Below are 227,481 nucleotides of genomic sequence, written 5' to 3'. Positions count from 1 at the left end.
GGGTGTGTCCTGGCCGTTAAGATCAGCCCACCGTGTCCGGGGGGGAGCCAAAGGGGTGTTCGACGCATGAGCCAGCCAGCCACACCGCTGACCGAGCAGGAGCAGAACCAGCTCGTCAAGCAGATCGGCCGGGCCATGCTCCCCGCCCTGCCGCCCGGCTGGCAGCGGATCCGCGCCGAGTACCGGGCCGCGGGGCGGCACATCGAGGTGGACCTGGCGTTCGCGGGCCCGGACGGGCAGTGGCGGCCGGTGCGGCCGCCGATGGACGTGGTGCAGCTGTTCGGCCAGTTGCGGGCCGGGATGTACGAGCCGGTGCGCGGCACGTGGCTCAGCGCGGTGTACGAGATCGAGGCGCCGGCCGCGTTCTCGGTGGACTTCAACGCCGACGACGAGCCGCGCTGGCGCAACGCGCCGCCGGTGATCGGCTTCCAGGACGAGCTGCGCACGTTCCCCCGCCAGGACGACCGCATCCCGCCGTGGCTGCGCCTGCGGGTGGGCCTGCCGCCGCTGCCCGAACCCGAACCCGAGGCCCGGCCGGACGGCGAGCTGCGCACGGCGCACGTCTACGACGGCCGCGACGAGGCGGGTCGCCCGGTGGTGAACCGGCAGATGATCGACCCGCAGCTGGCCGACGCGCTGCTGACGTACCTGGAGGGCGCGCCGGTCGTGCTGGCCGCGCGCCACCTCGACGTGGACGAGTTCGTGCCCGGTGACCAGGACGTGCCGCTGAACTTCCGCACCGACGGCGCCTGGATCTGGGCCGGCGCGGTGCCGCACTACCTGCGCAAGCACGGCCTGCCGCCGGAGCCGGAGCTGGTCGCGCACATCGTGGCCCGCGGCTTCCGGCTCGGCGAGGTGGACGAGGCGACCCGGGACCGCGCGGTCGCGCTGATCACCGGCAGCGCCTGACCGGCCCTCACCCGCCCTCACCTCGCCTCACACTCGAATGAGGCCGAGGTCACCGTGCTCGACCTCGTTCGTTTACGTAGAGTCAGTGATTGTGCGCACTCTGTCGACAGCCTCCGACGATCGGGTTACGTATGCGCACAGAAGCGCACGCACGGGATACCCTGTGCGCATGAGTCCCGCGCTGGAGGCGGTCTTGGCCAAGGCAGGCTTGCAGGTCACCCCCGACGAGTTCCTGTCGCTCGTGGCCGACGCGGCGAAGAAGCTGGCCCCACCCCATCCGGACCCGGCGAGCTACTTCCCGCCCGACCAGCGCGACGCGCTGGAGGACGTCGGCCTCGACCTGAGCCCGCACCGCGTCACCGACGACCAGGGACGCGCGCGGACCGTGGTGGCGCACGCCGTGCTCCGGGACTCCGCGTTGACCGTCGCCGAGGCCGCGCGGCAGCTCGGCGTCGACACCAGCCGCATCCGGCACCGGCTCGGCGTCGGCCGCCTGGTCGGCTGGAAGGACCGGGGGAGCTGGCGGCTGCCCGCCTGGCAGTTCGCGGGCGCCGGGGTCCTGCCGGGCCTGGAGGCCGTGCTCGCGGCCGTGCCGCCGGACCAGCCCGCGCTCGTGGTCGCCGGGTTCATGACGACCGAGCAGGAGGACCTGGTGGTGGACGGCGCGCCCACGACACCGCGCGAGTGGCTGCTGGCCGGCGGCGAACCCCGTCGCGTGGCCGCGCTGGCCGAGCAGGTGGGCACGCCCGCCTGACCCCGGCCGGCCCATCCCGCCGGACCGGGCCCACCCGACCCCGGCCGCCGATCCCTGTCGCCGAGAACCTTGGACACGCATGTCACGGCTACCCCAGCCGCCTTCTCCCGCTGTGCTCCAGGCGAACCTGCGCCGCACCGAGGACGTCGTGGCGGTGCACCGCGCCACCCGGCTGGTGCGCGTCTTCGCCGCGAAGGGGCTGCACCCGCAGCGGTGGAACAGCTTCCGCTACACCGGTCCGCTGCCGCACGCGCGGTTCGACACCCAGCAGCCCGGCCCGGACGGCTCGCCGACGCACGCCCACGACCAAGGGGTGCTCTACTTCGGCCTGACCGTGCGGACGTCGGTGGCCGAGGTGTTCCAGGCGACGTCGGTGGTGGACCGGCGCACGCGCAGCCCGTTCCTGGTGATCCTGCGGCCCCGCCGGACGCTGCGGCTGCTCGACCTCACCGGCCTGTGGCCGACCCGCGCGGGCGCGTCGCAGGAGATCAGCTCCGGGCCCAAGGCGCTCACCCAGCAGTGGGCGCGGGCGATCCGCGCGGCCTACCCCGAGCTGGACGGCCTGTGGTACCGCTCGTCGATGGACTCCGGCGCCCCGGCGGTGTGCCTGTGGGACCCGCCGGGCGGCACGGGCCTGCCCGCCTCGCCGGACGTGCTGCTGCCGCTGGAGCACCCCGGCCTCGACCTGCCGCTGGCGCGCGTGTGCGAGGAGCTGAACTACACCCTGCTCGGCTGACGCCGCCGGCGCGGCGCGGGGAGGAACCGGCCGTAGCGGACCTCGGGCAGTTCCTGGCCGCCCAGCTCGTAGCGGTGCACCAGCCCGTCGTGCCGCCAGCCGTGCGACTCGTAGAACCCGCGGCTGCGGGCGTTGTCCTGGAAGACCCACAGGACCGCGTACCGGAACCCCTGGTCCATCAGGTGGCGCAGCCCGGCCTCGTGCACCTCGTGGCCCGCGCCCCGACCGTGGTAGCGGGGGTCGGCGTAGATCGCCACCAGCTCGCCGGTGTGCAGGTCGGGGTGCGCGTCCTTGGCCTCGCGGACCGCGTCGACCGCGCAGTACGCGCCGATCCGGCCCGTGCTCTCGTCGACCGCGACGAACACCCGACTGGGTTCGGGCAGCCGCAGCACGCGCGCCCACGCCGGGAGCCTGCTCTCGGGCAGCATCCGGTCCAGCACCGGGTCGTCCACTATCCCCCGGTACGAGTGCTGCCACGCGTCCACGTTGATCCGGGCGATCTCGGGCGCGTCGTCGGGCCGTCCGGCCCGCACGGTCCACTGCATCCTTCAGAGCGTGCCGCAACCACCACGTGGTCCGCTAGCCATTGGGCCAACCCCGCCGGGGCGCGCCCGCGCACAGGTAGCCCGCGTACACCTGGTTCTTCACCCGGAAACGGGTCGGGCGGAACCGGGACGGGTCCAGGTCGTGGAACCGGGTGCGCACGACGTCGTCGTGCAGCTGCTGCGAGATCACCAGCACCAGGTCCTCGTCGGCCGCGCCGGCCAGCGCGTCGCGGACCACCTTGGCGTCGAGCAGCCGGCAGGTCACGATCGGCGCGTCGCCGACCAGGCCGAACGCGCCGGCGGTGAGCGGGCCGCAGTGCATGGCCACGCGCATCCGCAGCGGCGTGCCCGCGCGGCGCAGGTCGGCCAACGCCTCGACCAGCTGCTCGGTGAGGTGGGCGACCACCCACGCGGCGTCGGCGTCGGTGGGCAGCACGGCCAGTTCGCCGTCGCCGCGCACCTGCCGGTACCACAGGTCGCGGTCCAGCCCGGCCTTGCGGGCGGCCACGTCCAGCACGTCGCTCAGCCGCGACTGGACCAGCGACTGGTCCAGCGCGTCGAGCTTGCTGTAGCCCTCGACGTCCACGGCCACCACGAGGCGGTACACCAGGCCGCGGAGGGGCGTCACCATTTCCAGCGTCACACGAGGAGCATCGCGCCCGTCCGCCCCCGGAAGTAGGGCGATCACCGGGTTTCCCGTTTCACAGCTCGGCGATCTGCCGCAGCACGTCCCGATCCACGATCGTGGTGGCCCGGTACCCCATGGTGATGACACCGCGGTCGCGCAGCGTGCGGAACTCCCGGCGTGCGGTGTCCTCCTCCACGCCGACGAGCGACCCGATCTCGCCCTGGGTCAGGTTGAGCTTCAACGCGATGCCGTCGGGGCCCTGCTGACCGTAGGCGTCGGTGAGGTAGGCCAGCACCCGGGCCAGCCGCACCGACGCCGGGTAGCCGTTGAAGTCCATGCGCCGCTGCTCGCCCCACTCCAGCGTGCGCAGGATCATCTTGTCGAGGTCGAAGTGGGCGGCCGGGTACCGGGTGAGGAAGTCGGTGAACTGCGCGGAGGTGATCACCCGCGCGCGGGTGTCGACGCACGCGGTCACGGTCGCCGAGCGCGGCTTGCCGCTCAGGAACGCCATCTCGCCGACCAGGTCGCCGCCCACCTTGACGTTGAGCAGCGCGACCCGCCCGTTCTCCAGCGTCACCGTGGCCTTCACCAGGCCTTGGACGAGCAGGATCAGGTGGTCGGACGCGTCGGACTCGCGCACCAGCGGTTCACCGCGCCGGAACACCTTCTGCACGCCCAGGCGCAGCAGCGCCTCGCGGCCGGTGGCGGACACCGTCGCGAGGTACGTGCCGGTGGGCCAGGTCGATGGGATCACCATCACGTCGGACCTCCTCCGCAAGGGACCAGTGTGCCGCTCGCGGAGGAGGGAGACCCGTGATTCCGACCGGTTCAGGCCAAGTGGCGCGCCCACCAGTCCAGCACGGCCTCGAACCGCTGCGCCCGGTGGCGCGGCTTGCCCGAGCGGGTCAGCTCGTGGCCCTCGCCGGGGAACACCAGCATCTCGGCCTCGACGCCGTTGCGGCGCAGCGCCACGAACAGCCGCTGCGCCTGCTCCAGCGGGCAGCGCCAGTCGTGCTCGGAGTGCACCACCATGAACGGCATGGTGATCTTCTCGGCGTAGGTCAGCGGGCTCATCGCGCGCTGCGCCTCCAGGCCGGGCCCGCAGTAGGCGTCGGTGAAGAACCAGCCGATGTCCGACGACCCGGCGAACGAGTCCCACGCGTTGACGGCGCGCTCGCTCCACGCGGCGCGGAACCGCTCGCCGTGGTGCGCGGCCAGCCAGGAGGTCATGAAGCCGCCGTAGGAGCCGCCCATCACGCCGACGCGGTCGGCGTCGAGCCCGGGCCGCTCCAGCGCGACGTCCAGCACGGCGAGGATGTCGTCCACGTCGACCGTGCCGAAGCCGCCGATCACGGCCTGGCCGTGCGCCTGGCCGTACCCGGCGGACCCGCGCGGGTTGGGCAGCACGACCGCGTACCCGGCCGCGGCGTACACCTGCGCCTCGTCGAAGAAGCCCCAGCCGTGGTACATGAACGGGCCGCCGTGCACGGCGAGCAGCACCGGGTGCGGCCCCTCGCCCTCGGGCAGCACGAGCCAGCCGTGCACCGGGTAGCCGTCCGGCGCGGTGCCGGTCAGCTCGACCGCCGGCCGCAGCGGCACGGCGGAGCCGAAGTCGGTGAGCACGCCGCCGCCGACGAGCTCGACCTCGCCGGTGTTGTCCGCCCGCGACACCACGGCCACGACCCGGTCGCCGTCCGCGGCGAACGACTTCACCTCGGCCTGCTCGCCCGCGAGCAGCTCCAGGTCGGCCAGCACGGCGTCGACGGCGTCCAGCGGCACGCGGCGCAGCTCGACCGCGCCCCGGTTGCGGACCGCCACCAGCACGCCCGCGTCGGTCACCACCGGTGCGCCGGCGGCCTTCTCGCAGTCGACGGTCTCCGTGTCGGTGAGCCGGGTCAGCCCCTCGCCGTCGAACCGCCACAGGCTCGTGTTGCGCGCGACGGCCGACGTGCTGGGCGCGTGCTCGGGCGAGTAGAAGAGCAGGCCGCCGTCGGGCAGCGCGACCGGGAGCATCGCCGCGCCGGGGGCGCGCACCACCAGCTCGGGCTCGCCGCCGGTGGCGGGCACGCGGTAGACGTCGTTGTGGAAACCCTCGGCCGCGCCGAGGTCGCGCTCGGCCAGGAACAGCACGGCCGCGCCGTCGGCGGTCCAGGCGGGGTCCGCCGCGGAGAACGTGCCGCCGGTCAGCTCCACCGGCTCGGCGTCCGGGTCGAGCGCGTCGACGGTGAACAGGCGCGCGTGCCGGTCGGCGGTGAAGCCGATGTCGTCCATCCGGTAGTCGAGCCGGGTGATGTGCCGCGGCGCCTCGGCGTCCGGCGTCGGCGCCTCCCCGCCGTCGACCGGCGGCGTGCCGTAGCGGCCGGGTTCGGGAACCCGCGAGGTGAACGCGAGCCGCCGCGAGTCCGGCGCCCACACCGGCACGCCCGCGCCCAGCCCCAGGTCGGTCAGCGCGCGGGCCTCACCGCCGTCGGCCGGCATCACGTGCAGCTGCGGCGGCTCGCCCCGCCCGCTGACGCGCAGGAACGCGACCCAGCGGCCGTCCGGTGAGATCCGGGGTGCCAGGTCGCGTTCCGCCCACGTCCACCGTGTGGCCCCGCCGCCGTCCAGGGCGACGCGGTGCAGTCCGCCCCGGTAGGCGTTCGCGGCGACGTCCGGGATGGAGACGTTCACCAGGACGAGGTCCCCACGCACCGCCACGGAGCCGGGCTGGGTCAACGACTGCAAGTCATCGGGGCGCACGCTTCAGCACGTTACCCCACCGATCATTAGCAAGGCTCACGAGATTTTTGACGCTCACAGATGGTCACTGGGCGTCGGAACCGGCTTGACCGCCTCCGGGTGCCGGCGCACCTTGACCAGGCTGGCGACGGTGGTGATGGCCAGCACGCCGATGATCACCGCCAGCGACACCTCGATGCCGATCGTGGGCACGTGCAGCGGCTCACCGCCGTTGAGGAACGGCAGCGAGTTGGTGTGCAGCGCCTCCAGGATCAGCTTCACGCCGATGAAGCCGAGGATCACCGACAGGCCGATCGACAGGTACACCAGCTTGTTCAGCAGGCCGCCGAGCAGGAAGTACAGCTGCCGCAGACCCATCAGCGCGAACGCGTTCGCGGTGAAGACCAGGAACGGCTCCTTGGTCAGGCCGAAGATCGCCGGGATCGAGTCGAGCGCGAACAGCAGGTCCGTGGTGCCGATGGCGACGATGACGATGAACATCGGCGTGACGAACCGCTTGCCGTTGATCTTCACGAACGACTTCGAGCCCTGGTAGCTGTCGGTCACCGGGTAGACCTTGCGGACGACCTTGAGCGCCACGTTCTCCTTGTACTCCTCTTCCTCCTCGTCGTGGTCCGTGCGCGCCAGCTTGTAGCCGGTGTAGATGAGGAACGCGCCGAAGAGGTAGAAGACCCAGCTGAACTGCGCGATGACCGCCGCGCCGACGGCGATGAAGATGCCGCGCATGACCAGCGCCATCAGGATGCCGATCAGCAGCACCTTGTGCTGGTGGATCGCGGGCACCTTGAAGGTGGTCATGATGATCAAGAAGATGAACAGGTTGTCGACGCTCAGCGAGTACTCGGTGATGTACCCCGCGAAGAACTCACCCGCGTAGACACCGCCCGAGAAGTACCAGATGCCCAGGCCGAACAGGACCGCCACGCCCACGTAGAAGGTGACCCACCGGGCGGCTTCGCCGATGGTGACCTCGTGCGGTTTGCGGTCGACGATGAAGAGGTCGATGGCCAACAAGACCACCAGGCCGGCAATCGTGGCGAACCACAGCCACACGGGGACAGACATTGAACGAACCTCCGGTGCATCGCGCGCGCACGCCAATGACCGGAGGTCTCCTCCGCCGGTCCTGAACGACCGACCGGCGGCACCGGGAACCTCACGCCAGGTTCCGTGCTGACGACACCGCCGCTAGGGAGTACTCCCCTCCACGCCTACACAGTCTCACGCATGAACGCGGTCCCGCGCCAGCGGAGGTGATCAGGGGCACCCGACCGGGCCGCCGGAACCAGCGGGTTCCGCTGAGAGCGTGACGCACGGCCGACAGCCCGTTCTCAGCTAATCCCGCCTATGGTCAACTCCGTGGCCTCCCTCAACCGCCTCCGCGGCAGGTGGTCGCTCCCCGCGCTCGTCGTGCTGGTCGCCCTGGTGGGCGCCATCGTGGTCTTCACGCGCCAGGGGGACGACCCCGTCCCGGTGAGCACCCGCGACGCGGTGATCGACGTGCCGGAAAGCCCGGACAGCGACCGCACCGTGCAGATCGACACCACCCTGTACCTGCCCGAACGCACACCCGCACCCGCCATCCTGCTCCCGCACGGCTTCGGCGGCAGCAAGGCGAGCGTCGCCTCCCAGGCCACCGAACTGGCCCAGCGGGGGTTCGTCGTGCTGGCCTACTCGGCGCGCGGCTTCGGCCGCAGCACCGGCCAGATCGCGCTGAACTCCCTGGACCACGAGGTCCGCGACGCCCAGAAGCTGCTCGACTGGCTGGCCACCCGGGAAGAGGTGGTCACCGACGGTGGCGGCGACCCGAAGGTGGGCGTGACCGGCGGCTCCTACGGCGGCGCGCTGGCGCTGTCGCTGGCCGGCGTCGACCCCCGCGTCGACACCATCGCCCCCGTCATCACCTACAACGACCTGGCCCAGGCGCTGCTGCCGAACTCGGCGCGAGCCGAGGACGTGGCGGACGGCACCCCGGCGGCGGGCGCGTTCGCCGACGACGGCGTGTTCAAGCGGTCGTGGGCGGGCATCTTCTTCTCCGCCGGCCTGTCCGGCGCGGACGCGACCAACCCCGGTCAGGAGGCGAGCGAGCCCGGCCAGGACGACGACAGCCAGGGCCTGGACAACGCGGCGGCCGCGGTCGCCGCGCCGCCGCAGCAGGCAGGCGACGACCGCCCCGCCGGACCGCTGAACGGCGCGTGCGGCCGCTTCCAGGCCGACGTGTGCGCCGCGTACACCGAGGTCGCGACCACCGGCAAGGCCGGGCCGCAGACCCTGGAGGTGCTGCGCCGCGCGTCGCCGTCCTCGGTCACGAACAAGATCACCCAGCCGACGCTGCTGGTCCAGGGCGAGCAGGACACCCTGTTCGGCCTCGACCAGGCCGACGCCAACGCCCGCCAGATCGCCGCCAACGGCGCGAAGGTCAAGGTCGTCTGGTACGCGGGCGGCCACGACGGCGGCTCGCCCGGCCCCGAGCTGCGCGGTCAGATCGCCGACTGGATGGCGTTCCACCTCGACGGCGAGGGCACCGACCCCGGCACCGGTTTCGAGTACACCGTGGTCGGCGCGTTCCGCAGCAGCGGCGCGCCCTCGCTGCGCAACGTCGTCGCGCCGGGCTACCCGGGCCTGGGCGACTCGGCCGCGACGCAGCGCCGCGACGTGCCGCTGACCGGCCGCGAGCAGGTGGTGGTGAACCCGGCGGGCGGCAACCCGGCGGCGGTGTCCAGCCTGCCCGGCCTCGGGTCGGTGGTGTCGCGGTCCAGCTCGCTGTCGTCGCGGCTGTCGATCGACCTGCCCGGCCAGGCCGCGGTGTTCCAGAGCGAGCCGCAGACCGCGCAGACGCTGCTGGCCGGCGCGTCCACGGTGCGGCTGCGGGTGGCCGCGGTGCCCGGCCAGCCGGTGCCCGCCGACGGCGCGGTGCTGTTCGTCAAGCTGTACGACGCGGACGCGAGCGGCGTGCGGACGCTGCCCGGCTCGGCGGTCGCGCCGGTGCGGGTGACCGACCTGCCCGCCGACGGCACGCCGGTCGAGGTGACCGTCACGCTGCCCGGCGCGGTGCGCCCGGTGGAGACCGACCACCGGCTGCAACTGGTCGTGTCGACCACCGACATGGCCTACGCCAACGCCCCGGAGCCCGCCGCGTACCGGATCTCGCTGGCGTCGCCCGCGCTGTCGGTGCCGGTGGTGCCGGGCGTGAACGCGACCAGCGAGGTGCCGGTCGGCGCGCTGTGGGGCATCGCGGTCGTGCTGATCGCGTGCGTCATCGCGGGCGTGGTCGCCTGGTTCCGCCGCCGGCTGACCGCCGACGTCGAGCCGTCGCTCGAATCGGTGCCGCTGGTGATCGAGAACCTGAGCAAGTCCTACCCCGGCGGGTTCGTCGCGGTGAAGGACCTGTCGTTCCGGGTGGAGCACGGCCAGGTGCTGGGCCTGCTCGGGCCGAACGGCGCGGGCAAGACCACGACGCTGCGGATGCTGATGGGCCTGATCCGGCCCACCGAGGGCGGCATCAGGGTGTTCGGCCACCGGGTGACGCCCGGCGCGCCGGTGCTGTCGCGGATCGGGTCGTTCGTGGAGGGCTCCGGGTTCCTGCCGCACCTGTCCGGCGCGGAGAACCTGCGGCTGTACTGGGCGGCCACCGGCCGCCCCCTGGAGCAGGCGCACGTCGAGGAGGCCTTGGAGATCGCGGGCCTGGGCAACGCGGTGAACCGGCGCGTGCGGACCTACAGCCAGGGCATGCGGCAGCGGCTGGCCATCGCGCAGGCCATGCTCGGCCTGCCGGACCTGCTGGTGCTCGACGAGCCGACCAACGGGCTCGACCCGCCGCAGATCCACCAGATGCGCGAGGTGCTGCGCCGCTACGCGGCCGCCGGGCGCACCGTGCTGGTGTCGTCCCACCTGCTCGCCGAGGTCGAGCAGACGTGCACCCACGTGGTCGTGATGCACAAGGGGTCGCTGGTCGCGGCCGGTCCGGTCGACGAGATCGCGACCGGTGGCGGCGAGGCGAGCTTCCGGGTCGACCGGCCGGACGAGGCGGCCGCCGTGCTGCGGAGCCTGGCGGGCGTGCACGACGTGCACGTGGACGGCGAACAGGTCCACGCGAGCCTCAACGGCACACCGCGCGCGTCGGCGCTGCAAGCACTCGTGGCCGCGGGCGTGGCGGTGGACCAGGCCGGTCCGCGCCGCCGGTTGGAAGACGCGTTCCTGGAGTTGGTGGGCGAATGAGCGAGAACGGTGTGCACACCGACCCGGCGGCGATCTCGGACCTGACGGACGCGGCGCGGGCCGAGCACTCGTCGGTCGCGCCCGACGGGTCCAAGGTCGGGTACCGGGCGTCGCGGACGCTGCCGGTGCGGGTGGAGCTGGTGCGGCAGTTGCGCCGCAGGCGGACGCAGTTGGTGCTGGGTTTCCTGGTGCTGCTGCCGTTCATCCTGGTGGTGGCGTTCGAGCTGGGGCAGGCGTCGCCGAACCGGCGGGCCGGCGGGTTCGTCGACCTGGCCACGGCCAGCGGCGTGAACTTCGTGATCCTGACGCTGTTCGTCAGCGGCAGCTTCCTGCTGCCCATGATCGTGGCGCTGTTCTTCGGCGACACGATCGCGAGCGAGGCGTCGTGGTCGTCGTTGAAGTACCTGCTGGCCGCGCCGATCCCCCGGCACCGGCTGCTGCGGCGCAAGGCCGTGGCGTCCGGGCTGATGTCGGTGTTCGCCCTGGCGCTGCTGCCGGCGGTGGCGCTGGTCGTCGGCGTGGTCTGGTACGGGGCCGGGGAGGCGGTGTCGCCGACCGGTGAGGCGGCCTCGTTCGGCGCCGGGGTGTACGGCGTGGCGCTGGCCGTCGTCTACATCTCCATCCACCTGTTCTGGGTGGCCGGGCTGGCGCTGTACCTGTCGGTGTCCACGGACGCGCCGCTGGGCGCGGTGGGCGGCGCGGTGCTGGCGTCGATCGTGTCGCAGATCCTCGACCAGATCACCGCGCTGGAAGGGTTGCGGGACTACCTGCCGTCGCACTACGCGCTGGCGTGGGCCGACCTGCTGTCGTCCGACGTCGACTGGTCGCAGATGGCGAAGGGGACGTTCTCGGCGCTGGCGTACGGGGCGTTCTTCACGCTGCTGGCGGCGCGGAAGTTCGCGCGCAAGGACATCACCAGCTGACGTCGTGCCCTGCCGAACGGCGCACCCGGGACGCTCCGGGTGCGCCGTTCCCGTTCCGCCCGGCGGTCGTCCCGCTAGGACGGCGTGGGTCGCTTCGACTTCGGCAGCTTGGCTGCGATCAGGTCGTAGGACAGGTCGAGCAGCTCGCGCACCTCGTCGGCCGGGACCGCGCCGTCGAGCCGGACCCGGTTCCACCCGTAGCGGCCGATGTAGGCGCTGACGGCGATGTCGTCGGGGTACCGCTCCCGCCACTGGCCCGCCTCTTCGGCGGTGGCGCCGGACTTGACGCCGACCGTGCCGCCGTCCAGGCCGATGAACGCGAAGATCCTGCCGCCGACCTTGCAGCACAACTCGGCGTCGCCGAACGGGTAGGTCTCCTCGGCGCCGGGCTTGGCGAGGCAGTGGGCGATCACGTCGTCCACCGTCATGGCGTTCGCCGTCATGCCCTCACGCTAACCGGCCGGCCTCTAAGGTGATCAGGTGAGTGTGTACACGGAGGACGAAGGTCGGACGCTGCGCACGGCCGTCTTCGGCGCGATGGTGCTGGTGTCCACCGCGGAGCCCGGTTCGTTGGACGAGGAGAGCCACGCGGGCATCCGCGCCATGGCGACGTTCTCGCCCGGGTTGCGGCAGGTGTTGGGCGCGGCCCGGCCCGAACTGCCCGCCGGTTCCACCGCCGACGTGGAGGCCGGGGTGCTCGACGCACTGCGGCGATCGGTGCGGATCCTGGCCGCGAAGGCCCCGGCGGAGGCCGAGGCGTTCCCATCGGCGGTGCTGGCGGTGTGCGAGGAGGTCGCGGCGGCGGACGGGAACGTGGGCACGGCGGAAGGTGCCGTCGTGGGCAAGGTGCGAGCGGCCCTCACCACCGACGGCTGACGCCACCCGACGCTGACACCGACCGACGCTGACACCGACCGATGCAAGTACCCGGCACGGGCCGACGGCGTTGACGAGCACCCGGCTCACCGGGCGTGCGGCGGCGGTCCCGGGGTTCGTCGACGACGAGGTCGGGACCGCCGCGGCCGGTCACTTGACGCCGGCGGCGTCCATGCCGCGCAGCTCCTTCTTCAGGTCCTGGATCTCGTCGCGCAGGCGGGCGGCCAGTTCGAACTGCAACTCCCGGGCGGCGTTCATCATCTGGTCGGTCAGTTGCTGGACCAGGTCGGCCAGTTCCGAGCGGGCCATCGTGGTGGTGTCGCGGTCGGCCAGGACGCCCGAGCTGGCGCGGCCCGAGGCGCCCGGGTCGCCGGTCGGCTTCTTGCCCCGGGACGTGTTGCGGCCCGAGCCGCCGGGGGCGATGGCGTCCTCCGCCTCGGCGTAGACCTGCTCGAGGATGTCGGTGATCTTCTTGCGCAGCGGCTGGGGGTCCAGGCCGCGTTCCTCGTTGTAGGCGATCTGCTTGGCGCGGCGGCGGTTGGTCTCGTCGATCGCGTGCCGCATCGAGTCGGTGATCCGGTCCGCGTACATGTGGACCTCGCCGGACACGTTGCGGGCCGCGCGGCCGATCGTCTGGATCAGGCTGGTGCCCGAGCGGAGGAAGCCCTCCTTGTCCGCGTCCAGGATCGCGACCAGCGAGACCTCCGGGAGGTCCAGGCCCTCGCGGAGCAGGTTGATGCCGATCAGGACGTCGTACTCGCCGAGGCGCAGCTGGCGCAGGAGTTCGACGCGGCGCAGGGTGTCGACCTCCGAGTGCAGGTAGCGCACCCGGATGCCCAGCTCCAGCAGGTAGTCCGTGAGGTCCTCGGCCATCTTCTTGGTCAGCGTGGTGACCAGGACCCGCTCGTCGCGCTCGGCCCGCGCCCGGATCTCGTGCACCAGGTCGTCGATCTGGCCCTCGGTGGGCTTGACCACGACCTCCGGGTCGACCAGGCCGGTCGGGCGGATGACCTGCTCGACGAACTCGCCGCCGGTCTGGCCCATCTCGTACGGGCCGGGCGTGGCCGACAGGTAGACCGTCTGCCCGATCCGGTCGGCGAACTCCTCCCACGTCAGCGGCCGGTTGTCCAGGGCGCTGGGCAGGCGGAAGCCGTGGTCGACCAGGTTGCGCTTGCGCGACGCGTCGCCCTCGTACATGCCGCCGATCTGCGGCACGGTCACGTGCGACTCGTCGACCACGAGCAGGAAGTCGTCCGGGAAGTAGTCGATCAGGGTCGCGGGCGCGGTGCCGGGGCCGCGGTCGTCGATGTGGCGCGAGTAGTTCTCGATGCCGTTGCAGAAGCCGACCTGGCGCATCATCTCGATGTCGTACGACGTGCGCATGCGCAGCCGCTGCGCCTCCAGGAGCTTGCCCTGCCGCTCGAGCGTGGCCAACCGCTCGGCCAGCTCAAGCTCGATGTTGCGGATCGCCTTCTCCATGCGCTCCGGACCCGCCACGTAGTGGGTGGCCGGGAAGATGCGCAGCTCGTCCACCTCCTTGACCACGTCACCGGTCAGGGGGTGCAGGTAGTAGAGCTTGTCGATCTCGTCGCCGAAGAACTCGACCCGCAGCGCCAGCTCCTCGTACGCCGGGATGATCTCCACCGTGTCGCCGCGCACGCGGAACGTGCCGCGGTTGAACGCGATGTCGTTGCGCGTGTACTGGATGTCGACCAACGCGCGCAGCAGCAGGTCGCGCTCGACCTCGACACCCACCTCCAGCTTGATCGACCGGTCCAGGTACGACTGCGGCGTGCCGAGGCCGTAGATGCAGGACACGGACGCGACCACGATCACGTCGCGCCGGGTGAGCAGGCTCATCGTGGCGGAGTGGCGCAGCCGCTCGACGTCCTCGTTGATCGAGGAGTCCTTCTCGATGTAGGTGTCGGTCTGCGGGATGTACGCCTCGGGCTGGTAGTAGTCGTAGTAGCTGACGAAGTACTCCACCGCGTTGTCCGGGAAGAACCCCTTCAGCTCGTTCGCGAGCTGCGCGGCCAGCGTCTTGTTCGGCGCCATCACCAGCGTGGGCCGCTGCACCTTCTCCACCAGCCACGCCGTGGTGGCCGACTTGCCCGTGCCGGTCGCGCCGAGCAGCACGACGTCCTTCTCCCCGGCGCGGACGCGCCGTTCGAGCTCCGCGATCGCCGCGGGCTGGTCGCCCGCCGGCTGGTAGTCGCTGACCACGCGGAACTTCCCGTCGGTGCGGGGGATGTCACCGACGGGACGATGCGACGAGTGCGCCTTGACCGGGATCTCGGTTGGGAATGCCACGGGTACGACGGTACGCCGGTGGTACGACAATTTCCGACCCGGCCCAGGTCAGGGCCTTGTCAGCAGTTGCAGTCGCACCCGCAGCAGTCGCAGCCCGGACCGCAGTCGCAGTTGCACCACGCCTCGCGCGGCTTGCCGCTGAACGGGCCGGGGTACGGGTCGCGGCAGCAGTACTGGCAGGTGCCGCACTGGTACAGCACGGCCAGGCAGCCGAGGAACGCGCCTCGGGTCACCGGCGGCTGCTTCAGCTTGGGCCAGCACCACAGGCCGCTGCCGGGGCGGAGCGGCTCGCCGCCCCGCTTGCCCTTCTCGCCGCCGGTCGGCGGACCGGGCGGACCGCCGTGACCGGGTGCCGACGGTGGCGGCACGGGACCGGGAGGGGGCACGGCACCGGAGGCCGGACCCTGGTGGCCGTACGGGCCGGGCTGGGCCGGGGGCGGGTACGTGCCCGGCGCGGGTTGCCACCCGGGTGGTGGCTGAGGTGTGTGAGCGTGCGGGTGGGGGTCGCCGAACGCCCGCCGGATCGACTCCCGCACCTCGTGCACCAGCAGGACGTGCACGAGCCGGTCGTCGGCGAACTCCACCTCCCGCATCGCGAGCTCGATGCCCAGCGCGGCGTCCTCGCACAGCCGCCGTGCCTCGGCCGGCGTCGTGCCGGTGACGACCAGCGGGTTCCACGCCCCGGACGCCCGGTCGGCCGCCAGGTCCCCCACCGCGTCCACCAGGTGCGCCAACCGCCCGAACAGCCGTCCCACCTCGCGCAACGGGGCCGCGTTGCCCGGTCGGCCGGCCAGCACCGCGGTCTGCGCCACGGCCTCGCCCGCCGCCGTCTCGGTCGGCTCGGTCACCGCCAGCACGGACGAGCCGAGCCCGGCGGAGGCCTCCACCGCCGACTGCCGCCGCACGGCGTCCACCAGCACCGCCGTGTCGAACCCCAGGTCGACGCCCGTCTCCGACGCCTGCGCCGCCCACCGCCGCGCCACCTGCCTGCCCACGCCGCGCATCGGGGCCCGCGCGAACACGCCGTCACCGTCGACCACGTGGTCGTCGACCTTCGCCGACGCCAGCACCAGGGACACCGACGCGGCCAGGCGCGCGCCCGCGCCCACGGCGACGTCGGCCGACTGCATGCCCCTCAGGGCGCACGGCCCGGCGGACCGCCGCGACCGCCCCGCCTGCGCCTCGACCAGCGCGGAGATGACGAGGCCGTCGTAGTTGGTGACCACGCGGGCCAGGTGGCCGTGGTCGTCGCGCAACGCCAGGCACAGCCCGCACAGGTGCGCCAGCCACGACTCGCGCAGCTCGGGGCCCAGGCGGTTGCGACAGGGGCGGATGATGCCGAACATGGCGGGAAGAGTAAGCGATCATCCTACTTTTGGGTGACAGAAAGGAGCATCTCGCCGATGTCGGTGCCTAAGGTCGGCGCTGTGACGTCGAGCACCGCCGGGACCCGCATGCACATCCACCCGCCGAAGATCGAGTACTTCGACCTCGACGCGAAGAGCAACACCGATCCCAAGGGCCACCTGCGCGGGGTCGAGGAGTACCGGCTGACGGCGGCCGGCCTCTACATGTACCGCCCGGTGCCCGGCCACCCGCACCTGTCGCACTTCGAGTCGTGGCTGCTGCCCGCGCACGGCCTGCGCGTCACCCGGCAGTCGTGGCACCCGGGCCACGAGCGCGACTACGACCTGTACGTGGACGTGGTCGAGATCAGCTCCAGCGGCTCGGTGTGGAAGACCGTCGACCTGTACCTGGACCTGGTGGTGCGCACCGGCCGCAGCGTGACCGTGCTGGACACCGACGAGCTGCTGACCGCGCTCGACCACGGACTCATCCGGGCCGACCGCGCGCAGTGGGCGCTGGAGACGACCTACCGCGCGGTCGCCGGCATCGCCGCGCACGGGCACGACGCGGTGCGGTGGCTCGCGGCCCTCGGAACGATCACCACCTGGCGTCGGCGGTAATACAGAGGGTCACACTCGCAGGTCAACCGCCATCCGTGTCCGTCACCTGATAGAGACCGCTTCCCATACAGACCGTGATATAACGAATCAAACCTGATAGTTACCAAGGACACATCTGCGTCTACCTTGGGTCGGGTGGGAGCGGTCATCACACCTCAGCTCGTCGACGTGGTCGACACCGTCAGCGCAGTTCGCAGCTACTCCAGCGGCATGTCGCGGCACCTGTCCACGTGTCGGGTCGAGCCGTGGGGACTGCGGCTGGAGTGCCCGACGCCGGAGGACCCGTTCTCCGATTCGGAGGTCACCTGGTTGATGCCTTCGCTGGGTCTCCGGTTGACGCACCAGCGGCCCCGGTCCCGGCACGCGCGCAGCGGCCCCAGCGTGCTCAGCGCGGTCCGCGTGCAGCGCGACGGGCGCGCCTGGCGCACCACCGACCTGCTCCTCGGCCTGGCCGTGCCCGGCGGCACGACCGCGCGGATCGTGCGCTGCGAGGAGTTCGCCGCCGCCGTCGCGGGCCGCGTCCTCGGACCCGGTGACGCCGACCAGGCGCTGCGCACCGTGCACCGCACCCTGGAGGAGGTCAGCCTCCACCGGCACGACCTCGGCTCGTGGCTGACCCACCGCGGCATCTACGACGTCTGGCCGTCCCTGTAGAACGCGTCCACGCGCGCGGTCGCGGCGGCCATCCAGGGTTCCTTCGCCTCGCCGTAGGCGAACCCGTCCGCGTCACCCCGGTGCGCGCGCGCCAGTTCCAACTTGAGCGCCGCGTACTCCTCCCGCGCCGCCGCGTCCGCCCGCAGCCAGTCGCGGAACCGGATCGCCCAGGTCCACGCCGGTCCGCCCTCGACCCGGACGTGCAGGTTCACCCGCCGCCCCGGGTCCGTGCCCGCGTGCAGCCGCTTGTGCCAGTCCTCCGGGGCGTCACCCTCGTGCCGCACGGTGTCCTCGGCGACACCCAGCAGCGGGAACCCGGCCTGCGCCAGCGCCTCCTCCAGCTCGGCGGCCTCGTCCAGCGACCGCACGCCGAGCTGGAAGTCCAGCACGTCCTTCGCGGCCAGGCCGGGCACGGACGTCGAGCCGATGTGCTCCACCGCGCGGCCACCCGCGGCGAGCCGGATGCGCGCGGCGACCCGCGCGGCCTGGGCGGGCCACGTCGCGTCGTAGGGCACCACGACCGGCGCGCCGGAGGCGTAGCGGCGCAGCCGGACGTTCGACTCGTACCGCACCAGCCGGTCCGCCCACAGCGCGTCGACCTGCGCCAGCACCAGGTCGGGCGTGCCGGAGTTGTCCAGCCACACGTCCGCCACGGCGCGGCGGCGCCCGTCGTCGGCCTGCGCGGCGATCCGGCGGCGCGCGTCGTCCTCGGGCAGACCCCGGTCGCGCAGCCGCGCGAGGCGCTGGTCCAGGTCCGCGTGCACGATCACCACCAGGTGGTACAGCGGCGCCATGTCCTTCTCCACCAGCAACGGGACGTCGTGCACGATGATCGCGTCCTCGGGCGCGGCGGCGATCAGCTCGCCGGTGCGCGCGGCGATCCTCGGGTGCGTGATGCCGTTGAGGGTGGCCAGGGCCCGCTCGTCGCCGAACACCTTCGCCGCGAGCGCGGGCCGGTCCAGCGCGCCGTCCGGGCCCAGCACGTCCGCTCCGAACGCCTCGACGACCTCGCGCAGGCCGTCGGTGCCGGGTTCGACCACCTCCCGGGCCAGCCGGTCGGCGTCGATCACCACCGCGCCGTGCTCGGCGAACCTGCCCGCCACCGTCGACTTGCCCGACCCGATGCCCCCGGAGAGCCCCACGCGCAACATGGCGACCAGCCTGCCACGCGGGGGATCTTCAGGCGCCCTCGACGGGCGTCATCGCCTGCTGGGCCAGGGCCGCCAGCGCGCCCGCGACCGCGTCGTCCGGCAGGACGCCCGCCTTCGCCCGGGCCACGTACGTGGTCTTGCCCAGCGACCCCATGACCAGCCGCTCGTCCTTCGTGCTGACGAACTGGCCCTTCTTCTTGCCCACGTCGACCTCGCGGACCGACGCGCCCTCCTGGCGCTCGGCGTCCACGCTCTCGGTGACCCGACCACCGGCCGTGGGCTCGTCGTTGTAGGTGGCCAGGCCGATGATGACCGGCGCGGCGGCGATCGGCTGCCGCTCCGGGACCCCGTAGTAGCAGTCGATCTTGCCGGTGCGGCCGAGCGACGGCTCCGGGATGCCGATGATCGTCTTCAGCTCGCCGGGCAGCTCGCGGCCGAGCTTCTGGTGGAACAGCTCGACCGGGACGACCAGCTCGCAGTCGTCGGGGATCGGCCGGTCCACCATCTGCGGGATCCGGCTGATCGTGGTGGGCGGCACGATCGTCGGGATCTGCGGCTGCACCACCGGCTGCGGCTGCACCGCGGCGCAGCCCGCGCACACGAGCACCGCCATCGCCGCCACCGCCGTCCGCATGCCCATAGCATTCTCAACTTAGCGCACGACGACGCCAACTCACCCCGAAGGAGTGAACGACGATCGCCCCCCGCCCGAGGTGGGCGAGGGGCGACCGTGGTCGTTCAGTCAGCCGGCGAGGATCCGCCGGCCGGTGCTGCTCAGGCGCCGCCCGACAGCTTCTCGCGCAGCGCGGCCAGCTGCTCGTCGCTGGCCAGCGTGCCACCGGCCTGAGCCGGGGCGCCCGTGCTGCTGGACGACGCGGCGGCCGGGGCCTCGCCACCGGACGAGTAGTTGGTCTCGCCCGCGGCCTCTTCCTCGGCCGCGGCGGCCTTGGCGACCTGCTTCATGTGGGCCTCGTAGCGCGTGTGGGCCTCGGCGTACTGCCGCTCCCACTCCTCGCGCTGCTTGTCGAAGCCTTCCTGCCACTCCTGGGTCTCCGGGTCGAAGCCCTCGGGGTAGATGTAGTTGCCCTGGTCGTCGTACTCGGCGGCCATGCCGTACTGGGTCGGGTCGAACTCGGAGTCGACCGTGAAGCCCTCGTTGGCCTGCTTGAGCGACAGCGAGATGCGGCGGCGGTCCAGGTCGATGTCGATGACCTTGACCATGACGTCGTCGCCGACCTGCACGACCTGCTCCGGGATCTCGACGTGGCGCTCGGCCAGCTCGGAGATGTGGACCAGGCCCTCGATGCCCTCGTCCACCCGGACGAACGCGCCGAACGGAACCAGCTTGGTGACCTTGCCCGGCACGATCTGGCCGATCGCGTGGGTGCGGGCGAACTGGCGCCACGGGTCTTCCTGCGTCGCCTTGAGCGACAGCGACACGCGCTCGCGCTCCATGTCGACGTCCAGGACCTCGACCGTGACCTCCTGGCCGACCTCGACGACCTCGGACGGGTGGTCGATGTGCTTCCAGGACAGCTCCGAGACGTGCACCAGGCCGTCCACGCCACCCAGGTCCACGAAGGCACCGAAGTTGACGATGGAGGACACGACGCCCTTGCGGACCTGGCCCTTCTGCAGCTGGTTGAGGAACTCGCTGCGGACCTCGGACTGCGTCTGCTCCAGCCACGCGCGGCGGGACAGGACCACGTTGTTGCGGTTCTTGTCCAGCTCGATGATCTTGGCTTCGAGCTCGCGGCCGACGTAGGGCTGCAGGTCGCGGACGCGACGCATCTCCACGAGGGAGGCGGGGAGGAAGCCGCGCAGGCCGATGTCCAGGATCAGGCCGCCCTTGACGACCTCGATGACCGTGCCCTTGACGGGCTCGTCCTTCTCCTTGAGCGCCTCGATGGTGCCCCAGGCGCGCTCGTACTGCGCGCGCTTCTTGGAGAGGATCAGCCGACCTTCCTTGTCCTCCTTCTGGAGGACAAGAGCCTCGACCTCGTCACCGACCTTGACGACCTCGTTGGGGTCGACGTCGTGCTTGATCGACAGCTCGCGCGAGGGGATGACGCCCTCGGTCTTGTAGCCGATGTCGAGCAGGACCTCGTCCCGGTCGACCTTGACGATGGTTCCCTCGACGATATCGCCGTCGTTGAAGTACTTGATCGTCTTGTCGATAGCAGCGAGGAAGTCCTCCTCCGTCCCGATATCGTTGATGGCGACCTGCTTCGGCGCAGCGGCAACCGGGACAGTGGTGGTGTCGGTGGACATTAGGTAGGTGGCTCCGGTACGGATTGGGGTTTGTGGCCTGCGGGTTCAACGCTTGCGCGCCAGGGCTCGCCCCACCACGAAGACCGACTCACGGTGATCACCGATCGAGGACAGCGCGAACCCACTACGCGGGCGATATCGTACGCGGCTTCCGGCCCGCCGGGCAAACCGGCACCCTTGAATGGAGCAGTGTGTCCGACCAGCACGCGAGCGCCGAACTGGCGCTCGGCACCACCGGCATCGCCAAGCGGGGCGTGGACGCGGCCGAGTCGCGCGCGGCCAACCGCATGTGGTGGGACGCCGACGCCGACGACTACCACGCCGAGCACGGCGACTTCCTGGGCGCGGCGGACTTCGTCTGGTGCCCCGAGGGCGTCCGCGAGCAGGACGTCTCCTACCTGGGTGACCTGCGCGGACGCCGGGTCCTGGAGGTCGGCTGCGGTTCCGCGCCGTGCGCGCGGTGGCTGACCGCGCGGGGCGCGCGCGCGGTGGCGTTCGACATCTCCGCCGGGATGCTGCGGCACGCGGTCGCGGCGAACGCGGCGACGGGCGTGACCGTGCCGCTGGTGCAGGCCAGCGCCGACCAGCTCCCGTTCGCCCCGGGCAGCTTCGACGCGGCCTGCTCGGCGTTCGGCGCGGTGCCGTTCGTGGCGGACGTGGGCGAGGTGTTCCGGGAGGTGGCGCGGGTGCTGCGGCCGGGCTCCCCGTGGGTGTTCTCGGTCACTCACCCGATCCGGTGGATTTTCCCGGACGACCCGGGGCCGGGCGGGCTGACCGTCACCCAGTCGTACTTCGACCGCACGCCGTACGTCGAGGTGGACGACACCGGCCGGGCGACCTACGTCGAGCACCACCGGACCACCGGGGACTACGTGCGGGCGCTCGTCGGGGCGGGGCTGGAGCTGCTGGACGTGGTCGAGCCGGAGTGGCCCGCGGGGCACACCCGGACGTGGGGCCAGTGGAGCCCGCTGCGCGGCCGGCTGTTCCCGGGTACCGCGATCTTCCGCACCCGGAAGCCGTAGCCTGCCCCGCATGACCGTCGGTCAAGGGCTGATGGAGGCGCAGAGCGCGCGCTTCGCGAGCGTCGACCCGTTGCTGCCGGCGGTGGTCGCGCCGCCCGACGGCGACGTCATCACCGCGGCGCTGCCGGACGGCACGAGGGTCGCGGGCGTGCTCCAGCGCCAGGTGCACGACCGCCGGTCCCCCGCCCGGCTCTGGTCGGCCACCGAGGTGTGGGAGCTGACGCCCCTGCTGGGCAACGCGGGCGCCGCGGGCATGGACGTACTGCTGCGCGCCTGGCGCAAGCGGCTGGACCTGCTCGGTCCGGCGGAGCGGGACTCGGCGTGCGTGCTGACCTGGCCGAGCCGGGACGCCGAGGCCACCCGGGCGCTGCTGGACCACGGCCTGGTGCCGCTGACCGTGATCGCGGTGCGGCAGGCACCTCCCCCGCCGGTGACGGGTTCGACCACGATCCGCCGGGCCACCCCCGCCGACCTGGAGACGGTGCTGGCCCTGGCGCTGGCGGAGCTGCGCTACTCGTCCATGGTCGGCTCGACGGTCCACCGGCCGGACGCGGCGGCGCTGAAGCGGCGGACGCTGGCCGACCGGCTGGCCGCGGGCGGGCCGGCGTGGCTGGCCGAGCGGGACGGCATCGCGGTGGCGCTGGCCGAGTGCTCGCTGGTGACGTCGGAGCCCGGCAACTGGACGGCGACGCGGCTGCCGCCGGGCCGCTGGGGTTACGTGAACTGCGTGTCCGTGCTGCCCGGCGCGCGCGGCACCGGGGTGGGCCGCCGGCTCATGGCGCACGCGCACCGCGAGCTGCACCGGCTGGGCACGGTCGGCACGTACCTGTACTACAACCCGCCGAACCCGCTGTCCTCGGTGTTCTGGCCGCGGCAGGGCTATCGTCCACTGTGGACGATGTGGGAGGTCCGCCCCGCCGGGGCGCTGCGCTAGGCGTCACACCGCGTCGAGTTGCGACGCGTCCCCGGCCGGACCACTATTTGAACTGACCGGTCAGTTCAAAGGAGGTCCGACGGTGCGCATCCACGCTCGGCGCGTCGGCGTCACCGGGCCGCACGGCCCGCTGCTCAAGCCGACGTCACTGCTGGTGCGGCCGGGTGAGCTGGTGCTGGTGGCCGGTGACCCGGGCTCCGGGCACACCGCGCTGGGCCTGGTGCTGTCCGGCCGGATGCGCCCGAGCACCGGCGAGGTCTCCCCCGCCGCGGCCGACCTGCGCCGGCACGTCGTGCTGGTGGACTCCCCCGACGTCAGCGAGCCCGAGGCGTCGCTGCCGCTGGCCGGGGTGGTCGGCGAGGAGCTGGCCGTGAACGGGGCGCGCAGCGGACGCCGGGCGGTGGCCGACTGGCTCGTCGAGCGCGGTGCGGACGAGCACCTGGACCAGCGGTTCGAGCAGGTCCCGGCCGACGTCCGGTGCGCGTTGATGCTGGAGCTGGCCGCGGGCCGGCCCGGCGCGACGACCCTGGTGCTGGACAGCCCGGACCGCTACCACGGCGACCCGGAGGGGTGGGCGGAGCTGGCGCGCCGGCACGTGACGCCCGAGCGGTCCGTCGTCGTCCTGTGCACCACCACCAGCGCCGCCGTGCTCGACGTGCCCGTCGCGCGCATCGGCGCGGACAACACCGCCGCGGAGAGCACCGGCGCGGACAACGAGGAGTCGGAGTGACCGCCGTCCGGATGGCGTTCAACGAGCTGCGCCGGATCACCTCCGGCAAGCTGCCCAAGCTCGCGGTGCTGGCGCTGACGCTCGTGCCGCTGCTGTACGCCGCGCTGTACCTGTACGCGAACAAGGACCCGTACGCGCACCTCGACCAGGTGCCGGCCGCGCTGGTCGTGGAGGACAAGGGCGCGACCGCGAGCGACGGCACCCGGCTGGACGCGGGCGACGAGGTGGCCGAGGAGCTCGTCCACGGCGGCAAGTTCGACTGGCAGCGGGTCGACGCCGCGCAGGCCGAGGCGGGGGTGCGCAACGGCACCTACACGTTCGCGCTGACCCTGCCCGAGGACTTCTCCCAGGCCCTGCTGTCGTCCGGCGACTTCACGCCCCGGCAGGGCGTGATCGTGCTGACCACCAACGACGCGAACAACTACCTCGGCTCCACGATCGCCAACCAGGTCGTGGCCGAGGTGCGCCGGTCGGTGTCGGTGAAGGTCGGCGCGGAGGCCGCGGACAAGCTGCTGCTCGGCTTCTCCACGATCCGGCAGAAGACCGTCGAGGCCGCCGACGGCGCGACGAAGCTGGCCTCCGGGCAGCAGGACGCCCTGGCCGGAGCCCAGCGGCTCGCCGACGGGACCGTGCCGCTGGCCGACGGCGCGGCGCAGGTGTCGGCCGGCCTCACGCAGCTGCGCGACTCGACCGCCGACCTGCCGGTGAAGTCGCAGCAACTGGCGTCCGGGGCCAAGCAGGTCGCGGACGGCAACGAGACCGTCGCCCGCACCGCCGAGGACTACGCCGCCAAGGCGCAGGACCTGGTCAACCGGTTGGACGCGGTCAACGGTGACGTCGCGGCCCGGCTGCGCGCGCTCGGGTTCACCGAGGAGCAGGTGCAGCGCGTGCTCGGCGTGCTGGGCGAGGCCCGCCGGCCCGTGGACGACGCCAACGGCAAGGTCCAGGGCACGGCCGGGCAGTTGCGCGCGCTCGCGAACGGCGCCCAGCAGGTCTCCGCCGGCGCGGCGCAGTTGGCCGCGAGCACGCCCGCGCTGACCAGCGCCATCACGCAGCTGAACGACGGCGCGGCGCGGGTGTCGGCGGGCGCGGCGCAGGTGCGCGACGGCGCGGCCGGGCTGCGCGACGGCGAGGCGCAGCTCGTCGACGGGGCGAACCGGCTGCGGGACGGCCTGGCGTCCGGCGTCTCGCAGATCCCCAACCCCGACGACCCGACCCGCGAGTCGACCGCGCGGACGATCGGCGACCCGGTGAGCGTGCACGGGGTGAGCCAGACGTCCGCGGGCAGCTACGGCGCGGGACTGGCGCCGTTCTTCCTCGGGCTGGCCACCTGGATCGGCGCGTTCGTGCTGTTCCTGCTGCTCAAGCCGCTGCCGCGGCGCGGCCTGGCGACGAGCCAGGCGCCGTTGCGGGTGGCGGTCGGCGGCTGGCTGCCCGGCGTGCTGCTCGGCGCGGCGCAGGTCGTGGTGATGTACGCGGTGGTCACGCTGGTGGTCGACATCCGGCCGTCGCACCCGCTGGGCGCGCTGGCGTTCCTGCTGCTGGTGTCGGCGACGTTCGTGGCGGTGCTGCACGCGTTGAACGCCCTGTTCGGCGCGGTCGGCAAGTTCATCGGCCTGGTGCTGCTGATCCTGCAGCTGGTGAGCGCGGGCGGCACGTTCCCGTGGCAGACCATCCCGGTGCCGCTGTACCCGCTGCACTACGGCCTGCCCATGGGGTACGCCGTGGACGGCCTGCGGCACCTGATGTACGGCGGTTCGCTGGGCGGCGTGGGCCGGGACGCGCTGATCCTGGTCGGCTACCTGGCGGCAAGCCTTGCCTTGGCGACGCTCGCCGCGTACAAGCAGCGGGTGTGGACACCCAGCCGCCTCAAGCCCGAACTGGTCCTGTGACGGGCACGCGCCCCGGCCGCACCGCCGCGACCAAGCAGAAGCTGTTCGACGCCGCCCTGCGGCTGGTCGGCGAACGGGGCGCGGCCGGGGTCACCGTGGACGAGATCGCGGCCGAGGCGGGCGTGGCGAAGGGCACCGTCTACTACAACTTCGCCAGCAAGGACGCGCTGGTGGACGCGCTGCTGCGGCACGGCGTCGACCTGCTGGCCGCGCGGCTCAAGGTCGCCGAGGAGGAGGACGAGACGGCCGCGGCGATGGCGTCGCTGGTGGACGGGATGCTCGGGTTCTTCGCCGAGTACCCCGCGTTCGGGCAGTTGCTGGTCTCGGAGCTGTGGCGCACGCCCGGCCAGTGGCACGACACGTTGAGCCTGCTGCGCGACGACATCGTGTCGATCGTGCGCGGCCAGATGCAGCGGCTGTCCGACGCCGGCCGCCTGCCCGACGGGGTGCAGGTGGGCACGGCGTCGGCGGCGCTGTTCGGCACCCTGCTGGTGACCGCGCTCGACTGGCAGGTGTTCCAGCCGGAACGCAGCCTCGCCGACGTGCGCGAGTCGGTGCTGAACCTGGTGCGCGGCCTGCGACCGGCCTAGTGCCGCGTCACCCACGTGTCGACGTCGCCGACCTGGTGGATCGACGGGGGTCGGCCGGCCAGGGCGCGGTGGACGGCTTCGAGGACGCCGGTGGAGGTCTGCTCGTGGCTCAGCCAGCGGGTGGTGCCGCCGTGGCGGGTGAAGCCCAGCACGACCTGTTGCGTCGGGTGGCCGTCCAGGGCCGGGTCGGGCATGCCGCGCACACCGTCGATGGAGCCGCTGTCGTGCACCTCCACCACCGGGGCGTGCGGTGCGAGCAGGGGTGCGACGGCACGCAGGACGGCGTCCCGGTAGCTCGCGTGCACCCAGGCCACCAGCAGGTCGGCGGGCCGGTCCACCACCTCGCGGACCCGGTCCGCCAGCTCGGCCGGTCTGGCCCAGTCCGCGGCCACGGCGATCCGCGACCCGTCCGCGCCGCTCGCGTGCGGCACGTGGGCGCGGCCGCGCAGGGCGGCCTTGGCCGCGCTGCCCAGCAGCCCCTCGGGCCGGCGGCTGGGCAGCACCACCCGCCAGCCCCGCGCCACCAGCTCGTCCGCGCACCCCTTCAGCATCCCGGTGCCACCCAGCACCAACGCCGTCCGCTCGCTCATCGCACCGACTCCTCGCCGCGTTCGGCGGCCCGCCGCAAGGGGCCGGACCGCCACTGGTCGACCTCACGCTGCCCGCGCAGCCGCACCACCGCGAGCCGGTCGGCGTGCTCGCCCCGGAGCACCGCGCGGACCCGTTCGCCGGTGCGGGCGTGCGACTTCCACGCCCACCGCAGCAGGTGCTCGGGATCGGTGAACACCGTGCGCAGCGGCGGTTCGACGTTGCCGTTCCACAGCTCCTGGCGGCGCAGCCGGCGCACCGCGGTCCGCACCGCCACCCGCCGCATCACCACGTGCCGCGGGTGGTCCAACCAGACCAGCGTGTCGGCGTGCTCCAGCAGCACCGGCCGCGCCAGGCGGTACTGCCACTCCGTGGCCCACCCGTCGCCCTTGACGAACCGGCGCACGTCGTCCTCGAACTCGACCCTGGGCGTCCACTGTGGACCGTGGAACAGGGAGTCCATCTCCACGTAGGACAGGCCGAGGGCGCGGGCGACGAGACCGGCCAGGGTCGATTTCCCGGAGCCGGACGTGCCTGCCACGAGCACCCGGCGCGGCGGGTGCGGCAACTCGTCGGCTGGTCCCAGGAGCGGCACCGAGCCAGGCTACCGCCAACCGACGGCCGGCAACTCCGCCACGCGCACGGGTCCTCCGGTCTCGAGGCTGCGGTTCGCGGCGAAGCCCGTGGCCAGCGACAACGCCCCGTCGCGGTGCGTGGCGCGGCGGCCGAGCGGGTCCGGCAGGCCGGGCGGGCCGTACAGCGCGGCGGTCATCCGGGCGTCCGCCCCGCCGTGCCCGGCGCCACCGGCCTCCAGTGGCACCTCGACGGCCCGCCCGAACAGCGGCTGCACGGTCAGCCGGACGTGCCCGGACTCGGGGTTGGCCTCCTTGCCGTGCACGGCGGGCCGCTGGCCGCTGACCCAGTTGTTCTCCACCACCTCCAGCTCGAGCCGGCCGCGGCTGCCGTTGACCATCAGCCGGTAGCCCTCCCACGGCGAGTAGGCCGTCAGGTGGTAGGTCAGGTTCGCGCCGTTGGCGTAGCGGACCAGCACCGACATGTCGTCCTCAATGGACACGCCGGGCGCGAAGGGGTTCCGGTCGCGGTGGTAGCCGTCCTCGTGCTCGGCGTCGAGGTAGAGCCGGCGCAGCCAGTCGTCGCGGCCGATGTGCAGGGCGAACGGGTCGTCCGCTGCTTCCGGCGAGCCGTGCACCCGGTCGTAGGGCCGGTGGTGACCGTGCCGCTTGCCGTTCTCGTCGCCGTAGAAGAACAGCCGCCCGTGCGCGTAGACGACCTCCGGCACCGAGTCGACCCACCAGTTGAGCAGGTCGAAGTGGTGGGTGGCCTTGTGCACCATGAGACCACCGGAGGCGGCCTTGTCGCGGTGCCAGCGGCGGAAGTAGTCGGCGCCGTGCCGCACGTCGAGCAGCCACTCGAAGTGCACCGAGCCGATCTCGCCGACCGCGCCGCCGGTCAGCAGCTCGCGGACCTTCTCGTGCACCGGGTTGTACCGGTAGTTGAACGTGACCGTGACGCGGCCGTCGGTGCGCTCCACCGCGTCGAAGACCTTGTCGACGCCCGCCGGGTCGACCGTCATCGGCTTCTCGGTGACGACGTCGCACCCCGCGTCGAGCGCCTCGACGATGTAGGTGTCGTGGTGGCGGTCGACGGTGCAGACCACGACGACGTCCACCCGCTCGTCGGCGATCATCCGCGGGAAGTCCTCGGCCGCGTAGGTCGGCACGGGCCGGTCGAGGCGCGCGTTGTGCACGGCCATGCGGGTGGGGTTGACGTCGCAGAACGCGACCAGCTCACCCTGGTCCGCGTGCCCGACGATCGCGTCGACGTGCAGCTCGGCGCGGGCGCCGGTGCCCACGACCGCGTAACGCCTGCGTGCCATGCGCGCCTCCTGGTAAGCGTTTTCCACCACGCTAACCCGCACCGGCCGTACACCGTCAAGGTCGCGATCCCCCCGGTGGTCGACGACACCAGGTGCCGGCGCAGCACGGCGCGCATGACCTCCGGCGTGGTGAGGTCGGGCTGGAGCACGCCGCCCAGCGGGAGGCCGTCGAGGAGCACGGCCAGCCGTTCGGTCTCCACCTCCACGTCCGCCACCCCGCCGCCACCAGGGCCTTGCCGACGATCATGCGCAGGCCTTCGTGCCGCCGCCGGGCCTATGGCCGCAGGGCGGGCGCCGGTGCGCGCGGCGCTTGCCGCCGCCCCGCGGGGGTCGCCGCCGCCCGGACCTCCGCGACGTGGCCCGTGATCCGGCGTTCGAGCCGGTCGCTGAGCTTTTTGAGGGCGGATCGGAGCGGGTCGTCGTGGTCGGCGACGTCGCGCAGCGACGCCTCCGGGCCGCGGCGGCGGACGTACGCGCTGAGGGACGTACACCTGACCGCGGTCGACTGGACGTCACGGGCTCGGTGGTCAGGTTGGCGCTCGGCGAAGGCCGCCTAGCAGGGCGGGAAGAAGCGGCGCGTGCTGTTCGGCGCGGTGTAGGCGGCCGGGTCGGTGAACCGGCAGCCGTAGGTCGGCGCGGCCACGACCGCCGGGTCGTCCACCACGTCCGCGGCGGGTCGGCGGCCGGTGTCCGCCCAGGTCACCAGGTCGTCCCAGGCGGCACCGACCTCGTTCGGGCTGAACTCGCAGTGGCCGGCCGCGCGGATGGCCCGCTGCGCGAGCAGGTGGCCGCGGCCGTTGCGCTCCACGTCGCGCTCGTAGGCCTGCTCCATCGAGAACGGCACGAACAGGTCGCCCAGGTCGTGCAGGGACAGCACCGGCGCGGTCGGGCGACCGGCGACGCGCGGCACCTCGGTCAGCTTCGGCGTGAGGCGGGCCTTCGGGTTCTCCGGCAGCACGCGCTGGACCTCGCGGTTGACGTCGACCGGCGCGTTCGGCTCGTACCGGGTCAGGACGTTGGTGGCGATCTGGCCCGGGTCGGCCGCCAACCCCTCGCCCTCCGACGGCGCGGCGAGGCCGAACAGGTAGTCCTTCCAGTACGCCAACGCGGGCGCGAAGCCCGGGCGCGGTCCGCCGCTGCGGTGGGCGACGATCGCGGCGAACTGCGCGCCCCGCTCGTTCGGCGTGCCGGTCAGCCCGAGCTCGCCCTGGATGCGCGGCACCACCGCGGTCAGGTAGTCGGCCGGCGCGGGCCACGCGCGGATGCCGCTGAGGGCCTGGGCGGTGAGGTTGTAGTCGAGGAAGAAGTCGAACAGCTCCTGGTCGCCGAGCACGCCGCACAGCGGCAGCGCGGCCCGGTAGAAGCCGGGGAACTGCTCCAGCGACCGGCCGATGACGTGACCGCCCATGGACACGCCGACGATGAACGTGTCGCGCGGCTTGCCCACCAGCTTCCGGAAGTGCTCGGCCAGGGCGTGCGTGCCCAGCACACCGGCCTCCACGTCGTAGCCGTTGGCGTAGTAGCTGGACGCGGCCCACGCGAAACCCTGGTCGAGCAGCTTCTGGCGCAGGCCGTAGGCGGGCGGGTCGACGGTCAGCACGGTGCTCGCGCCGCGGTAGCCGTGCGCCCACAGGACCAGCCGGCCGTTCCAGCGCGGCGGCACCTCGATGGTGTACGCGGCGTGCTCGTGCACCCCCTGCGACACCCGGGACGGTTCGCCGCCGACCTGCGCGGGTGGCAGTGGCGGGTTGTCGACCGTGTAGCCCGGCAGCGGCCGGTCACCGGGCGGCGTCGACGCCGCGGCCGGCGGCGCCAGCAGGACCAGGACGAGCGCCAAACCGAAGATCCGTCGCATACCGGCCATTGTGCTCACCACCGCAGGTCCGCCACCAGTTCCTCGTGGGTCAACCGGTAGTTCAACGGATAGCTCACCCGGAGCACGTCGTCCTCCTCCCGGGTCAGGCGCGCACCCGGGAGGACGCGGGCCACCAGGCGCAGCATCGGCTGGTTCTCGCCCAGGACGTCGCCGTGCAGCTCGTCGTAGCGCAGTTCCGCGGCCAGCCGGGCGAGGGCGTTCACGAGCTCGGTGCCGACACCCCTGCGCTGCCACGGGTCGACCACGGCGAGGGAGATCTCGGCGGTGTCCTCACCGGTGGCGATCAGCCGGCCGATGCCGATCGGCGTGCGGTGGGACTCGGCGACGACGGCGACCTTGCGGTGGCCGTCGAGGTCGGTCAGCCGCCGGCGCATGGACGCGGTCAGGCGCGGCACCGGGGCGTGGAAGCGCAGGTAGCGGCTCCGCGGGGACAGGCCGTGGAACACCGTGTCGACGGCGTGGCCCGCCTCGGCGGCGTGCAGTTCGCGGACTCTCATGGCGGGCGCCCCCTGGGTTCGGAATCCGAACCCTAGCTGGATCCGTTTTCCGAACGCAAGGGGTATCGTGGGTGGACATGGCCCACGTGAAGGTTGCCGACGAGCTGTGCACGGTGTCGCTGCCCGCCGCCCTGCTGGGCGAGCGCTGGACGTTGTTGCTGCTCAGGCAGGCGTTCCTGGGCACGCGGCGGTTCGAGGACTTCCAGACCGCCATGGACATCTCGCGCAGCGTGCTGACCGAGCGGCTGGGCACGCTGGTCGAGGAGGGCATCCTGCGCCGCGAGGCGTACAAGGACGTGCGCACGCGGTACGAGTACCGGCTGACCGAGAAGGGCCTCGACCTCTACCCGGTGCTGATGGCGCTGCGGAAGTGGGGCGACCGCTGGATGTCACCGGCCGAGGGGCCGTCGTTCGACCTGCACCACCGCGCGTGCGGCGGCGACGTCGGCGTGCACGTGGCGTGCGAGGGCTGCGGCGCCGAGCTGACCGCGCGCGACGTCCGCGTCACGCCGCTGCGCGACTCAGGCGCGTGAGCGCAGCACCTGCTCCACGGCCGAGACGACGTGGATCAACCCGAGCAGCACGGCGAACATGACGAAGTAGACCGTGTGCTCCTGGAGCTCGGCGCGGTCTGCCGCCCACACGTCCATGGCGCTGAACGCGGTGAACCACGCGAGCCAGCCGAGCACGGCCGCGGCGAGCCACTTCGCGCTGCGCCGCACCACGGCCGCGCCCGCGATCACGCCCAGCACCAGCTCGACCAGCTTCGCCAGCCAGATCACCGGCAGCACCCAGTCCGGGCCCAGGTCCAGCGTGGCGTCGAGGTAGCGGCCGACCTGCTGCTGCCGGTCCTTCCAGCCCAGTGGCAGCTCGGCGAAGTTCAGCAGGCCGAACAGCGCGAGGAACACGCCGATCGGCGTGAACAGCCTCGACCACCGGACACCGCCACCGAACACCGACCCGTCGGCCATGGCCACCCCCTCCGCCACCACGAATGATGACCCGCGGGCCCGGCGAGCGAAGTACGGCTGTCCGCACCCCCGCGCCGGTGACACCCGCAGCGGTCAACCACCTGGAAAAGCGTCACCAACCGTGCGCGTTACCGTCGCGGATCATCTCTTTCCGGTGATTATCCCGTTCCATCGGACAACGGTGCGGCACTCTAACCGGGCATTGCTGACACGGAAAGTCCACTCCTATATTCGGACGGACTCGGTGCGCCAATACCGAGCCTTTCCCCCGATGAGGAGAAAACACGATGATGAAAACGGCAAAGGCGTTGGCGGTGACGGCACTGGGTATCGCGCTCGCGTTCGGCCCGATGGTCGCCGCCTCCGCGGCGCCCGCCACACCGGACACCGCGACCACCGCCTCGGCGAGCCCGCGGTACGAGTACCTGGGTGGCGTGAACCTCTGGGAGTTCTGCCGCAAGCTCGGCCACCGCGACGTCACCAACGAGTCGCCGCACACCGTCTACACCTGGTACTGCGTCCGGCAGGACGGCAGCCTCGAGGACATCAACATGTACGCCGCCTGTCAGTGGCAGTACAACAAGCAGTGGGCCAAGCCCGCCTTCTGGGACGAGCAGGACGAGTACAGCTGGTACTGCTACCTCGACTGATCGGGGCCGGTCCTCAGTGGGCGGCGGCATCCCAGGAACGGCCGACGCCCACTGAGACCTCCAACGCCACCGACAACGCGTAAGCCCCGCCCATCTGCGCGCGGACCAACTCCTCCACCTGCTCGCGCTCACCCTCGGCGATTTCCAGCACGAGTTCGTCGTGCACCTGCAACAGCATTCGCGACCGCAGCCCCGAATCGGCCAACGCGCGGAACACGCCGAGCATCGCCACCTTGATGATGTCCGCCGCGCTGCCCTGGATCGGCGCGTTCAACGCCATCCGCTCGGCCATCTCCCGGCGCTGCCGGTTGTCGCTGGTCAGGTCGGGCAGGTACCGCCGGCGGCCGAGGATCGTCTCGGTGTAGCCCTTCTTCCGCGCGTCCTCGACCACGGCGTGCAGGTAGTCGCGCACCCCGCCGAACCGGGCGAAGTACGCCTCCTTCTGCTCCCGCGCCTCGGCCGCCGAGATCCGCAGCTGCTGCGCCAGCCCGTACTCCGACAGCCCGTACGCCAGGCCGTACGACATGGCCTTCACCCGGCGGCGCTGCTCGGCGGTGACCTCGGAGGTCGGCACCGAGAACGCGCGGGACGCGACGAACGTGTGCAGGTCCTCCCCGCTGCGGAACGCCTCGATCAGGCCCTCGTCCTCGGACAGGTGCGCCATGATCCGCATCTCGATCTGGCTGTAGTCCGCGGTCATCAGCTCGGCGTAGCCCGGCCCGACCACGAACGCCTCGCGGATGCGCCTGCCCTCGTCCGTGCGGATCGGGATGTTCTGCAGGTTCGGGTCGGTGGACGACAGCCGCCCGGTCGCCGCGATCGTCTGGTGGAACGTGGTGTGGATGCGGCCGTCGTCGGCCACCGACTTGAGCAGCCCGTCCACGGTCGACTTCAGCCGGGTCACGTCCCGGTGCGCGAGCAGGTGCTGCAGGAACGGGTGCTGGGTGGACTCCAGCAGGTTCTGCAGCGCGTCCGCGTCCGTCGTGTACCCGGTCTTGGTCTTCTTCGTCTTCGGCATCCGCAGCTCGTCGAACAGCACGGTCTGCAGCTGCTTGGGCGAGCCGAGGTTGATCTCCTTGCCGATCACCGCGTACGCGTCCTGCGCGGCCTGCTTCACGCCCGCCGCGAAGTGCGCCTCCAGCGCCGCCAGGTGCTCGGCGTCGATCGCGATGCCGACCGCCTCCACCTCGTCCAGCACCATCATCAGCGGCAGTTCCAAGGTCGCCAGCAGCGACTCCTGGCCCGTGGCGACCAGCTCCGCGTCCAGCGCGTCGGCCAGCTCGGCCACCGCGAACGCCCGCACGATCGCCGCCTGCGCGGTCTTCTGCCGGTCCTCCTCCTCGTCGGCCAGCAGCGACAGCTGGCCGTCGTCGGGCTCCTCGGCCCGCAGCTCGCGCTTGAGGTAGCGCAGCGCCAGGTCGTCCAGCGCGAACGACCGCTGGCCGGGCCGCACCAGGTAGGCGGCCAGCGCCGTGTCGCTGCTCACCCCGCGCAGCGTCCAGCCGCGCGCCCGCAACGCCCGCAGCGGCAGCTTCAGGTCGTGCGCCGCCTTGGCCACCGACTCGTCGGCCAGCCACGCGGCCAGCGCGTTCTCGTCCGCCTCGGTCAGCGCCGCGACCTCGACGTACCCGCCCTCGCCGCCGACCGCGGCCAGCGCCAGGCCCTCCACGTCCCCGCCGGACGTGCGCAGCGCGACGCCGACCCGGCCGGAGCGCGCGTGCGCGTCCAGCCACGCCGCGAGGCCGCCCGCGGGCACCACGCCGCCGCTGACCGCGAAGCCCTCCTCGGCCTCCGGCTCGGCGGTGGACAGGGTGGAGAACAGCCGGTCGCGCAGGACCCGGAACTCCAGCTCGTCGAACAGCCGGTGCACGGCGTCGCGGTCCCACGGCCGGGCCTGCAGCTCCGCCGGGCCCAGGGGCAGCTCCACGTCCCGGACCAGCTCGGTGAGCTGCCGGTTCAGCATGATGTTGGTCAGGTTGGCGCGCAGCGCGTCGCCCACCTTGCCGGGCACCTCGTCGATGTGGTCGATCAGCCCGTTGAGCGAGCCGAACTGGGTGAGCAGCTTCACGATGGTCTTCGGGCCGACGCCGGGGGTGTTCGGCAGGTTGTCCGACGAGTCGCCGCGCACCGCCGCGTAGTCGGCGTACAGCTCGGGCGGCACGCCCTGCTTCTCCAGCACCAGCTCGGGGGTGTACCGGGCCAGCTCGGACACGCCCTTGACCGGGTACAGCACGGTGACCTGGTCGGTGACCAGCTGCAACGCGTCGCGGTCGCCGGTGCAGATGAGCACCTCGAAGCCCAGCCCGGTGGCCTGCGTGGTGAGCGTGGCGATGAGGTCGTCGGCCTCGAAGTTCGCCTTGGACAGCACCGGGATGTTCAGCGTGCCCAGGACGTCGGAGATGAGGCTCACCTGGCCCCGGAACTCGTCCGGTGTCTCGCTGCGGCCGGCCTTGTACTCCGCGTAGGCCTCGGTGCGGAAGGTCTTGCGGGAGACGTCGAACGCCACCGCCACGTGCGTCGGCTTCTCGTCCCGGAGCAGGTTGATGAGCATCGAGGTGAAGCCGTAGACCGCGTTGGTGGTCTGGCCCGTGCCCGTCTTGAAGTTCTCCTTGGGCAGCGCGAAGAAGGCGCGGTAGGCCATGGAGTGACCGTCGACCAGCAGCAGGCGGGAGGCTTCTGAAGTGCTCACGGGCCGAGTCTAGGGTGGGGGTCCGACAGTGCCGCACCGACTGGAGCAACGCGTGACGCCAGCACCCGAGGACATCCCCGGCGCCGACCAGGACGTCGCCCACGAGCAGCTGACCTCGAAGCTGGGCATCGAGATCACCCGATGGGATGCCGACCGGCTGGTCGGCACCATGCCGGTGAAGGGCAACCGCCAGCCGTACGGGCTGCTGCACGGCGGCGCGAACGCGGCGCTGGCCGAGACGCTGGGCTCGATCGCGGCGGCCATGCACGCGGCGCCGGAGCGGCTGGCCGTGGGCCTGGAGCTGTCCTGCACGCACCACCGGGCCGTCACGGAGGGTCTCGTCACGGGCGTGTGCACGCCGATCCACCGCGGGCGCAGCACCGCCACCTACGAGATCGTCGTCACCGACGACCAGGGCCGCCGCGCGTGCACGGCCCGGTTGACGTGCTTCCTCAAGGACGCGCCGAAAGACCAACCGAAGGTGTGAAGGTGCGGTTCGGCCGGCCGAGGTGTGCAATTCAGGGTGACCCGGTGAGTCGGAGGTGGGCGTGCGGCGCGTGGTGGCGGTGATGGCCGTGGTGCTGGCGGCGGCCGGGTGCGGTGACGCGCCGGTGGTGGCCGGCCCGGAGACGACGGCGACGTCGGCGGAGACCTACCCGGTGCCCCCGCAGACCGTGCGGCCGGACGAGAAGCCGCTCAAGGTCCCGACCACCTCGGACGGCGACACGGCGTTCACGCTGGTCGGCCTGACCTCCGAGATGCCGACGCTGATCGGCAGCCACGCCGAGTTCCACGCCAAGGGCCAGTTCGTCCGGCTCCGGATGAGCGTGATCAACAACGGCCGCAGCAGCGTGTCCTTCGCCGCCCGCAGGCACGTGCTGATCGACGACCACGAGGTCGAGCACCAGGTGGACGCGCAGGCCATGACCATCAAGCGGCAGCCGGAGACGATCGACCTCGGCGCGAACGTGCGCCTGGAGTACGACGTCTACTACGACCTGCCCGACGACGCGAAGCCGCTGGCCCTGCGCGTGTACGGCGGGCCGACGCTGACCGACCTGCAGGACGAGTCGGGCACGGAGATCCGGCTGGCCCAGCCGTAGCCGGGCCGGCCGGATCCCCGGTGACCGTCAGTGACCGCCGAGGTACGCGGCGCGCACCTGGGGGTCGTCGAGCAGCTCCGGTCCGGGAGCGCTCTTCACGACCCGGCCGGTCTCCAGCACGTACGCGCGGTCGGAGAGCTTCAGCGCCTGCTGCGCGTTCTGCTCGACCAGCAGCACGGTCGTGCCGCGCTTGTTGATCTCCTTGATGATCTCGAAGATCTGCGCGATGAGCATGGGCGCGAGGCCCATCGACGGCTCGTCCAGCAGGAGCACCTTCGGCTTGGTCATCAACGCCCGGCCGATGGCGATCATCTGCTGCTCGCCGCCGGACATCGTGCCGCCGAACTGGCTCTTGCGCTCCGCGAGCCGCGGGAACAGCTCGTAGACCTCGGCCAGGTCGGCGTCCAGCGCGTCCTTGCGGGTGTAGGCGCCCATCAGCAGGTTCTCCTGCACCGTCATGCCGGGGAACACCCCGCGGCCCTCCGGTGACTGGCCGATGCCCGCCACGACCCGCTTGTGGCCGGGCATCTTGGAGATGTCCTGGCCGTTGAACAGCACCTGGCCGCTGGTCAGCGGCCGCAACCCGGAGATGGTCTTCAGCGTGGTCGTCTTGCCCGCGCCGTTGGCGCCGATGAGCGAGACGATCTCACCTTCCTGGACCTCGAGGCTGATGCCCTTGATCGCGGCGATCTTGCCGTAGTGGACGTGGATGTCCTTGAGCTCAAGAAGCATCTTCGGACACCCCCAGGTAGGCCTCGATGACCTTCGGGTCGTTCTGCACTTCTTGCGGGAGCCCTTCTGCGATCAGCTGGCCGAAGTCCAGCACCGCCACGCGGTCGCTGACGCCCATGACCAGGCTCATGTCGTGCTCGATCAGCAGCACGGTCCGGCCGCTGTCGCGGATCTTGCGGATCAGCGCCTGCAACGACTCCTTCTCGGCCGGGTTCATGCCGGCCGCGGGCTCGTCGAGCAGCAGCAGCTTCGGGTCGGTGGCCAGCGCGCGGGCGATCTCCAGCCGCCGCTGGTCGCCGTAGGGCAGGTTCTTCGCGGTCTCGGTCATCCGGCCGGGGATGCCGACGAAGTCGAGCAGCTCCCGGGCCAGTTCGCGGCCGCGCCTCTCCTCCTTGCGGTGCCACGGCAGGTTGAGCGTGGCGCCGATCGCACCGGTCTTGTGGTGCGCGTCCGCGCCCACCATCACGTTCTCCAGCGCCGACATGTTGTGGAACAGCCGGATGTTCTGGAACGTGCGGGCGATGCCCTGCTTGGTGATCTTGAACCGCTTGCCGCCGTCGATCCTCGTGCCGTTGAACAGCACCTGGCCCTCGGTGGGCTGGTAGACACCGGTGACCACGTTGAACACCGTGGTCTTGCCCGCGCCGTTGGGACCGATCAGGGCGAAGATCTCGCCCTGGCCGACGCTGAGCCGCGCTCCGCGCAGGGCGACCACGCCGCCGAAGCGCATGGTCACGTTGTCCAGCTGAAGGACGGGAGTGCTCACTTGGCCGCCTCCGTCGTCGAGACATCGGTGTCCGGACCCGCGACCTCGGCACCCATGGTGCCCATGCCGCCGGTGCCCTCGTGCAGTTCGGCCTTGCGCCGCCGCGACGGCAGCAGGCCTTCCGGCCGCAGCGCCATCATCAGCACCAGCACACCGCCGAACAGCAGGATGCGGTACTCGGCCGGGTCCTTGCCCAGCGCGTGCTTCAACCAGTCGACCTCGCGGAACCGCTCGGGCAGCCAGGCGATGACGAACGCGCCCAGCATGACGCCGGGCAGGTTGCCCGCGCCGCCGAGCACGACCGCGGCGAGGATCGTCGCGGACAGGATGAACGGGAACGTGTTCGGCTCGATGAACACGGCCTTGCCCGCGTAGATGCCGCCGGCCAGGCCGCCGATCATGGCGCCGATCGCGAACGCGAGCAGCTTGAACTTGAACGTCGGCACGCCCATCAGCTCGGCCGCGTCCTCGTCCTCCCGGATCGCCGCCCAGGCGCGGCCGACGCGGCTCTTCTGCAGCCGCACCGAGAAGATGATGACCAGCACGATCGCGATGACCATCAGGTAGTAGTACGGCGCGGGCAGCACGCCGAACTCGATGCCGAGCGACGGCATGTCCGTCGGGTGCGGGATGTTCGGGATGCCGCGCGCGCCACCGATCTCGTCGGTGTTGTTCGCGGTGATCCGGATGATCTCACCGAACCCGAGCGTCACGATCGCCAGGTAGTCGCCGCGCAGCCGCAGCGTCGGCGCGCCGAGGATGACGCCGGACACCGCCGCCAGGAAGATGCCGAACACGACCGTGGGCCAGTACGACCAGCCGTGCTCGGTGGCGAAGTAGGCCAGGGTGTAGCCGCCGATGGCGAAGAACGCCACGAAGCCGAGGTCGAGCAGACCCGCCTGGCCGACCACGACGTTCAGGCCGACCGCCAGCAGGATGTAGGTGCCGATCGGGTAGATCAGCACGGTCGTCCAGTCCGCGCCGGGCGACATGAACGAGCCGATCCACGGCGCGGGCAGGATCAGCGCGAAGACGATCGCGCCCAGGTACACGAGGTACCGCTGCCAGGTCTTGGCGCGTTCCCACCAGTCGCGTGCGCCGTCGAACAGGGCGCCCACGCGCCTCAACGGATTCGCGTTGCCAGTCACTCCGTTGCCTTTCATGCGCGGGCCTTCTGCAGGGATTCACCGAGGATGCCGGTCGGCCGGAACATCAGCACGACCACCAGGACGGTGAACGCGATGACGTCCTTCCACTCCGAACCCAGGAAGATCGCGCCCCAGTTCTCGATGAGACCGAGCACGATTCCGCCGAGCAGCGCGCCGCGGAGGTTGCCGATACCGCCGAGCACGGCGGCGGTGAACGCCTTGATGCCGAGCACGAAGCCGACGTTGAAGACGGTGTTCTCGAACTCCATCAGGTACAGCGCGCCTGCCACGCCCGCCATCGCGCCACCGAGCAGGAACGTCACCCGCACGATGTTGTCGATGCTGACGCCCATGAGCACCGCGGCCTCGGGGTCCTGGGCGGTGGCGCGGATGCCGCGACCGATCTTGGTCTTGTTCACCACGCGGTCCAGCGCGATCATCATGATGACCGCGGCGACCACGACGATGATGTGGTCGGTGCGCACCGCCGCGTTGCCGATGGTGAACACGGTGTCGCGGTCCACGATGCGCGGAGCGGACTGCTGGTTGCGGCCCGCGTTCCCGGTCAGCCACGGGATGATCACGAGCGCGAACAGCTCCTGCAGGAACAGCGACGCGCCGATCGCGGAGATGAGCGCGGTGAGCCGGGTCGCGCCCTTGCGGCGCAGCGGCCGGTAGGCCACGACCTCCAGCAGCATCGCGGCGCCGCCGGAGATGGCCGCGGACGCCACGATGATCAACAGCATCACGCCGAACAGGGCGATCCCGGTCAGCGGCGACGCGGGCGCGATCGCGGTGATCACCACGAGCGACGTGAACGTGCCGATCATGAAGATCTCGGAGTGCGCGAAGTTGATCAGACGCAGCACACCGTAGACCATCGTGTAGCCGAGGGCGATGAGCGCGTAGATGGAGCCGAACACCAGTCCGCCCACCGTGCTGGGCAGGAACTGGTTGAGGAAATCATCAAGCATGACAGGTTTGCCTCACGAGACGGGCGGGGAGAGAAACTTCGCCATAGTGGTGGGGAGCGGGAGCTGTCGTTCCCACGACACTCCCGCTCCCCAGCGCGCTAGCTTGCTTGCCTGATCCGGCCCGGATCAGCCCTCGAGCTTCGCTTCCTCCGCGGCACCCAGCAGCTTCACCTTGCCGCCGACGACCTGGTAGATGAAGATCGCGTTGTTCTCGGGCTCGCCGTTCGCCTTGAACTTGATCGGCTTGGAGACGCCCTCGAAGCTGACGGTCTTCAGGAACTCGTTGATCTTCTCGCCGGTGGTGTTGCCCGCCTCGACGGCCTTGATGAACCCGGTCGCGGCGTCGTAGCCCTCGGTCGCGTAGATGGCCGGGTCGACGTTGGCGCTCTTCTTGTAGTTGTCGAAGAACGTCTTCAGCGGGCCCGTGACGTCGGACGTCGGGATGTTGCACGGGCAGGCCAGGACGGCGCCCTCGGCCGCCTCGGTGCCGGCGCCGGTGACGAGCTGCTGGTCGAGCGAGCCGTCACCCGAGGCGAAGATGGTCTTCACGCCACCGTCGCGCAGCTGCTTGAGCAGGCGGCCCGCCTGCGCGTAGTACCCGCCGAAGACGATCACGTCCGGGTTCGCCGCGGCGACCTTCGTGACCGTGGACGAGTAGTCCGACGCGTCCTTGGCGAACTTGTCGCGCTCGACCGTGACACCCGCGGTCTCGAACGACTTGGCGACGGCGTCGGCCAGGCCGACGCTGTACTCCTGGTCGTCGGACAGGACGAACGCCTTCTTCGGGCTCTTCGCCTTCACCAGGAAGTCGGCGATGCCGGGGCCCTGGTCGGCGTCGTTCGCCACGACGCGGTGCCAGTAGGTCCAGTTGTTCTTGGCCAGATCGGGGTTCGTGGCCGACGGCGAGATGCTGGGGATCTTGCCCTCTTCGAGCTGACCGCCGATGGCCTTCGACTCACCCGAGAACGCCGGGCCGATGAGGCCGACGATCTTGTCCTGGGTGATGGCCTTCGTGATCAGCGAGGTGGCCTGGTCGGCCTTGCCCTGGCTGTCGTACTGGACCAGCTCGATCTTGACCTTGGGGTTCTTGGCGTTGTACTCCTCGACCGCCATCACGGCCCCGTTCCGGGGCGGGATCACGATCGCCGCGTTCTCACCGGTGAGGTCACCCATGAACCCGATCTTGACCGAGGTGACGTCGCCTCCCGCTTCGCCACCGCCGCCGCCTCCAGCGCAAGCCGCGAGCACCAGCGACGAAGCCGCCGCCAGCGCCAGAACTCGGCCGAGTCGTGCTCCTGACACCGGAATACCTCCCATGACACCAACCATCCCGCCGGTAGGCGGAGCCCTCACACGAGGGCGTGGGTTAGGGAGGGAACGTAGCTTCAGTTGAGTTCGATGAACAGGTGGTCTTACTGCTCTGTGTCCACATCGTGACGCTAGTCACCGGAAAATGCCCCGACGTTAACAAGCTTAAATCCAGCTCAAATCGCCGCAGGTCACAAGGCCAATGCGGGCAGTAACCGAGAATGATCGAGCGGACTGTCCGATACTCGAACGTGTATCACTCGCGGGGATAGTTCACCCGAAGTTTTCGATGACGGCTTCGGCCACGGCCTTCATGGTCGTGCGCCGATCCATCGCGGTGCGCTGCACCCAGCGGAATGCCTCGGGCTCCGACAGACCCTGCTTGGTCATCAGCAATCCCTTGGCGCGCTCGACGACCTTGCGCGTCTCCAGCCGCTCGGTGAGCCCGGCGACCTCGTTCTCCAGCGCCTGCAGCTCCGCGAACCGGCTCATCGCCAGCTCGATCGCGGGCACGAGGTCGCGCTTGGCGAACGGCTTGACCAGGTAGGCCATCGCGCCCGCGTCCCGCGCGCGCTCCACGAGGTCGCGCTGGCTGAACGCGGTCAGGATCACGACCGGCGCGATGCGCTTGCCCGCGATCACCGACGCGGCCTCGATGCCGTCGACCTTGGGCATCTTCACGTCCATGATGACCAGGTCGGGACGCAGCTCGGTGGCCAGCGTGACCGCCTCGTCGCCGTCGGCGGCCTGACCGGCCACCTCGTACCCCTCCTCGCGGAGCATCTCGACCAGGTCGAGGCGGATGAGGGCTTCGTCCTCGGCCACGAGCACGCGCCGGGGCGCGACCTCGGCCCGGGCCTCGGCAGCCTGTTGGGTCACCGGGGTCCTCCTGACACTTCGACGGCGGCTCGACGCGGTCGCGTCGGACGAAACCGCAGTCTACCGGCGTGCACCGCCGCGTCCGCGCGGTTGGGCCGTGATCACGGCCACCGGCGACGACTTCGTCGGATCGGACGGACCCGCTGCGCCGAACGCCGTGGGTGAGCGCCTCCCCGGGCAGGTGTCACTCGCCCGGGGAGGCGTCGCTCACCTCACCGCCTGCGGCGGCTCCCACCACCCCGTGACGCCCTCCGGCCACTCCATCGCCGCCAGCGCCGGCTCGTGGTCGGGGTCCGGTCCGTCGACCTCGCGCAGGAACAGGTCGTACCAGCCGGTGGACACGCCGAGGCCGCCGCCGGCGCTGGGCGTCTCCACCGCGCCGGGCAGGCCGAACACCGGGTGCAGCAGTCGGTCGGCGACCGTCGGCACGCCCAGGCTCGCGGGCCACTCGACCCACCACCGGTCGCCCTGCGCCAACGCGCGCACCCACGGCGCCGCGCTGAACAGGTGGTAGCGCCGCAGCACGGCGCTGCCCACGCCCGTCGGGTACGGCGTCTCGTCCAGGTGGTCCCGCTCGACCCCGGTCAGCGGGCCGTCGATGAACGTGCCGCCCAGGTTGCGACCCTTGAGCAGGGTGCGCACGTACTTCATGCCCACGGCCCAGGCCCGCTCGTCCACGCCCGCGAGGTGCACCGCCGCGTCCAGCCCGGTCAGCCGCAGCTCCACCGACCGGGGGTGGTGCACCACGCGCAGCCCCGGCACGCCCGCCACCCACGACTCGTCGTGGCGCGGCAGCAGCTCGTACAGCAGGGGGCCCAGGGCGTGCTCGGTGAGGTGCACCCGCGGGTGGACGCCCGGTTCGACGGTGCGGAACGCGTGCGCCGGGCGCAGCATGCTCGCGGGCGGGCGCAGTTGCAGGTGCCCACCCGCGTCCAGGCCGGCCTTGAGCAGCACGCACTCCAGCGCGCGCTGGTCGTCGTCCTCGGCGTCGGGCAGGAACAGGCCGCGCACGTCGGCCTTGCCGCGCAGGGCGTCGACCACGCGTTCGCGGCGGTCGTCGGGCAGGCCGTGCAGCACGGCCTTCACCGCGGGCACGGCCTGGGTGAGGTTCTCGCCGGTGTAGCTCCGGCGGAGGTCGACCAGCTGTTCGGTCAACGACGATCGCGCCATGGCAGTCCTCGCTCCCGCCGCCCGGCTCGGCGCGACAAGGACGCATCACGCGTCGGTCGACGGTCATCGGTGGTACCGCAATGAGCAGGGGTGCCCTCACCCCGCGGCGGATCACGCCACCCGGTTGCCGGGGAGTGGCTCCAGCCTCACGTCTGCCCACACACGCCGATCCCGACGATAGCAAAGCTCAGTCCGATGCCGCCGCCACGACCAGCCGGTAGCGGACGGTGGTGCGGAACCCCTCGCCACGGCCGTCGATCACCAGCTCGTGCTCGCCGGGGGAGGGCGGCGGCACGGTCACCCACAGGCCGCACGCGTAGGTCTGCCGCGCGCTCGCCGAGCCGGTCACGACGTTGCCCGCCACACCCCGGATCGTGACGCGGGCCGGTCCGAGCCGGCGCGTCCCCAGCGGTTCGCCGTCGAAGGTCACCTCGCCGGAACCGTTCGCCAGCGCGCCCTCGCAGCCCGCCGCGGTGGCGGAGGTGAAGTTGACCACCGGCCCGACGAGCGCGCGGCCGGCGGGCACCTCGCACGTGCGCTCGACCGCGCCGCCGAACGTGCCCGCGACGAACCACAGGTCGGCCGGCTGGTCCTCCGCGCAGTGCGCGCCCGTGGCGTCGAGCACGGGGTTGCGCTCCTCCGTGCTCGACGCGGCCCACGTCCACCAGCGCGCCTGCACGTCGGGTTCGGCGGCGGTCGTCGGTGTGCCGGGCACGGCGGAGGTGCAGCCGGCGACCAGCGCGGCGAGGAGAACGGGCAGGAGGCTGCGCACGGCGCATGATGACACGACCGGGTGACGTTGCCGGGGAAGCGTCGCGTCCCTAGCGTCTCGCGCATGGTGAGCGGGGCGGAGCGGTTGCTGGCGGTGCTGGCCGCGCACGGCGTCGAGGTCGTGTTCGGGTTGCCCGGTGTGCACAACCTGCCCGTGTGGGAGGCGCTGCGGACCTCCGGCATCCGGTTGGTCGGCGTCCGGCACGAGCAGACGGCGGTGTACGCGGCCGACGGCTACGCCCGCGCCACCGGTGGGCTGGGCGTGGCGCTGGTGACCACCGGGCCGGGCGCGGCGAACTGCCTGGGCGCGACCGGCGAGGCGTACGCGTCCGGGTCGCCGGTGCTGGTGGTCGCCACCGACATCCCGTCGACGCTGCGCCGTCCCGGCGAGTACCGGGGCACCCTGCACGAGACCCGCGACCAGCGGGCGATGTTCCTGCCGGTGGTGAAGGGCGGCTGGACGCTGCGCGCGGCCGAGTCGATCGGCGTCTACGCCGACAGCGCCGCTCTGCTGGCCACCACCGCGCCGCAGGGACCGGTGTACCTGGGCGTGCCGACCGACTTCCTCACCGCGGACGCGGGCGTGTGGAACCGCATCCCGACCCGCGCGCCGTCGACGCCGGACGTGACGCCGGGGGTGGAGCTGGTGGCGGCGGCCGAACGACCGCTGATCTGGGCCGGCGGCGGCGCGGCGCGGTCGGGCGCGGGGGCGGCGGTGGGCGCGTTGGCGGCGCGGATCGGCGCGCCGGTCGTCACCACGTACGGCGGGCGCGGCCTGGTCGACCACCCGCACGTGGTGCACGGGCCGGTGCACCTGCCGGAGGTCGGGGCGCTGTGGGACGAGGCCGACCTGGTCATCGGGGTGGGCAGCGACTTCGACGGGATGATGACGCAGAACTGGCTGCAGCCCGCGCCGCCGAAGCTGCTCAACGTCAACGTGGAGGCGATCCGCAACTACCGGCCCGACGTGACGCTGCGCGGCGACGCGCGGGTGGTGGTGTCGGCGCTGGCCGACGCCGTGCCGCCGCGGCCGGGCAACGGCGTCGCCGACCGGGTCGCCGAGCTCAACGGCCTGGTGCGCGCGGCGGTGGCGGCGGACGAGCCGCGGGCCGTGCCGCTGCTGGAGGCGGTGGAGGGGTACCGGGTGGTGGCCGACATGTGCGTGGCCGGGTACTGGGTCGGCGGGTTCGGCCGGATCACCCGGCCGCGCGGGCTGGCGTACCCGGTGGGGTGGGGCACGCTCGGCTTCGGGTTCCCCGCGGCGCTCGGCGCGGCCGTGACCGGGCGGGTGGTGGCGGTGTGCGGTGACGGCGGTTTCCTGTTCGCGGTCGGCGACCTCGCCACGGCCGCGCAGGAGCGGCTGCCGGTGACCGTGGTGCTGGTGGACGACGGCGGGTACGGGATGCTGCGGCACGACCAGGCGCGGGCCGGGCACGAGCCGTTCGGGGTGGACCTGCGGTCGCCGGACTTCGTCGCGCTGGCGGGCAGCTTCGGCGTCGAGGCGTCCGCCGTGGACGGGTTCGGGCCGGAGTTCCGGGCGCGGCTGGACGAGTACGCGGCGCGGTCGGGCCCGAACGTGCTCGTGGTGCGGTCGGCGGCGTTGAGGCCACCGGTCAACACGTCACCGCGCTGGTACCGGCGGGTGTCGTAGGGTGTCGAACATGAGTTCGAACGAACGCGTGTGGCCTGCGGTGGCCGCCCACGACGAGCTGCGGTTGATGACGGAGTTCCTGACGTTCCTGCGCCTGACGGCCGTGGCGAAGGTGGAGGGCTTGAGCCGGGAGGACGCCTCCGCCACGCCGATTCCGACGTCGCCGGTGGTGAGCGCGCTGGGCGTGCTGCGGCACTTGACGGCGGTCGAGCGGTGGTGGCTGTCGATCGAGGCGGGCGGGGTGGAGCTGCCGTCGCTGTGGGGCGAGGACGCGGACGCGTCGTGGCGCCTGCACGACGGCGACACGGTCGAGTCGGTGATCGCCGAGTACCGCGCCGAGTGGGCCCTCTCTGCCACCGCGCTGGAGGGCCTGGGCCCGGACGACCGCACCCGCGGCGACCACGACGGCCGGGGTCGGACGGTGCGCTGGGTGCTGGCCCACCTGGTGCAGGAGACGGGCCGCCACGTCGGGCACCTGGATTTCCTGCGCGAACTGGCGGACGGTGAGAAGGGCGAGTAGCGCCCCCCGACATCGATCGCCCGCCGATTCCCCACCGCGGTCACCGCTCACCCCGGACCGCGGGTGGAAGAACCGATCACCGGCGGCGCCGGAATTGCCGGCCGAGCTCCGGCCGGGGATTCCGATGGTGATCCGGTGGCGAGCCGGCCCACCATCGGAATAGCGCCACGGCGTCGGAGTGGACGGGCCGGGACGGGTGGCGCGATCGGGGGTTCCGGCCGATCGTCCCTTGGCACCCGGGCGACGCTGGGGGGATGGCGACCTACGCGTCCACCAATCCGGCCGAGCTGTCCGATGTCGTCACGCGCGTCGAGCCGGTGCCGGCGGAGGAGTTCGCGGGAGCGGCGCGGCGGGCGAAGCGGGCGCAGCGGGCGTGGGCCCGGTTGCCCGCCCCCGTCCGGGGGCAGGTGGTGGCGAACATCGGGCGGTTGGTGGAGGCCAACGCCGAGGCGCCCGCCCGCGTCGTCACGCGGGAGATCGGCAAGCCGCTGGTCGAGGCGCGGGGTGAGGCGCAGGAGGTGGTGGACACCTGCGCGTTCTTCTCCGGCGAGGGCCGCAGGCTGTACGGGCGGACCGTGCCGTCGGAGATGCCGGACGAGCACCTGTTCACCTTCCGCGAGCCCGTCGGCGGCACGGTGGTCGTCACGGCGGGCGACTTCCCGGTCGCGGTGCCGTCGTGGAGCATCGTGCCGTCGTTGCTGTGCGGCAACTCGGTGGTGTGGAAGCCCGCCGAGTACGCGGCCGCGTCGGCGCAGGCGTTCCACGACTGTCGTGAAGCGCGCCGGCGTGCCGCAGGACGTGTTCCGGATGTGTTCGCCGACGGCGAGGAGACGTTCCGAGGGCTCGAACTGGCCCTGGAGCAGCGGGTCTCCGGTTCCGGTACTGCGGGCCGGCGGTGCACGTCGTTGGGCACGGTCGTCGTGCACGAGGACGTGCACGACGAGTTCGTGCGGCGGTTCGCGGAAGCCGTCGCGACCGCGGTGGTCGGCGACCCGTTCCACGAGGGCGTGCTCTACGGGCCGTTGCTGGACGAGAAGTTCGCGGTGGGCTTCGAGGAGCACCTCGGCCGGATCGGCGACCACCACGTCACCCACGGGTCCACCGGGTCGGGCCGCATCACGAACGCCAACCCGCGCACCGGTTTCCGCGGCGACCCCGAACGCGGCCGCACGGCTGCGGACCCGGCCGGGCTGCCGCTGGTGCCGAACCCGATCCGGCTGTCGGCGACCCCGCCGACCTACCGGCTGCCACCGCCGAGGCTCGGCGATGACGCGAGTGGGTGAACGGGAGTGCGCCGTCCGGCGGCGGCTGATTGGATCAACGCCCATGCGCCACCTGGTAGCGGTGCTCGCCGCGCTCGTGCTGTCCGTGTCCGCCGCCCCCGCGTCCGCCGCGCCGTCGGCTCCCGCGCGGGCCGCCGTCGACTTCACCGGGACCGTGTCGTTGAGCGGCTGCTCGGGCGCGGTGGTCCGGCCGCCCGAGCACCGGCCGTCCGACCCGGCGCTGGTGATGACGAACGGGCACTGCGTGCGGTTCATGGAACCCGAGGAGGTCGTCGTGGACGTGCCGGCCGACCGGAAGTTCACGCTGCTCGCGAGCAACGGCGAGGGCTCGATCGGCACCCTGCGCGCGTCGTCGCTGGTCTACGCCACGATGCACCGCACCGACGTCGCGCTGTACCGGCTCACCGCCACCTACGGCGAGGTGGAGGCGATGGGCGGCCGGGCGCTGGAGCTGTCGCCGGAGCACCCGGGCCGGGGCATCGACATCAGCGTGGTGTCGGGGTACTGGCGGCAGGTCTACTCGTGCCGGGCGGACGGGTACGTGCACGAGCTGCGCGAGGGCCGGTGGACCTGGAAGGGCTCGATGCGCTACACCGAGGCGTGCGACACCAAGGGCGGCACGTCCGGCTCGCCCGTGGTGGACGTGGCCACCGGCAAGGTGGTGGCGGTCAACAACACCGGCAACGAGGACGGCGACCGGTGCACGGACAACAACCCGTGCGAGGTCGACGAGCAGGGGAACGTCACCGTGCACCAGGGCATCGGGTACGGCCAGCAGACCTACCTGATCGTGCCGTGCCTGACCGGGGGCGGCCGGGTGGACCTGACCGCCCCCGACTGCGGGCTGCCGCGACCGGCCCCGGGCCGGAGCCGCTCGCCGGGCTAGAACCGCTCGCCGGACAGGGCCGCGACCGCGGCCATCGCGTTGCCCAGGTGGTAGTGGTCCACGGCCAGGTAGGTCGGGGTCTTGCGGGCGGCCGGCTCGCAGAACCGGCGGGCCCGGTCGGCGAGCTTGCCGTTGTCGGTGGTCGCGGTGCCGGTGAACGGGACGTCGCGGAAGTGGTTCATCACGAACAGGGGCCGGAAGCCCGGTTCGGTGCGGGTGAGCGGCGTGGCCCAGCGGCTGTGGCAGGACCAGTCGGACGTGCCCAGGCCCGAGCCCATCGACCAGTGGTTCTCCACCGTCCACTCCGGCTGGTACATCACGCCGAAGCTGTCGCGCGGCACGGCGTCGCCCGACCGGCTGTGGTCGGTGAAGATCATGAGCCGCTTGTCGGTGGCACGCAGGGTGTTCAACGTCGGCCAGCCGGTGGTGCGCACGCCCGCCCGGTCCGGGCGGAACAGCACGTCCGCCAGGCCGGTGACGCGGCCCAGCTCGGCGCGCAGCACCTCGGCGGAGACGTAGTCCTCCAGGAAGACCGTGACGAACTCGGACGGGTTGCGGCGCAGGAAGTCCACGATCCGCTGCACGTCCACCCACAGCGCGACCGGGCGGCTGACCCACGTGCAGCTGTTGTGGCACAGGATCGCGCCGTCCGGCGTCTGGTGGACGTCGAGCTGGAACCCGCGCACGCCGTCGGCGAGCTGCCGCTCGATGCCGCGGGCCTGGTTGGGCGCGAGGTTGACGAACGGCGGGGCGAAACCGCCGTCCACGCCGTTGGCGTAGGCGTTGTGGGCGGTGAGGAAGGTGACCTGGTCCAGCCGCCGCTCCCCCTCCGGGGGGACGGGCGTGCGGCGCGGTGACACCGGGGTCAGGTACCACAGGTCGGCGCCCGTGCCGACCCGCACCCCGTCCGTGCCGGAGGCGACCAGGTAGCGGTCGGCGCCGGGAACCTTGAGCCGGTGCCGGTCGCCGTCGGGCAGCACGTCCCACACGGCGTCGGCGCTGCCGCAGTCCAGCACCACGGCCTGGTCGCCGCTGCGCCCCAGGCACCGGGTGCCCTCGCGCAGCGTGCGGCCGGACAGGGTCCACTGCTGGTGGTCCTCGTCGCCCTTCGGCCGGCGCTGGAGCACGGACGTGCCCGAGACGCCGGCGTTCAGGCCGGTGGTGACGCTCTGCACGTAGTAGACGCCGTCGGCGGGCGCGGCTTGGGCGGTGAGGGGTGGCGACAAGGCTGCGACGAGCGTCGCGATCAGGACCGATCGGGTGGCGCGCATCAAGAAGTCCTCTCGAAGGCTCCGCGGCGGCGGCAGTCCACAGGGTAAACGCGAAAGCCCTTCACGTCAGCCCGTCCTAGGCTGGTCCCATGAGCGAACCTTGGGGCGACCCCGACAAGATCCGCCGCGTCCTGGCCGACGGCGACACCTGGGCCGTGGTGGGGCTGGCCGACAACCCGCAGCGCGCCGCCTACGGCGTGGCGAAGTTCCTCCAGCAGCACGGCAAGCGGATCGTGCCCGTGCACCCGGACGCGGCGACCGTGCACGGCGAGCAGGGCTACGCGTCCCTGGCCGACATCCCGTTCCCGGTCGACGTGGTCGACGTGTTCCGCCGGTCCGAGGCGGCCGGGCAGTTCGCCGACGAGGCGGTGGCGATCGGCGCGAAGGCGGTGTGGTTCCAGCTCGACGTGCTCGACGAGGCGGCCTACGAGCGGGCCACCGCGGCCGGGCTGGACGTGGTCATGGACCGCTGCCCGGCCATCGAGTGGGCCGCCCACGGGCCGCGCTGATCACCGCCGGACCGCCGGGAAGCCGTGCGCGCGGGCGGCCACGACGACGGCCGATGCGGGCACGAGGAGCACCAGCGCGCTCCACGGCAGCGAGCCCGCGCCGAGCCCGCCGAGCAGCAGGCCGCCCGCGACGCCGCCACCCGCCATGGCCGCGTTCCACAACGTGACCAGCAGTGCCTGCGCGGAGTCCGCGGCCTCGCCGCCCGCGTCACCGGCCGCCGTCGTCAGCAGCGTCGGCACGCCGCCGAACGCCAGGCCCCACAACGCCACCGCGACGTGAACCCAGGGCGTGAGGGCCAGCGCGGCGACCGCGACCGCGAACAGCACGGCGGCGGCGATCATCAGCACGCGCAGGCGCCGGTCGATGTGCGCGCCCACGACCCAGATGCCCACCACGGACGCCACGCCGAACACCAGCAGCACCGCGTCGACCCGGTCGGCCAGGCCGAGCCGGGCCAGGTAGGCGGCGATGTAGGTGTAGAGGATCGTGTGCGCGAGCACGAACACCAGCGTCACGACCAGTACCGGCACGACGCCGGGCAGGGCCAGCGCGCGGACGACCGGGACGCGGGCGCCGCGCGGCTGACCGGGTCGGTCCGGCACCGCCACCACCACCCACGCGAGCAGGACCACGGCCAGCGCGGTCATGGCCCAGAACGCGGCGCGCCAGCCGAGCAAGCCGCCGAGGAACGTGCCCGCGGGCACGCCGAGCGACAACGCGACCGGGATGCCTGCCATGACCAGCGCGGTGGCCTTGCCGCGCAGGTGGTCGGGCGCGACCCGGCGGGCGTACCCGGCCAGCAGCGCCCACACCACCCCCGCGGCCACCCCCGCGACGAACCGGGCCGCGAGGGTCAGCGGGAAGAGCGCGGACGCGGCGGTGACGGTGTTGGCGAGGGCGAAGCCCGCGACCCCGGCCAGCAGCAAACGCTTGCGCGACCAGGTGGACGTGACGGCCGACAGCGGGATCGCCGCCGTGACCGTGCCCAGTGCGTAGACGGTGACCAATTGACCGGTCGCCGACTCGCTCACGCCCAGGCCCGCGCTCATGCCGCGCAGCACGCCGGCGGGCAGGGCTTCGGTCAGGACGGTGGTGAACGCGGCCGTGGCCAGGACGAGCAGCGGCCGCAGGGGCAGCCGCCCGGTGGGCGACGGGGCGTCGGTTCGAGGAGCTGTGGTGCGCATACCGCATGGTCGAACCTGACACCGGTGTCACTTTCAACGCGCGGTCGGCGTGAGCCGGCGCACACCTCGCGCTAGGCCCCCCGGCGGTGGGCCGTGACCTCGATCTCGATGCGCATCCTCGGGTCGGACAGGCCGCACTCCAGCATGGTCGCCGCCGGGCGCACCTCGCCGAACGCCGCGCGCAGCACCGGCCAGCACGGCTCGAAGTCCTTCCTGTCCGGCAGGTAGTACCGCACCCGCACCACGTCGGCGAACCCGCTGCCCGCCTCGGCCAGCGCCGCGCCGATGTTGGCCAGGCACTGCTCGGCCTGCGCCACCACGTCGTCGGAGATGGTCATCGTGGCGTAGTCGAAACCCGTGGTGCCGGCGACGTGCACCCACTCGCCGTCGACCACGGCGCGCGCGTAGCCGACCTGCTCTTCGAACGTGGAACCGGACAGGATCACTCGCCTCATGGGATCACCCTAGGCCTCCACGACGCCTTTCCCCCCACGGTTTCCGCGCGGCGATAGCGGCTGTGCGGAGCCGGTCAGTACCCTGCCGCCCATGCCGGTCGTCGCGCTCAACGGGATCAACCTCAGCTACCACGTGGAGGGCGAGGGCGACCTCGTCGTGATGGTGATGGGCACCGGCAGTCCGGGCCGGGTGTGGCACGCCCACCAGGCGCCCGCGCTGCGCCGGGCCGGGTTCCGGGTGGCGACCGTCGACAACCGGGGCATCCCGCCGACCGACGAGTGCGCGTCCGGGATGGTCATCGGAGACCTCGTCGGCGACGTCGCGGCGTTGATCGAGTCGCTCGGCGGGCGGGCGCACGTCGTCGGCACGTCCATGGGCGCGCGGGTGACGCAGGAGCTCGCGCTGGCCCGGCCCGACCTCGTGGCCAAGGCCGTGATGCTGGCGACCGCGGGCCGCAACGACCCCGTGCAGACCGCGTTGTCGCGGGGCGAGCGCGCGCTGCACGACCAGGGGATCACGTTGCCGTCGCGGTACTTCGCGGCGGTGAACGCGGTGCTGAACCTGTCGCCCGCGACGCTGCGCGACCCGGTCGGCGTGCGGGACTGGCTGGACGTCTTCGAGTTCACCGGGTCCGCGGTGGGCAAGGGCGTGCGGGCCCAGATGGAGATGAACGAGTTCGAGAACCGGCTCGACGCCTACCGGGCCATCACGGTGCCCTGCCTGGTGATCGGGTTCGCCGACGACCGCGTGCTGCCGCCGCACCTGGCGCGCGAGGTGGCCGACGCCATCCCGGGCGCGCGGTACGAGGAAGTGGCCGACGCGGGCCACTTCGGGTTCCTCGAGCAGCCGGCCGCGGTCAACCGGCTCCTGGTGGACTTCCTCGCGAACTGAACCGGTCCGGCCCGGCCGCCGTTGTGCACGGTGGGCACCGACGGTGACGGGCCGACCACGTTAACTCGCCTACCCCCGCGCCGCGAACGCCGTTACCGTCGATCGCGGACCTGGTGGGAGGGCAGATGGACGCGCGACGGTTCGGCCGCACCACCCGTCTGGTCGCCCTGGCCGCGGTCGGCGGGGTGACGCTGCTGGTGCTCGTCCCGGTCGCGATCAACGCCGCCACCGGCGGGTCGGCGCTGCCGGTGCTCGGCCCGCACGCGCGGTGGCTGTGGCCGGCGCTGGTCGGGCTGTCCGCGCTCACCGCGTGCCTCGCGGCGTGGGACCGGCTGGGCGCGCTGCTGCTGCGAAGACGTCCCGCGCACCCGGCCAACCGGCGGGCCGCGCTGGACCGGGTCGAGCGGTACGTGCGGGCGCGGGTGGACGGTTCGCTGGCCGAGCAGCTGCGCCTCAAGCTCGGCGTCGTGCCCCGGGTCGGTCCGCGCCTGTCGACGCGCCTGCGCCACCCGGTGGTCGTGGCGGGCGAGCCGGGCGCGGGCAAGACGACGTTGCTGCTGGAACTGGCCGAGGCGCTGCTGGCGCGGGCCGCGCTCGACCCGGTCCGGCCGATACCGGTCGTGGTGGACCTCGGCGGGTGGCGGCGGGACGACGACTTCGGCGTGTGGCTGCTGGACGTGCTGGCCGAGCGGTACCGGATCGCGCCGCGGGTCGGCCGGGCGTGGCTGCGGGAGCGCAACCTCGTGCTGCTGTTCGACGGGCTGGACGAGCTGGCCCCCGCCGACCGGGTCGAGTGCCTGGCCTGGATCACCGCGCTGAACGTGCCGCAGGTCGTGCTGTGCACCGGGAGCGACGAGCACGAGCACCTGCCCCGGTACGACGTCGTGCGGGTGGAACCGTTGTCGCGCACGGTGGTGCAGGAGCTGATCGCCGCGTGCGGCCCGCGGTTGGACGGCCTGCACGACGAGCTGGAGAAGAACCCGGAGCTGTGGGACGAGCTGCGCACGCCGCTCGCGTTCGGCCTGCTGGCCCTGGCGTACCGGGCGGGGCGGGCGGAGTACCGGGGCGTGCTCGGCACCTACCTGGTGGAGTCGGCGGCACGGGGAGCGGTCCGCCCGGAGCGGACGGTGCGCGCCCTGCGGTTCCTGGCCCGCATCGCGCAGCGCAAGCACGACCTCGTGGCCCGCTCGCGGCTGCCCGCGCGGCACGTGTGGCTGGACTTCGTCGGCCCGGAGGCGGTGTGGCGGTTGTTCCGGCGGGCCGCGCCGAGCGCGTTGGCGGGCGCGGCGACCGCGGTGTCCTTCGTGGTGGGCGTGCGGCTGGGGCTGGTGGCGGCCGGGGTCGTCGCGGTGGCGGCGGTCCTGGTGCCGCGCAGCGCTTTCCGCGTGACGCGCGGGAACCCCCGGCGCGGGAACGTCTGGGCGGCAACGGGTTTCGCGGCCGGTGCCGTGGTGGCCGGTGGTGTGGCGGCGCTCGGCGGGCTGCTGGGCGCGCAGGTCGCGCGGTGGCCCGCGGCGGTCGGCTACGGGCTGGTCGTCGTCGTGACGGTGCTCGTCGGGTACGGCGTCACCCGGGACCGGTACTGGGCGGTGGTGTGCGCGCTCGTGCCCGCCGGGGTGATGGTGGTGACGGGACCGTCGCCGGACCTGCTGACCGGGCTGGGCATCGGGCTCGGCTCCGGCGCGGTGACGGGGGCGTTCATCGGCGGTCTGCGGGAGGTGTGGTTCGGCGTGCGGGTCCGGCCGGTCGCCGGGCTGCGCTGGCTGCCGGCGGCGGGCGCGGTCGGGGTGGGACTGGCGGCGTTGGCCGGTGCGGGCGTGCGGCCGTCGGCGTGGGGCGCGGTGACCGGGCTGCTGGTCGGCCTGGCCGGCACGCCGATCGCGAACCGGCCGGCGCACCTCGTCGCCGAACTGCTCGCCCGGCCGCTGGCGCTGGACGAGTTCCCGTTGCGCCGCAAGGCGATCCTCCAGTCCGCGCGGGACCGCGTGCTGCTGGTCGACGAGCACCGGTTCCCGCACGACCTGGTCCGCGACCACCTCGCGGAGTGCGACCCGGAGGACCTGGCGGCCGACGTGGAGCGCCGGCGCGGCGAGCTCAGCCCCACCGGGTCCGGCCCCACGGCTTGAACACCGACAGCACGGTGTTGACGGTGTAGAGCGTCAGGGACACGCAGGCCGCCGCCAGCACGTCACCACCGGCCGTGCCCACCGCGCCGTCCGCCGCCTCGTGCAGGCCCGAGCGCAGCGAGAACGTCGTGGCGACCACGGCGACGACGGTCAGCGCGAACTTCACCAGCACCCACTTGTGCTTCACCAGGCCCCACTTCGTGCCCAGCGACAGCACCACGCCGGTGATCAGCGCGCCCAGCGCCAGCGGCAGCACCACGAGGTCGCCCAGCAGCTCCATCGCCTGGTAGAGCTGCGGCTCGTCGAACGCCGCCAGGGCCAGCACGAGCATCCCGATCGTGACGCCGAGCCAGCCCACGGACGTGATGACGTGCAGCAGCAGCCACGTCTTGCGCGCTCTCGGTTTCATGGCGCACAGCGTGGCGCCCGCCGTGCCGTCACCGCGTCGGCCCGGTGGCGGCTCGCGCGCCTACGCCTGCCGACGTACCCAGTGCGCCGGGCGGGTCACCGACCTCGGCAGCTTCGTGGCCTCGTCGCCCCTGGCCGCGTCCACCTGGGCCTGGGTGAGGAAGAAGCCGCCGGTCAGGTTCGCCCCCGACAGGTCGGCGCCGCGCAGGTCCGCGCCGATGAAGTCGACCAGCCGCAGGTCCGCGTTCACCAGCTTCGCGCCGATGAGGTAGGCGCCGCGCAGGTTGGACGCCCGCAGGTTCGCGCCCTTGAGGTCCTTGCCGATCAGGTCCGCACCCCGGCGGTTCTTGCCCTTGCCCCTGGTCAGCTCGCTGGCGCGCAGCAGCAGCGCGTTCGCGCGCTCCCAGTGCGGGCCGACGTCCAGCGCCAGCAGGTCCTCGGGCGTGCCGGTGGTGAGGTCTCCGATCGTCGCCCTCAGCTCGCGGACGGCGGGGTGCAGGGCGCGGGCCGGTTCCAGCTCCAGCGCCTCGGTCAGGTACCAGAGCAGCTCGTGCAACTGCCGCATGACCGGGAAGACGTCGAACATCGCCCGCGCGGACGACGGGTCGGCACGCCAGCTCGTGCCGCCGAACGTCACCTGCGCCACCTGCTGGCCGGCGCCGAAGCAGTCGTACACCGTGCAGCCGGTGAACCCCGTGTCCCGCAGCTTCGTGTGGATGCCGCAGCGGAAGTCGTCGCGCAGGTTCGGGCACGGCGTGCGGGCCGGTTTGTCGATGGCGAAGTCGACCGACTCGGCGAAGGCGGGCACCACGCAGCACAGGGCGAAGCAGCGCGTGCAGTCGGCGCGGAGGTCGTTCATGCGCTCAGGGTGTCCAGGATCTGCTGACCGTACTTGGCGAGCTTGTTCTCGCCGACGCCGCTGATCGCGCTCAGCTCGTCCAACGTCGACGGTGTGGTGGCGGCGATCTGCCGCAGCGTGGCGTCGTTGAAGATGATGTAGGGCGGGACGCCCTGCTCGCGCGCCTGCGCCGTGCGCCACGTGCGCAGCTTCTCGAACACGGGCGCGGCCTCGGCGGGCAGGTCCACCGGCGCGCTCTTGGCCGCCTTGGCGGTCTTGACCCTGGCCGCGCGTTCCGCCTCGCGCCGCATCAGCACCTCGCGGCCCTGGTAGAGGACCTCGTCGCTGGCGGGCGTGAGCACGAGCGTGGAGTACTCGCCCTCCACCGCGAGCAGGCCCTGGGCCAGCAACTGGCGGACCACGCCGCGCCAGCCGCTCTCGTTCAGCTCCGTGCCGATGCCGAAGACCTTGAGCTGGTCGTGGTCGTGCTGGATGACCTTCGCGGTCTTGCGGCCGAGCAGGATGTCGATCGTCTGGCCGGCGCCGAACTTCTGCCGCCGTTCGTTGCGCAGCCGCACCACGGTGGACAGCACCTTCTGCGCGGCCACCGTGCCGTCCCACGTCTCCGGCGGGGTGAGGCAGGTGTCGCAGTTGCCGCACGGCGTGCTCGACTGGCCGAAGTAGTCCAGCAGCCGCACGCGGCGGCACTCGACCGTCTCGCACAGCGCCAGCATCGCGTCCAGGTGGGCCATGAGCTTGCGGCGGTGCTGCTGGTCGCCCTCGGAGTCGTCGATCATCTTGCGCTGCTGCACGACGTCCTGCAGGCCGTAGGCGAGCCACGCGGTGGACGGCAACCCGTCGCGGCCCGCGCGGCCCGTCTCCTGGTAGTAGCCCTCCACGGACTTCGGCAGGTCCAGGTGGGCGACGAACCGCACGTCCGGCTTGTCGATGCCCATGCCGAACGCGATGGTGGCGACCATCACCAGGCCGTCCTCGCGCAGGAAGCGCGACTGGTTGCGCGCACGGGTGCCCGCGTCCAGGCCCGCGTGGTAGGGCAGCGCCGGGATGCCGTTCTGGGTCAGGAACTCGGCGGTCTTCTCCACCGAGTTGCGGGACAGGCAGTAGACGATGCCCGCGTCGCCCGCGTGCTCGGTGCGCAGCAGCTCCAGCAACTGCTTCTTCGGCTCGTTCTTGGGCACGATCCGGTACTGGATGTTCGGGCGGTCGAAACTGGACACGAAGTGCTTCGCGGCGCCGAGGTTGAGGCGTTCGGCGATCTCGGCGTGCGTGGCCGGCGTGGCGGTCGCGGTGAGCGCGATGCGCGGCACCTCGGGCCACCGCTCGTGCAGGTGCGACAACGCCAAGTACTCGGGCCGGAAGTCGTGGCCCCACTGGGACACGCAGTGCGCCTCGTCGATGGCGAACAGGGCGATCGTGCCGCGTTCGAGCAGCCGGGTGGTCTGCTCGGTGCGCAGGCGTTCGGGGGCGAGGTAGAGCAGGTCCAGCTCACCGGCCAGGAACTCCGCCTCGACCAGGGCGCGCTCGTCGGGGAACTGGGTCGAGTTGAGGAACCCGGCCCGCACCCCGAGGTCGCGCAGCGCGTCCACCTGGTCCTGCATCAACGCGATCAGCGGCGACACGACCACACCGGTGCCCTCGCGCACCAGGGAGGGGATCTGGTAGCACAGCGACTTCCCACCCCCGGTGGGCATGAGCACCAGCGCGTCCCCGCCCGAGACGACGTGGTCGACGATGTCCTGCTGGTCCCCGCGGAAGGACTCGTACCCGAAGATCCTTCGCAGCACCTCTTGCGAAGCCATCGCGCGATCCTAACGGACCCCTCCGACGCTCCCCCCGCTCCGACGCTTGAACTGCGGCGACGGACCCCGGGTGGTGTGCCGGGCGACACCCGCCGGGCACACCACCACAGTTCACCTCCATGTCGCTGTCCACCGCCGCCTGAGGCGGCGTTGCCGCCTCTTCGACGCCTGACGGCGACGGACAGCGCCGGGGTCAGGCCCCGCCCGTCCCCCGGAACACGTTCTCCCGGTGCCAGCGGAAGTACTTCGCGGACCGGTCGGTGAACGCACCGCTCCGCCGGCCCTCCAGCAGTCGCAGGTGCAGGTCGAGCGGTCCTCCGGTGGAGGTGGTCAGCACCACGCCCCGCTCGTCCACGGCGACGTAGCCCAGCTCGAACAACCGGTCGCAGCCGAACGAGCAGGCGAGCATCGCGATGTTCTCCAGGTCCTGGCGCTCCGGGGATGACGCCACCTTCCTCGCCTTGATGTGGGCGGCGATCAGGAATTCCACCGGGAACGGTCGTCCGCACAGCGCGCACTCGGCCTGTCCTGCTCCCCTGACCAGCAGTTTCCGCAACGCGCCCTGTTCTTTGCGGTACTTGGCGAACGCCCTGCCGTCGAACCCGGCGAACTGCCGGTTCGTGCGCTTCGGCGGTGAGACCACGGCTTGTCCACCGTCGACCTCGGCACCGACCGCCACTGCGACCAGCGCGTCCACCAGGCCGCTGACCGGCGCCTTCCCGTTCTCGGCGAATCGGTCGAGCCCCGCCTGCACCTCGTCGAGCGGAATCTCCTCGAACCCCCGGGAGGTTTCCACCACCACGGCGCCTCCGGGCACCGCGACGATCCGACCTCCACCCGGCAGCTCCTCACCGATGCGCACGCGCAGTTCGTCCTCGGCCCTGGCGGCGAACTCGGCCCGGCCCGTCGGCCACACGACGTCCTGCCGGACGCCTTCCAACTCGCGTTGCAGGCGCGCACCGTCCGGTGGCCCGTACCCCGGCACTTCCAGCCGGAGCCGGATGCGCTTGCTGTTGTTGCCCGCCTTCGGCGCGCCCTCTCGCTGGCCGATGCGCCCCTGGGCGCTGGTGAGTCGCATCCGCAACCGGCCGAAGTCGAGGCTCGAGGTCAACCGCAGCGGCTCGTGCACCAGCAGCCGGTCTGCTTCGGCGAGCCTCTGTGTGGCGCGGGAGTCGACCAGCGCCGTGCGGACCACGGCGCGCCGGTCACCGAGCCGGCGCAGCAAGAGCTCAAGCGCATCGTTGTAATCCGCGTTACGCACGCCCCCACCGCGCTTCTTCCCGCCTGCGCTCTCCAGCACGAGCGACAACCCGCCCCCCTCGGCTTCGATCGAGAAGTCGGCGTTCAACGGGCGTCCCCAGTCGTCCACGAGCATCCGTACACGTTGTCAGAAAGCAACGGGTCAGGTGCACCGGATCCGGGCATGATGGGTGCATGGGGGACGCACCCGACAGCGAGGACGCCAAGGCGTTGGCGGCCGGTTTGCGGCGGTTGGTGCAGGCGGCGGCGGAGGTCGTCGAGCAGGACGGTGAGGCGGCGCCGTCGGTGCGGCGGGTCCGGGAACACCTCGGGTGTGAGTTGGCGCAGGTGCTGTCGGTGTCCACGCGGTTCGAGGTGTGGGAGCACGTCAACCTGCACCTGGGGGTGGAGGCGTACCTGAGGGCGCACACGCCGGAGGCCGAGTGGTTCGGGGTCGGTGGGCAGCACCGCGGCCACGAGGACATCATGGGCATGCTCCTGGCGGCACGGCACTCCGGCGGGTACGCGCTCGGAGCGGCGGACTACGCGACCGCGGCGGTCGGGCCGGAGGACAGCGTCGAGGTCGTCCAGGTCGGCCTGGTGCCGACGACCGCGCCCGACGGGACGCCGGTGCTCGTCGGCATCCGCGGACCCAACGACTTCGGGCCGCCGGCGTGCCGGTTGGAGGTGCTCGCGGCCGACCGCGCGGCGGCGCGGGCGGTCGGTGGTGAGGTCGAGCGGTTGATGCGGGAGCACGACGCGTTCCGGCGGCAGGTGCTGGCGTTCGGGGTGAGCGAGCACCGGGGCAACGAGCTGGTGACGTTCCTGCCGCGGCCCGCGCTGGACGCCGACGACGTGGTGCTGCCCGACGGCGTGCTCGACTCGATCGAGCAGCACGTCGTCGGCATCGCCGAGCACTCCGAGCGGCTGCTCGCGGCGGGGCAGCACCTCAAGCGCGGCCTGCTGCTGCACGGCCCGCCCGGCACCGGCAAGACGCACACCGTCCGCTACCTCATGAGCAGGCTGCGCGACTGCACGGTGATCCTGCTGACCGGCCCGGCGATGCGGCTGATCGGGCAGGCGGCGGCGCTGGCGCGGCGGTTGCAGCCGTCGATGGTCGTGGTGGAGGACGTGGACCTGATCGCCCTGGACCGGGGTTTCGCGGCCGGCCCCACCAACCCGCTGCTGTTCACCCTGCTCGACGCGATGGACGGGGTCGGCGCGGACGCGGACGTCACGTTCGTCCTCACCACGAACCGCGCCGACGAGCTGGAACGCGCGCTCGCCGACCGACCGGGCCGGATCGACCTGGCCGTGGAGGTGCCCCGCCCGGACGCGGACGGCCGCCGCCGGCTGATCGAGCTGTACGGGCGGGACGTCGACCTGCGCGCCGACCTCGGGCCGGTGGTCGAGGCGACCGAGGGCGTCACGGCGTCGTTCATCAAGGAGCTGCTGCGCCGCGCCGTGCTGGACGCGGTGCGGGCGGACGGCGGGGGCGGCGTGCCGGTGGTGGGCGACGAGCTCGTCGACGTGGCGCGGGCGATGGCCGACGAACGCGCGTCGCTCACCGGCATCCTGCTCGGTGGCTCGGACGGTCCGCCCAGGGGTCCCGGCGGACCGGATCTACCGCAACCCGGACTGGCGCCGCACATCACGCGCCACCGGTATTCGTGGTGAGGGCGCCCAAGAGCTGCTGAAGGTCGGACGCCGCCGACCGGGAGCAACGCCTGCTGCGCACGCTGAGCCAGTTGGAGCAGGTTATGCCCCTCGGTGAAACGCTTACGCCGGCGACGTCGAAGACTGACAACGCATACGAGCTACTGCTCGCGGCCTTCGCTCTTCACCCTCGCGATGAACGTCCTGAAAGAGTCGACAGGGACCGCGATCCCGACACCAGGACGCTTGGAGTCGCGGAGTCCCACCAGACTGTCGACGTAGGCCACCTCGACGCAGTTCGACCCGCCGCCGCCGTTGCTGCCACCACTTCGACTGCTCTTGCGCCACGAAGCCGCGTTTTCGATCACCGAGGATCACGCTCCAACTCTTCGATCACCTTGCCAATCAGCGCGATCGAGTCGGCCGCGTTGACGGCGATTCCGAGCAGGTGCCCGAACATCAGCGTACAGCGCCGCACGTCCTCGGAGTCTTCGAGATACAGGCTTCCGCCAGGACCGTCGGTGTAGCCGACATCCGCCGTGTCGTCGGAGAACCCGAAGATCGTGAACCAACCGGACAAGCCGGGGTGCGCCCCCCGCGTCGGCTGCCACCACCTGGAGTGTCACGTTGCTCCACGACGCCAGTTCCACCAGGCGACGAAGCTGTTCGAGACGCACGTCGACCGAACCGATCCGCGCCCGGAGAACGCGCTCGTCCAGCAGCACCCACAGCTCTTGCGGATCTTCACGTGAGAGAACCGCCTGCCGGGCCATCCGCGTGGCGACACGCCGTTCCAGCTCGTCGTGGTCAATGCTCGGTTCAATACCGGAGATCACCGCGCGGGCGTAGCCCTCCGACTGGCAGAGGCCGGGCACGAGTAGCGGCTCCCAGACGCGCTGTACAACCGCCCGGTCCTCGTACTCGCCGAAGTCCGCCATGTTGTCCGGCAGACCTCGTCGGCCTTTCTGCCAATAGCCCTTGTCGCGGGCGGCTCGCGCCCACAGCTTGAGCCTCGCGAGTTCCTCGGGGTCGTCGTGCCCGTAGATGGTCAGGAGGTCTTCAACCACATCAGGTTGCACCCGTGCTTGATCGTTCTCCATCCGGCTGAGCTTCGTGACAGACCACCTGCCGCTGCCCGGGATCGCCTGAAGCGCGCGGACGACGTCCTCTTGGCGGCGATCACCGCGCAACTCCTTGAGCCTGACCGCCAGCCGCTTGCGCACGTTGGGCGGGATGTTCTCCGTCGCCACGCTTTCCCTTCCTCGCCGAACTACATCCCACAGCACCTTACGGCCGCACTTGACGGCAGCAGGTCACTCGATCGAGCGGAGAACCTGCAATCTCCCGGTTCGACACTTGCGGAGTCCGCAACTTGCGATCCACTCTGGTGCTGCGCACGTGATCAGTTGGAAACCAAGCGTAACGAGGAGGCTTCCGGTGACGATCGCCACGGCTACCCATGCCGTCGCTATCACGCCTCATCCCGGCCCAGGCCGATCAGCGATGGCGGTGCGCCTCTGCTCGACTCCCCACCCAGGTCGCCCCTGATGGGAATCCGACCGTTCCGCTGGCTGCCCTACCAGGGACGTCGTCACGCGATCCCGGACTCCATGGCGGCCAGGGACGAAGGCCGGACTTTGTGCGGGGTGGCCGTGACGGTGCCACACGAACCGCCACCACGCTGCCCTGACGGCTGCTGGCCCACTTGCCGCGATTGCGACCGGAGATGGCGGGAGCAGGAAGGCATCCCCGTGTTCCCCTGGCCTCGCGAGGCGGCGGACAACGCGTCAACCGCCACAGCGCAACGGGGCTCTCACCGAGGTCGGTCGTGATGGTGGCACTGAACCACGGTCCCAAGCCGTGTGCTGATCGAGTCCAGCTCGCGCACCCGGACACCTGTCAACGACTCGGAGAGTGAAGATGATCAGGCACGATGGCCAGCTGCCTCCCTCGGCACCCAAGCCGTCACTGCGCGGTCGCGTGCTCGGGATCGAGCTGCGTCGCGTCCGTGAAGCCGCCGGCCTGACGGTGGCGGAACTCGCGGCTCGCAGCGGCCGATCCCCCGACGCCGTGCAGCGACTGGAGAAAGGGCTCACGGACGACCCGACGCCCGACCCGACCGTGCAGTGCGCGTGGGGCTCCCCGGCCACGAGCATGGTCAACATCTTGTGCCGCGTCTCGGAGCGGATCGACATCTTCGCGCCGCTCGGCATCCACCCCGCCCTCGAAGATCTTGGCGTCCACCGCTGCACCGCCTACGTCCTCGAGAGCACTACCGTCGACCGCCACGACGTGGTCGTGCGTGTGCTCCGGCACGAAGCCGGCGTGTTCCCCGGTATCGAGTACCACCCGCTGACCCGCTTCTGCCTGCCCGACAGCACGGCGGTCGTCTTCTACCCCTACCTCCACGCGGCGCACTTCACCGAAGAGCCGGAGCACCTCCTGGCGGCGTACACGCTGTTCGAACGGCTCGCCGAGTTCACCGGCACGGACAATCCGGCCCAATCCGGCTGACAGCGGCGGACTCACCGCATCGCCGACCTGAGGAGAACGGCATTTCCCCCGCGCGTCCCGTCGTGCCATGGTGACCGGAGGCGAAATTGGTCTGGACCTTCGACGGAGAGGAGTCCGACGATGCGCGGCACGACCGTGTTACCCGGAACGCCCTGCCGGGCACCGCGCGACGGTGAGCTGCCCCTGCACCGGCTGGAGGTGCCGGTGCCCGAGGCGCTGCCGTTCGCGGTCGGCACGTTCGACTCGATCGGGCCCCTGTCCCGCGCGTCGTTCCCGCACCGGCACACGTTCCACGAGATCGTGCACGTCACCGGCGGCACCGGCACGCACGTGGTCGACCTGGCCCGCTGGGAGCTGCGCCCGCCGCACCTGTGCGTGATCGCGCCCGGCCAGGTGCACCACTGGGACGACGCGCGCGACCTGCACGGCTCGGTGCTGCTGTTCACCGACGACTTCCTGCTCGACCACCCCGGCGACCGCGAGCTGCTGCGCCGGCTGAGCGAGCGGCCCTGGCTCACGCTGGACGAGCGGACCCACGCCCGGATCGGCCGGTCGATCGCCGAGCTGCACGACGAGTACCGGCGGGGCGAGCCGGGCGTGGAGACCGTGCTGCGCGCGCTGCTGCACGTGCTCGTCGTGCGCGCCGCCCGGCTGCCCGGGACACCGGCCGCGCCGCCGCCCGCCCGGCCCGGAGCGGTCGCGGAGGAGTTCGTCCGGTTGTCCGGCCGCACCGACCACCGGCTGTGGTCGGTGCGCGCGTACGCGGAGCGGATCGGCGTCACGCCCGGCTACCTGACCGAGGCGGTGAAGGCGGCGACCGGCCGGACGCCGTCGCAGCTCGTCCGCCAGGCGCGCACGCAGGAGGCGCAGCGGCTGCTGGTGAAGACCGACCTGAGCGTGCGGCAGGTGGCGAACCGGGTGGGGTTCGACGACCCCGCCTACTTCTGCCGCTTCTTCCGCCGCGAGGCGGGCGTGAGCCCCGGCGCCTTCCGGCGCGCGGCCGGCCGTTCACAGTGAGCGCGACCGGCAACGCCGACCGCGAGGATCACCACGAACAGCCGTGTCAGTCCATCGTCCGCGGCCGGGAGCCGTCCGTACGTTCGTGGTGATCCCGAACCGACAGCCCCACGAGGAGCTGGCTCAAAGGAGCAGGCATGGACGCATCCACGGACGGCGACCGCGGCACGCCCGAGAACGCACCCGGCGACGAGGCGGACCCCCGCCACCTCAGCCGCAAGACGGTGCTGCGCGCCGCGGTGGCCGCGGGTGTCGCGCTGCCGGTGGCGATGATGGGCGTGCCCGCGCTGGCCCGCACGATCGGCGCGGACGGCGGACCGCTGGAGCTGACGCCGGCGTGCGACGACGGCGACGACCCGACCCCGCCGCAGACCGAGGGCCCGTACTTCAAGCCGAACTCGCCCCGCCGCACGTCGCTGGTCGACGCGGGCACCCAGGGCACCCGGCTCACCGTCACCGGCTACGTGTTCGGCCTGGCGTGCCTGCCGCTGGGCAACGTGCTGGTGGACTTCTGGCAGGCCGACGTCAACGGCGTCTACGACAACACCGGCTACCGGTTCCGCGGCCACCAGTTCACCAACCCGGACGGCACGTTCTCGCTGACCACGATCGTGCCCGGCCTGTACCCCGGCCGCACCCGGCACATCCACGTGAAGCTCCAGGCGCCCGGGCGGCCCGTGCTCACCACCCAGCTGTACTTCCCGGGCGAGCCGCGCAACAACACCGACACCATCTTCGACCCGCGGCTGCTGATGGAGGTGCGCACGGTCGGCAACGCCCGCGAGGCGAAGTTCGACTTCGTGCTGAACGTGCCGCAGAGCAGCACCACGCGGCCGACCTCCACCACGACCACCCCGTCCTCGCCGGGCGGCGGCACGTGGGCGGCGGGCACGAACTACGCGATCGGCGCGACCGTCACCTACAACGGCGTCGGGTACGTGTGCTTGCAGGGGCACCTCGCCCAGCCGGGCTGGGAACCGCCGAACGTGCCCGCGCTGTGGCGCGCGGAGTGACCACCGCCTGACCGGCCCCCCGGTGTTGCACGGCACCGGGGGGTTCCGCCCGCCCGCAGAGGTCGGTACAGGGGTCGGTGCAGGGGTTGTGCTGGGGTTCCCACGGCGCTCGGGTGCGGCCATATTCCGTCGTGACACCACCTGGCACATCGGGGGAACCATGACGGCGCAGACCGTGCCCGCCCACGTCGGGGCGCGCGAGTCCGAGACCGATTTCCGCGCGCCCGCCGTCCGGCTCGGCCGGCTGCTGGACGCGGGCTCCGCGCGGCCGCTGCACCCGGCGGACGACAGCGGCGTGAGCGCGGTCAGCGGCCTGGTGGACGGCGAGCCGGTGATCGCCTACTGCACCGACGCCACCCGGATGGGCGGTGCGCTGGGCATGTCCGGCGCGCTGCACATCGTGGACGCCATCGACGCGGCGGTGGCGGCGGGCGTGCCCGTGATCGGGTTGTGGCACTCCGGCGGCGCGAAGCTCGCCGACGGTGTCGAGTCGATGGACGGCGTGGGCCGCATGTTCGCCGCGATGACCCGCGCGTCGGGGGTGGTACCGCAGATCTCCGTGGTGCTCGGCCCGGCCGCGGGCGCCGCCGCGTACGGCCCGGCGCTGACCGACGTGGTGGTGATGTCCGAGGACGCGCGGCTGTTCGTCACCGGGCCGGACGTGGTGCGCACGGTCACCGGCGAGGTGATCGACATGGAAGGGCTGGGCGGGCCGACGGCGCACGGCCGCAAGTCCGGTGTGGCGCACGTCGTGGTGCCGACGGAGGACGAGGCGTACCGGCGGGTGCGGCGGCTCACCGGGTTCTTCACCCGGCCGGGCGTGGTCGAGGTCGGCGCGGCGGGCGAGCCCGCGGACCTGCGCGCGTTGCTGCCGGAATCACCGCGGCGCGCGTACGACGTGCACCCGGTGGTGCACGGGCTGCTGGACGACGCGGTGTTCGAGGAGCTGCAGGCCGGCTGGGCGCCGAACGTCGTGGTCGGCTTCGGGCGGCTGTGCGGGCGCTCGGTCGGCGTGATCGCGAACAACCCGCTGCGCAAGGGCGGCTGCCTGGACTCGCTGTCGGCCGAGAAGGCCGCGCGGTTCGTGCGGATGTGCGACTCGCTGGGCGTGCCGCTGGTGGTGCTGGTGGACGTGCCCGGTTACCTGCCCGGCGTCGGCCAGGAGTGGGGTGGCGTGGTGCGGCGGGGCGCGAAGCTGCTGCACGCGTTCGCCGAGTCCGCGGTGCCCCGGGTCACCCTGATCACGCGCAAGTCGTACGGCGGCGCGTACATCGCGATGAACTCGCGGTCGCTGGGCGCGACGGCGGTGTTCGCGTGGCCGGACGCCGAGGTGGCGGTGATGGGCGTGGAAGCCGCGGTGGGCATCCTGCACCGCAAGAAGCTCGCCGCGGCCGACGAGTCCGAGCGGGACGGGCTGCGCGAGCGGCTGGTCGAGGAGCACCGGCGCATCGCGGGCGGCGTGGACCGGGCGATGGCGCTGGGCGTGGTGGACGAGGTGATCGCGCCCGAGGAGACCCGGGTGCGGATCGCGAAGGCGCTGGCGGACGCGCCGTCCGGACGGGGACGGCACACCAACATCCCACTGTGAGGCCGCGATGTCGCACCAGGACGTGAGCGCCCTGCGGGCGCTGATCGAACAGGCCCAGGCGCACGTCGAGTCGTTGCGCCGGGCGTCACGCGACCACCCCGGCGTCCGGCGGCTGGTCAACGACCTGGACCGGCTCGCGATCGACGTGGACGAGGTGGCGGGGACCGCCGTCGTGCCCGCGCCGACGCCGCCTGCCGAGCCGGTGCCCGTGCCGGACACGCCGTACGCGCCGGACTTCTGGCACGGCGCGGACGACGAGGGCGTGGGCGGCTACCGCCCGTTCTACCGGTGAGACCGGACTGCGGAACGGGCGGTCGCGGCGTCGGTCAGGAGGTGCCGCCGGTGCTCTGCGACGGCACCTCGGCCGGCTCGCGGAACAGGTCGGTGTAGGACCGCTGCTCGTCCCGGCGCACGACGCCGATGTCGTCGGGCCGGTCCGTGTCCGGGTGGCTGAACAGCTCTTGGTACGTGGATGACATGTGCTTCCGACTTTCTCCGCGCCCGCTGCGTGCTCACGGTCGGCGATGCCGGTCCGGAGATCCCCGCACGGCGCGAGGGGTGTTCGGGGGTGTGAAAGTGAACTTCCCCGATGGCACCCACGCTACACGTCGTGACCCCATCGGGCTCCCGCTTTTCACAACGGTGATCCGGGTCACCTGAATCGGACCTGCCGGTCACGCGGGCCGGAACGCGTCCGCCACCCGGCGCTCCCATTCCGGCGCGAGCACCGTGGGTTCGCCGAACTCCGCCCGCAGGTAGTCGCGCCGCCCGAGCGCGTTCGCGGTCTCACGCCACCGCCGCACCACCCACCCGGCCAACCGTCCCGTCACCAGGGCCGCGGTGGCCACGCGCGTCGGCGCGACCACCACGGCCTGCCTGGTCCAGCGGTGCAGCTCCTCCGGCGTGCCGGGCAGCGGGTCGGGCAGCGGCACGTCCCACTCCAGGTCCATGACGTCCTTGTTGCGGGACCGCTCCTCGGCCACCCGCTTCTCGTAGGCGGCGCGCACGGACGCGACCTCGGCCAGTGCGAACGGGATGGACACCGCCGAGGCTGCCCAGTCCCCGGGCGTCGCGCCGGCCGTGCGCTCCAGCTCCCGCAGGATCGCGATCGGGTCCGCCGGGTCCCACGCCAGCACCGCGCGCCGCCGGCAGGAGGCGAGCAGCCGCCGCGCCGCAGCGCGCCGCCGGTGTCGACGTGCCAGACGGCGACCGCGTCCACGTCGCCCGCCCCGCCCCCTCGGCACACCACGACGTGGCCGATCATCATCCGCCCGTCCCCGGCACGGGTCAGCGGCGCGCCGACCGGGTCGTGCCGCGCGTCGGTCGTCATGAGACCTCCCGCACCCGGACCGCGTCGAGCAGGCGCTCGAACGCGTCCTCGGCGACGATCGGAATGCCGTAACCGTTGGCCTTCTTCGCCTTGCCCGACAACGAGTCCGGGTCCGCGGCCACGACCAGGCGCGTCTTCTTGGTGACTTGGTCCCGCACGGTCAGGCCGGCGGCGACGGCGCGTGCCTCCCACGTCTCCCGGGGCAGGCTCATCTGCCCCGTGAAGACGACCGCGTCACCGGCCCCGAGCCGAAAGCCGCCCCAGTCTGCGTCGGCGTGCGGTCGTTGCGCGTCACGGGCCGTCGCCAGTGCTTCGTCGGCCTCGGCCTCGGACAGTCCCAACAGGACGGCGACCAGCCGCAGATCGGCCTGCTCCTCCCTCGTGACCACCTCGTCGGCCCAGGCGCGCCGCGCCAGCGCCACGAGGTACTGCCCGTGCAACCGCTCCACGTCGGCGCGGCCCAGCCCGAGCGAACCCGCGACGCTCACCAGCTCGGCCTGCTCGGTCGCGGACAGGTGCCGGTCGAGCAGCGCGCCGTCGAGCACCGACAGGTACTCGTCCGCCCGCGGCGGGTGCGGCACGCGCGGCATGCCGTCGACCAGCCGGGCCAGGAAGTGCGCCGGCGGGGTGTGGTTCGTGCCGCGCGGCAGCACCCGGCCGGTCGGCGGCGGGAGGACCGGCCACGGCCGCAGTTCGGCGTCGTCCAACCGGTCGCGCCACGGCTCCGGCCGGCCCGCGGCCCGCAGGAAGTGCCCGAACAGGGCCGCCGCGGCGTGGGCGTCGTGCAGCGCCGAGTGCGCCCGCCCCACGTCGACCCCGGCCGCCTCGCAGCACGCGGCCAACGAGCGGGTCGCGGCGGCCAGGTACCGGCCGGCGAGCTTCATGGTGCACAGGCCGGCGCCGACCGTCAGCGGCACGTCCAGCCCCGCCCGACGGAACTCCGCGGACAGGAAGCCCAGGTCGAACGACACGTTGTGGCCGACCACCACGTGCCCGGCCAGCCGCCCGCCGAGGTCGCCGGTGATCTCGGCGAACGTCGGCGCCTGCCGCGCCTGCCCCGCCGTGATGCCGTGGACGTGCTGCGGGCCGAGGTCCCGTTCCGGGTTGACCAGCGTGCACCACTCGTCCACGACCCGACCGCGCCGGTCCACGTGCACCACCGCCACCTCGACCACCCGGTGGTGGAACCCCGGGTGGAGGCCGGTCGTCTCGACGTCGACCACCGCATAGCCTGCGACCACTGCGCCTCCTCCGTACCGTGCCGCGCGCGGGAGCGTGTCGGGCGCGGCGGTTGACCGGACATCGGCCGGGTGGCGGAAAGGCGTTACCGGGAGAGATCACCGACGGTGGCACATCACCCGTCCGGCGCAACCGCGGTTCGAGGGGCGGAAATCCATCACTCCACAATGGACCGGTTCCCGGTGGTCGCCTGCCCTGGTGATCCACTCGCGTTACGATTCGGCGCCGACCTGGGGGCCATGGGACACGCGGGGTACAGCTATATCGGCAGGCGCAGTGCCCGCGCAGGCGTTCGGCCGAACCGGCTTCGTGCCTCAGGGCGTCCGCCGGGTCGCGGACGCCGTGGCCGCGAGGAGCGAGCGGGTGCGGGCGGGCGCGGTCGGCGGCAGCTCGGCCAGCACGTCGGCGAGGGACTCCGCAGCCAGGGTGCGCCGCCACGCGGCGTGCGCGTCGGCCATCTTCGCCGCGAGCACGCACGTGTCCCGGCAGTCCTCGGCGGGCAGCGCGCCCCGGCCCCGCTGCCGGATCTCCTGGCACTCGTACGGCGAGGACGCCCCGTCGACCGCCTCCACCACCTGCAACAACGTGATCTCGGACGCGGGCCGGGCGAGTCGGAAGCCGCCGCGCGGGCCGGTCGTCGCGGCCAGCACGCCCGCCTTGACCAGCGCCTGCAACTGCTTGGCGAGGTAGGGCGCGGGCAGGTCGTAGTACGCCGCGAGCTGGGCCGCCGACGCGGTGGCCCCCGGTTCGAGCTGCGCCAGGGTGGTGGCGCAGTGCAGTACCCACTCCGTGCTCACAGGCAGCTTCACCCGGCCAGTCTATCCAAGACATTGCGGATCTATTTAGTCCTCGATACGGTCGAGGCAGGTACTCGGCAGTGGAAGGATCGTCATGCGTATCGCAGTGGCCGGCGCGACCGGCAACATCGGCTCCCTCACCGCGGCCGCCCTGGAGCGCGGCGGGCACGAGGTCGTGCGCATCAGCCGTTCGGCGGGCGTCGACCTGCGGACCGGTGAAGGGCTCGACGCGGCGTTGGCCGGCGTCGACGCGGTGGTGGACGCCACGAACATCGCGGCGGTCGACCGCGCCCGGACGGTGGAACTGTTCGGCTCGATGACGCGCACGCTGCTCGACGCCGAGGCACGCGCCGGCGTGCGGCACCACGTGCTGCTGTCCATCGTCGGCATCGCCGACATCGAGGGCAACGCGCACTACGCGGGCAAGCGCGAGCAGGAACGCCTGGTCACCGAGGGTCCCGTGCCGTGGACGATCGTGCCGGCCACGCAGTTCCACGACTTCGCGGAGATGGTCGCGGGCTGGGCCGAGCAGGACGGCGTCGCGACCATCGCGCCGCTGCTCGTGCAGCCCGTCGCGCCGCGGGACGTGGCCGACGTCCTCGCCGAGATCGCCGCGGGCGAGCCGCAGGGGCGTTACGCGGACGTCGCGGGCCCGCAGACGCAGGACCTGGTGGACATGGCGCGGCGCACGCACCAGGCGCGTGGCCGGGACGTGCGCCTGGTGCCGACGTGGTCGGGCGTGTTCGGCGTGGAGATGGCCGGCGACGCGCTGCTGCCGGGCGACCGCGTCCGCATCGCGCCGACCACGTTCGAGGAGTGGCTGGCCGAGTCGGTCTGAGGTCGCGGGACCGGTCCGGCGCCGGGTTCGGCGCCGGACCGGCGGCGGTCAGCGCGCCGCGTCGACCAGGACCTTCCGGTCCTCCTCCAGCGCCGCGCCCTCCACGTCGAGCGCGGGCAGGCGGCGCAGCCACTTCGGCAGCCACCAGGCCTTCTCGCCCAGCAGGGCCAGCGCGGCGGGCACCAGGACCATGCGGACCACGAACGCGTCGACCAGGATGCCGATGGCCAGCGCGAACGCGATGGACTTCATCGGGCCCTCGCCCGCCGGCACGAAGCCCGCGAACACCGAGAACATGATCAGCGCGGCGGCCACGACCACCGGCGCGGCCTGGCGGAACCCGGTGTCGATCGCGGCCAGGGGCTGCCGGCCGCGGTGGTGCGCCTCGTGCATCCGGGACACCAGGAAGATCTGGTAGTCCATGGCCAGGCCGAACAGGATGCCCACCATCAGGATCGGGGTGAGGCTGAGCAGCGGGCCCGTGCCGTCGAGGTTGACCGCGTCGGCCAGCCAGCCCCACTGGAACACCGCGACCGTCGCGCCGAGCGACGCGCCGATGGTCAGCAGGAAGCCCAGCACGCCCACCAGCGGCACCAGGATCGACCGGAACACCAGGACCAGCAGCACCAGCGCGAGGCCGACGACCAGCGCCAGGTAGACCGGCATGGCCTCGTCCAGCGCCACGGCCACGTCCACGCTGACCGCGGTGGCGCCGGTGACGTAGGTCGTCGCGCCGTCCACGTCGGCCAGCCGGTCGCGCAGGTCGGTGACGAGCTGCTCGGTGGCCGCCGTCGCCGGGCCGGACTCCGGGATCACGGTGACCATCGCGGCCGTGCCGTCGGCGTTCGGCCTCGGCGGCGTGACCAGCGCGACGTCGTCGGCACCCTGGATGGAGGGGACGGCGGCGGCGGCCGTCGCGGCGGCGTTGTCGCCCTCGAACAGCACGATCAGCGGTCCGTTGAAGCCCTCGCCGAAGCCGTCCGCGAGCATCCGCTCCGCGCGGGCCTGGCTGGAGTCCGCGGCCGGCGCGGCGACCAGCGTCGTCTCCATCGACAGCACGGGCACGGCGATCGCGCCCAACCCCACGACGGCCAGCAGCAGCGCCACGACCCGGTGCCGGGACACCGCCCCGATCCAGCCGCGGAAGAAGCCGCGCCCGTCCGGCTCGACGTCCGCGGGAGCGGCGGGCGCGGCGGCGCGCTCCTTGCGCGGCAGCACGCGGCGGCCGAGGTAGCCGAGCACGGCCGGCACGAGCGTGACCGCGACGAGCACCGCGACCACGATCGTCAGCGCGGCGGCCACGCCCATCTGGGTCAGGAACGGGATGCCGACCACGGCCAGGCCCGCCAGCGCGATGACCACGGTCAGGCCGGCGGTGACCACGGCGGAGCCCGCGGTGCCCACGGCGGTGCCGATGGCGTCGCCCACGTCCCGGCCCCGGCGCAGCTCCTGCCGGTAGCGGTTGATGATGAACAGGGCGTAGTCGATGCCGACCGCCAGGCCCAGCATCGCGGCCAGGATCGGGGTGGTGGACTGGAGGTCCATGAAGCCGGTGGCGATCGTGACGCCCAGCGCGCCGATGCCCACGCCGACCGCGGCGGTCAGCAGGTTCATGCCGGCCAGCACGAGCGAGCCGTAGGTGACCGCGAGCACCAGCAGCGCGATGATCACGCCGATGACCTCGGCCGGACCGCCCACGTGCGGCGGCGCCTGGGTGGCCTCGCCGGTCGCCTCGACGGTCAGCCCGGACACGCCCCGCGTGGCGTCGAAGAGGGCGTTGCGCTGCTCCTCGGTGACGTCGCCGGGCTTGGCCTCGTAGGTCACGGTGCTGTAGGCGACGTCCTGCCCGGCGTTCACGGTGGGCGCCTGCGGGTCGAGCGGGTTGCTCGCCGACGTCACGCCGGGCAGCTTCGCCAGCTCCTGCACCAGTTGCGCGAGCTTCGGCGCGTTCTCCGGGGACGTGACCTGCTGCCCGTCCGGCGCCTGGACGACCACGCGCGCGGTCGCGCCGCCGCCCTGGCCGAACTCGTCGGAGATCTTGTCCAGGGCGGTGGTGGACTCCTGCCCCGGGATGGAGAAGGAGCCGGACGTCGTCCCGGCCAGGGTGCTCGCGCCGACCGCCGTGCCGCCGAGCACGAGCAGCCACAGCAGGACGACGACCAGGCGGCGGCGGTGCGCGCCGGAGCCGAGTCGGTAGAGCAGACGTGCCATGGGGGTCAGGCCTCCCGATGGGATGGGTCGCGGGGGGATGGGTGGAGAGGGGGTGGTTCGCGGTGCCCGAGCGCGTCGAGGCAGGTGGCGATGATGTGCGGCCGCCACGCGGTCTTCTCGCCCGCGTGGTTGGCGGCCAGGCTGAGCACGGCCAGGGCGCTGAGCATGCCGATGACGCGGACCAGCCGTTCGGTGTCGCCGCCGTCCTCGTCCGCGCCGAACACGGCGAGGACGTGCTGGGACAGGGCGTCCAGGCGGTCGCCGTCCACGTCGTCGGCGCCCAGCAGGCTGATCGCGCGGGACTCCAGCGCGATCAGGCCGGGCCGGTCCAGGGCGAAGTCGACGAGCAGCTCCACCGCCCGCCGGTCCCGCGCCGGACCCACCGGCACCCTCGTGGCCTGCGCGAACAGCTCATCGCTGTGCGTGCGGCCGACGTCACGCGCGGCGTCGAACAACGCCTGCTTGCTCGGGTAGTGGTGCAGCAACCCCGCCTTGGACAGCCCGACCGCGTCGGCCAGGTCCTTCACCGACGTGTGGTCGAACCCGTGCCGGGCGAACACGCCGGCCACGCGGTCCAGCAACTGGTCCTCGGTGAGCGCTCGCGCCATACCTCCACGGTACGCACGGACCTACCGATCCGGTCGGCTTACCGACCGGATCGGTAGGTGGCTTCCGTCACGGGCGGGCGGCGCGGTCGTAAGCGTGGTCCAAGGCGCGGTCGGAAGCGCCGTCAGCCGAGGAAGCGCAGCAGCTCCGCGGCGACGAACTCCGGGTTCTCCTCCACGAGCCAGTGCCCCGCGCCCGGCACGTCCACCGCGCGCACGATGTTCGCCATGCGCGGCGCGGCGGTGGCCCGGATGGCGTCGAGCTGCCCCTGCGCGGCCATGAGCAGGGTCGGCGCCTTGACCGGCGCGGCGGCCACGGTGTCGCGGACGTCCTGGTCGAGCGCGCGGTACAGCTCGAAACCGCTCGTCAGCGCCTCGGGCCTGCGGTAGGTGCGGGCGTACTCGTCGACCTCCTCGTCGCTGAACGGTGACCGGTCCGCGGTGCCGCCGAACGCCGTTCCGCCGAACGCGACCTGCGGGTAGAAGAGCGCCAGGTACTCCCGGACGTCGTCACCCACGACCGCCTCGGGCACCCGGCGCTGGGAGTGGAAGGCGATGTGCCAGCTCAGCGTGCGGTAGGTGGCCGCGTCGACCGCCGGTCCGGGCAGCGGCAGGTCGAGGTAGCCGAGCCGGGCGGTGTCGGCGGGGAACCGGCTCGCGTACTGGAACGCGACCGCCGCGCCGAAGTCGTGCCCGACGACGGCGGCGTCGCGGATGCCGAGCCGGTCGGCGATCAGCGCGTGCACGTACCGCGCCAGCGTGGCCTTGTTGTACCCGGTCGGCGTGCCCGTGCCGTCACCGAGGCCGGGCAGGTCGACCGCGTAGACCGTGTGGTGCTCGGCGAGGGCGGGCATGATCGGCCACCAGCCGTACCAGGTCTGCGGCCACCCGTGGAGCAGCACCACGGGCGTCCCGGCGCCACCGGTCACGTAGTGCAGGCGGACGCCGTCGACCTCGGCGTGCTCGTGCCGGAAGGTGCGCTGGAACACCGGGTCGTCGCGGGTGGCGGCGGCGTGCGGCGGGCCGGTGTCGGCGTTCGGCGAGGCGTTCGGCGAGGCGCAGGACGTGGTGCCGATCGCGAGCAGTACGGCCAGCGCCCACGCGAGCAGGCGCGTCGATGTCGTCATCGGTGCTCCTCAGGTCGGTGTGGGGCCCAGTTTTCGCAGCCGCACACCGACCTGGCACGAGAACTTGCCGTTCCGGCAAGGGAGCGGGTCAGCCGATGGCCACCACCCGTGCCCACGCCGGTGGGTCGTCGGGCACGTGGTTCGGGTCGTCCTCGTCGTACGAGCGCTCGCGGGGGAACAGGCCCACGACCGTCCGACAGGGTGGGCGGTCGGCGGGCCAGGGCGTCTGCCCGTCGGTCAGGACGACGACGACGTCCGGCTTGGGGTTGCGGCGCAGAGCCTTGGCGAAGCCGGAACGCAGGTCCGTGCCGCCACCGCCCACGAGCGTGATGCCCTCGGCGCGGCACAGCGGACCGGTGACGTGCGCGGCGGCGTCGCACGACAGCACCGAGACGAGGTCACGTCGACCGCCCACCGCGTGCACGATCGCCGCGATCTCGACGAGGGCGCTCCCCAGCTCGCCGTCGCTCACCGACCCGGAGGTGTCGACGACGACGCACACGCGCGGCGGACGGCGGCGCAGGCTCGGCAGGACGACACCGGGCAGACCGGCCGACCGGCGCGACGGTCGGCCGTAGCTGTAGTCCTCGCCCGCGCCGGGACCGGACACCGCCGAGCGGACCGCCGCACCCAGCAGCTCGCGCCACGGCTGCGGCGGGTGGAACGCGTCCTCCGCCCACCGCCGCCACCCCTTCGGGGCGCTGCCCGGGTGGGCGGTGAGGCCTTGCGCCACCCGGAACCGGACGGCGTCCCGTTCCTGCGCGCTCAGCCCGTGCGCGCCGTCCGGCCCCGGGTCCCAGTCCCGCTCCAGCCCGTCGGCCCCGCTGCCGCAGTCCAGCCACGCGAACCCGTCGGTGCCGGGCCCGAGCCGGAACCCGCGCAGGTAGTCCTCCATCAGCTGCCCTTCGGGCAACCGGAGCGTCCCCGGGCGGACGGCGCCCTCCGGCTCGGGCAGCCCGTCGCCGAACACGTCGTCGTTGATCTCGCAGTCGGCGGCGATGTTCATCCGCAACCGCTCCCCCGGCCCGGTCAGCCCGTGCTCCGCCGCGAACCGGTCGCTGCGGCCGTGGTGGTCGCGCAACAGGTGGGAGACCTCGTGCACCCAGACCCCGGCCAGCTCCTCCACCGGGGTGCGCGCCACGAACGCCGGCGAGGCGTAGCAGCGCCAGTGCCGGTCCACGGCCATCGTCGGCACCCGCCGCGATTCGACCACGTGCAACGCGAACAACGCCGTCGCCAGGTAAGGCCGGCTCCGGACGGCGTGCAGCCGTGCGGCGAACAGCTTCTCCTCGTCCAAGCCCTCCGGCGTCATCCGCGGGCACCGACGGCGACCGCCGCCCGGTCGGCCCGCCGCGACACCGACACCGCGCCGGCCAGTCGCTCGATCGCCGCCGGCACCTCCCAGTCGTCGCGGCGCAGCGAGGCCAGGGTGGACGCCGGCACGACCACCAGGTCCGGCGCGCCGGTGTCCAGGGCCAGCACGAGCAGCGACCACGCCGCGTCCCACCGGGACCGCTCCGGCCGCTCGCGCACCGCCTCCACCACGCCGTCGAGCACGGCCTGGCGCAGGTCGCCGCGCTCGGGCAGGACGGCCGCGGCCGGATCGGCGAGCAGCGCCTCCGGGTCGGGCAGGTCCATCCGGTCCAGGCTCGCCAACAGCTCCAGCCCGGGCCCGTCCCCCACCGTGCCGCGCACCAGCACCGACAGCACCTCGCGCGAGGCGCCCGCCGCCGTGGCGAACGCGATGAGCCGCAGTGCCATCTCCCAGCTGCGCGGCGACGGCCAGGGACCACCTCGGCCCGCTTCGCTCCTCGGCAGCTGGTGCACGAGCCGGGGACGTGCCGCCAGGAGTTCGCACACCGCACGGCGGGCGAACGCGACCGCGTCGGTCAGCCGCGCCGGGTCCAGCCGGGGCAGCGCCGCCCTCGGCCAGGTCCCGCCCAGCCCGCGCACCACCACGTCGTGGTCGTAGGTCCACTGCACGTGGACGAACCGGTTGGCCAACGGCGGGCTCAGCTCCCACCCGTCGGCCGCGGAGGACCGCGGGTTGGCGGCGGCCACGACCCGGACGCCCGGCGGCAGCTTCAGAGCGCCGATCCGGCGTTCGAGCACGACCCGCAGCAGCGCCGCTTGGACGGCCGGGGGCGCGGTGGACAGCTCGTCGAGGAACAGCAGGCCGCGGCCCGCCCGGACCAGGCGCACGGCCCAGTCGGGTGGGGCCATCGGCACGCCCTGCACGGCCGGGTCGTCACCGACCACCGGCAGGCCGGAGAAGTCGGACGGCTCGTGGACGCTGGCGATCACCGTGGTCAGCGGCAGTTCCAGGGCGTCGGCGAGCTGGGTCAGGGCCGAGGTCTTGCCGATGCCCGGCTCGCCCCACAGCAGCACGGGCAAGTCGGCGGAAACGGCCAGCGTCAAGGCTTCCAGCCGGGTGTCGGCCCGCGGCTCCGTGGTCGTTTCCCGGAGCAGTGCGAGCAGGGCGTCGGCGGTGTCCATCGGCCGGACGTGAGCCGCTCCGGCAGAGGGATTCGGGGAAATGGGCATGTTCTCGTCCACCTTGGAAGTCGGGTCGCGGCCGTGCGCCGTGTGCCGTGCGTCGGCCGGATGAGGGAAGTGCGCGGGTCAGCGGTCGGTCGCGTGACGCGGGCGGTTCCGGGTGCGGCGGTGACCGTCCCGGGCGGCGGGTCCGGGGCCGAGCCCGACCAACCCGGCCCGGTACAGCCCGTGCGCCACCCGGCGGTCGCGGGCCGCCTCCAGCTCGTCCCGCACCATCCCGTCGCGCAGCACCGCGTCCGGTCCGAGGAGGCCCTCGACGACGGCGAGGGCACCCGCGGTGTCACCGTGGTCGAGCAGCGCGCGAACGTCCACAAGGGACTCCGGACGCCGGTGCGCGTCGTCGATCGCCCGCAGGCAGGGCAACGGGGTGCCGCCCAACGCGACCAGCAGCTCCTCGCGGCCGATCTCGTCGGGGTCGTGGTCGAGCGGGACGAGCACGCCGTCCACCACACCGATCCGGTGCGTGACGCCGCGGCACTCGACCAGGCGCACGGTCCCCGGACCGTCCCGACCGCGCCCCGCACGGGCCGCCCGGTGGTCCGGCACGAGCGCCGACGCCACGAGGGGGTGCAGGCGATCGGCGTCGATCAACCCCGCCCGGAGCAACTCCAGGTCGGGCAGCACGGACGTCGCGGCTTCGGGCAGCACCGGCAGCGGGCGACCGCCGGGACGGGCCGCCACGACCCGCGCCTCCCCCCGCTCACCGACCTCCAGCACCAGCCGCCGCTTCCCACCGAGCCGCACGTCGACCTCACCGGCCGCCCGCCCCTCGGCACGCAGCAGCAGCGAGGCCTCCGGCCCCCACCGGTCGACCGCGAACCCACCCCACCGCGGGTCCACCGCGGGGTCGTCCCCGGCGGGCCGCCGCCCCGCCCCGGACCGTTCCGCCAGCTCACCGACCCGGCGCACGTCCCACAGGTGCCGGTGCAGGTCCAGCCGGAACCGCCGGTCGGGCCGGGGGTGGGGATGCGGGCCGGGCCGGGACCTCTCCCACAACGCCAGGCTGATCCGCTGGCCGCCGTCCGCCCACGCGGGCGGCGTGCGCGCCACGAGGTGCACCGACACGTCGCCGGCGACCGACGGCAGGTCGTACCGAGCCAGGGGAACCGTGACACCGGGCCGCACCAGCCCGTCCGGCGCGATCCTCGGGAAGTGCCACCGCAGCAGGTCCGGCGCCAAGTGGCGCACATCGTCCCGAACCCGTTCCGCACCCCACCGGCCGTGGGCGCGGCGAACGGCTCTCAGGTCCAGGTCCACATCGACACGGGCGGCGGCACAGGCCCCGGCCCAGTCGCCCGCGGTGCGGCGGGCGGTAGCCGTCTCGATCATCGACGGCGGCACGGCGAACTCGCGCACGCGTGCCCAGAAAAGGAGGCGGACGTTCTCATTCGCGGTCAAGGCGGGCATCAGCACTCACCTTGGGCGAACGGAACCTCCGATCTGCTGACGTAGGTAACCATCCCGGCAAGCGTAGCAGCACCACCGGCCAGGATGATCACTTCCGCCGCACGCCGCGCGGACGCCGAACCGCCACCGACCGACAACCGAAGTGGTCCACCACAACGACTTGCCGCCCGAGAGCACCATCGGGTCGGCAGCCGGGTGCGACCTCCCGTACGCCGTCACGCCGTCAACGACCGGACCGCCGTCCGCGAGGTCGCCGCAATGGATCATCACCCACCGGAGTGGTCGCACCGCAGAACCGCGGGAGCCGGTCAGCGCCCCCGCATCCGCGGTCCGGTAACCGCCCTTGCACGCCGTGGGCGCCCGCCGGGAGTCCGAAGAGGAGCGACCACGGCTGCGGGGAAGCTCGCGGACACGGCTCGCGAGCGGGACAACGGCCCGCCGGAGACCCCGGCCGAACGTCGGGACCGGCTGTGCACCCTGTTCCGACCGTCGATCACGGTCCACCACAAGACCGACGAAGCGACCTCGGAGCTGATGCAGCCCGCCAAGACGCAGGTGACCCAAGACCGCAGGTGACGACCCGCGCGCTTCCTGTGAGTGCCCCCGGTGCGACTCGAACGCACACTGGACGGATTTTGAGTCGGCCACGTAGGCACGGCACCGATGGCGACCTGGGGTTGAGGCCTCACAAGGGGCGCCACTCCTGGCATCCAAGGGCCCCAACGAGGGCTGTTCATGGACACGTTCATGGACGCTGTGGAGCGACTGACCATCGAGTGATGAAGATCCACTTTCACGACCACCGACCAATCAATGCGAGAAGGTCTCACATACAAACCCTGAAGTCACAGACCCCTAACAGCGAGATGTCGTGAGCGCGGCATCGCAACGGAGCATCTCGAGCCACTGTAGACTCGACCTTTCATCAACTGACGAGACGGATTCGAGAAGTGAGCTACGAGCGTGATTAGTCGCCTCAGACTCGTACATTACAAGGGCTTCAATGACTTTACTTTGAGCCTAAAAGGCTCATCCGTGATCGTCGGCCCAAACAACGCAGGTAAGACAACTATCATCGGCGCAGTGCGACTGTGCGCATACTTGATTAATCAGGCTCACTCGCGCAAGCCTGACGTTCTCGTCTTTGACGAAACACGAGACCGGAAAATCCCAGGCTTCACTCTCGCTTTGCCCGAAAGTCAGTTCACACAGGAAAATATTCGCCACGAGTTCCGCGAAACCGAAACGAGACTGGAACTAGAGTTCACAAATAGGGCCAAATTGTTTGCAGTCTGGCCAGTTGAGGATGATGCATACTTCTATTTGGAGCAACTCGAAGGAATGCCGGTTCGTGACAAGAATGCTGCACGCCAGCATTTCGGATCTATCGGTGTCGTGCCAACAATTTCGCCGGTCGAACACCGCGAAGTAGTGTTGACTTATAAACACGTTAAGGAAAATTACAACACTAGACTAGTAAGTCGTCATTTTCGAAACCAAATTTACCATCTTCGTGATCGCGAGCCGGATAAGTACCCGGATTTCGTCGCATTCGCTCTCGAGAATACACCCGAGATCGAACGATGTGCACTGAATCTCTCAACGACCAGCGGCGAACCTGAACTGGATTTTTTCTACCGCGAGACAAGCACCCACACTGAGAAAGAGATTTATTGGGCTGGAGATGGGCTCCAAATTTGGCTTCAAGTACTCTTCCACATCTGGCGACAGCCCGACGCTTCGGTTCTTGTCCTAGATGAACCAGACGTCTTTCTTCACCCCGACCTGCAACGTAGATTAGTCCGAGTTCTTGAGGACGTGAATAGCCAAGTTATCTTGGCCACGCATGCACCGGAAGTCTTGGCAGAATGGAGCAGAGAATCGGTCGTTATTGTGGACCGAACGAAAGGCAAGTCGCGACGCGTCAACGACGATAGGGCGTTCGCTAAACTAAACGACGCCCTAGGTTCCGGATTTAACCTAAGGCTCGCAAAGACTCTCCGCTCGCGTGTAGCCCTTTTTGTTGAGGGCACCGATATGAAGATACTTCGCAATGTCGCCAAGACGGTGGGGGCTCACCGATTCAGCAAAGAAAAGGGGTTGGCCGTCGTCCCCATGGAGGGCTACTCGAAAAGAGGAATGTCCAGCGCATTCGGCTGGCTTAATGAAAGCTTCCTCAACAACGCCGTGGACGTCTTCGTAGTTCTCGATCGCGACTACAGAAGTGACCAAGCCGTCGAACAAGCGAATGCCGAACTAAAAGCGTTCGACGTACGCGTACACGCATGGAAACGCAAAGAGCTTGAAAGCTACTTTCTTGAGGCGTCCACCATTGCACGAATGACAGGCCTCGACCTGGATACTATCGAATCCCTGCTGGATGAATGCGTGCAAGAAACCAAAACCGATGTTCTTTCGAGATACTTGTCCGAACGCTACCACGAGGAAAAGGGGCCCAAACAGCACCTGGTTTCGACAAATCAGAAGTATTTGCCAGAATTCGACACTCTGTGGGCTAACCAACAGTGGCGCCGCCACGCCGCACCGCCTAAGGCCGTGATTAGCGCACTTAACGAGAAGCTACAGGAGATAGGCAAGAAGCCCGTAAGCGCCCGGGGCATATCGTACGCGATGCGACGTGATGAGGTTCCGGCCGAAATGCGGGACTTGATCTTGAACGTCGAGCAACTACTGCACACTTCGCACCTGTAATCCCAGCACGCAAACTCTATCTGTACAGTAGACTGAGAAAGTGATTGAACCACCAGAGCACCTTCGCTGGACCGTTCACAATGAACGGACCGTCTATGACAATAAATGGGTCAAGCTGAACCTTGTTGATGTCGAACCACCGGACGGTAGCCGGTTTGAACATCACGTCGTCAAGTTGCACCACGTGGCGGTCGCCCTGCTTTTGAATGAACGCGAAGAAGTCCTGACGCTGTGGCGGTATCGGTTCGCCATTGACGAGTGGGGTTATGAGCTTATCGGCGGATTGGTCGAGGAAGGCGAAGATCCAGCCTCTACTGCTGCACGTGAAGCCGAGGAAGAGACAGGTTGGCGGCCGATTGGCGAGCCTGAGCACATCGCTACGTTTCAGCCGTTGCCCGGCATGGTGGACGCCCCGGTGAACGCCTATATTTGGCGGGACGCTGAGAAGGTGGGCGAGCCGACCGACGCTGAGGAAGCTGCGCGGATTGAGTGGATTCCGATTGATCGGATGTTGGAGCTGATCAAGCGCGGCGAAGTGCTTGGGTCGGGGGCGATTGTGCCGCTGTTGTTCTACCTGGCTTCACGCAACGCCGGGTCCGCCGATCTCGGGTAGTTGGAGCTTCGCCAGTCGCTGGCGCTGGCGGTCGGAGCCGATGCGGGAGGCTAGTTGACGGGCCTTGGCTGCGTAGTTCAGTGCTCCCTTGCTGTCGCCTGCGGTGGCGTAGGCGAAGGCTAGGTCGGCGTACATGTGGAGTTGGGCGCGGATGGCGGAGTGTGGGGACGTCTCCAGTTCCCGCACTGCCGCTTCGAGGTTGGTGACGGCGTTGTGGTCTGCGAGGCGCACGAGTGCGCTGCCACGCCACCTCGCTAGATGTCCGTCGTTCAGGAGCAGGTGCGGCAGCTCCGGGTCGATCGGGTTGGTGGGCAGAAGTGCTTGTGCCGCATCGAAGGCGCGTAGGGACTCGTCGTGGCGTCCGGCCGCTGCGAGTCCTTCTCCGTGTGCTGCGGCGAGCCAGCTCCGGAGGAGGGACGGGGCGTGGTTGTCGGCTACCTTCCGGGCGTACTCCAGCAGCTCGACTGCGGCGGCCGGTTCGCCAATGTCCAAGAGGATCACGGCTTGTTGTGCGGTGGCGTGGGCCAGGAGGTGCGGTGAGTCTGCTTCGCGGGCGGAGACCTTGGCGTCCTCGTGGTACTGCCAAGCCTGGAGTTGGGAGCCTCGGTCGAGTGCTGTCCAGCCAGCGAGAGTGCGCGCGTCGGTGAGGATGGCTGCCATGCGTTCGCGGAGTTGGGTGCTCACGCTGAACGTCTTGACGCTTTCCATTTGGCGGACGAGGTTGTTCAGCTGGTCGAGAACCACGACGGCGCCGAAGCGTGCGTCCGAGTTGCGTAGGTCGTTGACTTGACGTTGGAACAGGTCGAGTGTTTCGCGATCGATGTTGCGTGCGATGACCAAGCGGTCGCGAAGTTCTTCGGCGGATTCGTTCAGATGTTCTGGTGGGAAGCCAAGTTCTTCGTTGGTTCGGCCGTAGAACTCGCGGAAGAGGCGTTGATAGCCGGGGTCGGTTACTTCTACGCGGCCGTTCTCCCAGCGGGACAGCATGACGGACAGGGCCGACTCGCTCGCTACGGGTATGCCTAGTGCCTGTCCCCTGGTGAGGAAGTAGCGTACGACTTGCGCTTGGGTGCGTCCGGACTCACGCCGGACGGCTTGCAGCCGTGTCGGCGGTCGGTCGCCTCGTCGTCGCTGTCCTGCCACGTTCTCCCCCGTCCCCTGAGGCCGTGAACTGCGAACTTAACTCCACCTAACACGCGGGGCGTTAGCCGCTGACAATTATTTCTACCCCCTGTTCGGCGGTCTGCTGTTGTCATGACAGCGACGCAGGAGCCGCCGAACGACTACCCCGAACTAGTCCTTTCTTCTCGACTCGTCGTCAAGCCGGTTGGTGAGCGTGCCGAGTTGGGCGCGCAGTCCACGAATCTCGCGGATGATGGTGTTCAGCAGCGGGATGACCGGGTTGTCGACCTGTGCCGCGGTCGGGTCTGCTTCCGGCGGGTTCTGGCCGGTGAGAACCGCGGTCAGGTGCTGCGGGTGCCAGTCGAGCGCGATCGACAGCGCTTCGAGAGTGCGCGGGTTGCGTCGGCGTTGGATTCGGCCTTGCTGGATCTCTCGCACGATGGCAAGCGAGACTCCCGACTTCTCGGCAAGTTCCCGCTGCTTCAGCGCCAGCTCGGTCGCGCGGGCGTTGACTGCCTCCGCGACTGCCGACCAATCCTCTTTCACGTACGCCTCCGTGCTCCGCCCTCAGCGCCGACGTTAGCGCGCGGTTCGGACGGATTCCGGAGCCATGACTGAGATCAGCGGTGATTGACCGATAATCAACGCTTATGTCAGCGCTCCGAGCGGTGAAATCAGTCTTTCGGAGGCGTGACTAATGAGTACAACCATCGGGGCGAGTACTGGCTCGCCCACCTTCTACACGGTGCCGGAGGCTGCCCGCCTCATGCGCATCGACCCATCCACGCTGTACCGGGCGATCCGGGAAGACGCCTTCCCGGCTGTCCGGGTGCGGACCCGGTACGTCGTCCCGGCACGAGCGGTCGAGGAGATGGTCCGGCGGGCGGTCGACTCGGGCGGCGTGGTCGACGTGGCCGGTATGGCTGCCGAGCGGCGGACGGCCCGTGAGGTTGCTCGGCTGACCGGGGGTGCCTCGTGGTGAACCCGGAGGAGTACTTCGAGGTGATCGCGGCGGATCTTGACCGGTTCGCGGCGGTGCCGGATGAGGTGTTGTGGGAGATCGTCACGTTGGACGGTCGGTGTCTGTGGTTGGTTCCGGCCGACGAGGTGCCTGAGTGGGACGAGGAGGAGTCGACCGATCAGGAGTTGGCTGCCCGGTTGTGCGTCGAGTGCCCGGTACGGCGTGCGTGCTTGGAACTGGAGTTGCGTACGGCCGGTGCTGACACCGTGGGTGTGTGGGGTGGGTTGTCCGAGGAGGAGCGGCGTGCCCTGTACCCGGTGTGGCTGGCGCGGCGTGGCCGGATGGGTGGGCGGTCGTCATGACGATCAATCTGACGGTTACGCAGGTGCTCGCCGGTGTCGGTGTGTTGTTGGCGTTGGTGATGGTGTGGCGGGCCGGTTCGCGGAAGGCGAAGGCTGCGGCGGATACGGCACGGGCCGGTGCGCGGTTGCTGTCGCTCACGGGCCGTGTGCTCGTGACGGCTGGCGTCATCGTGGGCGTGCAGTGGTTGGTGATTACACACGGTCAAGACTCCACGCTGCTGTGGGTGGTGCTCGGTCTCCCGACGCTGTTCTCGGCCTACACGCTCACCAGAGCACTGACGGTGACTGCGGTGGACGGACCGCGTCGCAGGAGTGATCGACGGTGAGCACACCGAAGGGTGTGGGAAGGGTGGTCGCCTTCGGGCGGCCACCCGCCGCGCCGGACGAGAACACGGCGGACAGGTTGGCGCGGGAGGCTGCCGAAGCGGCTGAACTGCGGGCGCACCAGGCGCGGCCGGACGTGGTCGCGTTGCGGGTCGAGCGCGTACGGGCGCAGGTCGACCGGCTGTGCTGGGCGGGGATCGTGCTCGGTCTCGGCTTCACCATGACCAACGTCCAGCACTTCGCGGCCGGTGACGCGCCCGTGTGGTCTCTGCCGTGGCTGGCGGCGTGGCTGCTCGATCCCACGGTGTCACTCGTGTTGCTCGCGATCCTGCGGGCGGAGCAGGTGACGGCGCGATACCGGGTGCGGACCGGGCCGTGGGTGCGGCGGGCGAAGTGGTTCACGCTCGCTGCCACCTACGTCATGAACACCTGGGCGTCCTACGCGGCCGGTTCGCTGTCGGGGATCGTGCTGCACTCGGTCCCGCCGCTCGTGGTGTTCGTCGCGGCGGAGGCGGTCACGGACCTTCGGGACAAGCTGACCGAAGCGGTGTCGGCAGCGTTCACGGAAGCCGACCGGCGTGCTCCGGCGACCGTTCATGAACCGCGGTCGCGAACGAAGGCCAGGAGGACCACGTTCGAGGAGTACCTGTCGGCCGCACGCGCAGCGTGGACACCAGGGACCACGGTGACGCCGTCATGGGTCCGTGAGGTCACCGGGTGCTCGCGCGGGCTGTCCTCGCGGCTCGCCGCCACGCTCCTCCGCGAAGTGGGCGGGAATGAGTCATGAACGGCAGGGAGGTCGTGAGCGCGGTTCTTGAAGGCGAGTTCATGAACGACGGGGCACCGCTTCGGCGGGCGTCGTGGGCACGGCGGCTGACGGACTGGTGGCTGCGTTCGCCGCGTGTGCCCAGCGCCCTGAAGTCACGACGGCTCATAACGCAGGCTGTCAAGGATTTCGTGGTGGCGCTGCTGCGGTCGCCGTTCCGGTTCGTCGGCGCGGTCGTGCGTGGGTTCGTGGTTGCGCTGCGGTGGTGGCGGTCGTGGGTGCGGGTTGCCGACTACAGGGCGGCTGCGGAACAGTCGGAGAAGTTGGCGGACAAGTTCACCGACATCCGGGCGCTGGGACTGTTCCGGTGGAAGGTCACCGGCGCCACCCTCGCAGCCACCGGTGTGGCGGTCGCAGTGCTCGATCTCGTCTACGGCCACCGGGTGCTCTGGACTGGCGGTGGTGCGGTCGCGGTCGCGTTGGCGGTGCTCGGTCGCCGCAAGGACGGCTCACCGGGGCGCAAGCCGGTGCTGTCCGGACCACGGACGCTGACGTGGACTATGGACCCTCAGGTACTCGTGGACGCCTTCCGAGACGCGAAGCTGATCGGCAAAGACGAGTCGCTACGGCTGGTCGAGCGAGCCACGAGGCAGGGTGACGGGTGGGCGGTCACCGTGGACCTGCCCGCGACCCGCAAGGCGGCCGACGTGGTGAAGAACCGGGAGGCGTTGGCATCGGCGCTGGCGGTGGACGAGGTACAGCTCATCGTGGAGCGCGTACGCGGCAACGGCGGCCACGCGGGCAGGGTCGCACTGTGGGTCGCCGACGAAGACCCCTACGGCTCGCCTCCACTGCGGACGCCGTTGCTCACCGTGGAGCGGTGGGACGCGTGGCGGCCGGTGCCGTTCGGCCGTGACGCGCGACAGCGGCGGGTGGACTTGCCGTTGGTGTGGACATCGTTGCTCGTGGGCGCAATTCCCAGGCAGGGCAAGACTTTCGCGGCACGGTTGGCAGCCGCGGGGCTGATCCTGGACCCGCACACACGGCTCTACGTGGCCGACTTCAAGGCTGGAAAGGACTGGCACGCGGCGGCACAGGTCGCGCATCGGTTCATGGCCGGTGACGAACCGGCGCACGTTCTGGCGCTCGTGGACTGGCTCGTGGAACTCGTCGCCGAGGTGCAGGGCCGTTACCGGCGGATGCAGGACCTTGACGACGAGGTGTGCCCGGAATCGAAGATCACGCCCGCCATGTCCCGTGACCCGAACCTCGGCATGCCGGTGACCGCGATCTTCATTGACGAAGTGCAGATCCCGCTGGAGGACCGGACCTCGCTGGAGGTGCAGGACAAGAAGCTCACCGCAGGCGAGTACGTGGGCGAGCTGCTGACGTGGCTTGCCCGCAAGGGACCGGCGGCGGGAATCGTGCTCGTGTTGGCCACCCAGCGGCCGGACAGCAAGACCATCCCGAGCAACCTGCGGGCGGTGCTCGGCTCACGGTTCGCGCTGCGGGTCATGGACTGGCGTGACAGCAACATCGTGTTGGGCGAGCAGATGAACACACGCGGCTACGACAGCAGCCGACTACTGGCAACGCACAAGGGCGTCGGCATCCTCCGCCCGGACGGAGAGACCACAGCAGGAGCCGACGTACTCGCCACAACCGTGCGGACCTACTACATGCCCAACGAGGACTGGCGAGCCATCTGCGCCCGTGGACGCGCGCTGCGAGAGGCAGAGGGCACGCTGTCCGGCCACGCGGCCGGACAGCACAACCGGCCGATGCTCGACCACGCCGCAGTGGCCAAAGCGGTCGGGACAATCACCGAACGCACGACAGAAGCCGAGGTACCCGAACCACTGGCGTCCGTTGTGGACTACCTCGGGGACGATCTCCAGCCCGGTCGCCGTGACTTCGTTCCCACGGCGGAACTCGTGGACGCGCTGAACGTCGAGCCCACGGCGTTCGGTCTGCGCATGGGCGAGTTCGGGTGCCGCCCGACCCGTGACCGGATCACCACCGAAGACGGAGTGCGCCAGGTGCGCGGCTACCTCGTCGCCGACATCCGCGCGGCGCTCGCCGCAGTCCGAGAAGGCTCGATCGTGGACGGGGAGGTGGTCGAGGATGACCACTGACCCGTCCCAGACCCCGTCCCACGCCGGCGGACCCGTCCCACCGGTTGTGACACGGTTCAAAGTGCGTCTCACCAGCGCAAACAAGCCGTCGTGACGCGTGACGGGCGGGACGGGACACCCGTCCCAAGCAGCACGAAACGGCCGTGTGCGGCCCATCCGAGTGGATGGTTCGCACACGGCCGTCCCGTCCCACAGGTGCCGGGGGAGGCGTCCGGCACCTCATGCCCAACCGTCGAAGGCGCGGTCAACGACGGTTGGAAGCCTCCAGCGCCAACAGGCGCGCCAACTCCGGGCCGCTCATCAACCCATCGCAGTCGGCAGGCGACACGAGCCACCGCGTCGGCTCACCCTCGACCACCGCCGGCGGCAACGGCAGCAACCCGCCCGAAGGGAAGACCAACTTCTCGTCCAGCCCATCCGCCGACGACACCACGACCACGGCGGACTCGATCATCAGGCCGAGAGTCGGAACCGGAAGCAGGACCACCGGCGACGGCGACGCACGGAACGCCTCCGAGGTGACCACTCGCCGCGCCAACTCGGGCTCGACCACTACCGCAGTCATCAGCGACCCGAGCACCGCCAACGCTGACCGCGTGACGTTCCCTTCCGTCACCGGCCACAGCCGCCGAACCTCCGCCGGGTCCAACGTCGCCATAGCCGAAGACGACAGGGCCAGTGCGTCCCGCTCGGAGTTGGTCACCGGGTCGACGTAGATGTCACCGACCCACAGCGCACCCGGCACCACCGGCCACCCACGCGCGACGCACTCCAGTGCGGTCTCCAGCCCGTTACTCCCCACGCTCGCCCCCGACCCAGAAGATCCGGGGAATCGCACTCCCACCGGCCCGGTAGAAGATCAGCGCGTTCTCCGCAGACTGCAGACCCATGCGCATCCCGCCGTGCACGCTGATCACCTCGACACCCGTCTTGGTGGTCATCCCCCACGCCACGATCTGCAAGTCCTCCGGCGGCCCGAACGTCTCCTGAACCACCGCGAACACGCGCGGAGCCTGATCGTCCACGAACTCCTGCATCTCACCGACGACCTTCGGGTCATCGAGCAGCGAGACGCGGGTCTTCTCGCCGTCCTCGTCATCCACGAGCGTCAGGCTCATGGCCACCCTCCCTCTGTTCCTCGCGGATCTGGCGCACCTCGTCGCACGCCCACACCGCCGTTCGAGCGCTCTCCTGGCATTGCCGGACGTACCGCCGACCGATGACGACGAGGTAGAGCAGAGGGATCACGAGCCACACCAGGAACAGCCCAACCCCACCGAGATCACCGGCCAACTCACTCCACGCCACGATCATCACCACCTTCGACGATTCGCTGACTTCAGCTTTCCCGGTGGTCCAGTCGCGGGAAATAACCTGCCAAGGACCTACGCGGACCTATGGGGTCGTATAGTCGTCAGCGCTGACATTGGTGACATGGAGATCATCCGATGGGGTCAGGGCACCGAAGCACGCTGCTGGGCGAGCTGCTCCACGAGCGCGGGCTGACGCCGGAACAGTTCAGCGAACAGGCCAACCTGTTCGCCCACGAACACGGCATCGACGCCACCCTCAGCGCCCGCCACGTCAACCGCCTGGCAACCGGCCGACGCACCGACGGCCGACCCCTCGGACCTGTCCGAGCGGGCACCAAGCGACTGCTTGAGGAAATGCTCGGCGTGCCGATCGACCGACTGTTGAAGCCAGCCGCGCCCTCTCCGTCCGAAGCGCAGGCGTGGTCAAGTGAGGCGTTGGAGCTGCGGGCGCGGATCAGGTCCGGTCGCGCCGTCGATCGAGAGACCGTGTCACTGCTTCAGCAGAAGCTCGACCTCACGCGGGTCATTGATCGACGTCTGGGCGCGTCGGAGTTGCTCGGCGAGCTGCGGGCACAGATCAGCCAGATGTGGAGTTTGCTCGGGAACGTCCTCGACCAACGGTCGAGGACGGCACTCGCGCGGGTACTGGTCGACGCGTCGACGCTCGCGGGTTGGCAGTCGCTCGACCAGGGGTTGTTGCGTGAATCCTGGGAGCACTACGACCAGGCACGGAGCGCGGCACGCGTGGCGGAATCGAGCGCTCTGGAGGCTTACGCCTGCGCCGGACAAGCCGTCGTGCTGCTCGACATCGGCGAGTCGGAATCCGCGGTCGAGTTGACGCGGTACGCGTGCGCTGTTGCAGAACACCGCGCACCGGGATTGCTGACCTCGTGGCTGCTGGCCGGTCACGGCGAAGCGTTGGCGGCAGCGGGTGATCGTGACGGCAGCCTTCGCACGTTCGACCACGCCGAGTGGGTCTTGCCCGCCGACGCCGACGACACCGAAGCGCCGTTCCTGGTGTTCGACGGAACGCACCTCACCAGGTGGCGAGGTAGTGCGCTTGCGCGACTCGGCGAACCCGAGGCGGTGGACGTGCTGTCGAGCGCCCTCGACCGACTACACCCGGATTTCGCACGGGCGGAAACGGCGCTGCGTGTCGACTTGGTGCAGGTGTTGTCGGTGCACGGCGAACGGCGTGATGCGTCCGCCCATGCCGAACGCGCACGACTTCTCGCCGCACAAGTCGGGTCCGTCCGACAGCGCCGGAGGCTGGAAGCTCTAACCGGCTGACATCACTTGCGCGCCCGCTTCGGCATCCGTGACCCGAGGATTTCGGCTGCCTTGCGGTCCGACGCTGCGACCCACGCGGCGTAGACGCGCAATGTGGTCGCGCCTCCCCCACCGTGGCCGAGACGTCCGGCGACCGTGCGGAGGTCCACGCCGGCAGTCAACAACTCCGTGGCCGAGTAGTGCCGTAGTGCGTGCAGGTGGGTGTCGATCCCCAGCCTGGTTGCCATGTCCTTGTATCGCTGGGTCACGGCGTTCGGCGAGTACGGCTCCTTGTGGTCGAGAGTCCGCGTACCGCTGAACACGAACAGGTCTTCGGTGAACTCGCCACCGACCGAACGCACCCGTTCAGCCACGCGCTCACGATGCTCGCGGAGCAGCGCGACCGTTTCGGAGTCCAGCGCGATCCGGCGATTCTGGTGCGTCTTGGTGTCCTTCTCCTTGCCACCAACCCAGTTACGACGTAGGTCGATCAGCTCCGCGTCGAGGTCCACTCGGTTGAACCGCAGGCCGCACAGCTCGCCGCGACGCATCCCCGTCGTCATGACCAGCCACACCAAAGTGCCCCAGTCGTCATCCATCCGGAACGCCTCTTCGACCAAGCGAGCGGCTTCGGCAGGAGTGGGCGGGTCCGGCTGTGGCGGCTTCTGCTTCGGGCGTCGGGCGAGCTGCGCCGGACTGGCGTCAATCCACTCCCACCGCGCGGCGGCATCCAGTGTGCCGCTGAGGATCGAGTGAATCTGACGGACCGTCGAGGCAGCCATCCCCTTGCAAACATGAGGCTTGCACTTCTTCTCCACACAGTCGTGCGGCTCGTCGGTGACGTGCTTTTCGACGTACGGCTTGCCGTCACAGCGCACCCGGCAGCGGCGAAGTTCCGTGTAGAAGCTCTCCAGGATGCGCGGAGTGATCTTCTTCACCGGGAGACCACCGACCGCCGGCTTGATGGTGCGCTCGATGTACCCGACGTAGGTCTTGCGCGTGCTGTCCTCGATCTCGCTGGTCCGCATCCACTCGTGCAGCGCATAGGACAGCGAGACGCTCGACTCGGCGGAGCGCTGCTTGTTCACCTGGGTGCGGAACTCGGCGAGCTTGTCCTCAGCCTTGCGGTAGGCCGCGTCGTCGCGGCCGGGGATCGTGGCGGTGAGGTAGACGTCCTTGCCCGTGACCGGGTCTCGTCCGGCGAAGTACCGGACCTGAAGAGAGTTCCCGCGCTCCCGGATGTTGCCCTTCGGGCGGCGCGCAGCACTGACTCTGCCCATGTCACTCAGTGTACTCAAGGACACCGCCATGGACAGAGATCATCAACTCTGCGTGATCTTCAGTTGTTCGGCCTGGTCAGACCTGGTGCCCCCGGTGCGACTCGAACGCACACTGGACGGATTTTGAGTCCGCTGCCTCTGCCGATTGGGCTACGGGGGCCGGCGGGAGCACTGTACTCGATCAGGTCGCCCGGCCGCCGTTCGGGGTGGCGGCCGGGCGGGGGCGGTCAGGAGCGGACCAGGCGGGTGATGGCGGCGGAGGCTTCGGCGATCTTCTCCTCCGCCACTTCGCCCCCTTCGGCCACGGCCTGGGCCACGCAGTGCTTCAGGTGCTCGTCCAGCAGACCCAGGGACACCGCCTGCAGCGCCTTCGTGGCGGCGGAGATCTGGGTCAGCACGTCGATGCAGTACTCGTCGTTCTCGACCATCCGCTGGAGGCCGCGGACCTGGCCCTCGATGCGGCGCAATCGCTTGAGGTACGCGTCCTTGTCCGCCGTGTAACCGAGCATCGCTCCCGACCTTCCCTACCCTGGGCGGGTATCCGGGTCCAGGATAGGCCACTCGACCGGGTGTGACGGGCACCACGGAGTGACCGCGGGCGGGCCGCACATTTCGGCTCCGTGCGGTTTGTGTCGCGAAATGACCCGTCCGGGGGCATCAGTCACATTTTCACCGCGAAAGGTTAGGCGATATTCCTCTCGTGCACTATGGTGGCGACCTAAGCGTGTGGCGCAGAACAAGTCGAGGGCAGCACGCGCTATGCGAGCACACACGGAGGAACAGTGGCACAGCAGACCGTCGTCCAACTCATCGACGACCTCGACGGCAGCGAAGCCGCCGAGACCGTGACCTTCGCGCTGGACGGTGTGGAGTACTCCATCGACCTCTCGAAGGACAATGCCGACAAGCTCCGCGAGTCCCTGGCCGACTTCGTCGCCAAGGCGCGCCGCGCGGGCGGCCGCAAGCAGCGCAAGGGCACCGGCAAGAGCACGGTAAAGGCTGGTGACAAGGCGCAGGCGCAGGCGATTCGGGACTGGGCGCGCGCGCAGGGCCACCAGATCTCCGACCGGGGCCGCATTCCCCAGGGCCTGGTCGTGCAGTTCCAGGAAGCCCACGCTTCCTGACTCGCCTCGTTTTCCCCTGCGGCGGACCACGTCTGCCGCAGGGGAGAACCGCAGGTCAAGGGCTACTCGGGCGGGGAAGCGCGGCCCGGGAACCCGACGCCTGCCAGCCTGAGCAGCGCGGTTGCCTTGACCGCGGTCTCCTCGAATTCCGCCACGGGGTCCGACAGCGCGATGACCGCGCCACCGACCCCGAAACTCACCTTGTCCCGGTCCACCACCAGCGTCCTGATGACGATGCTGAAGTCGGCCGTTCCGGACAGTGAGAAGTAACCGAGCGCCCCGGAGTACACACCCCTGGGCCCGGCTTCCAGCCCGTCGATGATCTGCATTGTCCGGATCTTGGGCGCGCCGGTCATGGACCCGCCGGGGAACGCCGCCCTAACCACCCGCACGGCGGAACTACCGGAACGCAGTCGAGCCTGAACGGTGCTCACGAGCTGGTGCACTGTCGCGTAGGTCTCCACCTCGAAGATCCTGGGCACCCGCACGCTGCCGACTTCCGCGCAATGGCCCAGATCATTGCGGACCAAGTCCACGATCATGAGGTTCTCCGCGCGGTCCTTCGCGCTGGCAGCCAAGGCCCTGCGCAAACGCTCGTCCTCGGCGGGGGTCGCCCCGCGGGGGCGCGTGCCCTTGATTGGCTCGGATTCGACGACACCCTGTCGGTCGACCCGGATGAACCGCTCGGGTGAAGTGCTGAGCACGGAGAGCGCACCGAAACGGAGCAACGCGCCGAACGGCGCCGGGCTTTCCGCGCGCAGGAACCGGTAGGCCTCCCACGGGTCCAGCCCGCCGCGCCACGTCACCGTGTTCGTCAAGCACACCTCGTAGGTCTCGCCCGCCGTGATGGCCTCCTGGCAGGCCGCCACCAGCTTCAAGTAGTGCGAACGGCTGTGCCGCGCCTGCACGGAGTCGGCCCGCACCCGCCGGGGCGGCGCGGTCGGCGCGGCGGCGAATCGACGCAGGAAATCCGCCGTTCGGCCCAGCCAGCCGTCCTCGTCGGACAACGCCAACAGGTACGCGCACCGCGAAACGTGGTCGAAAACCAGCGCCCGGTCGGCGAACACGAATGCCGCGTCGGGTTGCTCCGAACGGTGCGCCGCCGCGCCGCCGCATTCGGCCTTCAGCTCGTAGCCGAGGTAGCCCACCCAGCCGAGCGCGAACTCGAACGGCACGTCCGGCGGCCGCACGCGCCACGCCGCCAGGTCGGCCTCCAGCCAGTCGAAGAACGGCCCGGGGTGCGCCACCCCGTCCACCGTGACCTCGCCGGTCCACACGTCGTACGTCGCCACGCGCGCCAGCGGCCCGGACGCGTCGCCCATCACGGAGAACCGGCCACGTCCGCCCTGGAGGCTGCTGTCCAGCCAGAACGCGTCCTCGGACGCCCCGAACAGGGCCGCGAACACGTCCTCCGGCGGTGGGTGCACGTCCACCCTCCGCACGAGGACCTCACGTCCGGGCGCGGGCGGGGGAACCGGCGCGGGCGGCGGCGGCGAGGGCGAGCCGGCCGACGCCTCGGTCAGGTCGCGGAAGTTGGCGAGCAGCTGGTGGCCGTGCGACGTGCACACCGACTCGGGGTGGAACTGCACGCCCCACGCGGGCCGCGACCGGTGCCGCACGCCCATCAGCACGTCGTCGGACGCCGCCCAGGCGATGGGTTCCAGCGACGGCGGCAGGTCGGACACGGCCAGCGAGTGGTAGCGCACCACGGGCAGCGGCGACGGCAGGCCGGCGAACACGTCGACCCCGGTGTGCCGCACGTCGTCCACCACGCCGTGCCGGGGCGTGACCAAGCCCACGGTCGCGCCGTGCGCGAGGCACAACCCCTGGTGGCCCAGGCAGACACCCAGGAGGGGGATCCCGGCGTGCTCGACCACCGCGCGGCACAGGCCGAAGTCGGCGTCGCGCTGCGGCCGGCCGGGGCCGGGCGAGATCACCACGTTGTCGAAGCGCCGCAGGTCGGACAGCCGGAACCGCGGGTCGTCGTGCGTGATGACGACCGGTTCGCGCCCGTTCACCTCGGCCAGGTACTGGAACAGGTTGAAGGTGAACGAGTCGTGGTTGTCGATGAGCAGCGTCCGCATGGCAAACAGCACGGTACCTGCACGAACACTCGAACGGAGGACACTCGGACGAGCGACGGTGGGCACACCGGCGCACACACCGAAGAGGCCGGGCGCACTCGCGCCCGGCCTCCCCGTCCAAGGCGGTGGCCTCAGTCCAGGTGGAACTTCGGGTCGGCGGCGATCGCCGCGAGCTGCTGACCGGTCAACGCCGGCCGCGACAGCGCCGGGTGGCCCGACTCCAGGAACTCGCTCGAGTACGCGACGGTCACCAGCGTGCCGTCCGGGTGCCGGTAGAACGCCGCGGAGTCCATCGTGTTGCGGTCGGCGTCCGGGGTGGCCCCGGTGACGAGGGCGACCTGCTTGCCCCCGACGTCGACCAGCGCGCACGTGCCGCCCGCGACCGGGTAGGAGTACCTGGTGGCCGCCGCGCACCCGACCAGGTCGCCGAGCCGGGTGTTGCCCTTGGTCTCGACCTGGATGGACAGCTCGCCGACGCCCGCCTCACCGGTGACCACGACCGGCGTGCGCGCCTCGTAGTCCCAGACCTCCAGGTCGCCGACGTACTCGGCGAACTGCGCCTGGCGCCACGTCATGGGCCCGTGGTCGGCGTACCCGATCCGCTGCCGGTCCTCGGCCTGCACGCCGGGCGGCAGCGACGAGGCCAGGTCGTTGAGCAGCTTGACGCCCTTGTCGGCGCGCGGCCCGTTCTTCGCGGTCCGATCGCTCTGCCCGTTCGGCCACCGGGTGCTCGTGTCGGCCGGCGATCCGCTGGGCGGCGGCATCACGGTCGCCCGCGGCGAGTCCGACGGCGGCCCGTCCGTGGGTGTGACCGACGGCGCGGACGGTGACGACGACTGCCCTCCCGCCACCCGCACCTCGGAGCCGCCACCGGTCAGCTGCGGCACCAGCACCGCGCCCACCGCGATGGCCACCACGGCGAGACCGGCGAGACCTCCGCCCAACGCGGTCTGCCTGCGGCGCTGCGCGCGGCGGCCGTGCTCCAACGCAGCCCCGGGGCTCATGGGTGGCGGCGGGCTGCTCGCCACCATCACATCCTGCAACGCGCTCTTCAGCTCGTGCTCGTTCATCGCACCTTTTCTCCCTGCTGAGGGGTGATCAGGCCGCGCAGCGTCTGCAGCCCCCGCGCGGCCTGGCTCTTCACCGTTCCTTCGGAACAGCCCAACGCCCTGGCGGTCTCGTCGATCGACAGGTCTTCCCAGTACCGGAGCACGAGCACGGCCCGTTGCCTGGGCGGCACCTGCGCCAGCGCCGCGAGCAGCACCAGCCGGTCCTCCGCCGAACCACGCGAGACGTCCGCCACGTCGGTGGTCGTCTCGCTCACCCGCTCCTTGCGGAACCAACCCCGGCGCAGGTCGGACACGAACGTCCGGACCAGCGTCCGGCGGGTGTAGGCGTCGAGTGCCTCGTGCCGGTTGATCCGCCGCCACGCCACGTAGAGCTTGGCGAACGTCGCTTGGACCAGGTCCTCGGCACGGTGCCAGTCGCCGCACAGCAGGTACGCCGTGCCGCGCATGGCCTCGGACCGCGCCGCGAAGTACTCCGCGAACGCGGCGTCCCGATCACTCATTCGTCCTCCCCCGTGCTGCGGTACGAGGTAATCACGCCCACGGGTCCCCGGGGGGTTGCATGCCCGCGCCGAGATTCGTGGAAACTGGACCCATCACCCCCGGGAGGCCCCGCGTTGTTCTTCTTCGTGCTGTTCGCGGTCGTGATGGGCGCGGCCCACTACTACATCTGGAAGCGGGCCGTGCGGGCCACGACCCGGCCGGGGCGCGGCCGGCGGGTGGGCACCGGCGTCGTGGTCCTCCTCTACCTGCTGGTGATGTCGGCGCTGGCGGTGAGCAGGCTCGGCGGGTCGTTCGCGACCGTCGTGGCGTGGCCGGGGTTCATCTGGCTGGCGGGCGCGTTCTACTCCTCGTTGATCCTGGGTGTGCTGGAGATCCCGCGGCTCGTGCTGAACCGGGCGACGCGCGCGCACGAGGCGCCCGTCGCCGTCGGCGCTCCCGACGCCCCGGTGGAGGCTCCCGAGGGAACGCTCGGAGGGCGGCCCGCCGACCCAGGTCGACGGCTGTTCATCGCGCGGTCGCTCGCCGTCGCGGGCGGGGTGGCCACGGCGGGCGTCGTCGGCTTCGGCACCACGCAGGCGCTGGGCGACCCGGTGGTCAAGCGGGTGCCGGTGACGCTGGGCAAGCTCGACCCGCGGCTGTCCGGCTACCGGATCGCGGTGGTGAGCGACATCCACCTCGGACCGCTGCTCGGCCGCGGGCACACCGAGCGGATCGTGCGGATGATCAACGAGCAGCGGGTGGACCTGGTCGCGGTCGTCGGCGACCTGGTGGACGGCACGGTGGACGAGCTGGGCGAGGCGGCGGCTCCGCTGCGCGACCTCGTGAGCACGCACGGCAGCTTCTTCGTCACCGGCAACCACGAGTACTACTCCGGCGTGGAGCCGTGGCTGGCGGAGCTGGAGCGGCTCGGGGTCAACCCGCTGCGCAACGAGCGACTGCGGATCGAGCGGGCCGGCGCGTCGTTCGACCTCGCGGGCGTCAACGACGTCACCGGCGAGGCGTTCCAGGACGGTCCGGACTTCGCCCGCGCGCTGGACGGCCGCGACACCTCCACGCCGGTGGTGCTGATGGCGCACCAGCCGGTGCAGGTGCGCGAGGCCGCCAAGCACGGCGTGGACCTGCAGCTGTCCGGGCACACGCACGGCGGGCAGATGTTCCCGTTCCACCTCGCCGTGGGCTTGCAGCAGCCGGTGCGCAGCGGGTTGGAGACCGTCGACGGCACGCAGGTCTACACCAGCAACGGCGCCGGGTTCTGGGGTCCGCCGGTGCGCGTCGGCGCGGCGCCGGACATCACCGTCGTGGAGCTGCGTCACAAGTTCGCCGGCCGATAGCGCATTTTCCGCCTGCACCACCTAGAGTGGACGGCCGTGCCCGAACACGGTCTGACCATGCCTGCTCATGGTTGCGAAGGGGGACCCCTAGCGAGATGACGACGAGCTTTGCCGACGACCGGCTCAACGAGGCAATGGCTCGTATTCGTCGTTTCCTGGACCACGACCGACCGGACACGCCCTGCCTGGTCATCGACCTGCCGACGGTGCGCGACCGGTTCGCGGCGATCCGCGCGGCGCTGCCCCGGGTGGGGATCTTCTACGCGGTCAAGGCGAACCCGACGCCCGACGTGGTCGAGCTGCTGGCCGCCGAGGGGTGCCGCTTCGACGTCGCCAGCCCGGCCGAGATCGACCTGTGCCTGGCCCGCGGCGCGGCGCCGGAGGCCATCTCCTACAGCAACCCGATCAAGAAGGCGCGTGACATCGCCTACGCGCACGGGCGCGGTGTGCGACTCTTCGTGTCCGACAGCGAACAGGACGTGCGCACGCTGGCCGAGCACGCGCCCGGCGCGTCGGTGCTGCTGCGGATCCTGGTCAACAGCAAGGGTTCCACCTACCCGTTCGGGAAGAAGTTCGGCTGTTCGCCCGAGATGGCGGCGGACCTGCTGCGGTTGGCCGCGGAACTCGGTCTCGTTCCGCTGGGCGTGGCGTTCCACGCGGGCTCGCAGCAGTTGGACCCGAACGGTTGGGACGGCGCGATCGCCGACGCCGCCGACATCATCGGCAAGCTGCGCGCCGAGGGGCTCGCGCCGACCACGGTCAACCTGGGCGGCGGCCTGCCCGCGGGCTACCTGGAGCAGCCGCCGCCGCTGGTGGAGTACGCCGCGGCCATCACCGCGTCCATCGCCCGGCACTTCGGTGACTTCGCGCCCGAGGTGATGATCGAGCCGGGACGCGCTATCGTGGCCGAGTCGGGTCTGATCCGCTCCGAAGTGGTGCTGGTGTCCCGGAAGTCCTATTCGGACGAACGCCGCTGGGTCTTCCTCGACATCGGCCGCTACGGCGGCCTCGCGGAGACCGAGGGCGAGGCCATCGCGTACCCGCTGGTCACCAGCAAGGACGGTGGCCCCGTCGGCCCGGTCGTGCTGGCCGGTCCGACGTGCGACGCGGACGACGTGCTGTACCAGAACACGTGCTACGAGCTGCCGCTGGACCTGCGCGCGGGCGACCACGTCGACCTGCTCGGCGCGGGCGCCTACACGGCCAGCTACTCGTCGGTGGCGTTCAACGGCTTCCCGCCGTTGGCCACCCACTGCGTGCGATGAGCGCGCTCCCGCCTGTCCGCTGCTGTGCCCCCTCCTGAAGATGTTTGGAGTGATTGATGTCCGAACTCCCGTGCGAATCCGAGCCGGTTGGCTTGTTCGCAGGACAGCACGTGCTCGCCGAGCTCGAAGGCGTGAGCCCGGAACTGCTCGACGACGAGCAGTTCCTGCGACACGCGCTCGGCGAGGCGCTCACCCAGGCTGATGCCACGGTGTTGGAGGTGGTCTCCAAGCAGTTCGAGCCGCAAGGGGTCACCGTGCTGGCCCTGTTGTCGGAGTCGCACGCGTCCATCCACACGTACCCGGAGGTCGGTGCCGTGTTCGTGGACGTGTTCACGTGCGGCACGCGTGCCAAGCCCGCGCTCGCGGTGCAGTTGTTGGCCGAGGCCCTGGGTGCGGTGTCGGCACGGACGGACATGGTCAGCCGGGGCCACCGGGTCCCCGCGCTGGTCGGTGAGGAGAAGGCATCGTGATCCGCGAACCGCTCGCGGCCGGCATGACCAGGCACTGGGACGTCGAGGAGGTCGTGGTCGACACCAGGACCGAGTTCCAGCACCTGGTGATCGCCCGCACCGCCCAGGGGTTGTCGCTGTTCTGCGACGACGACCGGCAGAGCACCGAGTTCAGCCAGCTGACCTACCACGAGGCGCTGATGGTCCCGGCGCTGCTGCTCGCCGACCGGGTCGACCGGGTGCTGGTCATCGGGTCGTCGGAGGGCGTGGTGTGCCAGATGGCGGTGGCGGCCGGCGCTTCGGTGGTCGACCACATCGACATCGACTCGCAGGCCGTGCGGCTGTGCGCCGAGCACCTGCCCTACGGCTACACGCTGGACGAGCTCGCGCTGGCGGAGAAGGGCGAAGGCCCGATCCGCGTGCAGTACATCGACGGGTACGAGTACATCCGGACGACGTCGGAGCGCTACGACATCGTCCTGGTGGACCTGCCGGACGAGCGCGAGGAGGAAGCGCAGCACAACCGCCTGTACGGCGCCGAGTTCCTCGCCCTGTGCAAGGCGCTGCTGACGCCCGGCGGCGTCGTGGTGTCCCAGGCGGGCTGCCAGACGATGTGGCGCAACACCACGCTGACCCGCATGTGGCAGCGGTTCAACGAGGTGTTCGACACGGTCGCGTACTACGGCTCGGACGAGCACGAGTGGGCGTACCTGTTCGGGCGCGCCGACGAGGTGGCCGACCCGACCGCGCTGATGGTCGAGCGGCTGCCGGGGTGCGGTTACCAGCCGGAGACGATCGACGACCTGGCCCTGGTCGGCAACTCGATCCCGCCGTACCTGGTCCGCCACTCCTTGGCCTGACGCCACGCTCGAACGGGGCCGTCCTCCTCGCCGGGGGACGGCCCCGTTCCGCGCTCAGGCCAGCGCGCGGCGCAGGAAGTCGACCTGGAGCAGGAGCAGGTTCTCGGCCACCTGTTCCTGCGGGGTCATGTGGGTGACGCCGGACAGCGGCAGCACGGTGTGCGGCCGGCCGGCGGCGAGCAGCGCGGACGACAGGCGCAGGGTGTGCGCGGCCACCACGTTGTCGTCCGCCAGGCCGTGCACGATCATCAGCGGGCGCTCCAGCTTCGGCGCGTCGGCGATGAGCGAGTTGGCGTCGTACACCTCGGGCCGCTCGGCCGGGTGGCCCAGGTAGCGCTCGGTGTAGTGGGTGTCGTAGAGCCGCCAGTCGGTGACCGGCGCGCCCGCGATGCCCGCGTGGAACACGTCCGGGCGGCGCAGCACGGCCAGCGCCGCCAGGTAGCCGCCGTAGGACCAGCCGCGGATGCCGACCCGGGTCAGGTCGAGGTCGGGCTCGATCCCCGCGACCGCGTGCAGGGCGTCCACCTGGTCTTCGAGGGTGGCGCCGGCGAAGTCGAACGCGATCTCGCGCTCCCACGCCGGGCCGCGACCGGGCGTGCCGCGGCCGTCCACGACGAGGACCGCGAAACCCTGGTCCGCCAGCCACTGCGAGGCCAGGTAGGCGTTGCGCGCCGACACCACGCGCTGCGCGTGCGGGCCGCCGTACGGGTCGAGCAGGACCGGCAGCCTGGTCCCCGGCACGTGGCCGCGCGGGAACAGCAGTGCCGCGCGCAGGTCGCGCTCGCCGACGGTGAGCAGCCGCACTTCCGGTGCCAGCACGGGTGTTTCGGCGAACGAGCCGATCCCGCCGCCGGTGGAGACGGTCACCTCCGGCCCGAAGTGGTCCAGGGACGACCGGGACAGCACCAGCACGCCACCGGCACGGGTCGCGCCGTGCACACCGTCCTGAGTGGACAGTCTGGTGATGTCGTCGCCGTCGACCAGGAACACGTGCGTCTGGGTCGGGTCGTCCACGGACGCGGTGACCAGCACGCCGTCCTCGGCCACGTCGAGCACCGCGCGCACCTGGAAGCCGTCCGGCGTCCACGGCCGGTCGCCGACGACGAGCCGGTTCGCGTCGCCGATCGGCAGCACGCGCAGCAGCTCGCCGGCCGGGGTCCAGCGCGGCGCGCCCGGCACGACCTCCAGCCAGTGCGGGTCGGTGTCGTCGGCGACGACCTCGGTGGCGCCCGTCGCCGGGTCGACCGCCAGCACCAGCACCCGGCGCTGGTCGCGCGACTGGACCTGCACCAGCGGCTTGCCGTGCGACGTCCACGAGACGGTGGTGACGTACGGGAACGCCTCGCGGTCCCACGTCACGTCGGTGCGGTCGGCGCCGAGGACCGCCAGCTCCACCACCGCGTTGGCCTCGCCCGCGGCGGGGTAGGCGATCCCGGTGGCGGGCCGGTCGGGGTTCGCCGGGTCGGCGATGTGCCAGCGCGGCACGGGCGCGGTGTCCACCCGGGCCGCCAGCACCCGCTCGCCGTCCGGGGAGAACCAGTAGCCCCGGTAGCGACCCATCTCCTCGGCCGCGATGAACTCCGCCAGCCCCCACGTGACGTCCGGGCCGTCCGGCTCCGCGACCACCCGGTCCGCGCCGGTCCCCAGGTCCACCACGTGCAGCGCGCCGTCGGCCACGTAGCCGACCTTGCGCCCGGTCGGGTCCAGGCGCGGGTCGACGGCCGCGCCGGCGACCGGCAGCTCGCGCACCGCCGCGGTGGCGAGCTCGACCACGAACAACCTGCCGGACAACGCGAACACGGCCTGCCGCGCGTCGCCGTCGGTGGCGTAGCCGACGATGCCGGCGGCCGACTCGCGGGTGCGCTCGCGGCGGGCCCGTTCCTCCGGGGACAGGTCCTCGGGATCGGTCAGCAGCACGCCGGGGTCGGCCAGCAGCGTCTCGGTGCGGGTGGCGGTGTCGAACGCCCACAGGCCGTTCGCCCGGCTCGTGGCCGTGGCGGTGCGGAGGAAGTACACCTTCGTGCCGTCCGGCGCGGCGGTGAACGTCCGGGGTGCGCCGAGGGTGAACCGCTGGGTGCGCGCGTGTTGGCGCGGGAAGGAGATCTCGTTGCCCACCAGGACACCCTATGTCCCCGGTGCGGTCCCACGGGCAGGGATGAAAGGGGTGGGCGGGTCCGCATCCGGCCGGCGCCGCTTCCGGTGCGCCTTTATGGTGACGAAGTGGAGTCGGAGAATGGACGGGCGCTGCACCGGACCATAATCGTCGTCGACGTGGAAAAATTCACCCACGGCAGCCGCACGAATGCGGACCAGCTCGCGGTCCGCGCCGCTCTTTACCGGTCGTTGCGCCGGGCGTTCGACGATTCCGGCATACCGTGGGACGACTGCCACCGGGAGGACCGCGGCGACGGCGTCTTCCTCCTGGTGCCGCCCGAGGTGCCGAAGGCCCTGGTGGTGGACCGGCTGCCGGGCGCGCTGGCCGAGGCGTTGGCGGAGCACGGCCGCGCCGCGCGACGGGACGCCGAACGGGTGCGGGCCCGCATGGCGGTGCACGCGGGCGAGGTCCTCCCGGACCCGCACGGCTTCACGTCCGCGTCGATCAACCTGGCGTTCCGCCTGGTCGAAGCGCCGCAGCTGAAGAGCGCGCTGGCGGGGTCGCCCGGTGTGCTGGCGCTCGTGCTGTCGTCGTGGTGCTACGAGGAGGTGGCCTGGCAGAGCCGGGTGGTCGACCCGCGCACGTTCCGGCGGGTCGACGTGGCGGTGAAGGACACCGCCGCCACGGCGTGGATCGCCCTGCCGGACCACCCCTACCCGCCGGCACGGCCCGGGGAGGCGCCGCGGCGCGGGCGCGCGGCGGTGGTCCTCGCCTCGGTGGTCGCGTTGTCGATGACGGCGGTGGCGGACCGTCCGGGCACCGGCGGCGGCGCGGTCAGCGGTATCGGGGAGGCATTTCCCGGCGACCGGGAATTCCTCGCTCACGTGATCAACCTGAAGACCGGGAAATGCCTCGCCCGCAACGGTGCCTACACCCAGCCGGACGATTCGGAGTCCGAGGGCGGGGACATCTACCAATGGGAGTGCGCCGACTCGCACAACCCCGGTCACGTCGTGGTGCTGGCACCGGCGGGCGGGGGCGACTGGGCGATCCGCAGCAGCGTCCGGGCGGACCTGTGCCTGACGGCCGACGACGAGCCGGAGACCGACCAGCACTTCCACGCCTGCCGGCCCGGCGACGACCACCAGCGGTGGCGGGTGCGGCGGATCCGCGGGCGGGCGCCGGACGCGGTGGTGGTCGAGAACCGGGGCGCGGGCGGGTGCCTCGCCCACCAGGGCGGTCGGCCGGACGTGCACATCCAGGTGTTCCGGCGCGAGTGCCGACCGTTCGGGCAGGACGAGGTCGGCTGGTCGATCCGGCCGTACGCGATGCCGGGCCGCCGGTCGTGCGGCGAGCCGTGGCGCGGCCCGGTGCGGAACAACGCGACCGGGCTGCACCTGACCGACTCCGACGGCGCGGCGCACCGGACGGCGGCGACGGCTCCCGCCGTGTCGGTCGTCGCGCTCGGCGAGTCCGCGCACGGCTGCCACGTGTCGATCTCCGGCGCGCCGGGCACGTGGGTCCTCGAATCGCTGGCCGCCGAGGGCTGGGTCCGGGTGCACGCCGCCGAGGACGTCAGCCGGTGCCTGGCCGCGGTGGACGGCGCGGTGACGACGCGGCGGTGCGACGGGAGCCGGTCGCAGCAGTGGGAGCTGGGGTAGGTCCGACCCCTGTCTTCGGCGGCGGCTGAACCGCGGCGGCGGGCGCGCCGTAGTCGTCGGTGGAGCGATTGACGGACCAAGGAGGAGTGAGTGTGATCCGACGAAACCGCATCGCCATCGCCGTCGCGGGCGGCATGGCGGCCGTGCTCGCGCTGGTCATGTGGACTTCCAACGCCACCGGCCTGCAGGGCAGGACGGTCGCGCAGACCGAGCAGGTCGCCGCCGCGGCCCAGGGCGACTACGGCGACGTCCCGGAGCCCCTGGCCCCTCCGACGAGCGAGGAAGCGGCACCCGTCGAGCAACCCGCGGCGGACGCGCCGGAGGGCCAGGCCGCGCCCGCGCCGTCCGGGCCGCAGGTGACGCTGGTGGGCAAGAGCGTGCCCAAGATGGGCGAGGTCGTGCAGGACGGCGACGGCCGCACGCTGTACCGGTTCGACAAGGACACCCCGGACCCGGCGAAGTCCAACTGCGAGGGGCAGTGCGCCGTGACGTGGCCGCCCGTGCTGTCCGACGGCAAGCCCGAGCTGCAGGGCGTCGACCCGGCGCTCGTGTCGACGGTGAAGCGGGCCGACGGCAGCGAGCAGGTCACGCTGGACGGCTGGCCGCTCTACACCTACGCCAAGGACGAGGCGCCGGGCCAGTGGAAGGGCCAGGGCGTGGGCAGCACGTGGTTCGTGGTGCGGCCCGACGGCAAGCGCAACGTCGAGTGCCTGCCGCCGGGGGTGACGCCGCCCGCCGCGTAGTCCACTGTGGAACGCCCTGGTCCCCCGGCCCGAAGGCGGCCGGGGGACCAGGGCGTCACGCAGCGGGCGTCAGATCGTGCGGACGGCCTCGGCGTAGTCCAGGCGCGGGTTGCGCGGGTGGGTGCCGGCGTGGTCCGGGTGGCCGATGTTGACGACCACCAGCGGCACCCGGGGGGTGTCGGCGAAGAACTCGCGCCGCACGCCCTCGGCGTCGAAGCCGCTCATCGGGCCCGCGGCGAGACCGGCCGCGCGGACGCCCACGATGAAGTAGCCGACCTGCAGCAGGGCGTTCGCCTTCGCCGCCTCGGTGCGCCGCGCGTCGTCCGCGAACGCCGCCTTCGCGCCCGGGAAGTGCGGGAACGTGGTGGCGAGGTGCTCGTGGAAGTCGGTGTCGGCGGCCAGGATCGCGGTCACCGGCGCGGCCAGGGTCTTGGCGCGGTTGCCCTCGGCCATGTGGGGAGCCAGGCGGGCCTTGGCCTCCTCGCCGCGGACGAACAGCACGCGCAGCGGCTGGCTGTTCATCGCGGTCGGACCCCACTTCACGAGGTCGTACACGGCGCGGAGCTGCTCGTCGGTCACCGGCTCGTCGGTGAACGCGTTCGCCGTGCGCGCCTCGCGGAACAGCAGGTCCTGGGCTTCGCCGGGAAGTTGCAGCGCGTCGAGGGTGGCGGTCATCGTGCCTCTTTCGGTTGTCCCGTACGGGTCGCGTACGGGACAACCTCCAGCATGCGCGAGCTATTTCGTAACGTCGTTCACAGGGTCGGGTACAGCGGGTGCTTCGCCGCCAGCACCTCGACCCGCGCGCGCAGCTCCGCGAGGTCCGGCGAGGGCTGCAACGCCGTCGCGATGATGTCCGCCACCTCGGTGAAGTCCGCCGCGCCGAAACCGCGGGTGGCCAGCGCGGGCGTGCCCACCCGCAGGCCCGAGGTCACCATCGGCGGACGCGGGTCGTTCGGCACCGCGTTGCGGTTGACCGTGATCCCGACCTCGTGCAGGCGGTCCTCGGCCTGCTTGCCGTCCAGTTCGGACGCCACCAGGTCCACCAGCACCAGGTGCACGTCCGTGCCGCCGGTGAGCACCTTCACACCCGCCGCGGCGGCGTCGGGCCGGGACAGCCGGTCGGCGAGGATCTTCGCGCCCTCGACCGTGCGCCGCTGCCGGTCGGCGAACTCGGGCGACGCGGCGTGCTTGAACGCCACCGCCTTGCCCGCGATCACGTGCTCCAGCGGACCGCCCTGCTGGCCCGGGAACACCGCCGAGTTGATCTTCTTGGCCAGGTCGGCCTCGTTGGTCAGGATCACTCCGCCACGCGGGCCGCCGAGCGTCTTGTGCGTGGTCGTCGTGACGACGTGCGCGTGCGGCACGGGGCTCGGGTGCAGGCCCGCCGCCACCAGGCCGGCGAAGTGCGCCATGTCCACCATCAGGTACGCGCCCACCGAGTCGGCGATCCGGCGGAACTCCGCGAAGTCGAGCTGCCGCGGGTACGCCGACCAGCCGGCCACGATCAGCTTCGGCCGGTGCTCGGCCGCCAGCCGCTCCACCTCGGCCATGTCGACCCGGCCGTCCTCCGCCGACACGTGGTAGGGCACCACGTTGTAGAGCTTGCCGGAGAAGTTGATCCGCATGCCGTGGGTCAGGTGGCCGCCGTGCGCGAGGTCCAGGCCCAGGATCGTGTCGCCCGGCTGGAGCAGGGCGAACATCGCGCACGCGTTGGCCTGCGCGCCCGAGTGCGGCTGCACGTTCGCGAAGCCCGCGCCGAACAGCGCCTTGACCCGCTCGATCGCCAGCCGCTCGATCACGTCGACGTTCTCGCAGCCGCCGTAGTAGCGCCGGCCGGGGTAGCCCTCGGCGTACTTGTTCGTCAGCACCGAGCCCTGCGCCTGGAGCACCGACACCGGCGTGAAGTTCTCCGAGGCGATCATCTCCAGCGTGCTCTGCTGCCGGTGCAGCTCGGCGGCGACGGCGTCCGCGACCTCCGGGTCGAACTCCGCGAGGGAGGTGTTGAAGTGCTCGGACATGTGTGGGGTCTCCCTTACGAGGTGCGCTTGTAGAAGGGCAGTGCGACGACTTCGACCGGCTCGTGCCTGCCCCGGACGTCGACGGACAGCTGCGTGCCGGGCTCGGTGTGGCCGACCGTGACGTACGCCATGGCCACCGAGTACCCGAGGGTCGGCGACAGCGCGCCGCTGGTCACCTCGCCGATGCGGGCACCCGAGGCGTCCAGCACCGGGTAGCCGTGCCGGGGCGCGCGGCGCGAGGCGGTCTTCAGGCCGACCAGGACCTGCCCCACGCCCTGCTCGGCGACGGCGGCCAGGGCGTCGCGGCCGACGAAGTCGCCCGGCTTGTCCAGCTTCACCACCCGGCCGAGGTTCGCCTGGAACGGCGTGCGGTCGCGGCCGAGCTCGTTGCCGTACAGGGGCATGCCCGCCTCCAGCCGCAGCGTGTCGCGGCAGCCCAGGCCCGCGGGCTTGAGGTCGTGCGGCGCGCCCGCCTCCAGCAGCGCCCGCCACACGTGCGCGGCGTCGGCCGGCGCGACGAACAGCTCGAAGCCGTCCTCGCCGGTGTAGCCGGTGCGCGCGAGCAGCACCGGCTTGCCCGCGACCTCGGTCGGGTACGAGGCGTAGTACTTCACCGCGCCGAGGTCGGTGGACGTGAGGCCGGCGAGGATCGCGGTGGCCTTCGGGCCCTGCACGGCGAGCAGCGCGTAGTCGGTGGACCTGTCCTCGACGGTGGTGTCGAAGCCCTTGGCCCGCTCGACCAGCGCCTCGTGCACGACGGCGGCGTTCGAGGCGTTCGCGACGACCAGGTACTCCTCGTCGCCCGTGCGGTAGACGATCAGGTCGTCGACCACGCCGCCGTCGGCCTCGCAGATCATCGTGTAGCGGGCGCGACCGACGCCGATCGCGGACGCGTGGCCGACCAGGGCGTGGTCCAGCGCGGCGCCGGCCTCCGGGCCGGTGAGCACGATCTCACCCATGTGGGTCAGGTCGAACAGGCCCGCCGACGTGCGCACCGCGTGGTGCTCGGCCAGCTCGCTGTCGTAGCGCAGCGGCATCCGCCAGCCCGCGAAGTCGGTGAACATGGCCCCCAGCGCCTCGTGCTCGGCGTGCAGGGGCGTGCGGCGGCTTTCCATCAGGCGGGTCCTCCCTGGGTGCGGGCATGCCGAGGCGCCGACCGGTCGGGTCGGCGGGCGGGCACGTCCGAGAGATTCACGAGCGAAAGGATGACACGGCACATCGGAGACTCCTCGTCGAGTGAGCCTCCCCCTCTGCCATGAGCCTGAGAGCTTCGCCACCGGGTGAGGGCGGCTTGCACCGTGGGCGAGGCGCACCGGGTGCGCCTGCTTTCCAGAGTTGCCTTCGTCGGGCGGTACCTGTGCCTGAGAGATTCCGGGGAGGAGTTGCTCCTTCGGCGCCCCGGTCGGGGACTCTCCCGCTCGACATCGACGGCCGTGTTCAGTTGGTACCGCCAGACGCTAGGGGTGGCCGGCGGGCGGGGTCAACCCCGGTCACAGGCTCTTCTCGGCCCGGACGCTCTCGACCACCTTGCGCTCGGCGTAGAACGACACGAACGGGATCGTGCCCGCGAGCAGCACCAGCACCGTGCCCTTGATCGACCACCGGGCCTTGAGCGCGAGGTCGACGGTGAGCACCAGGTACACCGCGTACAGGAAGCCGTGCACGGGGCCGACGACCTGCATCATGCCCTCGGTGCCGCCCGCGTACTTGGCGATCATCGCGACCACGAGCAGCAGCAGGCCGACACCGACCACGTAAGCCATGAACCGGAACCTGGTCAACGCGCCGCTCATCGCCCTACCTTCGCTTCACCGCTGGTCCCGCGCGTGGAGCTCGGCGAGCATGCGGTTGTAGGCCGCGAGCTCGTCGTCCTCGTCGTCGTGCGCGGGTGCTCTGACGGGCTCAACGGTAACGACCGGCCGGGACGGCACGGCCACCGGCTCCGGCGCGGCCCCGTCGGCGGCACCGCTCGCCGCGGCGGCGTCCTCGGCCTTGCGGCGGGCGTCCAGCCTGCGGATGCGCCACACCATGAACGCGGGGAAGAGGCCGAACAGCGGCCACTGGAAGACGTACCCGAGGTTCTGGAAGGTGCCACCGGCCTCGGAGAACCGCTCCCACTGCCAGTACGCCAGGCCGCAGCACACGACCAGCGACGCCAGGCAGACGGCCGCGATCGCGAGCCGCCGGGGGGTGATGAGGCCTCGCACGCCTCAAGGGTACTTCGTGCGTCGCACAGGGCCGGGGCTCCCCGCACAGGAGCCCGCCCCTGGAAGGTGAGGGCTCCCGAACCCCAGGAGCCCGCCCCGACTCGTCGGACCTAGGCCACGCCGTCCCGGCGTTGCCTCTGCAGCCTGGCCACGCACCAGGCCGCCGCGCTACCCCGACGCAGGTGCTGGAGCACCGTCATCGGGCCGAGGCGACGACCGAGGTCGGCGGGCGTGAGCCCGGCCGCCCGGTAGTCCAGAGCGCGCTGGTCCAGCGGGCTGATGCCCACGTCCCACCACTGCTCCGCCTCGGACAGGTCACCCACCAGCTGCCAGTAGCTGGCGGCGGCCGCGAGCAGGGCGTCGGGCACCTCGGGCGCCCGCTTCCGCATCGCCGCCACGTACGCCGGATCCGCGGACTCGACCTTCACCAGGCCGCGGGGACCGCCATTCGCCCGCTGCACGGGGATCCCCGGCGCGGACGGCGGGGCTTCCGCGAGCCACGCGTCCTTGATCCGGTTCACCTCCTGCAGCTCGGCGTCGTCCGAGCGCTCAGCCGCCCACTGCCGCAACAGCTCGTCGACTCCGGAGTCCTCGACCATTCTGCCTCCTCATCGGTCGAAGATCAGCCAATGCGACGCACCGTATTAGCGGGTACCGACAACCGCTAGACCCCGGTTTGTCCAAAACCCTGTTACCAGGGCGTTATAGCCCTCATTCCACCCGTACGGTGCAACGACCAGGACGCATAGTCACCGATCGTGACCGCATTGAGCGGAGTTCGAGGGGGCGCGGCGAGCGGGTCAGGCGAACAGGCTGCGGACGAAGGTGATGATCGACTCGGCCGCGGACTGGAGCCACCCGAGCGCGGTCCGCACCGCGTCGGCGGACTCGTTCGGCTGGGTGATCAGGAGGAACAGCACCAGCGCGACCGCCGCCAGCGTCACCACCTTCTTGACGTTCACTGATCGGTCTCCGTCCGTGTCAGCGGGCAGGGCGGCCGAACGCCGCCCCGGTCGTGTCAACGGTCATGGTCCCTCATTCACCCGGATGATGACGATCGAACCCGCCGCCATCCCTCGACCGGTCGCACGATCGCCACGCAACCACGCCTGGAACTGCCCGAGCGTCACCCGAACGGACGATCAAGGGGGCCAGCGGTCCCGCCGATCACCAAGGTACGGGCACTCGCCCACACCCCAGGCACGGACACCGAGGTACTGAGACACCGTCATCCCTTCGCCGCCCATCACCTGATTGCGCCGAGGCACGCACCGAGCGTGACAAAGGTCGATGACGGCTGCCACTCATTTACGGTCCCCCTTCAGGTGATTTCCCGCGCCCTTTTCCGGGTCGATCCGGCGGGCCGACCGGGCGCGGGGTCAGGCGATCACCCCGGCTCGCCGCAGCCCGGCGAGCTCGTCCTCGCCCAGTCCCAGTTCCCCCAGCACCTCGGCCGTGTGCTCGCCCACCGCGGGCGGCGGTGCGGGCACGGCTGCGGGCGTGCGCTCGAACCGGGGCGCGGGCGCGGGCTGCGCCACCCCTCCCACCTGCACGAACGTCCCGCGCTCGGCGTTGTGCCCGTACCCGGGCGCTTCACCGGGCGCCAGCACGGGCGCGAGGCACGCGTCGGTGCCCGCCGCCAGCGCCGCCCACTCGTCCCTCGTCCGGGTGGCCACGGCCGCCGCGATCCGGGCGCGCAGCTCCGGCCAGTTCGCCGGGTCGTGGCGGGCGGGCAGGTCCGCGTCGGCCAGCCCGAGCACCACCAGCAGCTCGGCGTAGAACTTCTCCTCCAGCGCGCCGATGCTGACGAACCGGCCGTCGGCCGCCTCGTACACGTCGTAGAACGGCGCGCCGCCGTCCAGCAGGTTCTCGCCGCGGCCGCCGGGCCACGCGCCGGCCGACGACATCCCGTGCAGGAACGTGGTCAGCAGCGCCGCGCCGTCGACCATGGCGGCGTCCACCACCTGCCCGCGCCCGGACCGCTCCCGCTCGTACAGCGCGGCCAGCACGCCCATCGCCAGCAGCAGCCCGCCACCGCCGAAGTCGCCGACGACGTTCAGCGGCACCGTCGGCGGCGCGCCCGCCCGGCCGATCGGCTCCAACGCGCCCGCCACCGCGATGTAGTTGATGTCGTGCCCGGCGCGGTCGGCCAGCGGGCCGTCCTGGCCCCACCCGGTCATCCGCCCGTAGACCAGCCGCGGGTTGCGGGCCAGGCACTGCGCCGGGCCGATGCCGAGCCGTTCGGTCACGCCCGGCCGGAAGCCCTCGACCAGCACGTCCGAGTCCTCGACCAGCCGCAGCACCAGCTCCGCGCCCTCCGGCCGGCGGACGTCCACGCCGATCGACCGCCGCCCGCGGCCCAGCAGCGGGACCTCGGTGGTGCCGCCCACGCGGTCCACCCGGACGACCGACGCGCCGAGGTCGGCCAGCACCATGCAGCCGAACGGCGCGGGTGCGAGGCCGGCCAGCTCGACGACCTTCAACCCCTCCAGCGGCCCCGGCACTAGAGGGACCTCGCGATGATTTCCTTCATGATCTCGTTGGTCCCGCCGTAGATCTTCTGCACGCGCGCGTCCGCCCACGCGCGCGCGATCGGGTACTCGGTCATGTAGCCGTAGCCGCCGAACAGCTGCACGCACTCGTCCACGACCTGGCACAGCCGCTCGGTGGCCCACCACTTGGCCATCGCCGCGGTGGGCACGTCGAGGCGGCCCGCCAGGTGCTCCTGCACGCACTCGTCCACGAACGCCCTGGTCACCCGCGCCTCGGTGGCGCACTCGGCGAGCTTGAACCGGGTGTTCTGGAACTTGATCAGCTCGCGGCCGAACGCCGTGCGGTCCTTGACGTAGGCCAGCGTGAGGTCCACCGCCGCCTCGATGCCCGCCACCGACGCCACCGCGATGATCAGCCGCTCCTGCGGCAGCTGCTGCATCAGCTGGATGAAGCCCTGGCCCTCGCCCGTGCCGAGCAGGTTCGCCGCGGGCACGCGCACGTCGTCGAAGAACAGCTCGGCGGTGTCCTGGCCGTGCATGCCGAGCTTGTCCAGCACCCGGCCGCGGCGGAAGCCCCGCGCCTGCACGGTCTCCACGACCAGCAGCGAGATGCCCGTCGCGCCCTGGCTGGGGTCGGTCTTGGCGACCACGACCACCAGGTCGGCCTGCGCGCCGTTGGTGATGAACGTCTTGGAGCCCGACAGCACGTACTCGTCGCCGCGCCGCAGCGCCCGGGTCTTGATGTTCTGCAGGTCGGAGCCGCCGCCCGGCTCGGACATGGCGATCGCGCCGACGTACTCGCCCGAGGCCATCTTCGGCAGCCACCGCTGCTTCTGCTCCTCGGTGCCGTAGGCGTTGATGTAGTGGGCGACGATCCCGCTGTGCACGCTGTTGCCCCACGCGCTGTCGCCGCAGCGCGCCTGCTCCTCCAGCAGCACGGCCTCGTGCGCGAACGTCCCGCCGCCACCGCCGTACTGCTCGGGGATGGACAGGCAGAGCAGGCCCAGTTCACCGGCCTTGTGCCAGAAGTCCCGGTCCACCTGCTTCTGGGCGGCCCAGCGCTCCTGGTGCGGGACCACCTCCCGGTCGAAGAACGTCCGGGCCAGCTCGCGCAACTGGTCCAGGTCCTCGGTCATCCATGCGGAACGGCGAGTCGGCATGGCACCGACGGTGCCACCGGCGGGACCGGACCGCCATGACCGCAGCGCCCACCGGTGGGTGGTGATCGTGAGCGGATCGGTCAGGGTTCGCGGGACACTGGGGCCATGCGACTCCGACGGCTCGGGCCCGACGACTGGGTGACCTGGCGCGACATCCGGCTGACCGCGCTGGGCAGCGAGCCCGAGGCGTTCGGCTCCACGCTGGCGTTGGAGGGCGGGTACGACGAGGCTCGGTGGCGGGAGCTGCTGTCGGCCGAGCGCGGGGTGAAGGTGGTGGCGGAGGACCCGGAGCCGGTCGGGCTCGTGGCCGGTGTGCCGCACGACGTCCACTCGGACGTGTTGTACCTGTACTCCATGTGGGTCAAGCCGGGGTTCCGGCGGCGCGGGGTCGGGGAGGCGCTGGTCCGCGACGTGCTGGCGTGGGCGCGCGAGCACGGGTGGGCGCGGGTGCAGTTGCGGGTGTTCGAGGGCAACGAGACGGCTCGGCGGCTGTACGAGCGGCTCGGGTTCGCGGGCGAGGGCGAGATCATGGACCGCCCGTCGGCCCCGGTGAGCTAATAAGTCACCTCACGCGGTCATGGGCAGGCCACCCGCCGGTGGTTACCGTTGAGTACATGAGCGAAGCCTTGATCTTCGACGCGGTGCGCACACCGCGTGGCAGGGGAAAGCGCGGTTCGCTGCACAGCGTCAAGCCGATCACCCTCGCCTCCGGGGTGCTCGCGGCGCTGGCGCGGCGCAACGACCTCGACACCTCCGCGGTGGACGACGTGGTGCTCGGCGTCGTGTCACCGGTCGGCGAGCAGGGCGCGGACATCGCCCGCACGGCGGTGCTGGCGGCCGGGTGGGACCTGCGGCCGGCGGGCGTGCAGCTCAACCGGTTCTGCGCGTCGGGCCTGGAGTCGGTGAACCTGGCCGCGGCGAAGGTCGCGTCCGGGTTCGAGGACCTGGTGGTGGCGGGCGGCGTCGAGTCGATGTCGCGGGTGCCGATGGGCTCGGACGGCGGCGCGTGGATGGCCGACCCGGAGACCAACATGGCGACCAACTTCGTGCCCCAGGGCGTGAGCGCGGACCTCATCGCCACGCTGGAGGGGTTCAGCCGCGAGGACGTGGACGCCTACGCGCTGCGCTCGCAGCAGCGCGCCACCCTGGCCCGGGACAAGGGGTACTTCGACCGGTCGCTGGTGGCCGTGGTCGACCGGAACGGCTCGGTCGTGCTCGACCACGACGAGGCGATCCGCCCGGAGACCACGATGGAGGCGCTGGCCAAGCTCAAGCCGAGCTTCGCGTTCCACGGCGACCTGGGCTTCGACGCCGTGGCCATCGACCGCTACCCCACCGTGGAGCGCATCGACCACGTGCACACGCCGGGCAACTCGTCGCAGATCGTGGACGGCGCGGCGGCCATGCTGATCGGCACCGACCGCATCGGCCGCGAGCTCGGCCTGACGCCCCGCGCGCGGATCATCGCGACCGCGGTCGTCGGCACCGAGCCCACGATCATGCTGACCGGTCCCGCCCCGGCCGCGCGCAAGGCGCTGGACCGGGCCCGGCTGACCGTCGAGGACATCGACCTGTTCGAGATCAACGAGGCGTTCTCCTCGGTGGTGCTGAGGTTCCAGCGCGAGCTGGACCTGCCCGACGACAAGGTCAACGTCAACGGCGGCGCGATCGCGCTGGGCCACCCGCTCGGCGCGACCGGCTGCATGATCCTCGGCACCCTGCTCGACGAGCTGGAGCGCCGGGACCTGCGGCGCGGTCTGGCCACGCTGTGCGTGGGCGGCGGCATGGGCATCGCGACGATCATCGAGAGGGTCTGATGGCTATCCACTTCGAGCGGGACGACGACGGGATCGTCACCCTCACGATGGACATGTCCGGCTCGGCGAACGTGATGAACGCCGAGTACCACAAGGACATGGGCGAGGCGGTCGCGCGGCTGGAGGCGTCCCGCGACGACATCACCGGCGTGGTGCTGACGTCGGCCAAGAAGACGTTCTTCGCCGGTGGCGACCTGAACGTGCTCGTCCGGATCACGCCGGAGAACGCGGCCGAGGCGCTCGGGTTCCTGGAGGAGATCAAGGGCCAGCTGCGGCGGTTGGAGCTGCTGGGCAAGCCGGTCGTCGCGGCGATCAACGGCAGCGCGCTGGGCGGTGGCCTGGAGATCGCGCTGGCCTGCCACCACCGGGTGGTCCTGGACGACGACCGGATCAGGCTCGGGCTGCCCGAGGCGACGCTGGGCCTGCTGCCCGGCGGTGGCGGCGTGACGCGCATGGTGCGGCTGCTGGGCGTGCAGCCGGCGTTGCCGCTGCTCATGGAGGGCAAGCAGCTGCGGCCGGCGCGCGCGTTGCAAGCCGGGATCGTGCACGAGCTGGCGTCCTCCCGCGAGGAGCTGATCGCCAAGGCGCGGGCGTGGATCAAGGAGAACCCCGCGCCGCAGCAGCCGTGGGACAAGCCCGGGTACACCGTGCCGGACGTGCGGGTCGGTGACCCGAACCTGTACGGGCTGCTGGCCGCCGCACCCGCCGTGCTGCGGAAGAAGACGCACGGCGCGTACCCGGCGCCGGAGAAGATCCTCGCCGCCGCGGTCGAGGGCGCGCTGGTGGACTTCGACACCGCGTTGAAGATCGAGGCGCGGTACTTCGTGGAGCTGGCCGCCGGCCAGGTCTCGAAGAACATGATCACCACGTTCTGGTTCCAGCTCAACGAGATCAACGCGGGCGGGTCGCGGCCGGCCGGGGTCGAGCGGTCGAAGGTGGCCAAGGTCGGTGTGCTCGGCGCGGGCATGATGGGCGCGGGCATCGCCGAGGTCAGCGCCAAGGCCGGGATCGAGGTCGTGCTGAAGGACGTGACGCTGGAGGCGGCGCGGCGCGGAGCCGGTGACACGCCGGGCATCACGCCGACCGACTCCGACGCCGACCTGGCCGGGTGCGACCTGGTGGTCGAGGCGGTGTTCGAGAACCGGGAGCTGAAGAACGAGGTGCTGCCGGCGGCGGAGGCCGCGGCGCTGCCGGACGCGGTGATCGCGTCGAACACCTCGACCTTGCCGATCACCGGCCTGGCGTCGGCGGTGGGCGACCCGTCGCGGTTCATCGGGCTGCACTTCTTCTCGCCGGTGCCGAAGATGCGGCTGGTGGAGATCATCCGCGGGGAGAAGACGTCGGACGAGACGTTGGCGCGGGCGTTCGACTACGTGCTGCAGATCGGCAAGACGCCCATCGTGGTGAACGACAGCCGAGGCTTCTACACGTCGCGGACGTTCGGCACGTACGTCACCGAAGCCGTGTCGATGGTGGCGGAGGGCGTGTCGCCCGCGTTGATCGAGAACGTGGCCCGCCGGGCGGGCATGGCCGTGGGCCCGCTGGCGGTGTCGGACGAGGTGACGTTGACGCTCCAGCTGAAGATCCGCGACCAGGCGCTGGCCGACGACCCGTCGGTGGCGGGCGCGTTGGGCGACCACCCGGCGTTCAAGGTGCTGGAGGAGCTGGTCGCCGAGGGGCGCACGGGCAAGTCCGGCGGTGCCGGGTTCTACGAGTACCCGGAGGGTGGCCGGAAGTTCCTGTGGCCGGGCCTGTCCCGGTACGCGCGGGCCGACGCGGGCGTGACGGAGCAGGACGTCGAGGACCGGCTGCTGTTCATCCAGTCGCTGGAGACGCTGCGGTGCCTGGACGAGGGCGTGCTGACGTCGGTCGGTGACGCGAACGTGGGCAGCGTGTTCGGCTTCGGCTTCGCCCCGTGGAGCGGCGGCACGGTGCAGTTCGTCAACTCCTACGGGCTCGGCGGGTTCGTGGAGCGGGCCGACTACCTGGCCGACACCTACGGCGAGCGCTTCCGCCCACCGGCCTCCCTGCGCGACCGCGCCGCCCGCAACGCCCCCTTCTGACCCGGGAGTCCCGCACCCGGACCGCGGGGGTCCTACGTTCACGGGTTCCGAACGCAGGACCCCCGCGGCGCGGACCTGGGACTCCAGGGACGGTGGGCCGCGGCGTGGTCAGCCGACCGAACCGCCGCGGTAGGTGCCGGGGCTGGTGCCCGTCCACCGCTTGAACGCCCGGTGGAACGCGCTCGCCTCGGAGAAGCCCAGCCGCAGCGCCAACTCCTCCACCGACTCACCACCGCGCACCAGGCTCGCCACGGCCTGGTCGCGCAACAGCTGCTCGCGCACCTCGCGGAACGACGTGCCCTCGGCGGCCAGCTTGCGCCGCAGCGTCGGCGCGCTCACGCCCAGCCGCGCGGCCACGTTCTCCAGCCCGACCACGCCGCCGCCGAGCATGCGCCGCACCTGGCTGGACGCGTCCGCGCCGTAATCGCGGCGGGACAGCAACTCGGCGGGTGAATTGCGCAGGAACCGCCTCAATGCGGCTTCGTCCTGCACCACCGGCATGCGCAGGAAACGTGCGTCGAAAGTCAACGTGGTGGCGGCTGCGGAAAACCGCAGCGGCGCGCCGAAGATCAGGTGGTATTCCGCGCCGTGCGGCGGCTCGGGATAGGACAGGTCGACCCCGCGCAGCGGGATGCGCCGCCCGATCAGCCACGACGAGAACCGGTGCCACAGCACCAGCAGCGACTCGACCAGGAACCGGTCCGGGTCGTCCACGCCCGCGGTGGACAGGGTGAACGCGGCCACGCCGTCGTGCTCGCCCAACGTCATCACCGGCCGCACGTCGAACAGGTCGTAGAACGCCAGACCCCGCCGCAGGGCGTCACCCAGTGACGCGCAGTGCACGGCGAGCAGGCACATGGTCGGGAACGTCCCGCGCTTGCTCGGCCGCGGCCCCAGGCCCATGAACTCGTCGTCCAGCGCGTCCCACAGCGCCTGGACCAGCTTGGTGTACTGGGCGGGCGTGACCCGCGCGCGCTCGTCGGCGAGCAGCGCCTCGGCGATGCCCGCGGTGGCGAGCAGGCCGGTGACGTCGTGACCACGCCGCACCGCACCGCGCAACGCGGCGTTGACGTAGTGGATGGCGATGGTCCTGGTGAGCATCACTCACAGTGTGCATCACGGTCGGGCGCGGGCCGTGTGCGGCGGCGCGGAACGGGGAGAGAAAGCGCCGCGCCGCCGCCAACGGTTGGCCCACCCCAGTGAGCCGGCTCCTCGTCGGTGGGGCATCCGCCCGCCCACCAACGAGGGACGTTGTGGTGCTCACCACTGTATGTGGTCTAGACCAGATACGTCAATACGGCGAAACGGCTACTAATCGCTCGACCGCCGCGCATTTGTTTCCCGTATGTGTCACCCCTGTTCCAACGGCGCTACCGCGAAACCGGCGGAAAACCTCTTGCACCAGATCACGACGCTGCGCACGGTCGCGAGGTCGGTGCCCGCGGGCACTTCGTAGACCTGGTTGCCGCGGTTCGCCTTCAGCGGACCGAGGTTCGTGAAACCGGAGCCGAACGCGGCTTCGGGCGAGTCCGAGGGCTTGTCCGACAGGTAGACGTAGAGGTCCGGCCCGTCGCTGGTGTCCAACGCCTCGAACTGCACCGCGTGCCCACCGCCGGGCAACCGGACCAGCGTCGCGCTCCCCGTCGTCGCGTGCTCCAGCGACCGGAACGGCCCGGCGGCGAGGGCGACCGGCCCCGCGGGCGGTGGGGGCGTGGTCGTGGTCGTGGTCGTGGCGGTCGCCGCCGTCGTGGTCGCCGCCGTCGTGGTCGCCGCCGTCGTGGTCGCCGCCGTCGTGGTCGCGGTGGGCACCAGCAGTGCCTCGTCCGCGGTCCGGTCGGTCACCAGCCGCCACGGCTGGAACAGGTACAAGCCCACCACCAGGGCGACCACCAGCACGCCGGCCACCCCGACCACCACTACCCGCTTCGACATCCCCGGCCTTCCTCCGTCGTACCGTTCCCGGACAACTCTGGCGAACCGGGCGCCGGGACGCGGGCGAAACCCGATTACGAAGTTCTGACGTCTGCCGGGCCGGCGTTGTTAGGGTCGCCGCGTGGGTGAACGGGCGGGGTTGGCGGTCGTGTGCGCGCTGATGGTGGGCTGCGCCGCGTTCGGCCCGTTCCCGCACCCGGTGCCGCTGCTGTTCGGCATCGCGGCCGTCGGCGCGGCCAACGCCGCGTTCCCGTTGATGCGCACGTTCGGGTCCGCGCTGCTCGGCGGGGTCGCCGCGACCAGCGTCGGGCTGGCCTCCGTGCCGTTCGTGACCTGCTCCTCGGACAAGTTCACGGACGTGTTCACCTGTACGGGTGACGCGCCGACCTGGCACATGACCGGCGCGGTCCTCGTGGCCGGGCTGTCGGGCGCCGGCCTCGTGCTCGCCCGGGTGCTGGGCACCGCCGTGCTGGAACGCAGGCTCGCGGCCGTGCGGCCCCGGGAGGAGCACCGTTGAGCGTGACCTGGCGGCAGGTCGCGGCCTGGCGCACCCGTCGGCACTTCCTGGACGAGCGCCGACCGGCCGGTGAGGCGCCGGACGTGGTGTCGCGGCTGTGCGGGCTGCACGCGCAGCTCATGTCGTCGGCCGAGGCCACGTTGCGCGCCCGCGTCGACGGGCTCGCGGACGACGCCGTGGCACGGGCGCTGTGGACCGACCGCACGCTGGTCAAGACGTGGTCGATGCGCGGCACCCTGCACCTGCTGCCCGCCGCCGAGTACCCCCTCTGGCAGGCCGGGTTCGCCACCTACGAGCACTACCTCAAGCCGGTGTGGCTGCGGAACTTCCACGTCACCGCCGACGAGCTGGACGCGCTGGTCGACGCGGTCGGCGAGGCGTTGCGCGACCGCGTGCTGACCCGCGCCGAGCTGGCCGACGAGGTCGCCGCCCGCACGTCCGCGCACCTCGGGGAGAAGCTGCGGGAGAGCTGGGGTGCGTACCTCAAGCCGGCGTCGTTCCGGGGCGCGCTGGTGTTCGGGCCCGGCGAGGGGCGGTTCGTCCGGTTCACCCACCCGCGCACGTGGCTCGGGGTCGGGCCGGTCCCCCGGGCGGACGCGGTCGAGGAGGTCGCGCTGCGGTTCCTGGCCCAGCAGGGGCCCGCCACCAGGGAGGACTTCGCGCGCTGGTGGGGGGTGAGCCCGGCGGACGGCGGGCGGGTGGTCAAGGCGCTGGGCGAGCGGGTCGTGCCGGTGGACGTCGAGGGCGTGGCGCACTGGGCGCGGGCGGAGGACGTCGAGGGCTTGCGCGAGGCCGAGCCGGTGCGGACCGTGCGGCTGCTGCCGGCGTTCGACCAGTACGTCGTCGCGGCAACACGCCACGCCACGCATCTTCTCGATGGTGGGTCACCCGACAAGGTGTACCGACCGCAGGGATGGCTGTCCCCGGTACTCATGGTGAACGGGATGCTGGCCGGGACGTGGTCGCAGGAGCAGAAGGGCGGGCGGGTGTGCGTCACCGTGGAGCCGTTCCGCTCGTTGTCCGCTGCGGCCCGGAAAGCCGTGCTCAGCGAGGTGGAGCGGATTCCGGGCCCGACCGAGGTGCACTGGGTCGGGTGAGCACGCCTCGACGGGCGGTACTGTTCAGCCGCTCACCGTTGCGCCACGAGTACGTTCTGTTAGGAGGCTTGCTGTGCGGGTGCTGTGGGCCACGTGCGGCTTGGCCGTCGCGGCGTCGGCGCTGGTCGGTGTCCTCATCGGCGTGTACATCGACGGGGTGAACGACGAGCAGCAGGCCGACACCCCCGCCTCGACGTGGATCACGGATCGGCCGTCGACCAGCAGCTCGACGTCGGCGCCCACCTCCGTCACCACGGACGCGATATCGGCGGCGCCGCGCTCGACCACCACCGTCCGCACCACGACGACGACGCCACCACCGGCCGCGCCGCCACCACCTCCGGAGACCTCCACCGAGGCCGCCGTGACGACGACCACCACGACGACGGTGAAGAACACCGAGTGGCCGTGCAGCCCGCTCAACCCGCTGCCGCCACCGCACTGCCGCGACTGAGCACGGGCGGGACCGAGCACGGGCGGGCGATCCCTCACGTCGCCGAAACGCCGGCGTCCCCGCGCGGCAACGTGGGGCCGACAACCTGGGCTCATGGACACCACACCGAAGACCTGGCGCCTGCGCGTGGAGCTGGACGACAGCCCCGGAGCCCTGGCCCGGGTGACCGTCCGGCTGGCCGACCAGGACTGCAACGTGCTGGCCCTGTCGGTGATCCCGGTGCCCGGCGGCGTCCTGGACGAACTCGTGGTCCAGGCCGCGCCCGGCCTGCTGCCCGCCGACCTGGTGGCCGCGGTGCGCGCCGAGGGCGGCCGGTGCGTCGGCATCACGGCCGCCGACCTGCACGACCTGGTCGACGCCCCGACCGCGGCCCTGCGCGCCGCCGCCCTCGCGCTGCACGACCCCAACGCCATCGCCGAAGCCCTGCGCATCGTCATGGCCGCCGACTCCGTCGTCCTCACCCCCACCTCCCGCGACACCACCGCCCCGGACCGCGAGGTCGACTTCCCGGCGTCCTCGCCCGCGACGCCGGAGGCGGCGCAGTCCTACACCGCGCGGCGCGGGTGGTCGTCGTTCACGCAAGTGGAGCGGGCCCGGGGACAGGCGTTGATGGACCTGCTGGCCGCCCGGGGCGTGGCCGCGCCCCAGCCGACCGCGCTGCTGACCGACGACGGCATGGCGCTGGTGCTGCGGCCCGGCCGCGCGGGCGACGAGGACGCGGTGGCCGACCTGCACTCCCGCTGCTCGATGGGCACCCTGTTCCACCGCTACCACGCGGGTGTGCGGACCGTGCCCCGCCGGTGGCTGCACCGGCTGCTCAGCCCGCCGCGCGGCAGCACCGCGGTGGCGCAGTGCGCGGACCGCGTGGTCGCGCTCGGCCAGCTCATCCCGATGTCCACACCGGACTCCGCCGAGGTGTCGTTGCTGGTGGAGGACGAGTGGCAGGGTCGTGGCGTGGGCACCGCGCTGCTCGGCGCGCTGGCCGGCGCGGCACGGGCGGCCGGTCGCCGCGAACTGGTCGGCTGGTGCCTGCCCGCCGAGACCGGTCTGGTCCGCACGGCGGCCCGCGCCGGCCTGCCGACGTCGGTGCGCCGGGAGGACGGGCTGCTGCGCGTGTCGATCGCCACAGGCGGTGCGCGGGCCACCGGTCCGGGTCGTGCTGAGAGCGCTTCCCGGCAGGTCGCGTCCGGCTAAGCTGGGCTCGCAGGCCGATCGTCGAGGAGTGGTGCTCGTGTCCGTTCAGTCGCACTCAGGCACGAGGCCCACGCTGGAGGACGTGGCAGCGAAAGCCGGCGTCTCCCGTGCGACGGCGTCACGGGTGCTCAACGCGTCGCCCCGGGTCAGCCCGGAGGCGCACGAGGCGGTCACGGCGGCGGTGCTGGAGCTGGGCTACCAGCCGAACCAGGCCGCGCGGGCGCTGGTGACCCGGCGTTCCGGCGCGGTGGCGGTGGTGTTCTCCGAGCCCGAGCCGAAGATCTTCGACGACCCGCACTTCGCCTGGCTGATCCGGTCGGCGGCGCGCTCGCTGGCCGACGCGGACGTGCAGATGGTGCTGATGCTGGTGCACTCGACGCAGGACCAGGCGCGGGCCGAGCGGTTCCTGGCGGGCGGGCACGTGGACGGCGCGTTGTTGTTCGCGCCGCACAAGGGCGACCAGTTGCTGTCCGTGGCGCGCAAGCTCCCGCTGCCCGTGGTGCACGCGGGCCGGCCGTGGGGTTCGCTGCGCGGGCTGCACACCGTGGACCACGACAACGAGGGCGGCGGGCTGCTGGCCACCGAGCACCTGATCTCGTTGGGGCGCAAGAAGGTCGTCTCGATCACCGGCCCGCTGGACGAGCACTCGGCGATGGACCGGCTCAACGGGTGGCGCACGGCGGTCGGCGCGGACGACGAGACCACGGCGCTGATGACCGCGGACGGCGGCTTCTCCCGCGAGGGCGGCCGGCGGGCGATGGAGGCGCTGCTGGCCCGCGTGCCGGACCTGGACGCGGCGTTCGTGGCGTCCGACTACATGGCGGAAGGCGCGCTGGACGCGTTGCGCGAGGCGGGCAAGCGGGTGCCGCAGGACGTGGCCATCGTCGGGTTCGACGACCACCCGATGATCGCGCCGCACACCAAGCCGGCGCTGACCAGCGTGCGGCAGGACACCAACGCGCAGGTCCGCCACATGGTGACCCACCTGCTGCGGCTGCTGCGCGGCGAGAAGATCCGGGCGCGCCGCGAGGTGCTGCCGACGGTGCTGGTCCGCCGCGAGTCCGCCTAGGTCTTCGCCGAGCGTGAACGCCCGGTCACACCGGGCCCGGGATCGCGCATGATCGAGGTCATGGAGGACGTGCCCGCGCGGACGGTGACCCTGCCCGACGGACGACGGCTGGCGTACTACGAGTTCGGCGATCCGGCGGGCGTGCCCTGCCTCTACACGCCGGGGTGGCCCGCGTCCGGGCTGCTCGGCGGGGTCTACGACGACGCCGCGCGCGAGGCGGGCGTGCGCTGGATCTCGATCGACAAGCCGGGCGCGGGCGCCTCGGACTTCGACCCGCGCCGCTCCCTGCTCCGGTACGCCGACGACATCGCCCACCTGGCCGACGAGCTCGGGCTGGACCGGTTCGCCTCCGTCGGCGAGTCCGGTGGCGGACCGCACGCGGCGGTGCTCGCGCACGCCCTGCCCGACCGCCTGACCACCACGATCTTGCTGGCCGCCATGGGTCCGGCGCACGAGAAGTGGGTGCGGGAGGGGATGCAGCCGGTCAACCGGCGGTTGATCATGATGGCGCAGCGCGCGCCGTGGCTGCTCCGGGCGCAGACGCTGCTGCTCAGCCGGATGATGAACAACCCCACCAAGGCGCGGCGGTGGGAACGGTCGTTGGTGGAGCAGGCCTCCGAGGCCGACCGCCGCGCGCTCGCGCGGATCGACACCGGGTGGCTGACGGCCGCGGCCGCGGCGGCGTTGCGCGACGGCGGGCGCGCGGCGGCGCAGGAACTCGCGATGATCGCCCGGCCGTGGGGCTTCGCGCTGGCCGACATCACGTCGCCGGTCGAGGTGTGGCACGGCACGGCGGACACCAACGTGCCGGTGGCCATCGCGCGCCGGGTCGTGGCCGAGATCCGCACGTGCACCGCGGTCACCTACGTCGAGGGCGAAGGGCACATCGTCGGTCTGCTCGTGCGGCACGACGTGATGGCCTCGGTGGTGCGGGCGTCGGGCGGGGGCCGCCGCGGCGACATGCGGCCCCCGTCCGACCGGTCACGACCGACCGGTCACCCCAGGTCGTAGCCGTCGACCGGGACGGCGTTGGCGCCGATCACCCGGGCCAGCGTCCGGCCGCTCCGCTTCACCGTGCGCACCTGGGTGTCGTAGTCGACGTGCACGATGCCGAACCGCTGGCTGTACCCCTCCGCCCACTCGAAGTTGTCCAGCAGCGACCACGCGAAGTACCCGCGCAGGTCCACGCCCGCGGCGATGGCCGCGTGCGCCGCGCGCAGGTGGTCGACCAGGTACCGGGTCCTGGCCTCGTCCTCCACCCGACCGTCCTCGACCACGTCGGGGAACGCCGAGCCGTTCTCGGTGACCACCAGCGGCACGCCGACGTCGCGCTGGAGGCGGCGCAGCAGCCCGGTGAGCCCGGTCGCGTCGACCTCCCAGCCCATGCCGGTCACCTCGCCGCGCGGCGGCAGGAACTCCACGCCGCGCAGCCCCGGGAACGGGCCGCCGGTGACCACCAGGGGGTCGGCCGCGGCGGCGACCCGGGTCGGGCTGTAGTAGTTCACGCCCATCCAGTCGATCGGCGTGGCGATCGCGTCCAGGTCGCCGTCGCGCACGACGGCCGTCCAGTCGCCCAGCCAGGCCGTGTCCTCGACGACGTCCGCCGGGTAGCCGCGGCCGGCCAGCGGGTCGAGGAACAGCCGGTTCTGCAGGCCGTCGACCTTGCGCGCCGCCTCCCGCGACGCCTCGTCGTCCTCCGCCACCACCGCGCAGAAGTTGAGCACGATGGAGAACCGGTGGTCGGCGGGCGCCTGCGCGCGCAGGGCCCGCGTCGCCAGGCCGTGCCCGAGCAGGAGGTGGTGCGCGGCTTCCAGCGACGCCTTCGGGTCGACCACGCCCGGCGCGTGGACGCCGTTGGCGTACCCGAGGAACGCCGAGCACCACGGTTCGTTCAGCGTCGTCCACGTCGTGACGCGGTCGCCCAGGCGCTCGTGCACCAGCGCCGCGTACTCGGCGAACCGGTGGGCGGTGTCGCGGTCGCGCCACCCGCCGCGGTCCTCCAGCGCCTGCGGCAGGTCCCAGTGGTACAGCGTGGCCACCGGCTGGATGCCCCGGCCCAGGACCTCGTCCACCAGCCGGTCGTAGAACGCCAGACCCCTGGGCTCCACGGGGCCCGCGCCGAGCGGCTGGATGCGCGGCCAGGCCACCGAGAACCGGTACGCGCCCAGCCCCAGCTCCGCCATCAGCTCCACGTCGGAGGCGTAGCGGTGGTAGTGGTCGCACGCCGGCTCACCGGTGTCACCGCCGAGCACCGCGCCCGGCCTGGTCGCGAACGTGTCCCAGATGGACGGACCGCGCCCGTCCACCCCGGTCGCCCCCTCGATCTGGAAGGACGCCGTCGCCGCACCCCACAGGAAATCCGGTGGGAAGCGCAACAGGTCCCGCCCGACCTCGGTGTCCGGGTCGGTTGTCGTCATCTACGAGCTCACCCCTTCACAGCGCCCTGCATGATCCCGCCGACGATCTGCCGCGCCAGCAGGATGAAGATCGCGACCACCGGCAGCACCGCGAGCGACGCGCCGGAGAGCATCAGCGAGTAGTCCGTGTAGTAACCGCTGGCCAACGTCGACAATGCCACCTGCACCGTGGGGCTGTCGTTGGGGTCCAGCACGATCAGCGGCCAGAAGAAGTCGTTCCAGGCGGTCATGAACGTGAACATGCCCATCACCGCCGCCTGGGGCCGCACCGCCGGGAACGCGACGTGCCAGAACGTCTTGAGCACCGAGCAGCCGTCCACCCGTGCCGCCTCGACCAGCTCGTACGGCACCGACTCCTCGCACGCCTGCCGCATCCAGAACACCGAGAACGCGCCGATCAGCGCGGGCACGATGACCGCTTGGAGCGTGCCGTACCAGTCCAGGTCCGACATCAGCATGTAGAGCGGGATGACGCCGAGCTGCGTGGGCACCATCGAGGTGCCGACCACGACGAGGAACAGCGCGTTGCCGCCCCGGAACCGCAGCCGGGCGAACGCGAACCCCGCCAGCGTGCCCAGCACCACGTTGCTGATCGCCACCGTGCCCGCCACCACCAGCGAGTTCTGCATGGCGAGCCAGAAGTCGACGGTGTCGAACACCCTGGTCAGGTTGTCGAACAGGTTCCCGCCGGGCACCAGCGACGGCACCGCGTCGCCCAGCGCGGAGTTGTCCTTGCTCGCGATGAGGAACGAGTAGTACAGCGGGAACACCGACGCGAGCAGCACAACCACCAGCACCGCGTACGCGACCGGTCCCGAGCGCGTGAGACGTTTCGTGCCCACCGGCCTCACCCCTTCGACGCGATGCGCCGCGCCACCGCGAAGTTCACGACCGCGACCACCAGGATCACCAGGAACAACACCCACGCGATGGCCGAGGAGTAGCCCGCGTCGAACAACCGGAAGCCCTTCTCGTACAGGTACATCACCAGGGTCTGGAACTGCCGGTCGTCGCCGCCGGTGCCGGTGGCCGTGCCGCCCGGGTCGAACAGCTGCGGCTCCACGAACAGCTGCATGCCGCCGATGGTCGACACGATGACGGTGAACAGGATCGTCGGCCGGATGCTCGGCACGGTGATCGACCAGAACACCCGCCGGCGCGAGGCGCCGTCCAGCATGGCCGACTCGTACATGTCCTTGGGCACCGACTGCATCGCGGCCAGGTAGATCAGCGCGTTGTAACCCGTCCAGCGCCACATCACCATCGAGCTGATCGCCAGGTGCGAGGCCCACGTCTCCGCGCGCCAGTCCACCGGGTCGATCCCGACGAAGCCGAGCAGGGCGTTGACGATGCCGAAGTCGCGGCCGAACAACTGCGCGAACACCAGCGCCACCGCCGCCACCGAGATGACGTTGGGCAGCAGCACCCCCGCCCGCCAGAACGCCCGGCCGCGCAGGCCGCGGTCCAGCAGGGTGGCCAGGCCGAGCGCGGCGAACAGCTGCGGGACCGTGGAGAGCAGGAACAGGCTGACGGTGTTGCCCAGCGCGTTCCAGAAGTTCCCGTCGGACAGCAGCGCGGTGTAGTTGGCCAGGCCGGTGAAGCCCTGGTCGCCGTCGATGAGCTGCCAGTCGTGCAGCGACACCCAGGCGGTGTAGAGCAGCGGGTAGAGGCCGAAGATCCCGAACACCACGAAGAACGGCGCGATGACCAGGTACGGCGTGTACTTCGTGTCGAGCCGGCCGAGCTTGTCCCGCCACGACAGGCGCTGCGCCGACGGCGGGGCGGGCGTCGTGCCCCGCCCCGCCGTCGCCCGTTCCGGTGCGACCGTCACTTGGCGGCGTCCCGCGCTTCCCGGACGGCCTGGTCGAACGCCTCCGCGGTGGACTGCTTGCCGGTCTCCACGCGCGACAGGGCGTTGTTGAAGACCGGGGTCACCTTGGAGTCCTTGGTGCCGCGGTAGGTGGGCTTGAGGCTCTCGGCCGAGTCGCCGAAGATCCGGCCGACGGGCGCGCCGTTGAAGTACTCGTTGGTCGTCGCGGTGACCTCGGGGTCCTTGTACGCGGCGGGCTCGCTGGGCAGGTTGCCGGTCTCCTTGAAGATCCGCTTCTGCTGCTCCGGCGCGGTCAACCACTTGGCCAGCTCGTAGGCTTCCTTCGGGTGCTCGGTCTGCTTGGGCACGGCCAGGAACGACCCGCCCCAGTTGCCGCCGCCACCGGGCGCGGCGGCCACGTCCCACTTGCCCGCCGCCTCGTCACCCGCGCCGGCCTTGATCAGCGCGAGCGCCCAGGCCGGGCACGTGGTGGTGGCGAAGGACGCCTGCTTGAGCGCGACGTTCCAGTCCTGGCTGAACGGGGCCAGCGCGCCGGTCTGCTTCTTCTCGCCCAGGCTCGCGGCGAGCGTGAAGGCCTGCTCCACCTTGTCGTTCTTGTCGCCGATGAACGAGTCGTCGGCCTTGGCGAAGTAGCCCTCCTCGGTCTGGTCGAGGATCGCCTTGTAGACGTTCTGGGCCGTGTCGACGAACTTCACGTTCGGCGTCTTCCGGCTGAAGGTGTCCGCGACCTCCAGGTACGCGTCCCAGGTCGGCCACAGCGCGCCGACGGCCTCCCGGTCGGTGGGCAGCCCCGCCGCCTCGAACAGGTCACGCCGGTAGCACAGCGCCAGGCTGCCCATGTCCGTGCCCAGGCCCAGTACGAAGTCGCCTCCGTCGGCGGTGCCCTGGTTCCACTTCCAGGCCGCCCACTGGCCCTCCAGCTCCTTGGCCCCGTGGTCGGCGAGGTTGACGAACTTGTCCTTGGACTGGCGGAACTGCGTGATGTTGCCTTCCTCGATGGCCACGATGTCCGCCGCGCCCCGGCCGCCCGCGAGCTGCGTGGCGAGCTGGGTGTGGTGCTGCTCCATCTTGACCGTGCGCTGCTCGACCTCGATGTCCGGGTGCGCCGCCTGGTACTCCTTGATCAGGTCGGTGTAGCCGAAGTCGGAGAAGATCCCGATCGACAGCTTGATCTTGCCGTCCCCCGCGTCACCTCCCCCGCCACCGCAGGCCGCCACCAGCGTGGCCGCCAGGGCCACCGCGGTGATCGACGTGGCCCGACCGGCCAGAGTCCTGCTCATCCGTCCTCCTCGACGCACTCGCCGGGTACGACCCGACACCGTGAGAGCGCTCTCATGAGAGCGCTCTCACACTTGTGAGTCCAGGCACCGACTGTCAACCCGGGAAAGACCGGTCGACATCGTTCCGCAACAATCTGAAGCGCTCTCGTGCGCCGACCGTGATGGCGGATCCACCGAAAGTGAGACGGGGGAGGCCGGGTGGCCCGGCCCTCGCTCGGGCCACCCCGCACCCTGTTAGAGGCGATCCGAGGCCGGACGTGACGCGCGCTCGCAAGAAATTCTGTGACCCCCGCCACCCCGATGAACGCGTGAAGCCCGGTGGCCCGGCTCCTCCCCCGAAGAAGAGCCGGGCCACCGGGCCCCTCTCACGCCTCGGCCATCCCCGCGACCACCGAGGTGCGAGCGGCCCGCCGCGCGGGCAGCGCGGCGGCCACCACAGCCGCCACCACGGCACCCGCGAGCATCACCCCGATCTGCCCGAACGGCACCACCAGGTCCACCGAGAGCGTGTCGTTCGACAGCGCCTCCGTGATCACCCAGCCGAACCCGATCCCGAGCAGCAGCCCGATCGCCGCCCCCATCAGCGCCATCAGCACCGACTCGACCACCAGCATCAGCCGCAGCTGGCCCTTCGTCAGCCCCAGCGCCCGCAGCAACGCCGACTCCCGCGTCCGCTCGAGCACCGACAGCGTCAACGTGTTGGCGATGCCGAACAACGCGATCACCACGGCCAGCCCGATCAGCGCCCAGATGAACCCGAGCACCTGGTTGAGCTGCTTGTTCAACTGCTCCTTGGTCTCCGCCGCGCTGTCGACCAGCGCCAGCGGCGACGGGTCGGTGACCTTCTCCACCGCCGCGCGCCCGTTGGTCGCGCTGTCCTTCAGCTTGACCAGGATGCTGTCGTAGCCCTCGGCGGCACGGGGGAAGCGCTGCGCCGTCTCCGCGGTCATGATGCCGTCGGACAGCCGCTGCCCCTCGACCACCGCGACCACCTTGAGCTGCTGCGACTCGTTCGACCCGCCCTCCTTGAGCGTCACCGTGGAGCCGACCGACACGCCCTCGCGCTTGGCGTACTCGGCGTTCACCGCGATGGTGCCCTCGCGCAGGTCGGCGAGCGACCCGCTGGTGGCGGTGGGCCGGAACAGGGTGCCGATCGCGTCCTGCGGCACGCCGGTGAAGTAGCCGCGCTCGCCGTAGATCACCGTGGTCGGCGCGACGCGCGCCACCTCCGGCACGGCGGCCAGCTCGTCGGCCAGCTCCTTGGGCAGCGGCCGGTCGTAGACGGCGGACGTCACCGTGTAGTCGGCGGGCATCCGCTGGTCGATCTCGGCGTTGGCGGTCTCCTTGGCGCTGTTGGCGACCACGGTCACCAGCGACACGATCGTCACGCCGATCATCAACGCCGCCGTGGTCGCGGCGGTGCGCTTGGGGTTGCGGCCCGCGTTGGCGGACGCGAGCTTGGCGGGCACGCCGAGCAGCGCCCGCGGCACGGCGCCGAGCACCCGGTTGACCGGGCCGACCAGCAGCGGGCCGAGCACGAGCACCGCGGCCAGCAGCGCCATCGTCCCCGCGCCGCTGATGAACATCGCGGCGTCCTCGTCCTCCAGGTTCATCCCGAACACGACCGCGCCGACCCCGACCACCGCGAACAGCACGGCGGTCAGCACGCGCAGCACGCCGGTGCGCGAGACCTCCTCGCCGCTGTCGGGCTGGCTGCGCAGCGCGGCCACCGGGGCGACCCGGGTCGCCTTGCGGGCGGGCAGCACCGCGGCGAGCACCGTGATCAGCGTGCCGACGGCGAACGCGGCGAGCACCGTCGTCACCGTCACCGGCAGCTGCACGGTCCCCTCACCGCCGTCGAACGAGAAGATCACCCGTTGCAGCAGGGCCGACACGCCGATGCCGCCGAACAGGCCGATCACCGACGCGGTCAGGCCCATCACCAGCGCCTCGGCCAGCACGCCCCGGAACACCTGGCCCCGGCTCGCGCCCACGCAGCGCATCAGCGCCAGCTCGCGGGTGCGCTGGGCGACCAGGATGGTGAACGTGTTGTAGATGACCATGGCCGCGACGACGAGCGCGATGATCGCGAACGCCAGCAGCACCGTGGTGAACTCACCGGCCTGCGACTCGACCCGTTCCAGGGTCTCCTTCGTCAGCTCGTCGCCGGTCTGGATGCGGTAGCCCTGGCCCCCGATGGCCTGGCGGACGTTGTCGGCGACCTGCTGCTGCGTGAAGCCGGGCGCGGCGGTGGCGACCACCTGGTACGGCGGCCGTTCCGGCTCCAGCGCCTGGAACGCCTCCGGCGTCAGCCCGACGTGGTCGAACCCGGACAGCGACAGCGGGTTCGTGCCCTGCTGGTACGTGCCGACGAGCGTGTACGTGTGCCGCACGTCCCCCTTGCCCAGCAGCACGACCGGTTGGCCGATCGTCAGCTTGGCCGTGGTGGCGGTGCGCTGGTCGACCGCGATCTCGTCGTCCCCGGCCGGGTAGCGGCCGTCCACGAGGTCGAACTCGCGCAGCTTCTCGTTGCTCGCCAGCGACACCGCCCACGCGGTCTTCGCCTTGCCGTTGGCCGCGACGAGCGGCACGGTGTTCGAGTCGCGCGGGTCCGCGCCCGCGACGCCCGGCGCCTGCCGGATCCTGGCCAGCGTCTCGGGGGTGATGCCCCGGACTTCCTCGGCGGAGGACGGTTCGCCGGACACCGTGACGGAGACGTCGACGTTGCGCGCGCTCTTGGCGAACTCGTCGCGCAGGCTCGCGTTCATGGCGTCGCCGAGCACCAGGGTGCCGGTCACGAAGGCGACGCCGAGGGCGATCGCCACCGAGGACAGCACGAGCCGCGCGGTGCGGGCCTTGAGACCCGCGATGATCGTGCGCAGCATCAGGTCACGCCCCCAGGTGCTTGAGCGCGGACAGCACGGAGTCGGCGGTCGGGTTCTCGATCTCGCCCGCGAGGTGGCCGTCGGCCATCAGCACGACGCGGTCGGCGTAGGACGCGGCGACCGGGTCGTGCGTCACCATGATCACGGTCTGGCCGAGCTTGCGCACGGACATGCGCAGGAAGTCCAGCACCTCGGCGCCGGACCGCGAGTCCAGGTTGCCGGTCGGCTCGTCGGCGAACACCACGTCCGGCCGGGCGACCAGGGCGCGGGCGCAGGCCACGCGCTGCTGCTGGCCGCCGGACAGCTCGGTCGGCTTGTGCTTGAGCCGGTCGCGCAGGCCGAGCACGTCCACGATCGTGTCGAACCACTCGCGGTCGGGCTTGCGGCCGGCCAGCTCCAGGCCGAGCAGGATGTTGGCCTCGGCGGTGAGCGTGGGCAGCAGGTTGAACGCCTGGAACACGAACCCGACCCGGTCACGTCGCAGCCGGGTCAGCTCCTTGTCACCCAGCGAGGTGATCTCGGTGCCGCCGATGTGCACGCTGCCGGCGTCGACGTTGTCGAGCCCGGCCAGGCAGTGCATCATCGTCGACTTGCCGGACCCGGACGGGCCCATGATGGCGGTGAAGCGGCCCGCCGCGAACGCGACGCTGACCCCGTCCAGCGCCCGCACGGCGGTGTCGCCCTTGCCGTACACCTTCACCAGGTTCGCGGCGGCTACTGCGGTGCGGGTCCCGACGTCGGACACCAGTGCGGACATGCTCCCTCGATTCCTCGGGTCTGGTTGACGTCGAGAAAGCTAGGGGGCACGCGCCTCGGCAGGCGTCACCTCGGCGGCGGAACCGGTGGTCAACCGGCGGGATGACGCCACCTAGTCCCGAGGTCTGACCCCCGCGGTTCCGACGTGGGGAGCACGAGAGTCGTGCGTTCGGAACACCCGGATCCGACGCTCGGGCCTGACGCCGTTCGTCGTGAGCGTCGGACCCGGGGTGACGGGACGCAGGACGCACGCGTGCCGGAGGTAGGGCTCACGCGGGGTCGGGTGGGGGTGGCAGGTCCAGCAGGCCGCGGTCGAAGGCGTTGGCCACGGCCTCGGCCCGGCGGCTCGCGCCCAGCTTGGACATGATCCGGCTCAGGTGCACGCTGACGGTCTTCTCCGAGATGTAGAGCTCCTCGCCGACCTGCCGGTTCGTCCGACCCAGCGCGACCAGCTCCAGCACCGACCGCTCCCGCGGCGTGAACGGGTCCACCCGGTCGCGCGGCCCGACGTCGCGCAACGCCACCCGGGCCCGTCGGGCGACCAGGTCCAGCGCCTCCCGCAACGGCACCGCGCCCAGCTCCTCGGCCACCGCGCCGGCCAGCCGCAACTCCGCCGCCGCCGCCTCGCGCCGGTCCGCGCCCAGCAGCGCCTCGGCCAGCCGCCACCGGCAGACCGCCTGCTCGAACACCGACCCGAAGCCGAACCCGTCCACCACCTGCCGCCACAGCTCCGGATCGCCCGACCCGGTCAACCGGGACTCCTCCGCCGCCACCCTCAGCAGCCACGCGCGGCCCTCCGGACCCAACGCACCCGAACGCGGGATGCCCAGCTCGGCCGTGGTGCGCGCGTACTCGCCCAGCTCCCGACCCGCCCGCACGGCGGCCTCCTCGGCCGCCCGGTCCTTGCGCCGTCGCGCCCGCGCCGCGATCTCCCCGTGCCCGGCCACGCCGAGGGCGGCCAGCCGGATGCCCGCCAGCAGCCACTCGCCCTCCTTGCGCGACCAGCTGATCGCGTCCGCGACCCGCTCCACGGCCAGCTCGGGCTGCCCCCGCCACAACGCCAGCTCCGCACCCGTGCCACCGGTGATCAACGCGATCTGCAGGTCGCGGTGCCAGTCCGCGCGCAGCTCCCGGATCATCCGCTCGGCCTGGTCGAACTCGCCCCGGCTGACCGCCACGTGCGTGCCCGCCGCGGCCAGCCGCGCCGACACCGTGCTGGACACCCGCAGGCCGGGCGGTTCGGCGGCGGTCGCCGCGCGGTCCCAGTCGCCGCGGTAGTACTCGGTCAACACCTGCAGGATGCGCAGCTCCAGCCCGAACGAGCTCCACGTCAGGCCGGTCGCCTTGGCCCGCGCCACGCCCTCGCCGAACACCCGCGCGGCCTCGGCCAGCTCGCCGAGGTCGTAGTGGTGCATGCCGAGGAAGTACCGCGCGCGCAGCTCGGTGCTGACCGCGTCGGCCTCCATCGCGCACGCCACCGCGGCCGTCAGGTGCTCGCGGGCCCGCGACACCTGGCCGTCGGGCTCGTCGAGCAGGCCCAGCGTCGTCAGCGCGTCCGCCACGGCCGACTCCGCGCCCGCCGCGCGGCCGTCCGCCACCGCCATCTCGGCCCGCTCCCGCGCCTCGACGTACTTGCGGTCGTGCCGCAGCGCCGCCGCCCACACGGCCAGCACCCACGCGCGGGCCGGGCTGGCGGGCCGGTCCCGGACCAACCGCCACGCCTCCTCCACCGCGTGGTACTTCTCGTCGTCGGTGCCGTCGATGACCTGCAACGCCTGCGCGAAGCGCCGCCACATCTCGGCGGCCTGCTCGCAGTCGGACCCGTCCACGACGGTGGTGCCGGTACGGGCGAACGCGATGGCCCGCTCGGGCTGGCCCGCCGTGCCCGCCGCCCACGACGCGCTGCGCAACAGCGACAACTCGGTCAAACCGGGCGGTCGCTGGTCGGCGGGCACCGCGTGCCACAGCTTCAGCGCCTGCTCCAGGTGTCGCAACGACTCGGCGGGCGCGCCCGCGGCCTGCGCCTCCTGCCCCGCCTCGACCGACGCGCGCAGGGCACGGGCCAGGTCGTGGGACTCCAGGCTGTGGTGGGCCAGCGCGGCGGCGGCGCCCCGGTCGTCGGACGACGCCAGCCGGTCCGCGTACGCGGAGTGCAGCCGCACGCGCTCACCCGGCAGCAGGTCGTTGTAGACGGTCTCGCGCAGCAACGCGTGCCGGAACGTGTACACCTCCGCGCCGTCGACCACCAGCACGTGGTGCTGCACGGCCTCGCGCAGCGCGGTGTCGAGCACCACGTCGTCCATGCCGGCCACGTCGCGCAGCAGGTCGTGGCGCACCGACCGGCCGCCGACCGACGCGACCCGCACCACGCGCTGCGCGTCCGGGGAGAGGCGTTCGATGCGGGCCAGCAGCACCTCGGCGAGCGTCCACGGCACCTCGCGGTCACCGCAGGCGGCGACCGCGATCAGCTCCTCGGCGAAGAACGGGTTGCCGTCGGAGCGCTCGGCGACCTCCAGGACCAGCTCGTCGGACAGGTCGTCGGCCAGCGCGGCGACGAAGGAGCGCGCGTCGATCGCGCTCAACGGCGTCAGGTCGAGCCGGCGCACGGCGGGCAGCCGCACCAGCTCGTTGAGCAGGGGGCGCAGCGGGTGGCTGCGGTGCAGGTCGTCGGAGCGGTAGGTGCCGACCACCAGCAGCCGCTGCGCGCGCAGCCGCGAGAGCAGGAACGACAACAGGTAGCGGGTGGAGGCGTCGGCCCAGTGCAGGTCCTCGAGCACCAGCAGCACGGGCCGCTGCTCGGCCAGCTCGCCGAGCAGGCCGTGCACCGCGTCGAACAGCTGGAGCTGGCCGATGTCCTGCTCGGGACGGCGGCCGACCAGGTGCGACGGCAGGCCGGAGACCGACGTGCTGCCGTCGTGGCCCGCGGGCAGCGCCAGCTCGGGCAGCAGCAGGGCCAGGGCCGGCCGGGCGGCGACGTCGAGCAGACCGGCCCGCCGCACCTGCCCCAACGCCTCGGTGAAGGGGAGGTACGGCAGGCCGGTCTCGCCGACGTCCAGGCAGCGCCCGGTGAGCACGAGCGCGTCACCCGCGGTGGCGGACAGCTCGTCCACCAGCCGGGTCTTGCCCACGCCCGCGTCGCCTGCCAGCAGGATCGCGCCTGCCTCGCCGCGCGCGGCGTCGTCCAGGGCGGCGCGCAGCCTGGTCATCTCCCGGCTACGCGCCACCAAGGGGATTCCGGAACCGAGGCGTGCCACACCAGGCATGCTGTCACACCTCAGGCGGCGTCGCGGTGGTCATTTCCCCCGGCGGGCAGATCCGGGCCGGGACGATGGCCCAGGCGCCGCCACCAGGACCGCTTCGCCGCGTGCGCCTGCCGGCCGACGCGGTAGTGCGCCGCGTCCGCGCGCAGCGCGGCCTGCCGGTAGTCGATCTCCGCCTTCAAGGACTCGGGCGTCCACTCCATGATGACCTGCTCCTCGTGTCGTCTTGCTTCCCTGATGACACGAAGAGTCGTCCTGAGGCGGGCCCGCGGGCATCGGGCGTTCACGTTGGTTGCGGCGCTGGTGCCCTTACCCGCCGCCGTAAGGGGTGGCAGACGGCGGGTAAGGGATGCCTCAGGCGCAGGTCGGCGCACGTCAGGAACCCTCAGCAGGCGCCGAGGTCGCGCCAGACGCCCCACTCGCCGGTCGTACCCGGCTCGTCGCCCTGCGTCCACCACTTGGCCTGCCAGCGCTTGCCCTTGTGGGAGACCTCGTTGCCGCCGTTGTAGACCTTGGCGCGGTCCCACGCGGGCGCGGTGCAGCTCGGTTGGCTGGTCGTGGTGGTGGTCGTCGTAGTCGTAGTCGTAGTCGTGGTGGTGGTCTGGTCGGAGCCGCCGCCGCGCGGGTGGTCGGAGGCGATGGCGTAGGACTGGCCGCCGAAGGTCAGCTTGAAGTTCGACGGCGACGCGATCGGTAGCTGGTAGCTCAGCGCGACGTCCACCGACGCGCCGGGCGCGAGGGACTGCCAGGTCGGCAACGTGAGCTCGACGTGCTGGAAGTCGCCCTTCAGGCCGCCGACGTTGCTGCCGGAGTGGCCCTTGGCGGTGACCCGCAGCCCGAAGCCGGACTGGTCGGCCATGCTGCCGGGCGCGCTGGTGCCGTAGTCGAACTCGATCTTCGTGCCGCCCGGCAGGGTGGTGGTCGAGTTGTTGGTCAGCTTCAGCTTCGGCGTGATCGGGTAGTTGTTGTCGCCGAGGGCGAACCCGGAGACGGTCGCGCTCACGTTCAGCACCTGGCTCGGCGTGGTCCCGGAGGCCTTCCGCGCGCCGTAGGGCGCCGCGCCGCGCAACCCCTCGTTGATCTTGGTGAGCAGGGTGTCGCCGACCGTGTACTGCCCCTTGGCGCTGTCGAAGCGGTAGTCGCCCGCCAGCTCCCAGATCATGATGCCGCCGATGCCCTTGTCCGCCACGTACTTCGCCTTGGCCGCGATGGACTGCTCGTCCTCAGTGGACAGGAACACCTTCTTGTCGGCGTTCCACAGCCACGGCGAGGCGAGCGTGCTGTCGTAGAAGCGGTTGTAGGAGCCGGAGATCCGGTCGGTCGGGTCGTTGGCCGGGTCCAGGCCGTGCTGGGCCAGGTAGTCCGGCGTGATCTCGTTCTCCAGGTTCTTGGCGTGCCACATGGGGTTCACGCCCGACGGCACTTCCGCGCCGCCCGCGGTGGAGTCGTGCCACAGGTTGTCGATGCCGACCGCGCCGTTGCCGCACGGGGTGGTCGAGCCGACGCTGGAGCCCGTGCCGGGCGGGCACTTCGTCTGGTCCGGCAACGCGGCCCGGCCCCACAGCCCGTTCGTGCCGCCGGTGACGCCCTGCCAGCCGCGGCTGTAGAACGGGACGCCGATGTTGATCCGGCCGGCCTGCATCGCACCGCGGTAGTAGTGGTAGGACCAGTCGGTGTTCAGGTAGCCCATGCCCTCGTACTGCGGCGCGGTGTAGACGCCGCCGGCGGCGAGCTCGCCGTCCTTGCCGTCGTCGTAGAGCGCGGCGTTCGGGCCGACGAAGTGGTTCCACGAGCCGTGCAGGTCGTAGCTCATCACGTTGAGGTAGTCGAGGTAGCGGGTGACCTGGTAGGCCTCCTGGCCGCGCAGCAGCCAGCCCGAGGCGGGCACGGCGGCGGTGAGCAGGTAGTGCCTGCCGTCCTGCGCCGAGGCGCGGTCCAGCTTCTCCCGCAACGTCTTCATGATCTTCTCGTAGCCCGCCCACAGCGTGCCGCGGTTGGCGTTGGAGATCCAGAAGTCGTCCGGGTTCCCGGCGTGGTTGTTCGACGTGGCGTACTCGTAGTCGATGTCCACGCCGTTGAAGCCGTACTTGCGGATGAAGTCGACGGCGGAGTCGGCGAACGCGTCCACGGTGGCCTGCGGCTGCGCGCCGAGCTTGTAGAAGCCGCCGGAGGCGTTGCGCGTGCCGTCGGCGTTGAAGAAGCCGCCCGTCTCCGCCCAGCCGCCGACCGAGATCAACGTCTTCACGTTCGGGTACTGCTTCTTGTACTTGTTCAGCAGGTTGAAGTGACCCTTGTACGGCAGCGACGGGTCCGGCTCGACGCCCGGCCACGTCATGCCGGTGGAGGCGTTGTCCGGGCCGTCGGGCCCGACGGACACCCGGTTCTGCGCGTCGATGTGCGCGAACGCGTAGTTCAGGTGCGTGACCTTGCTCCACGGGATGTCGGACGCGAGGTAGGCGGGCGCGCCGTTGCGGCCCGTGCGCCAACTGGTGAAGTAACCGATGACGCGGCGGGAGTGGTTGGCGCCCAACGACTCCCGACCGTCGGTGTCGTAGACGGAGCAGTACGGTACGGCGACGCCGGGGGTCTGGTAGAGGCCGTCGGGACGGCACTCCTCTCCCGCGGCGGCGGCAGTGGGCGACGACGGGGACACGACGGCGACGACGAGTCCGACCACCCCGGCGAGCAACGCCACGAGCGGCGAGAACCTGGATCTCCTGGACAAGACCAGCACACCTCCTGCACGAGGCGGCGGCCACGACGCAGCCACCGAACCGTAAATAGGTCTAGACCTCTCTGTCAATAGGTCCAGACCATCTAGGGGGTGGTGCGGTCAGACGGTCGTGGTGGCGCGGGCGCGGGCCAGCCGTTCCCGCACCTGGTCGGACTCCGGCGCGCCCAGCTCGGTGAACAGCGCCAGCGCCCGCTGCCAGTGCGCCACCGCGCCGGGCAGGCCCTGCCGGTCGAACACGGTGGCCAGCCGGTCGTGCGCCATCGCCTGGTGGTACGGGCTCGCCGCCGCCGACGCCACCGACAGCGCCGTGCGCGCCGACGTGACGGCGTCGCCCACCTCGCCCGACTCCAGCAGCACCATCGCGAGATCGGTGTGGCAGGTCGACTCACCGCACTGCTCGCCGACCTCGCGGTACATCGTCACGGCCGCCCGCAGCCACGTCTTGGCCTCGTCGTACCGGCGTGACGCCAGGTGCAGCAGCCCGAGGTTGTGGTGGGCGTTGGCCTCCGCCCACCGCGACCCGGCCGCCCGGCTGACCTCCAGCGCCTCCCGGTAGGACGCCTCCGACTCGTCGACCCGGCCCAGGAACGCCAGCATGTCCGCGACCGCCGTCAAGGCCCTGGCCTGCGCGTTCACGTCGCCGGACGCCCGCGCCACCTCCAACGCCTCGCGGTGGCGGTCGAGCGACTCGTCCATCCGCTGGAACTGGGCCAGCGCGATGCCGAGGTTGAACAGCATCACGAACCGCGCCTCGGGGTCGCCGAGCCTCGTGGCGGCCCCCAGCGCGGCCTCCGTCGTGCGCAGCCACGTCGCCCGGTCCGCCCGCAACCACAGGAACCGGGACAGCGTGTAGGGCAGCTGCCAGGCGTGCACCAGCCACCCCGGGTCCGAGCCCGGCGCGGCGGCCAGCTCGGCGGCGGCGATGATGTTGCCCTGCTCGGCGTCCAGCCAGGAGCTGGCCTCGGCCGACGTGGTGAGCTTCGGCGTCTCCGCAGGCACGTGCTCGGGCGCGACCCGCACGTTGCTGCCCCTCGTCACCGGCAGCCGGCCGTCGGCCAGGTCCGCGCAGTGCAGGTAGTGGTCGAGCATCCGGCCGGTCGCCTCGTGCCGCTCGGCCTCGGGCAGCTCGGCGGCCAACGTCCGCATGTAGACGCGCACCAGGTCGTGCGCCCCGTACCGGCCGGGCTCGTTGACCGACAGCAGGTTCGCCGCCGTCAACGCGTCCAGCGCGCGCTGCGCGTCACCGACCCGCACCTGCGCCATGGAGGCCGCCACGAACGCCGTCACGTCCGGGCCGGGGTGCAGGCCGAGCAGCGCCAGCAGCCGCGCGGGCAGCGGCGACAGCGCCCGGCGTGACGCGTCCAGCGCCGCCCGCACCGTGGAGTCCTCGTCCTCCAGGCCCAGCGCGGCCAGCCGACCGTGCTCGTCGTCCAGCTCGGCCACCAGTTCGGCCACCCGCAACGACGGCGCGACCGCCAGCCGGGCGGCGGCGATCCGCAGCGCCAGCGGCAGCCCGTCGCACAGCACGGCCAGCCGGCGCAGCGCCGCGGCCTCCGTCGCGTCCCGGCCCGCGACCCGGCTGACCACGGCCACCGACGCGTCGGGGTCCAGCATGTCCAGTTCGACCAGCCGCGCCTCCGCGTGCGCGACCAGCCCGACCAACCGCCGGCGGGACGTCACCAGCACGCACGACGGCGGTCCGGGCAGCAGCGGCAGCAGCTCGGTCGAGCCCCGGGCGTTGTCCAGCATCACCACCATGCGCCGGTCGGCGATGAGCGTGCGGAACAACGCCGACCGCTCCTCCACCGTCACCGGGATGTCCGGCGACGGCACGCCCAGCGTGCGCAGGAACCGGCTCAGCACCTCGCCCGCGCCCAGCGGCTCCTGGTTCGGGTCGTAGCCGTGCAGGTCGACGTAGAGCTGGCCGTCCGGGAAGTCCTCGCGCACCCGTTGCGCCCAGTGCAGGGCCAGCGCGGTCTTGCCGACGCCCGCCGGGCCGGTGACGACGAGGACCAGCCCGCCCTCCGGGTACGACGCCAGCAGGCCGTCCAGCCGCTTGAGCTCGTCGTCGCGGCCGATCAGTGACGCCGAGGCGCGCGGCAGCTGCGCGGGTGTGATCGCGGGCGCGGACTCGCCCACCGGGCGCAGCGCCATCGGCCGGGTCGGGCGGTCCGGCTCCGGGTCCTCCCCCGCCAGCACGGCCTGCTGGAGCTTGCGCAGCTCCGGCCCCGGCTCGACGCCCAGCTCCTCCACCAGCACCCGGCGCGCCTCGCGGTAGACCGCCAGCGCCTCCGCCTGCCGCCCCGCCTGGCACAACGCGCGCATCAGCAGGCCGTGCCCGCGTTCCCGCAACGGGTGCTCGCCGACCAGCGTGGTCAGCGACGGCACCAGCTCCGCGCCCCGCCCGATCAGCAGCAGCAGCTCCGCCCGCTCCTCCAGCACGGCGAGCCTGCGCTCGACCAGCCGGCCGCGCTCGACCTCGGCGAACAGGCCCGCGACCCCGCCCAGCGGCTCGCCGCGCCACAGGCCGAGCGCCTCGTCCAGCGCGGTGGCCGCCGCGATCAGGTCGCCGGCCGCGCGCGACCGGGCCGCGGCCGCCACGCCCAGCTCGAACTCGTCCAGGTCGACCTGCTGCGGCTCGACGCGCAGCAGGTAGCCGTCGCCGACGGAGGTCAGCAGCTCGGCCGGGGCGCGGCGGGCCCGGCTGGGCTCCAGCGCGCGGCGCAGGCCGGCCACGTAGGTCTGCACCAGGTTGACCGCGCTGGTGGGCGTGTTGTCGCCCCACACCGCCTCGATGATCTGGTCGCGGCTGACCGGCGTGTTGCGGGCCAGCAGCAGCACCGCCAGCACGGCGCGCTGCTTGGCGGCGCCGAGGTCGACCTCCCCGCCACCGCGCACCGCCCGGAGCAGGCCGAGCACCTCGAACCGCAAGCGCTCGCCGCCGCCGTCTGCCACCGACCGATCCTTCGCCGACACGTTGAGACCCAGACCGAGCCTAGGAGATCACTTCAGTCCGGCTCCAGTCGTCCTGTAGCCGCATTCTTACGCTAAGCGTGTCCGATCAACCACACAGGGCGAACCCCGGTGAGCGAGGTTGGACCAGACAGCGGAACATCCGCTGCTCTCCCTGAACGACGAGGGCAGGCCGGCGTGCAAGGGGCATCCAGCCCGCGGCGGCGGAACGCCGGCCCGCCCTCGTCCCCTTCTCCACCCGGAGACGGGTCGTCCGGTAGGGGACGGCCCACCTCCATTGCCCTCCCCCCAGTGGAAGGGGCCGCGCCCGGGACCGAACCCCCGGGCGCGGCCCCTTCGACCACGTCCGGGGTCAGGCGACCTCTTCGAGCTCACGCGGTTCGACCGCGGCCCTGGCGGCCTTGCGGCGGCGACGCAGCACCACGAGGACGCCGACCACGACCGCGACGCCCATCAGGCCCCACATCGCGCCGTTGAACACCGACTCGATGTACTTCGCCGACGCGCCCGCGGCCGAGCCGATGCCGATGTGCAGCGCCGACCAGCTCACCGCGCCCGCGATCGACGCGGGCAGGAACCGGCGGTACTCCAGCTTCGACGCGCCCGCCGACGCGGGCACCAGGGTCCGCACCACCGGCATGAACCGGGCGAAGAACACCGCCCACGCGCCGCGCCTGCGCAGCAGCGCCCCCGCGGCGTCCCAGTGCTCCTGGCCGAGCTTGCGCACCACCTTGCTGTCCCGCAGCCGGTCGCCGTAGCGGCGGCCGAGGAAGTAGCCGATGCTGTCGCCCGCCACCGCGCACACCGACACCACCAGCCACATCACCAGGAACCGGGACACGCTGGTGACCGTCGTGGCGGCCAGCAGCAACGCGCTCTCCCCCGGCGCGATGAAGCCCACGCCCAGCGTGCACTCCGCCAACGTCAACGCGCCCGTCACCGCGAGCACGGCGGGCTGCGGCAGCCCGGCGAGCCCTTCCAGGGCGTCGGTCAGCAAGGCCATGGTTCATCCCCTTGTGGATCATGACGAGCACCGGAGTGCAGGCTAGGGGGAAGTCCACCGCAACCACGCCGGGGGGCGCATCGGACCGGGGGCTGACCGGCCACCAGACCGAGGTCGTACGGGAAGGTGGTCGAAAGTCGGGGGCGCGCCCTACGGCACACCCCCGAGGTGAACGACCGGTGGTCAGCGGCGGTCGGCCGTGCCGCTCTTCGCTCCGTCCACGAATCGCGACCACTGCGCGAAACCGAAGTCCAACCCGCCACCGGTTCGGTTCTTCGAATCGCGCACAGCCACCCCGTTCGGGTCGAGCGCGATTTCCACGCACTCCGGACCACCCGCGGACGACCACGTGCTCTTGCGCCACTGGCGTTGCATGGCAGTTCACCTCGGATTCAGGCGAGCTCCCGCGCCACCCTCCCGATCAGCGCGGACGAGGCGGCCGGGTCGAGCGAGTCGGCGCTGAGCCGAGCGAACATGTCGGAATACCGGGCGACGTCCGAGGGCTGTTCCCAATAAACGTCGCCCTTCGGGCTTTCGATGTATACCACGGCCGGATCCGACTGCTCGGGAAACGACAGGATGACGAACGGACCGTCCATCGCCGCGTGACCGCCCGCCTCGAATGGGACCACCTGGAGGGTGATATTCGGCAATTCCCCGACTTCGTTGAGTCGCGTCAGCTGCTCCGCCATCACCTGCCGGCCGCCCACCAGCCTCCGCAAGGCTGCCTCGTCCACGACCGCGTGCAAGGACAGCGGGTCGTCCTCGACGAGCAACGCCTGCCGCGCCTTGCGCAGCTCGACCCGCCGGTCCACCTCGGCCGGCGCGGCGTCCGGCAGCACCGCCCGGATCAACGCCCGCGTGTACGCCTCGGACTGGAGCAGTCCCGGCACCATCAGGCCCTGGTAGGTGCGCACCCGCTCGGCGTCGGCCTCGAACCCGACGTAGCGGCCGGGCGCGATGTCGCCGAACTCGTCCCACCACGCCCGCCGCCGCGCGTCCCGCGCCAACTGCACCAGCTCGTCCAGCGTGGCCCGGTCCGCGCCGTAGGCCGACAGCATGTCCCGCACGTCGCGCGGGGTGACGCCGACGCGGCCGGTCTCGATGCGGCTGATCTTCGACGCCGAGCACTCCAGCCGCCCGGCGACGTCCTCGATGGTGAGGTCGGCCGCCTCGCGCAGCCGGCGCAGCTCGCTGACCAGCCGTCGCTTGCGCAGCGTCGGGCTGCTGCCCCGTGGCATGCGGACACCCTTTCGTCGACGACCCCGACCCGGGGGCCGCAGCCAGTCTGTGGCCGTGCGCCAACGGAGCAAAGTGACGTCATCCATTCGTGTACTGCAACTTGCAGCCGGCCGGACGCGGGAACAGGCTGCGGTGAGCACACCGCCCCCAGGGAAGGAGCGCTGAAGGTGTCCACCACCGTCTTCAGCCAGCTCGACCGGTCCCTCCGAGAACACCTGGCCACGCTGGTCCGCCTCGCGTCGACCGGCGACGACGAGACGGCGGTCGAACTCGCCCGCTGCGAACTGCCCAGGGTGGTGACCGCGGTCAAGGCCCTCCTCGACGAGCACACCCCCGACGAGCACGGCCGCTGCCCGACCTGCCGCACCCGCCGCTGGAGCCGCCGCCTGCCCTCGCCGTGCCGGGCGTACCTCGGCGCGCAGCTCGCCCTCACCGTCGGCGGCGACGAACCGTCCGGCGACCACCGTAAGCACCTGCGCAGCGTCGGCTAGCACCCAGCCCGGTCGGGCGACGCACCTCCCCCGCAATCGAGCCCCACCAGCGCCGCCCGACCTCATCCGAGCCCCCACCGAACCGATCCCGTGCCCCCGACCGGGGCCGGCTCGGTGGGCGGGCTCGGCACGGGGTGGTCGGTCCGGTGAGGGGGCCGACCACCCCGTGTTCAATTGCCGCTGCTCCGCAGACGGCGGGCGAGGTCGCCTGGAAGTCGACCGTTCGCGCCCTGATTTCCGACGATCGAAAAGCGTGATCGTCGGAAATGAGGACGCGAACGGTCGACGCGACCTCGCGGTCACGGGGGCAGGGAGCAGGGCAGGGGGTGGGGCAGGGGGTGGGGCAGGGTGGAGGAGCGGTGGGGGTTAAGCGTGGACCGGGTGGAGGTCGTCGCGGGTCGGGTCGACCAGGTAGACGCGGGCGGTGGAGATGTCGAAGTACATGCCGACCAGGCGCAGGGAGCGGGTGGACACGGCCTCGCGCACGCTGCGGTAGGCCATCAGGTTGTCCAGTTGCTGGGCGACGTTGGCGACGGAGAGGCGTTCGACCACGGGGAGGTCGGACCCGCCCGCGTGGAAGCGGATCAGGCTCGGCTCGACCGCCTTCAGCCACGTGTGCAGGTGGGTGCCCGGCCGGGTCGAGCCCTGCACGACCGCCTTCATCGCGCCGCAGTCCGAGTGGCCGCACACGGCGATCGTGTCGACCGCGAGCACCTCCACCGCGAACTCGATCGCCGCGCCCACCGAGTCGTCGCCGTCCAGCGGCACGAGGTTGCCGATGTTGCGCACGCAGAACAGGTCACCCGGACCGCTCGTGGTGATCAGGTTGGGCACGACGCGGGAGTCGGCGCACGTGATGAACAGCTGGCGCGGGCGTTGGCCGCGCGCGGCCAGCTCGGCCAGGAACGGGCGGACCAGCGGCGCGGTGGTGCGCTCGAACTCGCGCATGCCGCGGATCATCGGGTCGACGTCCGCACGCGGCCGCGGCACGGTCACGTGCCGGTGGCGCTGCCAGTGCGACCACGGCGCGAACCACCTCGGCAGCGGTGACAGCGGTGTCTTGCGCAGCGCGGGGATGCCCCTGGTGGCCTTGCTGAACCAGGTGTCGTGGACCTCGTCCACCTCGACGTGGCCGCCGAGCCGCTCGTAGCCGACGCGCCAGTCGTCGATCGCCTCGTACGCGCCGTGGTCGAGGAAGTCGATGTGCAGCTCCAGGACGACGCGCTGCCCCAGCGGGATGGCGCGCAGCCCGCGGACCAGGCGCCCGGCCCCGAAGAACACCAGCGAGCCGCGGATCACCACGCGCCATCCGTCGGGCTCCTGCTCCACGCGCACCGAGGCGCGGGTCAGCCGGTGCAGCGACCGCAGCGCCGCCAGCGCGACGCCCAGCAGCACGCCCTCCACCAGGCCGAGCACCACCACGCCCACGAGGGTGACCGCGTAGGCGGAGAACTCGCCGTGCCGCCACAGCGCGCGCATCCGGCGCACGCTCACCAGCCGCACGCCCACCACCAGCAGCACGCCCGCCAGGGCGGCCAGGGGGATCAGCTCCAGCACCGAGCCCAGAGCGATCACGAACAACGCGATCCACACGCCGTGCAGCACGGTCGACGCGCGGGTGCGCGCGCCCGCGGCGACGTTGGTCGAGCCGCGCGCGATGCCCCCCGCGATCGGCAGCCCGCCCAGCGCGCCCGAGACGGCGTTGGCGGTGCCCTGCGCGATCAGCTCGCGGTCGAGGTCGGCGCGCGGCCCGGTGTGCAGCTTGTCGACCGCGACCGCGGACAGCAGCGACTCCATGCTGGCCACCACGGCCACGGTGAGCACGGCGAAGGCGATCCCGCCGAAGCCGCCGGACGGCAGTTCCGGCAGCACGACCTGGCTGAGCACCTCGCCGGGCAGGTGCACGCGGGCCACGTCGAACCCGCTCGTCGCGACCGTCGCGACCAGCACGGCCACCAGCGGCGCGGGCACGACACAGGCACGCGGCACCCGCGGCCACAGCACCAGCACGGCCACCGTCAGCGCGCCGACGAGGACGGCCGACCACCGCACCTCCATCGTGGCCACCCTGGTGAGGTTGTCCGGGACGGAGGTGGCCGCGGTGCCGCCCAGCACGACGGCCAGTTGCCCGACCGCGATGCTCAGGCCGATGCCCGCCAGCATGCCGTGCACCACGGCGGGCGAGAGGGACAGCGCCATCCGGCCGAGCTTGGCCAGGCCGAACAGCAGTTGCACGGCGCCCGCGGCGAGCGTGATGGCCGCGGTGGCGGGCCAGCCGTACTCGGCGACGAGCCCGCCGGTGATCACCACCAGGCCGGTGGCCGCGCCGCTGATCTGCAGCGGCGCGCCGGACAGGGAACCGGCCACGACGCCGCCGACGACGCCGGAGATCAGCCCGGCCATCAGGGGCGCGCCGGTCGCGGCGGCCACGCCGAGCGAGAGCGGCACGGCGACCAGGAACACCACCACGGACGCGGGCAGGTCGTGCCGCAGCACGGTGCCGAGACCACCCGGAGGGCCTGCCGTGGTGTGCTCACCCGCGTGGGACTTGTTGGGGCGCGGTCGGTTCATGCCGGGGCCAACCTTTCGGCAAGGGGGTATCGCCCCACGCGGTGCGCGGGGTGTCGTCGCTTCCGGAGAAGGGGTGTGCCTAGTGACGCGCTAAGGGCGGCAACAGGCGCGGCCAGAAGGCGGCGAGTCGGAACTCGGCCCCGGCGCGGTGGTGAGGGTTCGCCACGGTGGCACCTCCGTGTCGGCACAAGGTGTCGGCACAGCCCGCGTCGCACAGGTCGCGTCCGGACCATGATGACGGAGGAGGTGGGCGGTCTGACAGCCGTTCCACCCGGACGTGTTGATCACGAACGGGTCGTCACCCCTGGTGACGGACCTACCGGCCGACGGCCGCGTAGGCGCGGCCGACCGCGACCGCGCCGCCGCACAGTCCGAACAGGACGGCCGCCACGTGCCCGACGGCGGCGAACTCGGGTACCCAGCCGAACCACTCGGCACCCGCCAGGGGGTACGCGACGAGCAGCGCCAGCCACGGCACGCGCAGCACCACCGGCCCCAGCACGGTGATGGCGCCGGCGGCGGTGAACGCCACGTAACCGGCACCGACGTCGACCACGGCGGTCAGATCGGTCGGGTAGACACCCGAAGAGATGACGAGGGCCGTGACGAGGACCGCGCCGACGTGTCCGATGAGGACCACGGCGACCGCGCGCCACGGCCCGACCTCGCGTTCCAGCACGCCGAGGCAGACCAGCACGGCGACCACGGCCAGGGCGGTGGCCACCAGCCCGTCGCCGACGGGGTCGAGCACGAACGCGCTGCCCAGCACCGCGTTCACCGGGTGGTCGGCGAGGTTGGCCGCGTTCGTGCTCAGCGACGCCCGCACCTGCGCGGACATCCCGTCGGCGAACACGAACCGCATCAGCAGCGCGAGCCCCGCCACGGCCGACAGGTAGCCGGCCGTGACGGGGCGGCGCCGGAAATGCTCACGCACCCGGCCATGATCGGGCCGGTGGTCTCAGGCGTCCACTTGAGACCTGTCACCCGACCAGAGGGTGTGGAAGCTGCCCTCGCGGTCGGTGCGGCGGTAGGTGTGCGCGCCGAAGAAGTCGCGCAGGCCCTGGATGAGCGACGCGGGCAGCCGCTCGGACCGCAGCCCGTCGTAGTACGCCAGCGCGGACACGAAGCCGGGCGCGGGCACGCCCGCGGTCACCGCCTTCACCGCGACCCGCCGCCACGCCTCCTCGGCCGAGCGCACCGCGTCGCGGAAGTAGTCGTCCACGAGCAGCGAGGCCAGCTCCGGGTCCTTGTCGTAGGCCTCGCGGATGCGGTCCAGGAACCGGGCCCGGATGATGCAGCCGCCGCGCCAGATCGTGGCCATCGCGCCCAGGTCGAGGTCCCAGCCGTACTCGGCGCTCGCCGCGCGCATCTGGTCGAAGCCCTGCGCGTACGCCACGACCTTCGACGCGTACAGCGCCTGCCGGACGTCCTCGACCAGCGAGTCGGTCGCACCGCCGACGACGTCGGCGGACCCGAACGCGGCCCGCACCGCCTGGCGCTGGCCCGCCCGACCCGACAGCGACCGGGCGAACACCGCCTCGGCGATGCCGGTCACCGGCACGCCCAGCTCCAGCGCCTCCTGCACGGTCCAGCGGCCGGTGCCCTTCTGCTCGGCCTCGTCCGCGATCACGTCGACGAGCGCGGCGCCGGTCGCGGCGTCGACGTGGCCGAGCACCTCGGCGGTGATCTCGACCAGGTAGGACTCCAGGTCGCCGGTGTTCCAACCGCGGAAGACCTCGGCGACCTCGGCGGGCGCCAGGCCGCCGACCCGGTGCAGCAGGTCGTAGGCCTCGGCGATGAGCTGCATGTCGGCGTACTCGATGCCGTTGTGCACCATCTTCACGAAGTGCCCGGCGCCGTCCGGCCCGACGTGCACGCAGCACGCCACGTCGTCCACCTTGGCCGCGATGTCCTCCAACACCGGCCCGAGGTGCCGGTAGGACTCCTTCGACCCGCCCGGCATGATCGACGGCCCGTTGAGCGCGCCCTCCTCGCCGCCGGAGATGCCCGCGCCGACGAAGTGCAGCCCGGCTTCCTTCAGCGCGGCCTCGCGCCGGCGCGTGTCGGCGTAGTGCGCGTTGCCGCCGTCGATCACCATGTCGCCGGGCTCCAGCAGCGGCACCAGCTCGTCGATGACGGCGTCGGTGGGCGCGCCCGCCTTGACCATGATGATGATCTGGCGGGGTGTCTGGAGGCTCGCGACGAGCTCTTCCAGGGTTCTGGCCGGCACGAAGTCGCCCTCGTGGCCGTGGTCGGCGATCAGCGCTTCGGTGCGGGCGTGGCTGCGGTTGTGCACGGCGACGCGGTAGCCGTGCCGGGCGAGGTTGCGCGCCAGGTTGCTGCCCATGACGGCGAGCCCGGTGACGGCGATCCGCGCGGGTGCCTCGGAGGTGGTCATCCGCACAGCCTGCCGAAATCCGCGCGCGAGCGCACCTGTGCCGAACCCCTCGATGCCAGGCGGGTCGGACTACGCCCGGTACCCTGTAACATCCTGAAACAACGGGTGGAACGGGGGCGCGGATGGCCAGGGCGACGGTGCGGGACGTGGCACGGGCGACCGGGCTTTCCATCGCCACGGTGTCCCGGGTGCTCAACGGGCAGGCCAACGTCGCCGAGCACACCCGCGAGCTGGTGCTCAAGGCCGTGGCCGGGTTGGGCGGGGAGGCGCCGCGGACGCGGGGCGCGAAGCCGGCGGGCCCGGTCTACGTGCGCTGCCCGTACCTGCTCACCGACTACTTCGGGCTGATCGTGTCCAGCGTCGCCGAGACCGCGGCCCGGCACGGTCGGCAGGTCGTGCTGAGCGCGGGCGTGTCGGCGCAGCGGGAGTCGGCGCTGCCGGGTCTCGCGGCCCGCTCCGACGTGGGCGGCGCGATCCTGATCCTGCCGCCGGAGCCCGCCGAGGAGCTGGTCCGGCTGCGGGACCGCCGGTTCCCGTTCGTGGTGGTGGACCCGCGCACCGAGCTGCCGCGCGACGTGGCGTCGGTGTCGGCGGCGCACTTCGCGGGCGCGCGGCGGTTGATGGCGCACCTGGTGGAGCTGGGCCACCGGCGGATCGGGATCCTCGGCGGGCCCGCCGACTGGCAGGCGAGCGACGGCAGGCTCGCCGGGTACGCGGCGGCGTTGTCCGACGTCGGCGTGCTGCCGTCTGCCGAGCTGCTGCGGCACGTGGACGAGCCGACCGAGGAGGACGGCCACCGGGTCGCCCGCGAGCTGCTCGGCCTGGCGGACCGGCCCACGGCGCTGGCCGCGTTCAACGACAAGATGGCGGTCGGCGCGTTGCGGGCGGCCCGCGAGCTGGGCCTGGACGTGCCGGGTGACGTGTCGGTCGCGGGGTTCGACGACCTCGACCTCAGCCGCGCCACCCGGCCCGAGCTGACCACCGTGCGGCAGCCGTTGCAGGAAATGGGCCGGATGGCCGTGACGCTGCTGATGCGGCTGCTGGACCGGCACGAGCTGGAGGCGCTGCACGTGGAGCTGGCCACGGAACTGGTGGTCAGGGCGTCCACCGGGCCCGCGCCGCACGTCTGACGTCCCGCGTTCCACCCCTGGTTCACGGTCTTTACCGGTATAAATCCGCGCTCTTGACACGCGTTCGGCCGGCTTGTTTCCTTCACGTGCGGACAAGTTCCACAAATGTTCCACATTGTTTCAGACTGCCGACCCCTGCCCACAACGTCGTGAAAGGAGTCCGGGGTGCCCTCTTCCCACCGTCGGGCTTTCACCAGCGCCGGCATAGCCGTGGTCACCGCCGCCGCCGCCCTCGCCGCCTCCCAGCCCGCCGCGGCCGCGGGCGAGACCGTGACCGTCCACCTGACCACCACCTCCGACAGCGGCGGCCGGGTCGTCACCCGCGGCCTCCAGCAGCAGCCGTCCGTCGCTTTCGGCACCAACGGCGGCGGCGCGACCCACACCATCACCGTCAACGAGGGCACGACCTACCAGCAGTTCGAGGGTGGCGGCGCGTCGATCACCGACACCACCGCCTACCTGCTGCGCGGCGGCCCGGTGTCGGCCGCGACGCGGGACGCGGTGATGCGCAAGCTGTTCCACCCGGTCGACGGCATCGGCCTGTCGTTCGTGCGCAACCCGATCGGCGCGTCGGACCTGTCCCGGCCCGGCAACGTCTCGCTCGACGACACGTGCTGCGACCTCAACGACTGGGGCGCGAACGGCTACGACACCGACGTGCGGCTGCTGACGCAGCAGGCCAAGCAGCTCAACCCGCAGCTGCGGGTCAAGGGCGTGCCGTGGAGCGCGCCGGGCTGGATGAAGGACAACGGCCGCATGGACCAGATGGGCTGGCTCAAGTGGGAGTACGCGCCGATGTACGCGCAGTACTTCGTCAAGTACGTGCAGAGCTACCAGGCCGCGGGCATCCCGGTCGACTACGTGTCCGTGCAGAACGAGCCGAACTGCTGCCAGGCGTCCAACCCGACCGCGATGAACTACCCCGGCATGAGCTGGAACCCGGCGGGCCTGGTCGAGTTCACCAAGAACAACCTCTACCCGGCGTTCCGCGCGGCCGGCATCACCACCAAGGTGCTGGTGCACGACTGGAACTACGGCGACTACGCCAACTTCGGCTCCGGCGTCCTCAACGACGCGGGCGTGCGCAACGACCCGCTGTTCGGCGGCATCGCCTGGCACGGCTACTTCGGTGACCCGGCCGTCGGCACGCAGGTGCGCAACCAGTACCCGAACGTGAAGCAGTTCAGCACCGAGCACTCCGGCGGCACGTGGATCTCGAACCAGCACAACGAGGACATGGCCGACATCGTCAACTACGCCCGCAACCACAGCTCCAGCCTGGTGAAGTGGAGCCTGGCGCTCAACCAGAACATGGGCCCGCACAACGGCGGCTGCGGCACGTGCACCGGCCTGATCACCGTGCAGGAGGGCGGCTCGCGGGCCGGCCAGGTGGACTACACCGTCGAGTACTACACGACCGGCCACCTGACGAAGTTCGTCAAGCCGGGCGCGTACCGGATCGACTCGACCGCCAACGGCACCGTGCAGAACGTGGCCTACCGCAACCCCGACGGCTCCAAGGCCCTGATCGCGCACAACGGCGGCACGTCGGCCCAGTCGATCCGCGTGAACTGGGGCAACCAGTCGTTCACCTACACCCTGCCCGCCCGCACCTCGGCGACGTTCACCTGGCAGGGCACGCCCGGCTCCGGCAACCCCGGCGGCAGCGGCGGCGCGATCACCGGCCTGGCCGGCAAGTGCGTCGACGTCGCGGGCGCGAGCAGCGCGGACGGCGCGGCCGTGCAGCTCTACACGTGCAACGGCACGGCGGCCCAGCAGTGGTCCCGGCCCGGTGACGGCACGCTGCGCGCGCTGGGCAAGTGCCTCGACATCAAGGACCGCGGCACGGCCGACGGCGCGCAGTTGCAGCTGTGGAGCTGCGGGGGCGGCGCGAACCAGCAGTGGACCTACACGGCGGGCCGCGACCTGGTGAACCCGGCGACCGGCAAGTGCGTGGACGTCACCGGCAACACCAGCGCCGACGGCACCCGGTTGCAGATCTGGACGTGCACGGGTGGCGCGAACCAGAAGTGGACCATCGCCTGACCGCTGCCGGTCTCGCGTCGCCGTGCCCGGCCCGCCGCTGCTCGACCAGCGGCGGGCCGGTACCGCGGAGCGCCCGTCGCCGCACGACCGGCTCCGGGCGCTCGCCTAACCGGTGGCGCGGTAGGCCTCGCCGGCCCGGTTCGGCGTCCCTCCGGGCAGGTACAGCCCCGTGCCCGGTTTGTCGGCGGGGAGCGCGAACCACGCGTAGCGCTCCAGGTAGGGCAGGTCTTCGAGCATCCGCGACGAGGCGCCGGCGAAGTCGGCCAACTGCTGCGCGTCGGGGTAGCGCACGCCGCCGCCGGAGAAGTCCATCAGCGAGTACTCGGTCAGCCAGACGGGCAGGCCGTAGCGGGCGTGCACGGCGTCCAGGTAGTCCTCCAGGTGGCCCACGGCGGCCGGGCCGAAGTCCGAGCCGTACCAGTGCAGCGTGATGAAGTCGACCCGCAGGCCGCGCTGCCGCGCCCCGGCCAGGAACCGGTCGAGCCAGCCGCCCGCCCGGTCACCGCTGTGCGCGACGGCCGGGCTGCCCAGGCGCATCCCGGTCGCCTGGAGCTGCGGCCAGAGGTCCAGCGCCTGGTCCACGGTCATGTTCGACTGCTCGGCGAGGTCCGGTTCGTTGAAGCCGAGCAGGGTGGTGCCCTGGCCCCGGACCGCCTGGAGGTTCGCCGGGGTCACCGCCTTCGCGCCCCAGATCATCGGCACGTACTCCACGCCGGCGGGCGGCTGCACGTTCTCCCTGGTCGGGGCCCAGTTGTAGAACCAGCCCGCGCCCACGTCGGACAACGCCGCCGTCACGCCGTCGAAGTGCCAGGTGCTGACGCCCTTCTTCACCGACTTGGCGACCGGTTGGACGACCGGTGCCGGCGCGGTGGTGGTGGTCGTGGTGGTGGTCGTCGTCGTCGTGGTTGTGGTGGTGGTGGTGGTGGGGATGGTCGAGGGCATCCGGGTGGTCGTGACGGCGACCGGGGCGGCGACCGGTGTGGGCGGCGTCCGGTCACCGGGCAGCAGCACGACCGCGCCCACCACCGCCGCCACGGCCGCCGCCGCGACCAACGGCTTGGTCGCGGCGCCTGCCCAGAAGCCCTTCTTCGCCACCACGACGAGCGGTTCCGCGCCTAGGTCGAACCCCGCGGGCAGCGGCACGAGCGGGATCCGGGCCAGCAGGCCGTCCACCGCCGCCAGGTCGTCGAACCCGCGAACGCACCGGGCGCACTCCCGCGCGTGCCGCACGATCCGCTTGCGCCACAACGCGCTCGGCCGCCCGTCCCAGTCGGCGACGACCTCGGCCAACCCGCCGCAGCGCGGCAGGGCGAGCACCCGCACGACCACGCGCGCCCCGTCGAGCTGGGCCTTCATCCGCTGCACCCGCACGGCCGCGTGCTGCGGCGTGAGGTCCAGCGCCTCGGCCAGCTCGGCGCGGGTGATCCGGCCGACCTGCTCCATCCACCACAGCGACAGCAGCTCGCGCTCGTCGTCGCCGATCCACCGGGTGGCCGCCAGCACCTCGCGGCGCTGGCCGGTGAGCTGGAGCCGGGTGACGGCCAGGTCGGCGAAGTCCGCGCCGGGGTCGGGCAGGTCGGCCGGCTCGGCGTCGGCGAGCGGCGCCCGGCTCCGGTGGTGGTCGCGCACCTGGTTCATCGCGATGGCCAGCAGCCAGGACCGGAACGCCTCGGGCTCGCGCAGCTTCGGCAGGCCGTGCAACGCCCGGAGCATGGTCTCCTGCACGACGTCGTCGGTGTCCGGGTGGCCGGCCAGCGCGTGCCCCACCACGTTGTAGACCAGCGGCAGGTAGGCGGCGACCAGCGCGTCCAGCGCCCCCGGCTCGCCCCGCACCGCGGCCGTCACCGCCGCGGCGTCCCCTGGTGTGCGCATACCGTTCCTCTCCGCCGGGTCGGGCCTTACCTCACCGGAGACTCCTCGGCCGCGCCACGATAACGAGAATCAGGCGGCGAGCACCGAAGCCGCCATGCCGATCAGCGCCGTGCCGCACAGCCGCTCGAACACCGGGCGCACCTTCGGCCGCGTCAGCAGCGCCGCCAGCCGTCCCGCCAACGGCACCACCGCGGCCCAGAAGCACGCGAACACGCCCACCGCGACCGCCGAGAGCAGCGCGGCCTGGGGCAGCGGCGGCGCGGACGGGTCCATGGCCTGCGGCACCAGGCTCAGGAACGTCAGCATCACCTTCGGGTTGAGCAGGTCGCACAGCAGGCCGCGCAGGAACAGCGACCGGTCCGACTTCGGCGCCCGCCGGATCGGCCCGCCGCGCCGGGCCGCCCGCAGCGTGGTGACGCCCAGGTACAGCAGGTACAGCGCGCCCACCGCCTTGACCGCGAGCAACGCCGCCGGGGCCGCCGCGACCAGCGCGGACAGGCCCACCGTGGCCAGCAGGGCGTGCACGAGCAGCCCGGTCACCACGCCCGCCGCCGTCAGCGCGCCGTAGCGCACGCCGCGCACCGCGTTGCCGGTGACCAGCACGAAGTCCGGGCCGGGCACGACGGTGATGACCACGAGGGCGAGCAGGAAGGAGGTCCAGGCGATGTGCACGGCGGCATCGTGCGGCAACCGTTCGGGTGTATTCCACCTGACGGTTACAGTGTTCGGTTGTGAGCGAGACAGCCGAACTGGATTCGGTCGACTGGCTGATCCTGGAGGCGTTGCAGAACGACGCGACGCTGCCGAACCGGAGCCTGGCCGAGCGGGTCGGCATCGCGCCGTCGACGTGCCTGCAGCGCGTGCGCCGGCTGCGGGACCTGGGCGTGATCACCGGGTTCCACGCCGTGGTCGACCCGCGGACCACCGGGCTGCCGCTGGAGGCCGTGGTGTCGGTCAACGTGCGGCCGCACACCCGGCCGGTGGTGGCGGCGTTCCGGCGGTTCGTGATGGCGCAGCCGGAGACGCGGTCGCTGTTCCACGTCAGCGGGCAGGCGGACTTCCTGGTGCACATCGCGGTGGCCGACAGCACGCACCTGCAGGCGTTCCTGATGGACAAGATCGCCTCGCGGGCGGAGGTGCGGAACCTGACCAGCTCGGTGGTGCTGGAGCGGGTCGAGACGCGGGCCCTGACCCCGCCCGACGACCAGCGCCCCACCCACCGCAGGCGGCGCGTATAGATTTCCGGCCATGGACCCCGACGAGTTCCGCCGGATCGGCCACGAGGTGGTCGACTGGATCGCCGACTACCGCTCGCGCGTCGAGGACTTCCCGGTCCGGTCGCCGGTCGAGCCCGGCTGGGTGCGGGGGCAGCTGGCCGGGCTGCCCGAGCGGGGTGAGGGCTTCGCCGGGCTGCTCGCCGACCTGGACCGGGTCGTGCTGCCGGGGACGACGCACTGGCAGCACCCGGGCTTCTTCGCCTACTTCCCGTCGAACGCCTCCCTGCCGTCCGTGCTCGGTGACCTGCTGTCGTCCGGGTTGGGCGTGCAGGGCATGTTGTGGTCCACCTCCCCCGCGGCGACCGAGGTCGAGCAGCACCTGATGGACGAGCTGGTCGGCGCGTTCGGCCTGCCGTCGTCGTTCGTCGGCGGTGGTGTCATCCAGGACACCGCGTCGTCCGCCGCGCTGGTCGCGATGCTGGCCGCGCTGCACCGGGCGTCGGGCGGGAAGTGGCGGCGGTCCGGCGTGGACGGGACCGAGACGGTGTACGTGTCGTCGCAGACCCACTCGTCGCTGGAACGGGCCGCGCGGATGGCCGGGCTCGGCGAGCAGGCCGTGCGGGCGGTCGACGTGGACGCGCGGATGGCCATGCGGGTGGACGACCTGGTGTCACGCATCCGGTCCGACGTGGCCGAGGGCCGGCGGCCGGTGCTGGTGTGCGCGACCGTCGGCACCACGGGCACGGGCGCGGTGGACCCGGTGCGCGAGATCGCCGCCGTGTGCGCCGAGCACGGCATCTGGCTGCACGTGGACGCCGCGTGGGCGGGCCCGGCGGCGCTGTGCCCGGAGTTCCGCGACCTGTTCGACGGCGTCGACCTGGCCGACTCGTTCACCGCGAACGCCCACAAGTGGATGCTGACCGCGTTCGACCTGTCCCTCTTCTGGACCGCGCACCGGGACGTCCTGGTCGACGCCCTCACGATCCTGCCGGAGTACCTGCGCAACACCGCCACCGACTCGGGCGCCGTCACCGACTACCGCGACTGGCAGATCCCCCTGGGCCGCCGCTTCCGGGCGCTGAAGCTCTGGTCGGTGCTGCGCTGGTACGGCCTGGAGGGCATCCGCGACCACCTGCGCGGCCACGTCGAGCTGGCCACCCTGCTCGAATCCTGGGTCGAGGCATCCGACGACTGGGAGCTGGTCGCCCCCCGCACCCTGTCCCTGCTGACCATCGCCCACCGCTCCGGCGACACCGCCACCCGCGCCGCGATGGACCACGTCAACGCCTCGGGCCACGCCTTCATCACCCACACCGTCGTCAACGGCCGGTTCGCGATCCGCGTGGCGATCGGCGCGGAGGCGACCAAGGAGCACCACGTGCGGGCGCTGTGGGAGGCCCTGCGGCTCAGGGGTTGATCAGCGCGTCGAGGTCGACGGTGATCGGGTAAGGCTCGGGGACCTCGACCTTCCCGGTGCCCTGTGCGATCTGCTTGTACCTGCCAGCGACCAGGCTGAACGCGATGAGCGTGGCCGGCTCGTCCAGCTCCACCACCCAGTAGTGCGGGATACCGACCTTGGCGTACTCGATCGGCTTGAAGACGCGGTCTGTTCGGCCCGTTCCCGGCGACACGATCTCCACCGCCAAGTACAGGTCATCGGGGTTGAACCGACTCGGGTGCTCCCAGTAGCGCTCGGCCGGCACCACTACGACATCCGGTGCGCGCAGCGAGAGCGGAGGCCCGGGGTCTATCACGACATCGACGTCCTGGACCGCCACCACCTCCGCGGGCAGTTGCTCTTTCAGGCAGCTACGGAGGTTCGCCATCGCCACTTGGTGCTTCGGTGCCGGCCTGGGTGCCACCAGCAAGACTCCTTCGACCAGCTCGAAGTGGCGCGACTTGTCCTCCGGAAGCGCGTCCCACTCCTCAAGCGTGAACAAGTGGTCAGGCCAGGGCATGGTGCTCATCGCGGCCACCTCTCTTGCTCTATTGGCTGCGTAGCGTAGCCGGTCGACTACAGAACTCGGAGCAGACCCTCCTGGACCACGGTAGCGACCAGTTGGCCGTCGTGGCTGTAGAAGCGGCCCGTGGCCAGGCCGCGCGCGCCCGAGGCGGACGGTGAGGCGCAGTCGTAGAGGAACCAGTCGTCCGCGCGGAAGCGGCGGTGGAACCACATGGCGTGGTCCAGGCTCGCGCCCAGGACCTTGTCCGTGCCCCAGTACACGCCGTGGCGCACCAGCACCGAGTCGAGCAGGGTCATGTCCGACGCGTAAGCCAGCACGCACACGTGCAGCAGGTCGTCGTCCGGCAGCTTGCCGTCCGCCCTCATCCACACCTGGCTGCGCGCCTCACCCGGCCCGTCCTCGCGCGCCCGCCACGGCGGCTCGGTCACGTACCGGATGTCGATCGGCCGCGGCAGGCGGGCCATGCCCACCTTCTCCAGGTAGCCTGCGGCGGCTTCGGCGTAGGTCGGCAGCGAGTCCGGCGCCGGCACGGACGGCATCGGTTCCTGGTGGTCCAGGCCCGGCTCGTCCAACTGGAACGACGCCGACAGGGTGAAGATCGCCTTGCCGTGCTGCACGGCGACCACGCGCCGGGTAGTGAAGGACCGTCCGTCCCGGACGCGGTCCACCTCGTACACGATCGGCACGCTCGGGTCGCCGCCGCGGATGAAGTACGAGTGCAGCGAGTGGACCCGGCGCTCGGGCGGCACGGTGCGCCCGGCGGCCACCAGCGCCTGGCCGGCGACCTGCCCGCCGAATACCCGCACGGGCGATTCGGCGGGTGACACGCCGCGGAAGATGTTCTCCTCGATGCGCTCCAGGTCGAGCAGCGCCACGAGGCGGTCGAGCACGGGCTGCCCGTGGGGCACGCCGTCGGCGTCCAGGGGAACGTCCGAGAACTCGGCGGTCGCCGCGGCACGGGCAGCCTCGGTCACGTCATCTCCTAAGCGTGGTCGTCCTCCCCCAGGCGGTGCACCCGGATGAGGTTCGTCGAGCCGATGGTGCCGGGCGGGGAGCCCGCCACCACCACGACGAGGTCGCCGGGCTGGTACCGGCCGATGTCGATCATCGACAGGTCGACCTGGCGGACCATCTCGTCCGTCGAGTCCACCTTAGGCACCAGGAACGTCTCGGTGCCCCAGGTGAGAGAAAGCTGACTGCGCACGCTGGGCTCCGGCGTGAACGCCAGCAGCGGCAGCGGGGTGTGCAGGCGGGCCAGCCGCCGCACGGTGTCACCGGACTGGGTGAACGCGACGAGCGCCTTGGCGTTCAGCCGCTCGCCGATGTCGCGCGCCGCGTACGAGATCACGCCGCGCTTGGTGCGCGGGACGTGGGTCAGCGGCGGGACCACGGTGGACTCGGTCTCGACGGCCACGATGATGCGGCTCATGGTCTTGACCGACTCGATGGCGTAGCGGCCGACCGAGGTCTCGCCGGAGAGCATCAGCGCGTCGGCGCCGTCGAGCACGGCGTTGGCGACGTCCGAGGTCTCGGCGCGGGTCGGGCGGGAGTTCGTGATCATCGAGTCGAGCATCTGGGTCGCCACGATGACGGGCTTGGCGTTCTCGCGGGCGATCTGGATGGCCCGCTTCTGCACCAGCGGCACGTGCTCCAGCGGCAGCTCGACGCCCAGGTCGCCGCGGGCGACCATGACGCCGTCGAAGGCGAGCACGATCGCCTCGAGGTTGTCGACCGCCTCGGGCTTCTCGATCTTGGCGATCACCGGCTTGCGGCCGTGGCCCACGCGGTCCATGACCTGGTGGACCAGGTCGATGTCGGCGGGCGAGCGCACGAACGACAGGGCGATGAAGTCCACGCCCAGGTTGAGGGCGAACTCCAGGTCCTCGATGTCCTTCTCGGACAGCGCGGGCACGGACACGTCCATGCCGGGCAGCGAGAGGCCCTTGTTGTTGCTGACGGGGCCGCCCTCGGTGACCTCGCAGACCACGTCCGGCCCGTCGACCTCGATGACGGTCAGGCCGACCTTGCCGTCGTCCACCAGCAGCCGGTCGCCCGCCTTGGCGTCCTGCGCCAGCTGCTTGTAGGTGGTGGAGACCCGGTCGTGGGTGCCCTCGACGTCCTCGACCGTCACCCGGACGACGTCACCGGTGCGCCACTCGACGGGGCCGTGGGCGAACCGGCCGAGCCGGATCTTCGGTCCCTGGAGGTCGGCGAGGATGCCGACCGCGCGGCCCGACGCATCGGCCGCGTTGCGGACGAGGTCGTAGACCTGCTTGTGGTCGGCATGGCTGCCGTGGCTGAAGTTCATCCGGGCAACGTCCATACCGGCCGCCACCAGCTCGTTGACCTTGTCCTCGGTCGCGGTGGCAGGACCCATCGTACAGACGATCTTCGCGCGTCGACTCACGTCTAGTCAGAGTAGTCCCTGTCACTGGACCGATCAGGATGTACCGGGAAGTAATCTCCGCGAAACAGGCAGAATCTGCCCCGTGGGCCCCAGAATCCTTCCGTTCGTGGTCGCGGTGTCGCTCAGCGTCATCGTGCTGTTCACCCCTGCTTCAGGTGTGCCCACGGCACCGCCCGGCACGGACAAGGTGGTGCACTTCGTGCTGTTCGCCCTGCTCATGGGCACCGGGCGCTACGCGCGGCTGCCATCCGGACCACTGGCCGTCGGCTTGTCGGGTTACGCCGCGGTCTCGGAAGTGTTGCAGTGGCTCATCACCGCGCTGCACCGCGGCGGGGACGTCCTGGACGCCCTGGTGGACGTGGCCGGCGTCGCGTTCGGCTACCTCGTCACGCGGCGCCTCGCGGTCAGCGGCGGAAGCCGACCTCGGTGAGGCCGATGTGGTCGGCGCACCAGTCCACCAGCGGCGTCACCTGCCGCCAGGCCTCGCGGACGCGGTCCAGGCAGCCCGGCTCGTGCAGCACGTCGTCGGGCGGCCAGACCTTCGCCACGTAGACGCGCTTGTGCTTGAGCAGCTCGATCCGCGGGTGCTCGGGGTCGAAGCCGCGCGGGGCGCGCTTGAGCTTGTCGCCGCGCAACTCCCAGCCGGCCCGGTCGAGCTTCGCGAGCAGCTTCTCCAGCGCACGACCCCGCACGTCGTCCGCGACCGACTCGCGGTAGCGGGCGAGCTGGTCGGAGGCCATGGCGAACGACCCGCCGGCCACGAACAGGCCTTCGGTGCCGATCTGCACGTAGTGCGCGCCGCCGCCGCGGCCGAGTTCGACCACGCCGCCGCAGTGGTCTTTGTAGGGCGTCTTGTCCTTGCTGAACCGCACGTCGCGATAGGGCCGAAAGACCTTTCCTTTCCCGAACGCGGGCTCCATCGCGGCCAGCAACGCCTCCATGGGCGCACGCACATCGCGCTGGTAGACGTGCTTGTTGTCCTCCCAGTACGCCTTGGAGTTGTCCGCGACGAGCCCGTCGTAGAAGTCGATGGCGTGTTCGCCGAAGCCGGTGAATTCCACGAGGCACAGCTTACGTTCGTCCATTCGTGGCTCATTCGAACGCTCTATCGCAACGCATCACCGCGCGGTCACGTTCTGTGCATAATCGGCCGGGTGGGTAGGAAAACGGCGCTGGCCGGATGGCTGCGCGAGCTCGACGCCGGCCAGATCCGGGACCTCCTGGCGCTGCGCAAGGACGCCGCCGACCGCCGACCCCCCTCGTTGCGGGCGCTGGCGGACGAGCTGACCACGACGGCGTCGGTGCGGGCCGCGGTCGACGGGCTCGACCAGGGGTGCCGGGACGTGCTGGACACCGCGCTGCGGCTGGGCGACGAGGCCGGTGTGGAGGCGTTGGCGGAACGGTTGCGCTGCAACGGGAAGGCCTCGCGGGCGGAGCTGAAGCGGGCGCTGGGCGCGTTGCGGGCCAGGGCACTGGTGTGGCCGGCGGCGGGTCGGCTGGTCTGCTCGCCGGGGTTGCGCCCGCTGGAGGACGAGCCGCCGCGCCGCATCACGCCCGCGCCGCGCACGCCCCGCCGCGTGCCGCAGGACCGCGGTTTCGCCGACCGGGCCGCGATCACCCCCGCCACGTCCACTGTGGACGGCGTCACGCGCCTGGTCGACCTGTGCGACGTGGAGCTGGTGGCGTGCCGCGGTGTGGTGGGGTTGCGGGAGCTGCGGCGGCTCGCGGCCCTGCTGCGGGCGGACGAGGGCCGGGCGCGGCTGTGGGTCGGGTTGGCCGTGGAGGCACGGCTGCTCGCGGTGGACGACGGCAGGCTGGTGCCGACGGTCCGGTCGGACGCGTGGCGCGCCGAGTCGCCCGCGGACCGGCTGGCGTCGTTGGCCCTGGCGTGGCCGCGGCTGACGTGGACGCCGGGCAGGCAGCGGCCGGCGTCGGCGGAGGTGTCCTCGGCGGACTCGGGCGACCGGACCCGGCGCGGGTTGCTGGAGCGGTACGCGCGGTTGGGCGCGGACGAGGCGTACGAGCACCGGCACGAGGTGGTCGCCGAGCTGGTGTGGGCGTTGCCCGCCGCGCACGGGCGCGCGGCGACCGAGGCGGCGTTGGTGGAGGCCGAGTCGGTGGGGTTGGTGGCGCTGGGCGCGGCGACGGCGCTGGGCCGCGCGGTGCTGGCGGGCGGGGTGGCGGAGGTGGCGGCCCGGTTCGTGCCGCCCACCGCGACGACCGCCCACCTGCGGCCCGACCTGACCGCGGTGGTGGGCGGGTTGCCGTCGCGGGAGCTGAGCGCGGTGCTGGACCTGGCCGCGGACGGCACGGCGGGCGGCTGGCGGTTCAGCGGCGCCAGCGTGCGGCGGGCGTTGGACGCGGGGCACGAGCCGGACGCGCTGCTGGCTCGGTTGGTGTCGGTGGCCGAGCACGGCGTGCCGCCGACGCTGGCGCACCTGGTGCGGGAGGTGGCGCGGCAGCACGGCCGGATCACGGTGACGCCGGTGGCGTGCTGCGTGCGGGCGGAGGACCCCGCGCTGGTGGGCGAGATCGCCGCGCACCCGGCGTTGGCGCAGTTGGCGTTGCAGCCGCTGGGTCCGACGGTGCTGGCTTCGGCGAAGCCCGCCGCGGAGACGCTGGCGCTGTTGCGCGCGGCCGGTTACGCGCCGACGACGTCGACCGCGGACGGCACGGCGGTGGTGGAGCGGGTGCCGCGGCGTCGCGTCGAGCCGCCGCCGGTGCGCGGTGCGACCGGTGGGTGGCGTGCGCCGCTGACCGAGCAGGAGCTGGCGAAGCTGGCGGCGGCGCTGGTGGAGCGGGAGCGGCCGAGGCCGAAGTTCGTGCTGCCGCCCGCGGAGTCGCAGCGGATGGGGGCGGTGCGGCTGCTGCGGGACCAGTCGCTGGTGCTGCGCGACTCGGAGGTCGTGCTGCTGGCGGAGGCGCTGGTGAGCCGCACGTCGGTGGAGATCGCGGTGGCCAGCGGCCCGCGGACCACGGTGAAGCACGTCATCACGCCCGTGGACCACGCCGCGGGCAACCTCAAGGCCAACTGCGCCCCGCGCGGCGAGCACCGCGAGTTCCCGGTCAGCCGCATCCGCTCGGTGCGCGCGGTGACCGGCGTGTGACGGCGTGGCCCGCACCCGGGTCCTCGGGTCCGGGCCACGCGGGCGTCAGGGCAGGCGGAGGTCGAGTTGTTCGACCCCGCCCACGGCAGCGGTCACTTCGGCCGGTGTGCCGGCGCGGTCGTCCTTGGTGGCGGTGAACTCGTACCGGCCCGCGGCCAGGTGCCACGCGTAACGGCCGTCCGGTCCGGACAGCACCGCCAGTTCCGGCACCGGGTGCGCCGGGTCGTCGAGCGACTTCGGCTGCACCAGCGCACCGGTCACGGGTCGCCCGGCGGAGTCCGTCACCACGCCGGTGACGGTGGCCTGCGCGGTGACGGGTGGCGGGGTGCCGGCGTCGGACGTCGGGCTCTCCCCGCCGCACGCGCCGAGCGCCAGCACGCCGATCAGCAGCGCGAGGTGTGCGCGTCTCACGATCCGCTCCTCTCGGTCACCGCTGGGACGGAACGGGCGGCGTTCGGGGTTGCCGCACCCCGGCGACCCTCACCGGATCGGGTCAGCGCCAGCCGATGACCAGGTTGAACCGGCTCTCGGTGATGCGCGGCCCGCTGTTGTGGCCGTTGGAGCCGACGCCGTAGGCGTGGAACGCGAGCGAGCACCGGCCCGAGCAGCCCGACGAGCCGGAGGCCCGCACGGTGTGCACGGAGCTGCCGCTGTTGCCGCCCACGGTGTCGTTGTCGTAGTAGAGCCGCAGCGACCCGCTCTCCCGCACCTGGTCGGTGTGGGTCCACTGCTGCTGGGCCTTGTCGCCGGGGTAGCCCTGGATCGTGGTGGAGGTGCCGTTGAGCGACGCCGTGGTCCAGTACGCGCCGTACCAGCCGGTGGTGTTGCCGACCGAGCAGTTCAGCGTCGCGCCGCCGTAGTCGGCGTCGGCGCTGCCGTCGGTCGTCCAGCCGGTGTTGGACCGCAGGGTCGCCGCGGTGCAGGAGCCGTACGGGTAGGTGGTGCCGTTCGCGCCGGGGTAGAACTTGAGCTGGCCGGTGTACCAGCCGCTGGTCTGGTTGTAGACGCAGTGGCCGGCGGTCAGCACGAGGCTCGCGCCGAACATCCAGCCGGTGCAGTGCTGCCGCTCGACGCCGTCGACGGTGCGGGTGATGAGCACGGTGGCGCCGGCCGGGAAGCTCGTGGTCGGGTTGACCCGCACCCGGTTGTCCGCGCCGATGATCGACTGGATGCCGACGTCGCCGGTGGGCGTGGCGTAGCCCCGGATGCGGTGGCCGGCCGGCACGCGCTGCGCGCCGTACGCGGTCACGTCGGCGGGCACGCCGGTGCCCTCGTACGCGGAGACGCCCCGCAGCCCGCTGTGCCGGGCCGCCGTCACCCCCGCCTCGGTGTCGCTGGAGCCCAGCTCCACGCCCTCGGGCGTGCTCGCGGACGCCGTCGAGACCAATCCGACGGTGGCCAGCAATGCGCCGGCGAACGCCATTCCAACCCGTGTCGAAAATCTTGGTACGATCACGGGGATCCCCTCAAGCGGAAACGGTTGTCGTCCGCTTGAGTCCGCCCGGAACCCCGGATCGATACAAAACGGGTAAAACTTCCCCCGCCCGCCGGCTCAAATGGGCACAACGGCCCTCCGCACACCACCCGATGCCCATGCCATGCGCTACGGGGACGAATATCAGCCGCGACCCGGTGCCTTCACCAACTGGTCGAACGCCACCGGGCTCACCCGCAGCACGTCACCGTGCGGCACCTTGCTGTCCCGCACCGCCACCGACTCCGCCGTGCGCCACACCTCGACGCAGTTGTTGCCCTCTTCGCCGCTGTAACTCGACTTACGGAACACCGCCGCCTCCTAGCTGTAGTCGGCGGGGATCTTGCGCAGGAACCGGCGGGTCTCCTGGAAGCCCAGCGCCGCACCGCTCAACCTGGCCCACTCGGTGTACGCGAAATCCAGCGGCCCGGCGAGGCCCGGCAGAGGCCGCCCCGACGTCGTTGTCGGGGCGGCCGGGTATCCAGCGAAACGGCGGTCTGAAGGGGTTACACGACGGCCAGCGGGAGCATGTTGGGGATGACCGGGGACGGCAGGTCGGACGAGCCGGTCAGGAAGCGGTCCACCGCGTTGGCCACCGAACGGCCCTCCGCGATGGCCCACACGACCAGCGACGCGCCGCGGTGCGCGTCACCGCAGACGAACACGCCGGGCGACCGGGTCTGCCAGTCCGAGCCGCACGAGATCGTGCCGCGCGTGGTGAGCTCGATGCCGAGCCCGTCGAGCAGCGGCATGTGCTCGACGCCCTCGAAGCCGATGGCCAGCAGCACCAGGTCCGCCGGCAGCACCTCGACCTCCTCCGACGTCGGCACGACCTGGCGGCGGCCGGAGGCGTCCTTCTCCACCCGCACCTTGCGCAGCCGGATCTGCCGCACGTGCCCGTCCTCGTCGCCGATGAACTCCTCCACCGCGACCGCGAACTTCCGCTCCCCCGCCTCCTCGTGCGCGGGGTAGGTGCGCAGGATCCACGGCCACGTCGGCCACGGCGAGCGCGCGTCGTCCCGGTTGGACGGCGGCATCGGGTACTGGTCGAGCTGGAGCACCGATGCCGCGCCCTGCCGGGACGCCGTGCCATAGCAGTCCGCGCCGGTGTCGCCGCCGCCGATGATCACGACGTGCTTGCCCGCGGCGTCGATCGCGGCCGGCCCGTCGCCCTCGCAGGCCCGGTTCGCCGGCACGAGGTGCTCCATGGCCAGGTGGATGCCCCGCAGGGAACGCCCCGGCGTGGTCGTGTCGTCACGGCCGCGCAGCGCGCCGACCGCGAGCACCACCGCGTCGAACTCCGACCGCAGCTCCTCCACGGTCAGGTCCACGCCGACCTCGCAGCCGGTGACGAACTTCGTGCCCTCCTTGCGGAGCTGCGCGAGCCGCCGGTCGAGGACCTTCTTCTCCATCTTGAACTCGGGGATGCCGTAGCGGAGCAGCCCGCCGAGCCGGTCGTCCCGCTCGAACACGGTGACCTCGTGGCCCGCCCGGGTGAGCTGCTGGGCCGCCGCGAGCCCCGCCGGACCGGACCCGACGACCGCGACCCTGCGACCCGACGACACCTGCGACTGCGCGGGCTTGACCAACCCCTGGTCCCAGGACACGTCGGCGATGGCCTGCTCGACCCGCTTGATCGCGACCGGGCCGCCCGCGTCGTGGCTGATCGACAGCACGCACGCCGCCTCGCACGGCGCGGGGCACAGCCGGCCGGTGAACTCGGGGAAGTTGTTCGTCGCGTGCAGCCGGTCCGCCGCGGACTCCCAGTCGCCCCGGCGCACCAGGTCGTTCCACTCGGGGATCAGGTTGCCCAGCGGGCACCCGGCCGCCCCGGAGTGGCAGAACGGGATGCCGCAGTCCATGCAGCGCGTCGCCTGCGTGCGCACCTCGGCGTCCCGCTGCTCGGCGGGGACGTCGAGGTACACCTCGTTCCAGTCGCCGAGCCGCTCGGCGGCGGGCCGCTTCTTCGGCTCGGAGCGGGAGTGCTTGAGGAAACCGTACGGGTCAGCCACGGGAGGCCTCCATGATCGCCTGGTCGACGTCCCTGCCTTCCGCGCGGGCGAGCCTCATCGCTTCGAGCACGCGCTGGTAGTCACCGGGCATGACCTTGGTGAACGACGCGGAACGCCGGGGCCAGTCGCCGAGCAGCGACGCGGCCACCGCCGAACCGGTGAGCTGGTGGTGGCGTTCCACCACTTCGCGCAGCCAGCGCAGGTCCTCCGCGCCGGGCCGCTGGAGCTCGACCATCGCGGTGTTGACCGCGGCCGGGTCGAGGTCGAGCACGTAGGCGATGCCGCCGGACATGCCCGCGGCCAGGTTGCGGCCGGTCGGGCCGAGCACCACGGCCCGGCCGCCGGTCATGTACTCGAACGCGTGGTCGCCCACGCCCTCGGCGACGGCCAGCGCGCCCGAGTTGCGCACGCAGAACCGCTCGCCGACGCGTCCGCGCAGGAAGATCTCGCCGGCCGTGGCGCCGTAGCCGATCACGTTGCCCGCGATGACCTGCCGCTCGGCCGCGAACGGCGCGTCCGGGTGCGGCCGGACGACGATCCGGCCGCCGGACAGGCCCTTGCCGACGTAGTCGTTGGCGTCGCCGATCATCTCCAGCGTGACGCCGCGCGGGATGAACGCGCCCAGCGACTGGCCCGCCGAGCCGGTGAACGTCACGTGGATCGTGTCGTCGGGCAGGCCGTCGCCGCCGAACCGGCGGGTGACCTCCGCGCCGAGCAGCGTGCCGACGGTGCGGTTGACGTTGCGCAGCGGCAGTTCCAGCCGCACCGGGCGGGCGTCGTTGAGCGCCGCGTCGGCGAGCTGGAGCAGCGTGCGGTCCAGCGCCTGCGCCAGGCCGTGGTCCTGCTCGCGGACCTTGCGCTTGGCCGTGCGGTACGGCGTCTCGGGCACCTCGAACACCGGCGACAGGTCCAGTCCGGCCGCCTTCCAGTGCTCGATCGCCTCGTCGGTCTTGAGCAGCTCGGCGTGGCCCACGGCCTCGTCGATCGTGCGGAAACCCAGTGACGCCAGCAGTTCCCGCACTTCCTCGGCCACGAAGTGGAAGAAGTTGACCACGTGGTCGGCCTGGCCGGTGAACCGCTTGCGCAGCTCCGGGTTCTGCGTGGCGATGCCGACCGGGCAGGTGTCGAGGTGGCAGACCCGCATCATCACGCAGCCCTCGACGATCAGCGGCGCGGTCGCGAAGCCGAACTCCTCCGCGCCGAGCAGTGCGGCCACCACCACGTCGCGGCCGGTGCGCATCGCGCCGTCGACCTGCACCGTGATCCGGTCGCGCAGACCGTTGAGCAGCAACGTCTGCTGGGTCTCGGCCAGCCCGATCTCCCACGGCGTGCCCGCGTGCTTGAGCGAGTTCAGCGGCGACGCGCCGGTGCCGCCGTCGTGGCCCGAGATCAGCACCACGTCCGCGTGCGCCTTCGCCACGCCCGCCGCGACCGTGCCGACGCCGACCTCGCTGACCAGCTTCACGTGCACGCGGGCCTGCTCGTTGGCGTTCTTCAGGTCGTGGATCAGCTGCGCCAGGTCCTCGATCGAGTAGATGTCGTGGTGCGGCGGCGGGGAGATCAGGCCGACGCCCGGCGTGGAGTGCCGGGTCCGCGCGATCCACGGGTACACCTTGTAGGCGGGCAGCTGGCCGCCCTCGCCGGGCTTCGCGCCCTGCGCCATCTTGATCTGGATGTCGGTGGCGTTGACCAGGTACTCGCTGGTGACGCCGAACCGGCCGGACGCGACCTGCTTGACCGCGCTGCGCCGCTCCGGGTCGTACAGGCGCTCCGGGTCCTCGCCGCCCTCGCCGCTGTTGGACCGGCCGCCGAGCCGGTTCATCGCGATGGCCAGCGTCTCGTGCGCCTCCGCCGAGATCGACCCGTACGACATGGCGCCGGTGTTGAACCGCTTGACGATCGCGGAGACCGGCTCGACCTCGTCGATCGGGATCGGGGTGCGGCCCTCGGCGGCGAACGAGAACAGCCCGCGCAACGTGCCGCCCTCGCGGGACAGCCGCTCCACCTCTTCGGTGTAGCGCCGGTACACGTCCTGCTTGCCGGTCTTCGTGGCGTGCTGGAGCAGGAACACCGTCTCCGGCGTGAACAGGTGCAGCTCGCCCTCGCGGCGGTAGGCGTACTCGCCGCCCACCTCGAGCCGGCGGTGAGCCCGGTCGGTCGGGTTGTCCGGGTGCGCGCGGCGGTGGCGCTGCGCGACCTCCTCGGCCAGCACGTCCAGGTCCGCGCCGCCCAGCTTCGACACCGTGCCGGTGAAGTACTCGTCCAGCAGGTCCTTCGACAGGCCGACGGCCTCGAACACCTGCGCCGCCGTGTACGCGCCGACGGTCGAGACGCCCATCTTCGACATGATCTTCAACGTGCCCTTGACCAGCGCGGTCACGTAGTTCCGCACGGCCTTGCGCGGCTCGATGCCGGTCACCGCGCCGGTGCTGATCATGTCTTCGATCGTCTCGAACGCCAGGTACGGGTTCACCGCGGCCGCGCCGTAGCCCAGCAGCGCGGCGATGTGGTGCACCTCGCGGGCGTCACCGGTCTCCACCACCAGCGCCACGCGCAGCCGCTCCTTGGTGCGCACCAGGTGGTGGTGCACCGCGGAGACCAGCAGCAGCGACGGGATCGGCGCCATCCGGTGGTCGGAGTCCCGGTCGGACAGCACGAGCGTGCGGGCGCCGTTCGCGATCGCCTCGGACGCCTCCCGGCGCACCCGCTCGACCGCCGCCGCCAGCGCCGCGCCGCCACCATCCACTTCGTACAGTCCGGAGAGGACGGTGCAGGCGAAGCCGGGCAGGTCGCCGTCGTCGTTGATGTGGATGAGCTTGGCCAGCTCGTCGTTGTCGATCACCGGGTAGGTCAGCTTGATGTGCCGGCAGCTGACCGGGCCCGGCTCGAGCAGGTTCTGCTCCGGCCCCATCACCCGGGACACGCTGGTGACGATCTCCTCGCGGATCGCGTCCAGCGGCGGGTTGGTGACCTGGGCGAAGTTCTGCACGAAGTAGTCGTAGAGCAGCCGGGAGCGCTGCGAGAGCGCCGCCACGGGCGTGTCGGTGCCCATGGAGCCCAGCGGTTCCGCGCCGTTGGTCGACATCGGGGCGAGCAGGACCCGGAGCTCCTCCTCGGTGTAGCCGAACGTGAGCTGGCGGCGCACGACGGACTCGTGGCTCTGCACCACGTGCTCGCGGTCGGCCAGGTCGGCCAGCTCCAGCAGACCGGCGTGCAGCCACTCGTCGTAGGGCAGCTCGTCGGCCAGCTTCGACTTCACCTCGTCGTCCTCGACGAGGCGACCCTCGACCGTGTCGACCAGGAACATCTTCCCGGGCTGCAACCGGCCCTTGGCGACCACCTGGTCCGCCGGCACGTCCAGCACACCGGTCTCCGAGGCCAGCACCACGCGGCCGTCGGCCGTCTGCCACCAGCGGGCCGGGCGCAGGCCGTTGCGGTCGAGCACCGCGCCGACCAGCGAGCCGTCGGTGAACGTGACGCAGGCCGGTCCGTCCCACGGCTCCATCAGGCTCGCGTGGAACTCGTAGAACGCGCGGCGCTTCGGGTCCATCGAGGTGTGGTTCTCCCACGCCTCGGGGATCATCATCAGCACCGCGTGCGGCAGGCTCCGGCCGCCCAGGTGCAGCAGCTCCAGCACCTCGTCGAAGCTCGCCGAGTCCGAGCCCTCCGGGTGGCAGATCGGGAACAGCCTGCTCAGGTCGCCCGGGATGAGGTCGGAGGCCAGCAGCGCCTCGCGGGCCCGCATCCGGTTGCGGTTGCCCCGGACCGTGTTGATCTCACCGTTGTGGGCGACGTACCGGAACGGGTGCGCCAGCGGCCACGACGGGAACGTGTTGGTGGAGAAGCGGGAGTGGACCAGGGCGATCGCGCTGGCCAGCCGCTCGTCGCGCAGGTCGGGGAAGAACGCGGGCAGCTGGCCCGTGGTCAGCATGCCCTTGTAGACGATCGTCCGCGACGACAGCGACGGGAAGTACGTGCCGACGTCGGCCGCCGCGCTCTCGTGCTCGACCCGCTTGCGCAGGGCGAACGTGAGGCGGTCCAGCTCGACGTCGCGCGGGCCGGTCTCACCGCGGACGAGCAGCATCGCGAAGTGCGGCATCACCGACCGGGCGGTCGGGCCGACGCCGGCGTGGTCGGCGGCCGTGGGCACGTCGCGCCAGCCCAGGACCTCCAGACCTTCCTCGGCGGCGATGCGCTCGACCAGCGCCACGGCCTTCGCGCGCTGCTCCCCGTCTGCGGGGAGGAACGCGATGCCCGCCGCGTACGCGCCCGCCTCCGGCAGCTCGAAGTCCAGCACCTCGCGGAGGAACGCGTCCGGCAGTTGCAGCAGGATCCCGGCACCGTCGCCGCTGGTCGGCTCGGCGCCCGCGGCGCCGCGGTGCTCCAGGTTGGCCAGCGCGGTGAGCGCGTCGACGACGATGTCGTGCGAGCGCCGGCCCTTGATGTCGGCGACCATCGCCACACCGCAAGCGTCACGTTCCGCGGCGGGGTCGTAGAGCCCCTGCGGGGACGGGATGGCGGAGAAGATCACTGCGCAGACCTCCTTCGTCGTCCTTGGTGAAAGAACGAGTCCTCGTGTCCAGGTCCTGGAATCCGGGTGCTGGGCACGGGACGACGATGGCCCGCGTGTTGACGAGACTTTAACAGTCGCGAAACGGATCCACACCATCCTTCGGGTGATCTTCGTCGGCGACGGGTAACGATTCGACCGGGTCGAGCGATACGTCGGCCGGCTTGTTACGCGTTGTTAAGCATAACGGAGCCATGCCCTCCGCGCGCGCCGGTGAGAGCCAGCCGACACGCCGGGCCGCGTCGCACACCCGGCCGTACCCGCAGGTGAGCCCCCGTGCGCGCCGCCGGTGGGCGACGGCACGGGGGCTCCGGCGACGACTCAGCGGGGGCCGACCGCCACGGCGTCACGCTCCGTGACGTCCTCGTCACCGTGCTGCCGGTCCAGCAGCGCGTCCACGTCGACCGCCGACGGGTCGTCCATCACCTCGCGCAACCGGTCGCGGTCCAACTGGCCCTGCCACCGTGCCACCACGAGGGTGCCGACGCCGTTGCCGATGACGTTGGTGATGGCCCGCGCCTCGGACATGAACCGGTCGATGCCCACGATCAGCGCGATGCCGACCGCCGGGATCGCGCTGTTGCCCTCGAACGCGCTCAGCGACGCCGCCAACGTGACCAGGCCCGCGCCGGTCACGCCCGCCGCGCCCTTGCTGGCCAGCAGCATGAACAGCAGCAGGCCGATCTGCGTGCCCAGCCCCACGTCCGTGCCCGTCGCCTGGGCGATGAAGATCGCGCCCATGGTCAGGTAGATGCACGTGCCGTCGAGGTTGAACGAGTAGCCGGTCGGGATGGTCAGGCCCACCACCGACTTGTCCGCGCCCGCCGCCTCCAGCTTCACCAGCATCCGCGGCAGCACCGTCTCCGACGACGACGTGCCGAGCACGATCAGCAGCTCGTCCTTGATGTAGCGGAGGAACTTGAAGATCGAGAACCCGGCGTACAGCGACACACCGCCCAGCACCACGACGATGAACAGCAGGCACGTCGCGTAGAACGAGCCCATCAGCCACGCCAGCTTGCCCAGGATCGAGCCGCCGAACTTGCCGATCGTGTAGGCGATGCCGCCGAACGCGCCGATCGGCGCCGCGTACATGACGATCTTGATGACGCCGAACATCACCTTGGCCGTGGTGTCCAGCGCGGACACCACCTTCTCACCGCGCTTGCCCATGCCCGCCACGGCCACCGCGACCAGGATCGCGACCACCAGCACCTGGATCAGCTGGCCGTCGGTGAACGCGCCGAGGAACGACTTCGGCACCAGGCCGAGGATGAAGCCCGTGACGCCCGTCTCGGCGGTCTTGGCCTCGGCGAGCGTCTTGTCCGCCGCGCCGTCGCCGATCGGGACGGACGCGCCGTGGTGACCCGGCTGGACCAGGTTGACCACGATGAGGCCGATCGCGAGGGCGACCGTCGTCATCGCGGTGAAGTACAGGATGGTCCGCAGCGCCAGGCCGCCCGCCTTGGCCAGGTTGCCCAGGCCCGCGATGCCCACCACGACGGTGCAGAAGATCGTCGGCGCGATGACCACCTTCACCAGCGCGATGAAGAAGTCGGCCAGCCACTTCATGCCCGACGCCTGCGCCGGGAAGGCGTAGCCGACGATCACGCCCAGCACGATCGACACCAACACCCAGAAGTAGAGGTGCTTGTAGATCGGTTTGCGCTCAGGTGTCCGCGCGCTGACCACGTCTCCTCCAAGGGGGACCGATGGGAGTTGGTTGGTGATCCTGAGCACAGCGCGCGACCACGACAAGGAGTCCGCCGGAAACTTCAGATCCCTCTGACGTAACACCCCGTTCACCCCCCGCGGCGGGGTTAGTCTGCTGGTCGTGCGGGTGTCCCGGCGTTCGGTGCTGCGCGCCGCCGTCACGGCGGCCGTGCCCGCCTGGGCCGCCGGCTGCACGTCCACCGCACCGCCCGCGTTGGCCGAGCTGATCCTGGCGACCGGCCCGGACGGCGCGGTGTTCCGCGAGATCGGCGGCGCGCTGGCGGCGGCGTTGGCGGACGAGCTGCCGGCCACCCGGGTGGTGGAGCGCCAGACCGGCGCGTCGGTGGAGAACGCACGGCTGCTGCGCGCGGGCGAAGTGCACCTCGGCCTGTCCTCTTTGGACCCGCTGGTCGACGGCGCGCTGCTCAGCGCCGAGGACCCGGGCGGCATCAGCGCGGTGGGCCGGCTCTACGACAGCTTCATGCAGGTCGCCGTGCCCGTCGACTCACCGGTCCGGACGCTGGCGGACCTGGCCGGCCGACCGGTCTCGTTCGGCCCGTCGGAGTCGGGCACCGAGTTCACCGCGACCCGGCTGCTGGCGTTGCTGGGCATCGAGGTGGACGCGCGCCGCATGGCCCACGCCGACGCGGCCGAGGAGCTGATCGCCGGATCGCTGGACGCGTTCCTGGCCCTGACCGGCATCCCGACCCCGGCGATCGCCGACCACCTGCCCGAGTTCCCGCTGAGGTTGCTGGACCTGCCCGCCGAGGCCGAGCAGCTGGCCGAGGCCTACCCGGGCCCGTACGTCCCGGCCACGATCCCCGCCACCACCTACGGCGACCTGGGTCCGTGCCACACGTTCGCCGTGCCGAACCTGCTGCTGGCGAGGACCTCACTGGACCCGGACGTGGTCGAGGTGGTGACGCGAACGGTGTTCACGCAATCGGCCCGCATCGCCGCCGGCCACCCGGAGGCCAGCCGGATCAACGTGCGCACGGGCATCGCCACGGGCCAGATCCCCCTGCACCCCGGCGCCACCCGCTGGTTCCGCTCGACCAAGCGCTAGCAGGCACCGGGACACCCCTCCTGATCACCCGATAGGGCGAAGCGTCGTGAAGGGAGAAACTTCCGGCACACCATTGACGTTGCCGGGATGGAAGGAGGCGGCACCCACGGCGAGCGGCACGACCCCGGGCGGGCTCGCGGCCGGACCCCAGCGCGACAGGGCTGCACAGGACGGGGCCGCACAGGACAGGGCCGCACGCGCCGACACCGCCCGCCCCACGGGACAGGCGGGCACGACGGACCGGTCGAGCGCGCAGGACGCGCACGCAGGCCCACGCACGCAGGACCACGACGGACCGGTCGGGCGCCGGACCTCTCGCAGCCGACCCCGGTGAGGAGGCGGCTTCGGGAGGGGAAGCGGCCCCGGTCCGCACCGGAGCGGAGCGGCCTCAGGCGAGGACGCCTCGGACGGGGGCGGTGCGCAGGTGGACGACGGCGTCCAGGCCGTGCGGCTCGGCCGGGTGCAGGCTGAGGTCGCCACCGGCCGAGGCGATCAGTTCGGCGCAGATGGCCAGCCCCAGGCCGGTGCCCGCGACGTTCTGGTGGCGCGGTGCGCGCCAGAAGCGGCTCAGGGCGGAGGCTCGCTCGTCCGGTGACAGGCCCGTGCCGTCGTCGGTCACGTGGAGTTCGACGCCGCCGTTCACGGCCCGGCCCCAGACCCGCACGGTGGTGCCGCCGGAGAGGCGGATGGCGTTGCCGACGAGTTCGTCCAGCACGCTGCCCAGGCCGCCGGGTGGTTCGAGGGCGCGCAGGCCCGGTGGGACGGCGACCTCCAGCCGCATGGCCCCCGCCAACGCCCGCCAGCCGGGGACGTGGGTGGTGAGCAGGCCGTCCACGTCGACCGGTTCGGCGGCGGAGGCGCTGTCGAGGCGCGTGGCGGCCAGGAGGGTGTCCAGGACGCGGCCCATCTCCTCGGCCTCGTCGACGGCGATGCGGTGCGCCTCGCGGCCCTCGTCGTCGGCGACGTGGGGTGCCAGGTTGTCGACGGCGAGGCGGAGGCTGGCCAGCGGGTTGCGGAGCTGGTGGGAGGCGTCGGCCACGAACGCGCGTTGCCGACGCAGCGCGCGGCCGACGACGTCGACCATGGCGTTGAAGCTCGCGGCCAGTCGGCGCAGTTCGGGTGGGCCGCCGAGCTCGTCGGCACGCGCGTCGAGCCGGCCGCCCGCGACGGCGGCGGTGGCCTCGTCCAGCCTGCGGACCGGGCGCAGCACCCAGCGCGACATCGGCCACGCCACCGCGACCACGCCCAGCATCGGGACCAGGCCGATCAACGCCAGGACGCCCCACTGCCGCAGGACCGCGGACCGCAGACCGTCGGTCGGGGAGATGGTCACGACGGCGGCCACCACCTCGCTGTCCCGGCCCACCGGTTCGACCACGACGAGGTCGACCCGCTCCCACGGCCACACCGACTGGTCGGTCTCGCCCCGGTAGCCGCCGAACGCCGCCTCCAGGCCCACCTCGACGTTCCGGTCCGTGAGGGGGAACGGGTGGCGCGAGGCCTCCAGCACCGTGCCGTCGGTGCCGACCAACGCCGCCGAGATGCCGTAGAGCCGGTCGTACCGCACGAGTTCCTCCCGCAACGCGGTCAGCCGGCCCGACGCCAGGGCGTTCTCGGCCAGGGACGCGAACCGGCTCGCGTCACCCAACCGGTCGAGGTAGGTCTCCTGGCTCTCCCGCTGCACGACCGCGAACGCCAGCGGCACGCCGAGGGCCGCGACCAGGGCGACCAGCAGCGGCACGATGAGGACCAGCAGGCGGCGCAGCACGCGGGGGCAACCTCCCGGGGGTGACGTGCGTCATATCGACGGCGGGCCGATCCGGCCCGCGGAAGGGGGAATCAGCATGCTACGCACAGTTGCGGTGCTGCTCGCGGCGATGACGGCGTTCGCGGTGGCGTCCCCGGTGGTGGCCTCGGCCGCGCCGGTCGCCTGCGCGCCGGTCACCTGGGGGTCGGGCGCGAAGTACGCGACCCAGACGACGACCGGGTCGCTGACCAACGTCCGCGCAGGTCAGCAGGAGTGCTACGACCGGCTGGTGTTCGACTTCGCGGGCACGAACGACGGCTACACCGTGCAGTACGTGCCCGAGGTGACCCACGAGGGCTCGGGCAAGCCGGTGCCGTTGCGCGGCGGCGCCAAGCTCCAGATCACGGTCAACTCGCCGGCCTACGACCAGGACGGCAACCCGACCTACACCTACCCGAACGCGGCCGAGCTGGTCGACGTCACGGGCTACCAGACGTTCCGGCAGGTCGCGTGGGCCGGGTCGTTCGAGGGGCAGACGACGGTCGGGCTGGGCGTGCGCGCCCTGCTGCCGTTCCGGGTGTTCACGCTGAGCAACCGGGTCGTGGTGGACGTCGCCCACGTGTGGTGATCGCCGGTCAGGTGTGGGCTGCCACCCGGTAGCCCACACCCCGGATCGTCTCGATGCGCACCGCGTCGCCGAGCTTGCCGCGCAGGGCGGCGATGTGGGTGTCGAGGGTGCGTGACGGCGCTTCCCAGTGCGCCTGCCACACCTGGTCCACGATGAGGTCGCGGCTGACGACCGTGCCCGCGCGGCCGACCAGCAGGGCGAGCAGGTCGAACTCCTTGCGCGTCAGCGGCACCGGTTCGCCGTGGAGCCTGGCTTCCCGGCCGGCCGGGTCGAGGGTCAGTGGGCCGAGGGTGATCTCGTGCTCGCGTTCGGCGGCACGGGCGGCGCGGGTGCGGCGCAGCACGGCTTCGATGCGGGCCAGGAGCTCCGCGGTGCCGAACGGCTTCACCACGTAGTCGTCCGCGCCGAGCCGCAGGCCGAGCACCCGTTCCCGCTCCTCGCCGCGGGCGGTGACGGTGATGATCGCGGTGCCGGTGCGGTGGCGCAGCTCGCGCAGCACGTCGAGGCCGTCACCGTCGGGCAGGCCCAGGTCGAGCAGCACGACGTCCGCCGGTGGTGCCGTCAGCGCGGCGGCGGCCGTGCCCACGCGGTGGACCTCGTAGCCTGCGTGCCGGAGCGCGGTGAGCAGGCCACGCGCCACCCGGTCGTCATCTTCGACGACGAGGATGCGCACGGCGTGCTACTGGTCCGACCTGTTGCCGGTGTCCGCGGAGTTGTCGGGTGCGGGCGTCGCGTCGGGTACGGTCGTGTGCTCGGCGTCCGGCTCGTCCACGTCGGTCTTCGAGCTCGCCGACATCGTGCTGCTCTTGCTCGCGCGGCCGGACTCGGAAGGCTCGGCGGCGGGCTCCTCGCGCACGATGACCTCGCGCTCGCCCCTCTTCGCGGCGATCAGGAAGTACGCGACCGCGCCGAGGAACACCACGGCGGAGGTGATGACGTTGATCCGCAGCCCGAACACCTCGGTGGCCGGGTCGGTGCGCATCAGCTCGATCCAGAACCGGCCGGCCGTGTAGCCCGCGACGTACAGCGCGAACACCCGGCCGTGGCCCAGCCGGAACTTCCGGTCGGCCCACACGATGAGCAGCGCCACGCCGAGGTTCCACAGCAGTTCGTAGAGGAACGTCGGGTGCACGATCTCGATCGGCGTGTGGTCCAGCGCCACGCCGCCGAGCTCGTCCTTGAAGCCGGTGTCGGGGTCGACGCGCTCGTAGATCTCCAGACCCCACGGCAGCGTGGTGGGACCGCCGTAGAGCTCCTGGTTGAAGTAGTTGCCGAGGCGGCCGATGGCCTGCGCGGCGACGATGCCGGGCGCGAGCGCGTCGGCCATCGCGGGCAGCGGGATGCCCTTGCGCCGGCACGCGATCCACGCGCCCACGCCGCCCAGCGCGATGGCGCCCCAGATGCCGAGGCCGCCGTTCCAGATGGCCAGGGCTTCGAGCGGGTTGCGCCCCTCGCCGAAGTACTTGTGGTAGTCCGTCGCCACGTGGTACAGCCGCCCGCCGACCAGGCCGAACGGGACCGCGAACACGGCGATGTCGGTGACCTCGCCCTTCAGCCCACCACGCGCCACCCAGCGGCGCTCACCCCACCAGATGGCCAGGACGATGCCGAGGATGATGCACAGCGCGTAGGCGCGGATCGGGATCGGTCCCAGTTGCCACACGCCCTGGTCGGGGCTGGGGATCGTCGCGAGGTAAGTCGTCACCACGGCCACCACCGTAGTGGGTGCGGCCGTTCGTCCTACGGCGACAGCTCGATTGTTACCGGGAAGGGTTGTTCGAGCTTGAGCACGCCGCCGGTGCTGCGCGCGGATTCCCGGTACTCGACACCGTCGAGTTCGAACAAGGTCGCGGCCGGTTCGCCACCTCTCGGGTCAACGACGAGGTAGAACGGTACCCCGGCCTCGCCGTAGAGCGTCCGCTTGAGCGTCAGGTCCTGGAGACGTGTGCTCGGGGAGAGCACTTCAACCGCCAGCAGCAGGTCCTGCACCGGCAACAGGAGACCACGGAACCCGGCCCTGTTGACGGTGACGTCCGGGATCAGCATCCGGCCACCGGACAGGCCGACGTTGAGGCCCGGCATCACCTCGTGGTCCGGCGGACAGGCCGCTCGCAACGCGGCGTAGCAGTCCCCGACCAGCTTCTGGTGCCGACCCGTGCCGAGGGGGCTCACGAGCAGAGTCCCGTCGACGAGTTCGATCCGCTGCGACAGGTCCTCGGGCAGTGCGAGGACTTCGTCGAGGGTCCACGGTCCTTCGTGGTGGAACGAGGGAGCGGAATGACCGACGTCGTGTTCGTAGTCCGCCGGCAGAGCCATGCGTCATCACCTCCGGGGGCAGCCCGACGCACGCCAGTGTGGCACGCCGGGTCGTGGTTGAGCTTGATCACGAGCCCAGCATGCCGACGCGCACCGACGATTTCGGGCCGGAGGAGCGGCCGAACGGACTAGTTCACTCGAACGTGCGTGCTACACGGCCGCTGCCGCTTGGCGCACCCCGCCGGCCAAGTCGACCGCCAGGGCTTCGACCGTCCCGTCCTGCACCGCGGACACGAACGCCGAGCCCACGATGACCCCGTCCGCGAACGCCGCCAGCTCCGCCGCCTGAGCCCCGTTCCGCACGCCCAAGCCCACGCCGATCGGCATGTCCGTGTGCTCGCGCACCCGCTTGACCAGCGCCGGAGCCGCCGACGACACCACGTCGCGCGCACCCGTCACGCCCATCACGGACGTCGCGTACAGGAAGCCGCGCGACGACCGGGCCGTCAGCGAGATCCGCTCCTCCGTGGACGACGGCGCGACCAGGAAGATCCGGTCCAGGTCGTGGGCGTCCGTCGCCTCGATCCAGGCAGCGCCCTCGTCGGGCACCAGGTCGGGCGTGATGACGCCCAGCCCGCCGGCCGCCGCCAGGTCACGCGCGAACCGGTCCACCCCGTAGGCCAGCACCGGGTTCCAGTACGTCATCACGACGGCACGCCCATCGGCCGCCGCCACCGACTCGACCACGCCGAACAGGTCGCGCACCCGGAACCCGCCGCGCAGCGCCTGCTCGGCCGCGCGCTGGATCGTCACGCCGTCCATCACCGGGTCGGAGAACGGCAGGCCGACCTCGACCAGGTCGCACCCGGACGACACCATCGTCCGCAGCACGTCCTTCGACCCCTCGACAGTCGGGTACCCGGCGGGCAGGTACCCGATCAGGGCCGCCCGCGACTCCGCCCGACAAGCCGAGAAAACCGGTTCAAGCCTGCTCACGACTCCACCCCCAGCCCGAACCACTTGATCGCGGTGTCCATGTCCTTGTCGCCGCGCCCGGACAGGTTCACCAGGATCAACCCCTCCGGGCCCAGTTCGCGGCCGAGCACGAGCGCGCCGGCCAGGGCGTGCGCGGACTCGACGGCCGGGATGATGCCCTCCTCGCGCGACAGCAGCGCGAACGCCTCCATCGCCTGGGCGTCGGTCACCGGCCGGTACTCGGCGCGGCCGCTGTCCTTGAGGAACGCGTGCTCCGGGCCGACGCCGGGGTAGTCCAGGCCGGCCGAGATGGAGTGCGCCTCGGCGATCTGCCCGTCCTCGTCCTGGAGCACGTACGACATGGCCCCGTGCAGCGACCCGGGCGTGCCCGCGGTGAGCGTGGCACCGTGCCGGGCGGTGTCGATGCCGTCACCGCCGGGCTCCAGGCCGACCAGCCGCACGGACGGGTCGTCGATGAAGCCGTGGAAGATGCCGATGGCGTTGGAGCCGCCGCCCACGCACGCGGCCACCACGTCGGGCAGCCGACCCGCCTTCTCCAGGATCTGCTCGCGCGCCTCGATGCCGATGATCCGGTGGAAGTCGCGCACGAGCACCGGGAACGGGTGCGGCCCGGCGGCGGTGCCGAGCAGGTAGTGCGTGTCGTCGACGTTGGCGACCCAGTCGCGCAACGCCTCGTTGATGGCGTCCTTCAGCGTGCGCGAGCCGGTCTTGACCGGGATGACCTGCGCGCCGAGCAGCCGCATCCGGGCCACGTTGAGCGCCTGCCGCTCGGTGTCGACCTCGCCCATGTAGACGACGCAGTCCAGGCCCATCAGGGCGCAGGCGGTGGCCGTGGCCACGCCGTGCTGGCCGGCGCCCGTCTCGGCGATGACCCGCTTCTTGCCCATGCGCTTGGTCAGCAGCGCCTGGCCCAGCACGTTGTTGATCTTGTGCGAGCCGGTGTGGTTGAGGTCCTCGCGCTTGAGGAAGATCCGCGCGCCACCCGCGTGGGCGGCGAACTTCGGCGCCTCCGTGAGCAGCGACGGGCGCCCGGCGAAGTCGCGCAGCAGGCGCGCGAACTCGTCCAGGAACTCGGGGTCGACCCGCGCCTTCTCGTAGAACGCGGCGAGCTCGTCCACCGCGGCGATGAGCGCTTCCGGCATGAACCGGCCGCCCCACGGCCCGAAGTGGCCCCGCTCGTCCGGGTCGTGGGGTGTCGGAGCCAACTGGCCGCGCGCCATGCGCTCTCCTCCTACGGGGTCTTACCGGCTGGGCCGGGGGCACGCGGGGTGCGACCCCGCCGTCACCAGCTTGTTCACCGCGACCTTGGGGTCGCCGCTCGTCACCAGGCTCTCGCCGACCAGCACCGCGTCGGCGCCCGCCCCCGCGTACGCCATCAGGTCGCCCGGCCCGGTGACCCCGGACTCGGCGATCTTGATGGTGTCGAAGGGCAGGCCGGGCGCGATCCGCCCGAACACGTCCTTGTCCACTTCCAGGGTGTGCAGGTTGCGTGCGTTCACGCCGATGACGCTCGCGCCCGCCTCCAACGCGCGGTCGGCCTCCTCGGCCGTGTGGACCTCGACCAGGGCCGTCATGCCCAGCGACTCCACCCGGTCGAGCAGGGAGACCAGCGCGTTCTGCTCCAGCGCCGCCACGATCAGCAGCACCAGGTCGGCTCCGTGCAGGCGCGCCTCGTGCACCTGGTAGGGGCTGACGATGAAGTCCTTGCGCAGCAGGGGGACGCCCACCGCCGCGCGCACCGCGTCGAAGTCCTCCAGCGACCCGCCGAAGCGGCGCTGCTCGGTCAGCACGCTGATCGCCCGCGCGCCGCCCAGTTCGTACTGCACGGCGAGGTCGGCGGGCTCCGGGATGTCGGCCAGCTGCCCCTTGGACGGGCTGCGCCGCTTCACCTCGGCGATGACGCCGACACCCGGCGAGCGCAGGATCGACATCACGTCCTGCGGCGGCGGCACCTTCGCCGCCTTCTCCCTGAGCGCGTCGAACGGCAGTGCCGCCTCGCGCGCGGCGAGATCCTCGCGGACGCCCTCGATGATCGACTCCAGCACGGTCATCCGAGCACCTCGCTCGACTCCGTCAGACCTTCCGGTTCAGTCGCAAGCTCCCGCACGTCATGCTCCCCTTCCCGCCACGAGGATGCTAACCCCGCCGCGAACCCCGTCCGGCCACCGGGTGGGCCCGTTCCCGCAGTTGACCAGGGCCCTTGCGAGCCGACGTGCGCAAACGTGCGGCGTCGGCGCGTCAGCGGGCCGTCAGCGGGCCGTCAGTCCCGCTCCGTGGGATCGTCGCCGCGTTCCAGGGCGTTCCACAGCTCGCGCTCGGGATCGGCGGTGCGCTTGGCCGCGCCGGGCGTCTGGTAACCGCCTCCCAAGCGCGGCATGGCCGATCCGCGCACGAGGAGCAGCACGCCCGCCGCGACCGCGAGCACCGCGCCCAGCAGCACCAGGCCGCGGCCGGTCAGCGGACCGTCGGCGTCCACCCCTTGGAACGCCGTGGCCGCGCCCGCGAGCAGCACGACGACGCCCAGCACGCGCCGCACCCAGCCGCTCAACGCCACCACGGCGGCGATCGCGGCCAGGAACAGCAGCGCCAACGGGGTCAGCGCGGGTGCGACGTCACCGCCGCTTCGGTCCGCCGAAGCGTCCCAGGACATCGCCGAAGCGCCCCACAACGCCACCGCGGCGAGCAGCAGCAGCGCCACCACGATCCACAGTGGACGCCTCGCGGTCGACCGCTCAGACACGGGCCGGGTCCACCGCCGGGGCCATGGTCTGCGCGGTCGCGATCGCCGAGAGCACCGCGCCCGCCTTGTTCAGGCACTCGTTGTCCTCGGCGACCGGGTCGGAGTCGGCCACGATGCCGCCGCCCGCCTGCACGTACGCCACGCCGTCGCGCACCAGGGCGGTGCGGATCGCGATCGCGGTGTCCGCGTCGCCCGCGAAGTCCAGGTAGCCGACGACGCCGCCGTACAGGCCGCGCCGGGTCGGCTCCAGCTCCTCGATCAGCTCCATCGCGCGCGGCTTGGGCGCGCCGGACAGGGTGCCCGCAGGGAAGCACGCCGCGACCGCGTCGAACGCCGTGCGGCCCTCGGCGAGCTCGCCGCTGACCGTGGACACGATGTGCATGACGTGGCTGTACCGCTCGACCTTGAAGAAGTCGACCACGGTCACCGAGCCGGGCTTGCACACCCGGCCCAGGTCGTTGCGGCCCAGGTCGACCAGCATCAGGTGCTCGGCGCGTTCCTTGTGGTCGGCCAGCAGGTCCTTCTCCAGCAGGGCGTCTTCCTCGTCGTCGACGCCCCTCCACCGGGTGCCCGCGATCGGGTGCGTGGTGGCCTTGCCGTCGCGCACGGTCACCAACGACTCCGGGCTGCACCCGACGATGTCGAAGTCGTCCAGCCGCAGCAGGTACATGTACGGGCTGGGGTTGGACGTGCGCAGCACGCGGTAGATGTCGAGCGGGTCGGCGGTCGTGCGCATCTCGAACCGCTGCGACAGCACGACCTGGAACGCCTCGCCCGCCCGGATGGCCTCCTTGGCCTTCTCCACGACGGCGTAGTGCTCCTGCTGCGTGCGGCGGCGGACGAACTCCGGCTTGGGCCGCGCGAACACCGCGACCGTGGGCGGCGCGGGGCTCTGCAGGTCCTGGGTCATCGCGTCGAGGCGGGCCACCGCGTCGTCGTAGGCCGCGTCCACCCGTTCCGGTGAATCGTCCCAGTTGATGGCGTTGGCGATGAGCGTGACGGTGCCCTCGTGGTGGTCCAGCGCGGCCAGGTCGGTGGCCAGCAGCATGACCAGCTCCGGCACCTTCAGGTCGTCCTCGGCCAGCGACGGCAGCCGCTCGAGCCGCCGCACGGCGTCGTAGCCGATGTAGCCGACCATCCCGCCGGTCAGCGGCGGCAGGCCGGGCAGCGGGTCGGTGCGCAGCACCTCGATCGTCTCGCGCAGCGCCACCAGCGGGTCGCCGCCCTCGGGCAGGCCGACGGGGTGCGGTCCCAGCCAGAACGCCTCGCCGCCGGTCGCGGTCAGCGCTCCCGCGCTGCGCGCGCCGACGAACGACCAGCGCGACCAGGAGCGGCCGTTCTCGGCCGACTCGAACAGGAACGTGCCCGGCCGGTCCGCCGCGAGCTTGCGGTACAGCCCGACGGGCGTCTCCGCGTCCGCCAGCAGCCGCCGCACCACCGGGATGACCCGCCGCTGGGCGGCGAGCTCGCGGAACTCCTCGCGCGTCGGGCTGACCTCGCCCAGACCCGCACCTGCACCGATGACGCTCACCATGGCGACATTGTGCCGGTTGGACATATACGGATGTTCGGCCGGGCCCTATTTCAACATACGTTGAAAAAAGGGCGGCGTTATCGCATGATGATGGCGTGAACACCGGCTCGAACCAAACCGAACCCAAGCGCCGCGGACGACGGGCGGGCGGCGAGGACACCAAGGCCGCGCTGCTGGCCGCCGCCCGCGAGATCTTCGTCGAACGCGGCTACGAAGGCGCCACCGTCCGGTCGATCGCGTCCCGGGCCGGGGTGGACGCGGCCATGGTCAACCACTGGTTCGGCGGCAAGGAAGCCCTCTTCGCCAAGGCCGTGCTCCAGGTGCCGGTGGACATCAACGCGCTGGTCGACCGCATCCTCGACGGTCCGGACGACGAGATCGGCGAGCGGATCGTGCGCAACTTCATCGGCATCTGGGACCCCATCGGCGGCGGCCAGTTCGCCGCGATGGTGCGCAGCGTGACGTCGCACGACCAGGTGGCCGAGGTGCTGCGCGGCTTCTTCGTGGGCACGCTGCTCAAGAGGGTCGTCGCGCACCTGGCCGTGGCGGACGGCGAACTGCGCGCGACGCTGGTGGCCAGCCAGATCTTCGGCATGGGCATGGTGCGGTACGTGGTCCGGTTCGAGCCGCTGGCCTCGGCGGACGTGGAGACGATGGTCAAGGCCATCGCGCCCAACCTGCAGCGCTACCTGACCGGCGACCTCGGCTGAGCCGTGTCAGTCGGCGGGGCCGAGCAGCACGGTCGCGTCGAAGCAGGTCGCGTCACCGGTGTGGCAGGCGGCACCGACCTGGTCCACGACCAGCAGCAGGGTGTCGCCGTCGCAGTCCAGCCGCACCTCGTGCACGTACTGCGCGTGCCCCGACGTCTCGCCCTTCACCCACAGCTGCTGCCGGCTGCGCGAGTAGTACGTGGCGCGGCGGGTGGTGAGCGTGCGGTGCAAAGCCTCGTCGTCCATCCACGCCACCATCAGCACCTCGCCGGTGCCGCGCCGCTGCACCACCGCGCAGACCAGGCCGTCCGCGGTGCGCTTGAGCCGTGAGGCGATGGACGGGTCGAGCGCGCTGGTCAACGCTGTCCTCCGAGGAAGTGGATCCGGGCGGGCTTGGTGTTGAGCATCACCACGGCGAAGACGTGCGCGGCGGACAGCACGCCCGACAGCACGCGGATCCACACCGGGCCTTGGTTGAGCACCGCGAGCAGGTGGACGAGCGCCACCAGGCCGAACAGGAACGCGGCGGTCAGCCGGGCCGGGCGCAGACCCGCCACCAGGCCGCCGACGGCGAGCAGCTCGAGCACCGCGACGATCACCGGGAACCTGATCCACGTCGAGTCGTCCTCGACCTGCCACTGGACCAGCCCCATGAGCACGAACACCAGGCCGCCCGCCGCGCCGACCAGCGTCGCCAGGAACACCTCGGTGGCCGCGTTGCGCGGGTTGAGCATCAGCGCACCTCCACGCCGGCGTCGCGCAGGCTCCGCTTCACGTCACCGATGCGCAGCGTGCCGAAGTGGAAGACGCTGGCCGCGAGGACGGCGTCCGCGCCCTCGGCCACCGCGGGCGGGAAGTGCTCGACCGCGCCCGCGCCGCCACTGGCGATCAGCGGCACGTCGACCACCTCGCGGGTGAGGCGGATGAGCTCCAGGTCGAACCCGGCCTTGGTGCCGTCGGCGTCCATCGAGTTCAGCAGGACCTCGCCGACGCCCAGCTCCTGGCCGCGCGCGGCCCACTCGACCGCGTCGATGCCGGTGCCCTTGCGGCCGCCGTGCGTGGTGACCTCGAACCCGGACGGGGTCGGCCGCTCCCCCTCGGGCACGCGCCGCGCGTCCACCGACAGCACGATGCACTGGGCGCCGAACCGGCGGGACAGCTCGCCCAGCAGCTCGGGCCGGGCGATGGCGGCGGTGTTCACGCTCACCTTGTCCGCGCCGGCGCGCAGCAGCTTGTCCACGTCCTCCGCGCTGCGCACGCCGCCGCCGACGGTGAGCGGGATGAAGACCTGCTCGGCCGTGCGGCGGACCACGTCGAACGTGGTCTCGCGGTCGCTGGACGACGCCGTCACGTCCAGGAACGTCAGCTCGTCCGCGCCCTCCGCGTCGTAGGCCCGCGCCAGCTCGACCGGGTCGCCCGCGTCGATGAGGTTGGTGAAGTTCACGCCCTTCACGACCCTGCCCCGGTCGACGTCCAGGCAGGGGATCACGCGCACCGCGACCGCCATGGCCGGAAGCCTACGTGGAGGCGTCGAGCCGCCGGCTTCCGGTGCCCGGCCGCCTGAAACGTGGGGCGTGCGACACCTGAAAGTGGGATTCCCGGCGGTGAGCGGGCGACGTGGCGGCAAAAGTGTGGTTGACTGGTGGAGGTCGAAAGTTTTGTGTTCGTGTCATCCACGCTCGCGAAACGCGTTTGAGCGTGTGATTCCTCAGGGTCAGCGTTTGGACCGGCCTCAGCGGGTGCGTTCGCCCCGTTGGTAGCTGTATGAGGAGTACAAAGATGGCGCAGGGCACCGTGAAGTGGTTCAACTCGGAGAAGGGCTTCGGCTTCATCTCCCCCGAGGATGGCGGCGCGGACGTGTTCGTGCACTACTCGGAGATCCAGAGCGGCGGCTACCGCAGCCTGGAGGAGAACCAGCGGGTGAGCTTCGACGTCGGCCAGGGCGCCAAGGGCCCGCAGGCGACGAACGTGACGGTCATCTGACCTGAGCGTGACCGGAAGAGCCCCGTTCCCCCTCCAGGGAGCGGGGCTCTTCCGCATCCCGGCGGCTAACGTTGCCGGACATGGACCTCGCTGCCGGCAAGTACCTGTTGTTGACCACCTTCCGCAAGGACGGCACCGCCGTGCCGACACCCGTGTGGGTGGCGGGTGACCAGGGCGTGCTGTTCGCGTGGTCGGCCGCCGACGCGGGCAAGGTCAAGCGCATCCGCCGCAGCGGCGACGTCCGGATCGGACCGTGCGACGTGCGCGGCAAGCCCACCGGCGAGCAGGTCCCGGCCACCGCGCGGCTGCTCGACCAGGCGGGCAGCGACCGGGTGCGGTCGCTCATCGCGAAGAAGTACGGCGTGCTGGGCAGGCTCACCCTGCTCGGCAGCCGGTTGCGCCGCGGCCGTGACGGCACGATCGGCATCGAGATCACGACCGCCTAGCGTCAACTCCAGGTTGACGGCTTCTCCGGCGTCAACCTACAGTTGACGGGTGGTAGCGCCGCCCGTCCAGCTCACGGACCTCATCGTCACCGTCGCGTCGGAGCACGCCGACGTGCTGGGCAGGCTGACCGCGGCCGTGGAGCTGAGCGGTCAGCTCGACGAGCTGGGCGACCACCTCATCGGCCACTTCGTGGACGAGGCGCGGCGCGCGGGCGCGAGCTGGACCGAGATCGGCGATAGCATCGGCGTCACCAAGCAGGCCGCGCAGAAGCGCTTCGTGCCCCGTGAGTCGCCGGACCTGAAGCCGAGCTTCGACCGCTACACCGACCGGGCACGGCGGGTCGTCGTGCTGGCCCGCCACCACGCCCGGTTCAGCGAGCACATCGGCACCGAGCACCTCCTGCTCGGCCTGCTCGACGAGTCCGGCGGGCTGGCCGCCAAGACGATCGCCGCGCTGGAGGCGGCGGAGGGCACCACGCGCCTGGCCGTGCTGACCGAGCTGGACGGCGCGGTCCGGCAGCGGCCCGACCCGCAGCCGTTCACCGCGCACTGCAAGAAGGCGCTGGAACTGGCCGTGCGGGCGTCGCTGCGCCACGGCCACACGTTCGTCGGCACCGAGCACCTGCTGCTCGGGCTGCTGGCCGAGGGCGAAGGCGCCGCCGCCAGGGCCCTCGACCGCACGGGCGTGACCCTGGAGGCGGCGCAGTCCTACGTCGTCCGGGAGATCGAGGCGGCGATCAGCCGCGGACCGCGGCCAGCGCCTCGGGGAGCGTGAACGCGCCCGCGTAGAGCGCCTTGCCCACGATCGCGCCTTCGACACCGTCGCGGGACAACGCCGCCAGCGCCACCAGGTCGGCCACGCTGGACACACCGCCGGAGGCGATCACCGGCGCGTCGGTCCGCGCGCACACCTCGCGCAGCAGGTCCACGTTGGGGCCCTGGAGCGTGCCGTCCTTGCCCACGTCGGTGACCACGTAGCGGGCGCAGCCGTCGCGGTCCAGCCGCTCCAGCACCTCCCACAGGTCGCCGCCGTCCTTCGTCCAGCCGCGCGCCGCCACCCGGTGGCCCTGCTCGGTGATCCGCACGTCCAGGCCGACCGCGACCTTCTCGCCGTGCTCGGCCACGACCTTCGCGCACCACACCGGGTCCTCCAGCGCGGCCGTGCCCAGGTTCACCCGCGCGCAGCCGGTCGCCAGCGCGGCGGCCAGCGACTCGTCGTCGCGGATGCCGCCGGACAGCTCGACCCGGACGTCCAGCTCGCCGACCACGCGGGCCAGCAGCTCGCGGTTGCCGCCGCGGCCGAACGCGGCGTCGAGGTCGACCAGGTGCACCCACTCCGCGCCGTCGCGCTGCCACGCGCGCGCGGCTTCCAGCGGGTCGCCGTAGTTGGTCTCGGTGCCGGCCTCGCCCTGCACGAGCCGAACGGCCCGGCCATCGGCCACGTCAACGGCCGGGAGCAGCGTGAAAGTCACGCGTTCAGCCTAGTTGACGCTCTTGAGCCAGTTCTCCAGCAGGTGCGCGCCCGCGTCGCCGGACTTCTCGGGGTGGAACTGGGTCGCCCACAGCGGCCCGTTCTCCACCGCCGCGACGAACTCGTCACCGCCGTGCTCGGCCCACGTCACCGTCGGCGCGCGCAACGCGTCGGACCCGGGCAGGTCCCACCTGCGCACGCCGTAGGAGTGCACGAAGTAGTAGCGGGTGTCCGCGTCGAGGCCGGCGAACAACCGGGTGTCCTCGGGCGCGCGGACGGTGTTCCAGCCCATGTGCGGCACGACGGGTGCCTCCAGCCGCTCCACCGTGCCCGGCCACTCGCCGCAGCCCTCGGTGAGCACGCCGTGCTCGATGCCCCGCTCGAACAGGATCTGCATGCCCACGCAGATGCCCAGCACGGGACGGCCCCCGGCGAGCCGCTGACCGATGAGCCGGCCGCCCTTGATCGCGTCCAACCCGGCCATGCAGGCGGCGAACGCGCCGACACCGGGCACGACCAGGCCGTCGGCGTCGAGCGCGGCCCGGTGGTCGGCGGTCACCTCCACGTCGGCGCCGACGCGCTGGAGCGCGCGCTCGGCGGAGCGGATGTTGCCGAATCCGTAGTCCAGCACAACGACCTTGGGCACGGGACCAGCCTACTAGGCCGACCAGCCCAGACACGGATCAGGCGAGTCCGCCCTGGGTGACGGGAACCACCGGCAGGACGGTGTTGATGGGCAGGCCGGCGCGGTCCGGCAGGGCGGTCACCCAGGTGTCGGCGCGGCCCTCGTCCACCAGGGACCGCACCTCGGCGACGTCCGCGGGCAGGTCGACCGGGCGCGGCCGGGCCTCCAGGCGCCACCAGCGCAGCAGGCCGACCAGCCGCCGCGCCGAGCCGGTGGAGCCCGCCCGGTCACCGTCGGTCCACACCTCGGCGGTGGGGGACCAGCGCAGCAGCAGTGCCGCCACGCCGGTCTCCCGCACCTGCTCGGCCAGCCGGCACGCCGCCGGGAACCCGATCTGCCTGCGCGGCAGCAGCACCGTCCCGGAGGCCACCGGGACGAGTGCCGCGGGGCCCGCGGCGGCGCGGTGCAGGTTCAGCTGCAGCTCCGCGGTCGGCGCGGGTGTCCAGATGAGGGTTCTCGGCACGCTCACAGGCAGAGATCATGCCGCAGCGACCGGGTGCCCGAACATCCGACGCACGGCCGCGGCGACGCCGAGCACGTCCAGGTCGTGCGCCGAATCGTGGTCCTCGGCCGTGCCGTAGGCCCGCAGCTCGGCGTCCCGCCGCACGCCCAGCGACCGCAGCCGGTGCGGCACGTCGGCCAGCGCCTCGGCCGCCGGGTGCGCGGACGTGCCCTCCAGGTACGGCTCGACCAGCAGCACGTCTGCCCGGTCGGCGCGGTCCACCGCCGCCCGCAGCCCGGCCGCGTCGAACGGCCGCACGGTGGTCGCGTAGAGCACCGTCACGTCGGCGTCCCCGGTGGCCTCCAGCACCGTGTCGAGCATCGGTCCGACCGCCACCACCACGCCCCGCGCGCCGCGCCGCACCTCCGTGAACCCCTCGACCACCGGGTGCGGCGCGGCGTTCTGCCGCAGCGAGAGCCGGATGTAGAGCCGGTCCTCCCGCGCCAGCGCGTCCCGCACGATCGGCGCCACCTCCTCCGGGTGGCCGGGCACGCGGACCGTCCACCCCGGCAGCGTGTCGAACAGCGCCACGTCACCGGGCGCCTGGTGCGTGCGGCCCCACACCGGGTCGTCGTACGAACCGCCGATGCTGACCAGCACGCCACCCAGGTCCTGGTGCCCGAAGTCCAGCTTGACCTGCTCGAACGGCCGCTCGACCAGGAACGGCGCGTAGGTGTGCACGACGGGCCGCAGCCCGCTCAGCGCCAGGCCCGCGCCCACCCCGACCATGGCCTGCTCGCGGATGCCGACGTTGATCACCCGCTCGTGCGGTGCGAACGCGTCCCGCGAGATCTCCGCGAGCACGACCGCGACCCGCGGGTCGTGCCGCATCACGTCCTCGACGGTGTCCACGAACACCTGCCGCATCGACGTCATCGTTGTTCCCCCTCGCGGATCTCCGCCACCACGACCAACGGCCGGCCGGGGTGCTCCTGCGTGAACGCGGCGTGCAGCGCCTCCTGGTCCCGCCCGTCCACTGTGGAGGACTGCCAGCCCTCGACCTCGAACCGCTTCGCCACCCCGCCGGGCCACCCGTGCGTACCGGAGGCGTTGTCCACCACCACGGTCACCAGCCGGTCCAGGCCGAGCCGCCCGGCCAGCGCGATGGCCTCGTGGTTGCTCCCCTCGTCCAGCTCCGCGTCGCCGACCAGCACGAACGTCCGCGCCGTCCGGCCCTGCAGGCGCAGGCCGAGCGCGGTGCCGACGGCGATCGGCAGGCCGTGCCCCAGCGAGCCGCTGCTGATCTCCACCCCGTTGACCAGCACGCGGTCCGGGTGCTGGCCCAGCGGCGAGTCCCACGCCGTCCAGGTGTCCAACGTGGACGGCTCGAGGTAGCCCTTCGCGGCCAGCACGGCGTAGTACGCCATCGGGCCGTGCCCCTTGGACAGCAGGAACCGGTCGCGGTCCGGGTCGTCCACCCGGTCCGGCGAGACGTCCAGCACCCGGTCGTAGAGCACCCACAGCACGTCCAACGTGGACGCCGCCGCCCACTCGTGCTTCTCGTCCCCTGTCATCCGCCGGAACAGCGCGGGGATCTCCGCGAAGCCCGACTTCTCCTTGACTGCCATGACCCCACGAGACAACTTCGACTTAAGTCGAGGTCAAGCACTACCATCCGTTCGTGAGCAAGTTGCCGGATATGTTGACCATCGGTCAGGTGGCCGAGCGCAGCGGGGTGCCGCACACCGCGCTGAGGTTCTACGAGGAACGCGGGCTGATCACGTCCGAGCGGACGTCGGGCAACCAGCGCCGGTACCCGCGGCACGTGCTGCGGCGGTTGGCGTTCATCCGCACCGCGCAGCGGGTGGGACTGTCCCTGGAGGACGTGCACGCCGCGCTGGCGACGCTGCCGGACAACCGCACGCCGACCAAGTCCGACTGGAGCAGGCTGTCGGCGACCTGGCAGTTGGAGCTGGACGCCCGGATCGACGCGCTGCGGCGGCTGCGCGACCGGCTGACGTCGTGCATCGGGTGCGGCTGCCTGTCGCTGCGCAGTTGCACCCTCCACAACTTCGACGACGAGCAGGCCGCCGACGGGCCGGGCGCGCCCAAGCTCAAGCCCGCGCTGGAGGGCGGCACCTGAAATGCGGTTGTGGGCCGTGGTGCACTGGAGGTCGTGCAAGAGAAGAAGCAGATGGTCCGCTTGTCGAAGCGGATGGCGAAGGCGCTCCGCCACGACCCGCAGCGGCTCGGCCTGACCCTGGACCCGGCGGGCTGGGTGGACCTGGACGAGTTCGTCCGCGCCCTGGGCGTGACCGAGGCGCAGGTGCTGGAGGTCGTGGCGGACAACGACAAGCAGCGGTTCGCGATCGAGGACGGGCGCATCCGCGCCAACCAGGGGCACACCGTCGAGGTGTCGCTGGACCTGCCGGTGGCCGAGCCGCCCGCCGAGCTGTACCACGGGACGGTGGGCCGGTTCCTGCCCGACATCTTCCGCGACGGGCTGCGGCCGATGGCACGGCACGACGTGCACCTGTCCGCGACCGTCGAGACGGCCGTTCGGGTCGGGTCACGCCGGGGCAAGCCGGTGGTGCTGGCGGTCGACGCCGCCGCGATGGCCGCCGACGGCCACGAGTTCCGGGTCAGCGCCAACGGCGTGTGGCTGGTGCCCGTCGTGCCCGCTAACTACCTGCGAGAACACGTCTCGTGAGCCAGTCGAGGCCCGCGACGACCTCGTCCGGGCCGAGCCCCCGCACGTGTCTTTGGTACTGGTAGACCTCGGGGGCCAGCGGTGCCATCAGGGCGTCCACCACGGCGGTGGGCGCGCCGTCCACCAGCGCGGCGACGTGACGCCGCCAGAAGCCGTAGGCGCCCGCCCGGAACCGGGCCCGGCCCGTCTCCGCGCCGAGCACCAGGTGCAGGTGCCGTTCCAGCAGGCCGACCATGGTCCGGTAGAACGCGGCCAGCCGCTCGTCGGGCGGCGCGCCCGGCCCCAGCGGCGGCGGCCCGGTGAGGATGCGGTCCTGGATGTCGGCCTCGTGCTCGTCCAGCAGCGCCTGCGCGATCGACGTCGTGTCCGGGTAGCGCCGGTAGAGCGTCGCCCGACCCACGCCCGCGGCCCGGGCGATGTCCTCCATCGTCACGCCGACCGCCCCACCGGCCGCGGCGAACACCTCTTCCGCGGCGGCGAGCACCCGGGCCCGGTTGCGGGCGGCGTCGGCCCGCTCCCGACGACGACCGACGATGGTGGCGGCCTCAGCCGGTGACGACATGTGACCAACCATACGCAGAACGCCGAACCGCCCGCGCCCAACCGTCCCGAACGTCGAACTCACCGGTCCTGAGCGTTCGACTCTCGGGTCCTGAGCGTTCGACTCTCGGGACCTGAGCGTTCGACTCTCGGGACCTGAGCGTTCGACTCTCGCGAGAGTCCGACGTCCGGGTCAGAGCAGCCAGGCGATGGCGGCGCCCACGGCGACCACGGTCAGGACCAGCAGGACGACCGCCAGGCCGCGGGCCGTCTTCCACGTGCTGTAGACGCCGCCGCCCAGGAAACCGGCCAGCGCGATCAAGCCGATGACCACGTACTCCTTGGGCATCTACAGGACGCCCTTGGTCGACGGCACGCCACCCACGCGCGGGTCCGGCTCGACGGCCGCGCGCAGCGCCCGCGCGATCGCCTTGAACTGCGCCTCGGCGATGTGGTGCGGGTCGCGCCCGTACTCCACCCGCACGTGCAGCGCGATCCCCGCGTGGAACGCCAGCGAGTCGAACACGTGCCGGTTGAGCACGAACGGGTAGTTGCCGCCGATCGTGAAGGTGGTGAACTGCTCCGGCTCGCCCACGTGCACGCAGTACGGCCGCCCCGACACGTCCACCGCCGCGTGCGCCAGCGTCTCGTCCATCGGGATCCACGCGTCGCCGAACCGGCGGATGCCCGCCTTGTCCCCCAACGCCTCCCGCAACGCCTGCCCGAGCACGATCGCCACGTCCTCCACGGTGTGGTGCGCGTCGATCTCCACGTCGCCGGTCGCCCGGACGACGAGGTCCAACGACCCGTGCACGCCCAGCGCCGTCAGCATGTGGTCGTAGAACGGCACCCCCGTCGCGATCTCGACCCGCCCGGTGCCGTCGAGGTCCACCTCGACGTACACCGACGACTCCTTGGTGGTCCGCTCCACCTTGCCGACCCTGTTCACCGGCCAACCTCCTTGCTCGCCGCGAGGAACGCGTCGTTCTCCTCCGGAGTGCCGACCGTCACCCGCAGATGTCCGGCGATGCCGACGTCCCTGATCAGCACACCGCGTTCCAGATACGACCGCCACGTGGCGTGCGCGTCCTCGAACCACCCGAACAGCACGAAGTTCGCGTCGCTCGGGACCACCGAGAAGCCCAGGCCCACGAGCGAGTCCACCACCCGGTCCCGCTCGGCCGCCAGCTTCGCCACCGACCCGAGCGTCTCCGCCGCGTGCCGCAACGACGCCCGCGCCGCAGCCTGCGTCAGCGCCGACAGGTGGTACGGCAATCGCACCAGCTGCAACGCGTCCACCACGGCGGGCGCGGCGGCGAGGTAGCCCAGCCGGCCGCCCGCGAACGCGAACGCCTTGCTCATGGTCCGGCTGACGATCAGCTTCGCCGGGTGGTCCGCCAGCAGCGCCACCGCGCTGGGTCGCGACGAGAACTCCGCGTACGCCTCGTCCACCACGACCACGCCGGGCGCGGCCTCGATCAGCACGCGCAGGTCGGGAAGCGGCAGGCTCTGCCCGGTCGGGTTGTTCGGGCTGGTCACGAACACGACGTCGGGCGCGCGTTCGGCCACGATCGAGGCCGCCTTCGCCACGTCCAGCGAGAAGTCCGCGCGACGCGGTGTCGGCGCCCACTCGGTGCGCGTGCCCGCGGCGATGATCGGGTGCATCGAGTACGACGGCTCGAAGCCCAGCGCCGACCGGCCCGGCCCGCCGAACGCCTGGAGGATCTGCTGGAGCACCTCGTTCGACCCGTTCGCCGCCCACAGGTTCGCCGAGGTCAGCGGCACGCCGGTGGACGAGCCCAGGTAGGCGGCCAGGTCCTCGCGCAGCGCCACCGCGTCCCGGTCCGGGTAGCGGTGCAGCTCGCCCGCGATGGCCGCCACCTCGCGCACCACGTCCTCCACCAGGGCGGGCGTCGGCGGGTACGGGTTCTCGTTGGTGTTCAGCCGGACGGGCACGTCCAGCTGAGGCGCGCCGTACGGTGTACGGCCGCGCAGGTCGTCCCGCAGGGGCAGGTCGCCGATCTCGACCCGGTCGCCGATCGGCCTCATGCGCGGAACCTCGCCGTGACCGCCTGGCCGTGCGCGGGCAGGTCCTCGGCGTTCGCCAGCGCCACGACGTGCGGCGACACCTCGCGCAACGCGTCCGCGCTGTAGTCGACGACGTGGATGCCGCGCAGGAACGTCTGCACCGACAGCCCCGACGAGTGCCGCGCGCACCCGGCGGTGGGCAGCACGTGGTTTGAGCCCGCGCAGTAGTCGCCCAGCGACACCGGCGAGTGCGCGCCCACGAAGATCGCGCCGGCCGCGCGCACGCGGGCGGCCACCTCGCGCGCGTCGGCCGTCTGGACCTCCAGGTGCTCGGCGGCGTAGGTGTCCGCCACCCGCAACCCCTCGTCCAGGCTCGACACCAGCACGGTGCCGGACTGCCGGCCGGCCAGCGCCGTGCGCACGCGCTCGCGGTGCTTGGTCGCGTCGACCTGCCGCGCCAGCTCGGCGTCCACCGCGTCCGCCAGCTCCGTCGACGTGGTCACCAGCACGCTCGCGGCCAGCGTGTCGTGCTCGGCCTGGCTGATCAGGTCGGCGGCCACGTGCACCGGGTCGGCCGTGTCGTCGGCCAGGATCAGGATCTCGGTCGGCCCGGCCTCGGCGTCGATGCCGATCAGGCCGCGCAGCAGCCGCTTGGCGGCGGTCAGGTAGATGTTGCCGGGACCGGTCACCAGGTCCGCCGGCTCCAGGAGCCGGCCGTCGGTGTCCGTGCCGCCGTACGCCAGCAGCGCGACGGCGAGCGCGCCGCCCACGGCCCACACCTCCGTGACGCCGAGCAGCGCGGCGGCGGCCATGATCGTCGGGTGCGGCAGGCCGCCGAACTCCGCCTGCGGCGGGGAGCACACCACCAGCGACTCCACGCCCGCGATCTGCGCCGGCACCACGTTCATCACCACGGTGGACGGGTAGACGGCGAGGCCACCGGGCGCGTACAGGCCGACCCGGGACACCGGCACCCAGCGCTCGGTGACCGTGCCGCCGGGCACGACCTGGGTGGTCGTGTCGACCCGGCGCTGGTCGGCGTGCACCTCGCGGGCGCGGGCGATCGACTCCTCCAGCGCCGCGCGCACGGCCGGGTCGAGCTCGGACAGCGCGCGCTCCAGCTCGGCGGCGGGCACGCGGATCGACGCCGGGCGCACCTTGTCGAACTTCTCGCCGTGCTCCAGCACGGCCTCCACGCCCCGTTCGCGCACGTCGTCCACCAGCGGCCGGACGTGATGCAGCACCGCGTCCACGTCGACCTCGGCGCGCGGCAGCGCGGCACGCAGTTCGGCGGGTGACGGGACACGACCTCGCAGGTCGATGCGGTTGAGCATGCCCACAAGGGTAAGGCGTCGCCAATTCCGTCAACTGTCAGCCTGGCCACGGGTGGTGAACCCGACAAACGGCGGCTACCTCGATCCGTGACCGGCGCGCCACTCTGCGTACGCATCCGTCGCAAACCCTGCTGATGATGGAGGCTTGATGTTCACCAAGCGGCGCGGCCTTGTGGCCGCCGCGCTGGTCGCGAGCGTGGCCCTGGTGCTCCCCGCGCACCCCGGGTCCGCTCAGACGGCGACCGCGCACCCCACCGAGCGGACCGTGTTCGAGGTCACCGCCACCACCCCCGAGGCGCGCACGAAGGTCGCCCGCACCGGCGTCGACGTGCTGGGCCGGAACGGCGACACGCTCACCGTGATCGCCGAACCCCGCCAGCAGTGGCTGCTGCGGGCCACGGGGCTGCCGATGCGCGACACCGGTGACGCGGACGCCCAGCTCGCGGGCCTGGGCAAGGCGGACTTCACCGACCCGCAGCTCGGCGCGCTGGACTTCCCGTCCGGCTACACCGGTTACCACAACTACGCGGAGATGGTCACCGAGCTGAACCAGACCGTCCGCGACCACCCGAACCTGGTCACGCTGCGCAGCATCGGCAAGTCGTACCAGAACCGCGACCTGTGGATGATCAAGATCAGCGACAACCCGTCGGTCGACGAGGCCGAGCCCGAGGTGCTGTTCACCTGCAACCAGCACGCGCGCGAGCACCTGACCGTGGAGATGTGCCTGCACATCATCAAGCGGTACACGGACAACTACGCGTCCAACGCGGCCATCAAGGGCGCGGTCGACAGCCGGGAGATCTGGGTCATCCCCAGCGTCAACCCGGACGGCGCGGAGTACGACATCGCCACCGGCTCGTTCCGGGCGTGGCGCAAGAACCGGCAGCCGAACTCGACGTCGACCGGCACCGACCCGAACCGCAACTGGGGCCACCAGTGGGGCTGCTGCGGCGGTTCCAGCGGCAGCGGGTCGAGCGAGACCTACCGCGGCCCGTCGGCGTTCTCCGCGCCGGAGGTCGCCCGCGTCCGCGACTTCGTCAACGGCCGCGTGGTCGGCGGTGTGCAGCAGATCAAGTCGCACATCGACTGGCACACGTTCTCGGAGCTGATCCTGTGGCCCTACGGCTACACCTACGCCGACACCGCCGCCGGCCTTGACGCCACCCAGGCCAACGTGTTCCAGACCATGGGCAGGCGGATGGCGTCGCTGAACGGCTACACGCCGCAGCAGGCCAGCGACCTCTACATCACCGACGGCAGCGTGGACGACTGGATGTGGGCCGCGCACAAGATCTGGAGCTACACGTTCGAGATGTACCCGGCGTCGGCGAGCGGCACCAGCGGCTTCTACCCGCGCGACACCGTGATCGCGGCGCAGACCTCGCGCAACGACACCGCGGTGCAGCTGTTCCTCGACTACTCCGACTGCGTCCCGCGCATCACCGGGCGCACCTGCTGACGGCCGCCACGGCCTGATCGACCTGCGCGGGTTCGACGAAGTAGTGGGGCGAGGCCCGCACGACCTCGTCGAGCCCGCGCCGGGTGATGTTTCACCCAAGACCCGAGGTGAACTTGGCCAGGGCGCTCGCCAACGTCGTGTCGAGCACCTCGACGACTGTCGCCCACTGGTCATCAGGTGAGTGCGTCCAGGTCCAGGTCACCGTCTCGGTCGGTGACGACTCGACGATCGGATCCGCGACCGAGGAGCCGTCCTCACTGCTGTCGGAACTCAACATCTCGGCGTAGACGGTCAGTGTCAGCACACCCGTCTCACCGATACCGGTCTTCTGCAGGAAAACCAGATAGCGCAGCTTCTGCTCAAAAGCCACGAGGTGCAGCCGTGTCCACCACACGCCTTCCCGGAGGTTGGTGTAGAAGTCGACACTCCGCGCCGCTCGGATAACTTGCCGTCGCCAATAACGTGCCTCGGCACTGGGAGGCGCGGCGCTCACTACGGTGGCTTTCGCATCATTGTCGATGCCTTCACGGAGGAGTGCGCCGATCTTATCTTTCATACCTTCGAGCCACGAGTGGATCTTTTGCTGGATTCCGTCAGCCAGCGCACCGACCCTGGCCGAACGATCAGCGGTGCCACTCGCGGACCGTAGTTCGCGGAGCCGGCCGATCCCGGCCTCGAGCACGGTCAGCGCGCCTGCCCCCTCGGCGAGGGCGTGCTCGGCGGCTACCGGACGCTCCAACTCACTTCGCAGCGCACCGATTTCGAGTTCCGCGAAGAACCGCACCAAGGGGCGCAGATCGCCCTCGTTGGCCCGGTCCAAGCACTGCAGATAACGCGTGCGCTCACGACGGTCGACAACCAGCGGCGCCAAGTCGTGCTTAAGGAGGATGAGCAACGTCAGGCAGCGCGCGACACGACCGTTACCGTCCTCGAACGGGTGAATCCGGACGAAGCGGTGATGCAACCACGACGCCTGAACGATCGGATCACGGTCGCCGTAGTCACGGTACAACTCGACCAATCGATCCATCTGCGATGCCACTTGTTCCGGTGGCGTATATTCCAGCAGTGACCCGTCCGGACGGGTTACGTGGTTGACTTGCTGCTTCCACTCGCCATGGTGCAGAGTCGCCTGGAACACCATGCCGGTGGGGCCTGTCGCCGTGTACGTAGGCTGCCGCCTCGTCAGTGCCACGTGCAGTTCTTTGATCAACGACACGGAAAGGTCACGACCTTCACGCGCGGACTGCACCAAAAATTCCAAAGTCTCGTACTGCGATCGCACGACTTCAAGAACGTCCTCGTTGACTGAGCCGTCACCGACGCGAGCCACCGCGTCGGCTGTCAGCCCTTCAGCGACCAACGCCTCGGTGACGCCCCAGTCGATGTCGTACAGCCGCTCGATGATGCCCGTTTCGATGGCATGGCGCCGCAAAGACCTGCGACGCGCCTCGTGGAATGCCTCGTCATTGGCCGCAACTACCGACTTCCAGGCACCCTGAATAGCACGTACCGTGTCGAGCAACGACTGAAGATCGCCGTTGAGCACCGGAAGGGGTTCGACCTCAGTCCACGGCATGTCTGCCATCGTCACCGTCGAATGGTATCGCCGGTCAGTCAGGACAAATCACCGGGCGCACCTGCTGACGGCCGCCACGGCCTGATCGACCTGCGCGGGTTCGACGAAGTAGTGGGGCGAGGCCCGCACGACCTCGTCGAGCCCGCGCCGGGTCATGTCCAGCAGCGTGGACGACGCGCCGCTGACGGTGACCGTGACGCCGTCGCGGGCCAGCCGGTCCCGCACGTCGGCCGCCGCGACCCCGTCCACCGTGAACGTGACCAGGCCGGCCTTGCGCACGCCGGGGTCGCGCACCGTCACGCCGGGCAGGGCGCTCAACCCGTCACGCAGCCGCTGCGCGCGCTCGCCGACCTCGCGTTCGATCACGTCGATGCCCTTGGCCAGCGCGTACCGCGCCGCGGCGACGAGCCCGAGCCGGTCGGCGACGCTGCTCTCCCAGATCTCGTGAACCCGGGCGTCGTCGCGCAGCCGGATCTCGTCGGGCGCGACCCACTCGGCGCTGTGCAGGTCGACCAGCCTGGGCCGCATCCGCGCGGCGGCCTCGCGGCGCACGACCAGCACACCGGTGCCCCGCGGCCCGCGCAGCCACTTGCGGCCCGTGCCCGCGATCAGGTCCACGCCCAGCTCGTCGGCCCGCACCGGCAACTGCCCGATCGACTGGCAGGCGTCCAGCAGCACCAGCGCGCCCACCGCGTGCGCGGCCTCGGCGACCTCGCGCGCCGGGTTGACCAGCCCGCTGTTGGTGGGCACGTGCACGAGCGAGACCAGCTTCACCCGCTCGTCCAGCATCTCCTTGAGCGCGTCCACGTCGACCTGCCCGAACGCGTCGGACGGCACCGCCTCGGCCGTGGCGCCCACCTCGCGCGCCCGGCGCAGGATGGGGATGGCCGTGCCCGCGTACTCGGCCTCGCTGAACAGCACCCGGTCCCCCGCGACCAGCGGCACGGCGTCGAACGCGGTCAGCCACGAGCGGGTGGCGCTGTCGGTGAACGCGACCTCGTCCGGCCGCGCGCCCAGCAGCTCGGCGAACACCCCGTACCCGGCCTCCAGGTCGTCGGCCCGCTCCCGCGCGGCGACGTACCCGCCGACCTCCGCCTCCCGCCGCAGGTGGCCGATCACCTCGTCCAGCACCTCACGCGGCGGCAGGGAGGAACCGGCGGAGTCGAGGAAGATCGTCACGGCGTCCCCTTCAGCTCGTGGACCACACCACTATCGCCACAAGGATGCAACAACATCGGCCCTAGCGGGGCGTCCACTTCTCCAGGTTCCACCACGGACCCCACGACAGCGCGCCCCGCGCGTGCGGGTCGACGACCTCCTGGTAGCCGTTCCAGTTCTCCCGCACCACGTAGGTGTGCTGCACCGACGCCAGCACGACCATGCCCGGCGCGGCCGCGTACGCCCGCTGGAACTGCTTGTAGGCCGCCGCGCGCTGCGCCGGGTCCAGCACCGTGCGCCCGATGTCCAGGGCAGCGTCGACCTGGGGGTTCGAGTAGCCCCACGGGTTGGGCGTGTGCAGCTCCTCGTAGGTCATCAGGTCCGGGTCGAACGGCGTGCCGCCGCCGTGCAGCAGCGCGTCCGCGCCCAGCCTCGGCGTGACGGCGTCCCAGCCCAGCCCGGCCAACTGCACGTCGACGCCGACCGCCTTGGCGTCCGCCGCGAACGCGGTGGCCAGGTCGGCGCGCACCACGTCGCCGATCGGGTACATCAGCGTGAACCGGGCTGCCACCCCGTCGCGCGCCCGCACGCCGTCCGCGCCGCGCACCCAGCCCGCCTGGTCCAGCAGCAGCTCGGCCAGCGCCTTGTCGTGATCGAACCGCGCCCCGGTCTCCACGAACTCCGGCAGCGCGTCCGGCACCGGCGTGGTCGCCACCGCGCCCTTGCCGCCGAGCAGGTTGTCCACCATGCCCTTGCGGTTGACCGCGTGGTTCAACGCCATCCTGATCGCGCTGTCCCCCGTCACGGGGCCACCCGGCAGCGTGACGGCACGCAGGTCGGCGGTGCGGTGCGTGATCACCCTCATGCCGTTCGCGGTGCCGAACGACGCGGCCAGCCGGGGCGGCAGCTCGGTGCCGTCGAACTCGCCCGCCTGCATCCGCTGCGCGCGCGTGTTGTCGTCGGGCACGAACACCACGGTCAGCTTGCGGATCTTCGGCTCGCCGCCGAAGTAGTCGGTGTTGGCCTCCAGCACCATCCGGTCGCCCTTGCGCCACTCCACCAGCTTGTACGGGCCCGTCCCGACCGGTCGCACGTCGGGCAGCGGCCCGCCGAGCGCTTCGCTGGGCAGGATGCCGAGCACCAGCGTGTGCGGGAACGCCGCCCACGGCCGGGACAGCGTGAAGCGGACCGTGCGCACGTCGAGCTGCTCGACGCCGGTCAGCTCCGGGTACGCGGCCCGCTCGGTCGAGCCGGACGCCGGGTCCAGCAGCGCCCGGTAGGTCGCCACCACGTCCTCGGGCCCGAACGAGGTGCCGTCGGTGAACCGGACGTCGTCGCGCAGCCGGACGGTCCAGCTCAGCCCGTCCGGGGCGGGCGCGGGCGGGTCCGCCGCGAGCTGGGGCCGCACCGAGCCGTCCGCGCGGTGCTCCACCAGGCCGTCGTACAGCTTCGACACGCCCTCGCGGCCGTAGCCGAGCAGGGGGTTCACCGTGGTCGGCTCGATCGGGTCGGCCAGCACGAGCGCGCTGTTGTCCGAGGTGCCCTCCGCGCTCGGTGTCGTCGTGCCCGTGCACCCCGCGGCGGCGAGCGAGGCGACGAGGACGAGCGGGGGCAGGAGGGAGCGCACGAGACCCGACACTACCTAGAGTGGGCCACATGCGTGTCGCCCTCTGCCAGATCACCTCGTCCAGCGACCCGGCGGCGAACCTCGACCTGGTGCGGTCGCAGACCGGGCGCGCGGCGGCCGCGGGCGCCCGCGTGGTCGTGTTCCCCGAGGCCACCCTGTGCCGCTTCGGCGTCCCCCTCGGCCCGGTGGCCGAGCCGCTGGACGGCCCGTGGGCGAGCGCGGTGCGCGACATCGCCGACGAGCACGGCGTGGTCGTGGTGGCGGGCATGTTCACGCCCGCACCCGACGGCCGGGTCACCAACACCCTGCTGGTCACGGGCGCCGGCCACCACGTCGGCTACGACAAGATCCACCTGTTCGACGCGTTCGGGTTCACCGAGTCGCACACGGTCGCACCCGGCGCGGCGCCGGTGGCCGTCGAGGTCGACGGCGTCACGTTCGGCCTGGCCACCTGCTACGACGTGCGGTTCCCGGAGCTGTTCCGGGCGTTGGCCGACCGCGGCGCGACGGCCGTGCTGCTGTGCGCGTCGTGGGGCGCGGGACCGGGCAAGCGGGAGCAGTGGGAGCTGCTGGTCCGCGCCCGCGCGCTGGACTGCACGTCGTGGGTGCTGGCCTGCGGCCAGGCCGATCCGGGCGTCGACCACGGCGCGCCCACGGGCATCGGCTACAGCACCGTCGCGTCGCCGTTCGGCGAGGTGGTCGAGCAGTTGGCGGGCGAGCCGGGCCTCGTGCTGACCGAAGTGGACACCGAGAGTGTCACGCGCGCGAGGAACGCCTTGCCCGTCCTGGCGAATCGCCGGCTCTGAAGTTCTTTCGAGGGATGTTGCCTCACACGAACAGGTGGCAGCCGAATAGGTGGCCCTTCGCGCCGGGAAGCCCTCCGCGGGACCAAAACGACACGCGAAGGGACCCGGCCATGATCAACCAGGCCGAAGTGGACCGCTTGTACGACTGCGACGTGATCGACGAGCACGGCGAGCGCATCGGCTCGGTGAAGCAGGTGTGGCTCGACGATCGGGACGGGCGCCCGATGTGGGCGTCGGTGCACACCGGCATGTTCGGTCTCAAGGAGTCGTTCGTGCCGATCCAGGACGCGACGCTGGGCAACGGGGTGATCACCGTCCCCGTGGACAAGCAGCAGGTCAAGGACGCGCCGAAGATCGACGTCTCCGACGAGCACATGTCCGACAAGCAGCAGGACGAGCTGTACGCGTACTACGGCCTGATCCCGTCGCACCGCTCCGGCGACCACGACCGGCTGCCGGGCCGCGGGCGCGGCGAGACCAAGCCCACGCCGATGCCGGGCGCCGGCCGGACGTCCGGGGTGACGCGCGGCGAGACCCGCGGCACCGGGATGCCCGGTGAGACCCGCGCCGAGGGGATCGGCGACGTGCGCCGCGAGGCGACGACCTCGGGCCGGGCCCCGGCCGCCGGGCAGGGCGGCCGCCACGAGGCGCGCTCCGGCGACTCGGTCACCCGCTACGAGGAAGAGCTGGACGTCGGCACGCGCGACGTCGAGGCCGGCCGCGTGCGGCTGGTCAAGCACACCGTGACCGAGCAGAAGGACGTGACGGTGCCGGTGTCGCACGAGGAGGTGCGCGTGGTGCGCGAGCCCGCCGACGGCGCGCCGACCGACCGCGCGTTCACCGACGAGGAGACCGAGGTCACGCTGCACCGCCAGGAACCGGTGGTGGAGAAGAGGACCACACCGGCGGAGAAGGTCCGGCTCGACAAGCAGACCGTGACCGAGGAGCAGCACGTCCGCGGCGAGGTCCGCAAGGAACGGGTGGACGTGGAGCGCGACGACCGGACCGGGCGGCGCGACTCCTGACCAGGTCGCGCCCGTGCCCCGTGCCCCGGGCTCGGGCGCGACCCCACCGTCGGCGGCTAGCGCAGGTCCAGCCCGAGGTCGAGCGCCGGGGCGGAGTGCGTGAGGCCGCCGACGGCCAGGAAGTCCACGCCGGTCTCGGCGTAGGACCTGGCCACGTCCAGCGTGAGCCCGCCGGACGCCTCCAGCGCGACGCCTCCCGCCCGGCGCACCGCCTCCGCGCACCCGGCGGCGGTGAAGTTGTCCAGCAGCACGAGTTCCGCGCCCTCGGCGACGGCCTCGTCGAGCTGGTCCAGCGAGTCGACCTCGACCTCGCACGGCAGGTGCGGCGCGTGGGCGCGCACGGCGGCCAGCGCCGCCCGGACCGAGCCCGCGGCGCGCACGTGGTTGTCCTTGATCAGCACCGCGTCGCCGAGGCCGAGCCGGTGGTTGACACCGCCACCGCAGCGCACCGCGTACTTCTCCAGCAGCCGCAGGCCCGGCAGGGTCTTGCGGGAGTCGCGCACCCGCGCCTTGGTGCCCGCCACCTCGTCCACCCAGGCGGCGGTGAGCGTGGCCACGCCGGACAGGTGGCACAGCAGGTTCAGCGCGGTGCGCTCGGCGGTGAGCAGGCCGCGCACCGGGCCGCGCAGCACCAGCGCGGGCTCGCCCGGCACGGCCTTGTCGCCGTCCCGCCGCTCCTCCAGCACCTCCACGTCGGTGACCTGCCGGAACACCTCCAGCGCCACCGGGATGCCCGCGAGCACACCGGCCGCGCGGGGCGTCAGCTCCGCCACGGCCACCGCGTCCGCGGGCACGGTCGCCACCGTCGTCGCGTCCGCGCCGTACCGCAGGTCCTCCTCCAGCGCCGTCGCGATCACGCGCCGCGCGTCGTCCAGATCCAGTCCGAGGTTCATGCCACTCCCCTGGCCACTGCCGGATCGGCCAGCACCGGCTGGCCGGACGGGTTGAGCCGGACCACCTGGCTGCGCTGCCAGCGCAGGTCGTCCCGCTCGGTGAAGTCGGTGCGCACGTGGCAGCCGCGCGACTCCTCGCGCTCCGCCGCCGCCGCGATCAACGCCCGCGCGGCCACCGTGAGCGCCGCGTCCTCGACCAGTTCCCGGCTGTCCAGCGTGCGGTCCGCGGTGGACAGGTCGAGCACCGAGCCGACCACCGCCAGGCCCTCGGCGTCACGGCCGATCGCCGCGTACCGGGACATGACGCGCTGCAACGAGTCCCGGGCCGCGACCGGCGCGGTCGGCAGCTCCACCGCGGCCGACGCCGACGGCTTGGCCAGCACGCCCAGCGCCAGGTCCGCCGCGACCGCCTCGGCCACCCGCGTGCCCACGACCAGACCTTCGAGCAGGCTGTTGGACGCCAGCCGGTTCGCGCCGTGCAGCCCGGTGCGGGCCACCTCACCCGCCGCGTACAGGCCGGTCACGCCCGTCCGCCCGTCCACATCGGACACGACGCCGCCGCACGCGAAGTGCGCCGCCGGCGCGACCGGGATCGGCCCGGCCGCCGGGTCGATGCCCGCCGCGAGACAGGCCGCGTGCACGGTCGGGAACCGGCGCGCGAAGTCGGAGATGCCCGTGGCGTCGAGGAACACGTGGTCGTCCACGCCGCCCGGACCGCCCGCCATGTGCCGGGTGATCGCCGCCGCCACCACGTCGCGCGGTGCCAGGTCCTCCAGCGGGTGCACGCCGCGCATGACCCGCGCGCCGGTCGCGTCGACCAGCACCGCGCCCTCGCCGCGCACCGCCTCCGTGACCAGGGGGCACCGGCCACGCGCGCCGCGCCCGGTGTAGAGCACGGTCGGGTGGAACTGGACGAACTCGACGTCCGCCGCCACCGCGCCCGCGCGCAACGCCAGCGCCAGGCCGTCGCCGGTGGCCACCTCCGGGTTGGACGTGGCCTGGTAGAGCTGGCCGAGACCGCCGCTGGCCAGCAGCACGGCGGGCGCACCGAGCACGCCGGGCACGCCGTTGCCGTCCAGCACCAGCAGGCCGCACACCTGGCCGAGCGGCGTGCGCACCGCGTCCACCGCGACGTGGTTCTCCAGCACCGGCACCCGACCGTCCGACACCGCCGCCAACAGCGCGCGCTCGACCTCCGCGCCGGTCGCGTCACCGCCCGCGTGCACCACCCGGAACGCGCTGTGCCCGCCCTCCCGCGTGCGGGCCGGCCCACCGGTCGGCCCGGCGTCGAACACCGCGCCCCGCTCGCGCAGCCGCGTCACCGCGGCCGGGCCGCCGGCGATGATCGCCTCGACCGCGGCCTCGTCGCACAGGCCGGCCCCGGCCACCAGCGTGTCGCGCACGTGCAGCTCGACGGTGTCGCCTTCGTCGTGCTCGCCGGGCAGCACGACGGCCACGCCGCCCTGCGCCCACCGGGTGTTGCCGTCCTCGCCGGCGGCCTTGGTCACCACCAGGACCCGCAGCCCCAGCTCACGCGCGCGCAGCGCCGCCGTCAGACCGGCCACACCCGTGCCGACGACCAGCAGGTCGGCGCGGGCCTCCCACGCGGGGGTGCTCATTCCCCGCCGCCGGGCTGCCCGATCTCGATCATGCGCTGGACCGCGCCCTGGGCACGCTTCGCGGTTTCCAGGTCCACGTGCACCTCGTCCTTGCCCTCGCGCAGCCCGCGCAGGAGGGCGGCCGGGGTGATCATCTTCATGTACCGGCACGACGCCCGGTCGTTCACCGCGCGGAAGTCGATCTCCGGCGCGGCCCGGCGCAGCTGGTGCAGCATGCCGATCTCGGTGGCGACCAGGACCGACTTCGCGCTGGTCCGCCGCGCGGCGGTGATCATGTCTCCGGTCGAGAGGATCTTGACCTTCTCCGCCGGGACGGTGCCCTCGCCCGCGAGGTAGAGCGCCGAGGTGGCGCAGCCGCACTCGGGGTGGATGAACAGGTCGGCGTCCGGGTTGGCGGCCGCGCGCTCGGCCAGCTCCGGGCCGTTGATACCGGCGTGCACGTGGCACTCGCCCGCCCAGATGCGCAGGTTCTCCCGGCCCGTCTCGCGCTTGACGTGCGCGCCGAGGAACTGGTCCGGCAGGAACAGCACCTCCCGGTCCGCCGGGATCGACCGCACCACGTCCACCGCGTTCGACGAGGTGCAGCAGATGTCGGTCTCCGCCTTCACCTCCGCCGTGGTGTTGACGTAGGAGACGACGACCGCGCCGGGGTGCTCGGCCTTCCACGCGCGCAACTGCTCGCCCGTGATCGAGTCGGCCAGCGAGCAGCCCGCCCGCTCGTCCGGGATGAGGACCGTCTTGTGCGGCGCGAGGATCTTCGCGGTCTCGGCCATGAAGTGCACGCCGCAGAACACGATGGTGGACGCGTCGCTCGCGGCCGCGATGCGGCTGAGCGCCAGGGAGTCCCCGGTGTGGTGGGCGATGTCCTGGATCTCGGGCAGCTGGTAGTTGTGCGCCAGGATGACCGCGTCCCGCTGCCGCGCCAGCTCCAACACCTCGTCCCGCCATGCGGCGTCCGGCGCGATCCCGTCGTAGGCGCCGTCCGAGGTTCGCTCCACGTAGGCGGTAGCGACCATGGGTTCCTCCCTAGAGCCAGGTTTTCGCCTATCGGTCGAAAACGTGGCCGATAGTATCAGCCGAGTGGGACTGGCGGAACATGAAGTACTGGCCGCGGTGCTCCAGGTGAGAGCCGGATCACTCCAGGTCATGCTGTGGGAGCGGGCCCGCGAACCGCACGCCCACCGCTGGTCACTGCCCGGTGGCGGGCTGGGCGACGACGAGGACGTCGAGGCCTCGATCCGCCGTCAGCTGGCGGAGAAAGTCGACGTGCGACAGTTGTCACACGTCGAGCAGCTGGCCGTCTTCAGCGCCCCCTCGCGGGTGCCCGGACCGCGCGTGGTGGCGACCGCGTTCCTCGGCCTGGTGCCCTCGCACATCGACCCGGTGGTGCCGTCGGACACCGCGTGGTACCCGGTGGACGCGCTGCCCGCGACCGCGTTCGACCACGAGGCGATCTGCCGCCGCGCCCGGCACCGCCTGGCGTCGAAGCTGTCCTACACCAACCTGGGTTTCGCGTTGGCGCCACCGGAGTTCACCATCTCCGCGCTGCGCGCGCTGTACTCGGCGGCGCTGGGGTACAAGGTGTCGGCGACCAACCTGCAACGCGTGCTGGCCCGGCGGGGTTTGCTGGAGCCCACCGGCGGGACCGTGCAGCCGGGGCCGTCCGGCGGCCGGCCCGCCGCGCTGTTCCGGTTCGTGTCCGGCGAAATGCGGGTCACCGACCCGTTCGCCGTGCTGCGACCACCGTCCACCCGTAGCTTGGGTTCGTGACCACGACGCTCCCCCTGTTCCCGCTGGGTACCGTGCTGCTGCCCGGGGCGTCCCTGCCGCTGCACGTGTTCGAGCCGCGGTACCGGCAGTTGACCGTCGACCTGGTGACGGGCGCGGTGCCGGAGAAGACGTTCGGCGTGGTGTCGATCAAGCAGGGCTGGGAGGTCGGCGCGGAGAACGTCGAGGCGCTGTCCGACGTCGGGTGCACGGCCGTGCTCCAGGAGGCGCGGCGGCTGCCGGACGGCCGGTTCGACCTGACCACGAAGGGTGGCAGGCGGTTCCGGCTGCTGGAGGTCGACGAGGAGAGCGCGCCCTACCTGGTGGCGACGGTGCAGTGGCTGCCGGACACGGCCGCGCCGCCCGAGGTGGAGGCGGTGCTGCCGCTGCTGGCGGACAGCGCGCGGGCGGCGCACGGGCGGTACCGGCAGGCGGCGTACCAGAGCGTGGGGCGACCGCCCGGCCCGGACACGGGGGTGGCCGAGCTGGCGTACGCGTTGGCCGGGGACTGCCTGCTGACCCTGGAGGACCGGCAGCGGCTGCTGGAGGAGACCTCGCCCGCGCGCCGGCTGCGGATGGTGCGGAAAGTGCTGCACCGCGAGGCGGGCATTCTCGACGCGTTGAGCGCGGTGCCCGCGCCGTTGTCGGAATTGGGCCACCTGCCTCATCGCAACTAGCCGTTCCGGTGGCCGGTGTAGGATCCCGCGGATGAACGGCATGCGCGCGCTGCTCGGACTCGGCATCCCCCTCATCGCGGTGAGCTTCTCCGACGACGACAGCGAGCGGGCGGCCGCGGAGGCGCGTTCGGCCGGGGTCGACGTGGCCGAATTGCGCATCGACCGGTTCTCCCGGACCGACGCCGGGCACGTGCGGGCGCAGGTGCGGGCGTTCGACGGCCTGCCGGTGCTGGCGACGGTGCGCTCGGCGGCGGAGGGCGGCGGGTGGACCGGCGGCGAGGAAGCCCGGCTCGAGCTGTTCCGCGAGGTCGCGCCCCTGGTCGACGCGGTGGACGTGGAGCTGTCGGCACGGGCGATCGTGGCCGACGTGGTGGCCGCGGCGCACGCGCACGACGCGGTGGCGATCGTGTCGTACCACAATTTCGACCACACGCCCGACATCGCCGAACTCGACGCCGTGGTACGGGGCGCGAAAGAGGTCGGCGCGGATATCGTGAAGATTTCCACGATGGCCACCACAACGGCCGACCTGAAGGTGTTGGCATCATTGTTGGTCAATTCGGGTGATACCGAGATGATCGTGATCGCGATGGGCGCCATCGGCACCGCGTCACGCATCTTCTTCCCCGCGCTCGGCTCCCGGTTGACTTACACGTTCATCGGCCACCAGCCCACGTCGGGCCAACTCGACTACGCCGAGACGTCCGCGTTGATCCGCAAGTTCCACCCCGCGTACGACGAGCGGAAGGGCGCGGTCGACGCCTGAGCGGCGCTGACCCCCGCCGACGGCTCACTCCGCACGCACCGGGCCCGGAAGGGCGCCGCCGGTGCCGCGCTACGCCGTGAAGCGGGTCGTGACCACCGAGGACGGGCTCGACCGGGAGCGGGAGTACGCCGCCTCCTCGCAGCCGGCCTGGGCACCGAGGCCTGGGCACCGAGCCTGGGCACCGAGCCGGCCTCCCACGACGGGGTCCGCCACCGCGGCGGGCCCCGTCGTCGTGTGCGCGGGGTGCGCGCGGTCACTCGGACGAGTGCGTGTTGATTCGTCCTATTGCCCTCTAGTGGGATTGTTCAACAATCCTCTACCGTGTGGTCCACGGCACACCCTCTCGGCTGCGAGGTGACCCCCGACATGAGCACCCCCGACACGAGCACCCCCGACACGGGCCCCACCGACCCCACCAAGGAAGACCGCGGTCCGTTCGCCTGGTTCCAAGCCCTGGGCCGCAACGGCAAGCGGGCGTTCATCGGCGCGTTCGGCGGCTACGGCCTGGACGCCTACGACTTCCAGGTCCTGCCCCTGAGCCTGGTCGCCATCACCGCCTACTTCGGCCTCACCACGGGCGAAGCGGGCCTGCTCACCACCGTCACGCTGGTCGTCTCCGCCCTCGGCGGCGCCATCGCGGGCATCCTCGCGGACCGCATCGGCCGCGTCCGCACCCTGGTGATCACCGTCATCACCTACGCCGTCTTCACGGTCCTGTGCGGCTTCGCCACCAGCTACGAGATGCTGCTGGTCTTCCGCGCCCTGCAGGGCCTGGGCTTCGGCGGCGAGTGGGCGGCGGGCGCGATCCTCGTCGCCGAGTACTGCAAGCCGCGGTACCGGGGCCGCACGGTCGCGTTCATCCAGAGCTCGTGGGCCGTCGGCTGGGGCCTGAGCGTGGTCGTCTACACCGCCGTGTTCAGCTTCCTGCCGCCGGACCTGGCCTGGCGCGTGCTGTTCTGGACCGGCGCGATCCCCGCGGTCCTCGTCTTCTACGTCCGCCGCAACGTCAAGGACGCGCCCCGGGCCGAACGGGCACTCGCGACCGACCCGCCCAGGGGCCGCATCAGGGACGTCTTCCGGGGCGAGCTCGGCCGCACCACGCTGTTCGCCGCGCTCCTGGCCACCGGCGTCCAGGGCGGCTACTACACGCTGGCCGGCTGGGTGCCGACGTTCCTCAAGACCGAACGCGGCCTCAGCGTCGTCGGCACCGGCGGCTACCTGGCCCTGCTGATCAGCGGCGCGTTCGCGGGCTACCTCACCGGCGGCTACCTGACCGACCGGCTGGGCCGCAAGCGCACGTTCACCCTGTTCGCCGTGCTCAGCGCGCTGCTCATCGTGCTGTTCACCAACATCCCGGCCGGCGCGAACGGCCTGATCCTGCTCATCACGTTCCCGCTCGGGTTCACCACGTCGGCGATCTTCAGCGGTTTCGGCTCCTACCTCGCCGAGCTGTACCCGACCGAGCTGCGCGGCACCGGCCAGGGCTTCACCTACAACTTCGGCCGCGGCGTCGGCGCGTTCTTCCCCGCCCTGGTCGGGTTCCTGGCCGGGAGCATGGGCGTCGGCGGCGCGATGATCTTCGGCGCGGTCGGTTACGGCATCGCCGTGCTCGCCCTGCTCGGCCTCCCCGAGACGAAGGGCGTCGAGCTGCGATGACGACGACGACACCGGAGCAGGTGCGCGCGCACCACGACGGCCCGACGGCCGGGCTCGCGGACGGCTACGCCCAGGCCAACCTCATCGCGGTCCCCGCGGAGTGGGCCTACGACGTGCTGCTGTTCACCCAGCGCAACCCCAAGCCGTGCCCCGTCCTCGACGTCACCGACCGGGGCGGCACCACGACCGTCCTCGCGGGCGGCGCCGACCTGAGGCGCGACCTGCCCCGCTACCGGATCTGGGAGCACGGCGAGCTGGTCGACGAGCCCACCGACGCCTCCGCGCACTGGCGCGACGACCTGGTCGCGTTCCTCATCGGGTGCAGCTTCACGTTCGAGTCCGCGCTCCGGCGGGCGGACGTCCCACTGCGGCACGTCGAGCAGCGGGTCAACGTGCCGATGTACGTGACCGACCGCGAGTGCCGCCCCGCCGGCCGCCTGCACGGCCCGATGGTCGTTTCCCTGCGCTACGTCCCGGCCGACCTGGTCGGGACCGCGCGGGAGGTCACGGCCCGGATGCCCGCCGTGCACGGCGCGCCGGTCCACGTGGGCGATCCGGGCGCCCTCGGCATCGCGGACCTGGACCGGCCCGACTTCGGCGACCGGACCGCACCGCACGAGGGCGACGTGCCGGTGTTCTGGGCGTGCGGCGTGACGCCGCAGGCGGCCGTGATGGCGTCGGAACCGCCGTTCGCGATCACCCATGCGCCGGGGCACATGTTCGTCACCGACGTGCCCGACACCGCCTACCGGCTCTAGCCGAGCCGGCGGCCGAGGTCGTCCAGACCGTTCCACGCGGCCAGGCAGCCGTACGCCAGCGCCGTGCCCAAGGGCCACGCCAGCAAGCCCCACCACGTCTCCAGCACCGGGGCCAGGGCGATCACGTCACCCACCGCGGGCGCGGCGTCGACGGCGTACCGGCTGCCGGCCGCACCCGTACCGGTCAACTGCGCCAGGTAAGCCGCCAGCCCACCGCCGAGCGTGGCGGCCAGCATCACGACCGGGCCGCGCCGCTCCCGCAGCAACCACACCGCGATGCCGGTGATCAGCCCGGCGGCCAACCCCATCAACACGAACAGCATCAACCCGTCGAGCCGGTGGTAGCTCTCGCCGGTGACCGGGATCAGCGACCCGTCCTGCTGCGCCACCACGTTCTGCGGCGGCGCGAGCCACGCCCACAGCCAGCCCAGCGGCAGGCCGAACAGCGAGATCGCCGAGAGCACGGAGAACGCGGGCAGCAGGTCGCGCTTCACCACGACGCGCGGCCGCTGCACCACGTAGTAGTACTCGAACGCCGGCGCGGGTGGCACCCGAACGGGCGTCGCCCGCTCGTCCACCGGTTGCTCCGCCACCCGACGACCTCCCTGCACCCGTGACCAGATGCAGGGCAGGTTACCGCGCGGAGGTGATCTCGCCGTGACGGCTGCACGTGGCCGTCCACCCGGCGGGTGTCACCTGCACCACCATCCGGCGCGCGCACTCCGCGCAGAACCGCGGCGGGTCGATCACACCCAGCCGGGACGCGCACGCGGAGTGGTCGCCCTCCGCGCGCGCCTTGCCGCAATACCCGCAGTACGTCACCGCACCCAGTCCCGTGGTCACAGGGTCTTGCTCAGTTCCTTGATCGGCATGGACAGCTCGGTCAGCATGTCGAGGTCCTGCTGCGCGGGCCGGCCGAGGTTGGTCAGGTAGTTGCCGACGATGATCGCGTTGACGCCGCCCAGCATGCCCTGCTTCGCGCCGAGGTCGCCGAAGGTCAGCTCCCGGCCACCCGCGAAGCGCAGGATCGTGCGCGGCAGGGCGAGCCGGAACGCGCCGACGGTCCGCAGCGCCTCGGGGCCCTCGACCACCGGGTAGTTCTCGTACGGCGTGCCGGGGTTGGGGATCAGGAAGTTCAGCGGCACCTCGTCGGGCTCCAGCTCGGCGAGCTGCACGGCGAACTCCGCGCGCTGCTCGAGCGTCTCCCCCATGCCGATGATTCCGCCGCAGCAGACCTCCATGCCCGCCGCGCGGATCATCTTCAGCGTGTCCCACCGCTCTTCCCACGAGTGCGTGGTGACCACGTTCGGGAAGTGGGAGCGGGCCGTCTCCAGGTTGTGGTTGTAGCGGTGGACGCCCATCTCCACCAGCTCGTCCACCTGCTCCTGGGTGAGCATGCCGAGCGAGCACGCGATCTGGATGTCGTTGCCGTCCTCGCGGATGGCCTTGATGCCGTCGCGGACCTGCGACAGCAGCCGCTTGTCCGGCCCGCGCACCGCGGCCACGATGCAGAACTCGGTCGCGCCGGTTTCGGCGGTCTGCCGGGCGGCTCGGACCAGGCCGGGGATGTCCAGCCACGCCGAGCGCACCGGTGAGGGGAACTGCCCGGACTGCGAGCAGAAGTGGCAGTCCTCGGGGCACCCGCCGGTCTTGAGCGACACGATGCCCTCGACCTCGACCTCCGGCCCGCACCAGCGCATCCGCACCGCGTGCGCCAGCTCCAGCAGCTCCGGGATGCGGTCGTCGGGCAGGCGGAGGACTTCGAGCACCTGCTCCTCGGACAGCCCGACGCCCTGCTCCAGCACCTGCTCGCGGGCTACGCCGAGGACATCGACCTGTTCGGGGGCTGCGGTCACGACTTCTCCCTGTCAACTCCGGCGGTGGTCCGCCGTGCAGTCTGCCGCACGGAGCCCGGCCCGCCCCAGCGACGTGCGTCACTGGTTCGGTCAACCCGGGCCGGGACGGGTCAGCAGGTGTGCGGCGCGGCGAACTTCTCCGGGTCGAACGTGCCGCCGAACCACGGCGAGAGGCCTTCGCGGGCGGTCGCCACGAACCCGTCGCGGCCCAGCGCCGCCGCGCCGTCGGGCAGCACGCCCAGCAGCGGCGCACCCGCGGCCTCCGGCAGGTCGACCAGGTTGGTGCGGGTGGCGAGGTCGGGGACGGCGGGCCAACGGCCCACCACCACGCCGACCGACTCCAGGCCGCGGCGCAGCAGGGCCTCGGCGGTCAGCGCGGTCATGTTCAACGTGCCCAGGCCGGGGTGCGCGACGACGAGCACCGGCGCGTTGAGCGCCCACGCCGCGTCGGCGATGGTCGAGCCGGCCTCGTCGAACCGGACCAGCAGCCCGCCCGCGCCCTCGACGAGCACGAGGTCGTGCGTCTCGTCCAGCGCCACGGCCGCCGACGCGACCTCGCTGGGGTGCACGGTGGGCAAGCCGGACCGGCGCGCGGCCGTGGCGGGGGCCAGCGGTTCGGGGTAGCGGCGCAGCTCCCGGGTGGTGACGGGGCCCGCGAGGCGGACCACCTCGGCGAGGTCGCCGGGTTCGCCGTCGGCGATGCCGGTCTGCGCGGGCTTGAGCACGGCGACCCGTCGACCTTCGGCCGCGGCCAACGCCGCCAGGGCGGCGACGACCACGGTCTTGCCGACCTCGGTGCCCGTGCCGGTGATCACGAGGACGCTCACGGCCACTCACCCTAGGCCTATACGGAGCGTCGCGGTCCTCCGCGTTCTACAGTCACCACCATGAGTGAGATCGTTCTCTACGGGGCGAACTGGTGCGGCGACTGCCGGCGGGCCAAGGCGTGGCTGCGGGAGCACGAAGTGCCCTTCACCGAGGTCGACGTCGAACACGACGACGCGGCGCGCGACAAGGCGATCGAGATCGCCGGCGGGCGCAAGAACATCCCGGTGGTCGTGCTGCCCGACGGTCGCGTCCTGGTGGAGCCGACCGACTCCGAACTCGCCGCCGCGGTCCACGGCTGACGTGGGCAAGAACGGCAGGCGCAAGCGCCGGCAACAGGGTTCGCAGCGCGCCCGCGACACCGCGTCGGTCCGCACCGCGACCCGACCGGCCGACAAGCCGAAGAACTGGTTCCAGCGGCAGCGCGGCGGCGTGCGGACCCTCATCATCCTGGGTGTCACCGCATCGGTGGTGGTCGGGCACTTCGTCCTGTGGGGCTCGATCTTCCCCGCGCTGGGCGCGGCGGTCGGCCGCGTGCCGGTCGTCTCGACCGTGACCGGCTGGCTGTTCGGCGGCGGCGCGTTCGTGGCGTGGGGCGTGGTGGCGATCAACCACGACACCGCCGAGCCGGAGGCGGTGACACGGCTGCGGACCGTGGCGTGGGTGTGGTCGGCGGTCGCGGTGGGGTTGTTCCCGACCGGGTACGCCAACGGCATCAGCCTGCCGGTGGACTTCTGGGCGGGCGTCTACGCGGGCGCGTACGGCGTGATCCTCTCCCCGGTGGCGCTCGCGGTGGTCGCGCTGGGCTGGTGGCTGCTGGTGAACAAGCTGGCCGGGCACAAGAAGGAGCCGACCAACCAGGCGGTCGGCTGGATCTGCGTCGGCTACGCGGCGCTGCTGCTCGTGTGGGGCTCAACCCTGCTGCGCATGTGACGCCTCGGCGGCGGCCACGACGGCGGCGGCGACAGCGGCCACGTCGTCGTCCGTGCTGATGAACGGCGGCATGGTGTAGATCAGGTCGCGGAACGGCCGCAGCCACACGCCGTGGTCGACGGCCGCGGCGGTGGCGGCGGCCATGTCCACCGGGTGGTCCAGCTGCACCACGCCGATCGCGCCGAGCACCCGCACGTCACCGGGCGCGTCCGCGAGGCCCGACCGCAACCCGGCCTCGATCCGCCGCACCGACGACCGCCAGTCCTGCGCCAGCAGCAGGTCCGTGGAGGCCAGCGCGACCGCCGACGCCAGCGGGTTCCCCATGAACGTCGGTCCGTGCGCCAGCACCGGTACCTCCCCGCGCGAAATGCCGTCCGCCACCCGGGCCGTGCACAGCGTCGCGGCCATCGACAGGTAACCGCCGGTCAGCGCCTTGCCCAGGCACATGATGTCGGGGCTGATGCCGGCGTGGTCGGCGGCGAACAGCTCACCGGTGCGGCCGAAGCCGGTGGCGATCTCGTCGAAGATCAGCAGCACGTCGTGGGCCAGCGTCAGCTCGCGCAGCACGTGCAGGTAGCGCGGGTCGTGGAAGCGCATCCCGCCCGCGCCCTGCACCACCGGCTCGACGATCACCGCGGCCAGCTCGCCGGCGTGCGCCTCGACCAGGTCCGCGAGTTCCTGCACGTACGCGGTGTCCAGGTCGCGCGGCGGCGCGGAGGCGAACACCTGCTCCGGCAGCACGCCCCGCCACAGCGAGTGCATCCCGCCCTCCGGGTCGCACACGGCCATCGGCTGGAACGTGTCGCCGTGGTACCCGCCGCGCCACGTCAGCAGCCGCCGCTTCTCCGGCCTGCCCCGGGACCGCCAGTGCTGCAACGCCATCTTGATCGCGACCTCGACCGACACCGACCCCGAGTCGCACAGGAACACGTGCCGCAACGGCTCGGGCGTGATCTCCACCAGCCGTGCCGCCAGCGCCACCGCCGGCTCGTGGGTCAGGCCGCCGAACATGACGTGGCTCATCCGGCCGAGCTGGTCGCGCACCGCCGCGTCGAGCACGGGGTGCCGGTAGCCGTGGATCGCGGCCCACCACGACGACATGCCGTCGACCAGCTCGCGCCCGTCGTCCAGCCGGAGCCGGACACCCTCGGCCGAGGAGACGACCAGCGGCTCGTGGGTGCCCGGCATCGGGCCGTACGGGTGCCAGACGTGCGCCTGGTCCAGCTTCAGCAGCTCATCGCGCTCCACGAGGCGTCAGGCTAACCGGCAGCTTCTCGAGGCCGCGGATGAGCGTGCCCTGCCGCCACGTCAACGCGTCCGGGTCCGCGGCGAGGGCGACGTCGAACCGGTCGATCACCGCACCGATGGCGATCTCGCCCTCCATCCGGGCCAGCGGAGCGCCCAGGCAGTAGTGGATGCCGTGGCCGAACGCCAGGTGCCCGGCGGCCTGGCGGGTGATGTCGAGCCGGTCGGGGTCCGGGAACCGGGAGGCGTCGCGGTTGCCGCCGGACAGCGCGACGACCACCACGCTGTCCTTGGGGATCACCACGTCGCCCAGCTCGACGTCCTCGTTGGTGTAGCGGAACGTCGCCTGGTTGACCGGGCTCTCGAAGCGCAGGACCTCCTCCACCGCGCCGGGCAGCAGCGACCGGTCGGCGCGCAGCGCCGCCAACTGCTCGGGGTTGCGCACCAGGTGGTACACGCCGTTGGCGATCAGGTTGACGGTGGTCTCGTGCCCGGCGACCAGGAGCAGGAACGCCATGGCGATCAGCTCCATCTGGTCGAGCCGGTCGCCGCCCTCGTCGGCCTGCACCAGCGCCGAGAAGAAGTCGTCACCGGGCGCGTTCCGCTTGTGCTCGACCAGCTTCGCCAGGTAGCCCGCCATCTGGGCGCCCGCCTGCTGGAGCTGCTCCGGTTCGCCGTTGCCGGCGACCAGGATGTTGGACCACACCCGGAACTCGTCGCGCTCGTCCATCGGCACGTCGAGCATCTCGCAGATCACCGTGATGGGCAGCGGGAACGCCAGCGCGTCGACCAGGTCGACGTCGCCCTTCTCCCCGGCCTCGTCCAGCAGCCGGTCGGTGATCTCCCGGATCCGCGGCCGCAGCTGCTCGACCCGCCGGGCGGTGAACGCCTTGGTGACGAGCTTGCGCAGCCGGGTGTGGTGCGGCGGGTCCATGTTCAGCATGTGCTGCACCAGGGCCTCGTCGAACTTGGGCGCCTCGCCCCGTTCGACCCGGTTGAGCTCCATCACCTCGGGGAACCGCTCCCAGTGCTTGCTGAACCTCGGGTCGGCCAGCGCCGACCGCGCCTCCTCGTACCGCGTGACCAGCCACGCCTTCGTGCCGCGCGGCAGCACGACCGGGCTGGCCGCCGCCTGCTCGCGCAGCCGCGCGTGGTAGGCGTGCGGGTCGGCGAAGTACTCCTCGCCGAGCACGTCGAGACCGGCGATCTTCTCCCCCACAGGGATCCCCTCCTCGTTTGAGTTAACCCTGTTCACTCAAACGATCCGAGGTTCGCTCTTGTCCCCGATCGCCCGGCTTGTCACCCGATCAGCCCAAGCAGCCCGGTCCGAGCAGAGCCTTCAGATCACCCATCAGGGACGGGGTGGGAGTAACCCGAAGGGCGTCGTCCAGCTTGAGCAACGTGTTGCGGCTGCTGTTGATGACCAGGTTCAGGTGCACCTCGGTCGTGCCCGGGTGGTTGGAGAGGACTTCCTTCAACGACGTCACGAGCTTCGGGTCGCAGCGCGACGCCGCCACCTTCAGCCGCAACGCCTGCGCGCCCAGCTCCGACAGGTCCGGCACGACCAGGTCGTTGGCGATCAGCGAGATCCGGTCCTCCCGCTTGGCCACCCGCGCCTTCACCAGCACGATCGCGTCCTCGGCGACCGACATGCCGTGCACCACGTAGCTCTTGGGGAAGAACAGCACCTCGATGCCACCGGCCAGGTCCTCGAGCTGCGCGGACGCCCACGGCTCGCCGTTCTTGTTCACCCGGCGGGTGACCGAGGCCAGGATGCCGCCCAGCGTGACCTGCGTGCCGTCGGGCACGTCGCCTTCCAGGATGCGCGGGATCGTGGTGTCGGAGTAGGAGCTGAGCACCTGCTCCACGCCGTTGAGCGGGTGGCCGGACACGTACAGGCCCAGCATCTCCCGCTCCAGCGTGAGCTGGTGCTTGGACTCCCAGTGCTCGTCGGGGATCTTCACGTCGAACACCGACGCGCCGTCGCCGTCACCGCCGCCGTCGCCGAACAGGTCGAACTGGCCGCGCGCCTCTTCCTTCTTGGTCAGCATGATCGCGTCGACCGCCTCGACGTGCACCATGTGCAGACCCTTGCGCGGGTGGCCGAGCGAGTCGAACGCGCCCGCCTTGATCAGCGATTCGACGACCTTCTTGTTGCACGCCTGCACGTCGACCTTGCGCAGGAAGTCGGAGAAGTCGGCGAACTTCCCCTTCTCCGTGCGGGTCTTGATGATCGCGTCGACCACGTTCGCGCCGACGTTGCGGATCGCGCCCAGGCCGAACCGGATGTCGTCGCCGACCGCGACGAACTCCCGTTCCGACTCGTTGACGTCCGGCGGGAGCACCGTGATGCCCATCCGGCGGCACTCGGCCAGGTAGACGGCCGACTTGTCCTTGTTGTCCGAGTTCGTGGTGAGCAGCGCGGCCATGTACTCGGACGGGTAGTTGGCCTTGAGGTACGCCGTCCAGTACGCGATCAGGCCGTACGCGGCGGAGTGCGCCTTGTTGAAGGCGTAGTCCGCGAACGGGACCAGGATGTCCCACAGCGTCTTGATCGCCTCGGGCGAGTAGCCGTTGGCGATCATGCCCGCCTCGAAGCCCTCGTACTCCTTGTCGAGGATCTCCTTCTTCTTCTTGCCCATCGCGCGGCGGAGCAGGTCCGCTTGGGCCAGCGAGTAGCCCGCCACCTTCCGCGCGATCGCCATGACCTGCTCCTGGTACACGATCAGGCCGTACGTCGTGTCCAGGATCTCGGCCAGCGGCTCGCGCAGCTCCTCGTGGATCGGCACGATCTCCTGCTGCTTGTTCTTGCGCAGCGCGTAGTTCGTGTGCGAGTTCGCACCCATCGGGCCGGGTCGGTAGAGCGCGATGACGGCGGAGACGTCCTCGAAGTTGTCCGGGCGCATCAGCCGCAGCAGGTCGCGCAGCGCGCCACCGTCGAGCTGGAACACGCCGAGCGTGTCGCCGCGGCCGAGCAGCTCGTAGGTCTTGCGGTCGTCCAGCGGCACGGTCGCGATGTCGACGTCGCCCTTGCCGTTGAGCTTGATGTTCTTCAGCGCGTCGTCGATCGTGGTGAGGTTGCTCAGGCCGAGGAAGTCCATCTTCAGCAGGCCGAGCGTCTCGCACGTCGGGTAGTCGAACTGGGTGATGATCGACCCGTCCTGCGGGCGCATCCAGACCGGGATGTGGTCCGTCAGCGGCTCCGCGGACATGATCACCGCGCAGGCGTGCACGCCCGCGTTGCGGATCAGGCCCTCCAGCCCGCGGCCGGTGTCGATGATCTCCTTGACCTGCGGGTCGGTCTCGTACAGCGCGCGCACCTCGGCGGCCTCGGAGTACCGCTTGTGCGCCGGGTCGAACACGCCCGCCAGCGGGATGTCCTTGCCCATCACGGCGGGCGGCATGGCCTTGGAGATCCGGTCGGCCACCGCGTAGCCCGGCTGCCCGTACAGCACGCGGGCGGAGTCCTTGATCGCCGCCTTCGCCTTGATCGTGCCGAACGTGATCACCTGGGCGACCTTGTCGACGCCCCACTTCTCGGTGACGTACCGGATCACGTCGCCGCGCCGGCGCTCGTCGAAGTCGATGTCGATGTCGGGCGGGCTGACGCGGTCGGGGTTGAGGAACCGCTCGAAGATCAGGCCGTGCGCCAGCGGGTCGAGGTCGGTGATGCCCATCGCGTACGCGATCAGCGCGCCCGCGGCGGAACCGCGGCCGGGGCCGACGCGGATGCCGTTCGCCTTGGCCCAGTTGATGAAGTCGGCGACCACCAGGAAGTAGGACGGGAAGCCCATCTGGAGGATGACGCCGATCTCGAACTCGACCTGCTGCCGGTGCACCTCGTCCACGCCCTCGGGGAACCGGCGGTGCATGCCCTCCCACACCTGCTCGCGGAAGTAGTCGGCCTCCGTCATGCCCTCGGGCACTGGGTAGCGCGGCATCAGGTTCTGGAAGGCGAACATCCCGGTCGTGTCGACCTTCTCGGCCACCAGCAGGGTGTTGCGGCACCCCTCCTGCCAGGCGTCCGACGAGTCGATCGCGCGCATCTCGTCCGGCGACTTGAGGTGGTAGCCCGTGCCGTCGAACTTGAACCGGGTGGGGTCCTGGAGCGTCTTGCCGGTCTGCACGCACAGCAGCGCGGCGTGCGCGTCGCGGTCCTCCGCGTAGGTGTAGTGCGAGTCGTTGGTCACCACGAACGGGATGCTGAGCTTCTTGGCGATGTCCAGCAGCCCGCCCCGGACCCGGCTCTCGATCTCGATGCCGTGGTCCATCAGCTCGACGAAGAAGTTGTCGGCGCCGTAGATGTCGCGCCACTTCGCGGCGGCCTCCAGGGCCTCCTTCTCGTGGCCCAGCCGCAGGCGGGTCTGCACCTCGCCGGACGGGCAGCCGGTGGTCGCCATCAGGCCGGCCGAGTGCTCGGCGATCAGCTCGGAGTCCATCCGCGGCCACTTGCCGAGCTGGCCCTCGGTGGAAGCCCGGCTGGAGAGCTTCATCAGGTTGTGCAGGCCCTCGTTGGTGCGGGCCCAGATCGTCTGGTGGGTGTACGCGCCGCTCGCGGAGACGTCGTCGGCCTTCTGCCCGGGGTCGCCCCACAGCACGCGCTTCTTGTTGAAGCGCGACTCCGGCGCCAGGTACGCCTCGATGCCGATCACCGGCTTGATGCCCGCCGAGGTCGCCTGCTTGTAGAAGTCGTACGCGCCGTACATGTTGCCGTGGTCGGTGATCGCGGCGGCGGTCATGCCCATCCGCTCGCACTCGGCGAACATGTCCTTCAGCTTGGCCGCGCCGTCGAGCATCGAGTACTCGGTGTGCACGTGGAGGTGCACAAACGAGTCGGACACCCAAACCCCCCTGAAGATCGCAGCGGGCCCGGGACGAAGCGCGGGCAAGACGTCGGCGAGCCTATCCCGAAAACTCTCCGTGGTCGGGAGAAGGGGTCTGCGTGTCGCCCGGGGCGATGACGCGAAGATCGCCGCAGACGGGTAGCGTTCGAGGTGTGGTAGCGCCGGACCCCGTCGACGCCCGTCTCCTGGCCATGATCGCCGAGATGGGCCGTGCCGCCGTGCACGAGGTGGCCGCACGGCTCGGCATGGACCCGCGCGAGGCCGCCACCCGGCTGATCACGTTGTCCGGCAGCGGGTTGCCGCTGCTCGTCGGCGTGGAGTGCGACCCGAACGGCATCCGCAAGGCGCTGGCCAACAGCGTGGCGTGGGGCAACTACAACGGTCCCGGCGGCCAGGCCGTGCGCGGCACGCCGAGCGGGCCGTACCCGCCCTCGCCCGGCGCGGCGCACGGCACGCCGTCCGGCTCCTACCCCGGCTACCCCGTCCCGCAGGGCCCGCCCAGCACGCCGTTCCCGGCGCAGCCCGGCACCGGCCCGCAGCACGTGCCGTCCGGCCCGGTGCGCGTGCCCGAGCCGATCAGCACGTGGGGCGTGCCCGGCACGTCCGGGTGGGCCCGCGGCGACCAGGCGCCCGCGCCGCGCTCGCGCACGGGCAAGATCGGCAGCACGTTGGAGACCGAGGGCCTGGAGGGCGCCCGGTTCACCATCCAGCTGGTCGAGGTGGTCGACCCGGCGGACTTCCTGTTCACCGCGGCGGGCTACAAGCTCGCCGACGGCGAGCGCGCCGTGGTCGTGCACACCGAGCTGTCGAACATCGGCCAGGTGCCGTTCAACGCCCTGCCCGACATGTACCTCGTGCTGATGACCAACAAGGGCGAGACGGTGAGCAAGGCGCCGGTGTCGCTGTCGTCACGCCCGCCGCACAAGATCGGCGTGCAGCCGGGCGAGACGGCGGGCGGGCACACCGTCTACGTGCTGCCCGAGGACACGGTGATCTTCTCGGTGCGCTGGAGCTCGCGCCCGGAGACCGACCTCAACACCCTGGTCTGGACGATCGAGGACTGACGCCGGTTCAGTCCGCCAGGACGGCGGCCACCGCGTCGACCACGACTTGGCGGCGGCGCTCCCGCGGGATGCCGGCGGCCTGCCCGGCCATCTCCGGTGTGGTCGAGCCCCACAGCGCGGACAGGTGCACGACCAGCGCGAGCAGTTCCACTGGCGTGAACCGGGTCGTGACCAGCCCTTCGTCCTGCGCCTTCGCGATCGCCGCGATCTTGTCCCGGGTGCCCGCCACCACGACCTCGACCGCCGCGTAGCCCGCGCCCTCCAGCCGGTACCACTTCGCGAGCCGTTCCTTGACCGGGTCGTCGGTGAAGCGGTCGAACAGCCTGCCCGCGTACTCGGCCAGGTTCGCCGGGTCGATCGGCGCCTCGCGCAGCGTGTCCTGCGCCAGGTCGCTCATCACCGCGTCGAACAGGCCGTCCTTATTGGTGAAGTAGTGGTAGATCTGCGCCTTGTTGCTCTTCGCCGCCGCGGCGATCCGGTCGACCCGCGCGCCCGCGATCCCGTGTTCGGCGAACTCCGCGGCCGCCGCGTCCAGCAATCGCCTCCGGGTCGCCCCCGCGTCACCAGCCATGGTCGGCACGCTACCTGACTAACCGTCTAGTTGACAGCTTGAGGTCGGGGTGCTTCCCTGGCGACAGCAGCTAACCAACTAGTCAGTTAGGAATCGTCATGAGCAAGGTCTTCCTCGTCACCGGCAGCTCGCGCGGCCTCGGCCGGCAGATCGCCGAACGGGTGCCGGCCGCGGGCCACTCGCGGTCGCGACCGCCCGCCGGCCCGAGCAGGTGGCCGACCTGGTCGAGCGGTACGGCGACCGGGTGCGCGTGGTCGCGCTGGACGTCACCGATCCCCTGGCCGCGCGCGCCGCCGTCGACACCGCGGTCACCGCGTTCGGCCGGCTCGACGTGGTGGTCAACAACGCCGGGTACGCCAACTCGGGTTCCGTCGAGGACACCCCGGACGACGACTTCCGCGCGCAGGTCGAGGCCAACCTGTTCGGCGTCGTCAACGTCACCAAGGCCGCGCTGCCCGTGCTGCGGGCGCAGGGCTCGGGCCACGTCGTCCAGGTGTCGTCGGTCGGCGGGCGGGCGACCACGCCGGGGCTGTCGGCCTACCAGGCCGCCAAGTTCGCGGTCGGCGGCTTCTCGGAGGTGCTCGCGAAGGAGGTCGCGCCGCTGGGCATCAAGGTGACCGTGCTGGAACCGGGCGGCATGCGGACCGACTGGGCGGGCGCGTCCATGACCGTCCACCCGGTCTCACCGGGCTACGAGTCGACCGTCGGCGCGGTGAACGAGTTGCGGACCACGCTCATGGCGCGCGCGGCGAGCGACCCGGCGAAGGTCGCGGACGTCGTGCTGCGGGTCGCCGAGCTGGCCGAGCCGCCGGTCCGGCTGCTGCTGGGCAGCGACGCGGTCCGGTTCGCCGGGCAGGTGGACCGGGCGCGCGCCGAGTCGGACGCGCGGTGGCGCGAGTTGTCGGTGTCGACCGACTACGACGACCTCACCGAGGACGACCTCGACCCGCTGGCCACGCTGAAGGGCTGAGCGGTGGGTCAGGCCGGGGCCGGCGTCGGTTCACCGTCCCGGGTGATGCCGACGTCACCCCTGGTCAGGGTGGCGAACACGAGCACCGCCAGGAGCGTGGCACCCGCCATCACGGTCACCATCGGCAACACGCTCGCCGAGCCGCCCGCGCCCACCAGCGGCGCCATCAGGCCGCCCACCATGAACGTCGTCACGCCCAGCACGGCCGACGCGCTGCCCGCCGCCTCCGGGTGCCGCGCCATCGCCAGCGACCCGGCGTTCGGCATGAGCAGGCCCACGCTCATCGTCAGCACGAACAGCGGCGGCAGGAACGTCGCCAGCCCACCGCCGACCAGGCCGCCGACCAGCAACCCGACCCCGCCGACCGCCGCGCCCGCGAGCCCGACCTTGAGCAGCGGGCGCGGCATGATCCGCCCGGTCAGCCTGGTGTTGAGCAGGCCGGCCACCACGATCGCCACCGAGTTCGCGCCGAACACCAGGCTGAACTGCTGCGGGCTCAACCCGTACACGCCCTGGAGCACGAACGACGCGCCCGCGACGTAGCCGAACAGCGAACCGAGGGCCAGCGCGGAGGCCAGCGCGTAGCCGACGAACGTGCGGTCGGCCAGCAGCCCGCCGAACACCTTGATCGTGAGCAGCAGGTTCGCCGGCCGCCGCTTGGCCCGGGGCAGGGTCTCCGGCAGGCCGATCGCCAACGAGATCAGCAGGGCCGTGCCGATCAGGGCGAGCACCACGAACGTGCCGCGCCAACTGGTGAAGCGCAGCAACTGGCCGCCCAGCACCGGCGCGGCCACCGGCCCCAGGCTGTTGATCAACATCATCACCGACATGAACCGCGCCATCGCGAGACCCTCGAACCGGTCGCGCGCCACCGCCATCGCCACCACGAACCCGGCCGCCACGCCGAGGCCCTGGAGCAGCCGCAGGCCGGCCAGGGCGAACGCGCTGGGCGCGACCGCGCAGACCAGCGAGATCACGACGTAGCTGCCGATCCCGACCAGCAGCGGCCGCCGCCTGCCCCACGAGTCGGAGAGCGGACCGACCAGCAGCTGCCCGACCGACAGGCCGATGATGAACGTCGTCAGCGACAGCTGGATCTGCGACTCGGTCGCGCCGAAGTCGGCGGCGATCGACGGGAACGCGGGCAGGTAGGTGTCGATCGAGAGCGGCCCGAGCAGGCACAGCGTGCCCAGCAGCACCACCAGTCGGGACCTGTTGTCCATGCCGCACACTCCCCGCGCTCGTCTGGCAAAAGCTTCGCAAGCCAAACGATCCCGGGAAAAGCGATATGGCACACGTCACGCGTTCAGCGCAAGACTTTCGGCGAAATGGGGCGGAAAAGGTCAGTAACCCTCTGCCCGCAACAGTTCCAGCGCGTTCGCGAGGTCGTCGGGGTACTCGCTGGTGAACGACACCCACTGGCCGTCGGCCGGGTGGTGGAAGCCCAGCGTGCGGGCGTGCAGCCACTGCCGCGTCACGCCGAGGCGCTTGGCCAGCACCGGGTCGGCGCCGTAGGTCAGGTCGCCGACGCACGGGTGCCGCAGCGCGGAGAAGTGTACCCGGATCTGGTGCGTGCGGCCGGTTTCCAGGTGCACGTCCAGCAGCGACGCGGCGCGGAACGCCTCCACCACCTCGTAGTGGGTGATGCTGGGCTTGCCGTTGGCCATCACGGCGAACTTGTAGTCGTGCTTGGGGTGCCGGTCGATCGGCGCGTCGATGGTGCCCTTGATCGGGTCCGGGTGGCCCTGCACGAGGGCGTGGTAGAGCTTGTCGACCGTGCGCTCCTTGAACGCGTGCTTCAACGCCGAGTAGGCGCTCTCGCTCTTCGCGACGACCATCACGCCGGTCGTGCCGACGTCCAGCCGGTGCACGACGCCCTGCCGCTCGGCCGCACCGGACGTGGCGATCCGGATGCCGGCCGCGGCCAGGCCGCCGACCACGGTCGGGCCGGTCCAGCCGGGGCTGGGGTGCACGGCCACGCCGACCGGCTTGTCGACCACGATCACGTCGTCGTCCTCGTGCAGGACGATCAGGCCTTCCACGGGCACGGCCTGCACCTGCACCGGGCGCTCGGGCTCGGGGAGGGTGACCTCCAGCACGGACCCGGCGACCAGACGGTCCGACTTGCCCGCGGGCTGCCCGTCGAGCACGACGTCGCCCGCTTCGGTCAACGCGGCGACGACCGTGCGGGACAGGCCGAGGAGCTTGGCGAGGCCGGCGTCGACCCTCATCCCGTCCAGGCCGTCCGGGACGGGGAGGGTCCGGTAGTCGCCGCTCATGCCTTCTTCTCCGACTCCGGGCTCGGCTTCTTCTCCACGCGGGTGCCGTCGTAGTCGCGCTGGAGCAACGCCATCAGCACGATCACGCCGCCGCCCACGCAGATGGCGGAGTCGGCCAGGTTGAACACGGGGAAGAAGTTGCCCCACGGGTCGAGGACCGAGATGAAGTCGACCACGCCGCCGCGCAGCGGGCCGGGCGCGCGGAAGATCCGGTCGACCAGGTTGCCCGTCGCGCCGCCCAGGACCAGGCCGAGGCCGATGGCCCAGCCGACCGACCGCAGCCGGCGCGCGATCCACAGGATGAACACGACCACGCTCGACGCGATCAGGGCGAGGATCACCGTCCAGCCCTCGGCCAGGCCGAACGCGGCGCCGGTGTTGCGGATCAGCGGCAGGTAGAGCAGGCCGCCGAACAGCTCGACCGGCTCACGCCCCTCCAGCTTGTCCACCGCGATGATCTTGGTGACCAGGTCGAGCGCCAACACCAGCGGCGCGATCACGGCCAGCAGGAGGACCCGCCGCTTCGGCAGCGGTGCGTCCGGCTGGTCCGGCGTGTCCGGCTCGGTGCTGGGATCGGTGCTCACCGGGCCATTGTCCAGTATCGGCGTCAGCGCAGGAACGGCGGGAGCGCGCGCTGGTCGTCGAGCGGGGCCCAGCGACCGTCGCGGACCTCGTACTCCCACCGCGAGCCCTCCACGACGAGGCTGCGCAACGCGGCCACGAACCGGTCCACGTGCGCCTCGGTGGTGCCCAGCCCGATCGAGGCGCGCAGGGCCCGATCGCCGTGCGCGAGGCGGTGCACGGCGACGTGGGCGCAGAACGCGCCGTCGCGCACGCCGATGCCGTGCTCGGCGGACAGCGCGGCGGCCAGGTACCCGGCGTCCTGACCGCCGACGGTGAAGCTGACCACGCCCACGCGGTCGTGGTCCGAGCCGAACAACGTCAGCTCGTGCACCCCGGGAACGGTCTTCAGACCCTCACGCAGCCGTGCCAGCAGGGCGCGTTCGTGCGCGGTCGTCTGCTCCCAGTGCCTGCCCAGCACGTCGCACGCCACGGCCAGGGCGTGCACGCCCACCACGTTGGGCGTGCCGGCCTCGTGCCGCTCGGGCACCGCCGACCAGGCCACGCCGAGCCGGTCGCCGTGGTCGGTGACGCGGGCCGTGGCACCGCCGCCCACCAGGTACGGCTCGGCGGCCTGCAACCAGTCGGAGCGGCCGACCAGCACACCCGCGCCGAACGGCGCGTAGACCTTGTGCCCCGACAGCACGGTGTAGTCGACGTCCAGCGCGCGCACGTCCACCGGCCGGTGCGGCGCGAGCTGGGCGGCGTCCAGGGCGATCCGGGCGCCGTGCCGGCGGGCCAACCGGGCCAGCTCGGCCACGGGCCAGACCTCACCGGTCACGTTGGACGCGCCGGTCACCACGACCAGCCGGGGGCCGACGGGGGCCGCGCCCAGCGCCCGGTCCAGCTCCAGCACCGCCTGCGCGGGCGAGGACGGCGTCCGCAGCCGGCGCACGTTCGGC

The 227,481-nt window shown here is 71.9% G+C and carries 216 protein-coding genes, 1 tRNA gene, 3 pseudogenes and 2 riboswitches (1 of these 222 only partly in view); of the genes and pseudogenes, 83 read left to right on the top strand and 137 right to left on the bottom strand.

Features of this window, described 5'->3' with window-relative positions:
• Positions 1-66: 66 nt before the first annotated feature.
• From FHX81_RS30785 to FHX81_RS30775, 3 genes are all read left to right on the top strand, one after another.
• Positions 67-909 (top strand): hypothetical protein, encoded by an 843-nt coding sequence (locus FHX81_RS30785; RefSeq protein ID WP_141981813.1) that lies wholly within the window; start codon positions 67-69, stop codon positions 907-909.
• Positions 910-1,078: 169 nt separating this feature from the next.
• Positions 1,079-1,663, top strand: a complete 585-nt coding sequence (locus tag FHX81_RS30780) for a DNA-binding protein (protein WP_141981811.1) — start codon at positions 1,079-1,081, stop codon at positions 1,661-1,663.
• A gap of 79 nt (positions 1,664-1,742) precedes the next feature.
• A complete protein-coding gene (locus tag FHX81_RS30775) occupies positions 1,743-2,399 on the top strand; it encodes an RES family NAD+ phosphorylase (protein ID WP_141981810.1) in 657 nt (218 codons plus the stop codon).
• Here the strand turns inward: FHX81_RS30775 and FHX81_RS30770 are convergent.
• The 5 genes from FHX81_RS30770 to FHX81_RS30750 form a co-directional block, all read right to left on the bottom strand.
• Complete coding sequence (locus FHX81_RS30770; protein ID WP_141981808.1) at positions 2,381-2,944, bottom strand: GNAT family N-acetyltransferase; 564 nt, start codon at positions 2,942-2,944, stop codon at positions 2,381-2,383. The genes FHX81_RS30775 and FHX81_RS30770 overlap by 19 nt on opposite strands.
• 34 nt (positions 2,945-2,978) lie before the next feature.
• On the bottom strand, positions 2,979-3,587 hold the full coding sequence (locus FHX81_RS30765) for a nucleotidyl cyclase domain-containing protein (protein WP_246108050.1): 609 nt from the start codon (positions 3,585-3,587) through the stop codon (positions 2,979-2,981).
• Positions 3,588-3,645: 58 nt separating this feature from the next.
• Entirely contained in the window at positions 3,646-4,329 is a 684-nt protein-coding gene (locus FHX81_RS30760) for a Crp/Fnr family transcriptional regulator (RefSeq protein WP_246108317.1), read from the bottom strand.
• A gap of 71 nt (positions 4,330-4,400) precedes the next feature.
• Positions 4,401-6,311: a S9 family peptidase gene (locus tag FHX81_RS30755; protein ID WP_141981804.1), complete on the bottom strand. Its 1,911-nt coding sequence runs from the start codon at positions 6,309-6,311 to the stop codon at positions 4,401-4,403.
• A 54-nt stretch (positions 6,312-6,365) separates the two neighbouring features.
• Entirely contained in the window at positions 6,366-7,376 is a 1,011-nt protein-coding gene (locus tag FHX81_RS30750) for a TerC family protein (RefSeq protein ID WP_141981802.1), read from the bottom strand.
• A 294-nt stretch (positions 7,377-7,670) separates the two neighbouring features.
• On the opposite strand from FHX81_RS30750, the gene FHX81_RS30745 reads away from it, so the two are divergent.
• Positions 7,671-10,529 (top strand): alpha/beta fold hydrolase, encoded by a 2,859-nt coding sequence (locus FHX81_RS30745; protein WP_246108049.1) that lies wholly within the window; start codon positions 7,671-7,673, stop codon positions 10,527-10,529.
• Positions 10,526-11,452 carry an ABC transporter permease gene (locus tag FHX81_RS30740; RefSeq protein ID WP_141981799.1) on the top strand — a complete coding sequence of 309 codons (927 nt, stop codon included), beginning with the start codon at positions 10,526-10,528 and terminating at the stop codon, positions 11,450-11,452. The genes FHX81_RS30745 and FHX81_RS30740 overlap by 4 nt, the downstream gene beginning before the upstream one ends.
• Before the next feature lie 74 nt (positions 11,453-11,526).
• Here FHX81_RS30740 and FHX81_RS30735 read toward each other — a convergent pair whose 3' ends face one another.
• Positions 11,527-11,895 carry an MmcQ/YjbR family DNA-binding protein gene (locus FHX81_RS30735; protein ID WP_246108048.1) on the bottom strand — a complete coding sequence of 123 codons (369 nt, stop codon included), beginning with the start codon at positions 11,893-11,895 and terminating at the stop codon, positions 11,527-11,529.
• 37 nt (positions 11,896-11,932) lie between these two features.
• On the opposite strand from FHX81_RS30735, the gene FHX81_RS30730 reads away from it, so the two are divergent.
• Positions 11,933-12,328, top strand: a complete 396-nt coding sequence (locus tag FHX81_RS30730) for a hypothetical protein (RefSeq protein WP_141981797.1) — start codon at positions 11,933-11,935, stop codon at positions 12,326-12,328.
• A gap of 150 nt (positions 12,329-12,478) precedes the next feature.
• Here FHX81_RS30730 and uvrB read toward each other — a convergent pair whose 3' ends face one another.
• On the bottom strand, positions 12,479-14,638 hold the full coding sequence (gene uvrB, locus FHX81_RS30725) for an excinuclease ABC subunit UvrB (RefSeq protein WP_141981795.1): 2,160 nt from the start codon (positions 14,636-14,638) through the stop codon (positions 12,479-12,481).
• Positions 14,639-14,697: 59 nt separating this feature from the next.
• Positions 14,698-15,984: a DUF5685 family protein gene (locus tag FHX81_RS30720; RefSeq protein WP_141981793.1), complete on the bottom strand. Its 1,287-nt coding sequence runs from the start codon at positions 15,982-15,984 to the stop codon at positions 14,698-14,700.
• A gap of 81 nt (positions 15,985-16,065) precedes the next feature.
• Here FHX81_RS30720 and FHX81_RS30715 point away from each other — a divergent pair, with 81 nt between their 5' ends.
• Together FHX81_RS30715 and FHX81_RS30710 are read left to right on the top strand one after the other, a co-directional pair.
• Positions 16,066-16,605 carry a ribonuclease FAU-1 family protein gene (locus FHX81_RS30715; RefSeq protein ID WP_425473855.1) on the top strand — a complete coding sequence of 180 codons (540 nt, stop codon included), beginning with the start codon at positions 16,066-16,068 and terminating at the stop codon, positions 16,603-16,605.
• Positions 16,606-16,740: 135 nt separating this feature from the next.
• Positions 16,741-17,259 carry a ribonuclease FAU-1 family protein gene (locus FHX81_RS30710; protein WP_141981791.1) on the top strand — a complete coding sequence of 173 codons (519 nt, stop codon included), beginning with the start codon at positions 16,741-16,743 and terminating at the stop codon, positions 17,257-17,259.
• On the opposite strand, the gene coaE is transcribed toward FHX81_RS30710, so the two are convergent.
• The 3 genes from coaE to rpsA all read right to left on the bottom strand — a co-directional run bounded on the left by coaE (position 17,235) and on the right by rpsA (position 20,681).
• Positions 17,235-18,410, bottom strand: coding sequence for a dephospho-CoA kinase (gene coaE / locus FHX81_RS30705; protein WP_141981789.1), 1,176 nt, complete (start codon positions 18,408-18,410; stop codon positions 17,235-17,237). The two genes, FHX81_RS30710 and coaE, sit on opposite strands and share 25 nt — an antisense overlap.
• Positions 18,411-18,438: 28 nt before the next feature.
• Entirely contained in the window at positions 18,439-19,044 is a 606-nt protein-coding gene (locus FHX81_RS30700; RefSeq protein WP_246108047.1) for a hypothetical protein, read from the bottom strand.
• Positions 19,045-19,184: 140 nt separating this feature from the next.
• Complete coding sequence (rpsA, locus tag FHX81_RS30695; protein ID WP_073888692.1) at positions 19,185-20,681, bottom strand: 30S ribosomal protein S1; 1,497 nt, start codon at positions 20,679-20,681, stop codon at positions 19,185-19,187.
• Between the two features lie 191 nt (positions 20,682-20,872).
• Here rpsA and FHX81_RS30690 point away from each other — a divergent pair, with 191 nt between their 5' ends.
• The 5 genes from FHX81_RS30690 (at position 20,873) to FHX81_RS30670 (ending at position 25,849) form a co-directional block, all read left to right on the top strand.
• Positions 20,873-21,703 (top strand): class I SAM-dependent methyltransferase, encoded by an 831-nt coding sequence (locus tag FHX81_RS30690; protein ID WP_141981786.1) that lies wholly within the window; start codon positions 20,873-20,875, stop codon positions 21,701-21,703.
• A 10-nt stretch (positions 21,704-21,713) separates the two neighbouring features.
• Entirely contained in the window at positions 21,714-22,637 is a 924-nt protein-coding gene (locus FHX81_RS30685) for a GNAT family N-acetyltransferase (RefSeq protein WP_141981784.1), read from the top strand.
• 82 nt (positions 22,638-22,719) lie between these two features.
• Positions 22,720-23,367: a P-loop NTPase family protein gene (locus FHX81_RS30680; protein WP_141981783.1), complete on the top strand. Its 648-nt coding sequence runs from the start codon at positions 22,720-22,722 to the stop codon at positions 23,365-23,367.
• The gene (locus FHX81_RS30675) at positions 23,364-25,259 is read left to right on the top strand and encodes a YhgE/Pip domain-containing protein (RefSeq protein ID WP_141981781.1); all 1,896 of its coding nucleotides are present in this window, start codon (positions 23,364-23,366) and stop codon (positions 25,257-25,259) included. The genes FHX81_RS30680 and FHX81_RS30675 overlap by 4 nt, the downstream gene beginning before the upstream one ends.
• Positions 25,256-25,849, top strand: a complete 594-nt coding sequence (locus FHX81_RS30670) for a TetR/AcrR family transcriptional regulator (RefSeq protein WP_170232229.1) — start codon at positions 25,256-25,258, stop codon at positions 25,847-25,849. The genes FHX81_RS30675 and FHX81_RS30670 overlap by 4 nt, the downstream gene beginning before the upstream one ends.
• Here FHX81_RS30670 and FHX81_RS30665 read toward each other — a convergent pair.
• From FHX81_RS30665 to FHX81_RS30640, 6 genes and pseudogenes are all read right to left on the bottom strand, one after another.
• A complete protein-coding gene (locus FHX81_RS30665; RefSeq protein WP_141981778.1) occupies positions 25,846-26,439 on the bottom strand; it encodes a Rossmann-fold NAD(P)-binding domain-containing protein in 594 nt (197 codons plus the stop codon). The two genes, FHX81_RS30670 and FHX81_RS30665, sit on opposite strands and share 4 nt — an antisense overlap.
• A complete protein-coding gene (locus FHX81_RS30660) occupies positions 26,436-27,032 on the bottom strand; it encodes a P-loop NTPase family protein (protein ID WP_211363602.1) in 597 nt (198 codons plus the stop codon). The genes FHX81_RS30665 and FHX81_RS30660 overlap by 4 nt, the downstream gene beginning before the upstream one ends.
• A gap of 9 nt (positions 27,033-27,041) precedes the next feature.
• Entirely contained in the window at positions 27,042-28,334 is a 1,293-nt protein-coding gene (locus FHX81_RS30655; RefSeq protein ID WP_141981776.1) for a Gfo/Idh/MocA family protein, read from the bottom strand.
• A 98-nt stretch (positions 28,335-28,432) separates the two neighbouring features.
• A pseudogene (locus tag FHX81_RS42670) lies at positions 28,433-28,534 on the bottom strand (TetR family transcriptional regulator); the annotation flags it as partial.
• Between the two features lie 353 nt (positions 28,535-28,887).
• Complete coding sequence (locus tag FHX81_RS30645; RefSeq protein ID WP_246108046.1) at positions 28,888-30,189, bottom strand: alpha/beta hydrolase; 1,302 nt, start codon at positions 30,187-30,189, stop codon at positions 28,888-28,890.
• A 14-nt stretch (positions 30,190-30,203) separates the two neighbouring features.
• Positions 30,204-30,707: a GNAT family N-acetyltransferase gene (locus FHX81_RS30640; protein WP_211363601.1), complete on the bottom strand. Its 504-nt coding sequence runs from the start codon at positions 30,705-30,707 to the stop codon at positions 30,204-30,206.
• Between the two features lie 77 nt (positions 30,708-30,784).
• Between FHX81_RS30640 and FHX81_RS30635 the strand changes: the two genes are divergently transcribed.
• On the top strand, positions 30,785-31,240 hold the full coding sequence (locus tag FHX81_RS30635) for a winged helix-turn-helix transcriptional regulator (RefSeq protein WP_141981772.1): 456 nt from the start codon (positions 30,785-30,787) through the stop codon (positions 31,238-31,240).
• On the opposite strand, the gene FHX81_RS30630 is transcribed toward FHX81_RS30635, so the two are convergent.
• A complete protein-coding gene (locus FHX81_RS30630) occupies positions 31,229-31,696 on the bottom strand; it encodes a hypothetical protein (RefSeq protein ID WP_170232228.1) in 468 nt (155 codons plus the stop codon). The two genes, FHX81_RS30635 and FHX81_RS30630, sit on opposite strands and share 12 nt — an antisense overlap.
• A 269-nt stretch (positions 31,697-31,965) precedes the next feature.
• On the opposite strand from FHX81_RS30630, the gene FHX81_RS30625 reads away from it, so the two are divergent.
• Positions 31,966-32,328, top strand: a complete 363-nt coding sequence (locus FHX81_RS30625; RefSeq protein ID WP_141981768.1) for a hypothetical protein — start codon at positions 31,966-31,968, stop codon at positions 32,326-32,328.
• 13 nt (positions 32,329-32,341) lie between these two features.
• Here FHX81_RS30625 and polA read toward each other — a convergent pair whose 3' ends face one another.
• The gene (polA, locus tag FHX81_RS30620; RefSeq protein WP_246108315.1) at positions 32,342-34,969 is read right to left on the bottom strand and encodes a DNA polymerase I; all 2,628 of its coding nucleotides are present in this window, start codon (positions 34,967-34,969) and stop codon (positions 32,342-32,344) included.
• A gap of 100 nt (positions 34,970-35,069) precedes the next feature.
• On the opposite strand from polA, the gene FHX81_RS30615 reads away from it, so the two are divergent.
• The gene (locus tag FHX81_RS30615; protein ID WP_246108045.1) at positions 35,070-35,504 is read left to right on the top strand and encodes a hotdog fold thioesterase; all 435 of its coding nucleotides are present in this window, start codon (positions 35,070-35,072) and stop codon (positions 35,502-35,504) included.
• A 61-nt stretch (positions 35,505-35,565) separates the two neighbouring features.
• Positions 35,566-36,120, top strand: coding sequence for a DUF4352 domain-containing protein (locus FHX81_RS30610; RefSeq protein ID WP_246108044.1), 555 nt, complete (start codon positions 35,566-35,568; stop codon positions 36,118-36,120).
• A gap of 27 nt (positions 36,121-36,147) precedes the next feature.
• Here the strand turns inward: FHX81_RS30610 and FHX81_RS30605 are convergent, their stop codons facing one another.
• The 8 genes from FHX81_RS30605 to FHX81_RS30570 form a co-directional block, all read right to left on the bottom strand.
• Positions 36,148-36,852, bottom strand: coding sequence for an ABC transporter ATP-binding protein (locus FHX81_RS30605; protein ID WP_141981766.1), 705 nt, complete (start codon positions 36,850-36,852; stop codon positions 36,148-36,150).
• A complete protein-coding gene (locus FHX81_RS30600; RefSeq protein WP_141984218.1) occupies positions 36,842-37,582 on the bottom strand; it encodes an ABC transporter ATP-binding protein in 741 nt (246 codons plus the stop codon). Before FHX81_RS30600 ends, FHX81_RS30605 begins: the two co-directional genes overlap by 11 nt.
• A 32-nt stretch (positions 37,583-37,614) precedes the next feature.
• On the bottom strand, positions 37,615-38,781 hold the full coding sequence (locus FHX81_RS30595) for a branched-chain amino acid ABC transporter permease (protein WP_141981764.1): 1,167 nt from the start codon (positions 38,779-38,781) through the stop codon (positions 37,615-37,617).
• The gene (locus FHX81_RS30590; RefSeq protein WP_141981762.1) at positions 38,778-39,740 is read right to left on the bottom strand and encodes a branched-chain amino acid ABC transporter permease; all 963 of its coding nucleotides are present in this window, start codon (positions 39,738-39,740) and stop codon (positions 38,778-38,780) included. The genes FHX81_RS30595 and FHX81_RS30590 overlap by 4 nt, the downstream gene beginning before the upstream one ends.
• Positions 39,741-39,866: 126 nt before the next feature.
• Positions 39,867-41,042, bottom strand: a complete 1,176-nt coding sequence (locus FHX81_RS30585; protein ID WP_246108042.1) for a branched-chain amino acid ABC transporter substrate-binding protein — start codon at positions 41,040-41,042, stop codon at positions 39,867-39,869.
• A gap of 279 nt (positions 41,043-41,321) precedes the next feature.
• Positions 41,322-41,927, bottom strand: a complete 606-nt coding sequence (locus FHX81_RS30580) for an ANTAR domain-containing response regulator (RefSeq protein WP_141981757.1) — start codon at positions 41,925-41,927, stop codon at positions 41,322-41,324.
• 207 nt (positions 41,928-42,134) lie between these two features.
• Positions 42,135-43,097, bottom strand: coding sequence for a hypothetical protein (locus FHX81_RS30575; RefSeq protein ID WP_141981755.1), 963 nt, complete (start codon positions 43,095-43,097; stop codon positions 42,135-42,137).
• Between the two features lie 187 nt (positions 43,098-43,284).
• Positions 43,285-43,869 carry a signal protein gene (locus tag FHX81_RS30570; RefSeq protein ID WP_141981753.1) on the bottom strand — a complete coding sequence of 195 codons (585 nt, stop codon included), beginning with the start codon at positions 43,867-43,869 and terminating at the stop codon, positions 43,285-43,287.
• A gap of 63 nt (positions 43,870-43,932) precedes the next feature.
• Between FHX81_RS30570 and FHX81_RS30565 the strand changes: the two genes are divergently transcribed.
• The 4 genes from FHX81_RS30565 to FHX81_RS30550 all read left to right on the top strand — a co-directional run bounded on the left by FHX81_RS30565 (position 43,933) and on the right by FHX81_RS30550 (position 48,208).
• Entirely contained in the window at positions 43,933-45,519 is a 1,587-nt protein-coding gene (locus FHX81_RS30565) for a thiamine pyrophosphate-binding protein (protein WP_141981751.1), read from the top strand.
• Between the two features lie 10 nt (positions 45,520-45,529).
• Entirely contained in the window at positions 45,530-46,039 is a 510-nt protein-coding gene (locus tag FHX81_RS30560) for a DinB family protein (RefSeq protein WP_141981749.1), read from the top strand.
• 254 nt (positions 46,040-46,293) lie between these two features.
• On the top strand, positions 46,294-47,322 hold the full coding sequence (locus tag FHX81_RS30555; protein ID WP_141981747.1) for an aldehyde dehydrogenase family protein: 1,029 nt from the start codon (positions 46,294-46,296) through the stop codon (positions 47,320-47,322).
• A 43-nt stretch (positions 47,323-47,365) separates the two neighbouring features.
• Positions 47,366-48,208 (top strand): S1 family peptidase, encoded by an 843-nt coding sequence (locus FHX81_RS30550; protein WP_211363599.1) that lies wholly within the window; start codon positions 47,366-47,368, stop codon positions 48,206-48,208.
• Here FHX81_RS30550 and FHX81_RS30545 read toward each other — a convergent pair.
• Complete coding sequence (locus FHX81_RS30545) at positions 48,205-49,479, bottom strand: PI-PLC domain-containing protein (protein ID WP_141981743.1); 1,275 nt, start codon at positions 49,477-49,479, stop codon at positions 48,205-48,207. The genes FHX81_RS30550 and FHX81_RS30545 overlap by 4 nt on opposite strands.
• An 89-nt stretch (positions 49,480-49,568) precedes the next feature.
• On the opposite strand from FHX81_RS30545, the gene FHX81_RS30540 reads away from it, so the two are divergent.
• Positions 49,569-49,988, top strand: coding sequence for a CoA-binding protein (locus FHX81_RS30540; protein WP_141981741.1), 420 nt, complete (start codon positions 49,569-49,571; stop codon positions 49,986-49,988).
• Here the strand turns inward: FHX81_RS30540 and FHX81_RS30535 are convergent, their stop codons facing one another.
• Positions 49,989-51,173 carry an MFS transporter gene (locus FHX81_RS30535; RefSeq protein ID WP_141981739.1) on the bottom strand — a complete coding sequence of 395 codons (1,185 nt, stop codon included), beginning with the start codon at positions 51,171-51,173 and terminating at the stop codon, positions 49,989-49,991. It lies immediately after the preceding gene.
• A gap of 71 nt (positions 51,174-51,244) precedes the next feature.
• Positions 51,245-51,628: a RidA family protein gene (locus FHX81_RS30530; protein WP_141981737.1), complete on the bottom strand. Its 384-nt coding sequence runs from the start codon at positions 51,626-51,628 to the stop codon at positions 51,245-51,247.
• A 91-nt stretch (positions 51,629-51,719) separates the two neighbouring features.
• On the opposite strand from FHX81_RS30530, the gene FHX81_RS30525 reads away from it, so the two are divergent.
• Together FHX81_RS30525 and FHX81_RS30520 are read left to right on the top strand one after the other, a co-directional pair.
• The gene (locus tag FHX81_RS30525; RefSeq protein ID WP_141981736.1) at positions 51,720-52,520 is read left to right on the top strand and encodes an alpha/beta fold hydrolase; all 801 of its coding nucleotides are present in this window, start codon (positions 51,720-51,722) and stop codon (positions 52,518-52,520) included.
• 125 nt (positions 52,521-52,645) lie between these two features.
• Positions 52,646-54,646: an NACHT domain-containing protein gene (locus tag FHX81_RS30520; protein ID WP_141981734.1), complete on the top strand. Its 2,001-nt coding sequence runs from the start codon at positions 52,646-52,648 to the stop codon at positions 54,644-54,646.
• Here FHX81_RS30520 and FHX81_RS30515 read toward each other — a convergent pair.
• The 4 genes from FHX81_RS30515 to FHX81_RS30500 form a co-directional block, all read right to left on the bottom strand.
• Positions 54,615-55,055 carry a DUF2269 domain-containing protein gene (locus FHX81_RS30515; protein WP_141981732.1) on the bottom strand — a complete coding sequence of 147 codons (441 nt, stop codon included), beginning with the start codon at positions 55,053-55,055 and terminating at the stop codon, positions 54,615-54,617. The two genes, FHX81_RS30520 and FHX81_RS30515, sit on opposite strands and share 32 nt — an antisense overlap.
• 60 nt (positions 55,056-55,115) lie before the next feature.
• Entirely contained in the window at positions 55,116-55,913 is a 798-nt protein-coding gene (locus FHX81_RS30510; RefSeq protein ID WP_141981730.1) for a pentapeptide repeat-containing protein, read from the bottom strand.
• Positions 55,910-57,712, bottom strand: coding sequence for a DNA helicase RecQ (gene recQ / locus FHX81_RS30505; RefSeq protein WP_141981728.1), 1,803 nt, complete (start codon positions 57,710-57,712; stop codon positions 55,910-55,912). Before recQ ends, FHX81_RS30510 begins: the two co-directional genes overlap by 4 nt.
• 193 nt (positions 57,713-57,905) lie before the next feature.
• Complete coding sequence (locus FHX81_RS30500) at positions 57,906-59,087, bottom strand: hypothetical protein (RefSeq protein ID WP_141981726.1); 1,182 nt, start codon at positions 59,085-59,087, stop codon at positions 57,906-57,908.
• Positions 59,088-59,146: 59 nt separating this feature from the next.
• Between FHX81_RS30500 and FHX81_RS30495 the strand changes: the two genes are divergently transcribed.
• Entirely contained in the window at positions 59,147-60,628 is a 1,482-nt protein-coding gene (locus FHX81_RS30495; protein ID WP_141981724.1) for an AAA family ATPase, read from the top strand.
• A gap of 140 nt (positions 60,629-60,768) precedes the next feature.
• Here the strand turns inward: FHX81_RS30495 and FHX81_RS30490 are convergent, their stop codons facing one another.
• The 3 genes and pseudogenes from FHX81_RS30490 to FHX81_RS43050 form a co-directional block, all read right to left on the bottom strand.
• On the bottom strand, positions 60,769-60,975 hold the full coding sequence (locus FHX81_RS30490) for a DUF397 domain-containing protein (protein WP_141981722.1): 207 nt from the start codon (positions 60,973-60,975) through the stop codon (positions 60,769-60,771).
• Entirely contained in the window at positions 60,972-61,187 is a 216-nt protein-coding gene (locus FHX81_RS43055; protein WP_425473854.1) for a Scr1 family TA system antitoxin-like transcriptional regulator, read from the bottom strand. The genes FHX81_RS30490 and FHX81_RS43055 overlap by 4 nt, the downstream gene beginning before the upstream one ends.
• A 34-nt stretch (positions 61,188-61,221) precedes the next feature.
• Positions 61,222-61,545: pseudogene (locus FHX81_RS43050) on the bottom strand (DUF5753 domain-containing protein); the annotation flags it as partial.
• Between the two features lie 609 nt (positions 61,546-62,154).
• Between FHX81_RS43050 and FHX81_RS30480 the strand changes: the two are divergent.
• The 6 genes from FHX81_RS30480 (at position 62,155) to FHX81_RS30455 (ending at position 67,031) form a co-directional block, all read left to right on the top strand.
• Positions 62,155-62,439, top strand: a complete 285-nt coding sequence (locus FHX81_RS30480; protein ID WP_141981717.1) for an HC3 family zinc finger protein — start codon at positions 62,155-62,157, stop codon at positions 62,437-62,439.
• Positions 62,440-62,527: 88 nt separating this feature from the next.
• A complete protein-coding gene (locus FHX81_RS30475) occupies positions 62,528-63,121 on the top strand; it encodes a helix-turn-helix domain-containing protein (protein ID WP_211363598.1) in 594 nt (197 codons plus the stop codon).
• Between the two features lie 120 nt (positions 63,122-63,241).
• Complete coding sequence (locus tag FHX81_RS30470) at positions 63,242-64,138, top strand: AraC family transcriptional regulator (protein WP_170232225.1); 897 nt, start codon at positions 63,242-63,244, stop codon at positions 64,136-64,138.
• A gap of 137 nt (positions 64,139-64,275) precedes the next feature.
• Positions 64,276-65,151, top strand: a complete 876-nt coding sequence (locus tag FHX81_RS30465) for a dioxygenase family protein (protein ID WP_141981715.1) — start codon at positions 64,276-64,278, stop codon at positions 65,149-65,151.
• A gap of 160 nt (positions 65,152-65,311) precedes the next feature.
• A complete protein-coding gene (locus FHX81_RS30460; RefSeq protein WP_141981713.1) occupies positions 65,312-66,739 on the top strand; it encodes an acyl-CoA carboxylase subunit beta in 1,428 nt (475 codons plus the stop codon).
• Between the two features lie 7 nt (positions 66,740-66,746).
• Positions 66,747-67,031: a hypothetical protein gene (locus FHX81_RS30455; RefSeq protein WP_141981711.1), complete on the top strand. Its 285-nt coding sequence runs from the start codon at positions 66,747-66,749 to the stop codon at positions 67,029-67,031.
• 34 nt (positions 67,032-67,065) lie between these two features.
• On the opposite strand, the gene FHX81_RS40845 is transcribed toward FHX81_RS30455, so the two are convergent.
• The 4 genes and pseudogenes from FHX81_RS40845 to FHX81_RS30440 all read right to left on the bottom strand — a co-directional run bounded on the left by FHX81_RS40845 (position 67,066) and on the right by FHX81_RS30440 (position 70,117).
• Positions 67,066-67,218, bottom strand: coding sequence for a hypothetical protein (locus tag FHX81_RS40845; protein ID WP_170232224.1), 153 nt, complete (start codon positions 67,216-67,218; stop codon positions 67,066-67,068).
• Between the two features lie 195 nt (positions 67,219-67,413).
• A pseudogene (locus tag FHX81_RS30450) lies at positions 67,414-68,006 on the bottom strand (DUF6218 family protein).
• A 59-nt stretch (positions 68,007-68,065) separates the two neighbouring features.
• Entirely contained in the window at positions 68,066-69,310 is a 1,245-nt protein-coding gene (locus FHX81_RS30445; protein ID WP_141981707.1) for an exonuclease domain-containing protein, read from the bottom strand.
• 312 nt (positions 69,311-69,622) lie between these two features.
• On the bottom strand, positions 69,623-70,117 hold the full coding sequence (locus FHX81_RS30440) for an RrF2 family transcriptional regulator (protein ID WP_141981705.1): 495 nt from the start codon (positions 70,115-70,117) through the stop codon (positions 69,623-69,625).
• Positions 70,118-70,199: 82 nt separating this feature from the next.
• Between FHX81_RS30440 and FHX81_RS30435 the strand changes: the two genes are divergently transcribed.
• Positions 70,200-70,943, top strand: a complete 744-nt coding sequence (locus FHX81_RS30435) for an SDR family oxidoreductase (protein WP_141981703.1) — start codon at positions 70,200-70,202, stop codon at positions 70,941-70,943.
• A gap of 48 nt (positions 70,944-70,991) precedes the next feature.
• Here the strand turns inward: FHX81_RS30435 and FHX81_RS30430 are convergent, their stop codons facing one another.
• The 6 genes from FHX81_RS30430 to FHX81_RS30405 all read right to left on the bottom strand — a co-directional run bounded on the left by FHX81_RS30430 (position 70,992) and on the right by FHX81_RS30405 (position 78,849).
• On the bottom strand, positions 70,992-73,154 hold the full coding sequence (locus FHX81_RS30430) for an MMPL family transporter (RefSeq protein ID WP_141981701.1): 2,163 nt from the start codon (positions 73,152-73,154) through the stop codon (positions 70,992-70,994).
• A gap of 5 nt (positions 73,155-73,159) precedes the next feature.
• On the bottom strand, positions 73,160-73,762 hold the full coding sequence (locus FHX81_RS30425; protein WP_141981699.1) for a TetR/AcrR family transcriptional regulator: 603 nt from the start codon (positions 73,760-73,762) through the stop codon (positions 73,160-73,162).
• Positions 73,763-73,884: 122 nt separating this feature from the next.
• Positions 73,885-74,886 carry an alpha/beta fold hydrolase gene (locus FHX81_RS30420; RefSeq protein WP_141981697.1) on the bottom strand — a complete coding sequence of 334 codons (1,002 nt, stop codon included), beginning with the start codon at positions 74,884-74,886 and terminating at the stop codon, positions 73,885-73,887.
• 88 nt (positions 74,887-74,974) lie between these two features.
• Positions 74,975-76,198 carry a vWA domain-containing protein gene (locus tag FHX81_RS30415; protein WP_141981695.1) on the bottom strand — a complete coding sequence of 408 codons (1,224 nt, stop codon included), beginning with the start codon at positions 76,196-76,198 and terminating at the stop codon, positions 74,975-74,977.
• Entirely contained in the window at positions 76,195-77,382 is a 1,188-nt protein-coding gene (locus tag FHX81_RS30410) for an AAA family ATPase (protein ID WP_246108041.1), read from the bottom strand. Before FHX81_RS30410 ends, FHX81_RS30415 begins: the two co-directional genes overlap by 4 nt.
• Positions 77,383-77,508: 126 nt before the next feature.
• Entirely contained in the window at positions 77,509-78,849 is a 1,341-nt protein-coding gene (locus FHX81_RS30405; RefSeq protein WP_141981692.1) for a hypothetical protein, read from the bottom strand.
• 963 nt (positions 78,850-79,812) lie between these two features.
• Here FHX81_RS30405 and FHX81_RS30400 point away from each other — a divergent pair.
• Positions 79,813-81,561 (top strand): ATP-dependent nuclease, encoded by a 1,749-nt coding sequence (locus FHX81_RS30400; RefSeq protein WP_141981690.1) that lies wholly within the window; start codon positions 79,813-79,815, stop codon positions 81,559-81,561.
• Positions 81,562-81,601: 40 nt separating this feature from the next.
• Positions 81,602-82,174 carry an NUDIX hydrolase gene (locus tag FHX81_RS30395; protein WP_246108040.1) on the top strand — a complete coding sequence of 191 codons (573 nt, stop codon included), beginning with the start codon at positions 81,602-81,604 and terminating at the stop codon, positions 82,172-82,174.
• Here the strand turns inward: FHX81_RS30395 and FHX81_RS30390 are convergent.
• Positions 82,142-83,161 carry an NsdA family TPR-like regulatory protein gene (locus FHX81_RS30390; protein ID WP_246108039.1) on the bottom strand — a complete coding sequence of 340 codons (1,020 nt, stop codon included), beginning with the start codon at positions 83,159-83,161 and terminating at the stop codon, positions 82,142-82,144. The genes FHX81_RS30395 and FHX81_RS30390 overlap by 33 nt on opposite strands.
• Positions 83,162-83,467: 306 nt before the next feature.
• Complete coding sequence (locus tag FHX81_RS30385) at positions 83,468-83,842, bottom strand: hypothetical protein (RefSeq protein ID WP_141981686.1); 375 nt, start codon at positions 83,840-83,842, stop codon at positions 83,468-83,470.
• 199 nt (positions 83,843-84,041) lie between these two features.
• On the opposite strand from FHX81_RS30385, the gene FHX81_RS30380 reads away from it, so the two are divergent.
• Genes FHX81_RS30380 through FHX81_RS30360 form a run of 5 tightly spaced genes read left to right on the top strand, consistent with a single transcriptional unit; the run spans position 84,042 to position 87,844 of the window.
• Positions 84,042-84,278 carry a helix-turn-helix domain-containing protein gene (locus tag FHX81_RS30380; RefSeq protein WP_342787236.1) on the top strand — a complete coding sequence of 79 codons (237 nt, stop codon included), beginning with the start codon at positions 84,042-84,044 and terminating at the stop codon, positions 84,276-84,278.
• Positions 84,275-84,619: a WhiB family transcriptional regulator gene (locus FHX81_RS30375; RefSeq protein ID WP_342787235.1), complete on the top strand. Its 345-nt coding sequence runs from the start codon at positions 84,275-84,277 to the stop codon at positions 84,617-84,619. The genes FHX81_RS30380 and FHX81_RS30375 overlap by 4 nt, the downstream gene beginning before the upstream one ends.
• The gene (locus FHX81_RS30370) at positions 84,616-84,945 is read left to right on the top strand and encodes a hypothetical protein (RefSeq protein WP_141981680.1); all 330 of its coding nucleotides are present in this window, start codon (positions 84,616-84,618) and stop codon (positions 84,943-84,945) included. Before FHX81_RS30375 ends, FHX81_RS30370 begins: the two co-directional genes overlap by 4 nt.
• 23 nt (positions 84,946-84,968) lie before the next feature.
• Positions 84,969-85,730: a hypothetical protein gene (locus tag FHX81_RS30365; protein WP_246108038.1), complete on the top strand. Its 762-nt coding sequence runs from the start codon at positions 84,969-84,971 to the stop codon at positions 85,728-85,730.
• A complete protein-coding gene (locus tag FHX81_RS30360; protein ID WP_141981678.1) occupies positions 85,727-87,844 on the top strand; it encodes an FtsK/SpoIIIE domain-containing protein in 2,118 nt (705 codons plus the stop codon). The genes FHX81_RS30365 and FHX81_RS30360 overlap by 4 nt, the downstream gene beginning before the upstream one ends.
• A gap of 244 nt (positions 87,845-88,088) precedes the next feature.
• Here FHX81_RS30360 and FHX81_RS30355 read toward each other — a convergent pair whose 3' ends face one another.
• Together FHX81_RS30355 and FHX81_RS30350 are read right to left on the bottom strand one after the other, a co-directional pair.
• A complete protein-coding gene (locus FHX81_RS30355) occupies positions 88,089-88,646 on the bottom strand; it encodes a hypothetical protein (protein WP_141981676.1) in 558 nt (185 codons plus the stop codon).
• Positions 88,636-88,962 (bottom strand): hypothetical protein, encoded by a 327-nt coding sequence (locus tag FHX81_RS30350; RefSeq protein ID WP_141981674.1) that lies wholly within the window; start codon positions 88,960-88,962, stop codon positions 88,636-88,638. Before FHX81_RS30350 ends, FHX81_RS30355 begins: the two co-directional genes overlap by 11 nt.
• 330 nt (positions 88,963-89,292) lie before the next feature.
• Between FHX81_RS30350 and FHX81_RS30345 the strand changes: the two genes are divergently transcribed.
• Positions 89,293-90,447: an NsdA family TPR-like regulatory protein gene (locus FHX81_RS30345; RefSeq protein WP_141981672.1), complete on the top strand. Its 1,155-nt coding sequence runs from the start codon at positions 89,293-89,295 to the stop codon at positions 90,445-90,447.
• Positions 90,448-90,449: 2 nt separating this feature from the next.
• On the opposite strand, the gene FHX81_RS30340 is transcribed toward FHX81_RS30345, so the two are convergent.
• The 3 genes from FHX81_RS30340 to FHX81_RS30330 form a co-directional block, all read right to left on the bottom strand.
• Positions 90,450-91,706 (bottom strand): site-specific integrase, encoded by a 1,257-nt coding sequence (locus tag FHX81_RS30340; protein ID WP_246108037.1) that lies wholly within the window; start codon positions 91,704-91,706, stop codon positions 90,450-90,452.
• Positions 91,707-91,789: 83 nt separating this feature from the next.
• A tRNA-Leu gene (locus FHX81_RS30335) sits at positions 91,790-91,866 on the bottom strand.
• A 67-nt stretch (positions 91,867-91,933) separates the two neighbouring features.
• Positions 91,934-92,215, bottom strand: coding sequence for a metal-sensitive transcriptional regulator (locus FHX81_RS30330; protein WP_053722042.1), 282 nt, complete (start codon positions 92,213-92,215; stop codon positions 91,934-91,936).
• Positions 92,216-92,488: 273 nt separating this feature from the next.
• Between FHX81_RS30330 and FHX81_RS30325 the strand changes: the two genes are divergently transcribed.
• Positions 92,489-92,830 carry a histone-like nucleoid-structuring protein Lsr2 gene (locus FHX81_RS30325; RefSeq protein WP_015104119.1) on the top strand — a complete coding sequence of 114 codons (342 nt, stop codon included), beginning with the start codon at positions 92,489-92,491 and terminating at the stop codon, positions 92,828-92,830.
• 62 nt (positions 92,831-92,892) lie between these two features.
• Here FHX81_RS30325 and pabB read toward each other — a convergent pair whose 3' ends face one another.
• The 3 genes from pabB to FHX81_RS30310 all read right to left on the bottom strand — a co-directional run bounded on the left by pabB (position 92,893) and on the right by FHX81_RS30310 (position 96,484).
• Positions 92,893-94,914, bottom strand: coding sequence for an aminodeoxychorismate synthase component I (gene pabB / locus FHX81_RS30320; RefSeq protein WP_141981669.1), 2,022 nt, complete (start codon positions 94,912-94,914; stop codon positions 92,893-92,895).
• 131 nt (positions 94,915-95,045) lie between these two features.
• A complete protein-coding gene (locus FHX81_RS30315; protein ID WP_141981667.1) occupies positions 95,046-95,984 on the bottom strand; it encodes a hypothetical protein in 939 nt (312 codons plus the stop codon).
• On the bottom strand, positions 95,981-96,484 hold the full coding sequence (locus FHX81_RS30310; protein WP_141981665.1) for a SigE family RNA polymerase sigma factor: 504 nt from the start codon (positions 96,482-96,484) through the stop codon (positions 95,981-95,983). The genes FHX81_RS30315 and FHX81_RS30310 overlap by 4 nt, the downstream gene beginning before the upstream one ends.
• A gap of 114 nt (positions 96,485-96,598) precedes the next feature.
• On the opposite strand from FHX81_RS30310, the gene FHX81_RS30305 reads away from it, so the two are divergent.
• The 4 genes from FHX81_RS30305 (at position 96,599) to FHX81_RS30290 (ending at position 100,390) form a co-directional block, all read left to right on the top strand.
• Positions 96,599-97,816: a metallophosphoesterase gene (locus FHX81_RS30305; RefSeq protein ID WP_246108036.1), complete on the top strand. Its 1,218-nt coding sequence runs from the start codon at positions 96,599-96,601 to the stop codon at positions 97,814-97,816.
• Positions 97,817-97,911: 95 nt separating this feature from the next.
• Positions 97,912-99,081 (top strand): type III PLP-dependent enzyme, encoded by a 1,170-nt coding sequence (locus FHX81_RS30300; protein WP_141981662.1) that lies wholly within the window; start codon positions 97,912-97,914, stop codon positions 99,079-99,081.
• A 56-nt stretch (positions 99,082-99,137) separates the two neighbouring features.
• A complete protein-coding gene (gene speD / locus FHX81_RS30295) occupies positions 99,138-99,551 on the top strand; it encodes an adenosylmethionine decarboxylase (protein ID WP_073888559.1) in 414 nt (137 codons plus the stop codon).
• Positions 99,548-100,390, top strand: coding sequence for a spermidine synthase (locus FHX81_RS30290; protein ID WP_141981661.1), 843 nt, complete (start codon positions 99,548-99,550; stop codon positions 100,388-100,390). Before speD ends, FHX81_RS30290 begins: the two co-directional genes overlap by 4 nt.
• A gap of 54 nt (positions 100,391-100,444) precedes the next feature.
• On the opposite strand, the gene FHX81_RS30285 is transcribed toward FHX81_RS30290, so the two are convergent.
• Positions 100,445-102,505: a S9 family peptidase gene (locus FHX81_RS30285; RefSeq protein ID WP_141981659.1), complete on the bottom strand. Its 2,061-nt coding sequence runs from the start codon at positions 102,503-102,505 to the stop codon at positions 100,445-100,447.
• A 156-nt stretch (positions 102,506-102,661) separates the two neighbouring features.
• Between FHX81_RS30285 and FHX81_RS30280 the strand changes: the two genes are divergently transcribed.
• Both FHX81_RS30280 and FHX81_RS30275 read left to right on the top strand, forming a co-directional pair.
• Positions 102,662-104,146, top strand: coding sequence for an RICIN domain-containing protein (locus FHX81_RS30280; protein WP_141981657.1), 1,485 nt, complete (start codon positions 102,662-102,664; stop codon positions 104,144-104,146).
• 92 nt (positions 104,147-104,238) lie between these two features.
• Positions 104,239-104,889, top strand: a complete 651-nt coding sequence (locus FHX81_RS30275) for a COG4315 family predicted lipoprotein (protein WP_141981655.1) — start codon at positions 104,239-104,241, stop codon at positions 104,887-104,889.
• A gap of 69 nt (positions 104,890-104,958) precedes the next feature.
• Here the strand turns inward: FHX81_RS30275 and FHX81_RS30270 are convergent, their stop codons facing one another.
• The 9 genes from FHX81_RS30270 to FHX81_RS30235 form a co-directional block, all read right to left on the bottom strand.
• A complete protein-coding gene (locus tag FHX81_RS30270; RefSeq protein WP_141981653.1) occupies positions 104,959-105,564 on the bottom strand; it encodes a malonic semialdehyde reductase in 606 nt (201 codons plus the stop codon).
• Positions 105,565-105,641: 77 nt separating this feature from the next.
• Positions 105,642-106,907 (bottom strand): serine hydroxymethyltransferase, encoded by a 1,266-nt coding sequence (glyA, locus tag FHX81_RS30265; protein ID WP_141981651.1) that lies wholly within the window; start codon positions 106,905-106,907, stop codon positions 105,642-105,644.
• Between the two features lie 14 nt (positions 106,908-106,921).
• The gene (gene gcvT, locus FHX81_RS30260; protein ID WP_141981649.1) at positions 106,922-108,022 is read right to left on the bottom strand and encodes a glycine cleavage system aminomethyltransferase GcvT; all 1,101 of its coding nucleotides are present in this window, start codon (positions 108,020-108,022) and stop codon (positions 106,922-106,924) included.
• A gap of 128 nt (positions 108,023-108,150) precedes the next feature.
• Positions 108,151-108,245, bottom strand: a riboswitch (glycine riboswitch).
• Position 108,246: 1 nt separating this feature from the next.
• Positions 108,247-108,334: riboswitch (glycine riboswitch) on the bottom strand.
• Positions 108,335-108,397: 63 nt separating this feature from the next.
• Positions 108,398-108,700, bottom strand: coding sequence for a DUF3817 domain-containing protein (locus FHX81_RS30255; RefSeq protein WP_141981647.1), 303 nt, complete (start codon positions 108,698-108,700; stop codon positions 108,398-108,400).
• A 15-nt stretch (positions 108,701-108,715) separates the two neighbouring features.
• Entirely contained in the window at positions 108,716-109,114 is a 399-nt protein-coding gene (locus tag FHX81_RS30250) for a hypothetical protein (RefSeq protein ID WP_141981645.1), read from the bottom strand.
• Between the two features lie 110 nt (positions 109,115-109,224).
• Positions 109,225-109,713: a helix-turn-helix transcriptional regulator gene (locus FHX81_RS30245; protein ID WP_141981643.1), complete on the bottom strand. Its 489-nt coding sequence runs from the start codon at positions 109,711-109,713 to the stop codon at positions 109,225-109,227.
• 201 nt (positions 109,714-109,914) lie between these two features.
• Entirely contained in the window at positions 109,915-110,076 is a 162-nt protein-coding gene (locus FHX81_RS40840) for a hypothetical protein (protein ID WP_170232223.1), read from the bottom strand.
• Positions 110,077-110,493: 417 nt separating this feature from the next.
• The gene (locus FHX81_RS30240) at positions 110,494-111,618 is read right to left on the bottom strand and encodes a CaiB/BaiF CoA transferase family protein (RefSeq protein ID WP_141981641.1); all 1,125 of its coding nucleotides are present in this window, start codon (positions 111,616-111,618) and stop codon (positions 110,494-110,496) included.
• Entirely contained in the window at positions 111,618-112,766 is a 1,149-nt protein-coding gene (locus tag FHX81_RS30235; RefSeq protein WP_141981639.1) for an acyl-CoA dehydrogenase family protein, read from the bottom strand. The genes FHX81_RS30240 and FHX81_RS30235 overlap by 1 nt, the downstream gene beginning before the upstream one ends.
• A gap of 105 nt (positions 112,767-112,871) precedes the next feature.
• Here FHX81_RS30235 and FHX81_RS30230 point away from each other — a divergent pair, with 105 nt between their 5' ends.
• Genes FHX81_RS30230 through FHX81_RS30220 form a run of 3 tightly spaced genes read left to right on the top strand, consistent with a single transcriptional unit; the run spans position 112,872 to position 116,646 of the window.
• On the top strand, positions 112,872-113,324 hold the full coding sequence (locus tag FHX81_RS30230; protein ID WP_141981637.1) for a GNAT family N-acetyltransferase: 453 nt from the start codon (positions 112,872-112,874) through the stop codon (positions 113,322-113,324).
• A gap of 56 nt (positions 113,325-113,380) precedes the next feature.
• Complete coding sequence (locus FHX81_RS30225; protein ID WP_141981635.1) at positions 113,381-114,583, top strand: acetyl-CoA C-acetyltransferase; 1,203 nt, start codon at positions 113,381-113,383, stop codon at positions 114,581-114,583.
• Positions 114,583-116,646: a 3-hydroxyacyl-CoA dehydrogenase NAD-binding domain-containing protein gene (locus tag FHX81_RS30220; protein WP_141981633.1), complete on the top strand. Its 2,064-nt coding sequence runs from the start codon at positions 114,583-114,585 to the stop codon at positions 116,644-116,646. Before FHX81_RS30225 ends, FHX81_RS30220 begins: the two co-directional genes overlap by 1 nt.
• A gap of 108 nt (positions 116,647-116,754) precedes the next feature.
• Here the strand turns inward: FHX81_RS30220 and FHX81_RS30215 are convergent, their stop codons facing one another.
• Positions 116,755-117,747 carry an AraC family transcriptional regulator gene (locus FHX81_RS30215; protein ID WP_141981631.1) on the bottom strand — a complete coding sequence of 331 codons (993 nt, stop codon included), beginning with the start codon at positions 117,745-117,747 and terminating at the stop codon, positions 116,755-116,757.
• Positions 117,748-117,996: 249 nt separating this feature from the next.
• A complete protein-coding gene (locus tag FHX81_RS30210; protein WP_141981629.1) occupies positions 117,997-118,578 on the bottom strand; it encodes a DM13 domain-containing protein in 582 nt (193 codons plus the stop codon).
• A 121-nt stretch (positions 118,579-118,699) separates the two neighbouring features.
• Between FHX81_RS30210 and FHX81_RS30205 the strand changes: the two genes are divergently transcribed.
• The 6 genes from FHX81_RS30205 to FHX81_RS30180 all read left to right on the top strand — a co-directional run bounded on the left by FHX81_RS30205 (position 118,700) and on the right by FHX81_RS30180 (position 123,920).
• Entirely contained in the window at positions 118,700-119,095 is a 396-nt protein-coding gene (locus FHX81_RS30205) for a hypothetical protein (protein ID WP_141981627.1), read from the top strand.
• A gap of 2 nt (positions 119,096-119,097) precedes the next feature.
• Positions 119,098-120,192 carry a winged helix DNA-binding domain-containing protein gene (locus FHX81_RS30200; RefSeq protein ID WP_246108312.1) on the top strand — a complete coding sequence of 365 codons (1,095 nt, stop codon included), beginning with the start codon at positions 119,098-119,100 and terminating at the stop codon, positions 120,190-120,192.
• A gap of 73 nt (positions 120,193-120,265) precedes the next feature.
• The gene (locus FHX81_RS30195) at positions 120,266-120,646 is read left to right on the top strand and encodes a hypothetical protein (RefSeq protein WP_141981623.1); all 381 of its coding nucleotides are present in this window, start codon (positions 120,266-120,268) and stop codon (positions 120,644-120,646) included.
• 93 nt (positions 120,647-120,739) lie between these two features.
• Entirely contained in the window at positions 120,740-121,840 is a 1,101-nt protein-coding gene (locus tag FHX81_RS30190; protein ID WP_141981621.1) for a GNAT family N-acetyltransferase, read from the top strand.
• 82 nt (positions 121,841-121,922) lie between these two features.
• Positions 121,923-122,909, top strand: a complete 987-nt coding sequence (locus tag FHX81_RS30185; RefSeq protein WP_246108035.1) for a LacI family DNA-binding transcriptional regulator — start codon at positions 121,923-121,925, stop codon at positions 122,907-122,909.
• Between the two features lie 48 nt (positions 122,910-122,957).
• Complete coding sequence (locus tag FHX81_RS30180; protein ID WP_141981617.1) at positions 122,958-123,920, top strand: alpha/beta fold hydrolase; 963 nt, start codon at positions 122,958-122,960, stop codon at positions 123,918-123,920.
• Here the strand turns inward: FHX81_RS30180 and FHX81_RS30175 are convergent.
• The 13 genes from FHX81_RS30175 to FHX81_RS30115 form a co-directional block, all read right to left on the bottom strand.
• Complete coding sequence (locus tag FHX81_RS30175; protein WP_141981615.1) at positions 123,905-125,326, bottom strand: GH1 family beta-glucosidase; 1,422 nt, start codon at positions 125,324-125,326, stop codon at positions 123,905-123,907. The genes FHX81_RS30180 and FHX81_RS30175 overlap by 16 nt on opposite strands.
• Before the next feature lie 8 nt (positions 125,327-125,334).
• Entirely contained in the window at positions 125,335-126,168 is an 834-nt protein-coding gene (locus tag FHX81_RS30170; RefSeq protein ID WP_170232222.1) for a carbohydrate ABC transporter permease, read from the bottom strand.
• A 5-nt stretch (positions 126,169-126,173) separates the two neighbouring features.
• A complete protein-coding gene (locus tag FHX81_RS30165; protein ID WP_141984212.1) occupies positions 126,174-127,088 on the bottom strand; it encodes a carbohydrate ABC transporter permease in 915 nt (304 codons plus the stop codon).
• A gap of 65 nt (positions 127,089-127,153) precedes the next feature.
• On the bottom strand, positions 127,154-128,437 hold the full coding sequence (locus FHX81_RS30160) for an extracellular solute-binding protein (protein ID WP_141981611.1): 1,284 nt from the start codon (positions 128,435-128,437) through the stop codon (positions 127,154-127,156).
• Between the two features lie 365 nt (positions 128,438-128,802).
• Positions 128,803-131,322 (bottom strand): ABC transporter permease, encoded by a 2,520-nt coding sequence (locus FHX81_RS30155; protein ID WP_141981609.1) that lies wholly within the window; start codon positions 131,320-131,322, stop codon positions 128,803-128,805.
• Positions 131,323-131,326: 4 nt separating this feature from the next.
• Positions 131,327-132,079, bottom strand: coding sequence for an ABC transporter ATP-binding protein (locus tag FHX81_RS30150; RefSeq protein ID WP_141981607.1), 753 nt, complete (start codon positions 132,077-132,079; stop codon positions 131,327-131,329).
• Between the two features lie 268 nt (positions 132,080-132,347).
• Positions 132,348-135,341: a helix-turn-helix transcriptional regulator gene (locus FHX81_RS30145; protein ID WP_141981605.1), complete on the bottom strand. Its 2,994-nt coding sequence runs from the start codon at positions 135,339-135,341 to the stop codon at positions 132,348-132,350.
• A gap of 11 nt (positions 135,342-135,352) precedes the next feature.
• Positions 135,353-135,541: a hypothetical protein gene (locus FHX81_RS30140; protein ID WP_141981603.1), complete on the bottom strand. Its 189-nt coding sequence runs from the start codon at positions 135,539-135,541 to the stop codon at positions 135,353-135,355.
• Between the two features lie 182 nt (positions 135,542-135,723).
• Complete coding sequence (locus FHX81_RS30135; protein ID WP_141981601.1) at positions 135,724-138,063, bottom strand: chitinase C-terminal domain-containing protein; 2,340 nt, start codon at positions 138,061-138,063, stop codon at positions 135,724-135,726.
• A gap of 108 nt (positions 138,064-138,171) precedes the next feature.
• The gene (locus FHX81_RS30130) at positions 138,172-141,027 is read right to left on the bottom strand and encodes an AfsR/SARP family transcriptional regulator (protein WP_246108034.1); all 2,856 of its coding nucleotides are present in this window, start codon (positions 141,025-141,027) and stop codon (positions 138,172-138,174) included.
• A gap of 370 nt (positions 141,028-141,397) precedes the next feature.
• A complete protein-coding gene (locus FHX81_RS30125) occupies positions 141,398-142,048 on the bottom strand; it encodes a DedA family protein (protein ID WP_141981597.1) in 651 nt (216 codons plus the stop codon).
• 183 nt (positions 142,049-142,231) lie between these two features.
• A complete protein-coding gene (locus FHX81_RS30120) occupies positions 142,232-142,423 on the bottom strand; it encodes a DUF397 domain-containing protein (RefSeq protein WP_141981595.1) in 192 nt (63 codons plus the stop codon).
• A gap of 17 nt (positions 142,424-142,440) precedes the next feature.
• Positions 142,441-143,289: a helix-turn-helix domain-containing protein gene (locus FHX81_RS30115; RefSeq protein WP_141981593.1), complete on the bottom strand. Its 849-nt coding sequence runs from the start codon at positions 143,287-143,289 to the stop codon at positions 142,441-142,443.
• 168 nt (positions 143,290-143,457) lie between these two features.
• Here FHX81_RS30115 and FHX81_RS30110 point away from each other — a divergent pair, with 168 nt between their 5' ends.
• The gene (locus FHX81_RS30110; RefSeq protein WP_141981591.1) at positions 143,458-143,781 is read left to right on the top strand and encodes a hypothetical protein; all 324 of its coding nucleotides are present in this window, start codon (positions 143,458-143,460) and stop codon (positions 143,779-143,781) included.
• A 366-nt stretch (positions 143,782-144,147) separates the two neighbouring features.
• On the opposite strand, the gene FHX81_RS30105 is transcribed toward FHX81_RS30110, so the two are convergent.
• From FHX81_RS30105 to gndA, 3 genes are all read right to left on the bottom strand, one after another.
• Positions 144,148-146,352, bottom strand: a complete 2,205-nt coding sequence (locus tag FHX81_RS30105; protein WP_141981589.1) for a SulP family inorganic anion transporter — start codon at positions 146,350-146,352, stop codon at positions 144,148-144,150.
• 316 nt (positions 146,353-146,668) lie between these two features.
• Positions 146,669-147,286 carry a rhomboid-like protein gene (locus FHX81_RS30100; RefSeq protein WP_141981587.1) on the bottom strand — a complete coding sequence of 206 codons (618 nt, stop codon included), beginning with the start codon at positions 147,284-147,286 and terminating at the stop codon, positions 146,669-146,671.
• A 24-nt stretch (positions 147,287-147,310) separates the two neighbouring features.
• Positions 147,311-148,750: an NADP-dependent phosphogluconate dehydrogenase gene (gene gndA / locus FHX81_RS30095; protein WP_141981585.1), complete on the bottom strand. Its 1,440-nt coding sequence runs from the start codon at positions 148,748-148,750 to the stop codon at positions 147,311-147,313.
• Positions 148,751-148,872: 122 nt separating this feature from the next.
• Here gndA and FHX81_RS30090 point away from each other — a divergent pair, with 122 nt between their 5' ends.
• Together FHX81_RS30090 and FHX81_RS30085 are read left to right on the top strand one after the other, a co-directional pair.
• Positions 148,873-149,880, top strand: coding sequence for a LacI family DNA-binding transcriptional regulator (locus FHX81_RS30090; RefSeq protein WP_141981583.1), 1,008 nt, complete (start codon positions 148,873-148,875; stop codon positions 149,878-149,880).
• A gap of 165 nt (positions 149,881-150,045) precedes the next feature.
• On the top strand, positions 150,046-151,926 hold the full coding sequence (locus FHX81_RS30085) for a ricin-type beta-trefoil lectin domain protein (protein WP_141981581.1): 1,881 nt from the start codon (positions 150,046-150,048) through the stop codon (positions 151,924-151,926).
• Positions 151,927-152,031: 105 nt separating this feature from the next.
• On the opposite strand, the gene FHX81_RS30080 is transcribed toward FHX81_RS30085, so the two are convergent.
• A complete protein-coding gene (locus FHX81_RS30080) occupies positions 152,032-153,798 on the bottom strand; it encodes a sigma-70 family RNA polymerase sigma factor (RefSeq protein WP_141981579.1) in 1,767 nt (588 codons plus the stop codon).
• Positions 153,799-153,867: 69 nt separating this feature from the next.
• Positions 153,868-154,470, bottom strand: a complete 603-nt coding sequence (locus tag FHX81_RS30075) for a LysE family translocator (RefSeq protein WP_141981577.1) — start codon at positions 154,468-154,470, stop codon at positions 153,868-153,870.
• A gap of 59 nt (positions 154,471-154,529) precedes the next feature.
• On the opposite strand from FHX81_RS30075, the gene FHX81_RS30070 reads away from it, so the two are divergent.
• Together FHX81_RS30070 and FHX81_RS30065 are read left to right on the top strand one after the other, a co-directional pair.
• Entirely contained in the window at positions 154,530-155,036 is a 507-nt protein-coding gene (locus FHX81_RS30070) for an Lrp/AsnC family transcriptional regulator (protein WP_141981576.1), read from the top strand.
• Positions 155,037-155,046: 10 nt separating this feature from the next.
• The gene (locus FHX81_RS30065; RefSeq protein ID WP_141981574.1) at positions 155,047-156,432 is read left to right on the top strand and encodes a pyridoxal phosphate-dependent decarboxylase family protein; all 1,386 of its coding nucleotides are present in this window, start codon (positions 155,047-155,049) and stop codon (positions 156,430-156,432) included.
• Here FHX81_RS30065 and FHX81_RS30060 read toward each other — a convergent pair.
• Genes FHX81_RS30060 through pyk form a run of 3 tightly spaced genes read right to left on the bottom strand, consistent with a single transcriptional unit; the run spans position 156,422 to position 159,386 of the window.
• Positions 156,422-156,982, bottom strand: a complete 561-nt coding sequence (locus FHX81_RS30060) for a Uma2 family endonuclease (protein ID WP_141981572.1) — start codon at positions 156,980-156,982, stop codon at positions 156,422-156,424. The genes FHX81_RS30065 and FHX81_RS30060 overlap by 11 nt on opposite strands.
• A gap of 47 nt (positions 156,983-157,029) precedes the next feature.
• Positions 157,030-157,953 carry an acyl-CoA thioesterase II gene (gene tesB / locus FHX81_RS30055; RefSeq protein ID WP_425473853.1) on the bottom strand — a complete coding sequence of 308 codons (924 nt, stop codon included), beginning with the start codon at positions 157,951-157,953 and terminating at the stop codon, positions 157,030-157,032.
• Positions 157,954-157,961: 8 nt separating this feature from the next.
• Positions 157,962-159,386: a pyruvate kinase gene (gene pyk / locus FHX81_RS30050; protein WP_141981570.1), complete on the bottom strand. Its 1,425-nt coding sequence runs from the start codon at positions 159,384-159,386 to the stop codon at positions 157,962-157,964.
• 82 nt (positions 159,387-159,468) lie between these two features.
• Between pyk and FHX81_RS30045 the strand changes: the two genes are divergently transcribed.
• Positions 159,469-159,816, top strand: coding sequence for a VanZ family protein (locus tag FHX81_RS30045; RefSeq protein ID WP_141981569.1), 348 nt, complete (start codon positions 159,469-159,471; stop codon positions 159,814-159,816).
• On the opposite strand, the gene FHX81_RS30040 is transcribed toward FHX81_RS30045, so the two are convergent.
• On the bottom strand, positions 159,791-160,447 hold the full coding sequence (locus FHX81_RS30040; RefSeq protein WP_141984210.1) for a DUF2461 domain-containing protein: 657 nt from the start codon (positions 160,445-160,447) through the stop codon (positions 159,791-159,793). The two genes, FHX81_RS30045 and FHX81_RS30040, sit on opposite strands and share 26 nt — an antisense overlap.
• Positions 160,448-160,540: 93 nt before the next feature.
• Between FHX81_RS30040 and FHX81_RS30035 the strand changes: the two genes are divergently transcribed.
• Entirely contained in the window at positions 160,541-162,493 is a 1,953-nt protein-coding gene (locus FHX81_RS30035; RefSeq protein ID WP_141981567.1) for a helicase-associated domain-containing protein, read from the top strand.
• Between the two features lie 45 nt (positions 162,494-162,538).
• Here the strand turns inward: FHX81_RS30035 and FHX81_RS30030 are convergent, their stop codons facing one another.
• The 6 genes from FHX81_RS30030 to dctA form a co-directional block, all read right to left on the bottom strand.
• On the bottom strand, positions 162,539-162,904 hold the full coding sequence (locus FHX81_RS30030) for a carboxypeptidase-like regulatory domain-containing protein (RefSeq protein WP_170232221.1): 366 nt from the start codon (positions 162,902-162,904) through the stop codon (positions 162,539-162,541).
• Between the two features lie 82 nt (positions 162,905-162,986).
• Positions 162,987-163,916, bottom strand: a complete 930-nt coding sequence (locus FHX81_RS30025) for a trypsin-like serine protease (RefSeq protein WP_141981563.1) — start codon at positions 163,914-163,916, stop codon at positions 162,987-162,989.
• A 195-nt stretch (positions 163,917-164,111) separates the two neighbouring features.
• Positions 164,112-164,279 carry a DUF397 domain-containing protein gene (locus tag FHX81_RS30020; protein ID WP_141981561.1) on the bottom strand — a complete coding sequence of 56 codons (168 nt, stop codon included), beginning with the start codon at positions 164,277-164,279 and terminating at the stop codon, positions 164,112-164,114.
• A 194-nt stretch (positions 164,280-164,473) separates the two neighbouring features.
• A complete protein-coding gene (locus FHX81_RS30015) occupies positions 164,474-165,979 on the bottom strand; it encodes a glutamate synthase subunit beta (protein WP_141981559.1) in 1,506 nt (501 codons plus the stop codon).
• Positions 165,972-170,510 carry a glutamate synthase large subunit gene (gltB, locus tag FHX81_RS30010; RefSeq protein ID WP_141981557.1) on the bottom strand — a complete coding sequence of 1,513 codons (4,539 nt, stop codon included), beginning with the start codon at positions 170,508-170,510 and terminating at the stop codon, positions 165,972-165,974. Before gltB ends, FHX81_RS30015 begins: the two co-directional genes overlap by 8 nt.
• A 360-nt stretch (positions 170,511-170,870) precedes the next feature.
• A complete protein-coding gene (gene dctA, locus FHX81_RS30005) occupies positions 170,871-172,241 on the bottom strand; it encodes a C4-dicarboxylate transporter DctA (protein WP_141981555.1) in 1,371 nt (456 codons plus the stop codon).
• Positions 172,242-172,383: 142 nt separating this feature from the next.
• On the opposite strand from dctA, the gene FHX81_RS30000 reads away from it, so the two are divergent.
• Entirely contained in the window at positions 172,384-173,328 is a 945-nt protein-coding gene (locus FHX81_RS30000) for a TAXI family TRAP transporter solute-binding subunit (protein WP_246108032.1), read from the top strand.
• 388 nt (positions 173,329-173,716) lie between these two features.
• Here the strand turns inward: FHX81_RS30000 and FHX81_RS29995 are convergent, their stop codons facing one another.
• Positions 173,717-175,096 (bottom strand): sensor histidine kinase, encoded by a 1,380-nt coding sequence (locus tag FHX81_RS29995; RefSeq protein WP_141981553.1) that lies wholly within the window; start codon positions 175,094-175,096, stop codon positions 173,717-173,719.
• Positions 175,097-175,172: 76 nt separating this feature from the next.
• Here FHX81_RS29995 and FHX81_RS29990 point away from each other — a divergent pair, with 76 nt between their 5' ends.
• Positions 175,173-175,703, top strand: a complete 531-nt coding sequence (locus FHX81_RS29990) for an AMIN-like domain-containing (lipo)protein (protein WP_141981551.1) — start codon at positions 175,173-175,175, stop codon at positions 175,701-175,703.
• Between the two features lie 7 nt (positions 175,704-175,710).
• Here the strand turns inward: FHX81_RS29990 and FHX81_RS29985 are convergent, their stop codons facing one another.
• The 8 genes from FHX81_RS29985 to FHX81_RS29950 form a co-directional block, all read right to left on the bottom strand.
• Positions 175,711-176,376 carry a response regulator transcription factor gene (locus FHX81_RS29985; RefSeq protein ID WP_141981550.1) on the bottom strand — a complete coding sequence of 222 codons (666 nt, stop codon included), beginning with the start codon at positions 176,374-176,376 and terminating at the stop codon, positions 175,711-175,713.
• A 6-nt stretch (positions 176,377-176,382) separates the two neighbouring features.
• On the bottom strand, positions 176,383-177,408 hold the full coding sequence (lgt, locus tag FHX81_RS29980; RefSeq protein ID WP_141981548.1) for a prolipoprotein diacylglyceryl transferase: 1,026 nt from the start codon (positions 177,406-177,408) through the stop codon (positions 176,383-176,385).
• Positions 177,409-177,443: 35 nt separating this feature from the next.
• Positions 177,444-178,019, bottom strand: coding sequence for a Uma2 family endonuclease (locus tag FHX81_RS29975; protein WP_141981546.1), 576 nt, complete (start codon positions 178,017-178,019; stop codon positions 177,444-177,446).
• 150 nt (positions 178,020-178,169) lie between these two features.
• The gene (gene trpA / locus FHX81_RS29970; RefSeq protein WP_141981544.1) at positions 178,170-178,955 is read right to left on the bottom strand and encodes a tryptophan synthase subunit alpha; all 786 of its coding nucleotides are present in this window, start codon (positions 178,953-178,955) and stop codon (positions 178,170-178,172) included.
• Positions 178,952-180,175: a tryptophan synthase subunit beta gene (trpB, locus tag FHX81_RS29965; RefSeq protein WP_141981541.1), complete on the bottom strand. Its 1,224-nt coding sequence runs from the start codon at positions 180,173-180,175 to the stop codon at positions 178,952-178,954. Before trpB ends, trpA begins: the two co-directional genes overlap by 4 nt.
• Before the next feature lie 21 nt (positions 180,176-180,196).
• Positions 180,197-181,006 carry an indole-3-glycerol phosphate synthase TrpC gene (gene trpC, locus FHX81_RS29960; RefSeq protein ID WP_141981539.1) on the bottom strand — a complete coding sequence of 270 codons (810 nt, stop codon included), beginning with the start codon at positions 181,004-181,006 and terminating at the stop codon, positions 180,197-180,199.
• A gap of 209 nt (positions 181,007-181,215) precedes the next feature.
• Positions 181,216-181,695, bottom strand: a complete 480-nt coding sequence (locus tag FHX81_RS29955) for a Trp biosynthesis-associated membrane protein (RefSeq protein ID WP_246108031.1) — start codon at positions 181,693-181,695, stop codon at positions 181,216-181,218.
• Positions 181,688-183,229, bottom strand: a complete 1,542-nt coding sequence (locus FHX81_RS29950) for an anthranilate synthase component I (protein WP_073899752.1) — start codon at positions 183,227-183,229, stop codon at positions 181,688-181,690. Before FHX81_RS29950 ends, FHX81_RS29955 begins: the two co-directional genes overlap by 8 nt.
• Before the next feature lie 95 nt (positions 183,230-183,324).
• Here FHX81_RS29950 and FHX81_RS29945 point away from each other — a divergent pair, with 95 nt between their 5' ends.
• Positions 183,325-183,939: a TetR/AcrR family transcriptional regulator gene (locus FHX81_RS29945; RefSeq protein ID WP_170232220.1), complete on the top strand. Its 615-nt coding sequence runs from the start codon at positions 183,325-183,327 to the stop codon at positions 183,937-183,939.
• A 6-nt stretch (positions 183,940-183,945) separates the two neighbouring features.
• Here FHX81_RS29945 and hisI read toward each other — a convergent pair whose 3' ends face one another.
• The 3 genes from hisI to hisF are packed head-to-tail and all read right to left on the bottom strand — an operon-like array spanning position 183,946 to position 185,446.
• The gene (gene hisI / locus FHX81_RS29940; protein WP_141981535.1) at positions 183,946-184,299 is read right to left on the bottom strand and encodes a phosphoribosyl-AMP cyclohydrolase; all 354 of its coding nucleotides are present in this window, start codon (positions 184,297-184,299) and stop codon (positions 183,946-183,948) included.
• Complete coding sequence (locus FHX81_RS29935) at positions 184,296-184,673, bottom strand: hypothetical protein (RefSeq protein WP_141981533.1); 378 nt, start codon at positions 184,671-184,673, stop codon at positions 184,296-184,298. The genes hisI and FHX81_RS29935 overlap by 4 nt, the downstream gene beginning before the upstream one ends.
• A complete protein-coding gene (gene hisF, locus FHX81_RS29930; RefSeq protein WP_141981531.1) occupies positions 184,673-185,446 on the bottom strand; it encodes an imidazole glycerol phosphate synthase subunit HisF in 774 nt (257 codons plus the stop codon). The genes FHX81_RS29935 and hisF overlap by 1 nt, the downstream gene beginning before the upstream one ends.
• Positions 185,447-185,718: 272 nt before the next feature.
• Between hisF and FHX81_RS29925 the strand changes: the two genes are divergently transcribed.
• From FHX81_RS29925 to FHX81_RS29915, 3 genes are all read left to right on the top strand, one after another.
• The gene (locus tag FHX81_RS29925; protein WP_033437808.1) at positions 185,719-185,922 is read left to right on the top strand and encodes a cold-shock protein; all 204 of its coding nucleotides are present in this window, start codon (positions 185,719-185,721) and stop codon (positions 185,920-185,922) included.
• Between the two features lie 80 nt (positions 185,923-186,002).
• A complete protein-coding gene (locus FHX81_RS29920; protein ID WP_141981529.1) occupies positions 186,003-186,368 on the top strand; it encodes a PPOX class F420-dependent oxidoreductase in 366 nt (121 codons plus the stop codon).
• A gap of 49 nt (positions 186,369-186,417) precedes the next feature.
• Positions 186,418-187,143 carry a Clp protease N-terminal domain-containing protein gene (locus FHX81_RS29915; protein ID WP_141981527.1) on the top strand — a complete coding sequence of 242 codons (726 nt, stop codon included), beginning with the start codon at positions 186,418-186,420 and terminating at the stop codon, positions 187,141-187,143.
• Here the strand turns inward: FHX81_RS29915 and priA are convergent.
• Genes priA through FHX81_RS29890 form a run of 5 tightly spaced genes read right to left on the bottom strand, consistent with a single transcriptional unit; the run spans position 187,106 to position 190,594 of the window.
• The gene (gene priA, locus FHX81_RS29910) at positions 187,106-187,840 is read right to left on the bottom strand and encodes a bifunctional 1-(5-phosphoribosyl)-5-((5-phosphoribosylamino)methylideneamino)imidazole-4-carboxamide isomerase/phosphoribosylanthranilate isomerase PriA (RefSeq protein WP_141981525.1); all 735 of its coding nucleotides are present in this window, start codon (positions 187,838-187,840) and stop codon (positions 187,106-187,108) included. The two genes, FHX81_RS29915 and priA, sit on opposite strands and share 38 nt — an antisense overlap.
• A gap of 9 nt (positions 187,841-187,849) precedes the next feature.
• On the bottom strand, positions 187,850-188,485 hold the full coding sequence (gene hisH / locus FHX81_RS29905) for an imidazole glycerol phosphate synthase subunit HisH (RefSeq protein ID WP_141981523.1): 636 nt from the start codon (positions 188,483-188,485) through the stop codon (positions 187,850-187,852).
• Positions 188,486-188,522: 37 nt separating this feature from the next.
• A complete protein-coding gene (locus tag FHX81_RS29900) occupies positions 188,523-188,993 on the bottom strand; it encodes a hypothetical protein (protein WP_141981521.1) in 471 nt (156 codons plus the stop codon).
• 9 nt (positions 188,994-189,002) lie between these two features.
• Positions 189,003-189,902 (bottom strand): transketolase family protein, encoded by a 900-nt coding sequence (locus FHX81_RS29895; protein WP_141981519.1) that lies wholly within the window; start codon positions 189,900-189,902, stop codon positions 189,003-189,005.
• Positions 189,899-190,594: a thiamine pyrophosphate-dependent enzyme gene (locus tag FHX81_RS29890; RefSeq protein ID WP_211363597.1), complete on the bottom strand. Its 696-nt coding sequence runs from the start codon at positions 190,592-190,594 to the stop codon at positions 189,899-189,901. The genes FHX81_RS29895 and FHX81_RS29890 overlap by 4 nt, the downstream gene beginning before the upstream one ends.
• Before the next feature lie 53 nt (positions 190,595-190,647).
• Here FHX81_RS29890 and soxR point away from each other — a divergent pair, with 53 nt between their 5' ends.
• Together soxR and FHX81_RS29880 are read left to right on the top strand one after the other, a co-directional pair.
• Positions 190,648-191,109, top strand: coding sequence for a redox-sensitive transcriptional activator SoxR (gene soxR / locus FHX81_RS29885; protein ID WP_141981517.1), 462 nt, complete (start codon positions 190,648-190,650; stop codon positions 191,107-191,109).
• A gap of 51 nt (positions 191,110-191,160) precedes the next feature.
• The gene (locus FHX81_RS29880; RefSeq protein ID WP_141984206.1) at positions 191,161-191,676 is read left to right on the top strand and encodes an RNA 2'-phosphotransferase; all 516 of its coding nucleotides are present in this window, start codon (positions 191,161-191,163) and stop codon (positions 191,674-191,676) included.
• Here FHX81_RS29880 and FHX81_RS29875 read toward each other — a convergent pair.
• The 5 genes from FHX81_RS29875 to hisD all read right to left on the bottom strand — a co-directional run bounded on the left by FHX81_RS29875 (position 191,648) and on the right by hisD (position 195,578).
• Entirely contained in the window at positions 191,648-192,238 is a 591-nt protein-coding gene (locus tag FHX81_RS29875) for a TetR/AcrR family transcriptional regulator (protein WP_141981515.1), read from the bottom strand. The two genes, FHX81_RS29880 and FHX81_RS29875, sit on opposite strands and share 29 nt — an antisense overlap.
• Before the next feature lie 171 nt (positions 192,239-192,409).
• Positions 192,410-192,565, bottom strand: coding sequence for a hypothetical protein (locus tag FHX81_RS40835; protein ID WP_170232219.1), 156 nt, complete (start codon positions 192,563-192,565; stop codon positions 192,410-192,412).
• Positions 192,566-193,165 (bottom strand): imidazoleglycerol-phosphate dehydratase HisB, encoded by a 600-nt coding sequence (gene hisB, locus FHX81_RS29870; RefSeq protein ID WP_141981513.1) that lies wholly within the window; start codon positions 193,163-193,165, stop codon positions 192,566-192,568.
• Positions 193,162-194,265 (bottom strand): histidinol-phosphate transaminase, encoded by a 1,104-nt coding sequence (locus FHX81_RS29865; RefSeq protein ID WP_141981511.1) that lies wholly within the window; start codon positions 194,263-194,265, stop codon positions 193,162-193,164. The genes hisB and FHX81_RS29865 overlap by 4 nt, the downstream gene beginning before the upstream one ends.
• Positions 194,262-195,578, bottom strand: a complete 1,317-nt coding sequence (hisD, locus tag FHX81_RS29860) for a histidinol dehydrogenase (RefSeq protein ID WP_141981510.1) — start codon at positions 195,576-195,578, stop codon at positions 194,262-194,264. Before hisD ends, FHX81_RS29865 begins: the two co-directional genes overlap by 4 nt.
• A 148-nt stretch (positions 195,579-195,726) precedes the next feature.
• Here hisD and FHX81_RS29855 point away from each other — a divergent pair, with 148 nt between their 5' ends.
• On the top strand, positions 195,727-197,040 hold the full coding sequence (locus tag FHX81_RS29855; RefSeq protein ID WP_141981508.1) for a M14 family metallopeptidase: 1,314 nt from the start codon (positions 195,727-195,729) through the stop codon (positions 197,038-197,040).
• A gap of 91 nt (positions 197,041-197,131) precedes the next feature.
• Here FHX81_RS29855 and FHX81_RS29850 read toward each other — a convergent pair whose 3' ends face one another.
• The 3 genes from FHX81_RS29850 to FHX81_RS29840 all read right to left on the bottom strand — a co-directional run bounded on the left by FHX81_RS29850 (position 197,132) and on the right by FHX81_RS29840 (position 201,404).
• Positions 197,132-198,628: a Fic family protein gene (locus FHX81_RS29850; protein ID WP_246108311.1), complete on the bottom strand. Its 1,497-nt coding sequence runs from the start codon at positions 198,626-198,628 to the stop codon at positions 197,132-197,134.
• Between the two features lie 39 nt (positions 198,629-198,667).
• Positions 198,668-199,798, bottom strand: a complete 1,131-nt coding sequence (locus FHX81_RS29845; RefSeq protein ID WP_141981504.1) for an aminotransferase class V-fold PLP-dependent enzyme — start codon at positions 199,796-199,798, stop codon at positions 198,668-198,670.
• A 61-nt stretch (positions 199,799-199,859) separates the two neighbouring features.
• Positions 199,860-201,404, bottom strand: a complete 1,545-nt coding sequence (locus FHX81_RS29840) for an ABC transporter substrate-binding protein (RefSeq protein ID WP_246108030.1) — start codon at positions 201,402-201,404, stop codon at positions 199,860-199,862.
• 29 nt (positions 201,405-201,433) lie between these two features.
• On the opposite strand from FHX81_RS29840, the gene FHX81_RS29835 reads away from it, so the two are divergent.
• Together FHX81_RS29835 and FHX81_RS29830 are read left to right on the top strand one after the other, a co-directional pair.
• The gene (locus FHX81_RS29835) at positions 201,434-202,210 is read left to right on the top strand and encodes a carbon-nitrogen hydrolase family protein (protein WP_141981500.1); all 777 of its coding nucleotides are present in this window, start codon (positions 201,434-201,436) and stop codon (positions 202,208-202,210) included.
• 110 nt (positions 202,211-202,320) lie between these two features.
• Positions 202,321-203,235, top strand: coding sequence for a DUF2382 domain-containing protein (locus FHX81_RS29830; RefSeq protein WP_170232218.1), 915 nt, complete (start codon positions 202,321-202,323; stop codon positions 203,233-203,235).
• Positions 203,236-203,291: 56 nt separating this feature from the next.
• Here FHX81_RS29830 and nadC read toward each other — a convergent pair whose 3' ends face one another.
• Genes nadC through nadA form a run of 3 tightly spaced genes read right to left on the bottom strand, consistent with a single transcriptional unit; the run spans position 203,292 to position 206,763 of the window.
• Positions 203,292-204,128: a carboxylating nicotinate-nucleotide diphosphorylase gene (gene nadC / locus FHX81_RS29825; RefSeq protein ID WP_141981497.1), complete on the bottom strand. Its 837-nt coding sequence runs from the start codon at positions 204,126-204,128 to the stop codon at positions 203,292-203,294.
• The gene (locus tag FHX81_RS29820) at positions 204,125-205,747 is read right to left on the bottom strand and encodes an L-aspartate oxidase (protein ID WP_141981495.1); all 1,623 of its coding nucleotides are present in this window, start codon (positions 205,745-205,747) and stop codon (positions 204,125-204,127) included. The genes nadC and FHX81_RS29820 overlap by 4 nt, the downstream gene beginning before the upstream one ends.
• Complete coding sequence (gene nadA, locus FHX81_RS29815; protein WP_141981493.1) at positions 205,744-206,763, bottom strand: quinolinate synthase NadA; 1,020 nt, start codon at positions 206,761-206,763, stop codon at positions 205,744-205,746. The genes FHX81_RS29820 and nadA overlap by 4 nt, the downstream gene beginning before the upstream one ends.
• A 64-nt stretch (positions 206,764-206,827) precedes the next feature.
• Between nadA and FHX81_RS29810 the strand changes: the two genes are divergently transcribed.
• From FHX81_RS29810 to FHX81_RS29790, 5 genes are all read left to right on the top strand, one after another.
• Positions 206,828-207,517, top strand: a complete 690-nt coding sequence (locus FHX81_RS29810; protein ID WP_281291756.1) for an NUDIX hydrolase — start codon at positions 206,828-206,830, stop codon at positions 207,515-207,517.
• Entirely contained in the window at positions 207,514-208,191 is a 678-nt protein-coding gene (locus FHX81_RS29805) for an LON peptidase substrate-binding domain-containing protein (RefSeq protein WP_141981491.1), read from the top strand. The genes FHX81_RS29810 and FHX81_RS29805 overlap by 4 nt, the downstream gene beginning before the upstream one ends.
• Positions 208,192-208,222: 31 nt before the next feature.
• Entirely contained in the window at positions 208,223-208,957 is a 735-nt protein-coding gene (gene aroD / locus FHX81_RS29800; protein ID WP_141981489.1) for a type I 3-dehydroquinate dehydratase, read from the top strand.
• A gap of 366 nt (positions 208,958-209,323) precedes the next feature.
• A complete protein-coding gene (locus FHX81_RS29795; protein WP_141981488.1) occupies positions 209,324-210,613 on the top strand; it encodes an MFS transporter in 1,290 nt (429 codons plus the stop codon).
• Positions 210,610-211,371, top strand: coding sequence for a putative hydro-lyase (locus FHX81_RS29790; protein ID WP_141981476.1), 762 nt, complete (start codon positions 210,610-210,612; stop codon positions 211,369-211,371). The genes FHX81_RS29795 and FHX81_RS29790 overlap by 4 nt, the downstream gene beginning before the upstream one ends.
• Here the strand turns inward: FHX81_RS29790 and FHX81_RS29785 are convergent.
• The 4 genes from FHX81_RS29785 to bioD form a co-directional block, all read right to left on the bottom strand.
• The gene (locus FHX81_RS29785) at positions 211,368-211,964 is read right to left on the bottom strand and encodes a DUF2567 domain-containing protein (protein ID WP_141981474.1); all 597 of its coding nucleotides are present in this window, start codon (positions 211,962-211,964) and stop codon (positions 211,368-211,370) included. The genes FHX81_RS29790 and FHX81_RS29785 overlap by 4 nt on opposite strands.
• A 40-nt stretch (positions 211,965-212,004) precedes the next feature.
• The gene (gene bsaP / locus FHX81_RS29780) at positions 212,005-212,214 is read right to left on the bottom strand and encodes a biotin synthase auxiliary protein BsaP (protein ID WP_246108029.1); all 210 of its coding nucleotides are present in this window, start codon (positions 212,212-212,214) and stop codon (positions 212,005-212,007) included.
• Positions 212,211-213,227, bottom strand: a complete 1,017-nt coding sequence (bioB, locus tag FHX81_RS29775) for a biotin synthase BioB (protein WP_141981472.1) — start codon at positions 213,225-213,227, stop codon at positions 212,211-212,213. Before bioB ends, bsaP begins: the two co-directional genes overlap by 4 nt.
• Positions 213,228-213,337: 110 nt before the next feature.
• Positions 213,338-214,054 carry a dethiobiotin synthase gene (bioD, locus tag FHX81_RS29770; protein WP_141981470.1) on the bottom strand — a complete coding sequence of 239 codons (717 nt, stop codon included), beginning with the start codon at positions 214,052-214,054 and terminating at the stop codon, positions 213,338-213,340.
• 60 nt (positions 214,055-214,114) lie between these two features.
• Between bioD and FHX81_RS29765 the strand changes: the two genes are divergently transcribed.
• Together FHX81_RS29765 and FHX81_RS29760 are read left to right on the top strand one after the other, a co-directional pair.
• Complete coding sequence (locus FHX81_RS29765; RefSeq protein WP_141981468.1) at positions 214,115-214,354, top strand: glutaredoxin family protein; 240 nt, start codon at positions 214,115-214,117, stop codon at positions 214,352-214,354.
• Between the two features lies 1 nt (position 214,355).
• A complete protein-coding gene (locus FHX81_RS29760; RefSeq protein WP_141981466.1) occupies positions 214,356-214,985 on the top strand; it encodes a hypothetical protein in 630 nt (209 codons plus the stop codon).
• Here FHX81_RS29760 and FHX81_RS29755 read toward each other — a convergent pair.
• From FHX81_RS29755 to dnaE, 3 genes are all read right to left on the bottom strand, one after another.
• A complete protein-coding gene (locus tag FHX81_RS29755) occupies positions 214,965-216,233 on the bottom strand; it encodes an adenosylmethionine--8-amino-7-oxononanoate transaminase (protein ID WP_141981464.1) in 1,269 nt (422 codons plus the stop codon). The two genes, FHX81_RS29760 and FHX81_RS29755, sit on opposite strands and share 21 nt — an antisense overlap.
• On the bottom strand, positions 216,220-217,455 hold the full coding sequence (locus FHX81_RS29750) for a cytochrome P450 family protein (protein WP_425473896.1): 1,236 nt from the start codon (positions 217,453-217,455) through the stop codon (positions 216,220-216,222). Before FHX81_RS29750 ends, FHX81_RS29755 begins: the two co-directional genes overlap by 14 nt.
• An 82-nt stretch (positions 217,456-217,537) precedes the next feature.
• A complete protein-coding gene (gene dnaE / locus FHX81_RS29745; RefSeq protein WP_141981463.1) occupies positions 217,538-221,071 on the bottom strand; it encodes a DNA polymerase III subunit alpha in 3,534 nt (1,177 codons plus the stop codon).
• A 155-nt stretch (positions 221,072-221,226) separates the two neighbouring features.
• On the opposite strand from dnaE, the gene FHX81_RS29740 reads away from it, so the two are divergent.
• Entirely contained in the window at positions 221,227-222,138 is a 912-nt protein-coding gene (locus FHX81_RS29740; protein ID WP_170232217.1) for an AsnC family protein, read from the top strand.
• Between the two features lie 7 nt (positions 222,139-222,145).
• Here FHX81_RS29740 and FHX81_RS29735 read toward each other — a convergent pair whose 3' ends face one another.
• On the bottom strand, positions 222,146-222,709 hold the full coding sequence (locus FHX81_RS29735) for a TetR/AcrR family transcriptional regulator (RefSeq protein WP_141981461.1): 564 nt from the start codon (positions 222,707-222,709) through the stop codon (positions 222,146-222,148).
• 211 nt (positions 222,710-222,920) lie between these two features.
• Between FHX81_RS29735 and FHX81_RS29730 the strand changes: the two genes are divergently transcribed.
• The gene (locus FHX81_RS29730; protein WP_211363596.1) at positions 222,921-223,679 is read left to right on the top strand and encodes an SDR family NAD(P)-dependent oxidoreductase; all 759 of its coding nucleotides are present in this window, start codon (positions 222,921-222,923) and stop codon (positions 223,677-223,679) included.
• 8 nt (positions 223,680-223,687) lie between these two features.
• Here the strand turns inward: FHX81_RS29730 and FHX81_RS29725 are convergent, their stop codons facing one another.
• From FHX81_RS29725 to FHX81_RS29710, 4 genes are all read right to left on the bottom strand, one after another.
• Positions 223,688-224,902 carry a multidrug effflux MFS transporter gene (locus FHX81_RS29725; protein WP_141981459.1) on the bottom strand — a complete coding sequence of 405 codons (1,215 nt, stop codon included), beginning with the start codon at positions 224,900-224,902 and terminating at the stop codon, positions 223,688-223,690.
• A 120-nt stretch (positions 224,903-225,022) separates the two neighbouring features.
• On the bottom strand, positions 225,023-225,958 hold the full coding sequence (locus FHX81_RS29720; protein ID WP_141981457.1) for an RluA family pseudouridine synthase: 936 nt from the start codon (positions 225,956-225,958) through the stop codon (positions 225,023-225,025).
• Positions 225,955-226,542 carry a signal peptidase II gene (gene lspA / locus FHX81_RS29715; RefSeq protein WP_246108027.1) on the bottom strand — a complete coding sequence of 196 codons (588 nt, stop codon included), beginning with the start codon at positions 226,540-226,542 and terminating at the stop codon, positions 225,955-225,957. The genes FHX81_RS29720 and lspA overlap by 4 nt, the downstream gene beginning before the upstream one ends.
• 23 nt (positions 226,543-226,565) lie before the next feature.
• Positions 226,566-227,481: the 3' portion of an aminotransferase class V-fold PLP-dependent enzyme gene (locus tag FHX81_RS29710; RefSeq protein WP_141981455.1), read on the bottom strand. The gene runs 419 nt beyond the window's last position; only the last 916 of its 1,335 coding nucleotides appear in the window; its start codon lies off the right edge, out of view; the stop codon is at positions 226,566-226,568.

This window comes from Saccharothrix saharensis, assembly GCF_006716745.1.
Taxonomy (GTDB): domain Bacteria; phylum Actinomycetota; class Actinomycetes; order Mycobacteriales; family Pseudonocardiaceae; genus Actinosynnema; species Actinosynnema saharense.
Note: the sequence above shows the minus strand (reverse complement) of the source record. Positions and strands in the feature narration are given on the sequence as shown.

Excerpts from the sequence above, each read along its gene's own strand:
- FHX81_RS30410 (WP_246108041.1), bottom strand. The coding sequence starts at position 77,382 with ATGGACACCGCCGACGCCCTGCTCGCACTGCTCCGGGAAACGACCACG.
- FHX81_RS30230 (WP_141981637.1), top strand. The coding sequence starts at position 112,872 with ATGCGACTCCGACGGCTCGGGCCCGACGACTGGGTGACCTGGCGCGAC.
- aroD (WP_141981489.1), top strand. The coding sequence starts at position 208,223 with ATGAACGGCATGCGCGCGCTGCTCGGACTCGGCATCCCCCTCATCGCG.
- FHX81_RS30390 (WP_246108039.1), bottom strand. The coding sequence starts at position 83,161 with ATGCTGTCCCGCTGGGAGAACGGCCGCGTAGAAGTAACCGACCCCGGC.
- FHX81_RS30405 (WP_141981692.1), bottom strand. The coding sequence starts at position 78,849 with ATGCCCGCCTTGACCGCGAATGAGAACGTCCGCCTCCTTTTCTGGGCA.
- trpC (WP_141981539.1), bottom strand. The coding sequence starts at position 181,006 with ATGACCGTGCTGGAGTCGATCATCGAGGGCGTCCGCGAGGATCTCGCC.
- FHX81_RS30530 (WP_141981737.1), bottom strand. The coding sequence starts at position 51,628 with ATGAGGCGAGTGATCCTGTCCGGTTCCACGTTCGAAGAGCAGGTCGGC.
- FHX81_RS30255 (WP_141981647.1), bottom strand. The coding sequence starts at position 108,700 with ATGAGCGGCGCGTTGACCAGGTTCCGGTTCATGGCTTACGTGGTCGGT.
- FHX81_RS29865 (WP_141981511.1), bottom strand. The coding sequence starts at position 194,265 with ATGAGGCCGATCGGCGACCGGGTCGAGATCGGCGACCTGCCCCTGCGG.
- FHX81_RS30605 (WP_141981766.1), bottom strand. The coding sequence starts at position 36,852 with ATGCTTCTTGAGCTCAAGGACATCCACGTCCACTACGGCAAGATCGCC.
- FHX81_RS30685 (WP_141981784.1), top strand. The coding sequence starts at position 21,714 with ATGACCGTCGGTCAAGGGCTGATGGAGGCGCAGAGCGCGCGCTTCGCG.
- FHX81_RS29880 (WP_141984206.1), top strand. The coding sequence starts at position 191,161 with ATGGTCCGCTTGTCGAAGCGGATGGCGAAGGCGCTCCGCCACGACCCG.
- FHX81_RS30300 (WP_141981662.1), top strand. The coding sequence starts at position 97,912 with ATGACGACGAGCTTTGCCGACGACCGGCTCAACGAGGCAATGGCTCGT.
- FHX81_RS30655 (WP_141981776.1), bottom strand. The coding sequence starts at position 28,334 with ATGGCACGCAGGCGTTACGCGGTCGTGGGCACCGGCGCCCGCGCCGAG.
- FHX81_RS30415 (WP_141981695.1), bottom strand. The coding sequence starts at position 76,198 with ATGACGCCGGAGGGCTTGGACGAGGAGAAGCTGTTCGCCGCACGGCTG.
- FHX81_RS30345 (WP_141981672.1), top strand. The coding sequence starts at position 89,293 with ATGGGGTCAGGGCACCGAAGCACGCTGCTGGGCGAGCTGCTCCACGAG.
- FHX81_RS30545 (WP_141981743.1), bottom strand. The coding sequence starts at position 49,479 with ATGCGCGCCACCCGATCGGTCCTGATCGCGACGCTCGTCGCAGCCTTG.
- coaE (WP_141981789.1), bottom strand. The coding sequence starts at position 18,410 with ATGTTGCGCGTGGGGCTCTCCGGGGGCATCGGGTCGGGCAAGTCGACG.
- FHX81_RS30550 (WP_211363599.1), top strand. The coding sequence starts at position 47,366 with ATGCGCCACCTGGTAGCGGTGCTCGCCGCGCTCGTGCTGTCCGTGTCC.
- FHX81_RS30125 (WP_141981597.1), bottom strand. The coding sequence starts at position 142,048 with ATGGCCTTGCTGACCGACGCCCTGGAAGGGCTCGCCGGGCTGCCGCAG.
- FHX81_RS30180 (WP_141981617.1), top strand. The coding sequence starts at position 122,958 with ATGATCGAGGTCATGGAGGACGTGCCCGCGCGGACGGTGACCCTGCCC.
- FHX81_RS30540 (WP_141981741.1), top strand. The coding sequence starts at position 49,569 with ATGAGCGAACCTTGGGGCGACCCCGACAAGATCCGCCGCGTCCTGGCC.
- FHX81_RS30775 (WP_141981810.1), top strand. The coding sequence starts at position 1,743 with ATGTCACGGCTACCCCAGCCGCCTTCTCCCGCTGTGCTCCAGGCGAAC.
- FHX81_RS30640 (WP_211363601.1), bottom strand. The coding sequence starts at position 30,707 with ATGAGAGTCCGCGAACTGCACGCCGCCGAGGCGGGCCACGCCGTCGAC.
- FHX81_RS30700 (WP_246108047.1), bottom strand. The coding sequence starts at position 19,044 with ATGCGGACGGCGGTGGCGGCGATGGCGGTGCTCGTGTGCGCGGGCTGC.
- FHX81_RS29925 (WP_033437808.1), top strand. The coding sequence starts at position 185,719 with ATGGCGCAGGGCACCGTGAAGTGGTTCAACTCGGAGAAGGGCTTCGGC.
- FHX81_RS29720 (WP_141981457.1), bottom strand. The coding sequence starts at position 225,958 with ATGAGCGGCGACTACCGGACCCTCCCCGTCCCGGACGGCCTGGACGGG.
- FHX81_RS30555 (WP_141981747.1), top strand. The coding sequence starts at position 46,294 with ATGGCGACCTACGCGTCCACCAATCCGGCCGAGCTGTCCGATGTCGTC.
- FHX81_RS29920 (WP_141981529.1), top strand. The coding sequence starts at position 186,003 with ATGGACCTCGCTGCCGGCAAGTACCTGTTGTTGACCACCTTCCGCAAG.
- FHX81_RS30025 (WP_141981563.1), bottom strand. The coding sequence starts at position 163,916 with ATGGCGTTCGCCGGCGCATTGCTGGCCACCGTCGGATTGGTCTCGACG.
- FHX81_RS29830 (WP_170232218.1), top strand. The coding sequence starts at position 202,321 with ATGATCAACCAGGCCGAAGTGGACCGCTTGTACGACTGCGACGTGATC.
- FHX81_RS30420 (WP_141981697.1), bottom strand. The coding sequence starts at position 74,886 with ATGACGACATCGACGCGCCTGCTCGCGTGGGCGCTGGCCGTACTGCTC.
- FHX81_RS29975 (WP_141981546.1), bottom strand. The coding sequence starts at position 178,019 with ATGGCTCTGCCGGCGGACTACGAACACGACGTCGGTCATTCCGCTCCC.
- polA (WP_246108315.1), bottom strand. The coding sequence starts at position 34,969 with ATGGCCTACCGCGCCTTCTTCGCGCTGCCCAAGGAGAACTTCAAGACG.
- FHX81_RS30625 (WP_141981768.1), top strand. The coding sequence starts at position 31,966 with ATGATGAAAACGGCAAAGGCGTTGGCGGTGACGGCACTGGGTATCGCG.
- FHX81_RS30270 (WP_141981653.1), bottom strand. The coding sequence starts at position 105,564 with ATGACCGCCACCCTCGACGCGCTGCAACTTCCCGGCGAAGCCCAGGAC.
- FHX81_RS30430 (WP_141981701.1), bottom strand. The coding sequence starts at position 73,154 with ATGGCACGTCTGCTCTACCGACTCGGCTCCGGCGCGCACCGCCGCCGC.
- FHX81_RS29790 (WP_141981476.1), top strand. The coding sequence starts at position 210,610 with ATGACGACGACGACACCGGAGCAGGTGCGCGCGCACCACGACGGCCCG.
- FHX81_RS30090 (WP_141981583.1), top strand. The coding sequence starts at position 148,873 with ATGGCCAGGGCGACGGTGCGGGACGTGGCACGGGCGACCGGGCTTTCC.
- FHX81_RS29855 (WP_141981508.1), top strand. The coding sequence starts at position 195,727 with ATGTTCACCAAGCGGCGCGGCCTTGTGGCCGCCGCGCTGGTCGCGAGC.
- trpB (WP_141981541.1), bottom strand. The coding sequence starts at position 180,175 with ATGGCGCGCGGCCAGTTGGCTCCGACACCCCACGACCCGGACGAGCGG.
- FHX81_RS30635 (WP_141981772.1), top strand. The coding sequence starts at position 30,785 with ATGGCCCACGTGAAGGTTGCCGACGAGCTGTGCACGGTGTCGCTGCCC.
- FHX81_RS30235 (WP_141981639.1), bottom strand. The coding sequence starts at position 112,766 with ATGCCGACTCGCCGTTCCGCATGGATGACCGAGGACCTGGACCAGTTG.
- FHX81_RS30360 (WP_141981678.1), top strand. The coding sequence starts at position 85,727 with ATGAACGGCAGGGAGGTCGTGAGCGCGGTTCTTGAAGGCGAGTTCATG.
- FHX81_RS30500 (WP_141981726.1), bottom strand. The coding sequence starts at position 59,087 with ATGCTCGTGGACGACTGGGGACGCCCGTTGAACGCCGACTTCTCGATC.
- FHX81_RS30175 (WP_141981615.1), bottom strand. The coding sequence starts at position 125,326 with ATGACGACAACCGACCCGGACACCGAGGTCGGGCGGGACCTGTTGCGC.
- FHX81_RS29990 (WP_141981551.1), top strand. The coding sequence starts at position 175,173 with ATGCTACGCACAGTTGCGGTGCTGCTCGCGGCGATGACGGCGTTCGCG.
- FHX81_RS30460 (WP_141981713.1), top strand. The coding sequence starts at position 65,312 with ATGACGGCGCAGACCGTGCCCGCCCACGTCGGGGCGCGCGAGTCCGAG.
- FHX81_RS30600 (WP_141984218.1), bottom strand. The coding sequence starts at position 37,582 with ATGCGCTTCGGCGGCGTGGTCGCCCTGCGCGGAGCGCGGCTCAGCGTC.
- FHX81_RS30315 (WP_141981667.1), bottom strand. The coding sequence starts at position 95,984 with ATGAACGAGCACGAGCTGAAGAGCGCGTTGCAGGATGTGATGGTGGCG.
- FHX81_RS30470 (WP_170232225.1), top strand. The coding sequence starts at position 63,242 with ATGCGCGGCACGACCGTGTTACCCGGAACGCCCTGCCGGGCACCGCGC.
- FHX81_RS29795 (WP_141981488.1), top strand. The coding sequence starts at position 209,324 with ATGAGCACCCCCGACACGAGCACCCCCGACACGGGCCCCACCGACCCC.
- hisD (WP_141981510.1), bottom strand. The coding sequence starts at position 195,578 with ATGCTCAACCGCATCGACCTGCGAGGTCGTGTCCCGTCACCCGCCGAA.
- FHX81_RS30060 (WP_141981572.1), bottom strand. The coding sequence starts at position 156,982 with ATGAGCACCATGCCCTGGCCTGACCACTTGTTCACGCTTGAGGAGTGG.
- FHX81_RS30350 (WP_141981674.1), bottom strand. The coding sequence starts at position 88,962 with ATGAGCCTGACGCTCGTGGATGACGAGGACGGCGAGAAGACCCGCGTC.
- FHX81_RS30525 (WP_141981736.1), top strand. The coding sequence starts at position 51,720 with ATGCCGGTCGTCGCGCTCAACGGGATCAACCTCAGCTACCACGTGGAG.
- FHX81_RS30590 (WP_141981762.1), bottom strand. The coding sequence starts at position 39,740 with ATGCTTGATGATTTCCTCAACCAGTTCCTGCCCAGCACGGTGGGCGGA.
- FHX81_RS30515 (WP_141981732.1), bottom strand. The coding sequence starts at position 55,055 with ATGAAACCGAGAGCGCGCAAGACGTGGCTGCTGCTGCACGTCATCACG.
- FHX81_RS30190 (WP_141981621.1), top strand. The coding sequence starts at position 120,740 with ATGGACACCACACCGAAGACCTGGCGCCTGCGCGTGGAGCTGGACGAC.
- FHX81_RS29890 (WP_211363597.1), bottom strand. The coding sequence starts at position 190,594 with ATGGCAGTCAAGGAGAAGTCGGGCTTCGCGGAGATCCCCGCGCTGTTC.
- FHX81_RS30140 (WP_141981603.1), bottom strand. The coding sequence starts at position 135,541 with ATGGAGTGGACGCCCGAGTCCTTGAAGGCGGAGATCGACTACCGGCAG.
- FHX81_RS29735 (WP_141981461.1), bottom strand. The coding sequence starts at position 222,709 with ATGGCTGGTGACGCGGGGGCGACCCGGAGGCGATTGCTGGACGCGGCG.
- FHX81_RS30120 (WP_141981595.1), bottom strand. The coding sequence starts at position 142,423 with ATGCAACGCCAGTGGCGCAAGAGCACGTGGTCGTCCGCGGGTGGTCCG.
- FHX81_RS30565 (WP_141981751.1), top strand. The coding sequence starts at position 43,933 with ATGGTGAGCGGGGCGGAGCGGTTGCTGGCGGTGCTGGCCGCGCACGGC.
- FHX81_RS30105 (WP_141981589.1), bottom strand. The coding sequence starts at position 146,352 with ATGAACCGACCGCGCCCCAACAAGTCCCACGCGGGTGAGCACACCACG.
- FHX81_RS29895 (WP_141981519.1), bottom strand. The coding sequence starts at position 189,902 with ATGACGTCGATGCGGCAGGTGTTCGTGGACACCGTCGAGGACGTGATG.
- FHX81_RS30720 (WP_141981793.1), bottom strand. The coding sequence starts at position 15,984 with ATGTTCGGCATCATCCGCCCCTGTCGCAACCGCCTGGGCCCCGAGCTG.
- FHX81_RS29725 (WP_141981459.1), bottom strand. The coding sequence starts at position 224,902 with ATGGACAACAGGTCCCGACTGGTGGTGCTGCTGGGCACGCTGTGCCTG.
- FHX81_RS30160 (WP_141981611.1), bottom strand. The coding sequence starts at position 128,437 with ATGAGCAGGACTCTGGCCGGTCGGGCCACGTCGATCACCGCGGTGGCC.
- FHX81_RS30150 (WP_141981607.1), bottom strand. The coding sequence starts at position 132,079 with ATGTCCGCACTGGTGTCCGACGTCGGGACCCGCACCGCAGTAGCCGCC.
- FHX81_RS30210 (WP_141981629.1), bottom strand. The coding sequence starts at position 118,578 with ATGTCGAAGCGGGTAGTGGTGGTCGGGGTGGCCGGCGTGCTGGTGGTC.
- FHX81_RS30740 (WP_141981799.1), top strand. The coding sequence starts at position 10,526 with ATGAGCGAGAACGGTGTGCACACCGACCCGGCGGCGATCTCGGACCTG.
- hisF (WP_141981531.1), bottom strand. The coding sequence starts at position 185,446 with ATGGCGGTCGCGGTGCGCGTGATCCCCTGCCTGGACGTCGACCGGGGC.
- FHX81_RS30065 (WP_141981574.1), top strand. The coding sequence starts at position 155,047 with ATGGACCCCGACGAGTTCCGCCGGATCGGCCACGAGGTGGTCGACTGG.
- FHX81_RS30760 (WP_246108317.1), bottom strand. The coding sequence starts at position 4,329 with ATGGTGATCCCATCGACCTGGCCCACCGGCACGTACCTCGCGACGGTG.
- FHX81_RS30215 (WP_141981631.1), bottom strand. The coding sequence starts at position 117,747 with ATGCTCACCAGGACCATCGCCATCCACTACGTCAACGCCGCGTTGCGC.
- FHX81_RS30330 (WP_053722042.1), bottom strand. The coding sequence starts at position 92,215 with ATGCTCGGTTACACGGCGGACAAGGACGCGTACCTCAAGCGATTGCGC.
- nadA (WP_141981493.1), bottom strand. The coding sequence starts at position 206,763 with ATGGTCGCTACCGCCTACGTGGAGCGAACCTCGGACGGCGCCTACGAC.
- FHX81_RS30780 (WP_141981811.1), top strand. The coding sequence starts at position 1,079 with ATGAGTCCCGCGCTGGAGGCGGTCTTGGCCAAGGCAGGCTTGCAGGTC.
- FHX81_RS30575 (WP_141981755.1), bottom strand. The coding sequence starts at position 43,097 with ATGGCGCGATCGTCGTTGACCGAACAGCTGGTCGACCTCCGCCGGAGC.
- FHX81_RS30225 (WP_141981635.1), top strand. The coding sequence starts at position 113,381 with ATGAGCGAAGCCTTGATCTTCGACGCGGTGCGCACACCGCGTGGCAGG.
- FHX81_RS29875 (WP_141981515.1), bottom strand. The coding sequence starts at position 192,238 with ATGTCGTCACCGGCTGAGGCCGCCACCATCGTCGGTCGTCGTCGGGAG.
- FHX81_RS29820 (WP_141981495.1), bottom strand. The coding sequence starts at position 205,747 with ATGAGCACCCCCGCGTGGGAGGCCCGCGCCGACCTGCTGGTCGTCGGC.
- recQ (WP_141981728.1), bottom strand. The coding sequence starts at position 57,712 with ATGGCTTCGCAAGAGGTGCTGCGAAGGATCTTCGGGTACGAGTCCTTC.
- FHX81_RS30220 (WP_141981633.1), top strand. The coding sequence starts at position 114,583 with ATGGCTATCCACTTCGAGCGGGACGACGACGGGATCGTCACCCTCACG.
- FHX81_RS29835 (WP_141981500.1), top strand. The coding sequence starts at position 201,434 with ATGCGTGTCGCCCTCTGCCAGATCACCTCGTCCAGCGACCCGGCGGCG.
- FHX81_RS30455 (WP_141981711.1), top strand. The coding sequence starts at position 66,747 with ATGTCGCACCAGGACGTGAGCGCCCTGCGGGCGCTGATCGAACAGGCC.
- FHX81_RS30520 (WP_141981734.1), top strand. The coding sequence starts at position 52,646 with ATGGACGCGCGACGGTTCGGCCGCACCACCCGTCTGGTCGCCCTGGCC.
- FHX81_RS30510 (WP_141981730.1), bottom strand. The coding sequence starts at position 55,913 with ATGAACGACCTCCGCGCCGACTGCACGCGCTGCTTCGCCCTGTGCTGC.
- FHX81_RS29850 (WP_246108311.1), bottom strand. The coding sequence starts at position 198,628 with ATGGCAGACATGCCGTGGACTGAGGTCGAACCCCTTCCGGTGCTCAAC.
- FHX81_RS30785 (WP_141981813.1), top strand. The coding sequence starts at position 67 with ATGAGCCAGCCAGCCACACCGCTGACCGAGCAGGAGCAGAACCAGCTC.
- FHX81_RS30465 (WP_141981715.1), top strand. The coding sequence starts at position 64,276 with ATGGACGCATCCACGGACGGCGACCGCGGCACGCCCGAGAACGCACCC.
- FHX81_RS30370 (WP_141981680.1), top strand. The coding sequence starts at position 84,616 with ATGACGATCAATCTGACGGTTACGCAGGTGCTCGCCGGTGTCGGTGTG.
- FHX81_RS30480 (WP_141981717.1), top strand. The coding sequence starts at position 62,155 with ATGGGAATCCGACCGTTCCGCTGGCTGCCCTACCAGGGACGTCGTCAC.
- FHX81_RS30770 (WP_141981808.1), bottom strand. The coding sequence starts at position 2,944 with ATGCAGTGGACCGTGCGGGCCGGACGGCCCGACGACGCGCCCGAGATC.
- FHX81_RS30750 (WP_141981802.1), bottom strand. The coding sequence starts at position 7,376 with ATGTCTGTCCCCGTGTGGCTGTGGTTCGCCACGATTGCCGGCCTGGTG.
- pabB (WP_141981669.1), bottom strand. The coding sequence starts at position 94,914 with ATGCGGACGCTGCTCATCGACAACCACGACTCGTTCACCTTCAACCTG.
- FHX81_RS29935 (WP_141981533.1), bottom strand. The coding sequence starts at position 184,673 with ATGCTCAACCCGCGCAACGCGGCCACCGAGGTGTTCCTGGCGACGCTG.
- rpsA (WP_073888692.1), bottom strand. The coding sequence starts at position 20,681 with ATGTCCACCGACACCACCACTGTCCCGGTTGCCGCTGCGCCGAAGCAG.
- FHX81_RS30340 (WP_246108037.1), bottom strand. The coding sequence starts at position 91,706 with ATGGGCAGAGTCAGTGCTGCGCGCCGCCCGAAGGGCAACATCCGGGAG.
- FHX81_RS30145 (WP_141981605.1), bottom strand. The coding sequence starts at position 135,341 with ATGCCTGGTGTGGCACGCCTCGGTTCCGGAATCCCCTTGGTGGCGCGT.
- FHX81_RS30155 (WP_141981609.1), bottom strand. The coding sequence starts at position 131,322 with ATGCTGCGCACGATCATCGCGGGTCTCAAGGCCCGCACCGCGCGGCTC.
- gndA (WP_141981585.1), bottom strand. The coding sequence starts at position 148,750 with ATGACCACCTCCGAGGCACCCGCGCGGATCGCCGTCACCGGGCTCGCC.
- FHX81_RS30435 (WP_141981703.1), top strand. The coding sequence starts at position 70,200 with ATGCGTATCGCAGTGGCCGGCGCGACCGGCAACATCGGCTCCCTCACC.
- FHX81_RS30310 (WP_141981665.1), bottom strand. The coding sequence starts at position 96,484 with ATGAGTGATCGGGACGCCGCGTTCGCGGAGTACTTCGCGGCGCGGTCC.
- FHX81_RS30495 (WP_141981724.1), top strand. The coding sequence starts at position 59,147 with ATGGGGGACGCACCCGACAGCGAGGACGCCAAGGCGTTGGCGGCCGGT.
- glyA (WP_141981651.1), bottom strand. The coding sequence starts at position 106,907 with ATGTCCGAGCACTTCAACACCTCCCTCGCGGAGTTCGACCCGGAGGTC.
- FHX81_RS30080 (WP_141981579.1), bottom strand. The coding sequence starts at position 153,798 with ATGCGCACACCAGGGGACGCCGCGGCGGTGACGGCCGCGGTGCGGGGC.
- FHX81_RS30595 (WP_141981764.1), bottom strand. The coding sequence starts at position 38,781 with ATGAAAGGCAACGGAGTGACTGGCAACGCGAATCCGTTGAGGCGCGTG.
- FHX81_RS30645 (WP_246108046.1), bottom strand. The coding sequence starts at position 30,189 with ATGCGACGGATCTTCGGTTTGGCGCTCGTCCTGGTCCTGCTGGCGCCG.
- FHX81_RS29950 (WP_073899752.1), bottom strand. The coding sequence starts at position 183,229 with ATGGTGAGCGTCATCGGTGCAGGTGCGGGTCTGGGCGAGGTCAGCCCG.
- FHX81_RS40845 (WP_170232224.1), bottom strand. The coding sequence starts at position 67,218 with ATGTCATCCACGTACCAAGAGCTGTTCAGCCACCCGGACACGGACCGG.
- FHX81_RS29765 (WP_141981468.1), top strand. The coding sequence starts at position 214,115 with ATGAGTGAGATCGTTCTCTACGGGGCGAACTGGTGCGGCGACTGCCGG.
- FHX81_RS30735 (WP_246108048.1), bottom strand. The coding sequence starts at position 11,895 with ATGACGGCGAACGCCATGACGGTGGACGACGTGATCGCCCACTGCCTC.
- FHX81_RS30425 (WP_141981699.1), bottom strand. The coding sequence starts at position 73,762 with ATGGCGCGAGCGCTCACCGAGGACCAGTTGCTGGACCGCGTGGCCGGC.
- FHX81_RS30475 (WP_211363598.1), top strand. The coding sequence starts at position 62,528 with ATGATCAGGCACGATGGCCAGCTGCCTCCCTCGGCACCCAAGCCGTCA.
- speD (WP_073888559.1), top strand. The coding sequence starts at position 99,138 with ATGTCCGAACTCCCGTGCGAATCCGAGCCGGTTGGCTTGTTCGCAGGA.
- FHX81_RS30665 (WP_141981778.1), bottom strand. The coding sequence starts at position 26,439 with ATGAGCGAGCGGACGGCGTTGGTGCTGGGTGGCACCGGGATGCTGAAG.
- FHX81_RS30560 (WP_141981749.1), top strand. The coding sequence starts at position 45,530 with ATGAGTTCGAACGAACGCGTGTGGCCTGCGGTGGCCGCCCACGACGAG.
- FHX81_RS30245 (WP_141981643.1), bottom strand. The coding sequence starts at position 109,713 with ATGGTCGAGGACTCCGGAGTCGACGAGCTGTTGCGGCAGTGGGCGGCT.
- nadC (WP_141981497.1), bottom strand. The coding sequence starts at position 204,128 with ATGAACCTCGGACTGGATCTGGACGACGCGCGGCGCGTGATCGCGACG.
- FHX81_RS30115 (WP_141981593.1), bottom strand. The coding sequence starts at position 143,289 with ATGCCACGGGGCAGCAGCCCGACGCTGCGCAAGCGACGGCTGGTCAGC.
- FHX81_RS40835 (WP_170232219.1), bottom strand. The coding sequence starts at position 192,565 with ATGCCCAAGGAGTACGTGGTCATCGGCTTGATCGCGCTGGCCGGTTTC.
- FHX81_RS30535 (WP_141981739.1), bottom strand. The coding sequence starts at position 51,173 with ATGCGCACCACAGCTCCTCGAACCGACGCCCCGTCGCCCACCGGGCGG.
- gcvT (WP_141981649.1), bottom strand. The coding sequence starts at position 108,022 with ATGGAAAGCCGCCGCACGCCCCTGCACGCCGAGCACGAGGCGCTGGGG.